194 protein-coding genes, 2 tRNA genes and 2 pseudogenes (2 of these 198 cut by a window edge) are annotated in these 230686 nt (G+C 42.3%); 118 read left to right on the top strand and 80 right to left on the bottom strand.

The window, feature by feature from the left end:
• The 8 genes from ACEN9X_RS19135 to ACEN9X_RS19170 all read left to right on the top strand — a co-directional run.
• Positions 1-1051: the 3' portion of a polysaccharide lyase 6 family protein gene (locus ACEN9X_RS19135; protein ID WP_413666642.1), read on the top strand. 368 nt of this gene lie to the left of the window's left edge; the window shows 1051 of its 1419 coding nt (coding positions 369-1419); the start codon falls outside the window, past its left edge; its stop codon occupies positions 1049-1051.
• A gap of 3 nt (positions 1052-1054) precedes the next feature.
• On the top strand, positions 1055-3115 hold the full coding sequence (locus ACEN9X_RS19140) for a discoidin domain-containing protein (protein ID WP_413666643.1): 2061 nt from the start codon (positions 1055-1057) through the stop codon (positions 3113-3115).
• A 172-nt stretch (positions 3116-3287) separates the two neighbouring features.
• Positions 3288-4715: an alpha-L-fucosidase gene (locus ACEN9X_RS19145; RefSeq protein WP_413666644.1), complete on the top strand. Its 1428-nt coding sequence runs from the start codon at positions 3288-3290 to the stop codon at positions 4713-4715.
• Between the two features lie 3 nt (positions 4716-4718).
• Positions 4719-5531 (top strand): hypothetical protein, encoded by an 813-nt coding sequence (locus ACEN9X_RS19150; protein WP_413666645.1) that lies wholly within the window; start codon positions 4719-4721, stop codon positions 5529-5531.
• 42 nt (positions 5532-5573) lie between these two features.
• Positions 5574-6467: a helix-turn-helix domain-containing protein gene (locus ACEN9X_RS19155; protein ID WP_413666646.1), complete on the top strand. Its 894-nt coding sequence runs from the start codon at positions 5574-5576 to the stop codon at positions 6465-6467.
• A 136-nt stretch (positions 6468-6603) separates the two neighbouring features.
• On the top strand, positions 6604-9471 hold the full coding sequence (locus tag ACEN9X_RS19160) for a histidine kinase (protein ID WP_413666647.1): 2868 nt from the start codon (positions 6604-6606) through the stop codon (positions 9469-9471).
• A gap of 70 nt (positions 9472-9541) precedes the next feature.
• A complete protein-coding gene (locus ACEN9X_RS19165) occupies positions 9542-10174 on the top strand; it encodes a response regulator (RefSeq protein ID WP_413666648.1) in 633 nt (210 codons plus the stop codon).
• Between the two features lie 1008 nt (positions 10175-11182).
• Positions 11183-12187, top strand: a complete 1005-nt coding sequence (locus ACEN9X_RS19170; RefSeq protein WP_413666649.1) for a glycoside hydrolase family 43 protein — start codon at positions 11183-11185, stop codon at positions 12185-12187.
• Between the two features lie 479 nt (positions 12188-12666).
• Here the strand turns inward: ACEN9X_RS19170 and chrA are convergent, their stop codons facing one another.
• Together chrA and ACEN9X_RS19180 are read right to left on the bottom strand one after the other, a co-directional pair.
• Entirely contained in the window at positions 12667-13284 is a 618-nt protein-coding gene (chrA, locus tag ACEN9X_RS19175) for a chromate efflux transporter (protein ID WP_413666650.1), read from the bottom strand.
• Between the two features lie 88 nt (positions 13285-13372).
• The gene (locus ACEN9X_RS19180; RefSeq protein WP_413666651.1) at positions 13373-14428 is read right to left on the bottom strand and encodes a HAMP domain-containing protein; all 1056 of its coding nucleotides are present in this window, start codon (positions 14426-14428) and stop codon (positions 13373-13375) included.
• A 614-nt stretch (positions 14429-15042) separates the two neighbouring features.
• On the opposite strand from ACEN9X_RS19180, the gene ACEN9X_RS19185 reads away from it, so the two are divergent.
• The 8 genes from ACEN9X_RS19185 (at position 15043) to ACEN9X_RS19220 (ending at position 29548) form a co-directional block, all read left to right on the top strand.
• Positions 15043-15624 (top strand): RNA polymerase sigma factor, encoded by a 582-nt coding sequence (locus ACEN9X_RS19185; RefSeq protein WP_413666652.1) that lies wholly within the window; start codon positions 15043-15045, stop codon positions 15622-15624.
• Between the two features lie 79 nt (positions 15625-15703).
• Positions 15704-16858 (top strand): FecR family protein, encoded by a 1155-nt coding sequence (locus ACEN9X_RS19190; protein ID WP_413666653.1) that lies wholly within the window; start codon positions 15704-15706, stop codon positions 16856-16858.
• Positions 16859-17087: 229 nt separating this feature from the next.
• Positions 17088-19739 carry a SusC/RagA family TonB-linked outer membrane protein gene (locus ACEN9X_RS19195; protein ID WP_413666654.1) on the top strand — a complete coding sequence of 884 codons (2652 nt, stop codon included), beginning with the start codon at positions 17088-17090 and terminating at the stop codon, positions 19737-19739.
• Between the two features lie 20 nt (positions 19740-19759).
• Positions 19760-20566: a hypothetical protein gene (locus tag ACEN9X_RS19200; RefSeq protein ID WP_413666655.1), complete on the top strand. Its 807-nt coding sequence runs from the start codon at positions 19760-19762 to the stop codon at positions 20564-20566.
• 20 nt (positions 20567-20586) lie between these two features.
• A complete protein-coding gene (locus tag ACEN9X_RS19205) occupies positions 20587-22239 on the top strand; it encodes a RagB/SusD family nutrient uptake outer membrane protein (protein WP_413666656.1) in 1653 nt (550 codons plus the stop codon).
• Between the two features lie 259 nt (positions 22240-22498).
• A complete protein-coding gene (locus ACEN9X_RS19210) occupies positions 22499-25684 on the top strand; it encodes a glycoside hydrolase family 2 TIM barrel-domain containing protein (RefSeq protein ID WP_413666657.1) in 3186 nt (1061 codons plus the stop codon).
• A gap of 41 nt (positions 25685-25725) precedes the next feature.
• Positions 25726-27195 (top strand): alpha-L-fucosidase, encoded by a 1470-nt coding sequence (locus tag ACEN9X_RS19215; RefSeq protein ID WP_413666658.1) that lies wholly within the window; start codon positions 25726-25728, stop codon positions 27193-27195.
• A gap of 694 nt (positions 27196-27889) precedes the next feature.
• On the top strand, positions 27890-29548 hold the full coding sequence (locus ACEN9X_RS19220; protein WP_413666659.1) for a PQQ-binding-like beta-propeller repeat protein: 1659 nt from the start codon (positions 27890-27892) through the stop codon (positions 29546-29548).
• A gap of 243 nt (positions 29549-29791) precedes the next feature.
• On the opposite strand, the gene ACEN9X_RS19225 is transcribed toward ACEN9X_RS19220, so the two are convergent.
• Positions 29792-30907, bottom strand: a complete 1116-nt coding sequence (locus tag ACEN9X_RS19225) for a WD40/YVTN/BNR-like repeat-containing protein (protein WP_413666660.1) — start codon at positions 30905-30907, stop codon at positions 29792-29794.
• Positions 30908-31322: 415 nt separating this feature from the next.
• On the opposite strand from ACEN9X_RS19225, the gene ACEN9X_RS19230 reads away from it, so the two are divergent.
• From ACEN9X_RS19230 to ACEN9X_RS19295, 14 genes are all read left to right on the top strand, one after another.
• The gene (locus ACEN9X_RS19230; protein WP_413666661.1) at positions 31323-33338 is read left to right on the top strand and encodes a hypothetical protein; all 2016 of its coding nucleotides are present in this window, start codon (positions 31323-31325) and stop codon (positions 33336-33338) included.
• Between the two features lie 169 nt (positions 33339-33507).
• Positions 33508-35277 carry an SGNH/GDSL hydrolase family protein gene (locus ACEN9X_RS19235; protein ID WP_413666662.1) on the top strand — a complete coding sequence of 590 codons (1770 nt, stop codon included), beginning with the start codon at positions 33508-33510 and terminating at the stop codon, positions 35275-35277.
• 93 nt (positions 35278-35370) lie between these two features.
• On the top strand, positions 35371-36456 hold the full coding sequence (locus ACEN9X_RS19240; RefSeq protein WP_413666663.1) for a substrate-binding domain-containing protein: 1086 nt from the start codon (positions 35371-35373) through the stop codon (positions 36454-36456).
• 419 nt (positions 36457-36875) lie between these two features.
• The gene (locus ACEN9X_RS19245; RefSeq protein ID WP_413666664.1) at positions 36876-38003 is read left to right on the top strand and encodes a phosphotransferase enzyme family protein; all 1128 of its coding nucleotides are present in this window, start codon (positions 36876-36878) and stop codon (positions 38001-38003) included.
• Positions 38000-38650 (top strand): carbohydrate-binding family 9-like protein, encoded by a 651-nt coding sequence (locus ACEN9X_RS19250; RefSeq protein ID WP_413666665.1) that lies wholly within the window; start codon positions 38000-38002, stop codon positions 38648-38650. Before ACEN9X_RS19245 ends, ACEN9X_RS19250 begins: the two co-directional genes overlap by 4 nt.
• Positions 38651-38695: 45 nt before the next feature.
• Complete coding sequence (locus tag ACEN9X_RS19255; protein ID WP_413666666.1) at positions 38696-40438, top strand: glycoside hydrolase domain-containing protein; 1743 nt, start codon at positions 38696-38698, stop codon at positions 40436-40438.
• Between the two features lie 287 nt (positions 40439-40725).
• Entirely contained in the window at positions 40726-41313 is a 588-nt protein-coding gene (locus tag ACEN9X_RS19260; protein ID WP_413666667.1) for an RNA polymerase sigma-70 factor, read from the top strand.
• A gap of 151 nt (positions 41314-41464) precedes the next feature.
• A complete protein-coding gene (locus tag ACEN9X_RS19265) occupies positions 41465-42649 on the top strand; it encodes a FecR family protein (protein WP_413666668.1) in 1185 nt (394 codons plus the stop codon).
• Between the two features lie 195 nt (positions 42650-42844).
• Positions 42845-46195: a TonB-dependent receptor gene (locus ACEN9X_RS19270; RefSeq protein ID WP_413666669.1), complete on the top strand. Its 3351-nt coding sequence runs from the start codon at positions 42845-42847 to the stop codon at positions 46193-46195.
• A gap of 46 nt (positions 46196-46241) precedes the next feature.
• Positions 46242-48077: a RagB/SusD family nutrient uptake outer membrane protein gene (locus tag ACEN9X_RS19275; RefSeq protein WP_413666670.1), complete on the top strand. Its 1836-nt coding sequence runs from the start codon at positions 46242-46244 to the stop codon at positions 48075-48077.
• A gap of 69 nt (positions 48078-48146) precedes the next feature.
• On the top strand, positions 48147-49481 hold the full coding sequence (locus tag ACEN9X_RS19280) for an IPT/TIG domain-containing protein (protein WP_413666671.1): 1335 nt from the start codon (positions 48147-48149) through the stop codon (positions 49479-49481).
• Positions 49482-49696: 215 nt separating this feature from the next.
• Positions 49697-51250 carry a hypothetical protein gene (locus ACEN9X_RS19285; RefSeq protein WP_413666672.1) on the top strand — a complete coding sequence of 518 codons (1554 nt, stop codon included), beginning with the start codon at positions 49697-49699 and terminating at the stop codon, positions 51248-51250.
• 26 nt (positions 51251-51276) lie between these two features.
• On the top strand, positions 51277-52794 hold the full coding sequence (locus ACEN9X_RS19290; RefSeq protein ID WP_413666673.1) for a right-handed parallel beta-helix repeat-containing protein: 1518 nt from the start codon (positions 51277-51279) through the stop codon (positions 52792-52794).
• Positions 52795-52945: 151 nt separating this feature from the next.
• Positions 52946-53980 carry a LacI family DNA-binding transcriptional regulator gene (locus ACEN9X_RS19295; protein ID WP_413666674.1) on the top strand — a complete coding sequence of 345 codons (1035 nt, stop codon included), beginning with the start codon at positions 52946-52948 and terminating at the stop codon, positions 53978-53980.
• A gap of 10 nt (positions 53981-53990) precedes the next feature.
• Here the strand turns inward: ACEN9X_RS19295 and ACEN9X_RS19300 are convergent, their stop codons facing one another.
• The 3 genes from ACEN9X_RS19300 to ACEN9X_RS19310 are packed head-to-tail and all read right to left on the bottom strand — an operon-like array spanning position 53991 to position 59000.
• A complete protein-coding gene (locus tag ACEN9X_RS19300; RefSeq protein ID WP_413666675.1) occupies positions 53991-55415 on the bottom strand; it encodes an alpha-L-fucosidase in 1425 nt (474 codons plus the stop codon).
• Positions 55416-55446: 31 nt separating this feature from the next.
• Entirely contained in the window at positions 55447-56808 is a 1362-nt protein-coding gene (locus ACEN9X_RS19305) for an alpha-L-fucosidase (RefSeq protein WP_413666676.1), read from the bottom strand.
• A 59-nt stretch (positions 56809-56867) separates the two neighbouring features.
• Positions 56868-59000, bottom strand: a complete 2133-nt coding sequence (locus ACEN9X_RS19310) for an alpha-N-acetylglucosaminidase (RefSeq protein ID WP_413666677.1) — start codon at positions 58998-59000, stop codon at positions 56868-56870.
• Between the two features lie 326 nt (positions 59001-59326).
• On the opposite strand from ACEN9X_RS19310, the gene ACEN9X_RS19315 reads away from it, so the two are divergent.
• From ACEN9X_RS19315 to ACEN9X_RS19340, 6 genes are all read left to right on the top strand, one after another.
• Positions 59327-61666, top strand: coding sequence for a beta-galactosidase (locus ACEN9X_RS19315; protein ID WP_413666678.1), 2340 nt, complete (start codon positions 59327-59329; stop codon positions 61664-61666).
• A 318-nt stretch (positions 61667-61984) separates the two neighbouring features.
• Positions 61985-63175: a phage integrase SAM-like domain-containing protein gene (locus ACEN9X_RS19320; protein WP_413666679.1), complete on the top strand. Its 1191-nt coding sequence runs from the start codon at positions 61985-61987 to the stop codon at positions 63173-63175.
• 158 nt (positions 63176-63333) lie between these two features.
• Positions 63334-63603, top strand: coding sequence for a hypothetical protein (locus ACEN9X_RS19325; RefSeq protein ID WP_413666680.1), 270 nt, complete (start codon positions 63334-63336; stop codon positions 63601-63603).
• 2 nt (positions 63604-63605) lie between these two features.
• Positions 63606-64268, top strand: coding sequence for a zeta toxin family protein (locus tag ACEN9X_RS19330; protein WP_413666681.1), 663 nt, complete (start codon positions 63606-63608; stop codon positions 64266-64268).
• 636 nt (positions 64269-64904) lie between these two features.
• Positions 64905-65345 carry an Hsp20/alpha crystallin family protein gene (locus ACEN9X_RS19335; protein WP_413666682.1) on the top strand — a complete coding sequence of 147 codons (441 nt, stop codon included), beginning with the start codon at positions 64905-64907 and terminating at the stop codon, positions 65343-65345.
• Positions 65346-65397: 52 nt separating this feature from the next.
• Positions 65398-65691, top strand: coding sequence for a hypothetical protein (locus ACEN9X_RS19340; RefSeq protein ID WP_413666683.1), 294 nt, complete (start codon positions 65398-65400; stop codon positions 65689-65691).
• An 832-nt stretch (positions 65692-66523) separates the two neighbouring features.
• Here ACEN9X_RS19340 and ACEN9X_RS19345 read toward each other — a convergent pair.
• Positions 66524-66934, bottom strand: a complete 411-nt coding sequence (locus ACEN9X_RS19345; RefSeq protein WP_413666684.1) for an ABC transporter permease subunit — start codon at positions 66932-66934, stop codon at positions 66524-66526.
• Between the two features lie 313 nt (positions 66935-67247).
• Here ACEN9X_RS19345 and ACEN9X_RS19350 point away from each other — a divergent pair.
• The 3 genes and pseudogenes from ACEN9X_RS19350 to ACEN9X_RS19360 all read left to right on the top strand — a co-directional run.
• Positions 67248-68357, top strand: a pseudogene (locus ACEN9X_RS19350) (type IV secretory system conjugative DNA transfer family protein); the annotation flags it as partial.
• A 71-nt stretch (positions 68358-68428) separates the two neighbouring features.
• The gene (locus ACEN9X_RS19355; protein WP_413666685.1) at positions 68429-68548 is read left to right on the top strand and encodes an AAA family ATPase; all 120 of its coding nucleotides are present in this window, start codon (positions 68429-68431) and stop codon (positions 68546-68548) included.
• Positions 68549-68601: 53 nt separating this feature from the next.
• Positions 68602-68907: a hypothetical protein gene (locus tag ACEN9X_RS19360; RefSeq protein WP_413666686.1), complete on the top strand. Its 306-nt coding sequence runs from the start codon at positions 68602-68604 to the stop codon at positions 68905-68907.
• A 139-nt stretch (positions 68908-69046) separates the two neighbouring features.
• Here the strand turns inward: ACEN9X_RS19360 and ACEN9X_RS19365 are convergent, their stop codons facing one another.
• Together ACEN9X_RS19365 and ACEN9X_RS19370 are read right to left on the bottom strand one after the other, a co-directional pair.
• Positions 69047-69301, bottom strand: a complete 255-nt coding sequence (locus ACEN9X_RS19365) for a cupin domain-containing protein (protein ID WP_413666687.1) — start codon at positions 69299-69301, stop codon at positions 69047-69049.
• The gene (locus ACEN9X_RS19370) at positions 69282-69581 is read right to left on the bottom strand and encodes a cupin domain-containing protein (RefSeq protein WP_413666688.1); all 300 of its coding nucleotides are present in this window, start codon (positions 69579-69581) and stop codon (positions 69282-69284) included. Before ACEN9X_RS19370 ends, ACEN9X_RS19365 begins: the two co-directional genes overlap by 20 nt.
• A 246-nt stretch (positions 69582-69827) precedes the next feature.
• Here ACEN9X_RS19370 and ACEN9X_RS19375 point away from each other — a divergent pair, with 246 nt between their 5' ends.
• The 6 genes from ACEN9X_RS19375 (at position 69828) to ACEN9X_RS19400 (ending at position 78535) form a co-directional block, all read left to right on the top strand.
• Complete coding sequence (locus tag ACEN9X_RS19375; RefSeq protein ID WP_413666689.1) at positions 69828-72260, top strand: TonB-dependent receptor domain-containing protein; 2433 nt, start codon at positions 69828-69830, stop codon at positions 72258-72260.
• 189 nt (positions 72261-72449) lie between these two features.
• Positions 72450-72593: a hypothetical protein gene (locus ACEN9X_RS19380; RefSeq protein WP_413666690.1), complete on the top strand. Its 144-nt coding sequence runs from the start codon at positions 72450-72452 to the stop codon at positions 72591-72593.
• Between the two features lie 909 nt (positions 72594-73502).
• Positions 73503-73727, top strand: coding sequence for a hypothetical protein (locus ACEN9X_RS19385; RefSeq protein ID WP_413666691.1), 225 nt, complete (start codon positions 73503-73505; stop codon positions 73725-73727).
• 544 nt (positions 73728-74271) lie between these two features.
• Positions 74272-75591 (top strand): radical SAM protein, encoded by a 1320-nt coding sequence (locus ACEN9X_RS19390; protein WP_413666692.1) that lies wholly within the window; start codon positions 74272-74274, stop codon positions 75589-75591.
• The gene (locus ACEN9X_RS19395; RefSeq protein WP_413666693.1) at positions 75581-77791 is read left to right on the top strand and encodes a peptidase domain-containing ABC transporter; all 2211 of its coding nucleotides are present in this window, start codon (positions 75581-75583) and stop codon (positions 77789-77791) included. Before ACEN9X_RS19390 ends, ACEN9X_RS19395 begins: the two co-directional genes overlap by 11 nt.
• A gap of 42 nt (positions 77792-77833) precedes the next feature.
• The gene (locus ACEN9X_RS19400) at positions 77834-78535 is read left to right on the top strand and encodes a hypothetical protein (RefSeq protein WP_413666694.1); all 702 of its coding nucleotides are present in this window, start codon (positions 77834-77836) and stop codon (positions 78533-78535) included.
• Between the two features lie 530 nt (positions 78536-79065).
• Here ACEN9X_RS19400 and ACEN9X_RS19405 read toward each other — a convergent pair.
• On the bottom strand, positions 79066-80256 hold the full coding sequence (locus ACEN9X_RS19405; protein ID WP_413666695.1) for a site-specific integrase: 1191 nt from the start codon (positions 80254-80256) through the stop codon (positions 79066-79068).
• 517 nt (positions 80257-80773) lie between these two features.
• On the opposite strand from ACEN9X_RS19405, the gene ACEN9X_RS19410 reads away from it, so the two are divergent.
• Complete coding sequence (locus ACEN9X_RS19410; RefSeq protein ID WP_413666696.1) at positions 80774-81223, top strand: DUF4262 domain-containing protein; 450 nt, start codon at positions 80774-80776, stop codon at positions 81221-81223.
• Between the two features lie 606 nt (positions 81224-81829).
• On the opposite strand, the gene ACEN9X_RS19415 is transcribed toward ACEN9X_RS19410, so the two are convergent.
• Positions 81830-82354, bottom strand: a complete 525-nt coding sequence (locus tag ACEN9X_RS19415) for a DUF892 family protein (RefSeq protein ID WP_413666697.1) — start codon at positions 82352-82354, stop codon at positions 81830-81832.
• Between the two features lie 1258 nt (positions 82355-83612).
• Between ACEN9X_RS19415 and ACEN9X_RS19420 the strand changes: the two genes are divergently transcribed.
• The 3 genes from ACEN9X_RS19420 to ACEN9X_RS19430 are packed head-to-tail and all read left to right on the top strand — an operon-like array spanning position 83613 to position 87616.
• A complete protein-coding gene (locus ACEN9X_RS19420; protein WP_413666698.1) occupies positions 83613-84041 on the top strand; it encodes a hypothetical protein in 429 nt (142 codons plus the stop codon).
• Positions 84032-85225 carry an acetate/propionate family kinase gene (locus tag ACEN9X_RS19425; RefSeq protein ID WP_413666699.1) on the top strand — a complete coding sequence of 398 codons (1194 nt, stop codon included), beginning with the start codon at positions 84032-84034 and terminating at the stop codon, positions 85223-85225. The genes ACEN9X_RS19420 and ACEN9X_RS19425 overlap by 10 nt, the downstream gene beginning before the upstream one ends.
• Positions 85226-85228: 3 nt before the next feature.
• Positions 85229-87616, top strand: coding sequence for a phosphoketolase (locus ACEN9X_RS19430; protein ID WP_413666700.1), 2388 nt, complete (start codon positions 85229-85231; stop codon positions 87614-87616).
• A 488-nt stretch (positions 87617-88104) separates the two neighbouring features.
• On the opposite strand, the gene ACEN9X_RS19435 is transcribed toward ACEN9X_RS19430, so the two are convergent.
• Together ACEN9X_RS19435 and ACEN9X_RS19440 are read right to left on the bottom strand one after the other, a co-directional pair.
• Positions 88105-88467 carry a helix-turn-helix domain-containing protein gene (locus ACEN9X_RS19435; RefSeq protein ID WP_413671146.1) on the bottom strand — a complete coding sequence of 121 codons (363 nt, stop codon included), beginning with the start codon at positions 88465-88467 and terminating at the stop codon, positions 88105-88107.
• A gap of 30 nt (positions 88468-88497) precedes the next feature.
• Positions 88498-88731, bottom strand: a complete 234-nt coding sequence (locus ACEN9X_RS19440) for a helix-turn-helix domain-containing protein (protein ID WP_413666701.1) — start codon at positions 88729-88731, stop codon at positions 88498-88500.
• Between the two features lie 317 nt (positions 88732-89048).
• On the opposite strand from ACEN9X_RS19440, the gene ACEN9X_RS19445 reads away from it, so the two are divergent.
• From ACEN9X_RS19445 to ACEN9X_RS19485, 9 genes are all read left to right on the top strand, one after another.
• Positions 89049-89528 (top strand): DUF4385 domain-containing protein, encoded by a 480-nt coding sequence (locus ACEN9X_RS19445; protein ID WP_413666702.1) that lies wholly within the window; start codon positions 89049-89051, stop codon positions 89526-89528.
• Complete coding sequence (locus tag ACEN9X_RS19450; protein WP_413666703.1) at positions 89515-89658, top strand: DUF2256 domain-containing protein; 144 nt, start codon at positions 89515-89517, stop codon at positions 89656-89658. Before ACEN9X_RS19445 ends, ACEN9X_RS19450 begins: the two co-directional genes overlap by 14 nt.
• Complete coding sequence (locus ACEN9X_RS19455) at positions 89634-90134, top strand: 2'-5' RNA ligase family protein (protein ID WP_413666704.1); 501 nt, start codon at positions 89634-89636, stop codon at positions 90132-90134. Before ACEN9X_RS19450 ends, ACEN9X_RS19455 begins: the two co-directional genes overlap by 25 nt.
• Positions 90135-90347: 213 nt before the next feature.
• Positions 90348-90707: a DUF892 family protein gene (locus ACEN9X_RS19460; RefSeq protein WP_413666705.1), complete on the top strand. Its 360-nt coding sequence runs from the start codon at positions 90348-90350 to the stop codon at positions 90705-90707.
• A 106-nt stretch (positions 90708-90813) separates the two neighbouring features.
• Positions 90814-92970, top strand: coding sequence for a catalase (locus ACEN9X_RS19465; RefSeq protein WP_413666706.1), 2157 nt, complete (start codon positions 90814-90816; stop codon positions 92968-92970).
• A gap of 1 nt (position 92971) precedes the next feature.
• Positions 92972-93448, top strand: coding sequence for an ankyrin repeat domain-containing protein (locus ACEN9X_RS19470; RefSeq protein WP_413666707.1), 477 nt, complete (start codon positions 92972-92974; stop codon positions 93446-93448).
• A gap of 83 nt (positions 93449-93531) precedes the next feature.
• Positions 93532-94008 (top strand): low affinity iron permease family protein, encoded by a 477-nt coding sequence (locus ACEN9X_RS19475; RefSeq protein WP_413666708.1) that lies wholly within the window; start codon positions 93532-93534, stop codon positions 94006-94008.
• Between the two features lie 83 nt (positions 94009-94091).
• Positions 94092-95765, top strand: a complete 1674-nt coding sequence (locus tag ACEN9X_RS19480; protein ID WP_413666709.1) for an FAD/NAD(P)-binding protein — start codon at positions 94092-94094, stop codon at positions 95763-95765.
• 43 nt (positions 95766-95808) lie between these two features.
• On the top strand, positions 95809-95985 hold the full coding sequence (locus ACEN9X_RS19485) for a hypothetical protein (RefSeq protein ID WP_413666710.1): 177 nt from the start codon (positions 95809-95811) through the stop codon (positions 95983-95985).
• 265 nt (positions 95986-96250) lie between these two features.
• Here ACEN9X_RS19485 and ACEN9X_RS19490 read toward each other — a convergent pair whose 3' ends face one another.
• A complete protein-coding gene (locus ACEN9X_RS19490) occupies positions 96251-96913 on the bottom strand; it encodes a flavodoxin family protein (protein ID WP_413666711.1) in 663 nt (220 codons plus the stop codon).
• 52 nt (positions 96914-96965) lie between these two features.
• Positions 96966-97415 carry a ferritin-like domain-containing protein gene (locus ACEN9X_RS19495; protein ID WP_413666712.1) on the bottom strand — a complete coding sequence of 150 codons (450 nt, stop codon included), beginning with the start codon at positions 97413-97415 and terminating at the stop codon, positions 96966-96968.
• Positions 97416-97706: 291 nt separating this feature from the next.
• Here ACEN9X_RS19495 and ACEN9X_RS19500 point away from each other — a divergent pair, with 291 nt between their 5' ends.
• Complete coding sequence (locus ACEN9X_RS19500; RefSeq protein ID WP_413666713.1) at positions 97707-97901, top strand: hypothetical protein; 195 nt, start codon at positions 97707-97709, stop codon at positions 97899-97901.
• Here the strand turns inward: ACEN9X_RS19500 and ACEN9X_RS19505 are convergent.
• Positions 97898-98071: a DUF72 domain-containing protein gene (locus tag ACEN9X_RS19505; protein WP_413666714.1), complete on the bottom strand. Its 174-nt coding sequence runs from the start codon at positions 98069-98071 to the stop codon at positions 97898-97900. The genes ACEN9X_RS19500 and ACEN9X_RS19505 overlap by 4 nt on opposite strands.
• A gap of 16 nt (positions 98072-98087) precedes the next feature.
• Positions 98088-98502, bottom strand: a pseudogene (locus ACEN9X_RS19510) (DUF72 domain-containing protein).
• Between the two features lie 195 nt (positions 98503-98697).
• Here ACEN9X_RS19510 and ACEN9X_RS19515 point away from each other — a divergent pair.
• The 3 genes from ACEN9X_RS19515 (at position 98698) to ssb (ending at position 100344) form a co-directional block, all read left to right on the top strand.
• Positions 98698-99210 (top strand): hypothetical protein, encoded by a 513-nt coding sequence (locus ACEN9X_RS19515; protein ID WP_413666715.1) that lies wholly within the window; start codon positions 98698-98700, stop codon positions 99208-99210.
• Positions 99211-99525: 315 nt separating this feature from the next.
• Positions 99526-99762, top strand: a complete 237-nt coding sequence (locus ACEN9X_RS19520; protein ID WP_413666716.1) for a hypothetical protein — start codon at positions 99526-99528, stop codon at positions 99760-99762.
• 261 nt (positions 99763-100023) lie between these two features.
• Entirely contained in the window at positions 100024-100344 is a 321-nt protein-coding gene (gene ssb, locus ACEN9X_RS19525) for a single-stranded DNA-binding protein (protein ID WP_413666717.1), read from the top strand.
• A 271-nt stretch (positions 100345-100615) separates the two neighbouring features.
• Here ssb and ACEN9X_RS19530 read toward each other — a convergent pair whose 3' ends face one another.
• Genes ACEN9X_RS19530 through ACEN9X_RS19540 form a run of 3 tightly spaced genes read right to left on the bottom strand, consistent with a single transcriptional unit; the run spans position 100616 to position 103406 of the window.
• The gene (locus tag ACEN9X_RS19530; RefSeq protein WP_413666718.1) at positions 100616-101638 is read right to left on the bottom strand and encodes an ABC transporter permease; all 1023 of its coding nucleotides are present in this window, start codon (positions 101636-101638) and stop codon (positions 100616-100618) included.
• Positions 101565-102539 (bottom strand): ABC transporter ATP-binding protein, encoded by a 975-nt coding sequence (locus ACEN9X_RS19535; RefSeq protein WP_413666719.1) that lies wholly within the window; start codon positions 102537-102539, stop codon positions 101565-101567. The genes ACEN9X_RS19530 and ACEN9X_RS19535 overlap by 74 nt, the downstream gene beginning before the upstream one ends.
• A 12-nt stretch (positions 102540-102551) precedes the next feature.
• Positions 102552-103406, bottom strand: coding sequence for an NEW3 domain-containing protein (locus tag ACEN9X_RS19540; RefSeq protein WP_413666720.1), 855 nt, complete (start codon positions 103404-103406; stop codon positions 102552-102554).
• 343 nt (positions 103407-103749) lie between these two features.
• Here ACEN9X_RS19540 and ACEN9X_RS19545 point away from each other — a divergent pair, with 343 nt between their 5' ends.
• From ACEN9X_RS19545 to ACEN9X_RS19555, 3 genes are read left to right on the top strand one after another with little or no spacing between them, the layout of a single operon-like run.
• The gene (locus ACEN9X_RS19545) at positions 103750-104580 is read left to right on the top strand and encodes an LLM class flavin-dependent oxidoreductase (RefSeq protein WP_413666721.1); all 831 of its coding nucleotides are present in this window, start codon (positions 103750-103752) and stop codon (positions 104578-104580) included.
• The gene (locus ACEN9X_RS19550; RefSeq protein WP_413666722.1) at positions 104568-104738 is read left to right on the top strand and encodes a hypothetical protein; all 171 of its coding nucleotides are present in this window, start codon (positions 104568-104570) and stop codon (positions 104736-104738) included. Before ACEN9X_RS19545 ends, ACEN9X_RS19550 begins: the two co-directional genes overlap by 13 nt.
• An 8-nt stretch (positions 104739-104746) precedes the next feature.
• A complete protein-coding gene (locus ACEN9X_RS19555) occupies positions 104747-105442 on the top strand; it encodes a molybdopterin-dependent oxidoreductase (protein WP_413666723.1) in 696 nt (231 codons plus the stop codon).
• Between the two features lie 378 nt (positions 105443-105820).
• Here the strand turns inward: ACEN9X_RS19555 and ACEN9X_RS19560 are convergent, their stop codons facing one another.
• Entirely contained in the window at positions 105821-106372 is a 552-nt protein-coding gene (locus tag ACEN9X_RS19560) for a lipocalin family protein (RefSeq protein ID WP_413666724.1), read from the bottom strand.
• 475 nt (positions 106373-106847) lie between these two features.
• A complete protein-coding gene (locus ACEN9X_RS19565) occupies positions 106848-107309 on the bottom strand; it encodes a hypothetical protein (RefSeq protein ID WP_413666725.1) in 462 nt (153 codons plus the stop codon).
• Positions 107310-107855: 546 nt separating this feature from the next.
• Between ACEN9X_RS19565 and ACEN9X_RS19570 the strand changes: the two genes are divergently transcribed.
• From ACEN9X_RS19570 to ACEN9X_RS19580, 3 genes are all read left to right on the top strand, one after another.
• Positions 107856-108047: a cold-shock protein gene (locus tag ACEN9X_RS19570; protein ID WP_413666726.1), complete on the top strand. Its 192-nt coding sequence runs from the start codon at positions 107856-107858 to the stop codon at positions 108045-108047.
• Between the two features lie 385 nt (positions 108048-108432).
• Positions 108433-108795, top strand: coding sequence for a response regulator (locus ACEN9X_RS19575; RefSeq protein ID WP_413666727.1), 363 nt, complete (start codon positions 108433-108435; stop codon positions 108793-108795).
• An 18-nt stretch (positions 108796-108813) separates the two neighbouring features.
• Positions 108814-109344: a DUF892 family protein gene (locus ACEN9X_RS19580; RefSeq protein WP_413666728.1), complete on the top strand. Its 531-nt coding sequence runs from the start codon at positions 108814-108816 to the stop codon at positions 109342-109344.
• A gap of 555 nt (positions 109345-109899) precedes the next feature.
• Here ACEN9X_RS19580 and ACEN9X_RS19585 read toward each other — a convergent pair.
• From ACEN9X_RS19585 to ACEN9X_RS19595, 3 genes are all read right to left on the bottom strand, one after another.
• Positions 109900-110190: a hypothetical protein gene (locus ACEN9X_RS19585; protein ID WP_413666729.1), complete on the bottom strand. Its 291-nt coding sequence runs from the start codon at positions 110188-110190 to the stop codon at positions 109900-109902.
• A gap of 54 nt (positions 110191-110244) precedes the next feature.
• Entirely contained in the window at positions 110245-110685 is a 441-nt protein-coding gene (locus tag ACEN9X_RS19590; RefSeq protein WP_413666730.1) for an Hsp20/alpha crystallin family protein, read from the bottom strand.
• Positions 110686-111191: 506 nt separating this feature from the next.
• Positions 111192-111584: a response regulator gene (locus tag ACEN9X_RS19595; protein ID WP_413666731.1), complete on the bottom strand. Its 393-nt coding sequence runs from the start codon at positions 111582-111584 to the stop codon at positions 111192-111194.
• A 284-nt stretch (positions 111585-111868) separates the two neighbouring features.
• Between ACEN9X_RS19595 and ACEN9X_RS19600 the strand changes: the two genes are divergently transcribed.
• From ACEN9X_RS19600 to ACEN9X_RS19615, 4 genes are all read left to right on the top strand, one after another.
• On the top strand, positions 111869-113389 hold the full coding sequence (locus tag ACEN9X_RS19600) for a GAF domain-containing protein (protein ID WP_413666732.1): 1521 nt from the start codon (positions 111869-111871) through the stop codon (positions 113387-113389).
• A 3-nt stretch (positions 113390-113392) separates the two neighbouring features.
• Positions 113393-117454, top strand: coding sequence for a chemotaxis protein CheB (locus tag ACEN9X_RS19605; RefSeq protein WP_413666733.1), 4062 nt, complete (start codon positions 113393-113395; stop codon positions 117452-117454).
• A 585-nt stretch (positions 117455-118039) separates the two neighbouring features.
• Complete coding sequence (locus ACEN9X_RS19610) at positions 118040-119341, top strand: paraquat-inducible protein A (protein WP_413666734.1); 1302 nt, start codon at positions 118040-118042, stop codon at positions 119339-119341.
• Positions 119328-120635: a paraquat-inducible protein A gene (locus ACEN9X_RS19615; RefSeq protein ID WP_413666735.1), complete on the top strand. Its 1308-nt coding sequence runs from the start codon at positions 119328-119330 to the stop codon at positions 120633-120635. The genes ACEN9X_RS19610 and ACEN9X_RS19615 overlap by 14 nt, the downstream gene beginning before the upstream one ends.
• A 400-nt stretch (positions 120636-121035) precedes the next feature.
• Here ACEN9X_RS19615 and ACEN9X_RS19620 read toward each other — a convergent pair whose 3' ends face one another.
• Genes ACEN9X_RS19620 through ACEN9X_RS19670 form a run of 11 tightly spaced genes read right to left on the bottom strand, consistent with a single transcriptional unit; the run spans position 121036 to position 130267 of the window.
• Positions 121036-121725, bottom strand: coding sequence for a MarR family winged helix-turn-helix transcriptional regulator (locus ACEN9X_RS19620; RefSeq protein WP_413666736.1), 690 nt, complete (start codon positions 121723-121725; stop codon positions 121036-121038).
• 39 nt (positions 121726-121764) lie between these two features.
• Positions 121765-122832, bottom strand: coding sequence for an oxygenase MpaB family protein (locus ACEN9X_RS19625; protein ID WP_413666737.1), 1068 nt, complete (start codon positions 122830-122832; stop codon positions 121765-121767).
• Positions 122832-124079, bottom strand: coding sequence for an NAD(P)/FAD-dependent oxidoreductase (locus ACEN9X_RS19630; protein ID WP_413666738.1), 1248 nt, complete (start codon positions 124077-124079; stop codon positions 122832-122834). The genes ACEN9X_RS19625 and ACEN9X_RS19630 overlap by 1 nt, the downstream gene beginning before the upstream one ends.
• Complete coding sequence (locus tag ACEN9X_RS19635) at positions 124076-124738, bottom strand: flavin reductase family protein (protein WP_413666739.1); 663 nt, start codon at positions 124736-124738, stop codon at positions 124076-124078. The genes ACEN9X_RS19630 and ACEN9X_RS19635 overlap by 4 nt, the downstream gene beginning before the upstream one ends.
• Before the next feature lies 1 nt (position 124739).
• Entirely contained in the window at positions 124740-125456 is a 717-nt protein-coding gene (locus ACEN9X_RS19640; protein ID WP_413666740.1) for an SDR family NAD(P)-dependent oxidoreductase, read from the bottom strand.
• The gene (gene folE, locus ACEN9X_RS19645) at positions 125453-126136 is read right to left on the bottom strand and encodes a GTP cyclohydrolase I FolE (RefSeq protein WP_413666741.1); all 684 of its coding nucleotides are present in this window, start codon (positions 126134-126136) and stop codon (positions 125453-125455) included. The genes ACEN9X_RS19640 and folE overlap by 4 nt, the downstream gene beginning before the upstream one ends.
• On the bottom strand, positions 126133-126888 hold the full coding sequence (locus ACEN9X_RS19650; protein WP_413666742.1) for a lycopene cyclase domain-containing protein: 756 nt from the start codon (positions 126886-126888) through the stop codon (positions 126133-126135). The genes folE and ACEN9X_RS19650 overlap by 4 nt, the downstream gene beginning before the upstream one ends.
• A complete protein-coding gene (locus tag ACEN9X_RS19655) occupies positions 126885-127355 on the bottom strand; it encodes a sterol desaturase family protein (protein WP_413666743.1) in 471 nt (156 codons plus the stop codon). The genes ACEN9X_RS19650 and ACEN9X_RS19655 overlap by 4 nt, the downstream gene beginning before the upstream one ends.
• 1 nt (position 127356) lies before the next feature.
• Positions 127357-127878: an isopentenyl-diphosphate Delta-isomerase gene (gene idi / locus ACEN9X_RS19660; RefSeq protein WP_413666744.1), complete on the bottom strand. Its 522-nt coding sequence runs from the start codon at positions 127876-127878 to the stop codon at positions 127357-127359.
• A gap of 38 nt (positions 127879-127916) precedes the next feature.
• Positions 127917-128753 (bottom strand): phytoene/squalene synthase family protein, encoded by an 837-nt coding sequence (locus ACEN9X_RS19665; protein WP_413666745.1) that lies wholly within the window; start codon positions 128751-128753, stop codon positions 127917-127919.
• On the bottom strand, positions 128750-130267 hold the full coding sequence (locus ACEN9X_RS19670) for a phytoene desaturase family protein (protein WP_413666746.1): 1518 nt from the start codon (positions 130265-130267) through the stop codon (positions 128750-128752). Before ACEN9X_RS19670 ends, ACEN9X_RS19665 begins: the two co-directional genes overlap by 4 nt.
• 926 nt (positions 130268-131193) lie before the next feature.
• Here ACEN9X_RS19670 and ACEN9X_RS19675 point away from each other — a divergent pair.
• Entirely contained in the window at positions 131194-131430 is a 237-nt protein-coding gene (locus ACEN9X_RS19675) for a helix-turn-helix domain-containing protein (RefSeq protein ID WP_413666747.1), read from the top strand.
• A 776-nt stretch (positions 131431-132206) separates the two neighbouring features.
• On the opposite strand, the gene ACEN9X_RS19680 is transcribed toward ACEN9X_RS19675, so the two are convergent.
• Positions 132207-133427, bottom strand: a complete 1221-nt coding sequence (locus ACEN9X_RS19680; protein ID WP_413666748.1) for a BamA/TamA family outer membrane protein — start codon at positions 133425-133427, stop codon at positions 132207-132209.
• A gap of 366 nt (positions 133428-133793) precedes the next feature.
• On the opposite strand from ACEN9X_RS19680, the gene ACEN9X_RS19685 reads away from it, so the two are divergent.
• The 3 genes from ACEN9X_RS19685 to ACEN9X_RS19695 all read left to right on the top strand — a co-directional run bounded on the left by ACEN9X_RS19685 (position 133794) and on the right by ACEN9X_RS19695 (position 134799).
• Entirely contained in the window at positions 133794-133985 is a 192-nt protein-coding gene (locus tag ACEN9X_RS19685) for a cold-shock protein (RefSeq protein WP_413666749.1), read from the top strand.
• Between the two features lie 71 nt (positions 133986-134056).
• Positions 134057-134509, top strand: a complete 453-nt coding sequence (locus ACEN9X_RS19690) for a cold-shock protein (protein ID WP_413666750.1) — start codon at positions 134057-134059, stop codon at positions 134507-134509.
• A complete protein-coding gene (locus tag ACEN9X_RS19695) occupies positions 134509-134799 on the top strand; it encodes a DUF4262 domain-containing protein (protein ID WP_413666751.1) in 291 nt (96 codons plus the stop codon). The genes ACEN9X_RS19690 and ACEN9X_RS19695 overlap by 1 nt, the downstream gene beginning before the upstream one ends.
• Before the next feature lie 152 nt (positions 134800-134951).
• Here the strand turns inward: ACEN9X_RS19695 and ACEN9X_RS19700 are convergent.
• The 3 genes from ACEN9X_RS19700 to ACEN9X_RS19710 form a co-directional block, all read right to left on the bottom strand.
• A tRNA-Leu gene (locus ACEN9X_RS19700) sits at positions 134952-135036 on the bottom strand.
• Between the two features lie 53 nt (positions 135037-135089).
• Positions 135090-135162, bottom strand: a tRNA-Gly gene (locus tag ACEN9X_RS19705).
• Positions 135163-135285: 123 nt separating this feature from the next.
• Positions 135286-135768 (bottom strand): regulatory protein RecX, encoded by a 483-nt coding sequence (locus tag ACEN9X_RS19710; protein WP_413666752.1) that lies wholly within the window; start codon positions 135766-135768, stop codon positions 135286-135288.
• A 60-nt stretch (positions 135769-135828) separates the two neighbouring features.
• On the opposite strand from ACEN9X_RS19710, the gene ACEN9X_RS19715 reads away from it, so the two are divergent.
• Positions 135829-138291: a bifunctional UDP-N-acetylmuramoyl-tripeptide:D-alanyl-D-alanine ligase/alanine racemase gene (locus tag ACEN9X_RS19715; RefSeq protein WP_413666753.1), complete on the top strand. Its 2463-nt coding sequence runs from the start codon at positions 135829-135831 to the stop codon at positions 138289-138291.
• Between the two features lie 48 nt (positions 138292-138339).
• Here ACEN9X_RS19715 and ACEN9X_RS19720 read toward each other — a convergent pair whose 3' ends face one another.
• Positions 138340-138651, bottom strand: coding sequence for a hypothetical protein (locus ACEN9X_RS19720; protein WP_413666754.1), 312 nt, complete (start codon positions 138649-138651; stop codon positions 138340-138342).
• A 372-nt stretch (positions 138652-139023) separates the two neighbouring features.
• Here ACEN9X_RS19720 and ACEN9X_RS19725 point away from each other — a divergent pair, with 372 nt between their 5' ends.
• Positions 139024-139614 carry a DUF502 domain-containing protein gene (locus ACEN9X_RS19725; RefSeq protein WP_413666755.1) on the top strand — a complete coding sequence of 197 codons (591 nt, stop codon included), beginning with the start codon at positions 139024-139026 and terminating at the stop codon, positions 139612-139614.
• 499 nt (positions 139615-140113) lie between these two features.
• Here the strand turns inward: ACEN9X_RS19725 and ACEN9X_RS19730 are convergent, their stop codons facing one another.
• Together ACEN9X_RS19730 and ACEN9X_RS19735 are read right to left on the bottom strand one after the other, a co-directional pair.
• Positions 140114-141370, bottom strand: a complete 1257-nt coding sequence (locus ACEN9X_RS19730; protein WP_413666756.1) for a TCR/Tet family MFS transporter — start codon at positions 141368-141370, stop codon at positions 140114-140116.
• Positions 141371-141753: 383 nt separating this feature from the next.
• Positions 141754-143019, bottom strand: coding sequence for a TCR/Tet family MFS transporter (locus ACEN9X_RS19735; RefSeq protein WP_413666757.1), 1266 nt, complete (start codon positions 143017-143019; stop codon positions 141754-141756).
• A 93-nt stretch (positions 143020-143112) separates the two neighbouring features.
• Here ACEN9X_RS19735 and ACEN9X_RS19740 point away from each other — a divergent pair, with 93 nt between their 5' ends.
• On the top strand, positions 143113-145065 hold the full coding sequence (locus ACEN9X_RS19740; RefSeq protein ID WP_413666758.1) for a redoxin domain-containing protein: 1953 nt from the start codon (positions 143113-143115) through the stop codon (positions 145063-145065).
• A 74-nt stretch (positions 145066-145139) separates the two neighbouring features.
• On the opposite strand, the gene ACEN9X_RS19745 is transcribed toward ACEN9X_RS19740, so the two are convergent.
• Both ACEN9X_RS19745 and ACEN9X_RS19750 read right to left on the bottom strand, forming a co-directional pair.
• Entirely contained in the window at positions 145140-145847 is a 708-nt protein-coding gene (locus ACEN9X_RS19745) for a TIGR00730 family Rossman fold protein (RefSeq protein ID WP_413666759.1), read from the bottom strand.
• A 163-nt stretch (positions 145848-146010) separates the two neighbouring features.
• Positions 146011-147504: a sodium:solute symporter gene (locus tag ACEN9X_RS19750; protein WP_413666760.1), complete on the bottom strand. Its 1494-nt coding sequence runs from the start codon at positions 147502-147504 to the stop codon at positions 146011-146013.
• 258 nt (positions 147505-147762) lie between these two features.
• On the opposite strand from ACEN9X_RS19750, the gene recR reads away from it, so the two are divergent.
• The 3 genes from recR to ACEN9X_RS19765 are packed head-to-tail and all read left to right on the top strand — an operon-like array spanning position 147763 to position 150027.
• Positions 147763-148389 (top strand): recombination mediator RecR, encoded by a 627-nt coding sequence (gene recR, locus ACEN9X_RS19755; RefSeq protein ID WP_413666761.1) that lies wholly within the window; start codon positions 147763-147765, stop codon positions 148387-148389.
• Between the two features lie 2 nt (positions 148390-148391).
• Positions 148392-149225 (top strand): glycosyltransferase family 2 protein, encoded by an 834-nt coding sequence (locus ACEN9X_RS19760; protein WP_413666762.1) that lies wholly within the window; start codon positions 148392-148394, stop codon positions 149223-149225.
• Positions 149212-150027, top strand: coding sequence for an SDR family oxidoreductase (locus ACEN9X_RS19765; protein WP_413666763.1), 816 nt, complete (start codon positions 149212-149214; stop codon positions 150025-150027). Before ACEN9X_RS19760 ends, ACEN9X_RS19765 begins: the two co-directional genes overlap by 14 nt.
• Before the next feature lie 142 nt (positions 150028-150169).
• Here ACEN9X_RS19765 and ACEN9X_RS19770 read toward each other — a convergent pair whose 3' ends face one another.
• Positions 150170-151117 (bottom strand): ion channel, encoded by a 948-nt coding sequence (locus ACEN9X_RS19770; RefSeq protein ID WP_413666764.1) that lies wholly within the window; start codon positions 151115-151117, stop codon positions 150170-150172.
• Positions 151118-151590: 473 nt separating this feature from the next.
• On the opposite strand from ACEN9X_RS19770, the gene trpD reads away from it, so the two are divergent.
• The 3 genes from trpD (at position 151591) to trpA (ending at position 155276) form a co-directional block, all read left to right on the top strand.
• Positions 151591-152580 (top strand): anthranilate phosphoribosyltransferase, encoded by a 990-nt coding sequence (trpD, locus tag ACEN9X_RS19775; protein ID WP_413666765.1) that lies wholly within the window; start codon positions 151591-151593, stop codon positions 152578-152580.
• A gap of 3 nt (positions 152581-152583) precedes the next feature.
• On the top strand, positions 152584-154389 hold the full coding sequence (locus ACEN9X_RS19780; RefSeq protein ID WP_413666766.1) for a bifunctional phosphoribosylanthranilate isomerase/tryptophan synthase subunit beta: 1806 nt from the start codon (positions 152584-152586) through the stop codon (positions 154387-154389).
• 116 nt (positions 154390-154505) lie between these two features.
• The gene (gene trpA / locus ACEN9X_RS19785; RefSeq protein WP_413666767.1) at positions 154506-155276 is read left to right on the top strand and encodes a tryptophan synthase subunit alpha; all 771 of its coding nucleotides are present in this window, start codon (positions 154506-154508) and stop codon (positions 155274-155276) included.
• Positions 155277-155563: 287 nt separating this feature from the next.
• On the opposite strand, the gene ACEN9X_RS19790 is transcribed toward trpA, so the two are convergent.
• The 3 genes from ACEN9X_RS19790 to ACEN9X_RS19800 form a co-directional block, all read right to left on the bottom strand.
• Positions 155564-156184 (bottom strand): L-threonylcarbamoyladenylate synthase, encoded by a 621-nt coding sequence (locus ACEN9X_RS19790; RefSeq protein ID WP_413666768.1) that lies wholly within the window; start codon positions 156182-156184, stop codon positions 155564-155566.
• Positions 156185-156327: 143 nt separating this feature from the next.
• Positions 156328-157092, bottom strand: coding sequence for a hypothetical protein (locus tag ACEN9X_RS19795; RefSeq protein ID WP_413666769.1), 765 nt, complete (start codon positions 157090-157092; stop codon positions 156328-156330).
• 197 nt (positions 157093-157289) lie between these two features.
• Positions 157290-157832: a YceI family protein gene (locus tag ACEN9X_RS19800; protein ID WP_091219559.1), complete on the bottom strand. Its 543-nt coding sequence runs from the start codon at positions 157830-157832 to the stop codon at positions 157290-157292.
• A 185-nt stretch (positions 157833-158017) separates the two neighbouring features.
• Between ACEN9X_RS19800 and ACEN9X_RS19805 the strand changes: the two genes are divergently transcribed.
• From ACEN9X_RS19805 to smc, 7 genes are all read left to right on the top strand, one after another.
• A complete protein-coding gene (locus ACEN9X_RS19805; protein ID WP_413666770.1) occupies positions 158018-159652 on the top strand; it encodes an FMN-binding glutamate synthase family protein in 1635 nt (544 codons plus the stop codon).
• 257 nt (positions 159653-159909) lie between these two features.
• Positions 159910-160611 (top strand): deoxyribonuclease V, encoded by a 702-nt coding sequence (nfi, locus tag ACEN9X_RS19810; RefSeq protein WP_413666771.1) that lies wholly within the window; start codon positions 159910-159912, stop codon positions 160609-160611.
• 326 nt (positions 160612-160937) lie between these two features.
• The gene (locus ACEN9X_RS19815) at positions 160938-161603 is read left to right on the top strand and encodes an ATP-binding cassette domain-containing protein (protein WP_413666772.1); all 666 of its coding nucleotides are present in this window, start codon (positions 160938-160940) and stop codon (positions 161601-161603) included.
• A gap of 61 nt (positions 161604-161664) precedes the next feature.
• Positions 161665-162639, top strand: a complete 975-nt coding sequence (locus ACEN9X_RS19820; protein WP_413666773.1) for a pepsin/retropepsin-like aspartic protease family protein — start codon at positions 161665-161667, stop codon at positions 162637-162639.
• Between the two features lies 1 nt (position 162640).
• Complete coding sequence (locus tag ACEN9X_RS19825) at positions 162641-164068, top strand: glycogen-binding domain-containing protein (RefSeq protein WP_413666774.1); 1428 nt, start codon at positions 162641-162643, stop codon at positions 164066-164068.
• A 213-nt stretch (positions 164069-164281) separates the two neighbouring features.
• The gene (locus tag ACEN9X_RS19830; protein ID WP_413666775.1) at positions 164282-165067 is read left to right on the top strand and encodes a PhzF family phenazine biosynthesis protein; all 786 of its coding nucleotides are present in this window, start codon (positions 164282-164284) and stop codon (positions 165065-165067) included.
• Between the two features lie 152 nt (positions 165068-165219).
• Positions 165220-168762, top strand: a complete 3543-nt coding sequence (gene smc, locus ACEN9X_RS19835) for a chromosome segregation protein SMC (protein WP_413666776.1) — start codon at positions 165220-165222, stop codon at positions 168760-168762.
• Positions 168763-168917: 155 nt separating this feature from the next.
• Here the strand turns inward: smc and ACEN9X_RS19840 are convergent, their stop codons facing one another.
• From ACEN9X_RS19840 to ACEN9X_RS19855, 4 genes are read right to left on the bottom strand one after another with little or no spacing between them, the layout of a single operon-like run.
• Positions 168918-170444, bottom strand: coding sequence for a S41 family peptidase (locus ACEN9X_RS19840; RefSeq protein ID WP_413666777.1), 1527 nt, complete (start codon positions 170442-170444; stop codon positions 168918-168920).
• 54 nt (positions 170445-170498) lie between these two features.
• Positions 170499-171107 carry an HAD family hydrolase gene (locus ACEN9X_RS19845; protein ID WP_413666778.1) on the bottom strand — a complete coding sequence of 203 codons (609 nt, stop codon included), beginning with the start codon at positions 171105-171107 and terminating at the stop codon, positions 170499-170501.
• Positions 171107-171406, bottom strand: a complete 300-nt coding sequence (locus ACEN9X_RS19850) for a hypothetical protein (protein ID WP_413666779.1) — start codon at positions 171404-171406, stop codon at positions 171107-171109. The genes ACEN9X_RS19845 and ACEN9X_RS19850 overlap by 1 nt, the downstream gene beginning before the upstream one ends.
• A 1-nt stretch (position 171407) precedes the next feature.
• Positions 171408-172067 carry an ABC transporter ATP-binding protein gene (locus tag ACEN9X_RS19855; protein ID WP_413666780.1) on the bottom strand — a complete coding sequence of 220 codons (660 nt, stop codon included), beginning with the start codon at positions 172065-172067 and terminating at the stop codon, positions 171408-171410.
• A 476-nt stretch (positions 172068-172543) separates the two neighbouring features.
• On the opposite strand from ACEN9X_RS19855, the gene sucC reads away from it, so the two are divergent.
• Complete coding sequence (gene sucC, locus ACEN9X_RS19860; RefSeq protein ID WP_413666781.1) at positions 172544-173737, top strand: ADP-forming succinate--CoA ligase subunit beta; 1194 nt, start codon at positions 172544-172546, stop codon at positions 173735-173737.
• A gap of 323 nt (positions 173738-174060) precedes the next feature.
• On the opposite strand, the gene ACEN9X_RS19865 is transcribed toward sucC, so the two are convergent.
• Positions 174061-174921 carry an RNA polymerase sigma factor RpoD/SigA gene (locus tag ACEN9X_RS19865; protein WP_090466905.1) on the bottom strand — a complete coding sequence of 287 codons (861 nt, stop codon included), beginning with the start codon at positions 174919-174921 and terminating at the stop codon, positions 174061-174063.
• A gap of 778 nt (positions 174922-175699) precedes the next feature.
• Here ACEN9X_RS19865 and ACEN9X_RS19870 point away from each other — a divergent pair.
• Complete coding sequence (locus ACEN9X_RS19870; RefSeq protein ID WP_413666782.1) at positions 175700-175900, top strand: helix-turn-helix domain-containing protein; 201 nt, start codon at positions 175700-175702, stop codon at positions 175898-175900.
• 212 nt (positions 175901-176112) lie between these two features.
• On the opposite strand, the gene ACEN9X_RS19875 is transcribed toward ACEN9X_RS19870, so the two are convergent.
• Positions 176113-178356 carry a sodium-translocating pyrophosphatase gene (locus ACEN9X_RS19875; RefSeq protein WP_413666783.1) on the bottom strand — a complete coding sequence of 748 codons (2244 nt, stop codon included), beginning with the start codon at positions 178354-178356 and terminating at the stop codon, positions 176113-176115.
• A 158-nt stretch (positions 178357-178514) separates the two neighbouring features.
• Here ACEN9X_RS19875 and ACEN9X_RS19880 point away from each other — a divergent pair, with 158 nt between their 5' ends.
• From ACEN9X_RS19880 to ACEN9X_RS19895, 4 genes are all read left to right on the top strand, one after another.
• Entirely contained in the window at positions 178515-179951 is a 1437-nt protein-coding gene (locus ACEN9X_RS19880; RefSeq protein ID WP_413666784.1) for an APC family permease, read from the top strand.
• On the top strand, positions 179929-181335 hold the full coding sequence (gene dacB, locus ACEN9X_RS19885) for a D-alanyl-D-alanine carboxypeptidase/D-alanyl-D-alanine-endopeptidase (protein ID WP_413666785.1): 1407 nt from the start codon (positions 179929-179931) through the stop codon (positions 181333-181335). The genes ACEN9X_RS19880 and dacB overlap by 23 nt, the downstream gene beginning before the upstream one ends.
• A gap of 74 nt (positions 181336-181409) precedes the next feature.
• Complete coding sequence (locus ACEN9X_RS19890) at positions 181410-181865, top strand: hypothetical protein (RefSeq protein WP_413666786.1); 456 nt, start codon at positions 181410-181412, stop codon at positions 181863-181865.
• Between the two features lie 19 nt (positions 181866-181884).
• Positions 181885-182283, top strand: a complete 399-nt coding sequence (locus ACEN9X_RS19895) for a hypothetical protein (protein ID WP_413666787.1) — start codon at positions 181885-181887, stop codon at positions 182281-182283.
• 3 nt (positions 182284-182286) lie between these two features.
• Here ACEN9X_RS19895 and ACEN9X_RS19900 read toward each other — a convergent pair whose 3' ends face one another.
• The 3 genes from ACEN9X_RS19900 to ACEN9X_RS19910 all read right to left on the bottom strand — a co-directional run bounded on the left by ACEN9X_RS19900 (position 182287) and on the right by ACEN9X_RS19910 (position 185057).
• Entirely contained in the window at positions 182287-182745 is a 459-nt protein-coding gene (locus ACEN9X_RS19900) for a lactate dehydrogenase (protein ID WP_413666788.1), read from the bottom strand.
• 84 nt (positions 182746-182829) lie between these two features.
• Entirely contained in the window at positions 182830-183873 is a 1044-nt protein-coding gene (locus ACEN9X_RS19905; RefSeq protein WP_413666789.1) for a response regulator, read from the bottom strand.
• Positions 183870-185057, bottom strand: coding sequence for a PAS domain S-box protein (locus ACEN9X_RS19910; protein ID WP_413671147.1), 1188 nt, complete (start codon positions 185055-185057; stop codon positions 183870-183872). Before ACEN9X_RS19910 ends, ACEN9X_RS19905 begins: the two co-directional genes overlap by 4 nt.
• A 187-nt stretch (positions 185058-185244) precedes the next feature.
• Between ACEN9X_RS19910 and ACEN9X_RS19915 the strand changes: the two genes are divergently transcribed.
• From ACEN9X_RS19915 to ACEN9X_RS19930, 4 genes are all read left to right on the top strand, one after another.
• Complete coding sequence (locus tag ACEN9X_RS19915; protein ID WP_413666790.1) at positions 185245-186486, top strand: YdcF family protein; 1242 nt, start codon at positions 185245-185247, stop codon at positions 186484-186486.
• 71 nt (positions 186487-186557) lie between these two features.
• Complete coding sequence (locus ACEN9X_RS19920) at positions 186558-187436, top strand: hypothetical protein (protein WP_413666791.1); 879 nt, start codon at positions 186558-186560, stop codon at positions 187434-187436.
• A 379-nt stretch (positions 187437-187815) separates the two neighbouring features.
• The gene (locus ACEN9X_RS19925) at positions 187816-191097 is read left to right on the top strand and encodes a SusC/RagA family TonB-linked outer membrane protein (RefSeq protein ID WP_413666792.1); all 3282 of its coding nucleotides are present in this window, start codon (positions 187816-187818) and stop codon (positions 191095-191097) included.
• A gap of 25 nt (positions 191098-191122) precedes the next feature.
• Positions 191123-192652, top strand: coding sequence for a RagB/SusD family nutrient uptake outer membrane protein (locus ACEN9X_RS19930; protein WP_413666793.1), 1530 nt, complete (start codon positions 191123-191125; stop codon positions 192650-192652).
• Between the two features lie 149 nt (positions 192653-192801).
• On the opposite strand, the gene ACEN9X_RS19935 is transcribed toward ACEN9X_RS19930, so the two are convergent.
• Complete coding sequence (locus ACEN9X_RS19935; RefSeq protein WP_413666794.1) at positions 192802-192933, bottom strand: hypothetical protein; 132 nt, start codon at positions 192931-192933, stop codon at positions 192802-192804.
• Positions 192934-193180: 247 nt separating this feature from the next.
• On the opposite strand from ACEN9X_RS19935, the gene ACEN9X_RS19940 reads away from it, so the two are divergent.
• From ACEN9X_RS19940 to ACEN9X_RS19950, 3 genes are all read left to right on the top strand, one after another.
• Positions 193181-194122, top strand: a complete 942-nt coding sequence (locus ACEN9X_RS19940) for a helix-turn-helix domain-containing protein (protein ID WP_413666795.1) — start codon at positions 193181-193183, stop codon at positions 194120-194122.
• Positions 194123-194203: 81 nt separating this feature from the next.
• A complete protein-coding gene (locus ACEN9X_RS19945) occupies positions 194204-194440 on the top strand; it encodes a hypothetical protein (RefSeq protein ID WP_413666796.1) in 237 nt (78 codons plus the stop codon).
• A 69-nt stretch (positions 194441-194509) separates the two neighbouring features.
• A complete protein-coding gene (locus ACEN9X_RS19950) occupies positions 194510-194842 on the top strand; it encodes a PIN domain-containing protein (protein WP_413671148.1) in 333 nt (110 codons plus the stop codon).
• Between the two features lie 27 nt (positions 194843-194869).
• On the opposite strand, the gene ACEN9X_RS19955 is transcribed toward ACEN9X_RS19950, so the two are convergent.
• The 5 genes from ACEN9X_RS19955 to ACEN9X_RS19975 form a co-directional block, all read right to left on the bottom strand.
• Positions 194870-195565 (bottom strand): Crp/Fnr family transcriptional regulator, encoded by a 696-nt coding sequence (locus ACEN9X_RS19955; protein ID WP_413666797.1) that lies wholly within the window; start codon positions 195563-195565, stop codon positions 194870-194872.
• A gap of 283 nt (positions 195566-195848) precedes the next feature.
• Positions 195849-196496 carry a response regulator gene (locus tag ACEN9X_RS19960; RefSeq protein ID WP_413666798.1) on the bottom strand — a complete coding sequence of 216 codons (648 nt, stop codon included), beginning with the start codon at positions 196494-196496 and terminating at the stop codon, positions 195849-195851.
• Positions 196497-196522: 26 nt separating this feature from the next.
• A complete protein-coding gene (locus ACEN9X_RS19965; RefSeq protein ID WP_413666799.1) occupies positions 196523-197329 on the bottom strand; it encodes a sensor histidine kinase in 807 nt (268 codons plus the stop codon).
• The gene (locus ACEN9X_RS19970; RefSeq protein ID WP_413666800.1) at positions 197313-197978 is read right to left on the bottom strand and encodes a hypothetical protein; all 666 of its coding nucleotides are present in this window, start codon (positions 197976-197978) and stop codon (positions 197313-197315) included. Before ACEN9X_RS19970 ends, ACEN9X_RS19965 begins: the two co-directional genes overlap by 17 nt.
• Positions 197979-198000: 22 nt before the next feature.
• On the bottom strand, positions 198001-198549 hold the full coding sequence (locus ACEN9X_RS19975; protein WP_413666801.1) for a hypothetical protein: 549 nt from the start codon (positions 198547-198549) through the stop codon (positions 198001-198003).
• Positions 198550-198944: 395 nt separating this feature from the next.
• On the opposite strand from ACEN9X_RS19975, the gene ACEN9X_RS19980 reads away from it, so the two are divergent.
• Positions 198945-199397 (top strand): hypothetical protein, encoded by a 453-nt coding sequence (locus ACEN9X_RS19980; RefSeq protein ID WP_413666802.1) that lies wholly within the window; start codon positions 198945-198947, stop codon positions 199395-199397.
• Between the two features lie 33 nt (positions 199398-199430).
• Here the strand turns inward: ACEN9X_RS19980 and ACEN9X_RS19985 are convergent, their stop codons facing one another.
• A complete protein-coding gene (locus ACEN9X_RS19985; RefSeq protein ID WP_413666803.1) occupies positions 199431-200591 on the bottom strand; it encodes a hypothetical protein in 1161 nt (386 codons plus the stop codon).
• A 311-nt stretch (positions 200592-200902) separates the two neighbouring features.
• Here ACEN9X_RS19985 and ACEN9X_RS19990 point away from each other — a divergent pair, with 311 nt between their 5' ends.
• The 8 genes from ACEN9X_RS19990 (at position 200903) to ACEN9X_RS20025 (ending at position 214498) form a co-directional block, all read left to right on the top strand.
• Positions 200903-203401: a glycoside hydrolase family 9 protein gene (locus ACEN9X_RS19990; protein WP_413666804.1), complete on the top strand. Its 2499-nt coding sequence runs from the start codon at positions 200903-200905 to the stop codon at positions 203399-203401.
• A gap of 4 nt (positions 203402-203405) precedes the next feature.
• Entirely contained in the window at positions 203406-204980 is a 1575-nt protein-coding gene (locus tag ACEN9X_RS19995; protein WP_413666805.1) for an AGE family epimerase/isomerase, read from the top strand.
• Positions 204981-205659: 679 nt separating this feature from the next.
• Positions 205660-206250: an RNA polymerase sigma-70 factor gene (locus ACEN9X_RS20000; protein ID WP_413666806.1), complete on the top strand. Its 591-nt coding sequence runs from the start codon at positions 205660-205662 to the stop codon at positions 206248-206250.
• Between the two features lie 78 nt (positions 206251-206328).
• Entirely contained in the window at positions 206329-207360 is a 1032-nt protein-coding gene (locus ACEN9X_RS20005) for a FecR family protein (protein ID WP_413666807.1), read from the top strand.
• Positions 207361-207624: 264 nt separating this feature from the next.
• Positions 207625-211041 carry a TonB-dependent receptor gene (locus ACEN9X_RS20010; RefSeq protein WP_413666808.1) on the top strand — a complete coding sequence of 1139 codons (3417 nt, stop codon included), beginning with the start codon at positions 207625-207627 and terminating at the stop codon, positions 211039-211041.
• A 17-nt stretch (positions 211042-211058) separates the two neighbouring features.
• Positions 211059-212555, top strand: coding sequence for a RagB/SusD family nutrient uptake outer membrane protein (locus ACEN9X_RS20015; protein WP_091219752.1), 1497 nt, complete (start codon positions 211059-211061; stop codon positions 212553-212555).
• A gap of 106 nt (positions 212556-212661) precedes the next feature.
• Positions 212662-213897: a cytochrome c3 family protein gene (locus ACEN9X_RS20020; RefSeq protein WP_413666809.1), complete on the top strand. Its 1236-nt coding sequence runs from the start codon at positions 212662-212664 to the stop codon at positions 213895-213897.
• Between the two features lie 238 nt (positions 213898-214135).
• Entirely contained in the window at positions 214136-214498 is a 363-nt protein-coding gene (locus ACEN9X_RS20025; RefSeq protein ID WP_413666810.1) for a hypothetical protein, read from the top strand.
• A gap of 363 nt (positions 214499-214861) precedes the next feature.
• Here ACEN9X_RS20025 and ACEN9X_RS20030 read toward each other — a convergent pair whose 3' ends face one another.
• Both ACEN9X_RS20030 and namA read right to left on the bottom strand, forming a co-directional pair.
• Positions 214862-215281, bottom strand: a complete 420-nt coding sequence (locus ACEN9X_RS20030) for an OsmC family peroxiredoxin (protein ID WP_091219764.1) — start codon at positions 215279-215281, stop codon at positions 214862-214864.
• A gap of 116 nt (positions 215282-215397) precedes the next feature.
• A complete protein-coding gene (gene namA / locus ACEN9X_RS20035) occupies positions 215398-216468 on the bottom strand; it encodes an NADPH dehydrogenase NamA (protein WP_413666811.1) in 1071 nt (356 codons plus the stop codon).
• Positions 216469-216680: 212 nt separating this feature from the next.
• Between namA and ACEN9X_RS20040 the strand changes: the two genes are divergently transcribed.
• Positions 216681-217217, top strand: coding sequence for a GNAT family N-acetyltransferase (locus tag ACEN9X_RS20040; protein ID WP_413666812.1), 537 nt, complete (start codon positions 216681-216683; stop codon positions 217215-217217).
• Between the two features lie 61 nt (positions 217218-217278).
• Positions 217279-217848 carry a hypothetical protein gene (locus ACEN9X_RS20045; protein WP_413666813.1) on the top strand — a complete coding sequence of 190 codons (570 nt, stop codon included), beginning with the start codon at positions 217279-217281 and terminating at the stop codon, positions 217846-217848.
• Positions 217849-217974: 126 nt separating this feature from the next.
• Here ACEN9X_RS20045 and ACEN9X_RS20050 read toward each other — a convergent pair whose 3' ends face one another.
• The 4 genes from ACEN9X_RS20050 to ACEN9X_RS20065 form a co-directional block, all read right to left on the bottom strand.
• Positions 217975-218859: an alpha/beta hydrolase gene (locus ACEN9X_RS20050; protein ID WP_413666814.1), complete on the bottom strand. Its 885-nt coding sequence runs from the start codon at positions 218857-218859 to the stop codon at positions 217975-217977.
• A gap of 83 nt (positions 218860-218942) precedes the next feature.
• Positions 218943-219827 carry an alpha/beta hydrolase gene (locus ACEN9X_RS20055; protein WP_413666815.1) on the bottom strand — a complete coding sequence of 295 codons (885 nt, stop codon included), beginning with the start codon at positions 219825-219827 and terminating at the stop codon, positions 218943-218945.
• 17 nt (positions 219828-219844) lie between these two features.
• Positions 219845-220807, bottom strand: coding sequence for an MBL fold metallo-hydrolase (locus ACEN9X_RS20060; RefSeq protein ID WP_413666816.1), 963 nt, complete (start codon positions 220805-220807; stop codon positions 219845-219847).
• A gap of 349 nt (positions 220808-221156) precedes the next feature.
• A complete protein-coding gene (locus ACEN9X_RS20065) occupies positions 221157-222251 on the bottom strand; it encodes an AI-2E family transporter (protein ID WP_413666817.1) in 1095 nt (364 codons plus the stop codon).
• A 280-nt stretch (positions 222252-222531) separates the two neighbouring features.
• Between ACEN9X_RS20065 and ACEN9X_RS20070 the strand changes: the two genes are divergently transcribed.
• The gene (locus tag ACEN9X_RS20070; protein ID WP_167516215.1) at positions 222532-222708 is read left to right on the top strand and encodes a DUF6496 domain-containing protein; all 177 of its coding nucleotides are present in this window, start codon (positions 222532-222534) and stop codon (positions 222706-222708) included.
• 65 nt (positions 222709-222773) lie between these two features.
• Here the strand turns inward: ACEN9X_RS20070 and ACEN9X_RS20075 are convergent, their stop codons facing one another.
• From ACEN9X_RS20075 to ACEN9X_RS20090, 4 genes are all read right to left on the bottom strand, one after another.
• Positions 222774-223286: a hypothetical protein gene (locus tag ACEN9X_RS20075; protein ID WP_413666818.1), complete on the bottom strand. Its 513-nt coding sequence runs from the start codon at positions 223284-223286 to the stop codon at positions 222774-222776.
• Positions 223287-223314: 28 nt separating this feature from the next.
• Complete coding sequence (locus tag ACEN9X_RS20080) at positions 223315-224286, bottom strand: Gfo/Idh/MocA family protein (RefSeq protein ID WP_413666819.1); 972 nt, start codon at positions 224284-224286, stop codon at positions 223315-223317.
• A gap of 95 nt (positions 224287-224381) precedes the next feature.
• Positions 224382-225374 carry an L-glyceraldehyde 3-phosphate reductase gene (gene mgrA / locus ACEN9X_RS20085; protein ID WP_413666820.1) on the bottom strand — a complete coding sequence of 331 codons (993 nt, stop codon included), beginning with the start codon at positions 225372-225374 and terminating at the stop codon, positions 224382-224384.
• Positions 225375-225456: 82 nt separating this feature from the next.
• The gene (locus tag ACEN9X_RS20090) at positions 225457-225804 is read right to left on the bottom strand and encodes a winged helix-turn-helix transcriptional regulator (protein WP_413666821.1); all 348 of its coding nucleotides are present in this window, start codon (positions 225802-225804) and stop codon (positions 225457-225459) included.
• Between the two features lie 106 nt (positions 225805-225910).
• Here ACEN9X_RS20090 and ACEN9X_RS20095 point away from each other — a divergent pair, with 106 nt between their 5' ends.
• The gene (locus ACEN9X_RS20095) at positions 225911-226426 is read left to right on the top strand and encodes a lipocalin-like domain-containing protein (RefSeq protein WP_413666822.1); all 516 of its coding nucleotides are present in this window, start codon (positions 225911-225913) and stop codon (positions 226424-226426) included.
• A 138-nt stretch (positions 226427-226564) separates the two neighbouring features.
• On the opposite strand, the gene ACEN9X_RS20100 is transcribed toward ACEN9X_RS20095, so the two are convergent.
• The 5 genes from ACEN9X_RS20100 to ACEN9X_RS20120 form a co-directional block, all read right to left on the bottom strand.
• Complete coding sequence (locus ACEN9X_RS20100) at positions 226565-227896, bottom strand: bifunctional folylpolyglutamate synthase/dihydrofolate synthase (protein WP_413666823.1); 1332 nt, start codon at positions 227894-227896, stop codon at positions 226565-226567.
• Positions 227897-228043: 147 nt separating this feature from the next.
• Positions 228044-228862, bottom strand: a complete 819-nt coding sequence (locus ACEN9X_RS20105; protein ID WP_413666824.1) for an energy transducer TonB — start codon at positions 228860-228862, stop codon at positions 228044-228046.
• Positions 228863-229075: 213 nt separating this feature from the next.
• Complete coding sequence (locus ACEN9X_RS20110; protein WP_091219820.1) at positions 229076-229477, bottom strand: ExbD/TolR family protein; 402 nt, start codon at positions 229475-229477, stop codon at positions 229076-229078.
• A complete protein-coding gene (locus tag ACEN9X_RS20115) occupies positions 229474-230187 on the bottom strand; it encodes a MotA/TolQ/ExbB proton channel family protein (protein ID WP_413666825.1) in 714 nt (237 codons plus the stop codon). Before ACEN9X_RS20115 ends, ACEN9X_RS20110 begins: the two co-directional genes overlap by 4 nt.
• Positions 230184-230686: the 3' portion of an SPOR domain-containing protein gene (locus ACEN9X_RS20120; protein WP_413666826.1), read on the bottom strand. It continues 568 nt past the right edge of the window; the window shows 503 of its 1071 coding nt (coding positions 569-1071); the start codon falls outside the window, past its right edge; the stop codon is at positions 230184-230186. Before ACEN9X_RS20120 ends, ACEN9X_RS20115 begins: the two co-directional genes overlap by 4 nt.

Here is a 230686-nt window from a genome sequence, read left to right on the forward strand (position 1 = left end):
AGCCAAAACAGGTACAGGTACCAGCTTTTGCCGCTTCACGCAAAATATTTTTGAAACTCCTGGTGATGGGGAGGATTTGACCATCGCCGGCAGTGATCAGGAAATTGATCACAACACCTTTCAGAATAAGAATGCGATGGGCAGGTTTATCGCTGTTCGTGGTCAGGATAAGCAAATTGCCGAAAGGTTGCATATCCACCACAATTATTTCAATAACCAGGCAAGCCAGGGCGGTAAAAATGGCGCCGAGGCGCTGCAGTTTGGTTTAAGCGGGTTTAGCTTATCATCAAGCAACAGCATTGTTGAGTATAATTTATTTGAAAAATGCGAAGGCGAAAATGAACTGATCTCGGTCAAAGCTTCGGCAGTAACGCTCCGGTACAATACCATTCGTAACTGCCCTGCGCAGTTCACCCTGCGCCATGGTAATAAAAGCCTGGTTTATGGCAATTATTTCTTCAATACGCCTGGCTTAAGGATTTTTGGCGATGATCACCTGATCTACAGCAACTATTTTGAAAACTGCAGCTCTGCCGTCGTAATAGGTAATGGCGACGGAGAGGTAGCCGACGGGGCCCAGTTAACTTCGCATGACCGGCCCGACCGCGTGCTGATTGCCTTTAATACACTGGTTAATAACAAAGAAAACATTATACAAACTGCCCGAAAAAACGGTATGGGCGCCACTTCAATTACGGTGGCCAATAACATCATCCAGGGTGGTGGGCCTGCTGCCACCATTGCAGGCCCATATCCTGATCCGCAGTGGGCGGGCAATATCTTGTTTAATGTGAAGGACGCCGGCGATATGCCGGCCGGCAGCTATACAAATATCGATCCTAAACTGGCTAAAACATCAGCGGATGCTTATCACCTTGAGGCGGGCAGTCCTGCTGTAAATCATGCTATTGGTTCATATCCCGGTATTAAGTTTGATATGGATGGCCAGCCCCGTACTTTACCGCTTGATATTGGTGCTGATGAACTGTCTAACGCGTTTGTTCAGGCACATGTACTTAACCCTGCCGATGTTGGTTGTAATACTAAATAAAACATGAAAAAAATTACAGCACTTTTGTTAAGCTTGCTGGCAGCGGGCATAGCATCTGCACAAAAAGGGAAAAGTGAGTGGGTATACCGCGGTAGTGATGGCAAGCTGGTTTATAAAACCACACCAGCGGGCGATAAAATCATGGATTTTTCATATGCCGGGTATATGGGGGGCGGTGTAGCGTTACCTGTTGTGCCCGTTAAGCGCCTCGTAAAGCCTTCAGGCACAAATGATGATACAAAGATCATTCAAAACGCCATTGATGAGGTGGCCGCAATGCCGATGAAAAACGGTTTCAGGGGAGCAGTTGAATTGGCGTCAGGTACATTCACCTGTGCCGGTCCTCTTATTCTGTCGGAAAGCGGCGTCGTATTGCGCGGCAATGGCAGCGGGGCAGGAGGTACTACCATTAAAATGGTTGGCGATCCGCACACGGCTGTGGTAATTGGCCGGGGCAATACCAAAGTTGCATTGGGCCGGACCGAAAAAGCAGATAGCAGTACGGTGAATACTACCAGCACATTAATAACCGATACCTATGTGCCATCAGGCAGCAAATCTTTTACCGTGGCAGATGCATCCGGGTTTGCGGTAGGTGACGTTATTAATATCAGCAGGCCTGTAACTGAAGCCTGGGTTCATTTTATGGGGATGGATAATATGTATCGTGACGGGAAAAAGCAAACCTGGATTAGAGCGGGGGCTCATGGAATAACCAAAAGAAAGATCACAGTAATTGAGGGTAATAAATTTACGGTGGATCCTCCGCTCGCCGATTCATATGATGCTAAATTTTTAAATCCGCCGGGCACAGTAGTTGCCAAAGTTATACCTGCTTCACGCGTTATGCAGGTTGGTGTAGAAAACATCCATATCCAATGCCCTCCGCTTGAAATTGACTACGGGCATGCGCCCTACGCAGGTGTACGCGTTGGCGGCGATGATTGCTGGCTTAAAGATGTGTATTGTGAGGAAACGATGAATACCACCGTACTTGCCGGCAACAGGATCACAATGGAAAAAGTTATAGTGAAGCATACTTATGCTAATCTTGGTGCATCCAAACCAACAGATTTTAGCCTGGAAGGCAGTCAAAACCTTATTGACAGGTGTGAAATTACCGGGGGCAATATGTATTTCGTATGGACTTCATCATTAATTCCGGGTCCTAATGTTTTGCTCAACGGTACTTTTAAAGGCCTCGGAAGCCGTATTCAGCCGCACCAGCGCTGGGCTACCGGGTTGTTGGTTGATAACTGTACAGTGCCGGATGGCGGTATCGATTTCATGAACCGCGGTATTGCCGGCTCGGGCCACGGCTGGACAATGGGATGGGCAGTAGCCTGGAATTGCATAGCCAAAACATATATTATTCAAAATCCACCGGGAGCAGTAAACTGGGCCATTGGCTGTATAGGCAAACGCGAACAAACTGCCCGTTTATTTGACAGCCAGCCTGTTTTGCCGGACGGAAATTTTGATTCACATGGTTTCCCGGTGGAGATCCCAAGCCTTTACCTGGCCCAATTGACAGAGCGACTGGGCATACAGGGGATTAAAAATATAGGATATGCCGCCAATAATAAAAAAATGTTCCCCAATAAACTGGTAAAAGTGTTGCCTATAAAAACAGACCATCATAAAATACTGGGTATAAACCTTGCCTTTGGCCGGCCGGTAAATACCAGTAACGTAAAAGGTGCTACCCGCCAATTTGGTGGCGAGAAAGCTGTAGACAGTAACACTGATACTTACTGGTGTACTGCTGACGGTGTTACAAACGCAACCCTCGAAATTGATATGGAAGGCCCGGTAAATATGAATACCCTGCAGCTTAACGAAGCCATTGGCGGGCATGTTGAAGAGTATAAAGTTGAGGCGCAATTGGATAGTAACTGGAAGCTATTAGCTCACGGAACCACCATAGGGAAAAACCTGATATTGAAATTTCCGGAAACTATAGCCTGGAAAGTGAAACTAACGGTACTTAAAGCCAAAACAAATGTGGCAATAGGCAATTTGGGGCTCTATCTCGCAAAGGACGGCTCAGGTAGTAAGATATAATAGCTACTATAACGTTGTCGTAAATTCTTACCATAGTGTCATGGTACCAAATTCAAAGGTACTTGTATAACAATACAAAAGCGGCAATACCGCGTTGTACATGACCAATTAGCTTGCTAACAAACATTATTATAAACCATAGCAGATATGTTTCTGCTAAAAACACATCCTTATGAAAAAACTTTTTATAGCTTGTTGGCTATTTGTTTTTGTTGCGCATAATGTTTTTGCTCAAAAAGAGCTGTCCCGCGATGAGCGTATGAAATGGTGGCGCGAAGCCCGTTTTGGTATGTTTATTCATTGGGGGGATTATGCCGGGCTGGCCGGTATGTACAAAGGTTATGAGATAGGGCACGGCGGCGAGTGGATTATGAACAGGGGAAAGATCCCGGTAGCTGAATACCAACAGTTTGCCAAAAAGTTTAACCCGGTAAAGTATGACCCTGATGCCTGGGTGAAACTGGCTAAAGAAGCGGGCATGAAATACATCGTGATAACAGCCAAACATCATGATGGCTTTGCCATGTTTAAATCAAATGCCAGCAAGTGGAACATCGCCGACGCTACACCTTACGGCAAAGATGTTTTAAAACCGCTGGCTGCTGCATGTAAAAAATATGGAATTAAGCTCGGATTTTATTATTCGCAGGCACAAGACTGGAATAATCCAGGCGGTGCGGCGGCACGTAAAGTAAGCAGCGAAGGCTGGCCAAATCCCGACTCGGCCAAAATAGATGCTTACACCAAAGAAAATACAGGCCATTGGGACCCGGCACAAACCTCTGCTACAATGTCCGATTATATTGATCGCGTAGCTGTACCGCAGGTAAAAGAGCTGTTAACCAATTATGGAGAGGTCGCTGTAATCTGGTGGGATACGCCAACTAACATGACCGATGAATTTGCTCAAAAACTGCATGATCTGTTAAAATTACAGCCCAACATTATCAGTAACGACCGGCTTAAGCGCCCCAATTTTGCAGGCGATTACAAAACACCTGAACAGAAGATCCCCAACCTGAGCGAGCTTGATGGAAAAGATTGGGAGACCTGCATGACCATGAACGGTACCTGGGGATATAAAAGCTACGACCATAAATGGAAAGCCCCTGAAACATTAATTCATAACCTCATTGATATTGCATCGAAAGGAGGTAATTACCTGTTAAATGTTGGCCCTAACGCCGAGGGGGAATTTCCGCAGGAAAGTATAAGTACCTTAAAAAAGATGGGTGAGTGGATGAAAGTGAACAGCGAAGCAATATACGCTACCAAGGCAAGTCCGCTTCAGCCCTTAAGTTGGGGCCGTTGTACGCTTAAGCCAAATGGTAAAAATACTACGCTTTACTTTTCGGTATTTAACTGGCCAACAGATGGTAAATTGACTATTCCCGGCTTAAAGAATGAAGTGGTAAATGCTAAAATGCTGGCCGGAAATACCGTGTTGAAAACTACGCTATCCGGCGATGGGCTAACTATAAATGTGCCTGACAAAGCAACAGATGGTATTGCCACGGTAATTAAAGTAGAGGTAAAAGGAACTATGGGAGCCCAAACTGCCAACCCAACCAGCAGTATGAAAACCGGTGCGCTTGATTAACAAATGAAACAGAAATTAACTATGTTTTTTAAAGGCCTTTTGATAATGGGTTTGCTGCTTTTTAACAACCTGCTTAAAGCGCAGGTTGTTTTAAAAGCGGACGGAAGTGATGACGCGTATCAGCAAATATCGCATGTGTTAGGCGGAGATGCCTGTGAAGTGCCGGATTGCGTACATCATGTTAAACACATTACCGAGGCCTTTGATAAGCAGTTAGGCGAATATGTTTTTGTTTTTCATAGCCATGCTAAGGAAGATAATGATCGCTGCCGTAATTACGACAGGGAGCGGGTGGAGATCAAAACCTATGGCCCATCGGCCGCTAAACTGAAAGGCGAGCAGGGTGAAACGGTTGTTTATAAATGGAAATTTAAAATAGATAGTGGTTTTAAAGCACAGCCAACTTTTACCCATATCCACCAGATCAAAGCAGGTGACGGAGATGCCGGAGCACCAATTATAACTTTTACGCCCCGCTTTGGTGAGCCTGATCAGTTTGAGATCATTCACACTGGCTCCACAAAAGGGACTTCGCAAGGGGTTTTAATGCGCGTTAACCTGGCCGATTTTAAAGGTAATTGGGTAGAGGTAACGGAAAAACTGCATTATGATAGCCAGGGTGCTTACACCGTAGAGATTAAAAGGATTGCAGATAATAAAGTACTACTCAGCTATGCCAATACCAATATAGACCTCTGGCGAAACGGGACTTCATTTTGCAGGCCTAAATGGGGAGTATACAGGAGCCTGAAAAGCCCGTCATACATCCGGGATGAGGACGTAAGTTTTGCCGATATAGCTATTCTTGAACAATAGTTTTTATATAGTTTATTTAACCAAACAAACAGATTAAGTTGAATGAAGCCACATTTACTGAAAGTATCAGCAGGGCCGGCTCAATCCTTTAGTATGAGGCAAGACCTTGTTCCCTGTATGAATAACCGCTGGCATTATCATCCCGAAATCGAGCTGATCCATTTTAAAAAAGGTAGCGGAACACAGTTCATAGGTGATAGTATACGTCAATTTAATGAAGGAGATATTGTAATGGTGGGAGCTTATCTGCCACATTACTGGCGGTTTGATGATATGTATTTTTCGCAGCACGATGAAAGAAGCAAGGTTGATATTCGGGTAGCTCATTTCAGTGAAAATTTTTGGGGTAATGGGTTTTTGCAGCTGCCTGAAAATAAGTTGATCAAAACTACCATTGAAAGGGCCAGGAGGGGGATTCAGATTACCGGCAAATCAAAAAAGATCATTGCTGAAATTATGGAAATGATGCTTACTGCCGGAGGGTCAAAAAAAATTATTTTATTGATGGAGGCTTTAGATGCGATAGCCGAGTGTGACAAGGCGGTTTGCTTGTCATCAATTGGGTTTAGCCCCAATGTGGAGAAATCGCAAAATGACTGTATAAATGCTATTTATGAATATTCATTGGCCAACTTCAGAAATAAGATACATATGGATGAACTTGCCGACCTGGTCGGGATCAGTCCAAACTCTTTTTGCCGTTATTTTAAATCGCGTACAAGCAAAACCTATTCTAAATTTTTACTGGAGATAAGGGTTGGTCAGGCCTGTAAATTGCTTATAGAAAATAAGCTGCCCCTTAAACAGCTGTGTTATGAAAGTGGCTTCAATAACTTTACAAATTTTCATAAGTATTTTAAGCTTATCACGGGCAAAAGCCCTTTAAATTATCAAAAAGAGTTTATCCAGGTAAAATCGAATTCATTATATGAATAAAGTAATGGCCATATCTATTTAATTAATAGCATTTCTTTTTATATTTATCAGTTAATATAATTGCATAAAACCATACAGTCCGTATCATTGTATGATGTTAAAAAGGCAGCAATGTTAAATTGATACAAATAATAGGATGCCTCTAAAAAGCTATTTTTTTAAACTTTTAATATTAACCCTGTTTTTACTCCCGTGGCGGTTATTGGCCGACACTCCCTACCAGGTAGTATACCTGAAAAATTATAGCGCACCTGATGGACTGCCCAGCTCACGTGTTAATTATTTGATGCAGGATAGCAGGGGCTTTATCTGGATAGCTACAGATAAAGGTGTTAGCAGGTTTGATGGTCAGCACTTCAAAAATTTCACATCGGCCGACGGGTTGGAAAGTAATGAGTGTTTTCGCATAGCAGAGGATAATTATCACCGGATTTTTTTTTACTGTAATAATTATCGCTTTTGTTATTACGAAAACGGACTTATTCATAAACTTGATTCGCAGCAAAAAATATTGGTGTTGCCTTTTGCCAATTTCTTTTTTAACCGATATAATGAACTTTGCGTAAATTATGCCCTCAGTACCAAAGTTTATCATTTTCCGGAGTTAAAATCAAGAACACATAACATACAGCATTTGGTTGGGTATACTTATGGCCCCCAAGGGGAAGAATTTGTCCTGTCTGAAAATGATCTTAACATGCTCGAAAAGGAGCTTTCGGGAGGGCTATTAAGTTATCAAACAGCCAAAAACAATACTAAACCTTACAGGTTGGCTTTACAGCAAAATCATTTGTTATTGTTAACTAAGGATTGGGTACAGGTTTATCAGATAAAAAAAAATGGCATTGTTCCTGTCAATAAAGTCTATTTTGCAGGCAACGTTACTTCCGTTTATCCTACCGGTAAAAATACTGTCGCCGTTACAACTGTAAAGCAAGGCACATACATTATAAACTATCTTACCGGCGAACGTAAAAACTATCTTAACAATAACATTACTACGGCTACGGTTATTGACCGCGAAAATAATATTTGGTTTGGCAGTTATGATAAAGGCTTTTTTTTAAGTACCAATCCCGAAGTCAGGGTTATTAACAAAGAAAGCGGCCTGGCAAATGAGGATGTTTTGAAACTGGGCATTGCAGGCGGATATCTTTTTACAGGGCATATTTTAAGCACGCTTGGCTACATGAAGCTCGGCGCCAATCAATGGTCATCAATAAGCAGCATAACTATAAAGCAGGACAGGTCCGATTTTAACAGGATAACCAGCCTGGTTACAATTCCGGGCAACAGGCTCATAATTGGTACAGATAATGGCATATTCGCATTAGATGTTTCTAATAATAACCCTTTATCGTGGCATCCTGTAAAATTCTTCTTTGGCCCTATAAAAGGAATTACTCCATGGCCTGATAAAGAAGTATGTTTTATTTCACAAAATTCTGTTCTTGTATCGTCAGGTCAACTCAGACATACGCAAGGCTATGCATTTGAAAATTTAAGATTGACATCTCTTGCCTGGTATAAAAATAACGTACTGGTAGGGTCACTTTACGGGTTATATAGGTTTACACCTAACGGCAAAGATGTTGGCTATTATGCCAAAATATTGGCTGATAAAGGGATAGATATTATTAAATGCCTGGCCTCAAATAATGAAGTATGTGCAATAGGTACCGAAGCAAAGGGGGTTTTTTTGTTGGTAAGAAAAAGAATTGTTCAGTTTAAATCTCCTGTTATTTCTCCTGGCGATATTCGCAAACTGGTATGGACAGATACTAATACACTATGGGCCTGTACGGCAAATGGCGTAAGCATTATCAGCTTTAGTAATAATTATCAAAATTACAAGGTAAGTTTGCTAAATACCAGTAATGGGCTTCCTTCAGATAATGTTGCCGACGTTGTGCAGAATGGCGCTGATTACTATATAGCCACAGATCAGGGGATAGCGGTGACTCAAAATTTAGGGAACACCAACCTGCCCAGACCGGTGTTGATTAATGATGGAATACCCGGAACTCAAAACAGATTTACCTATGGCCGGCCCATCGTATTTAATTGCGTTGCCTTATCCTATAAAAGCCTGGGTAAAATACAATACCGGTTCAGGCTCAAAGGGGTTGATAAAAACTGGAGTATCGCGCCATCTGGCGAAAAACGGTTTGACTTGTTGCCGCCCGGTAGCTATGAGTTAGAAGCAGTGGCTGCCGATCGTTTTAACCAATTAAGCCCATCGCTTATTTTTAGATTTACCGTTATGCCTTTATGGTATCAGCAGTTGTGGTTACAGGTTTTGGCTGTGTTAAGTGCTGTAGTTGTAGCTTTTTTACTGGTACGAAAGTATTATCAGTCCATCATAGGCTTACAAAAAAAGGACTACGAAAATGCACTTGCCCTGCAACGTGAACGTCAGCGCATCAGCAGTGAGGTGCATGATGATTTGGGTGCAAGCATATCTGGAATTAAACTGCGGACCGAGCTGCTAAGCCGTAAGACAGCCGATCAGCCTGCTTTTAAGGAAATAGATGCCATTCATGAAGCGATTACGGATATCTCTACCCAGATGCGGTTAATTATATGGAGCCTTGACGCCGAAAATGATGAGGTGAGTAACCTGGCCAGCTTTATTCATAAACAAGCCATTAAGATATTTGAATATAGCAATATTGAACTTCATGTAAATGCATCTGTTAGCGAAACCTCGGTTACCATTAGCGGCGAAAAAAGACGACAGGTATACCTTCTTGTTAAGGAGGTTTTAAACAACATTGTCAAACATTCGGAGGCGCAAAATGCGTTTCTGGAAATCAGTCTTTACAGGAACCGGCTGCATATCAGTATCCGTGATGACGGCCGGGGCTTTGACCCTGACCTGCGTAAATACGAAACCATGGGGATCCGTAATATTTATGAGCGCGCGAAAATATTGGCTGCCGATCTGAAAATTGACACTGCACCAGGCAAAGGCACATCCATCAACCTTAAACTAAACCTTTAGACTACCCCATAATAGGTATAAAGAAAGCCGGGATAATTTAAGATATTAGCATTTTATATTCACCGCAAGCATGCTCCAGATAATTTTGTTAGAGGATAATTTACATTACCGGCGAGGGTTGGAACAGATTATTCACGATATGAGTGGAGTAAGTTTAATTGGGTCATATGCGAATGCCGAATCTGTATTAAAAAAAATAGATCAGCTTAAACCGGATATCTTTATAGTTGATATAAACCTTGAAGGCATATCGGGCATTGAATTTATACGGCAGGCTAAACCTTTGCTTCCAGATACTGAATTTTTGGTGTGTACTATAAATGATGACAATACCAATATTTTTGAATCATTAAAAAGCGGGGCAACAGGTTATATGCTTAAAGAATCATCGGCCGATGAGATCAAAAATGCTATTATCGAAATCGCGGCAGGTGGTTCGCCTATGAGTGCTTACATCTCGCGCAGGGTGATAGCATCTTTTAATAATGCCGCTACAGCAAAAGCAACCCCTGTTGCCACCGAAAACCTGACAGAGCGTGAGGTTGAGGTACTTAACCATCTGGCGCGCGGCTTGCAATACAAAGAAATTGCAGATCGCCTTGAAATTTCAACAGGTACCGTTAAAAAACACATCCGTAATACCTACGTCAAGCTACAGGTGCAAAACAAAGTAGAGGCGATTAATAAATTCCGTGCAATCTGATATACCACTTTTTCAGTATTGCAGAGGTCGGGAGTTACCCCTAATTTAGCGTCATAAAGAAACTAAATGGTGGATATTTAAAATTAGATACCACTTAGTGATTTAAAACCTGGACCTTATCATAAATCTAAACTAATTAACCGGCACGGTTGTGACGGTTTTTTTGTGCGTAATATTGCATGTAACGATATCGCCGCAGGATATATTTTTTAGTTACGGAACTACAGGGGCAACATAGGCTGGGGTGCCGTAACAGGCAATAATGGTTACGCTGTCTGGATAGTAGATCGGTAAACAAGGGCAGTTGTAGCGGCAAGCGCAATGCTGCTACAGCTGCAACGTTCGGTAATATTCCTATAAGCAGTTTTTCAGGTGCTTCCGGTGCATATGTTGTACAGATAAAGACGCTTGGGGTGCCGGGCACAGCCTACATCATCTATGGCGAATAATCAATAAATATCAATCCGCAAAATAACATGAAACCAACTGTGTAAACAGTTGCTTATGCCAACGTGGCGCAATTCCCCAAGGTATGAAATATGAATGTACGGCTGGTGCCTGGTTTGGGCCGGATGCTTTCTTATGAATTATATGTTTGTGAAACGGCTATTTCGACAGATCAAATAATAGCTTTATACAATAAAAAAAGCCAGGTAACATTAAATATGGTTTATCATGAAATGAGCAGGTAGCCATTATCCGGGATACACTCTCCGGCTTCCTGGTGATTGAGGGACGGATTTTCCAAAAATATGATGATAAAACTTTAAGGATAAAAGTGGATGCTTGCTGTAATTTTCCTTTGTAAAGTGTTCGAAGAAATTGACATAGGAGATTTTTTGAACGCCTCCGTTATTGGTGTTTAGAGCAATATTTTGAAATTTCAACCTTGCTCCATTCAGCTGTGATTTGTTTTCATTCTTTGACCAACTGATACTTTGGACAATATTTTATTTATAATAATGAGTATCATTGCCATTGTGCATTGTCTAAAATAAAATCGACCTAATGAAAAAGAAACATCTCGCACTTATTACATTATTAATAATTATTAAAAGTTTAGCCTTTGCAAATACAAACAACCCTATTGCTGATACGCTTGTACACGGTAAGGTATTAATTGATACAGATGGGAAACCTGTTAATGCGCACGGGCCTGGTGTGATGTATCATCAAGGTGTTTATTATCTTTTTGGCGAAATAAAAAATGGGAAAACCTGGCTTGTTCCGGGGCAAAACTGGGAAGATTACCGGGTGCCGGCGGGCGGGATATCCTGCTATTCATCCACTGATCTTAAACATTGGCAATACAGGGGTGTGGCTTTAAAGCCTACACTTAATGACCCGGACAGCGATCTGGATACAGGCAGGGTAATAGAAAGGCCTAAAGTGATCTATAACGAACTTACAAAAAAGTTTGTGATGTGGATGCACATAGATAAAAATGATTATAACTACTCGCGGGGTGGTGTGGCCGTAAGTGATAGCCCGGCCGGGCCATACCAATACCTGGGCAGCGTAAAACCTAATGATCAAATGTTAAGGGATATGACCTTATATAAAGATGATGACGGGAAAGCTTACCTGGTGTACTCATCCGAGGATAACAACACGATGCATGTTTGCCTGTTGAGTGATGATTATTTAAAACCAACAAAAACATATTCAAGAATATTTGAGAACCAGAAAAGAGAGAGCCCGGCTATTTTTAAGAATGAAGGGAAATACTATTTAATTACTTCTGGTTGTACGGGCTGGTCGCCGAATGCAGCATCATACGCAGTTGCCGATCAGGTTATGGGGCCCTGGAAGCAGCAGGGTAATCCATGCAGGGGGGTAAATTCAGAGGTAACTTTCTTTTCGCAGGGGGCTTTTGTTCTGCCTGTTATTAACGAGCCGGGAAAGTTTATTTTTATGGGAGATGTTTGGAATAAAACCGATCTGGAAAAATCTACCTATCTATGGTTGCCTTTCAATATAAATAATGAGAAAATAGAAGTTTATAATCCTTAACCTATCGTATATAGCTTTTAGAACTAAGCTCCCCGAAAGCAAGAATGTGTTAATATAAATTATTAGTTAAGTTTCGTTGATTTGATAATTGATAAAATTTTAAATGATTTTATGCTATAGCTCTCCAATTGGGACATATTATCTGATTACGCGTACCAATCACACTGCACATTTTTTAAAATATCGTCATGATCAATAACTGCAATAAATTGGTATCTGATTTCAGATAGTTTCACTGCAGGCCGTATTTCTGTATTTTGTTACTAATAGTTTATTTTCTATAACGTTCTCACTGATTTACATACTGCAAACAACTGGCAGGTAGTTACCGATGGCAGTCCGCAGCAGAAATTCAGGCAGGTTGGGGGGATAAAAGTGAATGATTGCTGTAATTTTTCCTTTGTAAAATGTTCAAAGAAATTAACATGGGGATTTTTTGAACACACTCATATTGTCGAACCTATCCGCTATTAAATGATTTAAATTATTTTAATAACTGTGCCAACTAATGCAGCTATGCCGATAATATAAGGCTCCTGCATTTTTTTAATATACAGCAATGCCAGAACTGTTGCTATAGCTATTAGCGCGGTTGGAATATCTGTGATCGAACGCATTCCAATCACAATCACCGAACCGACCAAAGCACCAATCACTGCTGCGGTGATACCATCTACAAAAGCTTTGATGCTGGTGTTTTTGGCGATCTTTTTAAATGAAGGTGCCAGGGCAACAGTAAATAGATAACATGGCAGAAAGGTAGCCAAAACTGCCACACAGGCTCCCGGAAAACCTGCGACGAGGTAGCCAATAAAACCAACCGTGATCACCACGGGCCTGGGTGTGATCATGGCCACTGCAACCGCATCCACAAATTGATTTTCCGTTAGCCAGCCAAATTCTTTAACTACACCTCCATGCAGAAACGGCACAATGGCCAGTCCGCTGCCGAATACAAAAGCACCGGCTTTGGCAAAGAACCAGCCAATCTCCTGTAAGGTCTTGCCATCATATTTCCAGAAGCCGGTAGTGATCAATATTCCGGCCGGCAATACTGCAGGTTTTTTGATCCATTGCGGTGGTGCTTTGATCAGCATATACAAAATACCACAGCCCAGGAACAATAGTAGCTCCCTTACTGCAAACGGCAGTTGGGGTTAATCTGCTCCGGTTTATGAATATGGCTTACCCTTTTGTTTTTTTTAAGATCTGGATCGTTCCAACCGAATACCCCGCAACCTGCAATGAATCAAGATCAGTTTTTAAATTAGGTACTACAACTTCGAAGCTATTCTGCTGAAAATATAATACTTTACCATCCTGGTTGATTTTCAAAGGGCTTTCGTGGTCATTATTCTCCAATATCACTTTCAGCAACGGATGGTCTTTGCTTAATTCCAGAACCGATTGGCCAATAACCGGCTTTTCGCCCAGGTTTAGGATTTTCTTAGCTTCATGATTGATGAACAGGAGCTCCTGTTTTTCATTGACTCCCAGCACCGCGTCCCGCATTTCTTCAATGAGCATTTTTATCCGTGATTCTGCTGCGATTACTTTAGTTAGGTTATCGTTTTCACGCTCGCCAAGGTTTCCCGCCATAGTATTAAATGCTTCGGCTAATTGGGTAAACTCCTCACTGGTATTAAACTTAAGCCGGGTGTCGTAATTTTTTTCACCAATCTGGTCAAGACCGTCTGCCAGTTCACGAAGTGGGTTCAGTATGAACCCGGGAAAATTGACAATTAAAATGAAAAGAATGAAAAATGTAATAAAGGCTGTACTTCCGAGGTATAAAGTAGCTTTGTTTACTGTTGAATGGGTGTATTCATTCTTAAGCTCAATGGCATGCATGTTTAACCCTTCAATTTGTTTTAGCTGCAAACGGGCATTTCGCTCCGCCTGTTGTTTTTGATTTAAATCTGAAGCCTGATCAGTCAGCGAAGTAAAGGCCTGCCGTAAGCTGTCGGTCGCTGCTTTTTCACCGGGTTCTGTAATATTATTTTCCTGTTTTTGAAGAGCCTGATCAAATACATTTGCGGAGCCGGATGATAATGGTAAATCATTTTCATCCAAAACAGAGCGCATCTCCCGGGTAAATGTTAATGTTTTATAATTATTTTTCAGGGTAACATTTGCAGTTTCGGATATCACCTTAATATAGTAAACAGAGATAGCACCAAAAATTAGCACAATGATAAACAAAAGGCCGAATCCCAAAAGAAGCTTTTTTTTGATTTTCATGATGGTACGATGAGTTAGTGGAAACGCTGTCCTAATTTAGCTAAAGATAATTAAATATCCCTTGTTGTTTTACCTTAAGAATTTAGCCTTGACGTAGCTGTTTGAGCTGAGTATGACCAACCCTGTACTACCTCGAAATCCATCCTTTCACTGCATCAGTCAGGATATAAGACTTTGCCGTTCTTTTTACGGAAGTTAAAAACGAAAAACTGCTGTGATTTTTCTTTCAGAAGGTGCTCAAAGAAATTAGCGTGGGGTATTTTTTGAACACCTCTAATATAAGTTGATATAGTCTTTATCCGGGCAAGTGGCTTTTATCTCATCCCTCTTGCTTGATCTATATAGTAATGCCCCTTTTTGTAGTTTGCTGTTAGTCAGTGGAGTGGAATAATATACTCTTTTGTTTTAAATAGATTTTATCAGGCATAATTGTGAATGATACCAAGCGTTTAGCAAAGTGTTATGGAGAAAATGATCACTATTGGCGGATAACTTTGAAATGCCCGGTCATAGAATTTGTCTAAAAAGAATTACTAAAAGTTTGTCAGATAAATCGAAGTACATGTTTTGCAGTTTTTATTAAAATTACAGTACATTCGTTATTTAAACCAGTTATGTCCCCTAATCAGATCCTTATTGACCAGGAGTTGATCACGTTGCTAAAAAACGATGACCGGGGAGCTTTTGCCACAATTTATAAGCGTTATTGGACCGTGATGTACATGCATGCGCTAAAGATGGTCAGGGATGAAGATGATGCCAGGGACATTGTTCAGGAAGTGTTCACTTCTTTGTGGATTAAACGGCAATCGATAAACCAGGATACCAACTTAGGTGGTTTTCTCTTCGTGTCAACAAAAAACAGAGTACTTGACCTGGTGGCCCGAAAGCGGGTGAAATTTGATTACCTCGATTCGCTTGCCACGTTTGCCAGCACCTACAATAACCAAACGGTGGAAAGTATAGAGGAAAAGGAAATAATGGATGCACTGGACAAAGAAATAGCATTGCTGCCCCCAAAAATGAAGCAGATATTTGAAATGCGCATCTATCAGCACTGTACATATAAAGAAATTGCGGATGAGCTCAACATATCCGATAAAACTGTCAAAAAGCAGGTCAGTAATGCGATTAAGATAATTCGGCCTAAGCTCCATCATCTTTCATCAATTGTTTTGATCCTATCGGGCTTGTAAAAATTCTTAATTTTTTTTCATTTCTTCTACTACTTCATCCCGGGTTGGCCGTTTCACTAAATAATAGCCAAAATAAACCATGACCAGGGAACAAGCACAGGAATTACTAGAAAAGCATCAACTCGGTAAGTGTACGCCGGAAGAACAGCAACTTCTTGATCATTGGTATTTAAGTGAGGCCGCTAAACAACCGGTAGCAGAAGAACCAGCCAACCCGCAAAGGGATGAGAAACTGATATGGGACAGGATTACTAAAGAAATTCCTGAAGCAACCAAAATCGTACGTTTTAAAAAACGGTACTCAATTGCAGCCGCGGCAGCCGTTCTTATCTTTGTTTCGTTTGGGGCCTGGTTTTTTGTGAAGCCGCATCAGCCCGTTAAGCAGCTGGCCCAGCAATATTATATCAAAAATGATATTTTACCAGGTGGCAACAAAGCCATTCTTACGCTTGCTAATGGAAAACAGATTACACTAACCGGTGCCCATAACGGAACCCTTGCCGTTCAGGGTACTGTGGCAATTAATAAAACAGCAGACGGACAAATCGCTTATAATTCATCAAAGGGTTCACCGGCGTCGGGCGGTACAGAAAAGGTTGCTTATAACACAATGACTACGCCCCGCGGAGGGCAATACTGGGTTGTTTTGCCCGATGGCAGTAAAGCTTTATTAAATGCCGCTTCTTCGTTAACCTTTCCAACATTCTTTAATGGTAATGAACGTAAGGTTGAGCTTACCGGCGAGGCTTATTTTGAGGTGGCACATAATGCTGCTAAACCATTCAGGGTTTACAGTAAATCGCAGGTAGTAGAGGTTTTGGGTACACATTTTAACATCAATACATATGATGATGAACCCAATATAAAAACCACGCTGCTTGAAGGGAAAGTGAAAGTAACGTCCGTTGTAAAAAATCAGGTCCGAATTTTAAAACCGGGTCAGCAGGCGGTATTAAATCCTCTTGCATTTAATGTAAATGATGTTGATGTGGAGGATGTAACAGCCTGGAAGAACGGGACTTTTATATTTGAAAATAATGATATTCAACAAATCATGCGAATGGTTTCGAGATGGTATGATGTGGATGTGATATATAAAGGCAATCTACCAGCCGACAAATTCACCGGCTCTGTATCCAGGTTCAGTAATGTTTCCGAATTACTAAATACACTTCAGCTTACCCGGAAAGTGCGGTTTAAAATAGATGGAAAGCGAATAATAGTATCAGAATAAACTTAAGCAAGCAATTAACTAACCAGAATAATTACCTAAAAACCGAGAAAAAATATGAAAAGAACATTACGAACGTAACCGCAAAAAGTGGGTACTACAAAAAACGTGAAAGTGTACCACCACTTTCACGTCAAAAATTTGAGTTAACCCATCAATCTGTCCGCCCGTCTGGCGAATAGAAAAAATTATTGGTCAATAAATCTTGTTTTAACCCAAACTATTCAAAAGTATGAAAATATCTGCTTTTAACATAGGTGTGCCCAAACTACGCATACCCAAAAAGTTATTATTGGTTGTGAAAATAACTACACTTGTTCTTTTAGTTGCAATAATGCAAGTCAGCGCATCTTCCTATGCGCAAAGGATAAATCTTTCTGAAACTAACGCTTCTTTAAAAAAGCTGTTTAAAGAGATCAGGAAGCAAAGCGGCTACAATTTCATTTATACTGAAAGTATGATGAAGGATGCTAAACCTGTTGATATACATGTTAGTAATGCCGGTATTATAGATATCCTCGATAAAGTGTTTCATGATCAGCCACTTTCGTATACCATAAGTAATAATACCATAGTCATTAAAGAAAGAGAAAGTGCTGTTTCGGATAATATCTTATCCTTCATCCCGATAACCGTTACCGGGACTGTTAAAGATGAAAAAGGCGAACCTTTGCCGGGTGTTACCGTAGTTGCAGAGGGGACTTCTAACGCCGTATCGACAGACAATAACGGTAAATACACCATCAAGGCCGATAGTAAGCAAACCTTGGTGTTTTCATTTGTTGGGTATAAAACGGTAAAACGAATTATCAACAATGAGCAGGTGATAGACATTTCGCTGGAGCCCTTATCAAAGGATTTGTCAGAAGTGGTTGTAGTAGGCTACGGTACCCAAAAAAAGGTAAATTTAACCGGAGCTGTTGCCAGTGTTGGCGCAGATAAGCTGGAAAGCAGGCCGATTACAAACCTCGGCGATGGTTTAAACGGGCTGATCCCCAATTTAAACGTCAATATCAACAATGGACAGCCGGGTACCGGCGCCAGTTACAACGTAAGGGGGTATACAACTATAAGCGGAAGTCCTAATCCTTTGATATTAGTTGACGGTGTACAGCGCGATCCTAACCTGATAGATCCTAATGACGTGGCGAGTGTAACTGTACTGAAGGACGCGGCTTCGGCCGCAATTTATGGAGGCAGGGCTGCCTTTGGTGTAATTTTGATAACTACTAAAAATGCCAAAAAGGGGGCTATGCAAATCTCTTATTCCGGCTCGTATACAACATCAAGGCCAACCAAAATCCCTGACTATATTAATTCAAAAGATTATCTGAATATGTTTAACGCTGCCCAGCGGTCGGGAGCGCAAAGCGGTGGCTATACATCAAACGATCCTTTTACCGCCCTGGATTCTACCAAGATCATGGCGTATTTTAATGATCCGGCACACAATCCTTCAGCCTATGTTGACCCGGGTAACCCGCAGCGGTACCGCTATGTGGGTTACACCAATTGGATTAAGGTGTTATATCCGGGCTGGGCTCCTCAGCAGCAGCATTATTTATCAGTATCCGGCGGCGAAGGAAAAACCACATATTCGGCTAATATGGGCTATTTTAACCAGGATGGCTTGGAAAAAGTAGCCAACCAGGTATATAAACGGTATACACCGAGCTTAAAAATCGTGTCTGAGGTTGCAAAATGGTTAACGTTCAACTTCAACATGTCCATGACGCATACAGATAATAACCAAAGCGCGTATACCAATCAAAGCAACCAGGGCGGAGCCTGGATCCCCAATGACTTAAGGCCTCTGATGCCAGTTTACAATCCCGACGGTAATTATTCGGGCCAGGGAAATTACACCAATCCCGTGGCTGTAATAAAACAAAATGGCAGGGATATCAACTCCGAAAACGATTTCTGGACTACAGGCCGTATTATACTAACGCCGGTAAAGCACCTTACCATAACATCAGATTACACCTGGAACAGCTATACAGCTTTTGACAGGGAACAGGTGATCCCATTTAATGAATATGGTGTTGACGGCGCATTTTTAAATATCTTCCCGCATACCAATCCGTCAAGGGTATCAGAATACAGGCATAATGATAATTACAATGCTTTTAACGCTTATGCTACGTATGAAAATATATTCGGTTCAAAAAACTACTTTAAAGCGCTTGCCGGATATAACCAGGAGTATTTTCATTATGTATTAAGCAATGCTACAGCCAGGAACCTGATAGACCCTACACTGCCTGCCATAGGCACAAATAACGACCCTAAGCCAACTGTTGGCGGCGCAGAAACGCAATCAGCTTTGATAGGTTCGTTTTTCAGGTTGAACTATATCTATGATAAAAAATACCTGCTGGAGGTAAATGGCAGGTATGACGGCACGTCCCGTTTCCCTGCCGATCACCGATACGCCTTTTCACCATCGGTTTCGGCAGGCTGGAATTTAGCCGAAGAAAGCTTTATGGATGGGCTTAAAAGTACTATCAATGAATTAAAAATAAGGGCTTCGTATGGCCAGTTGCCCAACCAGCAGGGCTCAACCGGTGTGTCTTCATCGTTACAATATCCTTATATAGCTACACAAAGTGCCGGTACAGTTGGCTACTTATTCAATAATCAACCCGGTGTTACTGTAAGCGCGCCGGGCCTGATAAGTACCAATCTTACCTGGGAAAAAGTACAAACTAAAAACCTTGGTTTAGATTACGCTTTGCTGAACAGCAGGTTGAGCGGAAGCTTTGACTACTTTATTACCGATACCAAAAATATGCTGGTTGCCGGGCAGCAGTTGCCGGGAGTTTTAGGTACGGGAGCGCCTTTAAGAAACGCTGCCAATCTCCGACAAAAGGATGGGAATTGAGTATTAGCTGGAAAGACAGGATGTTTAATAATCAGTTGTTTTACAGTGCAACCCTGGGCCTTTCAGACTCAAGAAGCACCATAACAAAGTATGACCTTAACCCAACATTGAGCATTGGGGATTATTACCCCGGCCAAAAGCTTGGAAGCATCTGGGGTTTTGTAAGTGATGGCTTTTACAAAACAGACGCCGATGCGGCAAAGGTTGATAATAGCGCGCTTGCGGGTTACACCTGGCTTGCCGGCGATATAAAATATACCGATCTGAACCACGACGGGAAAATTAGTTATGGCAGCAATACAGTAACTAATCCGGGCGATCAAAAAATTATAGGCAATACAACCCCGCGTTACAGGTTTGGGCTCAACTTAAACCTGGCCTATAAAAACTTTGATTTCGCAGCCTTTTTACAAGGTGTTTTAAAAGCCGATTTTGTTCCTAACGATTATGTTTTTTATGGGTTTAAAGGTAACGAATGGAACATTCCATATGCATATGCAACTGATTACTGGACGCCACAAAACCCCAACGCTTATTTTGCGCGCCCAAGGTTTAATGGCTCGGGAAACCAGCAAACACAAACCATGTATTTGCAAAATGCCGCTTACTGCCGTATAAAGCAGCTAACACTGGGATATTCCCTTCCGTTGCCGCTTATCAGCAAAATAAGCTTGCATAAGGTACGTGTGTATGTTACCGGTGCTAACCTTTTTACCATAACATCCATGTTTAAAGGTTATGACCCCGAGATTGTGAGCAATGGCGGCAATTTCGGCACCTATCCTATTAATAAATCGGTATCGTTTGGCCTGCAAGCCACTTTATAAACCCTTAATCATTAAATGAGATGAAAAATAAGCATATTATATTCATGGTATTTTTTGCGATGATTGCATTGGCATCATGCAAAAAGGATAGCTTCCTTAACCGTTATCCGTTAAGCGACATCAGTCCGGAAAACTTTTTTAAAAATGAAACCGATTTGCAGATTTATTGCAATCAGTATTATGCTACATTGCCTGTTCAAAATTTTGTGAATGCCGATGACAATTCTGATGATAAGGCAAACGCATCTATCAATACATTTCTTGCCGGCACGTCAACGGTACCTACCACCGGCGGGGGCTGGGATTTTAGCTTTATCCGTACCTGTAATTTTTTCCTGGCTAATTATTCAAAAGCAGCCATTGGCGATGATGTTAAGAATATTTACGTAGGTGAAACACTGTTTTTCAGGGCAAATGATTTTTGGGGCAAAGTAAAAACATTTGGCGATGTGCCTTATATTAATAAATATATTGTTGATACTTCCAAAAGTGTTTTGTACGGAACACGTATGCCTCACAAACAGGTAATGGATTCCGTTTTAAAAGACCTTAATTTTGCAGTTGCCCACCTCCCTGAAGAAGCGCCTGATGGCCGTTTAAATAAGTATATGGCGTTGGCCTTAAAAGCAAGAGTATGTTTGTGGGAAGGAACTTATCGTAAATATTTTGGCGTAGGCGACGAAACAGTTTATCTGCAACAAGCTACCGATGCTGCGGAACAGCTCATGAATTCGGAGAAATTTAATATTTACAGTACAGGTAACCCTCAAACCGATTATTATAATCTGTTTATACAGGATGAGCTGCAGGGTAACCCCGAAGCAATTATGCCCATGCGTTACATAACAACAGTATTGACCAATAATTTCGACAGGCAACTGGGCGAAGCAGGTGATGGATACACCAAGGATTTTGCCCGCTCATTTTTATGTACCGACGGTAAACCAACCTCGCTTAGTTCGCTTTATAAAGGTGATGATACGCCTGATAATGAAGCCGCTAACCGGGATCCGCGGTATAAACAACAGATTGCTACCAGGGGCTTTGATTTCTTAAACGGAGATCTTATTACGCTGCCGCGGATAGGCACCTCAGTTACTTCAACCGGCTATCAGCCTATAAAAGGCCGTTCATCAAGCCTGGCCGCCTGGAATGCAGGTCAATCTACGTTTGATGTGTTTATTTTCAGATATGCCGAAACCCTGCTGATAGAAGCTGAAGCCAAGGCTGAATTAGGCCTTTGTACACAAACCGTATTGGATAATACGATCAACAAATTGCGTGGCAGGGTAGGGATGCCGCACATGATCATTACCAGCCTGGTTAAAGACCCTAAATCTGATTTTCCAGCCCTGCCTGTGCTGATAGACGAGATCAGGCGTGAAAGAAGGGTTGAACTGGGATCGGAAGGCTTCCGTTTTGATGATCTCCATCGCTGGCATGCAGGTACAATGATCAATAATCCTGAAACGGCCTTAGGTATGAAACTTACGCCAGCCCTAAGGGCCCAATACCCGGCAGACCAGGTTAGCAATATTGTTGTTGATGGAAATTATTACATCAAAGTTTACCCAAGTGTTACCCGCACATGGAATGATAAATTATACCTGAACCCATTACCAATACAGGAATTAACCCTAAACCCTAATCTGAAGCAAAATCCGGGGTGGTAATGCCAGTGAGCTGATTACTAACAACGTGAAACCGGTTTAACCACGGCTTTGCCCGTTTTTGGGTAAAGTTGTGGTTATTAAACAAGTTAATTGAAGCTATTAACCAGGAACTTGTAACGAATTTATGCTTGTGCGGAACCAACTTCAAGGTCGGCAATATCAAATATTGGGTTTCAAAAACCTAAATGTGTTGTGCTGTAGATGCCAGATTTAAGCAACGCAAATGGGGCTACTTCAATTATTAACATTATTTATTCTGATGGATTTTAAAAAAATACTCACATTTTGTTTCATTTTAACAGGCTTAAGTAAAACCTATGGCCAATTGCCTGATTGGGAGAATGAACAGGTTTTTGGTATTAATACAGAGGCTACACATGTAACGTATATTCCTTATGCCAGTACCCGGCAGGCTTTAAAAGATGTTACAGAAGTATCGCCATATTATTTTAGTATGGATGGACAGTGGAAATTTAATTGGGTAAAGCAACCATCTGAAAGACCTGTAAATTTTTATCAGCAGGGTTTTGACGATGCTGCCTGGAAAACCATTACGGTACCCGGTAATATGGAAATGCAGGGCTATGGAACTCCTATTTATACAAATATTACTTATCCGTTTAAAACAAACCCGCCAAAAGTGATGAACCCTGCGCCGGCTGATTGGACGGTAAGCAAAGAGCCTAATCCTGTAGGATCATACCGGCACAATTTTGATATTCCTGTCAATTGGGGCGGAAGGGAAATCTTTGTCCATTTTAATGGTGTACAAAGCGCTTTTTACATTTGGGTAAACGGGAAAAAAGTGGGTTACAGTGAAAATAGCATGAGCCCTGCCGAATTTGATATTACCAAATACGTAAAGCCAGGTAAAAATTTGATAGCTGTTGAAGTATATAAATACAGCGATGGCAGCTATCTCGAAGATCAGGATATGTTCCGTTTCAGCGGGATCTTCAGGAGCGTGTTCGTATATGCTGCGCCGAAACTGCACCTGCGCGATTATTTTATGCAGTCGAACCTATCAGCAGATTTTACTTCGGCAAAATTTTCAGTAAAAGCGGCTTTACATAACTATGGAACAAAGACGGAAGCAGGTAACCTGGAAATTGCTATCTATCAGCCCAACGGTACATTATTAAATAACCAAACCTTTATTAAGCAGGATATTGCAGCAATTAACGGCGGCGCCGAAAAAAGCTACCAATTGCAGGGGCTGGTAAATAAGCCTGCGCTTTGGTCGGCAGAGGAACCAAATTTGTATAAAGCAGTATTTACGCTTAAAAATAAAAAGGGAGAAATACAGGAGGTAACGGCATCCGAATTTGGTTTTCGCAAAGTGGAAATAAAGGACAGCCGCCTGTTTGTAAACGGTAAACCTGTACTGCTGAAAGGCGTAAACCGCCACGAGGTACATCCCAAATATGGTAAAACAATACCAGTGGCTACCATGATCCGTGATATTGAATTGATGAAGCAATATAATATCAATACGGTACGCACCTGTCACTATCCGGATGATCCGGCCTGGTACAAACTCTGTGATGAATATGGTTTATATGTTATTGACGAAGCCAATCTCGAAACGCATGGTATGGGAGATGAGCTTACCAAAAATCCCAATTGGAAACCAGCCTATGTTGACCGGGAAACGCGACTGGTAGAACGGGATAAAAATCATCCCTCGGTAATCGTTTGGTCAATGGGCAATGAATCATGGGGAGGAGAGAATTTTGTGGCCGGCCGGGCAGCCATACTGGCGCTTGACCAATCGCGGCCTATTCATTACGAAGGCCAGAACGATGTGGCTGATATTGAATCAAGTATGTATCCTTCCATCGGTGATTTAACTAAAGAAGGGGAAAAAAGCTCTCCTAAACCATTTTTTATGTGCGAATATGCCCATGCCATGGGTAACGCTGTAGGTGATCTTAAAGAGTACTGGGAAACCATCGAATCGCACAAACGGTTAATAGGTGGCTGTATCTGGGAATGGGTTGACCAGGGCGTGAACAAAGCAATCCCCGGGGATACAACCGGAAAAACCTTTTTTGCCTATGGCGGTGATTTTGGTGATAAGCCCAATGACAGCACGTTCAGTGTCAAAGGCCTTGTTACATCCGACAGGCAGATAAAGCCAGAAATTGAAGAAGTAAAAAAAATCTATCAATATATTAGTATAAAGGCCCGGGACCTGTTGCAGGGTAGGGTGAGCATTACAAATAAATACGCTTTTATCAATTTAAACAGGTTCGATCTTACCTGGACTTTAGCCGCAGATGGCAAAGTGGTTCAATCAGGTACGCTGCCCGCTTTGAACCTTCCGGCCGGGCAAACTGCAATTGTTGATATCCCTTACCAAAAGCCAGCGTTGTTTGCAGGTGCACAGTATTGGCTAACGATATCTTTTAAGCTTCATGAGGATAATTTATGGGCCAAACGAGGGCATGTGGTAGCATGGCAGCAGATGCCTATGTCTTTTGAACAAACAGAAGGCCCGGTAATCGATGTAACTACGCTTCCCGACTTAGCTATCACGGAGAGCGATCAGAATTTAAACATTAAAGGCAAGACATTTACGCTGGCATTTGATAAGCATACGGGTACTGTATCGTCAATGGTTTATACAGATAAAACCATTATTAGTGATGCTCAAAACGGCCCCATGTTTAACCTTTACCGTGCGCGGATGGACAATGACCGCACGAAGGAGAGGGGGCCTTATATTGAATGGATGAAGGCGGGTTATGACAGCTTACAATATCACCTTAAGAGTTTTACAACTGATAAAATTGATAATAAACATGTACAAATAACTACGGTTACAGATGCCATAACGCGCTCAGGGTTTAAGGTGACCACAACCATAATCTATACTGTTTTTGGTAACGGGTTTATCAATGTAGATGCAAAGTTTAATCCGGGAAAAAATGACCTGGATATACCCCGGCTGGGATTGAGATTGTTCTTAAATCCGGGTTTGGAACATGTGGAATGGTATGGACGTGGCCCACATGAAAATTATTCAGACCGCAAAGAGTCGGCTGATTTTGGGCAATATCAAAAAACAGTAACTGAAATGCTGGAACCCTATGAACGGCCCCAGGGAATGGGTAACCGTGAAGATGTACACTGGCTAAAGGTTACCGATGAAGAAAATGCAGGTGTAATGATAGTTGCTAATGGAAAACTGAATTTTACAGCACTTCATTATACCGATCAGGACCTGCAAAAGGCAGATCATCTGTTTCGATTAAAAGCACGCAGGGAAACCGTATTAAGTCTGGATTATAAGCAATTGGGCATAGGCAATGCCAGCTGTGGTCCAATAGCGCTACCTGAATACTATATTCCAGCAACACCGGCAGGCATTTCTTTTAATATAAGGCCCTATACGCCAATTGATGGAGATGCTGATGACTATGCCAGAACTTCAGTAAAATGATAACAAATACATTTATTTCAATTTCCTAACTATCAACCCATATGAATTTAAAACAAGTAATCATCCAAATAAGAAAGCAGATCGGATTAGTCGCGATAACCTGCTGTTTAATGCCTGCTGTAGCTAATGCACAAACAGCGCCGGTTCCGGTTGGCCCTGTACCTAATGCCAGGCAAATTGAATGGTACCATCGTGAAATAATAGCTTTTTTTCATTTCGGGATGAATACGTTTACCAATGTTAATGAAGGCGACGGCACTGCCAGTCCTCAATTGTTTAATCCTACTGCATTAAACTGCAACCAGTGGACAAGTGTACTTAAGGGAGCCGGAATTTCAACAGCTATTTTTGTTGCCAAGCATGCCGATGGTTTTTGCAACTGGCCTACAGCGCATACCAATTATTCGATAAAAAATAGCCCCTGGAAAGATGGTAAGGGCGATGTTGTTAGAGAATTTACGGAGGCCTGTAAATCCTCAGGGATAAAAGCAGCGATCTATTTAGGCCCGCATGACCGGCACGATTCAAGATACGGAACGCCTGATTATAGCGACTATTATGCAAACCAATTATCGGAATTGCTACGAAACTATGGCCCGATTTGGGAAATATGGTGGGATGGGGCAGGTGCCGATCAAATTAAATCGACCTTTTACGACCGTTGGGCCGATACCGTGCGCAAATTGCAACCCAATTGTGTTGTTTTCGGAACCAAAAACTCATACCGCTATGCTGACTGCCGCTGGATGGGTAACGAATCGGGATTAGCAGGAGATCCATGCTGGTCGACTATCAACCCGGTTTCCATTCGGGAGGAAGCAGCACATATCACGGAATTAAACCATGGCGAAGTGGATGGCTCCGCCTATGTACCGGCCGAGGTAGACGTATCGATCCGCCCAAGCTGGTTTTATCATGAAGAAGAAAATGCGCATGTTAAAAGCCTTGCCGATTTGTGGGAGCTTTATTTCAATTCTGTTGGTCATAACAGTGTACTGCTATTAAACTTTCCACCCGATAAACGAGGGCTGATCCCTGCCATTGATTCGGTAAGGGCCGATAGCTTACACCGTTTAATTAAAAGTACATTTAAAAATAATCTGGCAGCCGGCGCTGTTATTAAATCGCTTCATCCGCGCGGCGGTAACTATAAACCGGCCAATATGGTTGATACTAATGAAAACACTTATTATGCAACGAGTGATAATGCAGTTACGGATACTATAACTTTTAACCTTGGTAAAAAGAAAACATTCGACGTACTGATGTTACAGGAAGTTATCGAATTGGGTCACCGTACAACAGGCTGGTCTGTAGATTATTCATCTAACGGAAAAGATTGGGTGCCTATTCCAGAGGCAACCGGCAAGCAGTCCATTGGCTATAAATGGCTTGTCAAATTTAAGCCGGTAACAGCATCAAAAGTAAGATTGAAAGTTACCTCGGGTAAGGCTTGTTTGGCAATTCATACTTTTGGTATTTATAAGCAGCCTTCATTAATCTTTAAATGATTCCCTAAAGATTCGGAGCAAATTGGAATGATCCGAGGAATGATAAAAGCAGTTTGATGCATCAGGCGGAATATCTTTTCTGCTTAGCGGGTAAGTTGTAATATTGTTGGATCCCGGTTGAACCCACTAAAGAGGCTGTATCATAAATCAAATTGACAGCCCCTGATGTTGGGTTAGCTATAAATTGAAATTTAGCCGATATATTATACAAAAAGGGGGGTTAACACTTTTTTGGCATAAAAATCATTTAACTATTTGATTGTTAGTGGTATATATAAATGTTAACCCTGAATTCTGTTAACCCTGTTAACCCCCCCTTTTGGTAATAAAGTTAATTAAACAGAAACTATCTATCGCTTAAGTATTTGAAAACGAAAAGAGGCTGATCAGTGTATAGCCTCTTTTTTTATGCAATAGAAAACTGCTTTACAATCCATTGCCTTTAGATTCCTAAAAAAAGGTGTTTGAGATTTTTACACGAGTTTTTACCTTTCAATTTCGGCCTCTAACAAAATGTAAAGCCCGCCCTAACGCAGATCTCGTCTATCGTTTGGTTTTGAGTTGGTTATGTGCAATTTATTCCCTGATTTTGATCTCGCTTAAGTATGATCTGCTTTAAATATTTTGTTACATTTAGTTCATTGTAAATCCCTCTTTCAAAATGATTTGTCCCCCGAGCCCTATCGTTAATAAGATGTCTTATCAAAACATGTTCTGCCGCGCCGGTATTTTGATTTTAGCATTGTTACTGATTGTTTCCTGCAAAAAACAAAAACCTGAACTATCCACTGATAAATATCTTATCCAGTTTCGTTTACCAATATCCGGGAACCCATCTGTATTAGAAGATATCCATATCGGCGATGATACCGTGAGCATCAACATTTCCCCCGGCGTTTCGCTATCTGATATCACTCCAACCATATCGTTTGTAGGAAAAAGCATCAGCCCTTCCACAACCTCAAGTGAAGATTTTACCAAACCGGTTCGCTATACCATCACTGCACAGGATGGTAGTACTAAGACCTATGTGGTATCAGTCCGTTTTTTCTCATCGACAAAAAGCATTACTTCCTTTGTATTCAAAGCGGTGGATAACCCTGGTATATTAAGTAAAGACGTAACTGCTACGATCAAAAATGATTCTATTGTCGCGATGGTTCCGCCTGGTACCGACCTGAGTAAGCTCGTGCCTGACATTGCTTATAATAGTCATGTTATGAGCCCTGTGAGTAAGCAGGCCCAGGACTTTAGTGGAACGGTGAATTATACACTTACTGCCGAAGATCTTAGCAGCGTTACTTACAAAGTTTTTACCGGCGCAGCAGGCACAATATATTTTGGCGACAATAATGGCTATATCTATGCGCTTGATGCCGTTAGTGCCCGCGTTAAATGGAAGTTTCAAACCGGTGGTGCTATTGCCGCTACACCTACTGTTTATAAAAATACGCTGATAGCCGGAAGTAGTGATGCCTACGTTTATGCTATTGACACAGCCAGAGGAAAGCTGGTATGGAAAACATTTTTGGGTGGCGGAGTGGCCGAACCACCTTGTATAGCCAACGATATGATTTATGTTGGCGGAGCTGAGCTTTATGCGCTGGATGCCCGAACCGGCAAACAAATATGGACCGCGGGTACCGGTAGCCCAATAAGTATAACGGTGAATGGCAATATAGCTTATGTTGCAGCCGGTACGTTGTACTATACACTTGTGGTCTACAATGCGTTAACAGGCGAACGACTACCGGCAAAAAGCGTTTCTAACCTTGGGCTGCCTAATCCGGCGGTGGCAAACGGAAGGGTTTACACACAAGGCAATGAAAGCCTGCTTCAGGTGTACACTGCCGATCCTGTCGAACCTTTGTGGACCTATTTCTTGCCCGGCGTGCTTGGAACTCCTGTTTCTTCCGCTCCGACTGTTGATAATGGCATAGTTTATTTTTGCGGATATGGTCAAAACTTTGGCGACTTCGGGATCTATGCCCTTGACGCCATCACCGGTACTCGAAAATGGTATGCGCCAAACACCTATCAACGTGCGCCACTTGTGCAAAATGGGTCTATCTGGACAACCAACATCAACCGGGATGCCATTTTCATCCTGGATGCTCAAAGCGGTCAGCAAAAAACAACCTTCAAATTGCCGATTACTACCAATGTTGATCCGTTTATGGCGGGCAATATCTTGTTCCAGCCGGATAAAGGGCAAAGCTTATGGGCATTTGATCCGCATAATGGTGCTACCAAATGGCAATTTGTAGCCACAGGAGCGGTTGCCGCAGCTCCGTTATTCATTGATGGAAACGGAAACATCACCCGCCCCGGAAATAGCGGGGAGCAAAATTAAATGGGAGATTAATGCTGCCCCCCGAAAGTTTATTTATTTTATCCGGCACGTTATGAAGGTAAATAAAACAACTGTTCTGCTTTTATAAAATCCGATCCATAATGAAATGTAAAATTTCAATTGTTTAAAACGGTAATTTTGAATAAAGCGGCGGGAAGAATTTCCAAACGTTTACTGAATATAAAACCGGTAGCACTGGCTGCCCCTTTTTTAAGTGCAGGTATTATAGAGCTTTGGAATTTTTCAACACCCTTTATTTGGCATGGCATAAATTACGTTGCCTGATACAGATAAATTGAACCCCTTGTTTTCTACAGAAGGAAGTACCAATTGTTTCCATGTTTTGCCCATGTCTGATGATCGGAATATACTATCTGAACGACTACATATTAAATATTTACCCATTTGTTTAATAGATAAAATATCCGATGAAGATTGAAGTAAGCCTATTTTTTTCATTAATGAACTACTCCAGGAAGGCTGAAGCTTTTCGCCGATAGCACTCCAGTTTTTTCCACCATCCAGTGAAATGTGTATGCTGTTTGTTTGAGTTATTGTGTTGTTTACTATAGCAGCAAATCCGCCATTAATACGTTCCACAGCGATGCCAACACCACCTTCGTTAAGCACATTATCCCAGTTTTGACCATCATCGGTCGATCTTAATATCCCCTTATAGCTGGTGGACAGCAATATGCCATTTGACTCTACCAATTTCATTCTACCGTCTCCAACATGCACTTGTTTCCAGGTTTTTCCACTGTTAACGGATCTAAAAAGCATGTTGTTGGAACCAATGAAAACTGTTCCTCCGGCAGTTTCAAAAACGCTGCGCACCTCCCTCTCTTTATAATTCTTATACATCCAATCTATCGTTTGGTCTATGCGTACGGCTTGCTCCTGGAAATTAGTGTACACGGGCGACCAATCACTCGTTCCATTTATTTTCTTTAAAAATTGACCCCTGAAATTATATGCGAGTATTCCATTCTTACCTGGGGCAATGTTACGTTGTTGACCAGGGAAAATCTCTTTCGTCCAAAAAGGAGTTGTGGAATTGGGGGCACTGTGGTAAACCCCGTTGCCAGCGCGTAAATAGAGCCCAAGGTCGTTTGCAAATAAACCATAACTCCATACACCTTCTCTCTGCAAATTTTCAGGCAGTCCTTCGCTAATGTTCTGCCATGTTTCTCCGCCATCAGTAGATCTGAAAACGATGTTCAAAAGCCCTGATTTTGTCCCTTCTGTTATTTTCTCCCCTGATCCCTTTTCTTTTAGCACAAAAGAATTAAGTAGAAATAATGCCAGGAGGATAGCCGGAACAAATACAAATAATCTTTTCATTTTTTTATTTTTCATATCCTACAAATTTGATGCAGCAAATCTACTTTGATGTTTTTCGGCTTAAGTAATCAGGATTGTAAATTAAAATGTAAACATTGTAAATAAATAGTAAATAGGATGTATTATAGCCGGGAGCTTCTCTCCGTGAAACGTAAATGCCTGTACTGATTGATATTTATGATCCGATTTCGGTATCTTTAATAATTTACAAGTAATGGATACTTTTTTCTGCTTGAAAGCAACCTAATACCACCCCGTCATTGAAAAATGGCGCAAACGATTGTTTAGCCCAATATCAAAGCATAAACACATAAATCTTCGTCCTTAACAGGCAAATGGCTTTTGACCGGCTTTTTAACAGTAGACTATATTTTATATTTGTGTGCGCACACACTGATGTCTACTCACTGTTTTCTTATAATTTATAACCATGCTAAAAAAACTGTTGTTTTTAATTTGCCTCAGCCTGGCAAGTGTTTCCAAGGCTCAAAATGTTTTTCTTGCAGATGTAAAACCGGGTAAAGCCGTTGCTTTTGCAAACAAGGGAACTGTGATTTTAAAAAACAATTACTTGTGTATGAGATGGCTTGCCGGCAAAAAAACAATTGCCATAAACGAATTTGTTGCACAGCATAAGAAGATCTCTTTAAAAGGTGCTCCCATTTTCGAGCTTGAGTTAAAGGATGGTACCGTAATTAACTCTGCTGACTTTGAAATGAGCTCCTCATTAAAAATTGTTAACATAAAAGGCAATAGTGGGGCTGTGAAACTTTCAGAAAAGGAAAATGGGAAAGAAATTTTAGCCGGTTTTTCGAATGTAAAATATGGCATCCGTTTAAGGTGGGAGGCCATTTTAAAAGATAACTCCAATTATATCAGACAGGTTCTTACCTTTAACAGTGTTACGGATTCTTTACGGATCCGTAAATTAAAACTTATAAAACTCCCTGTAGGATCGGGATTACGGCCGTCAGGAATTGTTGATGGATCGCCAATAGTATCAAAGGATTTCTTTGCAGCATGCGAAAGCCCAATTAGTAAATATGACACTAATGATGGGTGGGTGAGCGGCTATATTGATCGGCAGGAGCCAACACAGGAGCTGACGGCCTCTACAGTTTGGGGAGTGGCTTTACAGGGGCAGTTACGCAGGGCATTCCTTTATTACCTGGAACGGGAAAGGGCTGTGCCATACCGGCAAATGCTGCACTATAATTCATGGTATGATTTATCATGGGCCGACCGTAAACTGACTGAAGCAGGCTGCCTGGACCGTATTCAGGCATTCGGTGACAGTCTTACCGCGAAACGTCATATTTCCTTAAATGCGTTTTTGTTTGATGATGGCTGGGATGATAATCAAACGTTATGGCAAATAAGCAAAACCAATTTTCCTGCAGGCTTCGATAACATCAAAACACTGGCTGATAAATATGGTGCTTCATTGGGTGTGTGGATGTCGCCCTGGGGGGGATATGAGCAGGCCAAGGAGCAAAGGCTACAATATGGGCGAAAGCAAAATCCTCCGTTTGAAACAAACTCACACGGATTTTCCCTATCAGGTACTGTTTATTCAAACAGGTTTAAAGATGCCGCGGCAAGCTTTGTAACCAAATATGGTATCTCGATGTTTAAATTTGATGGCGTTGGGGCGGGGGATAAATCAACAGGTGCAACTCCCGAATACCAAACGGATATGGAATCGCTGTTAAACCTCGTGTCAACTTTGCGTGGGGTAAAACCAGATCTTTATTTCAGCCTGACCATAGGCACCTGGCCCTCACCTTTCTGGCTCAAATATGGCGATGTGATATGGAGAAATGGCTGGGATACAAATACAGAGGGGCAAGGAGATAACAGGCAACAATGGCTTAATTATCGCGATGGCGAAGTATATAAAAATGTTGTTCAACGCGCCTCGCTTTATCCGCTAAGCTCGCTAATGTATCATGGGATTTGTATTGCAGACAATGGTGCACCTGCCAAATTTGACATGAATGATAAAGATATTTCTGATGAGATCTGGTCGTTTTTTGGATCCGGAACAAGTTTGCAGGAATTGTATATTAATCCCCATAAATTAAACACCGCTAACTGGAATTGCCTGGCGGCGGCCATAAAATGGGCACGGAGAAATGAAGATATTATGCCCGATACACATTGGGTAGGTGGCGACCCATCAAAAGGAGATATTTATGGATTCGCTTCATGGTCGCCAAAAAAGGCAATTCTTACTTTAAGAAATCCGTCAAATAAAGCAAAAACCTTCCTTGTTGATACGCGTAAAGTTTTTGAATTGCCTTTAAATAGTAAACCTGCTTATCTTTTTTATAATGCTAAACTTTGCAGCCGGGAAACTAAAAATCCTTTATTTAAAGGAGCTACTTATGCAGTTACGCTTGAGCCGTTTGAAGTGATGGTGCTGGACGCGATGCCAGCTCATTAATGTCTTCATTCTTTTTTAGCCAACTTACATTATGAAAGTAGTGGCTGTATTTAAACAGATGTGCGCGCAAACATATAGCTTCGCCAGATTTTTGCTAATACTTTGTTAACGGCGAATATGCTGGCCGGTTCCGGGTTTTATCTGAAAATAGCCTTTTAATAAATTACCAATGAAACGGATATCAATATTCATTTTATTATTCTTTTGCTTTTTTTGTACTTTATCCTTTTCTCAAACTACTATAACATATAAATGGCTTGACCCGGCCAAAGCAGGTTTCCCTGTTATAGAGGGGCAGGCATGGCCAACGGAAACTGCGGCCACTTATGATAGGTTTCCGGCACGCGCCCAAAAGGAGCTAAATCCTAATGTGTGGAACACATCGCACAGCAGTGCGGGCTTATATATCAAGTTTAAAACAGATGCGGCTAATCTGGTTATTCGCTATAAAGTTAAAGGTGATCTCGCAATGTCGCACATGCCGGCCACAGGCGTAAGTGGCCTGGATCTTTACGCGTTGGATCCTAATGGAAAATGGTGTATGGCCCCCGGTAGTTTTTCATTTAAAGACACTATTACTTATCGTTTTTCTAATATAAAAGTTAGCGCTGCTTTTCCGGGAAGAAGCTATGAATACAGGCTTTTTTTGCCATTATATAATTCAGTATCCTGGCTTGAAATAGGTGTTCCTGCGGGCAATGCATTTAATTTCATGCCTCCGTCTAAAGAAAAACCCGTACTTGTATATGGAACATCTATTGCACAGGGTGCATGTGCGTCGAGGCCTGGTTTGGCATGGACCTCTATTTTACAACGCGCACTTGACCGCCCGCTGGTGAACCTTGGTTTTTCGGGTACAGGGCTACTTGAAAAATCGGTCATTGACCTGATGGCGGAGGTTGACGCAAAAATATATGTACTTGATTGCATGCCCAATTTAATAAGCTTTTCTGACAAGGAAATTGAAAAGCGCTTATTAGCGTCAGTACAAATTTTAAATGAAAAGCATCCACAAATTCCTATCCTGTTGGTAGAACATAGTGGGGGTAATGTTGATGACCTGTTAGATACAGCGAGGAATGCTGATTATAATCGTGTCAATAAAGTTCTTGATAGCATTTATTCAAAGCTAACTACCGCAGGACTAAAAAATGTTTATCTATTAACCAATAAGGAAATTGATCTTGATATCAATTCAACAGTTGATGGTTTGCACCCCAATGATATCGGAATGGAAAAATATGCCGGTGCCTATGAGAAAGCTATACGCACAATCATCAACGAACCAACGGGCAAATATTCAACTACTCAACCTGTTGTACAAAGCAGAGATGGCTATTATGACTGGCGAAACAGGCATAGCGAAATACTAACGCTTATTAAAACTGATTCGCCAAAAATTGTATTCCTTGGCAATTCTATTTTGAATTACTGGGGCGGCTTACCAAAGGCTCCGTTAGCAAGGGGAGGCGATTCATGGGATAAATACCTGGAGCCATTAGGTGTAAAAAACTTTGGTTTTGGCTGGGACCAGGTTGAGAATGTATTATGGCGTATATATCATGAAGAGATTGACGGTTTTAAGGCAAACAAGGTGATGATCATGATAGGCACCAATAACCTATCTGTTAATAATGACCAGGAAATAATAGAAGGGTTGAAATTGCTGGTACAGGCAGTAAAGGTACGCCAACCGGCGGCTAAAATTCTTTTGTCGGGCTTGCTGCCCAGAAGAGCCATGGAAAAACGGGTTAAACTTCTTAACAAAGCAATTTCTGAATTAGCTTCTCAAACACAGGTCCGCTTTATTAACCCTGGAAAGTTACTACTTAATAATACCGGCCATATTGACGAGTCGCTTTTTGGCGATGGCTTACATCCAAACGGGGCGGGCTACCAAAAATTGGCGATCGCACTTGTTCCTTATCTCAAAAAATAACGGCTCCGCCTTTAGTTAAGTTCACTAAATTGTGGCAATAGTAATGCGATAAACTATATTAAATTTGCTATCTTTTTTACATGTAGATTTAATATGAAGAATAAAATTGTACGCATTAAAGATATTGCCGAAAAAGCAAAAGTTTCAACAGGTACAGTTGACAGGGTATTGCATAAGCGGGGGCGGGTGTCAAAAAAAGTAGAAGAGAAAATACTGAAGATTATTGAAGAAATGGATTATGAACCAAACCTTATGGCAAGGGCTTTGGGTTCAAATAAAATATATCAAATTGCCGCGTTAATACCCGATCATAAAAGCGATTCATATTGGTACGCTCCTAAAGCCGGAATTGAAAAAGCCGAGAAAGATTTGAAGCAATATGGCATAGTTGTCCAGCAATATGTATTTGATCCCTATGATGTTGAATCGTTTATAACCAATGCCAATCAACTAACCAATGATAGCCCGGATGGTATAATTTTATCCCCGATATTTTACCGGGAAACCTTACCGTTTTTTGAGAAATGGAAAGCGGTCGGAATTCCGTTTGTGTTGTTTAATACCCAAATTGCCGAGTGTGAGCCCTTGAGCTACATAGGTCAGGATTCATATCAGAGTGGTTTTTTGGCGGGGAAACTTATACACTATGGACAGCCTGAACCTTGTTCTGTTTTAATCGCCCATATTGATGAAGAGATAAGTAATGCGGCGCATCTTTTAAAGAAAGAACAAGGATTTCGTAATTATTTTTCGCAAAATAACCTGGAGCACCAGTACAAAATTTTACGGATTGAATTGAACAGGGCTAATGCAGCTTTGTTTATCACACAGCTGGATGCCATTATTGATAGCACACCAGATATGACCAGTGTGTTTGTTACAACATCTAAAGCTCATGAAATTGCAAAGCATTTGGAGCAGCGTCATATAAAGCATATCAAAATAATAGGATACGATTTACTTCCTGCCAATCTCTATTTCCTGAATAAGGGCGCAATTAGTTTTTTGATTAATCAAAACCCAAAGGGGCAGGGTTATTGGGGCATTTATCAGTTAACAGATTACCTTGCATTCAAAAAAGAAGTGCCTATCATTAAATACCTTCCGCTTGATATAGTTACCAAAGAAAATATGAATTATTACATAGATGATGAAGATACTGTTTATTTAGATATCTAATTGACCGACAATTTTCCGGCAGTGTATTCCTTATATTTTTATCCATAATGAATTGTTATTTCCAGGCAATTTATTGTGGATTTGTTTTATTACCCCCCTTTTTACTGCAAAGAACACTTCAACATATCGGTTGCTGTAAAGCGACACAGCCTCCCGGTTCATTATAAAATCACAACAGTAAAATCAATGTTTTTTTTTTGAACAAAAAAATCAAAAATGTGTGCGGGCACACAAATATTTTTATATTTGTATTGAAGCATTTATAGAATTTTAGTGTTTACGTATACACTATATATAGAATGCAATATAGTTGCCATAAAGGGGTAAGCATTATCTGGGGGGCTTACCCTATGCTAAGCCGGTAAAGCACTTAAGTGATACGTATTTTAAAAAGTAATTGAAACGAACTAAAACAGAAAATGTCATATAATATACCCGAAATCGTAGCTAATTTTTGCACTGAAGGAAACGTTGAAATTATTGTGCCGTTTGGTTCCGGGCATATCAATGATACATTTCACGTGAAGACTACCAACCCGGAATTGCCCGGCTACTTGCTTCAGCGTGTCAATCACCATGTATTTAAAGATGTACCGGCGCTGATGAATAATGTACAACTGGTAACCAATCATCTTAAAAAAAAACTGGCCGAAATCCCTCATTCTAACCCGGCTAAAGAAGTGCTTACCATGGTTTGGGCAAAGGATAAGCAGTGTTTTTTTTGTGATACAGCCGGCAACTACTGGCGGATGTATTTGTTTTTAAAGGATACTAAAAGCTATGATCTCGTGCTTACCGATCAGCAGGCCTATGAGGGCGGTAAGGCATTTGGTAAATTTCAATTACTGTTATCAGACCTGGATACTAACTTACTTTTCGAAACCATACCGGATTTTCATAACATCGCTATGCGGCTCGATAGGTTAAATAAAGCTGTGCTGGCTGATGTTGAAGGCCGGGTTAAAGAAGTTTTGCCCGAATTAACCTTTGTTGTTGAAAGGGCCGACGCGATGGTCACTATCCTGAATTTAGGCAAAGAAGGGAAATTACCTCTGCGCGTTACACACAACGATACTAAATTCAACAATATACTGCTTGATATGAACGATCACGGGCAGTGTGTAATTGATCTTGATACAGTTATGTCCGGCTACGTTGCATATGATTTTGGCGATGCTATCCGCACTATTATAAACACCGCGTCCGAAGATGAAAGCGATATTACAAAAGTCGACCTGAATATTCCGCTGTTTAAAGCCTACACAGAGGGGTATTTTAAAAGCGCCGGTGGCTTTCTATCAGATATGGAAGTTAAAACGCTTGTAATGGGAGTTTTATTAATTCCCTATATGCAAGGAGTACGTTTCCTTACAGATTACATAGAAGGTGACGTTTACTATAAAACGAGCTTTGCCGAACATAATTTACAGCGTACCAGGGTACAGTTTCAACTGCTCAAAAAGCTCGAAGAGCAATATGTTGTTTTAGATCAAATAATTCAGGACGTAGCAAAAACATATACGCAATTAGCATCCAAAGTAGAATGAAAGAATTAACGGTACCATTTTTAGGGCTTGTAAATAAAGTAAGTCCCATAGCGCACGTATCTTATTTGTTAGATAATTATGAAAAAAATCATATCGGAATGGTGCCCTGGCCTGCCAATGGGTATAAGCCGGATGCGCATTTTGCCATAGCCTTTGGTGAGGATAGTATTTTTATAAAATACTATGTAAGTGAAAAATCTGTAAGGGCAATTTACAAGCAGCCTAACGAGCCGGTTTATAAAGATAGTTGCGTAGAGTTTTTTGTATCCTTTGGAGATGAAAAGAGCTACTATAGTTTTGGGTTTAATTGCGCAGGTACATGCATGTTGGGTTTTGGAACAAGCAGGACAAACCGCAAACTATTACCAGAGGCCGCCATAAGAACAATCAGGCACCAAACTAATTTAAAACTGGTTGATAGTTGCGGACAAGGCAGTATAGGCTGGGAACTGACGTTAATGATACCTTTAGAGGTGTTTTGCAATCATTCCATTACATCATTAAATGGCAGGCAATGCCGGGTTAATTTTCATAAATGCGGTGATGAACTGCCCGATCCGCATTTTTTAACCTGGAGCAATATCAAATCAGCAGATACCAACTTTCATTTACCCGAGTTTTTTGGAAAAATGCAATTTGAAAATTAAACCTCAGTACTCATCTAATTTACTGCAACATAGCGAGATATGAAAATGAAACTTACTGTAATCCTGTTATTATTTAGTGCTGTCGTTTCGGCACAGGTTAAAATGAGTGGGGCTTACCAGGAACTTCCGGACCCCAAACCTGTTCAGCAGAAAAGCTGGGATGAATTAAAACCAGGTGTTTATGTAAGTTTTGCGTCGCCAGATATTCGTTATGAGAAACGCAATGCCCCATCAATATTTCCATTGCAAACACAATGGCAAACCAAAGCATGGAAAGGAGAAAAAGTACATACGCAATTCCTGGTATGGACCACCCGTAACCTGGAACAATTAAGTTTTGAATGGAGCAAACTTGAAGATGATAAAGGCCATATAATTCCAAAAAAAAATATCAGCGCAAATTTTGTGCGTTACGTGATGGCCGATGGGCTGAATAATGAGGGGGGCGGCTGCGGTATTCAGGCAGGTCATGATTCCTCTCTTGTAGAGGATGTTATTGATCCTGTCAGATCCCTTTCTGTAGCTAAAAATACTACCCGGCCTGTTTGGTTAAGTGTTAAGGTTCCTGCCGGTGCTGTTAAAGGTACTTATAAAGGTTATGTGAAAATCAGGGAAGGAGGAGGGGGGAATACTTATATTTTGCATTATACTGTAGAAGTACTTAATCATACCCTGCCTGCACCCGAACACTGGAGATTTCATCTCGATCTGTGGCAAAACCCTTATTCGGTTTCCCGGGTGTACGGTGTAAAACCCTGGTCAAAGCAACATTTTGACATCATGCGCCCATATATGAAAATGCTGGCAAATGCCGGTCAAAAATCAATTACTACTACACTTATTTATGACCCATGGAATAGTCAAACATATGATATTTATGGATCAATGATAAAATGGACTAAAAACAAAAATGGTTCATGGACTTATGACTATAGCGTTTTCGATAAATGGGTGACTTTTATGATGTCGCTGGGTATTGATAAATTTATCAACTGTTATAGTATGATTCCCTGGAATTTAAAGTTTTATTATTATGATGAAACGCTGAAAAAGGATACTGCTATTATAGCTAAACCCGGCACAGCAGAATATAATGAGCATTGGCGTCCTATGCTGTCTGATTTTGCTAACCATCTGAAAAAGAAAGGATGGTTTAAAAAAACAACCATCGCGATGGATGAAAGGCCTTTGGAGGATATGCAAAAAGCGATAGCTTTAATAAAAAGTGCAGATAAAGATTTTAAAATTTCATTGGCAGGTAATTACCATCCCGAAATTGAAAAAGATTTAGTGGATTACAGTGTGGCGTCAAACCAGGTAATAGATAGCAGTGCTATCATATCACGTAAAAGGGCGGGCTTTAACACCACCTATTATACCTGCTGCACAGAAGGGAGTCCTAATACGTTTACCTTTTCTGCACCGGCAGAGTCTGTTTGGCTGGGCTGGCATGTAGCTTACAAAGGGTATGATGGCTATTTAAGATGGGCTTACAACTGCTGGACAAAAGATCCTTTACGAGATACACGGTTCGGATCGTGGTCATCAGGGGATGCCTACTTAGTTTATCCGGGGCTGCGGTCATCTATCCGCTTTGAACGATTGATTGAAGGCATTCAGGATTATGAAAAAATTAATGTACTAAAGTCCGGTTTTATAAAAAGAAACCAGCAAGGTAAATTGCGTGAGCTTGAAAAAATTTTAAGCGGTTTTGATATCGGAGGGTTAAGGAATAAAAATGCCGCCGAAATTGTACGCGTTTCCCAAAGCAGATTAAACGGCTTATAGGCGATTTAAAAACCTCTTACTTTGTCGCATTTTATTTGCCGGTGACTTTCATTTGACAGTTTTTTTGACTTTATTTACTATTATAAAATTACCCGAAATAACAAATTGGAGGCCTTAACCCAAGTACCCGCTTAATTGCAGATGCGATATAAATGGTAACAATTGATGGGCAGGCTAAAAAAGATCTCCGTACCGGCGTTGATCAGCAATTTGGATGGGAGCGGGTTTTAGATTAAAAAACAATAAAAAATACTTTCTTTGACGTTGCCAATTAGTTATAATGCGGAATGAATAGCCCCGAAGTTCAGTTATTGTCTGATGACAGACTTATAGCGTTGATTCAAGAGAATGATATTGTGGCATTTGAGCGCATCTATAATAAATATTGGTCAAAACTTTATCTTTCGGCATACAATATACTCAGGGACCGCCAGGTATCTGAAGATATCACCCAGGAGGTATTGGTAAACCTGTGGATGAAACGGGCTAACCTGCAGCTCACTTCTTTAAACGCCTATTTATATACCGCTGTCCGTTACCAGGTGTTTAATATTATACGTTCCGGCAAAGTAAAAGCAGACCTTTTTAACAGGCTGGAAGAACTTTTTAGCAAAAACGGTGGTGAAGAAATCCTATCTGAAAAAGAAATTAACCGTTTGCTGGAACAGGGAGTTGCCGAATTGCCTGAGAAATGCCGGCAGATATTCATTATGAGCCGCAGAGAGCATTTATCAACCAAAGAAATTGCAGAACGGCTTGAGATTTCGCCAAAAACGGTTGAAAACCAGTTAACCATAGCGTTGAATCGTTTGCGCAAAACGCTGGGCGATTTTGTTTGCCTTGCTGTTATCATGTCTTGTGGGCGTTGGTTTTGATATTGTTCCTATCTCCATTTATACTCTTTTTTCCAACTCGTTTTTTTATCTGATTCTCTGAAATTTCATGATTTGTTAATAGTCAGGAAATATTTACAATTTCTTTGGGGGTACCCCCGGTGTTGCGTTACTTACATGCAACAACTAACTAATGGACAAAGAACTACTGATAAACTTAATCAATAAATATCTTTCCAATCAGGCCACTGCCGATGAGGAGAAGTTTTTATTTGACTATTACGATACGCTCCAAAAAAACGAATTGAAATGGGATGAGTTTTTACTGGGCGATGAAAATATTGCTAAAACAGAGCTTTACAGCAAAATATTACAGGAAATAAAGGCTCGGGAATCTGCCTCTAAAAGGATTATTTTTTTGAGGAGCCGATGGTTTGTAGCTGCATCTGTAGCTTTGTTCCTGGTTGTCTCATCTTTATTGGCTCTTTACTTAAGGCACAACAATTCTTCTTTATTAGCTAAAAATAACGCGCTGCCTGTTAGTAAGCATACGGTTGCTCCTGGCGGTAATAAGGCGTTATTAACTTTAGCTAACGGCTCAAAAATTACCCTTGATGATGCCGCTACAGGGCAGCTGGCCAAGCAATCAGGTGTAACTATTACCAAAGCTGCCAATGGCAAATTGATTTATACTATTGAAAATGCACCATCAAATTCAACAGGTTTAGCTCAACAGGCTTATAATACCATTGAAACCCCCAGAGGCGGCCAATACCAGGTTAACCTGCCCGATGGTTCAAAAGTTTGGTTAAATGCCGGTTCTTCGCTCCGTTTTCCAACAAACTTTACAGGGAACTTACGCAGTGTTGAATTAACTGGCGAGGCCTATTTTGAGGTAGCAAAAAATGCCCAAAAACCATTTAGGGTTCTGAGTAACAGCCAGGTGGTTGAAGTTTTAGGTACGCATTTTAACATCAGTTCCTACATCGACGACAGCTCGGTAAAAACTACTTTATTGGAAGGTTCTGTTAAGGTATTATCCACCAAATCAAATCAATCGAAACTGTTGAAACCGGGGCAACAATCAAATATCAATTATTCAGACAATTCAATTGATATTCAGACGGTTGATACCGAAGAGGTGGTAGCCTGGAAAAATGGCTATTTTCTGTTTGTTGATGAAGACCTGAAAAGCATTATGAGTAAGCTGGCCCGCTGGTATAATGTTGATGTAGAATACACCGGTAATGTAGATAATTTAAGGTTTGGGGGCATAGTATCGCGCTCAAGAGACTTAGCCCAGGCGTTGAAGATCATAGAACAAACAGGAAACGTTAAAACTAAAATTGAAGGAAGGAGGGTTACCATTATGCCGTGATATTTTACTTGCATTGAGGTAACCTTAAAATAAGCCGGAAGTGGTGGAACACTTCCGACTAAAGCGTTAGGGCTTACCATGAAACTAAATTCGTAGTCCAATTACACCTTAAACCCAAACAAGTTCAAATGTATGAAATGTTATGAAATAACATTATATGGGGTCCCCTGTATAAAAAATAAAGCTTTGTTGATTATGAAACTATCCATCATCTTGTTGGTAGCAACCATACTTCAGGCGAGTGCTTCAGGTTACGCACAAAAAATTACATTATCAGAAAAAAATGCTCCATTAGAAAAAGTCCTTAAAGAAATTAGGGAACAAAGCGGATATGATTTCTTCTATAATTCAAAGGTGATTAAGCAAGCTAACCCGGTAAGTATCAATGTTCTGAATACCGAATTAGAGGAAGTATTAAAGCAAACATTTAAAGGGCAACCGTTTATATATAGTATAAACGAGAAAATTATTATTATTAAACCTAAACCTGTTGAAACACAACCTCAATCTATACCCATTATAAAAGTTTCAGGGGTTGTCACTGATTCAAAAGGCGTTACTTTACCCGGCGCAAGTGTGCGCATCAAAGGGACTGATAAGGGGGTAATAACTGATAGCGAGGGGCGGTTTACCATTGAGGCTAATGATAACAGCACCCTTGTTATTTCATTTGCCGGTTTCATTGCCAAAGAAATTACGGTTAACGGAGCAACATCTTTCCTGACCGTTCAGTTACTTGACGATACTAAGGGTATAAATGAAGTAGTGGTAGTAGGGTATGGTAAACAAAAGAAGCTGACCATAACCGGGGCTGTTACAACGGTGAATGTTGCTGATATAACAACTCCAAACCGTTCCCTGTCTAATGCACTGGCCGGAAAGGTAGCCGGGGTTATATCGATGCAAAGAAGCGGGGAGCCGGGTTATGATAACGCGTCATTTACCATCAGGGGCATTGGCACTTTTACCGGTAATTCAAACCCGCTTATTATTATAGACGGCGTGCAGCGCGATGACGTAAACAGTACCTATGGAGGGGCCTATAACAACATCGACCCAGAGGATATCCAGAGCATTTCCCTGTTAAAGGATGCATCATCAACTGCAGTATACGGGGCTAAGGGCGCCAACGGCGTTTTGATCATCAACACTAAAAAAGGTGTCGCTGGTAAACCTAAGATCTCCTTTAAAACGGAAACATCCATGTCGGGCCTTACCCGAACGCCTAAAATGCTGGATGCAGTATCTTGGATGAGGCTGCATAACGAGGCAACTACAAATGATGGTAACCCGGCTGCATATTCTGAAGAAACTATCCAGAAAACAGCGAGCGGACTGGACCCATACCTTTATCCAAATGTCGACTGGATAAAGTCTGTATATAAGAATTGGGCCCCCGGCTACAATACCAACTTAAATGTTACCGGTGGCGCTTCGTCGGTAAGGTATTATGTTTCTGCTTCTTTTTATGACCAGGAAGGAAGTTATAAAGTAACCAAACAAAACGGCTACAACCCCAACCTTAACTTTAAACGTTACGATTTCAGGTCAAATCTTGACATTGATATCACCAAAACTACCTTATTGACCATGAACCTGGATGCGATGCTGGTGAGCAGCCGCTACCCCGGTATCTCGGCAGGAAATATCTGGTATGAATCGTACTTAACTCCACCTAACGCGTTCCCGATAAGATATCCCGATGGTAAATGGGCAGGCCCTTACAACAATGGCGGCTCCAACCCGGTAAATGATATCCAAAACTCAGGTTACAACAGCGAGTTTCGCCCTACCATACAGTCTGTTTTTTCCCTTAACCAGAAACTGGATGCTATCACCAACGGACTAAGCGCCATGGCCAGGTTCTCGTTCGACTCGTACAGCGAAAATGACAATGGCAGAACAGGCACCAATGATCTTTACTTAGCTTCTTCAAGAGACCCGCAGGGTAACCTGGTATTAGGCCAGTCGAGATATGGAAGCCAGTTTTTGGGTTATACCCAGTATTCATCTGCCGAAAAAACCATGTACCTGGAAACCAATATTAATTATGATCAGTCTTTCGGCAAACACCATGTTGGCGGGTTGCTTTTGTACAATATGAGGTCAAGGGTCCAGAGCACAGCAGGGAGTGTTATAAACTCTATCCCTTACAACAACCAAAGCTTGGCCGGCAGGGCAACCTATACCTATGCCGATAGATACCTGCTTGAATTTGATGCCGGTTATACCGGTTCGGAAAACTTTGAGCCGGGCAAAAAATTTGGTTTTTTCCCGGCTGTTTCTGCTGGTTGGGTAATTTCGAAGGAACCTTTTTTCAAGGGTTTTTCAAAAACGTTTAACCTGTTTAAAATAAGAGGTTCTCATGGCCTTGTAGGTAATGATCAGATTGGATCTCACTATCAAATCACCAGGTTCCCTTATATCAACCAATATGGCAGCGGCGGCTCTGTGGGTTTAGGCCTTAACGGAACTGTATATGGTGGCACTAAAGAAACTGTTATAGGTGTTGAGAACCTGACATGGGAAAAAGCCAGGAAAGATAATATTGGCCTGGAAATAGGGCTGTTCAATAAACTGAATATCACTATTGATGCCTATAAAGAGAGACGGACAAATATTTTAGTTCAGCGAAGCTCATTATCAGGGATCCTGGGTGTAAGCGGGGTTGTATTTGCCAATTTGGGCGAAATGAATAACCACGGTATTGAGGGTAACATTGAATATAATGACAATATAGGCAAGGTTGGCTTGCGTCTTTATGGCAATTTCACTTATAACAATAATAAAATTGTACAGCAAGACGAACCGAAACAGCTGTATGCTTATCAACAATCAACCGGGCGCAAATATGGCGATAACCTGATGTATGTTGCGGAAGGATTATTTACCTCGCAGGAAGATGTTGATAAAAGCCCTACACAGTTTGGCGCTGTGTTAAGGCCCGGCGATATCAAGTACAAAGATGTAAACGGTGATGGCGTGATCAACAGCTATGACAAGGTTTATACCGGTAAATCCGACATCCCTACCATATTGTATGGTGCAGGGTTTACGGTTGGTTATAAAAAGTTCGATCTTTCCCTTTTCTTCCAGGGAACCGGTAATGTAATTATCATGGCAAACGGTTCTTCTATAACTGGTGCAGGTGCAGAGGGCGCGGGTATAGTGCCGTTTACAGGCATGGGCACCTATCCATCGGGTGTGCTTGCAATTCTCGAGAACAGGTGGACAGTTGATAACCCGAGTCAGAATGTATACTATCCACGCTTAGGCATTGCTAATCAAAACAGTAATAATTATCAGCCGAGCACGTGGTGGTCAAAAGACGCGAGTTTTGTCCGTTTAAAACAGGCTACATTGGGTTATACTTATAAGCCCTTGTTTCTTACCAGGGCGGGTATTAACTCAGTTTACCTTTATTTAACGGGGCAAAACCTGTTAACCTTCTCCAAATTCAAACTTTGGGATCCTGAACTTGGCTCTAACGGCGCAGGCTATCCACCGGTACGAATACTTGCCCTTGGATTAAGGGTTGCGTTATAGAAATCGTGAATTTAAATCAGTTTCAAAAGAATTTAAAGTGTGCCAAATGAAAAAAAACATACTAATAATGGTAGTTGGGATATGCGTCCTGAGTGCCTGTTTATCGTCATGTAATTACCTTAATAAAAAACCGGATAACCTGCTAACATCAGATCTGATCTGGAGCACCAGGGCTAATGCCGAATCATACTTGTATAACATTTACGGCTATATTGTAGAAACCGATGGGGGAGATTACAGCGCAATGGGGGCCAGTGACGAGTCATCGGTATCCATCCCCGGTACCAATGTAAGGCAAATGGTTGTTGGCAACTGGAGCCCCGTAAATGCCTATTTTGATCACTGGGATAATTATTACACCGGCATCAGGTCATCCTTCATTTTTGAAGCCAATATTGATAAGGTCCCGTCCAGCCAGTTGAGCGTCAGCCTGAAAAATCAATATAAAGCCGAAGCCCGTTTTTTACGGGGATGGTTTTACTGGCAGTTAATGAAACAATATGGCCCGGTTGTGAAAATAACCGAAGCGTTAAGCTTAAATGATGACTTTAACAAGTACCCAAGAGCGTCTTTTGACGAATGTAAGGATTACGTTAACCAACTGATGGATCAGGCTGCTTCGGGCTTACCTGCCCAATGGCCCTCAACCAGTAATTATGGCAGGCCAACAAAGGGCGCGTGCCTGGCGGTAAAAGCACAGCTGGCTTTACTGGCGGCAAGTCCGTTGTGGAACGGTAATCCGTCATTTGCCTCTTTTAAAAATCAGGATGGTACCCCACTGGCACCTACAGCGTTTGATGCCGGCAAATGGAAAATAGCTGCGGATGCAGCAAAGGCCGTAATAGATCTTGGTGCATACAAGTTATTTACAAATCTTGACAATGGCGGAACTCAGTTTGATCCTTATCTATCGGTTAGGGATCTTTTCTTAACAAACTGGAACAACGAGATCATCTTTTCAAGAAACTCCTGGAGTTACTGGGGATATACCAAATGTGTATCGCCGGGGCCGGGAGGATATAGTATGTACAACGCCACCCAAAATGTGGTGGATGCGTTTTATATGAATAACGGCCGCACCATTGACGACCCGCGTTCGGGATATACAGCTACAAGTTTTGCCCAAAGTAATGGTGCCAAATATTGGGAGCACAGTAAAGGGCAATGGAATATGTATGCTAATCGCGAACCGCGTTTTTACGCCTATATCCAGTATAATGGCCGGCCGGTATTGCCTGCGCCAACTGTTGATGATAAAAACTATTATTCATCAGATGCCAATATTGACGGAACAGGCCGGGTTGAATTTTATTATAATGGTAAAGCCGGTGCAAAAGCCAGTGGTGCAAGTAATAATATTACCGGATATGATGTATTGAAAAACGTAAGTCCTGCCGATAATATAAGGCAGGATGCCACCAATTACCGGCCTTTTATACTCATGAGATACGCCGAGATATTGCTGGATTATGTGGAGGCTTTAAATGAATATGATCCCTCTAACTCCAATATCGTGCTTTATCTTGATCAGATCAGGACAAGGGCCGGCTTACCCGGTATAGAAACCGTTTATCCGGAAGCTGTTGGAAACAAGGATTTAATGCGGAAATATATTTTAAGGGAACGCCAGGTTGAGCTTTGTTTTGAAAGCGACAGATACTTTACCCTTGTAAGAAGGTTGTTGTTGGGTGCCGATGAAAATCAGACCATTTACGGGCTGAATGTCAACACGGATGATCAGGGACAGGGATTTGCTTTTACCGGTCTTTACACCAAAACGCTTTTTCAGAAAAGGGTGTGGAACAATAAAATGTACCTGTTCCCAATATCTCAGTACCAATTGGACCGCGATAGGGCATTGGTACAAAATCCGGGTTGGTAATGCCGGCTCTTATTTACCCAATAGGGTGTGAAAGATCTGGAAATAAATAATTAAACCTTAATTATTCAAATGAAAACATTCATAAACATATTGGCAAAAGGTATCAATCAATACCTGCTTGCCGGGGCACTTTTTATAATGGTAGCTTTTATAAGCTGTAAAAAAGAAAAAGTTCCTGCACATGACCCTGCATCACCTATCAGCATCACTACATTTATCCCGGCACAGGGCGGTGGCGGTACCGAAGTACTCATCTCCGGTACTAACTTTTCAACAGATACCTCGCAAATTTCGGTTACCCTGAATGGGGTTAAACTGAAAATCATCGGCGCCAATACCAAACAAATGATGGTAGTAGTGCCTAAAAAGGCTGGTTCCGGGCCTATCGTTGTAACTATTGGAAAAGGAACCGCAACAAGTACCGATAATTTTACATATCAATATACCAGGACTGTCACGACACTGGCAGGGTCGGGCAAGGCTGGTTTTGCAAACGGCCAGGGTACAGATGCCATGTTTGATTTTAGCGGGCAAAGCTGGTACAGAAGCATGGGGATTTCTGTTGATGACAACCTGAATGTTTACGTTGCCGATCCCGGAAATCACTGCATCAGGAAAATTGACACTGCCGGTAATGTATCCACGCTCGCAGGTAATCCCCAGGTGTCGGGTTATGCCGATGGAAAAGGGAGCGCGGCAAATTTCTCCATACCTTATGATGTAGCTGTTGACGCCCAGGGAAACGTATATTCTGTTGATCCCGGAAATTATGATATCCGTAAAATAAGTCCCGATGGTACTGCAACCACCTGGGCCTGGGGTAACCAGTCGCCATGGAGTGTTGCTATCGACAAAACAACGGGTTATGTTTATTACTCCAGTTGTTCCAGCCCTGGAAATATCTACCAGGTATCGGCTCAGTGGACTACCAAACAGGTAATATCCGGCCTTAACTATCCCGCTGGAATCAAATTTGACAAAGCCGGCAACTTATACGTATCGGTTAACGGCGACCAGGTTATCAGGAAATTCAGTGCCGGCGACTGGAATGGCAGCATCATAGCAGGGCAACTTGGGGTTTCAGGGTATTTAAACGGAGCCGCTACAACTGCAAAATTTGCTTATCCATGGGGCATCGCGGTTGATAACAGCAACAATATTTATGTAGCCGGCAACGGAACATGGGACGGCGGAAGCTATAACCCTGATCAAAGCATCCGCTTTATCCAGGCCAATACTTTTGATGTAAGCACCTTTGCCGGCAGCGGTACAGCAGGATACGCTGATGCTATAGGCGGATCTGCGCTTTTCAGCGCGCCAACCGGTGTTGCAGTTGATAAAAACGGAACTGTTTATGTTTTGGATAAAATCAACAACCGGATAAGAAAAATAGTTTCGGAATAATGATGGTCCGCATTGAAAATACTATCACAGTTTGGTTTTCAACCCTGGCAATGTCCTTTTGTTGCCGGGGAAAATTTGAGTAGTAGTTAATAATTGTTTGGTTTTATTTAAGGGTACCCCGTAGCAGAAAACATGTTTCTGCTACGGGCAGGTACTGCCTGGCTTTTAGTGCGGATAAGCTTAAGCGGGTACGCTGATTTTTTAGAATAGATTTAATGAAACGTTATATAAATATCTTTTTAATACATGTTTTTGCCATTCAGGCTATGGCCTGCAGCAAAAAAACAGTGGGTAACGATGTAATCACTTCAACCGGTAATACACATATCTACTATGTATCGGTTAAGGGCTCTGATGCTAATTCTGGCAAAATCAATGCACCTTTCCAATCTATCAACATAGCCCTGAGTCATGCCATACCCGGCGACACCGTAATGGTAAGAGGAGGCACCTATTTTGATAAAGTGGCATTTCCCCAATCGGGTATCATGAACAAGTTAATTACTTTAAAAGCATATCCCGGCGAAAAGCCGGTGATAGACGGGAGTAAAATAATTGTTTCGGGTTGGGTGCCGCTGGTTATGCTAAGCAATGTAAGGTATATAACATTGGATGGCTTTGACATTTGCAATCTTACGAGCTCAACTTTTAATACCGATCCTGAAGGTATCGCTATCAATGGCAATTCGCACGATATCACTATCAGGAACTGTAATATTTATAACATAAAGAACAACGCATCCCTGAACGACTGGCGAAGCGGGCACGCCATACTGGCTATAGGCAACGGAACTACCGCCATTACTAACCTGGTTATTACGGGCTGTACTGTACATGATACGCAGACGGGTACAAGTGAAAATGTAACACTGGCCGGTAATATTGACGGTTTTGTTTTTAGCCATAATAAAGTATATGATACAGAGAACATCGGGATAATTGTTGCCGGTGGCGATGGTTTAAATCCCAAAGGAGATGTGGCTACCAACTACGCCCGCAATGGCGTGATAAGTGATAACATTTTTCACGATAATACCATGACCAGAACCCCGGAAACCTGGGGGCCTGACAGGTATGGTGCTATCTCCATTTACGTTTGCGGCGGTGCTAATACTATTATTGAACGAAACAAGGTGTACAATAGCGACAGGGGCATAGGGTTGGTGAGCGAAAGCAACGTATATGCGACCAAAACTACCATCGTGCGAAACAATTTTGTATATAACTGTTATCGCACAGGTATATACATGGGCGACTACCTGAATTACACTTCGGGCGGAACTAAAAACTGTTACATCGTAAACAATACCTTATATCAAAACGACCGTGTACCAGGCGCGTTTGGCGAAATTGAAGGCGAGATAAGACTTACGGAGCATTGCGACAATAACGTGATCAAAAATAACATAGTTTATGCAAGGCCTGTTGATGTATTTATTCATAAGTATACCACAACAGGCAGCAATAACATTATCGACAATAATTTATATTATACTACGGGCACTCCGCAATGGGTCTGGAACAGTACTAACGGCGCACCATATACTGATTTGGGCGCCTGGAAAGCAGCCAGTGGCAATGATGCCGGTTCAATAAACGGGCAGGATCCTCTTTTACTGAATATTTCATCGCCTGACCTTCATATACAATCAGCCTCTCCTGCAAAAAACACCGGAAATGTAATCTCTGCCGATATAAATGGAACTACAGATATTGATGGAAATGCACGCATTGTAAATAATAAGATAAGTAAAGGCGCACAGCAGTAAGGTTTTTAGTTAAAAAAAGTATGCTTATGAAATGTAATATCAATGTTTTTTTAATGCTTGGTTTTGCTGTACAGGCATTTGGCTGCAGCAAAAAAAACGATGCAGGCGGTAATGTTACAACTACCGGAAACACTCATGTTTATTATGTAGCTGCCAACGGGCAGGAGTCAAACAAAGGAACAATCGATGCGCCTTTTCAAACTATCAATAATGCGCTCTCCCGCACCATTCCCGGCGATACCGTAATTGTAAGGGGAGGGGTATATAGCGAAAAGGTTGTATTTCCCAAATCGGGGGTGATGGATAAATATATTACGTTAAAAGCATATCATGGCGAAACCCCTGTAATTGACGGGAGTGCTTTTAGTGTTAACGGGAGGGAAGCCCTGATAACTATTGATAAAGCAAAGTTTATTGTTGTAGATGGCTTCGAAATACGCAACTTCAAAACCGCTACAGGCGATCCTAAAGCCATTATGGTTGAAGGCGGATCTGATTATATTACCGTAAAAAACAACACTATATACGGCATTGATTATACTCAGCTGCCGCTTAACGGGGGCGGTAACGCTATTTTGGTTATTGGAAATACTTCTGATCCGGTAACTAATATTACTGTTACGGGGAATACCATTCACGATTGTAAAACCGGTTATGGCGAAAATTTAACAATCAACGGCTATGTTGATGGTTTTACCGTTACCAACAATACCATCTATAACGCTCAAAATATCGGCATTGATGCAGCCGGAGGCTATGCGGCCAATAGTGATCCCGCACTGAACTATGCCCGTAACGGAATTATCAGCGGCAATACCCTTTATAACATTGAAAGCAAAAGGGGGCCGCTTGGCGGGCATGGCGCTATAGGTATTTATGTGGATGGTGGCAGAAATGTGATAGTAGAAAAAAACAGGGTGTCTGTTACAGACAGGGGGATTGGTGCAGTGAGCGAAACCAATGGATTCCCAACCGACCACGTCACTATAAGGAATAACCTGGTATATAACTGTTGGTGCGCCGGTATTTACATGGGTGGGTACTTAAATTATACAGGTGCCGGTACAAGTAACTCGGCCGTTGTAAATAATACTTTATATAACAATAACCAGGCGTTAGGCGCCTTTGGCGAGATAGAAGGAGAGATAAGCATCAGAGAAGATTGCACTAATAATGTTATAAAAAATAATATCATTTACGGCGGGGCTGCTGATATGTTTATTCACAAGTATACCAACAGCGGATCGGGCAATATCATTGACTACAATCTGTATTATACAACAGGTGCCGCGCAGTGGACATGGAACGGCATTTCATATACCAGCTATAGTGCGTGGATGACCGCCATAAACGGGGACGCTAATTCAACAAATGGAGTAGCACCATTATTTATAAATACATCCACCCCCGATTTTCACCTTCAGTCATCCTCTGTAGCAAGGAACAGCGGTCAGGTGATATCTGAAGCCGTTAATGGCAATACTGATTTTGATAATAAACAACGTATTGTTAATAAGCAAATAAGTAAAGGTGCTTATCAATGATTAATCATTACGTTGTAAACGGATTATGGCTTTACTACACTGGTTTTAAGTTTTGAAATCCGTGAAAGTGATAATCCTTTACATCACCTAATCTAATGCTTACATGTTTTGGACTAAATAGATATACTCATTGTTTTAATCCCAATTACAAATGGAGAAGATTCCCACAATTAAAGAGATAGCTAAACGCTTGAAGGTAAGTACGTCTACTGTGTCCCGCGCGCTTCATGGCCATCCCAGTATTGGCCTTGTAACTACTATGCGGGTTAATAAGGTAGCAAACGAATTAAATTATGTGCCAAATCAAGCCGCCATATCCTTTAAGCAACGTAAAACATTTACTATAGGTGTTATTCTTCCGGATTTTTCCGATGTTTTTTTTTCTGCTGCCCTCAGCGGGATAGAAGATTGCGTTAGCAAACGCAATTATAACGTTTTTATCGGGCAGTCATCAGAAGATCCCGCAAAGGAAAAGCGCATTTTGGAAGCCATGAAAAACCAACGCTTAGATGGTATTATCATATCCATAAGCAAAAACACCACCGATTATGGAGTGTTTGAACAATTAAAAAAATATAATATCCCAGTTGTGTTTTTCGATCGCATTCCTGGCATGGAAGATATTCATTACTCTGCTTGTAATCTGCAGTCGGGAATGTTACAGGCCATTGATTGCTTAACAGACAAAGGACATCGTAGTATTGGGTTAATTAATGGCCCATCGCAATTGCTTGCAAGTAAAGAGCGCCTTGATGGTTATAAAAAAGGGCTCCATAAACACCAAATAGATATAAATAACGATTTTGTTGTTTCGTCAGATCTGTCACCGGCACAAAATTACTATGCCATGAGGAGACTTTTATCTTTAGAGCAAAGACCTACAGCCATCATCACTTTTAATGATTATGTAGCACGCGATGCAATTGCCGTGGTTAAAAATAGCAACCTGGTTGTTAATCGCGATATAAGCTTTATCAGTTTTGCAAATTCACCTATCTGGAGCTTTATGGATAATTCGCCACTTGCTTCCATCGAACAGTTTCCTAAAGAACAAGGGGTAAAAGCAGCGGAAATACTTTTCAAACTAATTGACTATCGAATTGAAGAAACGCCGTCAACCCCCGTTTTTCATCGGGCAGTATTTGATTCCAGTATGATATCCCACAAGGTAAATTTCAGGGCATAAGCGTAGTCCTTTAATATTCCAATACAAAAGCGCCACTATACTTTAAAGTGGTGCTTTTTTGTAGGGTCTTCGGTATTTGAATGTTTAACAGTCCGCTTTCGTAATTCCATTTTAGTTTTTGGACGCTGCCCAGCAAACTTATCTTTTTAATTTGTTTGATATCATTTACCGGGAAGGTTACGTTGGCCGGAAGGCTTACAATATCCTTTTCAGACAGCCAAAAAGCGTATAACTTTTTTTCGGTTTTCGATTTAGTAAAATAAATATTGCCTGCCGAGTAAGGCGCTACTGGTTCTGAGCCATAAATACCTTTCCCATTAATTTTTATCCAGTCGGCAATATCCTGTAATCGTTGATAGGCGATAGGGTTCCAGTCACCATCAGGTCCCGGGGCAATATTAAGCAGCAGATTACCTCCCCGTGATACTATTTTTATGAGCGTTTGTACCAGCTGACGGCTGGGTTTAAATTCATCATCAGGTACATAGCTCCAATATTTACCAATGGTCATACAGGTTTCCCAGGGGTAGGATAGTGGTTTATCCGGCACCTCCTGTTCTGGCGTGGTATAATTTTCAAATTCACCGGCAACCGTGCGGTCTACCATGATAAGGCCGGGTTGATAACTACGGCTCATTTTCGCTATTTTAGCCATATCAAGATCCTGGTTATAATGCTGCGGATCATTACCCTTTTCACGAGATGGCCTTACCCAACCGCCATCAAGCCATAAAATATCCACTTTACCATAGCCGGTCATCAATTCTTCAATCTGGTTATAGGTAAAATCTTTAAATTTTTGCCAGCGTTCGGGGTAGCGTTGCGGATCGTAATTAACGTTGTGGTCTTTTGGGGGATAGTAAGGCCACCAATAGTTTTGATTATGCCAGTCGGGCTTGGAAAAATATGCCCCGATCATGAAGTTGTCTTTACGAAAGGCGTTAAATATTTCTTTAGTTACGTTGCTTCGCGGATTTTTTGAAAAAGGCGTTTTAGGGTCTGTAATTTTATAATCGGTTTGTTTGGTGTCAAACATGCTAAAGCCATCGTGATGTTTGGTTGTAAACACCACGTAATTCATACCTGCAGCTTTGGCTGCCCGGGCCCATTTTTCGGGGTTAAAGTTTACAGGGTTAAAGGTAGTTTGTAAGTTTTCGTATGCCTTTTTGTAGGTAAAATAATCATCACTATAAGGTCCGGTTCGTGTAACCCAGTCATCAGGGCAAATAGTCCAGCTTTCTGCAACTCCCCACTGGCTGTAGGTGCCCCAGTGCATAAACAATCCGAATTTTTGGTCTTGCCATTGGGCAAGTTTTTGCCGTACCAGGGAGTCTTTAGGTACCTGGTAAGTATTTGACATTTCGTGCACGTTTTGCGCCAGCGTTACCTGGCTGCATACCAAAAGGTAAAGGCCAAACAGAAGTTTCTGAATCATGATTAATATAAACTATTGATGATGAATAGATTTAGTTCAATACCAGCTCAATTACCGGGATTTCGCTATCGGGTTTAGCCTCAGGAAGGTTTAATACCAGGTCGTTTCCATGCTCTGTTGCTTTGCTGTTTACCTGTATCTCTGATGCATCGTGCAAAAACTGAATGTATTTTACCTTATCCTTATAACCAGGTAAAGTAATTGTTTTGCCCGGATACTCTAACAAATGAACATACAGTCGTTTAGTGGCTGCATTATAGGTAAGCATGGTGTGATCCGGGGCTTTGAAGGTTTCCGGGGCTTCGGTACATCCGTAAACCGACCGGCTGTTGTATTTCATCCAGACTGCTATTCCGTCTAACCTTTCATTGGCCCGTTTATCAAATAAACCACGCGCAGTAGGGCCCACATTCAATAACAAGTTACCACGTTTGCTTACGGCCTCTATAAGCATTGTAATTAATTGTTTGGTGCTTTTCCAACTGTTCTCGTCCCGGAAATACCCCCAGGAGCCTGAAAATGTTTGGCAGGTTTCCCAATAGGTTTTATAATCGTTTTTCTTGACCCATTCACTTAAGTTTACCTGTTCGGGTGTCAGGTAATCCCAACCGTCCTGGTATTCGTTTAAATCAAGGCGGTTGTCAATAATAATATTGGGTTGTAGTTTTCTTATTTCTTTAACCAGTTCAACAGATCCCCAGTCTTGGGCCCCTTTGCCGTGTTTACCATTATCAGGGTATGAAAAATCGAGCCAGAGCATATCAATTTTGCCATAATTGGTAAGCAGTTCTTTAATTTGGTTGTGCATGTAGGTACGGTACCTGGCCATATCACGGCCTTTATTGAGCTTGTCGTAATCTTCATCCTTTTCGCTTGCGGGCTGTAAAGGGTGTAAAACATCAATGGTAAAATCCGGATGATGCCAGTCCAGCAACGAGTAATAGAAACCTATTTTTATACCCTCGGCCCTAAAAGCATCTACAAATTCTCTTACAAGGTCTCTTTTTGCAGCGGTATTTGTGGCCTTATAATCAGTATATTTTGAATCAAACAAACAAAATCCTTCGTGATGTTTGGTGGTAAGCACGGCATATTTCATTCCGGCCGCCTTGGCCTTCTTTGCCCATTCTTTAGGGTTAAATAAATCGGGATTAAACTCGTCAAAATAATGTTGGTATTGAGCATCTGTCATGCGCTCCCACCGTTTTACCCACTCATGCCTTGCAGCCTGCGAATAAAGTCCCCAATGAATAAACATACCAAAACGGTCGTTTGTCCACCAGGCCATACGTTTGGCTTTTTGTTCGGGCGTTTCCGTTCCTATTTTCTTTTGGGCATATAATGGAGAAAATGCGATAAAGATCAATAAAATAGCTAAAACGTGTTTTTTCATCGGATAGATAGAGGGCCGTTAGTTTTAAATAAAAGGAGTGTTTTGTGGATAAACCGTTTTTATAGCGATAAAATTTCATCAACCACTGCTTGCAAGGACCTTTGAGGTTTTTCGGGACGTAGCTTTTGATTTTCATCCACCCATTTACGCTCCCATGAAAAGTAATCAGGCTCCTGAAGACTTTTGCCCTGCAGGTTGCCGCGCAGGTACTCAAAATAGATCTCCCAGCGGGGCAGATAATATCCATCCATGAGGCCGGCCCATTCTTTGTAGGCATACTCATGCAGGTTATCCTCAGTGCGTACATTTTCGCCCCAATAAGTAATCTGCATTAGCATGTTTTTTAAGTTGTTTGCCTTTTCCTCTGTGGTATTGCCGTTATCTATTGATTGTCTAAGATAGGTATTGAGCCTGAAGTAATGATCGGTGTTCAAAAGATCATCAGTTAATTTGATCATGTTCAAAAACTTTCCGCTTGCCTTGTTGAAGGCCTGCAGGTCCTTGTTGTTATATGCTGTTACCAGATCATTAAAAACAAGAGTTCCTTTATTGGCCAGCACCTGCCTAACCATATTGATAAGGTCTATTTTATAAGTTGCTGAATTAATGAGCGCGGGGGAGGCTTTGGCAAATTCTCTTACGGCATTTTCAAACTTTACGGTATCATAATTACGGGTAAGCGTACCCCAACTGGAGATTGATTTAACTTTGAGTGCCGGCCTGGCGCAAAAGATAGATTCGCCTGCACCTTCCTGGTAGCCCGGAAGGCTTTGATAAATTGTTTGTAAAAAGCCTTGCCAGGCATTATTGGCATGCTCATTACTTTTACCGTAGCGATATTTTGCATAGTCATTAATCCAGTTACGGGTATCTACATGGTCTTTGCGCCAGCCTAATTCAAGCATCAAATCATAATCCGGAGGATTGTTATTAATGCCTTCGGGCATTATGCCTACGCCTTTAAGATAATTGCTGTAAGTGCTTTTTCGGGCTCTGTCTATTTCATCGGCAAAGCGTTGTAGTTTGCCATAAACGCCGGGACGTTCGCCAAAATTGTTAACGCTGCACCATATAAATGGGGTACCATCATAAGCCTTACGTTTTTCCCAGTTGTTTGTAAACTCACCAAAAAGTTCCTGTACCAATACTTTTGATTTATCTAAACCATCAAGCATGCCTTGTTTGGGGTTATCCTGCCAGCCCTGCAACACCCATGTTGAACCCGGATAATATTTTTGCATGGAAGCCTGTATGGCAGCTCCTGCTTTCATCAGGTCGACACCTTCTGTTTTACCACCCTCGTGAAAAGGGTCGCCTGCAAAAAAGTGAATATTTTTACCATATAAAGCCTGCATTTCGCTGTAATATATACCTGCTATACGGGCAAATTCAGGGTCAGTAGGATCAAGTATATCGGGCCTTTTAAAAGCCCCCCAGGTTAACTGATCAATGATATGTGCTTTGCTTTTGCTTTTTAATGAGCTTGGCACCATACCATAAAAGCCCTGCAATACTGGTTCTATGCCCAATTCATGCATCCGCTTCATCATTTTTTGTTGAATCAGTTTCCGGTTGTCGATCTGACTTTGAGGCATGGGGCCTCCCCAGCCTTCGATATTACCCATCAGCCACCAGGCAGTATAGGCCGGACCCACTATAAAATCGTTAATTTCTTTTTCGCTGTAGCCTGTCTTCCTCAGCGTGTTTTGCCACACTGCTTCTATGCCTTCAACAGTAAGCATGGTATTAACCCCATTCAATGCCATCCAATCCAGCTCCCGTTCCCAGTCGGCCCAGTTGTAGAAACTCATGGTGTAATTGTAAGTACAATAATTTAATGCGTAACGATACTTGGCCGCGGCCTGTACAGTCGTCTTTTTGCTAACAACAGGAAGAGGGAATACAGGTGCCAGGTTGTCGCCCATGTGCGACATAGAACGGTGACAATAGTATTTCAAATACCAGTTAACACCAACAGCGGCAGCATTTGCACCAGAGGCTGTGATAACCAGTTTGTTTTTTATGGTTTGCAGTTCAACTAACTCAGGGCTGGAACCTTTTAATGGCTTGAAAATAACATGTCCGCTTAACCAGGGGGCACGCCTTTTAACCAATCCTTTTACAGGATCAAACTGTTGGGCAAAAAGCTTTAATGGCAATAGTAAAACAAGCAGGCAAGTTAGTTTTCGCATAGAAATGTGTCGGTTTTTTCTGTTAATATGTCCGAAACTAACTAAAATTTAGTGGAAAGATGGCTTCTGGTTACATGTCCTATGCCCCTAAAAATTACGCAAACGTTTGTTATGGTGCACACAACCGATTGCGTAATTTTTCGCTATTTTTTTGGACTATAATTTTGTTACAATTGCAACTGAAAGGGGCTGGCCTATGCTTTTTTGCCGACGTCTTGCTTGCTCTGTACACCTTTTCCCTTTCTCCAAATCGGGACGCTATTACACCTGAAAAAACTTAATTGCTTTTGAAACTTACTTAGTAACACAGTTAAAATTGACCCTTAATGAAAAATATTATTATTAGCCTGCTCCTTTTAATATACTTGCTAATTGGTAAACCTGCTTTTGGTCAGCAGGAAATAAATGAACCGTTTAAAATTGGCACAGAATCATTTATTTTAAACGGGAAACCTTTTGTTATTCGCTGCGGGGAAATGCATTTTGCCCGGATCCCCAGAACCTATTGGAGGCACCGTTTAAAAATGGCTAAAGCGGTTGGCTTAAATACCGTTTGTGCTTACCTGTTTTGGAACTTTCATGAAACATTACCGGGAAAATTTACCTGGGAAGGGCAAGCGGATGCAGCCGAGTTTTGTAAAATAGCTCAAGAGGAAGGGCTATATGTATTGTTGCGCCCGGGGCCCTATGCTTGTGCCGAATGGGAGTTTGGTGGCTTGCCCTGGTGGTTGTTAAAAAAGAAAGATATCCGGTTACGAACGCAAGATCCGTATTATATGGAGCGTTGCCGGCAATATTTGAAAGAAGTTGGTCGCGTTTTAGGCCCGCTGCAAATAACCAACGGTGGTCCCATATTAATGACACAGGTTGAAAATGAATACGGCAGCTACGGGGCTGACAAAGAATACATTCTAAAAATACGCGATTATTTAAAAGAAGCAGGGTTTGTTGTGCCTCTGTTTACATGCGACGGTACTGTTCAACTAAAAAATGATGTACAGAAGGATATTTTTGCCGTAGTTAACTTTGGTAACAATCCTGAAGCAGCCTTTAAAGCCTTGCGGGAAGTTCAGCCCGCCGGCCCACTAATGTGCGGCGAATACTACCCCGGCTGGTTTGATAGTTGGGGCCAGCCACATCATACAGGCTCAAATGATCATCTTATAAAAGAAGTTGGCTGGATGCTTGATCATAAAGCCTCCTTTAGTATTTATATGATACATGGTGGTACATCGTTTGGCTTATGGGCTGGAGCAAATTCACAGCCATACGCACCCGAAACTTCCAGTTATGATTATGACGCACCAATAAGTGAAAATGGAAAAGCAACTGCAAAGTACGATGAACTGCGCAATACACTAAAAAAGTATCTCCAACCAGGTGAGGTGCTAACAGATGTACCTGCTGCTATACCTGTACAAAAAATTCCTCCATTTAACCTTACTGCGGTTGCTCCTATAATGGGCCAATTGTCTAAGCCGGTGCTCTGTGATACCACGCTTTATATGGAAGACCTGAACCAGGGCTATGGGATGATGGTTTATGAAACAAATTTGCCGGCCGGTGGAAAATGTAAACTGGATTTTACAGAGGTGCATGACTATGCGGAGGTGTTTATTGGTAACAAACTCATCGGTGTATTAAATCGGATGAAAAATGATCATGTAATTGAAATTCCTGGGCTATCCAAACCTACCAAACTGCGGGTTTTTGTTGAAGCCATGGGGCGTGTTAATTATGGTTATTACCTGCACGATCGTAAAGGTTTACAGGGCGAGGTTTATAGTATAGCCGGCGCAAAAAAGATAATGTTGAAGGGATGGAAACATTATTCAATTCCATTGGGCGAGGGCAATCCCGCTTTTAAATACAAGGCTATTGGTACAGTACCCACGCTGAACGAGCCTGCGTTTTATAAAGGGTATTTTAATGCAAAAAGCAAAAGAGATTTTTATCTGGATATGCGTTGGTTTAAAAAAGGAGTGGCCTGGATAAATGGACATTGCCTTGGCCGTTACTGGAATATTGGGCCAACTCAAACTATGTATGTACCCGGTGTATGGTTAAATAAAGGGAAAAATGAAGTAATTATACTGGATATGCACCGTCCAATTACTGCACGCTTGCAAGGGCTGGATAAACCCATTCTTGATAGCCTTACTGCAATAGAGGCCATCAGCAGTAATCATCGTAAACCTGGGCAGAAATTTGGGAATAATGTGAATAGCTTATTATATACCGGGGTAATGAAAAATACTGCTCAATGGCAAACATTTAGGTTCCCTTTAAAAAGCGGACGTTATGTTGCCCTTGAAGCGATGAATAATTTTATGGGCGACCAGTTTACGTCATTGGCCGAGCTTGAATTATTGGATGAAAATGGCGAGCAATTACCCCGCAATTTGTGGAAAGTAGCGTACGCCGATAGTGAAGAGTTGAAAGGAGAGGACGGTAAATCAGAAAACGTGTTTGATTTACAGTACACCAGTATCTGGCATACCCAATGGAAGGATAATGCTACTAAACACCCTCATCAAATAGTTATTGATCTGGGGTGTAAAACAGCTATAAGTGGTATAAAAATACTGCCACGGCAGGATATGGAAACCGGTAGGATTAAGGATTTTAAAGTTTATTTGGCTAATGAGCTTTTTAATGGGTTATAACTTTTATTTTAAAAGTTGTTAATGTCTGTTTTGAGCGTGATAGTTAACACGTAGGGGGTATGGATTTGGTGTGCAGGTGACAAGCCTATTCGGATTGGTTATTATTTACACAAAAAACAAATACTTTTTTTATGCGCCCACAATTTTTCTTCATGATCCAAGAGCATTCAAAATCGTTCAACGAAAAGCTTACAATATACTGTATATCAACATGTTCTACAGATGAACATCTTGATAAAAAGGCCATTAAAATCGACATTTGTTTAACTTTTTTATTGAATGATTATGTAGGAAAAAAGCTTCGGGTTAATGTTCTTCATGCGCAAACCCAAAAACAGCCCAAATGGTATTTATCCTATCTACCTGAGAATTACAGTCGATGGTAAATCCAGTGAGCTATCTACCAAAAGAAAATGTCACACTTCTACCTGGAGTGCAAAGACCGGACGGTCAACCGGTAGCAAAGAAACGACCCGGGAATTAAGCACCTTCCTGGATACACTTACACAGCAAGTCTACCAGGCAAAGCGGCGACTGATGGAAGCTGATAAAGAACTTACAGCCGAGGCCATCAAAAAGAATATGACAGGTGCCGATGAAGATAAAAAAACAATCATTGAAGTATTCAATAAGCATAACCAACAATTGAAAGCACTTGAAGGGAAGGAATTTGCAAGCAATACCATCAAGCGATACGCCACAACACTGGAGCATACAAAAAGCTTCCTAAAATGGAAATATGGCGCAGATGATCTTGACATCAGAAAACTGAATCATGAAACGATAGCAGAATTTGATTTCTGGCTGAAGGGCATTCAAAAATGCAACCATAACTCAACCATGAAATATCTGTCAAACTTTAAAAAGATTGTTTTAATTGCGGTTAAAAACAAATGGCTGTCATCTGATCCCTTCGCAAACTTCAAATTCACTAAAAAGCCTGTTCAGCGACACGCTTTAACTGAGTATGAGTTAAATGCCATTGCCACCAAAAATTTCAATAACGAAAGATTACAAAGCGTAAGGGATATTTTCGTTTTTAGTTGCTACACTGGTCTTTCTTATGCTGATGTCCAAAAATTACGGACAGATGAACTCCATATCGGCATCGATAAAAATCTATGGATTTTTACAAACCGGCAGAAAACTGGCGCTTCGACAAGAATGCCCCTCATGCCGGAAGCCCTGGCCATCGTTGATAAATATAAAGCGCATCCAAGATGTGTTGTAAGCGGATTACTCCTGCCTATTTTAAGCAATCAAAAGATGAATTCTTATCTGAAGGAAATAGCTGATACTTGTGATATAGATAAACCACTTACATTCCATATCGCAAGGCACACATTTGCTACTACCGTTACGTTAAGTCATGGAGTTCCAATAGAAACAGTTTCTAAAATATTGGGGCATTCATCGATTAAACAAACACAACATTATGCTAAACTTACTGATAATAAAGTCAGCGACGATATCAACCAGTTGATTACCAAACGCCATCTAATGGATTGATATCAAAACATCCAGCGTTTACAATCACTATAAAGCTAAACTAATGGAGGACTTGATAGTACCGAAGAATATAGACAACCAAAAGCAGCATAAGGCGCGTTATCAACTTATGCTGCTTCAAAACATTGATTTAGATAAATTATTTTAATTAATTTTGTATGAGAACATTACAACAGATCATGCGCAGCACAGTAAAAGATGTACGTTCCAAATCGATATTTGAATTATCGGCACAGGAACTGGCCGACAGGCTTCGTCCGACCGCTGATGCCGTTATGCGCGAAACATTCAACAGGAACGGTTATCTCACCTACTTCGATAAAGCCGTTTGTCCCAACATCGACTACATGGTGCATGAGTATCGTGATAGAAAAGAGCTGGTACGAATAGATGACCAAGGCACAGCACACCTGATCAAAATCCTTTAGTTATGACTTTGGATAACCCGCAACTACTGATCGTAGCGGGGCCGAACGGTGCAGGTAAATCTACTTTTTCAAAAGATTTATCCGCAGCCGGTGTATTTATCTTTGACGCCGATAAAGAGGCTGCAAAGATTGAAGCACTTTATCCCGGCCTCCCAGGCGAAAGTGTTTCTTACGCAGTTGAGCAATATTTTCAGGACTGCATAATACAAGCGATAAGCAAAAAAGCAGATTTTACGGTAGAAACAAATCTCAGGGACACCGGACTAATGAATATCGTAAACCGATTCAAGGAAAACGACTATGTTGCCAGCATAGTTTACATTGGGCTGCGCGATGTTAAGCAATCCATGGACCGTGTGACTGCGCGTGTAAAAGGAGGCGGTCATTTTGTCGACACAGGTAGCATCCGTTATAATTATATCGAAGGATTAAAAAACTTTGAATACCTGGCAGACCGTTTCGGCAATATTGAATTCATCGATGCCAGTGGAAATTTATACGAACTAAAATCATTGCTAAGTCTGCAAAATAGGCAAGTTGTTTTTGTGAGTAATGATTTGCCCGAGTGGGCTAACTCTGTTATTTCATCAATTGTAAAGCGATTCAGTCGTATTTTGCCGGAACGAGACGACGACAAAGAATATCGTCCTGGTCCCCGGCGTTAGAGTAGGATTTAATGTAAATATATATATAATGTAAGGAGAATTGTTTGTTGGGTGACCCAGCCCCAAGTAATGCTTAGGGTAAAGCATTCTTCGGCTTAATTGTGGCCGGGTATCATTACTCGCATATTTTGTTGGGTGCGGGAAAATTCTTCACCCGCTTTCTGAACAATTTTTACGGATGGTTATGAATTGCGTGGATATTATCTCCCGCAGTAGCGTTATTGGCAATATTCTGTGACCAATACCCATTGTACGGCAATGTTATAATTTCGTGTTATTTCAGTGTCGCCCCGGTTAAGGTGGTAGAGGTAACTTAAATATTATTCCTGCTCTACCCATCCACAGTTGATCCTTTTTGGCTTTTTCCTCCAAATGGCGGATAGACAGCGATTCAAAAAACACTCAGCGTCGTGATATGCACTGCGGACGGCACTAATGTGCTCAACCTGGCGGGGTGAATATCGAAGCTGTTATTCCGAAAAATTGACATTTGCAGACTGTAAATTTTTCATAAAAACTGAATTTTTATCAGTAAATAGTCGCAACGAAGCTCATGGCACAATGCTTGATTAATTCGAAATAGTTTAATTAACATTATAAGTTTCAAATCATTAATCTAATAAGGAGGAAAGACCTATGACATTGGTTAAATTTAATCCCGCTAAAAACAACGGTTCATTAATTCCCGGTTTTAACGACGTATTTGATTCCGTATTAAATGACACTTTTTTTAATGACCGACTGACCAGCCGTGTACCTGCTGCTAACATTAGTGAAACTGAAGATCATTATCACGTAGAACTGGCTGCGCCGGGTCTGAAGAAGGAAGAGTTCAAATTGAACCTTGACGGTAATGTGCTAAACGTGGCTGTGGAACGAAGAAACGAAAACAATGATGCTGCGAAAAATTACAGCAAGCGTGAGTACAGCTACAATTCCTGGGTTCGCTCTTTCACCCTGCCCGAAAGCGCAAATGCGGAAAGCATCGAAGCGTCCTATATGGACGGCGTGCTGAAAATTGATATTGCGAAGCGCGAGGAAGCAAAAATCGTTCGTCGCCAGATCGAGATCAAGTAACCAGTATTGATGCTAATAATACGGCCCCGGTTTGGGGCCTAACTTATTTACCATGGAATCACCATTTTACTTATTGATTAGCCTTAAAACACCGGGAAGCTATGAGCCTTTTGGTGAATTCGACTTGGGACATGATCGGGAATTAGCTTATGCTTTGTTTGACAGTCTGGATGGAAACCCGGAAATAGATGATCTCTGCCATTTTCATGTAGACCTCATTGAAACCGTTGACACCCTGCCTGAAAAAATTCGTAGTAAATGCTGCAGGCTAGACGAATTAGGGCTAAACGCAGAACGGGTGGCTTTGGAAATATTCAGACAAAAAAACTTAAGGGGAGAAACATGATCACAAAAACATTATTAACCCTGCTCCTTTTCGCGGCAGTAATCATATTGTTCCGAAAAAATGACGATGATCTGGCCTGGTAGCCTGGAGTAGTTGCCGATATCCATAACACTACCCAGCAGATGTTTTGGATTCGGATTATTGTCAGAATTGCCTAATTATTAAACAAATGTTTATTAATTTTGTATAGTTATACTAAACCGATGTAATTATGGAAAAGTTAGTAATATTCAGAATGTTCTTATGTTTTCCCCTCGCCGGCGTGTTGGTACCTGACGCCATGGTTGTATTATCAGGAACTTCTCCTATTATCCCGGCTGTCCACCTGGCTGTCGAATTGGCACTAATCACATTGATTTCGCTTTGTAGCGCTGTTATATACTACAAAAAAAAGAATGTTAATTCACCTAGAAATGAAACCTCATTTACCTGAAAAAAGTCCTCAAAGATAGTCAAAGCAAATATGATAGCTCGTCAAATATATCAATGAGTGCAGGCAGAGAATAGGGAAATTGGCGCTGGTTTCATTAATAATAGTTATTATATTGCTTATCTCCGTTTGATTTAACATTTACGGGCTGTACAATTTCAACAAGTGCTATTCGCACTATAGCTTGCGCAGGCCCCTGCAATCTTAAAGAGGGACATATTTTGTGCCCCCATTTAATGTTAGCGACGTCGTGACGCAGAAATATACCTGGATTTTGAACGTCTAATATTAACTAAACTTCTAACTGCGAATAACGCTGCAATCTTGAATTTAACATCGAATCGCTTTCCCAGAATAAACAGCCTTATCAATATTCTTGGGCTTTGGATGTAAAATGCTTTTTCAACTTCGAATCTCCCGGCGCATGAACAAGTAATAAGCTAAAGCAAAACAACAGGTCATAACAGCTAAAAGGCCGCAGAACTGTGGCCACACAACCATCAGGCTCTGTGTAAACGGTAGCGGTGATGGAATCGCGCCAGCCATTTGCTCCATCGTCAGGGGGCCGAGACTTCGAACTGATGGCATCAGCAGCGTCGTAACCGCATCAGCATAAAGCTGGTTGGGTGATATCCGCAGGATATTCAACGCAACATTATTATAACTTATCGCTTGCTCCTGCGTGAGTTGAGATGGATCGGGTAGCAGCGATCTTAAGATCAGGTTGACGACGATCTGGTAAAATACAGTAAAAAAAAGCCAAAGGCCTATACCTGTGATTGCAGAAGTGGCGGCTTGTCTGAATACTACCACAACTTTTCAGACTAATCCCGAATCGTTCAACTAAAACATGCGGTTGAATGAATCTTTTGGAGGGGTTTTAAAAGAAAAAGCCCCTAAATCATTTGATTTAAGGGCTTTTGAAGCGATTTTACTCTGCTTTTGTACTCAGAGCGGGAATGGAACTCTGGTATTAATTGCTTTAAAATCAATATTTTATGATGGGGTATGTATTGTACTCAATGAATCGCTCACTAAACATTAATTGGCTTTTACCAACGCGTCCATAAATTTACGGTTAATTGAAGACAGATCCAACTTTTTCCTGCTTTTTACGGATTAGAAGGAATCGGCGCGGACGATCCTGCTGGGGCTGAACCGGGAATGGGTAAAGAAGCAGGGGGATTTCTTTGTGGAATCGCCGATCAATTTTTTGACGGCCATTATCTGGTTTTTGCGTCGTTACCAGGGTGGGCAGTTCTGCACGCTGCCGCATGTGATCGAGCTCATGCAGGCGGAATATGATAAGCTGTTTACGGTTTTGCGTACGGAGCAGGAGATCGATGTGCTGATTAACCCTTTTTTCAGCGCTTATCTCCGGGACGCGGTGGAACAGCTGGAGGGGCAGATCGCTTCGGCGAAGATCACGATGTCACGGATCGCTTCGCCGCAATTGTATTATATCCTGTCAGGCAACGAGTTTACGCTGGATATCAATGACCCGCTCAATCCGAAGATCGTTTGCATGGGCAACAACCCGCAGAAGATACAAATCTATGGTGCGGTGCTGTCGTTGTTCGTGAATCGCCTGCTGAAGATCATCAACCAGAAAGACCGGTTGAAGTGCAGTTTGATTTTAGATGAGTACCCCAGCCTGGTGGCCGATGTGATCGCTACGATTGCGACCGGGCGAAGTAACCTGATCAGTACCTGTCTGGGCATACAGGATGCCAGTCAGTTGCGCAAAGAGTATGGCCGGGAAGCAGCGGATGTGATTATGAACATCGTGGGCAATATGGCGGTAGGCCAGGTAGCTGGTGATACGGCCAAAATGGTTTCGGAAAAGATCGGGCGCATCATGCAGGACAGGGAAAGTTTGTCGATCAACCGGAGCGATACATCCATCAGCCGGTCTAAGCAATTGGAGGCGGCGGTGCCGGCTTCGAGGATCTCGGCATTGAGTTCTGGCGAGTTCGTCGGGCTGGTTGCGGATAACCCGGATGAGAAGATCGAACTGAAGGCCTTTCACTGTGAGGTCGTGAACGACCATGAGGCTTTAAAGAAAGAGGCCGATGCTTATCAGCCGATACCTGCTGTACGGGTGATTAATGCGGGCATTGTCCAGCGCAATTATTTGCAGATTAAACAGGATGTTCGGGAAATTATAGAGGATATATTTGAGCGGTTGTTGAATGATCCCGCTAAGGCGCATTTGGTGATCAGGAAGGCTAAATAATATCTAAAGTTCGATGCCTTATTGTTTTTTATAATAGTAAACTAAATTTGGTTGTATAAACCTATCGCATTATGCAAATTAGAAAGCTTACTGTCAATAACTTTCGGCGTATTAAAAATGCCGAAATCTTATTCGAAGGCCATACCGTCCTCATCGGCGACAATAATGCCGGAAAAATCAAAAATACCTGAAGCGATTGATCTCGTTCCCGAGGCCGACCGACTAAATCGTATTCCTGTTATTGATGAGCATGATTTTTACAACGGGGTTTATCTTGACTTCATTGGATGATCCTGTTATAATCAGAGTGGAGTTGATCGTTGGAGAATTATCAGCGGAACAGAAAAGGAAATTCAGTAACAATATAGCGTTTTGGAATACAAACACCAAGACACTCGTTGCTGATCCTCCCTTAGAAAGCCTTGATGATGAAAATATCGAAGAGGTCATCAGGGTTGCTTTTAATGGCTCAGATGATATAGTGGATGATGATATTACGGGCGAAACATTCTTTTGCTCTATATCAGGACAAGACAATGCGTCCTCATAATTTTTAACGAGCTGTCTGACGGCCTTGTTTTCTTTCGCGGTGTCCGGTTGCTGACCGTAAGCTGTTGAAGCATAAAGCCAACAAACACCAATGACTATAATTTAAAAAAGGTTGATCTTTATAGTTGATAGATTTGAATTTACAATGCTTTCAGGATATCGATAGGCGGCCCCACGCGCTCAAATCCGTGTTGTTTCCGGAACGCATCCTGCTCCGCTTCAGGCTTTCCCTTCATTTGACCCTGGCTGATCGCGATAAAACATTCTTCCATTTTCCCTGCCGGCTGAAATGTGGTTAGCATCCGGCCTACGCCATCGCCCAGTTTGGAAAAAGCATGTGGCACGCCCCGCGGGCCGAACACGCTATCGCCGGCTTTAACGGTGTATTTTGTCACCCACTTTGATCACGAATTCCCCTTCCAGTATATACCACCATTCATCCTGATCTGGATGCACGTGCAGGTTGGGCCCGCCCTTTTTGACGCAGGATGATTCATAAATATACAGGTCGCCGTCCGTGTCACGGGTAGATACCTTGGTATAAAAGGTATCCCCGTCAAACAGGCTGATGGGCTTTTGAAAGCAGTCCGCGCTGGCATCAGTCTTAAAACCGGTCTTTTCGCGGAACTTTTTATAGCTGCTGGCAATGCTGCCCAACGGCGAGACAAAAGCCACTACAGGAGGGGGTATTTTTTTATTTTCATTTAATAGATAGTAATAAATAATAGTTTGTCTTGGAAATAAGTTTGAATATTCATTAACTTGCAAGAAAAATTAGTCGACTATGATTCGCAATTATTTCTATAAATCAATATGTTTTTTTGTATTAAAATAGTATAGCCAAACAAAATCATACGAAATAATCCGGGCAGATGCCTGAAGCCTAATACCTTTTCCTTTATTGAACAATTCTACTTATAAATGAGATTCTTACTTTACTTATGCATCCTGCCACTAATTTTATTACATTTCAACACTTTTGGACAGGCTGCGTTCTCAGGGCAAGTCATAACCTCGTCGTGTGAATCCGTTGAGCTCGCGACAGTTCGCATCCTGAATAGTTCCAAGAAGGTTATTCAAGCTGGCGTAACGGAGAAGAATGGAACATTTCGAATCGTGGCAAGCATACAGGAGGCGAGGTTTCTTTGCGCGAGTTATTTGAACGACAAGTCAGACACCATAGGCATTGGAAAGGCAGACAGCAGCTACACGCTGATCATAGCTCAAAACAAGACGACTTTGTCAGAGGTAAAGGTTTCCTCTACCGCCCAAACTCTAACGCGGCAATCAGACCGATTCATATTTACACCGGACAGGCTGGTGACAAAAGGGGCGGCTGCCATCGACATATTAAAGATTACTCCGCTGATTCAATTTGACGACAAATCTGAGTTATTTTCCATCATAAACAAGCAGGGCACGACGATTTATATAAACAACAAAAAGTCCACGATGCCGAAAGATATGATACTTTCCATTTTGCGGTCAACGTCTGCCGACAACATCAAGAACATAGAGATAATTACGAATCCAGGAAGCGAGTATCGTGCAGCCATCACTGGTGGCATAATCAACATCAACCTTAAGCGGGCTGCAAATGACGGCTGGCAGGGAAACTTTTCTTTTAGTGACGAACAGGGTGCATTCAACACGGGAATATTTAACGGAACACTAAATTACCACAAACATAAAGTTGGCGTCAGGGTGTCGCCTTTTATTAATGATAGTTATAATTACAATACCTCCCAAAATACTATCTCTAATACAGATGTGCCCGCCCAAGTCAATAACATGACGTACCATCGCCGGTATCTAGTTTTAGGAGGCGGAATCGGTGTAGACTACGACATAGATCAGCGAAACATCCTGAGCTTTAACGGGTTCGCGTCTTCTGTGAACGGAAATAGCCGCCGCCGAAACATGACAGCATATTATTCCCAGACGTTATCCAGTCCGGACTCTGCATACCATACGTTGACAAGCGGGAAGGACAACTACCTGTATAATTTTGGAAACGTGTATTTTCAGCATCAGTTTGACTCCGTAGGCAAGCAACGTCTGACAATCAATGTTGACTATAACCAATACCATCAAACCGATAACGACTTGGTGGCGTTCGATAAGGTGCAGCCTGCGGTCGGCAGCGGCAGCACTTTATATAAGAACATACTTCCCCAGCGCTTTTTCAATATTTCGGAGGAGGCAGATTACACGAATGCGCTAAGCAAGTCATCCAGCATTACAGCCGGAGTGCAGGTCAGCAACACGACGATGAACAACGACCTGCTTTACCAAACATACGACTCACGGACCCAGTCTTATATCATTAATCGCACGATATCAAACAACTACAAATATGAGGAGAATTATTCAGCAGTATTTGTCTCTTTAAATAAGACAATTAGCAAAAAGCTCCAGGGTTCCATCGGGCTGCGGGGTGAAAATATCTACTATTCTTCAAGGAACAAATCCACCAGCGAGTCGGCCGACTCTTCATATTTCAATCTCTTTCCAAACTTATCGCTTCAATACGCCTTAAACGATAATGAGAACGTATCAATGTCGTTCGCGAAAAAGATCAAGCGCCCGGCCTTAGACCTGCTGTTTCCTGGCCGCACCTACTATACCCCGACCCTGTATTCCGAGAATAATCCTTTTCTGCGGCCAGTCAACCTGTACAGCGTTGATTTCATGTACACGCTGAAAAACCGATATTTTGTTTCAAGCGGATACGGTTTGTCAAAAAACCAGTACGCCCGCTTTGTAATCCCCGTTAGTGACACTACTGGCGCGCCTTTAAAAAGGACTTATCTGAACTACGGAAATTATTGGAACGCCTACTTGTCCTTTTATACAGCCCAGAGCTTTTTTAACGGGTTTTGGAATCTAAACTTGTCGGCAGTATTGAACTACGACCATTACTCTCTTAATGAGGGTTCGACTGTTATATCATCGGAAAAAGAGGTCGAAAACTGGAATTACACCATCTCCAGCAACAATACGCTGTTTTTGTCAAAAAAGAGGCAGCTATTTGGTTTCGTTACCCTACAGTATGTTAGCCCTACCAATAACATCTCAGTTAAAACAGAATCGTCCCTATTTCTCACTCAACTCGGCATAAGGAAGAACTTCAACGCGATCAGCCTAAGTCTTTTTGTGTCGGACCCATTCAACACCAATGGCAGAACGACTTCACTTGCCCATCCAAACCGGGCGTATGCCTTCAATGAGCTAAGGCAGAACAATTATACACGATCAGCGTCAATTAGCCTCAGATATACCTTTGGAAATAATAAGCTTAAATCCGTGAAAAATAAGAATTCGGCAAACGAGGATATAAAGAGAAGATTGTAACTGATAGGAAATTTAATTTTCATTTTACGGCAAATATATTTTTGGTTTTATTTGAAAATCTTATTAAAGTTATTATTTTTGAGTAAATAATAACCTGCCAAAAGCAGGTAAACTTAAACCTTATGAATACGAAATTCTCATCAAATCATTCTTTTATCTCCGTTTTCGAGGAGCTGACAGAGCAGGCCAGTGGAAATCTATTCGGTGGCTTCACAAGCAGCTATGGCTATAGTAGAACATCCGCCTACACTGGATCCGGCGAGACTAATAACTGCAATGCATCAAACTGTACAACTGATTGTGGAGTCGGCCAAAACCGAAACTGCAACGTGACGGCGCATTGCGGGACCCTTAGCTAAACTTATTAAGCTGTAATTATCATTAGCAAACCAACCAGAAGACAACGGTTTTATGGGCGGTAGTGATGGGATGTGCAATGCCCTAACGTACGTTTTGTGCCCAAAAAATCTATACTAATACGAGTTATTCTTATTAATTAAATCTTAATTGCATGAATATTCCTTCAATTACTTTCAACCTGCCGACCTACGAAATTCTTTCGGACATCAAGGGCAAAATCCAGGGTGGCTTCACTTCGAGTTTCGCGGTAACAACTTCCCTGGCTTTTCAGGCAAGTGAGGCTAATAACTGCAACGGAGCCAACTGCACAACTACCTGTCAAAATCAAATGTGTAATACGCGATCTCAGTGCGGGCCTGGCTTTTAAAGCATACAATGATTATTGAAATGTATCAATAATATAAACCACTTAAATTTTTATGAAAGTTAAACTAAACTTCGAGATCACTGGCTTTGAGACAATCAGTGAGGACTCCGAAAGCAAGTTGATTGGCGGCTTTTCGCCTTCGATCTCCGCTGCCTCGGTGACAGGCAATGAGACAGGCCCGGCAAACAACTGTGCAGGCGGCAACTGCGTCGCTAACTGCGGCAACGGACAAAATGTTGGGTGCAATGCAGTAGCAGGGTGTGGAACTAAACCGTGATTGTCTTGATGAACTTCAAAGGTCTGGTTGAGTCTATTTCAGAAATAGACAGCAACAACATTGTGGGCGGTTTTTCAGTAAGCTTTTCCACTTCAACCGCGATCAATGATACAGGCGGGGACACCAACAATTGTCAAGGCGGAAATTGTACATCCAACTGCGGCGCTTGGTCCAACATCAAGTGCAATACGGTGCCAGGGTGTAACTCTTAATTTTCAACCATTAAATTATTGAAAAAATGAAATCAGACATGAGAATGCTTAAAGTAGAGTTTGAGTTGCTTAGTGACGAGACAAGCCAAACACTAACAGGAGGCTTTTCGACGAGTTTTTCAACGTTACCTCAGCTGGCATTTACCGGAAGCGATAACAATACGAATAACTGCCAGGGTGGAAACTGTACCAGCAGTTGCGGATCCAGTCAGAATATTCAGTGTAATGTTGTTGCTCATTGCGGAACCTAAGTAAAACTTTTTAACATTAAAAAAAGCAACGTATGAAAGTAACGTTAGAGGGAGCTTTCGAAGTGTTAACTTCAGATTCCCAAAGCACACTTGTCGGGGGCTTTTCTGTAAGCCTTGCATCGGTGACCAAAGACACGACTTCCGGGAGCGGAGAATCTAACAATTGCCTCGGAGGGAATTGTGCTAGCGGGTGCGGCCCGTGGCATAACGTTGGTTGTAACGCCTATGTTGGGTGTGCATGATTTTAACCTAAAAATGCCTTATATGAAAAATCTATTGCAAAATTACGAGGGTCTGACGGAAATGCATGAGCATCAACTCGTCGGAGGATTTTCTAAGACTTATTCTGAGCATAATTATTCTTTTACAGAAGGGTCAAATAATTGCCTTGCTACTAATTGCGCGGCAAATTGCTCTACGAGCGACGGAAATAGTGACGCATCGTGCAGACACAATGCTCAGCCGCTTTGTAATTGACATTTAACTCATTTACCAGAACCTGTATTGGGTTCTGGTAATTTAACATTATCAGAAAAAATTAATCATGAAGTACAGTCAATTTAACTCAGTAATACCCTATGAAAATAGGTTCGCTTTATACAATTCTTACAACCAGAAGTTCATGGTTATCGATCCTCTGTTGAAAGAGCTTTTAGATGCAGCAAAGCACGAGGGCGTAAATTCTTTAAAGGATGTTCACCCAACGTTTTACGACTACTTGAAAACGGAAGAGTACTTAATCGATTCAAATATCGACGAAGTGCAAAAAGTAAAAGACTTGGTAAAACAAGTTGATGAAAATATCAGCAGTTTCCTTTTGACCATTAACCCAACAATGAACTGCAATTTCAAGTGCTGGTATTGCTACGAAACACACATAAAGAAATCCAGCCTGCATGTGGATATGGTAGATAAAATAGGCTATTTTATCGAGAAGACCGTGCGCAAGCCGGAAATGCAGTTTTTTAACGTTTCATTCTTCGGTGGTGAGCCGCTCTTATATTTCGAACGCGACGTCGTACCCGTTATCGTGAAGCTTAAGCAGGAGTGCGTTGCCCATTCGGTGGACTACGCAGTGAGCTTTACAACCAACGGATATTTAGTGGATGACGATTTTATCGCATTCTTTAAGCATAATGGCATAGTACCGGGCTTGCAAATTACGTTAGACGGATACAAAGAGAAGCACGACGAAGTTCGGTATGTAAGCGCTACAAAAGGCTCGTACGATGTAATAATCAATAATATAAAAAAACTGTTGCTAAATAAATTCCCTGTTCGGCTGCGGGTAAATTATACGTCGCTCAACATTGAAGACGCATACAAAATTGCCGAGGAGTTCAAGGATATTCCGCTTGACATCAAGAAGGAGTTTCTGTTGATGGATTATCACCGCGTTTGGCAGGATTCAAAGGTCGACGACATCGGACGGACTGTGGACAAAAATATTGATATGATCAAGAAGGAAGGAATCCAGGTAAAGCACATGTCACCAAACAACGTCCGGGACTCGTGCTATGCTGATAAGCGCAACAGCGCCACGATAAATTATAATGGCGACCTATTCAAGTGTACGGCAAGAGACTTCACAACGGCTAAACGCGCTGGATACCTCAGCGACGAAGGCGATCTGATTTGGGAGGACGATTATTTGGAAAAGCGCATGAATGTCAAGTTTAATAATAAGCCGTGCCTGACCTGCAGGCTTATGCCAATTTGCAACGGCGGCTGCTCACAACATGCATTGGAGGCTTTGGGAGAAAAGGAATATTGCGTATATTACGGGGATGATAGCCTAAAGGACGACGTCGTGCGGACAAAGATAAATGAGATAGTAGAGTCATTGCAGCTTAATGAGGTTTAAATTTGTCAGTCAGCTAGAGAGCAACGATTGCGGGCCAGCATGCCTCGCGATGGTGGCATCCTTTCATGGGTATTCGGTCAACTTGAAAAAGGCAAAGGAACTTTGCGCCGTGACACGAATGGGCGTATCGGTCAAAGATATCCTTGACGGCGGAAGGCATCTGGGAATGCAGTCGACCGGGCTGAAGCTCTTCCCTGCGCAACTAGCCGAGATTCCTCTGCCGGCCATACTGTTTTGGAAGCAGGATCATTTCGTCGTGCTTTACAAAATCTCGATGAAGCGCGGCAATACGCTGTATCACATTGCCGATCCAGGATATGGCAAAATAGCGATTGACGAGGACCTTCTGTCCAAGGAATGGCTTGGAAACAATGCTAAGGGGATAGCACTGGTTTTCCCAAAGGACGAAAGCGCCTTGCTATCGGAACCGGCTAACCGCGAGCAACAGAAGGAGAAAGGATTTCGGGCGGGTACCTTGTACAGTGAGTTAAGGAATTTCGTGTTTAAGCACAAGCTGAAGTATATACTGTCAATTTCGCTGCTCGCACTCGGTCTGCTCACCAATTGGGCGATTCCCATTTTTTTCAGGAGAATAATAGACGAAGGCATCGTTGCAAAATCGCTTAACGTTGTCATATTACTGCTTCTCGCGCAATTTGCGCTGTTTCTAGGAAATTCCGTGTCGGGCTTCCTCAGCGACCTTCTGCTTACACGTTTCAACTTTAATCTTGCGGTTATGCTGAAGGGCAATTTTCTTAAGAAGCTCATTCGACTTCCGGTAAGTTACTTCGACACGAGACTGAACACTGACACGCTACAGCGGCTCTCCGACCTTTCAAAGGTCCAGTCATTCCTCACATGGAAAGGAATCAGCTTCGTAATAAACGTCCTGAACTTGATAGTTTTCAGCGCAATACTCCTATTCATGAACCAACTGATCTTTTCGGTGTACTTCGTGCTCAGCGCGATTTCCATCTTTTGGATTGGGTACTTTCTCAAACGAAGAGCGACACTTGAGTATTCCATGTTCATCCGGCAATCGGAAAACAGCAACAACTTGTATGAGTTTATAATGAACATGCCTGAAATAAAGGTCAACCAAGCGGAGCGGACGTTGATCGGTCGAATAACCGCACTTCAAAAAAAACTCCACGAGTTGGAGCTCGACTCGCTGTATCTGAACATGTACCAGTTGTCCGGCGCTAACTTTATTCTTAAAATAAAGGAACTGACAGCAATCGCAATTGCCGCTTACTTCATAATACACGGACAGATGTCGATAGGTACCCTTCTAAGCATTTCATATATAATGGGACAGCTAAGCGGACCTATAATCAACCTCATCACTAATATTAGGGACGGGCAGGATGCCAGCATATCAAACCGCCGTATCGAAGAAGTGTATACGGTGCCCAACGAGGCTGAGGAACAAAACTTGAGGACGGAGCCTGTCAATGTGGAGGAACTTGCACTGAAGGACGTCAGCTTCAAATATCCTGGCAGCTTCAATAGTTTTGTTTTGCGCAATCTAACGATGACAATACCAAAGAACAAAATTACAGCCATCGTGGGCACGAGCGGAAGCGGGAAAACGACACTAATGAAGCTGCTGCTTTGCTATTATCCATCCAACGAGGGCGACATATGGCTAGGAAAGCGCAGGCTTTCGTCTGTCCACCCCGACAACTGGCGTACTAATTGTGGCGTTGTGCTACAGGACGGGCATATCTTCGCGGGTACTATCCTTTTTAATGTTGCCTTGTGCGAACCTGAAGAGGTCGACATGCCGCGGTTTATCGAGGCGATCAATGTCGCCTGTCTCGCGGAAATGCTTGAGGCTCTGCCAATGGGCCATAGCACCAAAATCGGCAGCATCGGCATGCAGCTCAGCGGGGGACAAAAGCAGCGAGTATTAATCGCGCGGGCGGTTTACAAGAACCCGCAGTTCCTATTCTTCGACGAGGCGACAAGCTCACTCGACGCGAACACTGAACGAGCCATTATGGACAACCTTTCGCATTTTTTTCAAGGAAGAACCGTTGTCGTTGTGGCTCACAGGTTAAGCACGGTTAAGAACGCAGATAAGATCGTAGTTCTTGAAAAGGGCGAGATCATCGAAATGGGAAGCCACGACGAACTCCTGAAGGTTAAGGACAAATATTTTTCGCTGGTCAAGAACCAGCTTGAATTGGGGGCGTAATATATTATCCCATCTTTGCGATGGAAGTACAATTAAAATATCATGAGAACGAAAGGTTTTTGGAGTGTGTTAACGCTAATAGGCATCACACTAACAACATTAACAAAAGGAGCTATAATGGAATCAAGAGTTATACATCTCTCAGGGCTAATAGTGGATGCGCAAACGCTCGCCCCTATTGCGTCGGTGCAGCTTTCCGACGGTCACGGCCACGTATTGGGCTCCACGGACGGCAGGGGCTATTACAACATAGCCATAACCTACCCAAAGCCAGGACAGATCTATTTCAAGATTGTCGCCGAAAAGAAGGGGTTCAAACCGTTCACTCAAAATGAGCACTGGGGCGATTTGTCCAGTAACATCAAAGGGCTGCTGTATATCGGACTCAAATCCGGAGAATATTCAGGTCAAGAGTTTTCCGAGATTTCATTTCAAGGCGGCTCTACGTATGAGGATGTTTTTGCCGGCTTTGAAACGGTAAAGAGAAGCAGGGTATTTGAATCCGCCTTAGCAAAAGCAAAGTCCAACAATGAACACGCCTTTGTTTACATTGACTCGAAGCCATACCTAGTGAATAACTCAAGTTGGATTGAGCTGTCATCAAAGGATGCTTTGATATCAATAAGTGGCAAGAAGGTGGTCAGAGCCGATTCTATCAATACCGTAATAAGGAGAAGTTCGATTAAGAAAATGACCCCAGTCGAGCCAGGGAAAGGATACGGGTATTTGGTTGAAATAAAGTAACGGAGCTTCGGAAGATTCAATCATTCACATACCATAGGGGAGGATTCCGACTAGATTTACTGTCTTACTAATGTAACCAGCTGATTTAAATTACATGAAGAAGAAGCCTCAAAAATGAGGCGTCTTCTTCTTCATGTAGCTGGAGTACTGGTTCGGCCTGCTTTACTAAAATTCGGCAGATGCTCCGCGCGAAAAGGAATACAATGAGGCAGCAGGAGCTTCGCAGCCGTTTCTTTCAACAGCGATTTAAAAAAGATCGGTGTCGGTCTCAACCTCTTAACGCGTATCGCTAACTCAGGTAGGTTCCCCGCCGGTGTAAAGGAATTGCTCTTAAAACTAACCGAACAGCAAGAACTCATCATCAAAATTCTGCTCAGTGATCGTCGTTCAGAAAATCTGTAAAGGTTTTAGTTTGTATTGAACTATAACCTTAAAAAGAGGCTTCATCCTAACCCCGGTCAAAAGGCTGAACCCTATGGTTATTTACGCTTCAGGCACATTTCACGGTTAGTGCACTTCCGTGTTGTTAATTATATTAAAGTCCCCCTTTTTCTTAAAAGTTCGTCCATGTCATCACTCACTTTTTTGTCTGTTAACTTGGCATAGTGCTGTGTTTGTTTAATGTTTGTATGGCCAAGCATTTTTGATACGGTTTCTATAGGCATTCCGTAATTTAGGGTTATTGTCGTAGCAAATGTATGTCTTGCTATATGGAAGGTCAGTTCTTTGTTGATACCTGCAATAGAGGCGATTTCTTTCAAATAAGCATTCATCTTTTGGTTGCTGAGGATAGGAAGTGCCCTATCATTGTTAAGGCATTTTTCGTGATTCCTATATTTTTCAATGATTGAAGTTGCTTCAGGTAGCATAGGTACCCTTGTTGATGTACTTGTTTTTTGACGTTTTGTGAAAATCCATTGGCTCTTATTTATTCCTTCAACAATTTCGCTGAATTTTAATTTTTCAACGTCAGCGTAGGAGAGGCCGGTGTAACAACTAAATAGAAAAATGTCCCGGACAACTGTTAATCGGTCTGATGTGAATTTTTTCTTTGCAAGTTTCTGTAATTCTTGTTCTGTTAACACAACCCGCTCAACCCTTTTTTGGGTAAACTTGAAGTCGGCAAATGGATCAGTTGCCAGCCATCGGCTCTTAACGCAAATCAATACAATCTTTTTTACATTCGACAAATATTTCATAGTCGAGTTGTGATTGCATTTCTGAATGCTTTTAAACCAAAAGCAGAACTCTGCGATGAACTCGTAATCCAGTTTTTTAACGTCAATATCTACCTGGCCAAATTTCCAGACGATAAATGCGGCTGTATGGGTCAGGGTCGTTTCGTACCTCGCAATAGTGTTATAGGAAAATTCAGACCCTACCAGGGTTTTCATTTGCTCATTATGTTTCCTGAAAACAGACAACAACGTCACTTTTTTTTCATCGGTACCAGTCATAATGGCCTTGATCGCTTCAACTGTAATTTGCTTTTCAGACTCGATTAATTTCTTTTTTGCCTGGAAAACCGTTTGCTCCAGCGCATCGAGATAACCGTTTAATTCTTTAACAGATTCTTTTTTTCCTGAAGCACGCCCCGACTCGCTGCTCCAGGATTGTGGATCGCATTTTCGTTTGGTAGAAAGCTCTTTCGGTACGCCGTCGACTGTAATTCTTAAATAAATGGGTAGCGGTCCTGTCTGGTAGTTTTTGGGCTTTCTCATGAAGAATAATAACCCGAAGCTCTTTTCTAACATAGATACTTAAATAAAAAGGTAAAACAAATGTCGGAATCAAGCCACCATTAATCAAGATGTTTATGTGGTGTACATGTTTGATTAATAGTTAGTTATGTGGTTTTTAGTGAATCTTTTTTGAAATTTAATTTACTCACTGAATCACTCACTGGAATTTTATGTTTATTTGCGAATTTTGAGTGGGTTTTAAAACAAAAAAGCCCCAAATCATTAATTTTGGGGCTTTTTGAAGCACTTTGACTGTGCTTTTGTACAGTCCATGATACAAATTTCTGATCATTTTTTAGGAGATATCGAGCTTTTAGGACGTTTAATCGCATAAAATGTGAAAGGCGGCGGGAAGAATATCTAAACATTTTTATGAAGATTTAAGGCATTACTATTATTGACTTCATTCGTTCGTCGGGTTAAAATGATCATTTTTAGTATGTTTGACTCAGTCGCAAAGCCTTGGTGTTGCAAGGTTTACTTTATCATAAAAACAATGGACGATAAAAAGAAAGAAGAATATTTTAATAATGTTTATAACAATATTAAAAATAATGGATATCATACAACAGCCGTACTTGAAGAAATTGATTTTACTCCTTTTGCATATTCAACCGGCATATTTGAAAATTTTAAAATACCAGAACTTTTTATCTCAGGGCTCGGGCCAAATTTATCCGGAGAATTGATCGAAAACTACGTGCGCAAATTTAAATTCAGTGAAGTGCCGTTGGGTATGAAGATTCAAGACATGAGTGATAGGTTTGCCGTTTATTTTATTAGCGTTAAAAATTCAGACATTTCGGAGTATGCCCTCACTTCAGTTAGATTTTATCAAGATCGCAATTATGAATATTTACAACTTATTTTTCCAGACCTAAATGGAAAATTTCCTAATGAAGTAGGTTATAATTATGACCAAAAAGTATTAGGAAATTTGAGATAACTGTTGCAAATAAAAATTTGCTCAAAATCGGTCGAAATTTTAAACTTCAGAAATACTTGTCCAAGTATTTCTAAATGGTTTTTTTACGGGAAGATCAGAAATGACTATAAACGAAAAACGTTCGCAAGAGTTTAGCAACTTGCAAACGTTTGTATTCAGAGCGGGAATCGAGCTGAGTGTTGAAGTCTTTGATTCTCAATATTTTATAGATATGTTTTGAAGATGCTCAATGATTAACTCAATAAACATAAAGCGGCCATTACCGATTGCTTTTTAAAGGTATTAAAACTCCTGTACACTTCAAATTATTTAAATCATATCCTTAGCAGAATCAATTTGTTCAGCGGCCCGACAAGGCAATTGAATAATTATTCTTCGATGATGAACCTAAGCTGCGTCTCCCGAGAAAAATTAAATGCATAACTTAATACCGATTCGAGCGCAGTCTAAGGATCCAAAATGCCTTAAAACGTTCAGAATGTACATTTGATGTAAACGTCGTTCGAATTTCGCTGAGTAATAAAAGCATCAGAAGATTTGTGAAACTCCACTAAAATCATTTCATAATGCAGGTTTTTCCGCAGTATTGTCATTGCTCTTTATTAGTCAATTGTAGAATTCAAGCATTGCTTGCAAGGAGTTTTTGCTATGTTTCGCTTCCTTATAACATAGTGCAATTAATCTTGAGATATCCTTCGGTTTAATTGATTTTGAAAGCCCCGTGAGGATTTTAAAAGAGTCGATTTCTATTCCCTCCGCGATAATCAGATGCGCCAGGATTATAGCATCAGTTTCAGGACATTTGGCGTTCACGTGCTCTTTAAGAAACTCTTTTAGGTTTAGACAACCATTTAACATAGGCGGCTTACCAGAGAAGCTTAAGCCCAATAATGTCTTCGCCAAACACACCCGGATGATTTGTCCGTTGATTATGGTAGCAGATTCAAGCATGAGCAACTTCACGTCTTTAGCAAAAGCCATAGAAGAGAAAAAAGGAAGACTTTCGATAAGAGCCAATTTAGAACTGTGAATGTTAGACAGAATAGTTATAAATAGACTTTTTGTTTGTGATGCAGTTAACCTTGTTTGTCTTAATGACAGCTTTTTGTCGAGATTTTCTATTGCAATCAATTTGGTGAATATAGATAGCCAATAAAAAAGCAACGGAAAAACAAATATAGGTGATTGACAAGCTGTCTTTTATCAATACGTTTCAGATCAAAAAAGTTTTAGATGATCTAAAATATTTTTATTTTACAAACTGAAGGTAAGCGGGTTACGATACAGCTTCATAGCGCCAATCCGACTGATGAACGGTCAACGTCGATATTACAAGGTGCGTTGATAAACCAAAGCTTAAAAGGTATTTTCTGATTACGAATGTGTCGGCCTTTTTTGCAATACCGTTTGATATCTTGACTGGTAAATACCGATAGGCTTAGACTTATCAAGTTACTACTGTGAACCTGCAGGTTTCTACTTAAAGCGGATAGCACAGTTTTTAGTACATCATTGGCCAAAACAGGAATTAAACAGGATATGTGTGTTAAAAGAAGCATTGGTAAAAATTAGTAATCTTTCTCTGAGCCAATGACCTGCATATTGGTGTGCCGCCGCGAAAATGAACCCCGCCAAATCCTTTCACGCCCTTTGCTGGCATGATAATGGCAGAAGTAATGAATCCGACGTATAATACGCTACGCTATGATCGGGTTGAAAATAAACTTCCTTTTTTCCGCAGTACCCGATCTTAATTGATTAAAACATGACGAATTATAATCCCGCAGCTCTACAAAAGGCTTTTGCATTGAACCAAATAAACAGGCTTTATTGTACGCAATCTTATTTGTGTGAGCGGTTAGAGGAAATCAATGATCATCTTGAATGTATTTATAAAGCACTAATTGTATGAATGACTACAAGGATCGGCTGTTAAACGTAAGTGTGCACGACAGGCTTGAAAAGCTGCCGATAAATACATGTGATAAATGATGAGATAAATGATGAAAGTAGAATGCACGACCTGAATCCTGAAACATAGTATAACAGACTAAATCGTGTTTACGTGTTAAAGATTAAAAATAATTCTTTCTCTAATAGAGTAAATCAGCTATCATGGGTAAAATAAAATTTGCGTTTTTTTGATCACCCATGACCTGTATTTTAACTTACAGTTATTAACTTCCTAAAAACAAAACAATTTGTATGTCAGTTGGTTTTAGCTTTAGTACCATTTAAAACAAGGCACTATCCTAAAAGTCTTGTTGATCTTTAACAGGCAGGCGCGGAATTAAATCGGGCCCTAATCTGTTTCTATTTAAAAAGTAATTCAATTACCATCCTCTACTACGGTAATTTCCTTTTCTGACAATTATTCAAATTATTCAAAATGGTAAAGAACAATTATACCCGCTATTTTCGGGTGTTTAAAAATGATACCGTAGTAACAGAAATTTCTACAAATGATTTCCGGAGAATAAAGCTCAGGCCTGTAAAAGAGAACTGGCTCATCGGCGATACAACGGAGGTACTTGGCACTATAGCCGATGTGTCATATGCCCTACCTGTTAACAGCCCGTTATTTTACGGATACGCGACCCGTTCTAAAGCAATGGAAATGGCCAAGGCCGGTGCGCTCAGTTATATCGATAAGCTTATAGATGAAGGAACTCCCGGGGAAGAAACATTACTCCAGTACCGGCGCGATCATTACGAAGACCTGCATATCAATCTGGTGTACGATATGATCGAAAATGTAAAACGAACTGAAAGGGGCGAGGGTGAAATCATACCACAACATGTGCCTTTATGGTCTTAACAATAAACGCCGGTTCATCCAGCATCAAATTCGGACTCTACGAAGAGTGTAGTAGTCCCGAGAAAACATTTGGCGGCCAAATAAACAGGATAGGATTGCCCGGTTCAAGGCTTAGTTATACCAATTTTAAAACAAATCATAATGCCGATACTGCGTCAAAATCAATGGATTACGTTTCGGCAGTCACATTCCTGGTAAGCTGGCTTGAAAAACAGATCAATTTCAGCGAAATAAATGCTATCGGGCACCGTGTAGTGCAGGGTATGGCGCATACCAAACCTGCCATGATCAGTACGGAACTGCTGGATGAACTCAAACTTATTATTCCTTATGACCCCGATCATTTACCTGTTGAGATCGCACTGATAGAAGCATTCCAAAAATATCATCCGCGGATACCACAATACGCCTGCTTTGACACTGATTTTCATGCAGGCATGCCGCGGGTGGCCCAACTCCTGCCTGTGCCGCGCTGTTTTGATCAGCGCGGTATCCGTCGCTATGGATTTCACGGTCTGTCGTACAGCTATTTATTGCAGGAGCTGGAAAGCCAGGTTGGTAAACAGGCCCTTATGGTTCGCATAATCTTCGCCCACCTGGGTAATGGCGCCAGTGTCACCGCTGTTTATGATGGGAAAAGTATGGATACCAGTATGGGTTTCACTCCCGCGGGCGGTTTGCCCATGAGCACACGTTCGGGTGACCTCGATCCTGGAGTGGCCTGGCTCATGATTCAAACCGAAAATCTATCTGCTGAAAGGTTCAATCACCTTATTAATCACGAATCGGGAATGCTGGGTATCTCGCAGACAACCGGCGACATGAACGACCTGCTTAAGCAGCAACATAATGATATCCGGTCGGCAGAGGCTGTAGCATTAGCATTGTTTTGTTACCAGGTAAAAAAATGGATCGGCGCTTATGCTGCTGTTCTAGGCGGTGTAGACATCCTTGTGTTTTCAGGCGGCATAGGCGAAAATTCTCCCGAAATAAGGGCGAGAATTTGTGATGGTCTTGAGTTTTTGGGTATAAGTCTGGATGCCTCGCGAAATGATGAAAATGAGCCCCTGATTTCTTTAAAAGAATGCAGGGTTATGGTAAAAGTCATATCCACCAATGAAGAGTTAATGATAGCACAGATCGTAAACAAAATGCTTATTCATAAACAACTATTAGAATCATAAAACATGAATATTACCGAAGATATAATCATAGAAGAGCGGACCTCGCTTACTGCGGAGATGTTGAATAAAATTAACGCCTATTGGCGCGCGGCTAACTACCTTTCGGTTGGTCAACTTTACCTTCGCGACAACCCCTTGTTAAAAGATCCGCTGAAATTAACGCACGTTAAAAACATGCTGCTGGGACATTGGGGCACAACACCCGGGCAAAATTTTATTTATACCCACCTCAATAATATCATCAAAAAATACGACTTGAACATGCTGTATATTTCCGGCCCCGGGCACGGTGGCCCGGCTGTGGTTGCCGGGACATACCTGGAAGGAACCTACAGTGAGGTTTATCCGGAAATTACACAAGACACAGAGGGTATGAAGAAGCTTTTTACGCAATTTTCATATCCGGGCGGCATCTCCAGCCATGCATCTCCTCAAACCCCGGGTTCTATACATGAGGGCGGCGAATTGGGTTATTCACTTAGCCACGCTTTTGGAGCGGCATTAGATAATCCTGATCTGATAATCGCTTGCGTGGTAGGTGATGGAGAGGCCGAGACCGGGCCATTAGCTACTGCCTGGCATTCCAATAAATTTCTGAACCCGCTGGGAGATGGTGCAGTTTTGCCTATCCTGCATCTTAACGGGTATAAAATCTCCAACCCGACAATTTTAGCCAGGATTTCGGGCGAAGAACTTGAACAGCTGTTTCGGGGATATGGTTATGTGCCCATTTTTGTGGAGGGTTCAGAACCAGAACTAATGCACCAGGCCATGGCGGCAGCTCTGGAACAAGCCATGCACCTGCTTAAACAGATAAAATACAATGCCTATGAGCATCCAAACAGCGTGCACTCTAAATGGCCAATGATCATATTAAGATCGCCAAAAGGATGGACTGGGCCGCAGGAAGTTGGCGGGCATAAGATAGAAGGCACATTCAGGTCGCACCAAATCCCGTTGTCGGTTTCGGCGGCAGATCCTGAAAGTCATCTTCAATTGCTGGAAAAATGGATGAAGAGCTATAAACCCGAAGAACTGTTTGATGAAAACGGCAGGTTGATGCCGGAACTGGCTGACCTTGCCCCTAAAGGCGACAGCCGGATGGGCTCCAATCCCCATACCAACGGTGGTTTATTGCTGAAACCCCTGCGGATGCCGGGGTTTATGAGTTATTCAGTGCCTGTTCCTGAACCTGGGGTAAAAGGTGAAGGCGATGTTCATGTAGCAGGGCGTTTCCTGCGCGATGTCATTAAACAGAATCCTGCTAATTTCCGGATCTTTGGCCCGGATGAAACAGTATCAAACAGGCTGGAGGCTGTTTTTGAAACAACCAATCGTCAATGGAATTCTGAAATTAAGGATGATGACGAATACCTTGCCCCGATGGGCCGCGTCATGGAGATGCTAAGTGAGCACCAGTGCGAAGGCTGGCTGGAAGGTTACTTGCTTACAGGGAGACATGGCGTTTTTAATTGCTATGAGGCATTTATCCATATTGTGGATTCGATGTTTAACCAGCACGCTAAATGGTTAAAAACCACGCGGGAAATCCCATGGAGAACAAAAATAGCATCATTGAACATTCTGCTTACCTCAACGGTGTGGCGCCAGGACCATAACGGTTTTACCCACCAGGATCCCGGCTTTATTGATCATGTAGTCAATAAAAAATCGGAAATAGTACGGGTATATCTTCCGCCCGACGCCAATTGCCTGCTTTCTGTTATGGATCATTGTCTACGCAGTTATCATTATGTAAACGTGGTTATTGCCGGTAAGCATCCATCGCCACAGTGGCTTGATATGGACGAAGCTGTTGATCATTGTACGCGGGGTATAAGTATTTGGGACTGGGCCAGTAATGACCAGGATTGTGATCCCGATGTTGTAATGACATGTAGTGGCGATGTCCCTACATTGGAGACGCTGGCAGCAGTATCTATACTTAAAGAACATTTGCCCCAAATAAAGGTAAGGGTAGTAAATGTGGTTGACCTTTTAAAATTGGAAAGGCAGTCAGAGCATCCGCACGGTTTGAACGATCATGATTTTAATGAGCTTTTTACCACGGACAAGCCGGTTATTTTCGCCTTCCATGGTTACCCTTGGTTAATACACCGCTTAACTTACAACCGAACTAATAATCCTAATATTCATGTGCGTGGCTATAAAGAAGAGGGGACTATAACAACATCTTTTGATATGACTGTTTTGAATGAAATGGACAGGTTTCACCTGGTTATAGATGTGATAGACCGGCTGCCGCAAACCGGCAGTAAAGGGACTTACTTGAAACAAAAACTGCAGGATAAGTTAGTTGAACACAGACAGTACATAAATGCCCATGGGCAGGATATGCCAGAAATAACGAACTGGAAGTGGGCAGACTGAAGAAGTTATTAATTATATATTCGATATCCATTTAATAAGTATTAAATGGTAAACCCCAAGGTCATTAACAGCTGTGTCGCAGCTTATTACGCGAGCGAACGGGTCAAATTTTCCCGGATGTTTAGCCCGAACATAACTCGAATCATAAACTGTGCGGTTCGAAAACCGCACAGTCAGGGATCGTTAAAAGTGTTCTAATTCGCTTAAAACGCGCATTTGATCAATGAAGTGGTTCGAATTATGAACAATTAGGAGAACGCAAGATAAAAGATGGTCGCACGGTATAAGTACGGTCACTTTTAATTTCGGCCGTTAAATAAACATATATTTCCAGCCTAATAAAGTACATTTTGGGTTCGAGCTCTATGTCGTTTTTAAGAATATCTAAACCAAAAGCTGTTTGTTACTCCTTTGCTACTTTGACATCTAAAATTTTCTGATACTCAAACCACAATAAATTTCTGGATGGAATGTGAAAATTATTAAAACTAACTCAAAGACCTATATTCTACCGGCATATATCCAGCGCTTTTTGAATGCCTTGGTAAAATGATTAGATATTTAAAACCAAGCTCGCGAGCAACTTCGCTAATAGAACGGCTGGTATCCAGCACGCGTTCCTTGGCAATATCCATTACCTTGAGGCTGATATATTTAAAGGGTGATTTGCATGTTTCCTTTTTGACCACATCACCAAAATAATTGGGTGACAGATGCAGTTGATCGGCACTGTAATTAACTGCAGCAAGGCCGATGATGTGTGGTTTATCGCAACGAAAGTACTCGTTTAGTAAAGCTTCAAATTTGTCAATATTACTGTGCGTAAAGCAAAATATAAGAAAGAACTTGATATACTAGCGCACTCATCACGTAAATTGGCGCTATCTAAAATCAGAGAAAAAATCTCGTGCATCAATCTCAAGCACCTCAAATAAGATAAACAGATATTCTATGGAAAAATCGATAGTGCTATCCTCAATACCTGTCAGTAAGGCAATATCAATAGCTGTGCGTTCCGACAATTGTTCCAAACTTAAGGCACGATATTTCCGCTCAAGCGCAATCTTTCGTCCGAATAGTTCCCGATGTGTCCTGGCTTTTGCTTTTTCATCCATAAGTGCGTCTTTATACGCTGCAAAAATACATTTACAACCTTAGGTTGTGAATAAAGATAAATATTTCTGTAAAGGTGAGCAAAGGATATCAAATAATGATGTCATCATACGATTGGAAGACCTGTTCGTTTGAAATAATTAGGAGCATTAAGAATGAGAAGACAAAAGCTACCGGCTTAACATCAAGAGAAGTGTGGGTCATAGCGAGGCTGGCTATTTATGATGACAGACACCGATGATCGTTCGATGGTTGTCATTGGTTTTGATTGTTTTTAAAACAGGCATAACATTAGCCGGGTTCCCTTGTTGTTTTATCGATGCAACACCCCAGCTACCTGAATTTTGACCCAGATAAGTATCCCTGGAAGCCGGATATTGATTACAGGAAATACCCTGAACGCTATCAGGTAGGTAAAGGTGAACAGGGCGTGTTGATCTGCGAACCTTACAAAAGCGAGATCGGGCATTATTGGCGTTTTAAAACAAAAGCGATCGCCGAGGAAAGCAGTGAGCGGATATTTAATTTGTTTAATAAATATTTAGCCTCCGGTGATTTTGTTGGTGCAGATATGGCGCGCAAATATTTGCAGATGGGTTACACACGTGCCCGTCGTTACGCGAATTATAAGGGCGGCAGGAAATATGACGGGCAACGGGACTACGCCTTGCTGGAGCGCGGCACCGGTAATCCCGAAAAGGCGGAGGCGGCTAAAGTATTTTATGCCAGATGGAAAGCAGCGGAGGCTAATGAAGTTTACGCCGCTATGAAAAAAGATTGGAAGCTTGCGAGGGGTTAAAAAGGAAAACTTACCGCAGAAGCTATGCGTTACATGCGGCAAACCGTTTCATTGGCGGAAAAAATGGGACAAAGTTTGGGAAGAAGTCAAATACTGTTCAGAGAAATGCAGACGGAACAAAGCCCACTGATATTGACCCTTAGGTTGGATGAGGAAAGCCAGGCATTCTTTGATGAAATGCGGAAGAGGCATTTTCCACAGGAGCGTAATTTTCTTAAAGCACATTTGACTTTATTCCACCAGTTGCCGAGCGATTTGGTGACTGGGGAATATTTCAGGAGTTTGCAATACCGCACTTTTGAAATGAAAGTGGTTGGCTTACGTCAGCTCGGCGCGGGAGTTGCGTACCAAATTGATTCTACAGAATTGCAGGAGTTGCATAAACAAGTAAGCGTATATTTCCAGAAGGCATTAATTCCACAAGACCGTCAACCATTCAAGCCACACATTACTATACAAAATAAAGTGACACCGGCCGCATCCAAAGATTTGCTGAACGGGCTAAGCGCCCGTTTTAAACCGTTCAACGTTTATGCCACCGGACTGGATTTATGGGAGTACCTGGGAGGTCCGTGGCAGCACATTTTCGGATATGAATTTATATAATGAATTAGAAGCTGGAGTTTCGTTCTAATATAAATATTTTCAAACAATTTAAGAATAATGAAGTTTCTTCAATGAACAGATAATCTTGTAAAAAGAATGACAACGGCATCAGAAACTAATAGAATGGAAACGTCAGAATGCCAGGAATTTTGTGCAGATGAATTGAAAGACATCTATTGAACGGAAAAAAATCTGTCGAAGACCTTATCAAAAATGAAAATGATTACCACCAGACCGGAATCGGCTCAGGCATTTGAAAAACACATGGCAGAAAACGATGGCCATATTATCATTTTGAATGAAGTTTTTGGACTGCCCTATGAAAAGCCGGCCGATGAGAATTACGATGCGATGACAAGTATTCTGGAAGAAGCTAACGGAATCGTCCGAGAAACGGAAAAAGGTACGATGATCGGCGGCTTCGGATTGATACCGGAGGCGCAAAAGGTTGAGCATCCTGAGGTTGTTACTTACGGCAAGTTTCGCCGGTTGGCAACTGACATGGGCCGCGATCATGTAGCTGTATTGCTCCAAAAAACGTTGTACAATAAAACGCGACTGACCAAGCGCTGACTTTTTGTGCCGAGGGCTGGTAAACAGTCAAGCCGAAGTTGAATATTAAAATATATTGATCAGGATACCCCGATTCATTTCTCGGGATATTTTTTAACCGAAAATAATGGAAAAGAAAAATACGCCACCCAAAAAGGGTACTGAAGATGTTATTGATAAAAAGCTTGCGCCGCAGCCGGAAAACGCCAAAACGGAAAGCTTAAGGCCTCAGACGGCCGATGCTACAGGAGCGCAAATGACTACCAATACGGGCCTTGCCATTAATGACGATCAGAACTCCTTAAAGGCAGGAGATCGCGGGCCAACCCTGCTGGAAGATTTTATATTGCGGGAAAAGATCACCCATTTTGATCATGAGCGTATTCCGGAGCGCGTAGTCCATGCACGGGGATCAGGGGCGCATGGCATTTTTAAAGCCTATGGAAATGTATCGAACATTACTAAAGCCAAATTTTTACTGGAAACCGAAAGAGAAACTCCGGTATTCGTGCGGTTTTCAACAGTGGCGGGCTCGAAAGGCTCTACTGACCTTGCCAGGGACGTCCGGGGTTTCGCAGTGCGATTTTATACCGAGGAAGGGAACTTCGATCTGGTAGGTAACAACATGCCCGTATTTTTTATACAGGATGCTATGAAATTTCCTGATCTCATTCATGCCGTAAAGCCGGAACCTGATAATGAGATACCGCAAGCCGCTTCCGCTCACGACACTTTCTGGGATTTTATTTCACTTACACCGGAATCGGCGCATATGATTATGTGGGCGATGAGCGATCGTGCCATACCGCGAAGCCTCCGGATGATGGAAGGGTTCGGAGTACACACCTTCCGGTTCATCGACGAAGCAGGTAAGGCCTGTTTTGTCAAATTTCACTGGAAACCCTTATTAGGTGTTCATGCCGTCGCATGGGATGAGGCGCAGAACATTTCCGGTAAAGACCCCGATTTTCATCGCCGTGACCTTTGGGACGCCATCGAAAGTGGTGCATTTCCCGAATGGGAACTGGGTGTGCAGGTCATTCCGGAAGAAGATGAATTCAAATTCGATTTTGATCTCCTTGATCCGACTAAATTGGTTCCGGAAGAATTGGTGCCCGTTCAACGTATCGGTAAAATGACCTTGAACAGGAACCCGGACAACTTTTTTGCGGAAACTGAACAGGTAGCTTTTCACCTGGGACATATCGTGCCTGGGATAGATTTTAGTAATGACCCTTTATTGCAGGGCCGGCTATTCTCTTACACCGATACCCAGTTGAGCCGCCTCGGAGGACCTAACTTCCAGGAAATCCCGATCAATCGCCCGCTCAACGCTGTCCATAACAACCAGCGTGACGGGCACATGCGCCAAACAATAAATAAGGGAAAAACGAGCTATGGACCAAATTCATTAGGCAATAATGACCCGCAACAGGTAAAGGAAACTGATGGCGGGTTTGTGAGTTACCAGGAGCGGATCGAGGCCCGAAAGATCCGAGCAAGGAATAAAAGTTTCTTTGATCATTTTAGCCAGGCCACACTATTTTTTAACAGCCAGTCGCAACCGGAAAAGAACCACATTATCGACGCATTGACCTTTGAACTTGGTAAAGTAAAAACGGTCGCGATCCGCGAACGGATACTGGGTATGCTCCTGCAGATCGATGCGGGACTAGCCAAAATGGTGGCTGACGGTCTCGGCCTACAGGTGCCTGAAGTTCCTGTACTCAATCAAAATATACCGGCAGATGCCGACCCGGCGGATTATGCTTCTGTGAAAGGCAAAAGTTCGGTAACAAGCTCACCCGCCTTGAGTATGGCGGCTACCGTCAAAGATACGATCAAAAGCCGGAAGATCGCGATCCTGGCATCAGAAGGTGTAAACGCGAAAACGCTTAGCGCTGTCAAAGCGGCATTAGAAGCTGAAGGGGCGGTTGCAGAAATTATCGCTCCGAAGTTGGGTATCGTCAACGATGGCATTGAAGTCGACCAGAGTTTTCTTGGCGCTGCATCAGTATTGTTTGATGCAGTTTACGTAGCGGGAGGTAAGGGCTTGGACACTGAAGCCCATGCCTTGCATTTCATGAACGAAGCATTCAAGCACTGTAAACCCATTGCGTTTGAAGACGGAACAGAGACGACATTGGCGGCTACCAATTTTGCAGAAAAAGCAAAAGATGATCCGGGTGTCGTTAAAGGTCCCGATTTAATAAAGAACTTCGTCACTGCCATCCAGGGGCATAGGGTTTGGGAGCTTGAAAAATCAAGACTAATACCTGCCTGAGATGGATGTTAATAGTATATTGTTTTTTCAGGCATCCCGAAGCGGTGACCTGGATACCCTGAATCGCCTGCTTCAGGAGGGTGTCGCTGTGGACATTCGTGATGAGAAAGGTTATACGCCGCTGATCATCGCCTGTTACAATAACCAGTGGGATGCTGCAAAGCTGCTACTCGATTCTGGTGCGGACGTTAACTCCGGAGATGCCGGTGGTAACACTGCCCTGATGGGTGTATGTTTTAAAGGATTTCCGGTTATTGCCGAATTACTGATCCAATATGGTGCGGACCTTGATATTCAGCATGGAAATGGTGGTACAGCCCTGATGTTCGCCGCCATGTTCGGACGCAACGAAATGCTACGGTTATTAATAGCAAACGGCGCTGACCGGAGTTTAACGGACAACAGAGGGCTCAGCGCATTTGATCTGGCCGCACAGCAGGGAAATGAAAGTGGAATTGAAATTTTAGAAAGTCATTAAGGTCTTCATTTGTCCAAACAGCAACTGTATAAAAATTATTAAAAGCCCCGCGGAGCCCTCTGCGAGGCTTCTTGATAGAAATTATGAAACGAAGGAAAAACTTTTTCGAACGCTTTTCAGAATGGGCCACTAAAGCTACTGGTAGTTCTGCGGCATTTATCCTGGCCGTATCAGTAGTGGTCGTCTGGGCAGCCAGTGGTCCGGTCGCTAAGTATTCTCAAACCTGGCAGCTGATCATCAATACGGGAACAACAATCATCACTTTCCTGATGGTTTTTCTGATCCAAAAATCACAAAACAAAGATTCCAAAGCGATCCATTTGAAACTAAATGAACTAATTGCTTCCCATGAAGGCACCAGCAACCGGATGGTTGACATAGAAAATCTGACCGAAAGAGAACTCGATCAGCTACATAAGTTTTATGTGCAGATTTCTCAGCTGGCGGAAAAGGAGGGCGACCTGACCTGTACGCATTCAATTGATGCGGCCGAAGAAAATAATCGTAACAAGTCTGTAAGCCTTAAAAAAAGGCAGTCCTACATCAAACGAAAAAACTAAAAACGGCTGAAGTAAACGAATGGTTCATACCTGTTTGGTTTATCAAAGGTCCACTTTATCACAACTTGAATGTCTTTTTTCCAATGTACAAAAGCAGTTTTCAACAAGTAGCTATTCTCGGCGGGGGGCCTTCCGCACTGTTCATCTTCAAGCGTTTTGTAGCCTGTACACTACCAGAACTATCCATCACCATTTTCGAAAAAGATGACCGGCTCGGCTATGGTATGCCTTATGGTCAGAACGGGGCTGCGGATGAACATGTAACCAATGTTTCCGGCAACGAGATACCGGAATTGATGAGTGACCTGGCTGACTGGATCAAAAAAGTCCCTAAGGATACGTTGGACAAATACCATATAGACCCGGATAACTTCAATGATTATAAAGTTTTACCGCGTTTGCTTTTTGGACAGTACCTGAACGAACAGTTTAACCTCCTCCTCAAACAGGCTAGGGAAAACGGGATCGAGACCACGGTTTACTATAAAAGCAAAGTGGCTGATGTCATTGATGAACCAATAAAAAAAAACGTAAAGGTTTTGCTGGAGGACAAACGCAAGTTTGATTTTGACCGGGTCATCATATGTACGGGACATCTTTGGCCGGTCAGGAATGAAGGAAACGTCAGGGGGTGGTTCGATTCACCTTATCCACCCGCCAAGATCAGTATAAAAGCAGATCACGCTGTCGCCATACGTGGTTCTTCACTTACAGCCATCGATGCGATCCGGACTTTAGGCAGACATAACGGTACCTTTGAGAAAATAGACGGGAAGTTATGCTTCAGGGCAGATACCCCCAATTTCAAAATCGACATGTATTCCCGCAACGGTTTGTTGCCCGCGGTAAGGTTTCATTTGGAAGACTCACACTTGGGCAAAGAAACGGTGTTGCCCGTGGATGAGGTAAAAACGATACGGGACCAAAATGAAGGCTTTTTGCCTTTAGACTATGTTTTTGAAAAAAATTTTAAAGCCGGAATTTTAAAGCAGGACCCTGAATTTTATCAGCAGATCAAAGATATGGATATGGAAACCTTCGTGGACTGGATCATGGAACAGCGTGAGCAGGCTGACCCTTTTGAATTGTTGAAACAGGAGTACGCCGAGGCAGAACAGTCTATCAGGAAACGAGAGTCCGTTTACTGGAAAGAAATGCTTGCCATTCTGAGCTTTGCCATGAATTACCCCGCTAAATATTTTTCAGCAGAAGACTGGCTACGGTTGCAGAAAAAGTTAATGCCCCTGATTTCTGTTGTAATCGCATTTGTACCACAGAGCTCGGCTGAAACTTTACTGGCGATGCACCAGGCTGGGAAACTGGATCTTCACGCCGTAGGAGAAGATGGATCTTTCGAACCGGGCGAGGATGGGGGCGTAGTAATCGACGGCATCCATTATCAAACCTTTGTAGATTGCATCGGTCAACCTCATTTGAAATACGAAGAATTGCCTTATCCAAGCCTATTGAAAAACCGCACCCTCAGCCCGGCGCGTTTAAGGTTCAGAAATCCGGTAAGAGGCAGGGAACTAACAACAGTTGGTCAGCAAAAGGCAGTTAGCGATGATCAGGGTCATTATTACCTGACGGTGCCAGGTGTAAGTATCAATGACAGCTTTCAGGCAGTTGATGAGTTCAATGCATTGAACGAACGAATTTATATCATGGCCGTTCCTTTCATCGGAGGCTTTAACCCGGATTATTCCGGCCTGGACTTTTGTGAAGCGGCCTCTAAGGCTATTATTGACAGTTTATGAAATTATTTATGGTCTTACTGGGGGCTAAAAGCTCCGAAACGAAATGTCGAACAGCATGATTTCTTTTTTCAGCATAGCTGAAAAGCTTGGCGACCTCAAACAACAATTCATCGATTTCAGGCGGGATGCTGGTGATAGCTTGCATATCGAACGTGTTTTTTTATCAACCAGGGCAGCTATACTTCCGGAATACTGGAAGAACAGCATAACAAGGTATTGACAGTACAAGACGGCCGGCTGTCTGCGCTGAAAGCCAGTATGATCACCGGATTCTTCAAAAATGCGATCATAAAAAGATTAAAGGGGCAAAACGCCCATATCGATGAAAATACGGGATCGATGTAAACGACATTTACCGGATCGAAGATTTATCGTCACCGGACACAAAAGCCCACTGACATATTATTCGCTTGACCGTGGTTGAAAATGCCTATGCGGACGAAATATACCTCTGCTGTTTAAAGATGAATCAGCAAGATTAGCGCTTATTTATCCTCGTCACTCTCAGCCCTGGCGCTGGCTTCGGCTTCCAATAAATTGGTTTCAATAGGGTTTTTCGCAAGCAATTTGGCGAACCAGGAGAGATTTTCCGTCATAAATCGCAGACTTTTGTTCGTATAGAAGTAGCGTTCGCCTCCGGCTTCTACATAATCGTCTTCGCCGCCCGCCAGCCCTACCCAATAGGCGTTCGCATTTGGCGGGATCGTAAACCCTACCTCCTGCATGGACCATAATACCTGGGCCGCACAACTGTGCGCACCGTCTTCATTGCCTGTAACCAGGCATCCTGCCACTTTATTATAAGGCATGAACTGGCCGGTTTTTTCGTCGATCAGGTTTTTGTCACGAAACACCGCGTCCAGACGTTCAATAACTTTTTGGGCGGGAGAGGCGAGATGCCCCATCCATATAGGAGCGGCAATTACAAAAATGCTGCAGTCCCTGATCTTTTCAAGCAAGGCGGGCCATTCATCGCCGTCGCCTTCATCGGACGAGTTTCCAGTCAGCACATTATAGTCGTTCAGCCTGATGATTTCTGTTTCAAATCCTTTTTCCCTTAACTGACCAGCTGCTTTTTTGGCAAGTGCTTCGGTATTTGAGAATTTCGGCGCACGTTTAAGCGTACAATTGATAAATAATGCTTTCATTGATATTAAAAAAAAAGAGCCGCCATTCGGCAGCTCCTGAAATCTGATTTTTTTACTTCGAAGCGTCACGCAAAACCTTTACCTCGTCGTGAGCGGCGTTTACACCACTCTGCTGACGTCCAATGATCTCGCGGGCATTTGCACTCAGCTCCGGATCTTCCAGTGCATCACGGTACGCTTTTTTGATAGCATCTTCTCCTCGTTCCGCTTCTGATAAAATGCTTTCGCGCGTATTACCGCCAAATACGGACTTCACGTCTATCCATACACGGTGCAGGCTGCCCGAAACGCTTGTTCCGGTTTCCACTTCACCTCCTTCAGCACCAACCAATGTGGAAAGTTCCTGGCTGTTCTCGCGGCTTTGGGCTGCATATCGCTGAAAAATTTCTTTCAGGTCAACGTTTTCGTCTTTAATATCTGCTATCGCTTTCTCAAAACCGGCTATCCGGTCATTGTTGATCTCGATCAGTTCGTTAAGAACTGAAGTTGTTTTGGTTTCCATAGGTTTGATTTTAATTGAACATTTACTATCTGATACAACGTCCCGAGAGCTTGATGGTTTTAATTAAAATTAATTATAAAGAAATTATTTATGGTATGATAATCGCTAATTAATAATTATGAAAATCGTCAAGTTGATCCCTAAAGCAAAAACCGTTATTGAAAGTTCAGTTTCGAAGTTATTTATAGACAGTGACGCGACTATTTTTGCGGGCACACCACGTCAATTCTTAAAAAATAATCCCAAAGTATTTACACCCAATAATGGATTCATTGCCTGACTTAGTTTACCATGAAAAGAATTTCCACATCAACTATCCTATTAGTTTCAGTGACGGCTGGTACAGCCTGTTGGCTGATATTCGGTAGTATTTTAAAAAGAACGGTTAAAATACAAGTCAAAAAACTCACGGCTGGAATGATCAGTTATGACTCGGGTATTTCTATAGAATTAACACGTCTTTTAATGGACATGATTACAAGTTAAGGTTGGACAAGGAAACGTTTTGAGGATGGCAGGTTTTGCAGCGCAGCACCCGCTGTATTATTGAAATAAGCATAAACAGTTTTTCCCTCATTTATCCATTCCCGGGTACAGGTTGCATACTCGAAAAAAAAATCAACACCGTAATTGCCCTTGTATCGGCCCTGGCCCATGAAACCAAAGGTAAATCTAATTGTCCACCTTCAGTTCCGTTGGGAAGGCAGAAGCAGGCACATCCTGTAAAACGCTGCAAGCCTGGTACCTGTTTAATAATTCATATATATGGCCGTTATGCCACGAGGGGAGACGAAATTCGACCGCCAATGGCCAATCAGTACTTGTTAACATGCCCAGTAATTCATCTAACTGGGCTGACGCCCGGTAGTTCACACCGGGCGGAAACTTGATCAGTAAGGTCCCCTGTCTCTTCTTAGCAGGCGATATCGCGTTCATAAACTCTGTTAAGGCAGCTAAAGAAAACAGCAAGTTCTTTTGACGCGTGATCTCCTTCCATAATTTAAAAGAACCGAAAGCCAGGCGGAACTTCCTCAACCCACCTGTTGATAGTTTTCGCTCTCGGCAGTTTGTAAAAAGAACGGTTCACTTCCAGACTGTTCTTTAGCAGCGCGCAACAGCTCAGCCTCGCCAGGTCTGCATGAACTTAAGTAAAATCCCGCTTAGGTATGGATAATTGCAAACTACCCGCCCTACCATAAAAAAAAACATTTTTGCAACAAGCCGGGATACAGGATGTTTTGGTGAAAGGATGATTAGTAAATCAGAATTTCTATTGAATTGGGTGAAGAAAAAATATGGAGGAAAGATCATTCCCGTAAGTGATGTGCCCTATATTGATCACGTAATGGCGGTTGCCGAAATTGCAGCAAATTACGCGGTATTCGGTTATGAAGCGGGCCTGTGCCATGATATGCTCGAAGATCATATTTGTACCGATGTTGAATTGATCGATGCTTTGTCCTCCTGTGCCTACAGTTTAGCGGAAATAAATACTATTATGGTTTTAGTACTTGAATTGACTGATAAGTATACAAGTGGAGCTTTCCCTAAACTAAGCAAGAAAGAACGACGGCGAAAAGAGAACAAGCGACTGAGTAAGGTTAGCGCCACTGCACAAACCATCAAATATGCGGATCTATTATACAATATGGACTGGAAGCTGCGATATGAGCCTGAAAAAGCGAAACGTTACCTGAAGCGAAAAATCCGATTATTACAGCGTATGGATAAAGGCAGCACTGCTTTGCGGAAAAAAGCATTAGACCATGCGTATAGCTGCATATCATGCATGTAGCTATATTTAACGAATAGAGCGCCTGTAAAATGAATTGGTAAACCTGCGTTAGTGGCTGGTGGAGAAAAAGGATGAAGTTATTGCCGAAATCATCGCTGAGACGCTACGATTTATCACGTGTTCCAATGTTTGTCTAAAAACCCTTGGGGAACTACATATCATCACCGGGAATAAGTGCAAACTGTCTCAACCGATCTGGGCGTTCTTCCTGCATTTTTTAGAGGACTGGTTAAAGTATAATAGTGACGCACTTCATTGCGCGCTCTTAAGTCTTGAGCGCAATATACGGCCAGCAAAGGTTTTAAGAGATTTCTTATGAACACAGCAATCGGTCAGCGTTTTGTTAAAAGACTCGCTGGGGCTGTTCATTCAGGGAGACAAGCGAGACGCGTCTATTTTGATCCGTTGACCGGTGATTCTTTTTTGAATCCGCTGAACAAGGATTATATAACGTTGGCCGGCGCCGGAACAATGAACGCATTCATATCATTTTTCGTTCGTATATCTGGTCAAACCGAAACAGGCAATACTGCGGATCTTCAAAAAGATTAAATGATATCAAAGAGATTACAGCCGATACTTTTCAGGCCGGCAAAAACCAGTAGCGATTTTTCAGATTCATAAGTCCATATTATCGAATCACGCAGCAACAACCATGTTGAATAAGTTGCTGTAACTTGTTCTCATTGTAATAAAATATTGTCTTGCCGTAATAATTCCCCGATCTGTTCTTTTACAAGAATTGCGCTAAAAATATATTGGTATTCAAACATTTCACTGCTAATTTGTTTGTTTTTATGTTAATTGCTGAATATGTCTGGTATTAATAAGGTGTTTTTGATTGGTCATTTAGGTAAAGGTCCGGATTTACGTCATCTTGATAACGGCGACGCTGTCGCATCCATCCCTTTGGTTACCTCAGAAATGATTTGCAAAGGTGACCAGCAACAAGTGGTCACCGAATGGCATAATATTGTCATGTGGCGATCCATCGCAGAAAGTTCGGTACAACTGATAAAAGGGCAATTGGTGTATATCGAAGGTAAGCTCCGTACCCGTAATTTTACGGATCGATCTGGAATTAAAAGATATGTAACAGAAATTGCAGCAGACCATTTCGAAATACTGACCTGATCCTGACCTAAACTTTTTGGAACCAGGCTGTAATTTTTTTTGCAGACTGCACTACTGCCATTACTTTGCGGAATTTCTTATTATTAAAACAGGGTTACAATTTGTAACCCCCGTTTTATTCTAACAGCGCTTGTACCCACCCCATATATTAAGAGTTTAAATTTTGGTTTGCCAGCGCGCCTGTAATTGCGGACGTCGCTCGGACATTAAAAATTCGTTAGCGTGAAATAGCGCCGCCCATGTTCTCGCTGTAGGAGAGGTATTTAAATTATCAACTTCTAACCTCCCGGCGCATGAAAAGACAATAAGCCAACGCGAAACAGCAGGTCATACAGGCTAATAGCCCGCTGAACTGTGGCCATACGATTATCAGGCTTTGCGTAAAAGGTAGCGGGGATGGAATCGCCCCCGCCATTTGCTCCATTGTCAGCGGCCCCAGACTGCGTACCGATGGCATTAGTAAGGTTGTAACAGAATCAGTATATAGCTGGTTAGGTGATATCCGCAGAATATTCAATACCATATCGTTGTAACTGATCGCCTGCTCCTGCGTGAGCTGCGATGGGTCAGGTAGCAGCGATCTTAGGAGCAGGTTAACGATAATCTGGTAAAATATCGTAAAAAAAAGCCAAAGCCCTATTGCTGTGATCGCCGAAGTCGCAGCCTGTCTGAATATAATGGAAAGCATCATCGATAAACTCAGCCAGAAAGCGACATAGGTGATGGTGATGAAAACAAACCCTGCGATCCGAAACAATTCATCCGGCTCCATCCTTACGCCCGTTAAAATGAGGCCGGCACCGATCATCAGCAATGCAAGAACAATAAATAAGCTGCTTATGATAAGCAACGCGCTGCTAAATTTTGCGAGCAGCAGATTGTCCCGGTAAACCGGCTGGGCCATCAGCCGTATAAGCGTTCCGTTATTCTTTTCTGAATTAATCGCATCAAAGCCCAGGCCAATACCCAGCAATGGTGCTAAGAAGCTTAAAAAGATATGAAAAGGCGGGATCGAGTTATCTGTTACCGTCAGCAGTTTGAGATAAAGTAAATTGTGGTCCGGATCATGTGAATTTCCGGTAATCGGCTTGATGTTCGAAAGCGAGCTATACATGGCCGCAATAAATGTTAACACAATCAGCGCTATCAGAACGACGAAGCGCCAGCTGCGAATGTGGTCGGTTATTTCCTTGCTCAGCATCACGGCGAATGCACCTGCTTCAGACTGTTTTTTTGTAATCTCTTTTACTTGTGCCGGTTTCAAAATATTTTTGATAAATATCGTCAAGTTCATAATTCTTTTGATTTACACTGATAATGTTGCAATCATTTTCAACGAAGAAACGCACCAGGGCCGGAGTTATATTCCGGCTGCACCTGAACTCAATCGTGTTGCCTTGATAGGAAATGTCATCGATGGCCTCCCAGGCTTTCAGTATCGCTTCAAGCGGCCAGGGATGAGGTAAGTCGTTTTCCACGACAATCGAGGTCATGTAGCCGTTTTTGCCAAATAATTGCTGGGCTAAGCTTGCCTGGTTACCTTCTGCTAAAACCCGCCCCTCCACAAATATTCCGACCCGGTCACAGACCTGCTGGACATGATGTAAATGGTGCGAGGAAAGTAAAACCGTCAGGCCTTGTTCCCGGCTCAACTTTCTGATCAGTGCCAAAAAATCTTTTACGCCGGTAGGATCAATACCAAGAGTAGGCTCATCTAAGATGATCACCTCCGGGTCCTTTATGAGCAAATCGGCCAAACCCAGGCGCTGTTTCATCCCTCTGGAAAAGGTGGCGGTCTTTTTCATTCCCGCTTCAGCCAGTCCGACTACGTCAAGTACCCGTACTGCTTTGTCTTTAAGCTGCCGCTCAGGCAGGCCATTAAGCCTTCCGATATAAAGCAGGTTATCCAACGCCGTTATGTGATCATAAAAGCCGACGCTGTCAGGCATGTAGCCTACCTTCTTTTTTACTTTTATGGCATCACTCGTCGCGTCATATCCACAAACCGTAGCTGTTCCGCTTGTTGGTTCGGTTAGACCCAGCATCATGAGTATGCTGGTGGTTTTTCCAGCGCCATTGGGTCCAAGCAGTCCGAATATTTCTCCTTTATGGACTTGAAGGTTCAAATTATCGACCGCGAGGTGACGGCCATAACGTTTCGTTAGGGATCTTAGTTGTATAACAGGATCTTTCATGCGTACAGAAAATTATCTTCTTCCATATTTACGAATGAGGTAATAAACGATACCGACGGCAAGGAGAATAACGACCATACCTATCCAGCCAGCAAGAAGGGATGTTTTAACGGCCAGCCTGAAGGCCACCTGGGAATTTGTACTGCTATTGGAAGCCGTGAAAGTAGCAGCGTAGTCACCGGCAAGTGTCTTATCCGGGACCTTAAGGGTCAATATAACGTTCCGAGAATTTGACGGTTTTATGTCATTGATGTTGGAAGGCTCGAAAGTTGCCTCCCATCCAGCCGGCAATTGACTGGATAGGTTGATATTGTTCAGGGATAAGGTACCGGAATTTTTTACAACCAACTGAAGCTGTTTTTGGCTTCCTGATGTAACCTCTTCACTCAATCTTCCAGTCGGGGTAGTCAAGCTTAAGCTGTATGTACCTTTGACCACTGCTTCGAGCGTCAGAGCAATGGTATCTTTACCGGTTATGGCGTGAATTGGAATTTTATATTTCCCTGGTCTGGCCTCCGGCGATGCATTAACCTCAACTGAGATATCCTGTGATTTGCCGCGATCAATATTGATTGAAGTTACCTGGCTGCTTTCGACTTTAAAAGCGATGATCCAACCCGCCGGGAGATTGGTCTGTAAGTCATATACATGCGCCGCATCGGATCCGTTCCGCAACGTCGTGCTGTAACGAAAGGTTTCGTTAGTGGCCGCTTCAATGTTAATGAGCTTTGCACTGAAGCTGGAACCTGACTTGGACTGGGGCGGAGATTGCTGCGCCCGGACATGGACAAACGTAATGATTGATACAAAGACCAGGGTTGTCCGGCGTAATACGCTTAGTGGTGGTGTAGATAATCTGGATAACATAATTCAACGACTAAAATGATTAATAATAGCTTTCAAAAAATGCTGAAAAAAAAATTGGTTTAAGAGTTAAAAATTGACGGTCCAAATAAAAAAGCCTATTTAAAATCTTACAATAGTTTTAACATTTTTTAACAAAAAAATTGAATGAGGTTATGGTAGTTACCAATGACGAGCTACAGGGAATCAATTGGCATACGCTTACGATACTTAGAATAAGGTTCTCAAAATTGGATACGCATATAAGGCCTGGTACACTTTCATTATGCCCTGGACGCTACAGATGTAAATATTAATATGGGAAAATGCTGACAATGGGCCCTCTCTATGCCATTACCTTTGTCCTATGGCAGCAATTAATTATTCCATACTCGATCTGGCGACCGTCATAGAAGGACATACCATAGCAGACAGCTTTAACTATAGTGTGGCGAATGCGCAGCAGGCGGAAGCTTTGGGCTATACCCGTTACTGGTTCGCGGAGCATCATAATATGGCGAGCGTAGCCAGTTCGGCCACCAGTTTACTGATCGGACACGTGGCAGGTAAAACCGCAACTATTCGTGTCGGCTCAGGTGGTATTATGCTGCCCAACCATTCGCCGTTGGTAGTAGCTGAACAGTTCGGTACCCTGGAAACCTTATATCCCGGACGTATCGACCTCGGACTGGGCCGGGCACCGGGCAGTGACCAGGCAACAGCGCTGGCCATACGTGGCCAGAATATGAATGCGGCCTTTCATTTTCCGCAGGATGTAGCCTCAGTCCAGCATTATTTTGCCGGTGATCATACGAACGGCGTTAACGCCGTTCCGGGTGAGGGTTTAGATATCCCGATCTGGATACTCGGTTCCAGCCTGGACAGTGCAAAGCTGGCGGCCACAAGGGGACTCCCTTATGCCTTTGCCAGCCACTTTGCGCCGGCTTATTTTTTTCAGGCCATCGAACTTTACCGGAATATGTTTAAGCCATCACGGTATTTATCCAAGCCTTACGTCATCGCTTGCGTAAATGTGGTAGCCGCCGATACTGATGCGGACGCGGAATATCTGGCCACTTCATTACAGCAATTGTTTAAGGGAATTATTACCGCAGGAGGGGACTTTTGCCTCCTCCAGTGGAAAGTATGGACAGCATCTGGAGTGCTGCCGAGCGGGAAGCCGCCATGCAGATGTTAACTTATTCATTTTTTGGCAGCAAAGCCACGATTCAAGCCCAATTGAATGACTTCATCAGCCGTTCGGGCATCAATGAATTGATGGCTACTTCGCATATCTACGATCAAAGAGCCCGCCTGAGATCCTACCGTTTGCTTGCAGAAGCTTTAAATGCATAAATTAGCGTATGGAAGATTTAAAAAAACTCGAACGTATCGTCGAGGCGCGATTGAAACTCAAAGCGCGTTTCGAAGAGCAGATACAGTCTACGCCGTCGATGGCGGATGACCTGCCAAAAGGTTCAGGCAAACTCAATCGGCATGGCATGCCCACCATTCCGGTTGGCCAGACTGTTACAGTCAAATGGCCGGTTCTCGACCTGGGTTACCATCCCAATATTTCGCAGGAACGCTGGCGGCTGACCATTGATGGTGCCGTTGAGCACCCCGTGGTGTTGACCTGGAAGGATTTTCTGACCCTGCAGCAAACCAAAGATACTTCCGATTTTCATTGCGTCACCACCTGGTCGAAACTGGACATGCATTGGATAGGAGTTAGCCTGCTCGACCTGGCCGCGCTGGTGCTTCCCAAAGCCGAAGCCACCCATTTGCTTTGCCACGGTTATGACACCTATACTACCAACATCGCACTGGAAGAAGCGCTCAAGCCGGATGTGCTTTTAGTTCACACCTTTAATGGCCAGCCGCTGCCCCTGGAGCATGGCGGCCCTTGCCGCATGATTACGCCGCAACTTTACGCGTGGAAAGGTGCCAAATGGATCAAACGCATTCAGTTCCTCACCGAAAATAAGTTAGGTTTCTGGGAAGAACGCGGCTATTCCAATACTGCATACCCCTGGCGCAATGACCGCTATGACGACTGATCAGAGCCCTGCCATTCGCTAATTCCGGCGTACCCGTCACCCTGCAAATGACATTGGTTTTGTTTTGGAGTTGCTCCCAGTTACTCAATGATCCTTTTCTGGAGGGCCTCTTTGATTCGTTTAATCCTTTTCATAGATATCAGAATCGTCTTCCAGCGTTGCAGGCAATAGCCGCATCATCCCTGTTGCTGTTCGATCAATTTAGAACAGCGGACAATTCTCGCAGTTATTCCGGGCTGTTCTGATTTAATTTTTTAAGGAGTTGTTGAAATCTCTGTAATTTTAGCTGTAACGGGTCTTGGTGTATTTGTTTTGCATGTGCTTTCAACAACACATCGGCAAGGCAGTTTGCACTAAATAAAAACTGTGTTTGCCCTTTTAATTGGAGTGTTCATGCTTCGTCCAAACCAGTTTAGATACATCATAACCCAAAGCCTGGGCGTGCTTAAGGTAGGCAGTTTGGGTTGCTGCAGGCATCGATTTTTCCCGGGACAGCAGCCATAAATAGTTCAGGTTATTGCCGGCCACCAAAGCGTAACGGTAATCCGGATCAATCGCGATGACATTATAACCGGCATAGAACGGACCGAAGAAAGATACTTTCAGGCGGCCTGTCCCTGCGTCCCTGACGGGTTTGGCTTTCCCAATACTTTCTTTCCATTTTTGTTGGACATAGTTGTAGCCTTTGTTATCTACCCTGATCGTCCCGTCATCGTTAAGCGAATAGCTGGCACTGACATCAGACAGGTTACGCTCGAACTTAAAATCCATCCGCGCGACTTCATACCAGGTACCGAGATAGCGTTGTTGGTCGAAAGGCCGCACGGCTCTAGCGCCTTTTGGAATGGTTACACAAGAATTCAATACTACTGCGGCAGCCGCCGCGGCCACACCAGCAGCGAGACCGATCTTCCAGGTTTTTTGTTTCATTGAAGTGTAACAGATGAAGCGCCAACATGTTTAGCTATCCGATGTGAACTATTTACCTCCAGCTTGTTAAACGACCTATCGGATAATACTAAAATGAGGCAGATGATGAATGAATTTTTCCGCGCTGTTATAACGACCCGGGGCACCAACCAAGTGGGTGACGCCTCGTCAAGAACTTTATCAACCATGGCTGTTCAGGATAAGTGTTATGCTATAGCGTTTTCAAAATAATCAGCCTTCCGGCAGCGCCGTGAGTGGCCGGGCAACTTTACGATATAAATTGACTTTTTCCATGTTTCTAAGTGATGTTAAATGATCAGCAAAACACAGATAGAGTGAAAATCATCGGACCTTTCTCAGCACACGAAGCCCGTCTGAAATTGTATTTATTCCAAGTAGTTTAATCCAGCTGAAAATATAAGCTGCTTCGTCGAAAAAAGTATTTTAACTTCTGCGTTTTTTGCCCTCTCAAAGATTAACAAGCCGGCTTGCGTTCCTTATGCCCGCTGCTATCGAAACGGTCCGATTTGCAACAGAGTATTTCGTTATATCGTTCCAGCAGACGAATGTATTTTTCCATCCAGTAATACTTAGCCTGGTTTCGGCTCTCACCGGGCAAAGGATCGGTATCCTGGATTTTCAATGCAGACGGCGCTTCCTCATTTACTAAAGGGGGAAATTCCCCAGAAAAGTCGTATTCAATTACAGCGCCGATTTTTATAATATCAGCCATATTAAGAATGGGGTTTTTAAACCAGTTGTACATGGTTTGCCGGCTAATTCCGATTTTTCTTGAAATTTCACTTAACCCCGTATGGCTCCGGCGTACGACCGATTCCACAATTTCACCACAATGGACTGTTCGGATATCTGCTGTGGTTAACGGAATTATAAGTCTGAGGGCTGCATCGCCCGTTAAAATGCCAATATTGTCCATATCGTGCTGAATTAGTAAGATGCCTTAAATTATGGTTTATAATTTTACAATTGAATTGTAACCATATAGCTTGATGAAGTAAAGGAAGTGGAATCTGTCTGAATTATGGGCTAATAAGGGTTACCATCGCAAATTAGCAATTTTTCCTCATGCTCCTATTTACAGGGCACGAATGTATCATAGAATGTAAATAAGCTGAGAAATACGTACATGGTTTAAACCATGTGTAAAATCTTTTTCTTGTGGAATACTTTCAGTGATGCGGTAAAAAGGCGGGCGGGCGAAAAAGTATCACGGTTAGTGCGCACACGTGCTTAATTGCTTACTATGTTGCCAATACTTTTTGCAAAACTTACAACGGGCATGACAAAAATTACCATTGTTCTGGGCTGGGAAGCTGGTCAAGCGAATGAAAGTCAGCTGGTCTTGGAACGTTCCCAATAAATGCAAGGGGAGATTTTATTTAAATAAAGGTTAAATAATTTACGGAAAAGATAAAAACCAAGAATATTATGCGTACATTGTCAACTTATTAATTATCATAAAATGCAACAAGGAACAGTAAAATTTTTTAATGAAACAAAAGGGTTCGGATTTATCACACCTAGCAATGGTGGAAGCGAAATTTTTGTTCACTCTACAGGGCTGATTGACAACATTCGTGAAAATAGTATTGTCAGTTTTGATGTGGAAGAAGGTCGCAAAGGCCCCAACGCAGTAAATGTAAAAGTAGCTTAATTCACTATAACTTTATGTGAAGCACCTCTCTTAATAGAAAGGTGCTTTTTTATTGTTCAATTTAACAGTCACCCTCTTAATAATTTCGTACCAGGCATGGCTAATGGCACGTTTTTTAAACTCTCAAACGCATTTCCTTCCAATTTAGGCCACTTTTACAAAAGCCCTTCAAAATCCCTGGCTACCTGCGGTAAATAGCTTACAAACAAACAGATCGAAAAATCCATTAAATAAAACAACTTGTAGTCTATGTCGAACACTTCACCGTTTTATTAATAGTAAATCCTGTTGTTTGTTCCTTAAATTACCTTCGTGATTTTTTTTTATTATTTTACGAGGCTTTGGACATGGTTTTGTAATAACTGAACCATTAAGCTCGCAGCATATGTCAAAAAAAATTCTGGTCATTGACGACGATGAGGATATCCTCGAAATACTGAACATCGTGTTCCAGGAATCTGGGTACGATGTTGTCTTATCCAACACGGGCGAGGCTGCGGGATATATCCAGGTGATCCACCCGGATCTTATTTTGCTGGATGTAAATATTGTAGGGTCCGGAAAGTCGGGATCGGAGATTTGCCGGGAAATCAAATCTAATTACGAGACTGCAAGTCTGCCCGTGATGCTGGTTTCGGCAGAAACCGATCTTGACCTGATCGCTGCAGGTTGTGGCGCTAACGCTTTTGTCAGGAAACCATTTGACATCTACGAGTTATTGTTGCATGTTAAACAATACCTATCTTAGCAGAAAGATATTATAGCTATGATGGAAAAACAACCTGGTGGCCAGGCTCATAAAATCAGTTTGGCGAAAGAAGAACTGAAGTCGTTTTTTATTAGCCACCTCAATAAAATCTATGCAGCGAAAGCACATCTGGTTGCAAACCTTCCGGTAATCGCCGCTGAGGCCCATTTTAAGGATCTCCGGCATGCCATAACAGAAACGGTGGAGGACGTAGAAAAACAAATGGCAAGGATGGAACTGATTTTTGCTTTACTTGACAGCAGTATCGATCCTGGGAACTTCGGCGGATTAGCGGGTTTGGTAGATGATGCTTTTAAGGATATCAAACTGCACGCAAAAAAACACGAGTTACGCGATATGTCCATTTTGTTTTATTTGCACAATATTGAAAGCATGGAAATGGCATCATTTCAGATTCTTCAGATAGCGGCGGTCAAATTGAAAAATAACCAGATTAAACAGTTAATCCGGGAGAATTACGATGAAGCCAAAGCTGACAGGACGTTAATGCTGCTTATTGCTGCGAAGTACGTCACTTCAGTTGCATAGAAATTACTTGATTTCTGCTGTTTGAGGCTGTTTTTGTCTTTAAAAAAAGTCATACAAAAGGTTGCCTGATTTGATAATGATATTCATATGTACAAAAAAACAGATAGTAACGTAGAAAAAAAAGCCTCATTCGAGGCTTTTCTTCATAGGTAGATCGATATATGATGGTAAGGCGATCGGGCCTGTGAATGGTAAGAGCATGAACAAATTGTAATGTGCCTCATTATGAACAATTTTAGCGAACCATCAGTCTCGGCAAACAGGCAGGTAATGTTATTTTCTGCCGGCTCGGTTTCTTCATTGTTAATATAAATGATGCCTATGTTGTTCATCATGCCAATTCCGTGCCATACATCCTCATTGGCCTGATTCGTGGTAGTTGTAAGTTGTATTCGGCTGCTTACCTTAGAAATAAACACCGTTGCGCCGTTGTAGCAAACACAGAAGGCCCTTTCAAAAAGCCTGGTGGTCACCAGGCCCAGTCATCGTCATTCCGGCGAAACAAAATAAGTGCCGCAGCTATCAGCAGCAGGGTTAGCAACGTTTTGGTGATCATTATTCCTCCTGTAAGTTTTTTTGCCTGAATGTTTCCAATGCAATCAGCTTCATATTGTTACCCAGTTCTTCCAGCTTGCAGCATTTACTGCGGATCTTTTCCGGCAGGGCGTCAACAGTTTCGATGAGGTCGATATGGAAAGGGCAACGGTCGTCGATTGTTGGGTTGCCATCCAGGCTATCAAATAAATCGTAGGCTGATTGCCGGTCAAACCCCAGGTTAAATTCTCCGAAGGGTTCATAACTCCTGGGCGTTTTCAGGCTCATTAATAAATAAAACGATGATTCCATAATGACTAATTACGGCCCCGGTTTGGGGCCGTGTGGTTTTTTCGGTCAGTGGGCTTATTTAATTTCAATCTGTCGGCGTACGATTTTAGCTTCCTCTCGTTTGGCGATATCGATCTTCAGCACGCCATCCGTATATGACGCTTCGATGCTTTCCGCGTTTGCACTATCCGGAAGTGTGAATGAGCGAACCCATGAACTGTAGCTGTATTCGCGTTTGCTATAGTTCTTTTGATTGCTGTTGCGCTCGCTCTGCTGCTCCACCGAAACGTTCAGTACGTTGCGGTCAAGATTCAATTTGAAATCATCCTTTCGCAGCCCTGGCGCAGCCAGTTCCACGTGGTAATGGTCTTCAGTTTCACTGATGTTGGCCGCAGGCACACGACTGGTCAGGCGGTCGTTGAAGAAATTGTCATTAAAAAAAGAATCGAATACATCATTAAAGCCTGGCATTAATGAACCACTGTTTTTAACTGGATTAAATTTAACCAATGTCATAGGTTTTTTCCTCCTTAATAAATTAATGATTTGAAACTTATAATGTTAATTAAACTGGTCATGGGAGATCAAGCCGTATGCCAATTACGAAAACCGCGTTCGATGCTGCGAAAATTTCAGCTTTGATGAAAAATTTACAGCATCCCAATGTCAAAATTTCGCTGCGCTGATATTTTTGACGGAAAACTGTGTTTGAATGACGCAGGGCATGGACCGACTACGATCCGGTAAGGGACCACTTTAGATAAAGCATTGGCGTCATTTAATATGCTCGTCCGCTAAGCGTTCGAAAGGATGGCTTGTTTAGCATCCTGGCTTCATCAGACAGGCTCAGTGTCCCATAGTCTTTGCGGTGGGACTCAGTGCTGTTTCTTTTGGATGTTCTGCAACGTTGGCGCTGATTAAAATTGACAGCCTTTCCTTGATATGTTTTTGGCAGATCGTATGCTAAGCTGTTGTTATCAAAGAAAGTTTGCCACATTAAAGATCTGAATTCCCCAATGAATTTACTTTACTTGTTGGCTGATCAAGGAATCAATTTGTTTCGTAAGACATTCAAGATCGAATGGTTTGGCGACAAACGCATCCCAGCCGTAGTGTCCCAAAGAGTCGATAACCCGCTGGTGGGCTGATAGCATGATGACCGGGATATGTCCCGTTGTACGATGTTTCTTAAGCTGGGCGCAATATTCACCGCCGTTTATACCTCCTAACAGATAATCGAGCAAAACCAGGTCTGGTTGGTGTGCTTCGGTCAGGGCGATAATGTCGGTGACCGTGTCGTAAGCAGCTACTTCATAGCCGGCAGTGGTGAACCATTCGCTCAGGATTTCTAATATATCCTGATTGTCTTCCAAAATTAATATTTTTTTAAGTGTTTCGTTGAGTGCTTTATTCATTTAGTAACCACATTCGCGTTTGGAAAGCTATAACAATAAGCCGTAGGGTTTGTTTAAAAATCCAGATTGCAAAACCATTTTGTGGTGCAGGTGTTAAATTGGTCGGAATTATTCATCGGAATACTCCCATGTGTTGTATTATAAGGCAAAATTCTTTTCTTTCCGGGAAATTAATATTTTAGCCCTGCATCTGCTGAACCTGGTATATTAATCATGATGTCGGCCTGTGTGTGCTTAATTGCGATACAATTACAGGTAAGTGCCGGTTAAAAACGATATGCTTGATGGCTAAGAAGACAACTTACGATTCGGAATTTTGCGGCAGTCTGCCCCTGAACTACATCAATGTGATTCAATCTTACGGTTACCTGCTTGTCCTTGATCAGGTCAGTTTCCACATTCTCCAGCTCAGTGAAAATTGTACCGATTTGTTTCAGGAAGATTTTCATGAAATTACGGGTAAGGAATTGGGAAAGTTTGCTGATGTGGAACAATTAAAGGATTTGCAGCGACGCTTTGCCGGGCGTTCTAAAGAAAAAATCCCCCTGACGCTGAGCATCTCCGGCCGGCGGCTGTTGGCGCTCGCCCATTTCAAAGACGCTCTTATCATACTGGAGATCGAAGGCGCTGACCAGCCGGTTGAACGCTCTTTCACCAATGTTTATGAGGAAGTAAAATATGCCATGGCGGCTATCGAAGCTGCAGAGACGATAGAAGATGCCAGCCGGACAGCCGTCCATGAACTACGAAAAATAACCGGGTTTGACGGGGTAATGATGTACCGATTTGATGAAGATTGGAACGGAACGGTTATCGCAGAGGAGAAAGAAGGAGACCTTGAACATTATCTGGGGCATACTTTCCCCGCGTCGGATGTGCCTAAACAGGCGCGCGAGCTATATCTGAAAAATTCTTACCGGTTGATTCCCGACAGGGAATATCTGCCGGTACGGCTTTACCCCGTGATTAATCCGGTTACCAACGCTTTTATCGATCTTTCCGACTGCAATCTGCGCGGGGTAGCCGCCGTGCACCTGGAGTATTTGAAAAATATGAACGTGGATGCATCCATGTCCATACGCGTCATATACAATAATACGCTCTGGGGGCTGATCGCTTGCCATCACCAGACACCGCATTATTTAAATTTTGAGTTGTGTTCGGTATGTGAGTTGGTCTCTTCTGTGATTTCCAACCGCATAGCCGCAATCTTAAATAAGGATGTTTTCGAGCGGGAACGCGAACTGCAAAGGCAGCAAACCGGTTTGATAGCCCAGGTTTACGCAGCACAAGACGTGCTTGCCGGATTGATGCCTGAACAAGGCATCAATTTCATGGCCGCATTCCGGGCGACCGGAGCAATTGCCGTTTATCAGGGTATTTATCATGTTACAGGCGATGTTCCTGAAAAGGACACAGTTGAAAATTTATTGCTTTGGCTCCAAAACAAAAATACGGATGGTGTTTTTAGTACCGATCGACTGCCGGAGCTTTTTGACGAAATCGTCCCTTTTACAGCCATTGCCAGTGGCTTAATGGCGATCCCGATTGATAAAGAGCGCGGTGAATACCTGCTCGCATTCCGTCCTGAAGTGGTGCAAACGATCAACTGGGGCGGCAATCCGGGGAAAACGATCAATTTTGATCCTGACGGTACCAAGTACCATCCGAGAGCCTCCTTTAAAATATGGAAGGAACAAGTTTACCAAACTGCCGAGGCCTGGAATAAACAGGAATTGGATACGGCGGAAAACCTTCGCACATTTATTTATGAGTTCAAAACAAAACAAGCTAATTATAATTAACGCGTGGCCAGGCAGACCTTAACATTTTCTGAAGGAAGAGCAAACGACCGCTATATCGTGGCCATTGGGGCATCAGCAGGCGGCCTTGAAGCGATTCACGAATTTTTTGACCACATGCCTGACAATTCGGGGTTCACTTTTGTAGTTATTCAGCATTTGTCCCCGGATTACAAAAGCCTGCTCGCTGAATTGGTGTCCAAGCATACGCGCATGAAGGTTGTGGAAGCGGCTAATGACGAGAAGCTGCAGCGGAACTGTGTTTACATTATGCCGACAAAAAAATTGATGACCATTAAAGGAAATCAGTTGAAACTGGTGGATAAAGTAAAAGATAAGACACCCAACACCGCGATAGATACCTTCTTTTTCAGCCTGGCCAAAGAAAAGCGCGACAAAGCGGTTGCAATCATTCTTTCGGGCACGGGCACCGATGGGACCAAAGGTATAGAAGCAGTTAAAGAAGCTGGAGGCATGGTCATGGTACAGGAACCTGCATCGGCGAAATTTGACGGCATGCCCAACAGCGCTATTACTTCCGGCAACGCCGATTTTATTTTGCCGCCAGCTAAAATGCATCTGGAACTGCACCACTTCGTGCAGCAAAAATTTGCGCCCGAACTGGCACCGGATCAGTTGGACGACAACCTGATGAACGAATTGTTTCAGTTAGTTAGCCAGAACAGCGACCAGGATTTTAATTTATATAAAACGCCGACCATCCTCCGCCGAATCGCCCGGCGTATGGCTGCGGTGGAAGTCTCAAATATCAGGGACTACGTGGCGCTTCTTCACCAGGATGCCGGGGAAGTAACCTTACTTGCCAAAGATTTCCTGATTGGGGTCACCAAATTTTTTCGTGATAAAGCGGCATTCGAAGTATTGGCCAAAGACATTATCCCGGAACTGATCCGTCAAAAGCAGGAAGATGATTTGCTTAAAGTCTGGGTTTGTGCCTGCAGCACCGGGGAGGAGGCTTACTCTGTCGCGGTGTTGATCAACGATTGTTTAATGCAGGCCGGTAAGAACCTGGAGGTAAAGATTTTTGCGACCGACGTAGATGAGAAAAGCATCGAGATCGCCGGGAGGAATATTTATCCGCTGACAGTGGCTAAAGAAATACCTCCAGCCTTACTCAAAAAATATTTTGTAAAAGACCGCAAAGGCTATTCTGTTATTCCTTCTATCCGTAAACAGATCGTGTTCGCGCGGCACAATGTGATTAAGTCGCCGCCCTTCATTAAAAACGACCTGGTGACCTGTCGCAATATGTTGATCTATATGAATAGCCTCCTGCAACAAAAAGTGGTGGCTACGTTTCATTATGCACTTAATAATGGTGGTTTTTTGTTCCTGGGCTCCAGCGAGAATGCAGCCAGTATAAAGGAAGGAATAACCGAGATCAGCAGCAAATGGAAGGTCTATCAGAAATCGGGGACGATCAGTTACGGCCTGCATCATACCTACACGGCAGCTACGCCATCGTTGAAAGTACCGGAGAAAAAAGTGGCCAAACTTGTTTCGCAAGTAAAAACCATAGAACACGATTTCCTGGAGCTGGTCACCGAAGAATTTGATGCCGTTGCTATTTTTATTGACAAAAGCTTCACGGTCAGGGATACTATAGGTAATTACCGCAGGTACCTGAATTTACCTGAGAAAAAGCTGGACCTGAATATCCTCAACCTGGTAGGCCGCGATGTGGCGCTGTTATTGAATACCGCCATCCGCCGGGCATGGAAGGAGAATAAAAAGACTTATTTAAATAAAATCCGTGTTAAAAGGGAATCAGAGGAAATGTTCCTGCAGATCACTGTAAAACCTCCCGTGGACAATGGCTCCGACGCTCGCACCTTATTGATGTTCACGGAAACGCAGGCCGAGCCCGGAACAAAAGAAGGCATCGCTCTGCCGGTCATGGGAACAGCGCAACAGCAAGAGCATATTCTCGAAGTGGAAGCCGAACTGAACGAAACCCGCGCCAATCTGCAAATGGCGATGGAGGAGATGGAAACCACCAATGAGGAGCTGCAATCCAGCAATGAAGAATTGCTGTCGGCAAATGAAGAACTGCAATCAGGTAATGAAGAGCTGCAAAGCCTGAACGAGGAACTACATACACTGAACACCGAACATCAAGTCAAGATTCGCGAATTGGTTGAACTGAACGATGACCTGGACAACTATTTTAAGAGCACTGACATCGGCCAGATCTTTATCGACGCCGGCATGCGAATCCGTAAATTCAATCCGGCGGCCGTGAAGATCGTTAACCTGATCGACGCTGATGTAGGGCGACCGATCAGCCATATTTCCAGTAACATTCAATACGACCAGCTGGTGAATGATATCCATACGGTATTGTCAAATGAACGGGTAGTAGAAAAAGAAATCAGGGTAAAAGATGGTAAAAACTACCTGATGCGCATAATGCCTTACATCCGGAAAGATAGACAGCGGGATGGGGTGGTGATCACCTTTATTGATATTTCGGTGGTAACGGAGCTGAATAATATAATTTCCGGCGTATTCAATGCCAGCTCGGCTGCGATCCTCGCTTTCAAGGGAGAACGCAACCACAACGGCAAGATCACTGATTTCAAATGTATCGCTTATAACAGCGCTGCATTAGCTTTGTCGGAAAAGCAGGCGGAGCAGATGGATGAACAACCTTCTGTCAAGGCTTTCGCTGATCTGTATCAAACCATTACTTTTGAACAGTTTGCCAAGGTAGCGGAGGGCGGAAAGCCATTGCAAACCGAGCTTCAGACTGTTAACAATCAGTGGTATCAGGTTGTTACAGCTAAAATGGACGATGGCTTCGTGATTAGTCTGACGGATATAACCGACAGGCGCAATGCGGAACAAAAACTACGCAGGAATTATCACGAACTGATTACAGCCCGCGAGGGCCTGAAAACCTTAAACAATCAGTTGGAGGACCGGGTTTTTGAGCGTACACGCAAACTTACAGAAAGCGAAGAACGTTTCAACCTGGTTGCTAAGGCCACCAATGACACGATCTGGGACTGGAACCTGATCAATAATACCATGTGGCGCAGTGAAAACTTCACGCTCATGTTTGGCTATAAGCGCGACGACGAAACTAACAGTATCGGTTTCTGGTTCGATAAGATTCATCCCGATGACCGGCAGCGGGTGCAGGATGGCGTTTATAGGGCCATTAATCACCATGAAAAAAACTGGTCAGCAGAATATCGTTTCCTGAAAGCTGACGATACGTATGCTTATATACTTGACCGGGGGAGTATACTCGAAGATGAATTTCGTACACCTTATCGGCTGGTGGGATCAATCATTGATATCACCAAACAAAAAGAAACCGAAAATAACCTCGTCAGAGCCCAGGCAGCGACGGAAGAACTAATGCGTAAAAAGGATGAGTTTATGAGCGTTGCGAGCCACGAATTGAAAACTCCGGTTACCAGTCTGAAAGGTTCGTTGCAAATTCTACAGCGCATGGCTGCCGGAATGGATAAGAAAGATCCAATGGTATCTTTCATCGACAAAGCTGAAAAACAAACCGGTAAACTTACGGTCTTGCTGGATGATCTGCTGGACGTAACCAAGATTCAGGAAGGCAAGCTGCAATTGAACTACGAGCGTTTTGATGCGATAGCTATGGTGCGTGAGAGTATTGAGGAGGTTCGGGCACAGGGTGGTGCCCATAACTTGGTGTTTGAATACGCGGAGAGGGCCGAGATTACTGCCGACCGGGCCCGCCTGGAACAGGTGATCAATAATTTTCTGACCAATGCCATCAAATATTCGCCCAATAATGATCGGGTTGAAATTCGATGCGGAATAGCCGGTGGGCAATTCTGCGTAAAGGTCAAAGATTTCGGAATAGGTATACCTGAGAATAAACGTGAATTTCTGTTTGACCGCTTTTATCGTGTGCAGGAATCATCCACGCACTTTGCGGGTTTAGGACTCGGATTGTACATTTGTTCAGAAATCGTCAGGCGGCATCACGGTAAGATAGGAGTAGAAAGTCAGGAGGGGAAAGGCTCAACGTTCTGGTTTAGTGTCCCCGTTCAAATTTAATAGTTCAGCTGTTTATAAAACCGGAGTTATTATTACCGGTTTGCATCCCGGAATATTATGTCTTCAGATAGGGCTCGGCTCGCTGATCAAAAGCAGGGGCCTGTTCAGGAATAATAAGATGACTTCGATGTAAACGCTATCGTTTGAGACTTCCCGGGCAGAAAAGGACGCCATGGCATTTTCGCTCTGACTTCGAACGGCCTAAATTTGGATGAACAAGTGTTTTGCGTGAACGATACAGACAAAGTATGCTGTCGGCTTGCCTGCCGCAGGATAAACAGGTCTCATGACGGCCTATACGAACCTGTGTTATTATAGCTAATTCTTAGTCGCCGGGACAATGTGGGCAGCAAGTTGGGCTTGAGGAATTTGTGGCGGGATTTAACAGCGGTGTCGCTGGCTGATCAATAATGATAAACCAGAGAGCGGGCGGAGATTTTGGAGAGCCGGTTGACCTGAAAGTTTGTTCGGAAAAAAGTACAGAAACAAGGGAAACCGTCCGTCTCGATCCTGTATAAAGATATGGCATGATATTATATGTCTGAATAGCGATCCAATGATCACGCGAATTTTTTACAGTTTACTTTGGCTATTCGAAAACACTTACCCCAGTTACTACTGATCTTCGGCCTCTCTATTCTGCTCGGCTTTGAGGGGTTTTTCAGTTACCGGTTACACGACCTATCGGCCAGGCAGGAAATGATCAAGCTGGATCATTCCACCGTCAACAATATTTCTTATGGCTTATTGTCCGTTGATCAATGGCGGGACGAGGTCTCGGGTATTGTCAACCGTCAGGTGAAACATTTCAAACTGACACCCAAACAAAAACAGGAATTACAAGCGGAGGTGGAATCGGTGCTTTACGCGCTCATCAACAAGGCCGAAGCAATGGTCGAAAAGAAACCCCAAAGCCTGGCCGGAAAGATCCGCAAACTGGCCATTAAGACTTTTGTCAAAACCGATAAGATCAAGGCGCAGGTTCCGGATTTCGCCAGGAAGATCATCGTCAAGGCTGACAACCCGAATCAAAAGAATAAGCTGAGCAACCTGGCGATGGGTAAATTTACCCAGCTGCAGCACACTGAAAGCATAGACAGTACTTTGCGGGTTAATCACGCCCTCTTTGACCGGATGTACCGCAAATACCAGGTTCATTCCAAAGAACAATTAAATGAAAAACTGGACCGGATGCTGGAAGAGATCCGTGTGGCTATGTATCATTACTGCTTCCTGATGCTCGGCTGTATCCTCGCTGTATTGGCTTTATGGTGGGTTTTGCGCAAGCGAACCGAACTGCATGGGACGCTGTTCATCCTGTCGTTGTTATTCGCTTTTGTATTACTGGCGGCGGGATTGAGCGCTTCGATGATCGAGGTGGACTGCCGGATCAAAACGCTGGATTTTATGCTGCTGGGTGAACACGTTTCCTTTAAAGACCAGGTCCTTTTTTATGAGAGTAAAAGCATTCTGGGCGTGGTAGAGGTCTTAATAAAACAACCCGCTGCCGATTCTATCGCGGTCGGTGTACTGATACTTTGCTTCAGTATCCTTTTTCCGGTTATGAAGCTTACATCTACAGGTATTCATTTATTGAGCAAGCGAAAAATAGCGGAAAATAAGGTGATCAAATACTTCGCTTTCCAGTCGGGAAAATGGAGTATGGCCGACGTGATCGTGATCGCCATATTGATGACCTATATCGGTTTGAACGGTCTTTTGGACAAACAGCTCGCGATGCTGAATATCCGCGGTCAGAACCTGACGCTGATCACTACCAATAACACGGCTTTGCAGCCCGGCTATATTATCTTTATCAGTTTCGTCTTGTACGGGCTGATCCTATCTACCATCCTGAAATACATTACCCCTCATGACAGCCATTAAAAAGAAATATACCATTTTAAATGTCATCCTGCTTGCCGGGCTTGGTGTGTTGCTGAGCGGGGCCGCTTATTCAGGTTACCGGCTGGCTAGTATTTCCACCGAACGCGAGCAGGTTAAAGAGGATTACAGCCTGTCCAACAGTGTGACCTTCGGTTTATTCTCCATCGACCAGTGGCGTGACCGGATCACCGATGTGCTGAGCAACCAGATACAGGATTATCATATCACGAAAACTCAGCAAAAAGATCTCCTGCTGATGGTTGAAAAGGAAATGCATGAACTGGTGAGTAAAACGGTAGCCGAGATCAACCAGCCGCAGAAAGGACTGGGCGGCAAGTTGAAAAAACTGGCTTTTAATACATTGGTGGACTCTGCCGAACTACAGGCCCAGGTCAGGCCTTTTGCCAAAACCATTGTGGCCAAAATCAGCAGCCCGGAGAGCGAAAAACGCCTGAAAAACATTGCCGGAAGCAAGGTAGACCAGTTGACGAGCCAGATCTATGACAGTGTGAGTGTGGCCAATTACACAGTCACCAAATATGTCTATAAAAAATACAAGGTGTCTGATCCGGTCACGTTTAACCAGCGTATTGATCAAAGGCTCGCTGTCCTGAAAATACAACTCATCCAATACGTTTGCGTGATGCTGGGCTGCGTACTGGCGGCCCTGGTATTGTGGTTTACCCTGCGCAAGCAGGTGCACCTGCAAACACCCTTATTCATTTTCGCATTATTGTTCGCGTTCGTGATGCTCGTTACCGGCAGCCTGTTACCGGTCATCGAGGTGGATGCGCGTATCCAGTCGCTGGATCTGGAATTGCTGAACGGTAAAGTGGAATTTAAGAACCAGGTACTTTTTTACCAGAGCAAAAGTATTTTAGGGATCGTTGAAACCCTCATCGCGCAATCCAAACCCGATGCCATTTTGGTTGGGGCGCTCATTTTGCTGTTCATACTGATCCTGCCCTTATTGCGCCTGATCGCCAAATGCATATACGTACTTAGCCCCAAAAAGACAGGCCGTAAGGGCATCGTCCGCTACCTGACCTTCGAACTGGGTAAATGGGACATGTCCGATGTGATGATCGTCGGTATGCTGATGACCTATATCGGTCTGAACGGCATCCTGAAAAGCCAGCTGTTCGGCTTGAATATCCACAGCGCATTGTTAAACGTGGTCACGGCGAACGGTACCTCATTGCAGCCGGGCTATTTTATATTCGCAGGCTATGTGTTGTTCGCCGCCCTGCTTTCTTATATTTTAAAACAGGTTTCACCCCATGACGGGATTTGAAAGCTTCGCATAACATACAGCGCCGAACATTTCAGAATGGCGGTCAGCCTCGGTTCCCACACCAGATGAGTTTATATATAGGTGAAAGCTCATCAGCAGTTCTATTTTTTGTTTATTAGTCTTATGGAGGCACCAGCTTATCAGTTAGCATCGGCCTGTTTATACGCCATGTGCAGCTCGCTTCTTTAGACACAGAAGTCATTTAGCCGGGATCGCTGGTCAAGTTTGAGGATACGCTGGCACGATCGCAATCTCGGAAACCAACGCATCACAGGTTACTAATATCAGGAGGTTCAGCTAATGGCGGTTATGCGAACGCTGAAAAAAGTATTCAGATTTTTCGCTCTTCACCGACCTTTTTAATGACAGGATTGTATCTGCGGTGTTTACGCTCAGAAGTTCATTGTTCAGGTGTAATTTCCGCTGCTATCTTTTTAAGGTCTTCCTTATTAATTATGGTCTTCTTTTCGTAGTGTTCCAAATGAAAGTTTTCCAGCTTTTGTAAAAGATATTGTAACGTGAATTTCTCACTGATAGTTAATCTGCCGGTGATGATCGTACCCACATAGCTGGTATGTTCGAATATCTGAAATAATAGTATTTTCCCCTTATCCGTAATGGCAATATGTTTACTTCTTTTATCCTTTTCATCGTCCCATTGTCTTACCAAACCGTGGGCGATCAAACGTCTGAGCACCTCCGTACCCGATGTTTTTTCCTGTAGATTATAGCTGATCAGTTCACTTTTTGACAAGTGGGTATGCGTTAAAAGGATCGCAAGGGCGGTAAAATCCTCGGCGGTTTGCAGGGGCGTGCCTTCCAGTGCTTTTTTTATATAAGATTTCGCGTAGCGGCTCATGAAGACAAATAGGCGTCCGATATTATTATCGAGTTGATAGGCGATGTCCAAAGCGGCGTTGTCGTTGTCGCCAAACCTGACCTCACTGCTATGATTGCGGCCGGAGGGCCCAGCAACTTTATTCAGCAGAAAACCTGTAAAATCCTGTATCGATGCTTCCCGTCCCTGGTTCTCTTCTTCCATTTCGGCCACAAGATTGATCAGTTGATGAATAAGTTGGTATGATTTCATGCGTCGGTAAATTTAAGCGTATCAGTTCATAGTTCAAATTTAGCCTCTTTTAATGAGTTCCGGTTTTTGTGTTTTGAACGCAGCGTATGCTGTTCGGTAATTTTTTTTTGCGTCACCATGCGGTTTGAGGCTTTTAAGCAGGTTGAGTGTTTTGATCAGCTTGAGTTTGTATAGGGGCAGTTCAGGTGCATTGATGGCAAGCATGTCTGCTACCTCTTTACCGAGGAGGTATCGCATTAAACCCAATATGTCATTGGCCGTAGCGCTGCTTTTATTAACCGAGAGAATATGATTGGTCAGGGATTGTGCCAATTCCCGTCCATGGACGGAAACAGAGAATTGCCTTCGTTTAATTATAATATTCAATTGCTGAGCCATTTTGGAATTTTCAGGGATCAGGTCTTCATCTAATCCGGACAAGTAACCTACCACTGCCCAGATATGCATAAACGCTACCTGATCTTCCTGGCTTACGCTGTAACCGAGCATTCGTAACCCGCGAATTACGATCAGCGAAAATGACAGGTTTGTTCCGGCCATGTCTTCCTGGTTAATGGGCAATCCCCAGCTATCGTTCCATTTTCCGCTTTGCAGCGTGTAGTAACGAACGGCCGCATGCATTATCCTCACTTTTAAAATTTCTTCAAAAGCGCTTCCGTTTTTACTGAAAGCATCCGGCCCCATTACTTCCCAAACAAAAACAGCGGTATCAAAAAGCCTTTTGGTGGTTTGCTTGCGGATCAGTTCTGACAAGTATAGCACCATTGCGCCATTGGCTGCGTTATAACAATAGGGTAATGATAACAACCCGAGTAAACTCATAATGATCTCTGAATGCTGGGCAAAGAAAACAGCGCCGGTTTTCATCAGCCGTGGCTGTGCCCATGTGGGCAGTTCCGTAGCTTTATCAATAAAGGCAAAACCCGGAAAGGTATCTTGTATTAAATTCAAGTGTAAAGTACCAGAAGCGCCACTCATCCAGTCCTGTAATTGCTTTTTCTTTGCCGGATCGCTAAAAACATAACGTATAAATTCATCCGCCTGCGCGTCGCCGAGCAGCCGTTTACGGTCTAAAAGTTCATTGCTATATAAATTATGATTCAGCATTAACACATGGTATTTATCATGGCCTCTGCAGCCAGCCTGCCACTTTTCATAGCCGCATTAATCGAGCCATTCATCAAATAATCACCACAGGTGAAGCATTGGGCATTTACCGACATGGTTGTATAATCAGGTTCATTAGTTATGTGGTCGTCATTGGGCAGTGCATAATCAATATGGTAGGTTTTTAAATGCTTCCAGCTGACGGCTTCGGGATACCAGAATTTCAATTCGTTAACCACATTTTCCCGGAGTTCGTTTTGGTTGGCTTTAGAATGATCCCCGATCAGCGACAGTGAAATTAAAGTATCACCGTTTTTAGAATACCGAGTGGAAATACGATCCATTACCGCTATGTTATTTACGATTTTTCCCGGTAATGTATTTAAAGCTATAAGAGGCTTTTCAAACGGTCTTTTTTTAGCGGTGAAATACATATTGCTAACGGAGTGGTGTTCAATTTTCGAATTTCTATTACCTATGGGGGAATGTAGAGGATCGGTAGCGATCAAAACATAGTTAGCCTGATATACAACCCCATCTGTTGTTGTCACCGAGCCGCCATTAACTGCTGATACATTTTGATGAAACAGCAGTTCCTGTGAAGAAAGGCATTCGGCAAGTTGTTTAGGTATCATGCCCATTCCTTTGGATGGGACAGCAGCATTGCCTTCGCTAAACATTTTAAAAACAAACTCAAACATTCTGCTGGAAGTACTTAGCCTGCCTTCGAGAAATATTCCTGTCATAAAAGGCCGGAAAAACTGGTTCATGATCGTTCCGCTAAAACCTTCCTTTTTCAGGTATTCTGTAGTGGTGATCTCCGGTTCTGAAAATATCTCATCTATACTTTTACCAGCCAATTTTAGTTTTAACCGGAGCATGCGTAATTTATCAGTAAATGTAGCGGCTGAAGACAACAAAGTGCTCACTAACGAACCTGGCTGCCTGGCTGGATCACCTAAAGTAGTGATACCATCCCTGTTCATAATAATTGCGCCAGGATCGAATTTGCAAAGTTCCAGCGCCTTATAGTCTAATAAGTTTTTGGCCTCGGGATAAGCCGTTAAAAAAACCTGGAACCCACGGTCAAGCAGGAAACCCTCGATTTCATCTGTCCGTACCCGGCCACCCACGCCATCAGAGGCTTCCAGTAGGAGTACAGATTTTCCGGCAGCCTTCAATATTTTGGCGGCCGTTAAACCTGCGATACCTGCGCCGATTATGATCACTTCAGCATCTTTTTTCATTGCTCAGCATTTGGTTTAATGTTAGTGCCTGATAAGTGCGGCTCAACGCCAGGCTTGGCATATGCAAGTTTTCCGACAGCTTTCGGCAGATAATAAGTATCCAACCCGGCTACCGTAATGGTTTCTGCTTTACCGTGATCTATCGTTCCATCTGGCCCGATCAGGCTATCTTCTGTTAGTATGTGTAGGATTTCACCGATTACAATCGTTGTTCCATTAACTTCCAACTCGATCATCTCACGCAGTTCGAGTCCCGTCCTTATGTTGGATGCTGCAACAAAAGGTGCTTTGAAATCTTTTAAATAATGCTTTTTGAAATGGCAGGTGTCAAATTCTGAAACGCCGGAAGGATAACTGGCACTGGTTTGGTGTGCCTGTTTATACCAGTCAGGCAATACGTTATTAAGGGTATATTGGCCTGTTGACCTTATGTTGCGCAGGGTGTCATTGTGCTCACGTTCTGGTCGGATAACCATCCCAATGAGCGGCGGGTTGGCACCCAAATGGAAAACAGAACTGATGATACACAGGTTGGAGATACCATCTCTGCTGCTTGTGCCCAGAAGATTGAGCGCGCGGTAGCCTATTAGGCTATTGATTAGGCTTGTACGGTATCGCTTTTCCAGTTGATAGATCTGTTCGCTTTTTATATGCTGCATATCAACTTGTTTTCAATTTACCTAAGCCGCCATCTAAGCCAATAACCTGCCCTGTCATCCAGTTGCTATGGTCCGATAATAGGAATGCAATAAGTCTGCTGATATCTTCGGGGCGACCAGTTTTTCCTAAGGGATGACGTTTAGCAGCGGCTTCCCTTTTTTCAGGTGTGCTCAACAGCGTTTGAGCGAGCGGCGTATCTGTTAATGAGGGCGCCACCACGTTAACCCTGATCTGCTGGATAGCAAGCTCTGCTGCTAAAGAAAGAGCCATACCTTCAACTGCACCTTTTGCCGCTGCTATACTTGCATGGTAAGGCATGCCTGTTTTGGCAGCGACAGAGCTGATCAACACGATAGATGAACCGGCGGCATTTTTTATAGGCTTAATAGCTTGCTGGATCATTCGTGCTGCACCTAAAACATTCAGATGGAAATCCTTCAAAAAGTCTTCGGCAGTCAACCTGTTGTACGGTTTCAGGGTGATGCTTCCAACCGAATAAACCAGGCCATGCAATTGCTCAGGAAGGTACATTTCTACCACATCCAAATTTTCTAAAACGTCGGCTTTTAAAAAATGTATATCTTCCGGCCACTCGGCTGATGCCGATCTTGATATCGTATAAATATTGGCTTGCTGCTGATGAAGCAATTTAATCAGCGACAGGCCGATGCCGGAACTGCCGCCGACTACCAGGATATTTTTTCCGTTGAAATTCATGATCCGATATACCTTAAAAATTCATTCTTAGTTTCGATATTTAAAAACTGCCCGCTGTATTCACCTGTAAGCGTGGTGCTGCCTGCGTCCCGAATGCCACGGCTGGATACGCAATGATGGTGCGCGTCTATGATAACCGCTACATCTTCCGTGCCCAATGCTTCTTTGAGCATATTGGCTATCTGCATGGTGAGTCTTTCCTGCACCTGCGGTCTTTGCGAACAATACTGAACAATCCTGTTAAGCTTTGATAAACCGATCACCTGCCCGTTACTGATATAGGCAACGTGGGCTTTACCTACAATAGGTACAAAGTGGTGCTCACAGTTACTAAATACAGCAATATTCCGTTCCACCAGCATCTGGTTATAGTTGAATGGATTTTTGAATAAGGTGGGTTTGGGTTTATTAGCAGGGTTCAAGCCGCTGAAGATCTCCTTCACGTACATTTTAGCCACCCGCTTAGGCGTGTCTTTCAAACTGTCATCTTCCAGATCCATCCCCAAAGTTTCCATGATCGCTGTAAAATGTTTGGCAATCAGTTCCATTTTGGTATCATCGTCCAGTTCAAAAGCGTCAGGACGGAGAGGTGTGTCAAAGGCAGCATTATAATGATCCTGCTCCAGATCGGTTACCACCCGCGCTAAAGTTAAGTCATTCAATATTTCGTTTTTTATCATGAAATTGTTTTAACATAAGTTAAAGAGCTTTTGCTATTTATCGCCTTTCTCTGATTTTTAAACCAAGGGTAAAACCTCGCGCTTAAACCTGTATAGATCATTACATTTAGTATGATCAAGTCCATTCCATAAAAGATATCCTCAACGGGAATGGTCAAAATACGTAAGCCTATAATATGTGCCGGGTTGTACCAAACTACCGGGTTTTCCAGGCCCGTGCCAGTCAGCAAACCATTCACAATGAGAAAAGGAAGTAATAATAGCAAGTAAGTATTATAAAACATTGACAGCCAGCTTGCTTTTAAAATAAACTGCGCGGTAAAAAGTAAGATAGCTAAAGCAGCGAAAGTGTAACACGTGTAATGTTGTTTATGAGACCAGATTGCCATAAATAAAGAAAAGGCTATTAGTAATGAACTAATGTTAATCTGATAACGGGCAAATATGTTTTTTTTGAGCATTGCATTTAAGCAAGCATAAGTGAACACGCATGAGTAAGGGATACAAAAAAAGAACAACACTTCTTCGACAGGCAAGTTACCCATGTAGATGCCTATGAGGTAAACAGGATTAAATCCCCATATTTTTAAGTGAGTGAAATACATATCCCAGGAAATAAATACTGCCCCTGTTATGAACATTGCCGGGAAAAGTGAACGCCAGTTTTTATAAAATTTCAGGCTGGGGTGAAATGAAAAAAGAAAGGGCACCAGCACCGAAAAAAGATCGATCAGCAGATAGATAAATCTCATGCCGGGTTGTTTTTTGAAGTGTTACGGAAATATTTCCAGGATACCCATAACATACCAAAGCTTTCGCCGTCATATTTACCCGTATGCTTATGGTGCATTTTATGCGCCCGGCGGATGGCTTTCAGGTAACGGTTCTCTGAATTACGCAGCACTTTTATGCGCTGATGGATAAACAGGTCGTGTACAAAAAAGTAACAAGCGCCATAAAGCGTGATGCCTATGCCGATACAAGTGCATACCGGCAAACGATATAGTGTTCCTGCTGCAAGACAGGCAATGCCTGGAAGCGCGAAGATCAGGAAGAACAAGTCATTACGTTCCAGAAAGCCGTAATGTTCTTTCAGGTGGTGATCACGGTGCAGCGGCCAGAAAATACCATGCATCACATATTTGTGGGTTAGCCACGCCACACCTTCCATTCCTGAAAATGAAGATAATATAATCGCAATGTTAATGAGCAATTTCATTTTAAATAATTTGACGATAGATTTCCAATACTTTTTCCAGGCATATTTTAAACCAGGCTGTATATTGCTCGGGCTGTTCCAATAATTCAAAAATCAACAGATCGGTATCTATATACCTGAAACCTGCCACTTCTGCAGGATTGGGCAACGGTAACTCATCACTAATGCCCATAAAAACATGGTCGTATTCATTTTCGATTAACCCGTTCGCAAATTCATGACGATAGCTGAACTGAAATAACTCGGTCAGTTCACAATCCATTCTCATTTCTTCCCGCAAACGCCTATGAGCGGCATCCGGCGTAAATTCATCTGCACGCGGATGACTGCAGCACGTGTTAGTCCAAAGTCCGCCGGAATGGTATTTATCCAACGCTCTTTGCTGAAGCAGCAACTGACCTTTGCTGTTGAATACAAAAACGGAGAAGGCGCGATGCAGCGTTCCCGATATGTGAGCCTCCATCTTATCTATTTCACCAATAGCGTTACCGGCTGTATCAACTATAATTATGTTACCTTCCAATTGTTATTTATTTAGGTTACCAGATCATTCATCATGGATTAAAGCACATTCAACTTGTACCTTACCAGTGAATCAAACATTAAATAAAACTTGTGCCCGTTTGATACCCGTATCCTTTCCGACATTACTTTTTCGGCCGGTACTTTTGCTATCTTCCCGAATAGTTTCTTATAATAAACGTAAGCCAGGTAAACACCCTTGCGGCAGGAACGTGGCAACTCCCTGATCCCTTCCAGGGCTTCGTTAAGTTCTGAAAGAATATCCTGTTCTATAGCACGCTTGTTCTCGTCTGAAAATGCAGACAGGTCAACATCCGGAAAGTAGGTGCGATTCAGTTGCTCATAGTCAGCGTTTACATCCCTGAGAAAATTCACTTTTTGAAAAGCCGATCCCAATTTCATCGCAGGGATTCTCAAGCGCTCAAATTCGGCTTGGTTGCCATTGGTGAATACGTGCAGGCACATCAGTCCGACTACCTGGGCAGAACCCATTATATATTGCTGGTATTTTTCTGCATTATAAGATTGTTCACCAAGGTCCATCTCCATACTGTTCAAAAACTGCATGATCAGGTTGTGATTGATTTTGAATTGGTTGACAACCTGTTGAAATGAATTAATTACCGGGTTAATACTGATGCCACGCTCAATAGCGGTAAAGGTGTCAGCTTTTAACTCTGCCAGCATAAGTGATTTTGGATAATTATGGAAACTGTCCACGATTTCGTCGGCTAATCTTACAAAGCCGTAAATCGCGTGTATGGGATGACGTACCTCCTTGTTAAGAAATAATATCCCTAGGGAGAAGCTGGTACTGTAAAGCCGGGTTGTTTCCCTGCTGCACGTAGCAGATAAGATATCAAATCGTTCTTTCATTTATGGTTAAGATATTGTATTAGCAATTGAGCGGAAACCTTACCCGAAATAATTGAAGGTGGTACTCCCGGCCCTGGAACGGTAAGTTGCCCGGCATAAAAAAGATTCTTTACCTTTTTATTTTTGATGGAAGGTTTAAGGTGCGCGGTTTGCATTAATGTGTTGGCCAGGCCGTAAGCATTCCCTTTAAAGGAATTGTAATCTGTCTTGAAATCTTTTACACAGTAGCTTTTCTTATAGTCAAGCGCGGTTCTGATCGATACACCAGTATAATCTTCCAAACGTTCCATAATTAACCCGAAATATTCCGTTCTCAATGCTTCGGTATCTGCTATACCCGGTGCAAGCGGCATGAGGATGAATAGATTTTCATGTCCGTCGGGGGCTACACTATCGTCTGATTTTGAGGGGCAGCAAACATAAAAAAGCGGTTTTGTCGGCCATTTTGGGTCTTTGTAAATTTCTGTCGCATGCAGCTTTAAATCCGCATCAAAAAACAAAGTGTGGTGTTCCAGTTTTTCGATCTTAAGATTTACACCTAAAAAGAAGATCAGGCTCGAAGGAGCCATTATCCTTTTTTCCCAGTAGTCGGCACTATAGTTCCTGTTGGCTTCATCAAGTAATTGTTGCTCCACATGATGATAGTCTGCCGATGCAATAACGCCATCGTAATCGCTCTCGCCATGTTTGCTGCCTGCCTTTTTGATCTTTTGCTTCGCAACCTGCAGATGGCTTACCGGTGAATTGGTATGAAAAACAACTCCCTGCGCTTCGCATACTTTTTGCATCGCTTCGATGACTTTACCAAATCCACCTTTAGGGTACCAGGTGCCAAGTTTAAGCCCCGCATAATTCATCAGGCTGTATAAGGCCGGGGTATCTTCCGGCATCGCGCCCAAAAAAAGCACCGGAAATTCCATCAGGGTGATTAAGCGCGGATCCTTGAAAAACCGCCGTACATGTTTGGCGAAAGAGTTGAATACCTGTAGCTTAAATGCGCCTTTAATAAGATCCCAGTCGGCAAATTCCAATAAAGACAATCCGGGTTTGTGTACCAGCTTATTCATGCCTGTGCGATATTTATAGGCTGCTTCTTCTAAGAAAAGTTTAAGCTGGATGGAACTTCCGGGCTCTATCGATTCAAACAGCGTCTCTAAAGCAGCGTAGTCCGCAGGTACATTTAACACATCGCTTTTTCCGAAGACAATAGTGAACCCGGGATCAAGTTGTTTCAATTCATAAAAATCGGACGCTTTATAACCGAAATCATTGAAGAAGTTCTCAAACACTTCCGGCATCCAGTACCAGCTCGGACCCATATCAAACGTGTAACCTTCCTCAACCATTTGACGGGAGCGGCCTCCTATTTCAATGTTTTTTTCATAAACATTGACGCGGTGTCCTGCTTTGGCTAAATAGGCAGCTGCACTCAGGCCGGAAAATCCGGAACCTATCACAGCGACAGAAGATTTTTTTCCAGGAATAGTGTGATCAATATGATTTGGCTTTAACATTTGGTATTTAAGGAAACAGGTTAATTTGAATTCTTAAGTCAAATATAATTCAATTATATACTATATTTTCGTAAATAGTATATTTTTGTATTAATTCAGAAAGGTTTTAAATTACCTTTTCCGAAAACATTATGAAACACGTCTTTCGACTTCTTCTTTCTTATTTAGTGATTATTTTTCAGATTTAATTTTATTCGTCATCTTCTTCGTCTCTTTGCGTGTTTGTTAAACTAATTCACATATTATTAATTATTGCAGTAATTTCATTGGTGCTGGGAATCCTACGTAGGGATACGACCGTGGTTTAATCAAAGGTATTATAAGCCGGTCCACCCAGAGCCGGCTTATTAAAAAAAAAATACCTGTAATAATTCGCCTGCTATGCAGTCTGTATATCTTGGCTGCTTGCAGTCGAAGGTCATTTCTCCCCGTAATTTATATTATTAACTACAGTCTTTCACTTCAGGTGCCCCCGGAAGCCTTTAAGAATAAATTTCCTGCCGCCCTTACCTGATTTGGGAGCATATTCGAGGATCAGATTAACGGAAACTTTTTTGGGCAGCAATAACGAGTATATACGTCACTGTAAGCGATAACTAAAAACACTATTATGCTGAGAAATTGGTCATTCCGTATAATAGGCTGCAGCGTTCTGTTCGCACCAACCAATGTCCAAAGTGAGTGAAGGCATTTTTAATTAACCGGCAACCGTCAGTGTCCGTTTCAAAAAGTAAAAATAGTAGCGACTTTTCAAAATTCATCGCCTTGGCATGGATAAATTTACCTTAGCACCTGAGCAACGGATGATACATAGCCGCGCCTGGATATAAGAATTTTCTTAATGACCTTCTTTTTGATTGTTGAGGTAACCATACAAAACCAAATCCGCAGGGAGAACGTAAATATATCTGCACTTACGTATTGTTATGGTTACTGAGGAGCTTGTTGCAGCCCGGATAAAAAATATTAGGATAGCTAAAAATTACAGCCAGTTGTATGTAGCTTATAAGATGAAAATTTCTCAAAACACTTTCAGTAAAATAGAACTTGGAAACGTGAAACTTACACTTAAAAGGCTAATTGAGATAGCGAATGTTCTTGAAACTTCGCCGGCAGATTTGGTTAGATGTGATGAAGATATCTTTCTCTCTGTTAAACGATAAATGAAGCATGCTAGGTTAAATATTTGCCTCAATAATTTAATTGGGCTTCTTAGTTAGTTATTATTTACAAGTTTATCGCGAATCGAGTTAATTAAAATCAGTCGGAAAACGATAACACATGAATTATTCTTCATCGGTAAAAGGAACATTTTACAAGTGCCGACTCAGAGCCGGCACTTGTAAAAAATGCAGAGAAGTTACCCGACGAGGGAATTGTTCCGCAACTTCGGGACAACCTGAAGAACTGCACCCATCAGTGTGTTGCCCATACCTGAAAGCAGATTGAAAGGTTATTATTGCTGCCATCGTTAGAGGGACAAAAAAGAGTCATAGCAAATTTTATGGACGCATGTAACCGTGAAAAGATTGTCTCGAGCTAGTTAATATGTTCAGCTTGTCCCATTAATTAGTGGGGGAAGACTGGTAAATAACAGCTAATCGCGATTTGGAAACATAATGGACCATTAATCTGCATGATTTTTGTCATAAATTACTTACTATCCCGAACAGATAGTCCCAAAAAAGGTTAGAAAATAGGCAGGAACTGATTTTACAGATTTAAGTAAATCATTTTCCAGAATTGATTGGTATCTAATGACTTCAACGAAAATAATGTAGTTACAGGTTTTTACCGTTTATCTCCGATTTGTCACTGTACTTTGCCACTAGGAATCCGTCTTGGCAACTTATAACCGGGGATCACAAATTCATCCATTTAAAGTCAGCATAGTAAGTTTATAAAACAAATTTAAGAATGAAGACAATAGATGAAATTGTTAAAATGATTCGCCGATATTCAATATAACCGCGCTGTAGCCTCTACTGAAAGCATAATCAATACCGATATTGGTATTAGAGCCTTTATTGAATTTTACCCTTAATCCTGTTCCTGCAGCCGGGTGCCATGATTTTAAGAAAGTGCCTGAACCACTAACCGTATTTACATTGGCGAACGCAACAAAGCCTAAGAGGCCGTTGGAGGTAATATCCCGGCGATATTCACTTTCAAAATAGAACAGCGATTTGCCCCTGTAGCGGTTCTGATCAATGCCTTCACCGGACCGGTTATAAGGATCCCATCCGATGCTCGGCAAATCAAGATAGGGCGTGTTGCCACCCAGCACTGTCCAGAAGTAAGACCAAAATGCCAGCGTGTTTTGTTGGTTTTTATTAGCGGGGTTGAGCGGGACATATTTCCGGTAATCCAAATACAAGGAGTGCCAGCTATCATTGCTACCCATAAAGGCAGGGTTAATACGGTATACAACATTAAAATAGGATCCTGGCAATGGGTTGATGGAATTGTTCCGGGTGTCGTATAACAAGGCCAGATTGATTCCGGAGGAAACCGAGCTGCCGCCGGTACCGTAATTATAGCCGGTGAATTGCTTTAAGTCAATCGCCGGATCATCACTTTTAATGCCGCTGCGATAATCTATATTGTAACCTCCTCCCGCAAAGAAATAGGAGGTAATTCGCTTGAGTGCGCTCTGATAAAAACGAACGTAATTGTAATTGATTAGTGTTTTTTCGCTGTAGTCATTTCTGCTGCCCAAACCCCAGGTATATTGCGGATACCTCAGGAACCGGATATCCCCTTGTATATTCCAGCTATTATCCTTAAGCCAGATACTGGAACGGAGTGGTAAGCCAAACCTACTGTGCAAATTCCAATAGGGTGCAAAAGTCGCGCTGGAAAGATTGGTCGTGCTTTGAGGGCCGAGGTAAGTGCCCGCGGTGGTACTGGTGATCAAGGCCCGGCCGGCTCCGCCCGGCACAGAACCCGGAATGGGAAGGATCGAAAAATATATTTTCTTTTCCCGCTGTACTCTTGGTTTCTGTGGCGCTATATGAAACAGGTCCTTAGCAATGTCAATCAGGTCGGTTTGCCTGGAAGTATCTTTAACAGCGCTTTGTTTAGGGATTGTATTGGATGCATCCTGTCCGAATGTAATTGCAGGAACCAGGCAAAAACAGATTGTAAATATTCTAAGCATTATCATATTTAATTTAACGTCACACATCACTTTACCCCTCAGCGATATCAAATATTAAATTATCGCACATTACAATATAATGATTACCGAACAATCTGTAATTGATGAATTACCCTTAACATCAAGAATGAACAACAGTATCTCAGGATGCTGAACGGATTAATCTGATTTGGGATGTTAAAGCTAATACGTGAATAGCTTTCAATTTTAGTAAGGATGTATAAATAAGCAACCATATACCTTACATTATGTTTCTCATATTGCCATTTTTTCTTTTCATAATTAAATAATTGTTAAATATTTTTACCAAATCGAAAATATGTCAATAGTTTTATCTACCTTGTGGACTTATTAATAATCAATATAATGCAACAAGGAACAGTAAAATTTTTTAATGAAACAAAAGGTTTCGGATTTATCACACCAAACAGTGGTGGCAGCGAGATCTTCGTTCATTCAACAGGTCTGATTGACAACATTCGCGAGAACAGCGCTGTTAGTTACGACGTGGAAGAAGGTCGTAAAGGACCAAACGCAGTAAATGTTAAAATAGCTTAATACACTATATCATCATTGTGAAGCATCCTCCTTTTGGGAGGGTGCTTTTTTTGTTACACTTAATATAAAATATGGGTAGATCAACCGAAACTTTTAGTAAAAAAGAACGCGAAAAGAAAAAATTCAAAAAACAACAGGATAAAAAAGAGCGGTCCGAGGACCGTAAAACAAACGCAGTGAAAGGCCAGGGCTTAGAAGAAATGATGGCCTACGTAGATGCGAGCGGTAACATTACCTCTGTACCCCAGGAGCCCGGTAACCAAAAAAGAGTAATTGCACGGGACATTCAAATCTCCACGCTCAAACAAGAAGAGGTAGAAAGCGAAATTGTAAGAAAAGGCACGGTCACCTTCTTCAATGAATCTAAGGGATTCGGTTTTATCAAAGATATGCAGACCCAGGAAAGCGTTTTTGTTCACATTAATGCCGTCGCCTTTGCAATTAAAGAAAACGATAACGTTACTTTCGAAATAGAGCAAGGATTGAAAGGGGCGAGCGCTGTCAAGGTCTTGAAATCAAATTAATGATACGCAATATTGTCGTAAAAGGAATGATGCCTCCAATGATGCAAAGGCTGCGGTGCGGTTTTAGCGTCAGCGTTAAAAATAATAAGCGAATGATTGTACCTAGATCTTCCGAAGGCATGACTAACGTTAAAAATTCAGACATTTCGGAGTACGCCCTCACTTCAGTTAAATTTTACCAAGATCGCAATTATGAATATTTACAACTTATTTTTCCAGACCTAAATGGGAAATTTCCTAATGAAGTAGGTTATAATTATGATCAAAAAGTATTAGGAAATTTGAGATAACTGTTGCAAATAAAGATTTGCTCAAAATCGGTCGAAATTTTAAACTTCAGAAATACTTGTCCAAGTATTTCTAAATGGTTTTTTAACGGGAAGATCAGAAATGACTATAAACGAAAAACGTTCGCAAGAGTTTAGCAACTTGCGAACGTTTGTACTCAGAGCGGGAATCGAACCCGCACTCCGTTTACGGGAACAGGATTTTAAGTCCTGCGTGTCTACCAGTTCCACCATCTGAGCAGGTGTCCAACCTTTTAAAAATAAAACCCTTCTTTCAATCAGGAAGGGCTTTGAGCGAAAGACGAGATTCGAACTCGCGACCCCGACCTTGGCAAGGTCGTGCTCTACCAACTGAGCTACTTTCGCGTTGGTATTTTCCTCGCTTCGAGTTCGCTTTCGTTAACCGTTTGTTTATCTCGTTTGCGGGAGTGCAAATATAGGCAGAATTGTATACTCTGCAAGATAAATTTTAACTTTTTTTAAAATAGTTTATAACTCGCTGTTTTTCAAAATATCAGCTATCACCTCAGCTTCAAATCCGCGGCCCATGGCATACTGCTGTAACTTGTAACGGCGCTTAAGCTGGTTCTTTTCGGTTAGGGTAGCGGCTTTTTTTTGCAATAAAAGGGTTAATGCGGCAAGATAATCGTCAAAATCAATATTGAGCAGTGCTTTTTTGATCAGCACATCAGGCACTCGTTTAAGCTTAAGACCTTGTTTAATTTTAATGCGCCCCCAGGCTTTTTGGTTAAATTTACTTTTGGCATAGATCCTTGCAAATCGTTCTTCATTAAGAAAGTTGCCTTCAATCAACTGACTTATAATGTGCTCTACAGCATCGGGCCATAAACCCCACTCATAAAGCTTATCGCGTACTTCCTGTTGGGCACGTTCCTGGTATGCGCAAAAATGTTCGGCTTTGGCAAGGGCAACTTTCTCGTCGGTAATTTTAATTGGTTTGGGCTGATCCATTTAAAAGCCAAAATTCGTTAAAAATTATTCTATTTGTTTTAATATCTCCAAATTAGCAGCATGCCCAATAATTCATACGCTATATCCGCTATAAAAAAGATCATCAAGGCCGATGGCAACATTGTTGAAGATTATGCCATCAACGCACTTTTTACTGACAGCCGCCGGATTAATAACCCATCCGAAGGCTTATTCTTCGCCCTGAGCGGCAGGCGCAACGGGCATGAGTTTGTTGCCGAAGCTTATGCCGGCGGTGTCCGCAATTTTGTGGTGGAGCATGGTCCTGAGTTTAACCTGCCTGGTGCTAACTTTTTGATAGTGACCGATCCGCTGGTTGCTTTGCAAACCCTGGCAGCTTATCACCGCAGCTGTTTCAAGTTACAGGTAATTGGTATCACGGGCAGTAACGGCAAAACAATAGTTAAAGAGTGGCTGTACCAATTGCTTTCGGCCGATAAAAATATCGTTCGTAATCCTAAAAGTTATAACTCACAAATAGGTGTTCCGTTGTCCGTATGGCAAATCAATGATCGAAACGACCTCGGTATTTTTGAAGCAGGCATCTCCACTGTAAAGGAGATGAATAAGCTGGAGGCTATTATTAAGCCCGAAATAGGGGTGCTTACCCATATGGGTCCGGCGCACGACGAAGGCTTTGAATCGCCGGGACAAAAACTTCTGGAAAAGCTGGGACTGTTTAAGAACAGCAGGCTGTTAATCCATAATTACGATCAGCTGATAGGTTATGAAAAAGATATTGCGGCAAAAGAAACTTTTACCTGGAGCCGCAAATTCCGCGAAGCTGATCTGTATGTTTTCAGTGAGACAGTGATCTCTAAAAATTATTATTTCCGCGCCCGTTACCAGGGTAAAGAGATAGAGTGCCTTGTTCCTTTTACTGATCAGGCTTCGGTAGAAAATGCTATTACCTGCTGGGCTACTATGCTGGCTTTAGGCTACAGCCCTGTTGAGGCCGATAAACGTATTGAGCGCCTGGCCCCGGTAAGCATGCGGCTGGAATTGAAAAACGGGGTAAACAACTGTTCTGTTATTGATGATTCATATAATTCCGATCTGCAATCGCTTGAAATAGCACTTAATTTTTTATCGCAGCAAAACCAGCATCAAAAAAAGACACTGATCCTGTCGGATATTTATCAATCGGGCTTGCAGCAGGATGTACTGTACAAACAGGTGGCTGATTTGATCAGGACTAAAAAGATAGACAAGTTTGTTGGTGTTGGTGAAGCTTTGCTTGGCCATCAGCCGTATTTTGATGTGGCTGAACAGCATTTTTATACCGATACTACCACATTATTGCAGCAGCTAAAGGCGCTCAATTTTAAAGATGAAACCATCCTTATAAAAGGTTCAAGGAGTTTTGAGTTTGAGCAGATAAGCCGTGCCTTAGCCCAAAAGGCGCATGAAACGGTTATGGAAATCAACCTCAACTCTTTACTCAATAACCTCAATTTCTATAAGTCGAAACTTAAACCAGGCGTAAAAGTAATGGCGATGGTTAAGGCATTTAGCTATGGCAGTGGCACATTTGAGGTAGCCAATATGCTGCAATACAATAAAGTTGATTACCTGGCGGTGGCTTATATAGATGAAGGAGTGGCTTTACGGCAAGCCGGCATCATCCTGCCCATCAAAGTGCTCAATCCCGAAGCCTCGGCATTTGATAAGCTCACCGAATACAAGCTTGAGCCGGTAATTTATAGCTTTGGTTTGTTAGATGATTTTGTGGGGTATGCTTCGGCGCAGGGAATCGTCGGTTACCCGGTACACCTTAAAATTGATACAGGCATGCACCGCCTCGGTTTTGAAAATTATGAGATCGAAACCCTGTGTGATATGCTGGAGGCTAACCGTTATGTGCGTGTGCAATCGGTATTTTCACATTTAGCAGCAAGCGAAGCCCCCGAGCATGACGAGTTTACCAAAAAACAGATCAAGCGTTTTGAGAAAGCTTTTAAAGAGATAGAACGAACACTGGGCTACAAGGTGATTAAGCACATCTGTAACACTGCCGGAATTATTCGCTGGCCTTCGGCGCATTATAATATGGTTCGGTTAGGGATAGGCTTGTATGGAATTGATTCATCGGTGCCGGCCTCAGATGCCGGTTTGCAACCTATTGCCAGCTTAAAAACCAGTGTTGCCCAGGTTAAAAAGATAGGAGCGGGAGATACTGTTAGTTATGGTCGGAGCGGCAGTCTTTTAAAAGATGGTAAAATAGCTACCATCCGCATCGGCTATGCCGATGGCTACCTTCGCGCTTTTGGTAAAGGTGTTGGCAAAATGCTGGTAAAAGGTACGCTGGTACCTACAGTAGGTAATATTACCATGGATATGTGTATGCTTGATGTTAGCGGGTTGGATGTACGTGAAGGCGACGAGGTAATTATATTTGACGAGCACCAGCGTATTGAAGAACTGGCAAAACAGATAGGCACTATCCCCTACGAAATATTAACCAATATTTCGCAAAGGGTAAAACGGGTTTATTTTTACGAGTAGGATTAAACGCTCTGTGGGATTTCTTGTAAATAGTCGGGCGAATTAGTTTTAGTCGGGGTTTTTAATATGCTCGGTTATACAGGCAATCAGATTTTCTTTTGCTTTTTCGTAGCGGGTAGCTGTAAATTTCGTTGCAGTTTCCCATTTGATATCTGCTTTAGTAACAGCAACATCCTCTTTCAAGATTATCATTAACGAATCGGTTAAGGTTAGTCTGTGGGCGGGGGATTCCTTCAATAATTTTAACCATTTTGCATGTATCCATTGTAACGCAAGCCCTTGTTGATGTTCCCATTTACCTAAATTTTTGATTTGTTTAATTAAAGATATCAACTCACGCATTAATTCAACTTTTTTCATAAAATCGATTAAAAGGTATAAAACCCAAAAAGTGTTTGATTGAGCTAATACAGGTAGTTTTAGAAGCGCATAGTCTTTTGGAGTATCGGAGTGTAATATAAACATTATCTTTAACTAAAGGTTTCTTTTAATTTCAAATAACTTAGTCTTTTCCGCATTATTGAAATAGTTTCACTTTAAAATAGCTGGGTAGACTAACCAAACGACACCTGTGATACGATGTAAACATAATATGCTTTATAGTGATCATCTAAACTGGTCGGCACGAGGAGACTGCCATAGTAACTTTAGGCGCTGCAAGCACACTTTATGATTTAAATTTTATACCAATTTAAAAGAGTGTATTTTTACCCGTAAAATCAGCGGCTTAAAATGAACAGGTTAGCGCGGGCATTATTCAGGTATTTTATAAAAGGCATGTTGGTGGTTGTGCCTGTGGGCGCAGCTATTTTCCTGATGTATTGGGCCGTTGCAAGTATTGATAAGGCACTTAACCTGAGCGATTTTTTGGTTGATAAAACCGGAAAACATATATACATACCCGGCTTAGGGATCCTGAACGTAGTGGTTGTTATCATGATTATGGGGGTACTGGTTACCAATGTAATTACCGAGCCTATCAAAGCCTGGTTTAAGCGTTGGTTTGCGCGTTTGCCCATCTTCGCATTCCTGTATTCTTCAATAAAAGATTTAACTGAAGCCTTTGTGGGGGAGGAGAAAAAGTTCAATGAGCCGGTATTGGTTGAAGTAAACGAGTTTGGTTTAAAAAAGATAGGCTTTCTGGTTCAAAAAGATCTGGCAAAGATCGGTTTACCTGGCGAAGTTGCTGTGTATTTCCCATATTCATATTCATTTGCCGGGCAGGTGGTTATTGTTGCCGCCGATAAAGTAAAACCAATGGATAAAAGTGCCGCCGATGTGATGAAATTTGTGATATCGGGAGGTGTGAGTGGGTTGGATTAAACAATTGCCTGATTTTAAATACGATCTTATCCTACCTTAAAAAGAAGCGCTGGTCCGACAAAAAAGCGGGGAGGGAGTATCGCCTGTGCGCAGAAGCATTTTTTTGTCTTGATGTTTGGTTACTTTGCATCTAAGGTAAAGTAACTGGCCCCGCCCGGCCAAGAGGGCGACGGTGGAAGTTACTATAACAAAATTTATTATTTATCCTATTTGGGATTGCTTCGGATCCTATAGTGGATTGTTAGATATGTTTTCTTGATTTTTGTTATCAATTTGGCGTTGCCTTCGGCCCGGGCTTTCCGCTCATACGCCTGCAGGCATTATGCTCAAGGCCGGTATCCGCTGCAATCCCTAACGCTGGCCTGTGCATCATAACTGTGAAAGCTGAAACAGTATATCTTTATTTATATGCAATTCTGGTTTTTACAGGGCTGTCGTCTTGGTTATTATGTACAATGACGTAATAGGGGTGTTGTTTTTGCCTTCTGAAGTTGTGGAATTATGGTACTGCTTCCACCTCCTTCGAATCCACCACCCCGGCTTTCTTAAAGCTTCTGATCGCCAGGAAAACAGCTATCAGCATTAAAACCGCACCTAAAATATACGGAGCACCCGGAAAATAGGTTGATGTATTACGATGGGTAAACAAATGAAATACCGAACTCATTAACAGCGGACCGATAATCACTGCCAAGCTGCTGATACTGGTCAATGAGCCCTGCAATTCCCCTTGTTGTTTAGCTGATACCGTACTGGTAATCATGCCTTGTAATGAAGGCCCCGAAATGCCGCCCAGGCAATATGGAACCATGAATACGTACATCATCCAACCCTGGTTTGCGAAGGCAATAAGCGTTAAACCTATGGTATAAAAAAGCAATCCCGCTATGATATTCTTCTCTTGCCCGAATTTTGGGATGGTAAACCTGATCAAGCCGCCCTGTATCGCTACCAGCACAATGCCAATGAAAAAGCCTAAAAAGCCAATGCTTTTTAACTGCCAGTCAAACTTTTCGGTTACGTAAAATGATAGAACATATTCAACTGCCTTTTGTGCAATATATACCAATGAAAATGCACCAATCAACCCTGTTAACGATTGATAGCGCGATAAGTTCCGTAATGAACTTACTGGATTGGCCTTTTTCCATTCAAAGCGCCTGCGGTTTTTCATATTTAAGGATTCGGGTAAAACAAAATAGCCGTAGGTTGCATTAAGTAAAGCCAGCCCTGCTGCCAGCATAAAAGGAAAACGTACGTTCAGTGCGCCTAAAAAGCTTCCTGTACCTATGCCAATGATAAATCCAAGTCCGGATGCTGCTCCAACCAAACCAAAATTTGCCGCCCGGTTTTTACCGGTACTAATATCGGCTATGTAAGCGGTAGCAGTAGTATTGCTGGCGCCTGCAAAGCCTGCTATTGCCCGGCCGATAAATAACCAGGCCACCGTAGGGGCAAAGGCCATAAAAATATAATCTATCCCAAATCCAATAAGTGAGCCTAACAGTACCGGTCTGCGGCCATATCTGTCGCTCAGGTTGCCCAAAAGTGAAGAAAATAGGAACTGCATGGATGCATAAGTGAAGGTGAGATAGCCGTTGTATTGCGCCGCAGTACTCACATCCATGTTGCCCAGTTTCTCGAGCAGCGACGGCATTACCGGGATAATGATGCCTAAACCAAGCACATCAATAAAAAGCGTTACGAAAATAAACCCTAAGGCGGCGGTATGTTTCTTTTTAGGTTTGGCGCTCATTAATAATGATAAAGGTTTAAGCAAGTTAAAAGTTTTATTACGGGCTGTTTTACAGTTTAATATTTAATTTATACTTGTGCTGTTATTGATGGGCAGCTCGCCGTTGTGGTGTTGTCACCAACAACTTTACGCCCTGCCTTTTAATAATGGTGGGCAGATATTATAAAAATACGGGGGCCTAAAATGTTGTTGGTGACAACACCAACAACGGGCGAGCAATCGCATGTTATACAGGGCGGATATGCTTCCGTGCAATTGCCGCGCTCCGCTTATAATGACATGGCTTTTGTTTAATCTCCCAATAATTTTCATCTCCCGAATACTCATTACAACAACACCAACAACAGCAAAGCTTTAAGCTTTGTGCATTCTGCTTTTGGCTTTTAATGCAACGCAGCTACAGCGTCAACATCCTTTGCCGATGTTTTCTTCACGTTTTTAAAATTACGGATGGCAAGCAAAGCGCTTATCAGCATCAGTATCGCACCTAAAATAAATGGCGCTCCGGGCAAAAAGAAAGGCCTTTTATCGTTGGTGAAATAATAAAATAAAGTAGTCATTACCCATGGGCCAAAAATGGCGCTCAGGCTCATGAGGCTGGTTAAGCCGCCTTGTAACTCGCCCTGCTCGTTGGCGGGTACCTGGTTGGTCATAATACCCTGTAAAGCCGGACCTGCAATGCCGCCGAGGGCGTAAGGAACCATAAAGGCAAACATCATCCAGCCTTGTGTTGCCATGGCAAACAGGATTAGGCCGATGCTATATAGCAGCAATCCAACCCAAATACAGCGCTCCATGCCCAGTTTAGGCAGTATGATACGCATCAGTCCTCCCTGTACAAGGGCTATCATTAAGCCAATAAAGGCAAGGGAATAGCCTACGGTATCCTCACCCCATTTAAATTTTTCGAAGGTGAAATAGGTCCAAACGTTTTGCACCGCTTGTCCGGCAAAATACACCAGGAATAATGATAATGCCAAACCCATTACCGAAGGGTATTTTTTTAGCTGCAACAATGACCCCAATGGGTTTGCCCTTTTTGCATCAAACGGGCGACGATGCGCTTCATCCAATGATTCGGGCAGGATGAAGAAACCGTAAATGGCGTTTAAAAATGCCAGGCCGGCAGCTGCAAAAAACGGATATTGTACATCCATTTTACCCAGCACACCGCCAATTGCCGGGCCAATGATAAAGCCAAGGCCAAAGGCAACACCTATCATTCCAAAGTTTTGGGCGCGTTTTTCAGGCGTGCTTACGTCGGCAATATAGGCTGAGGCGGTAGTAAAGCTGGCGCCGGTAATACCTGCGATGGCCCGTCCTAAAAACAGCCAGCCTATTGATGGCGCAAAGGCAAGGAACAAATAATCGACACCGAAACCAAGCAGAGAACAAAGCAATACCGGGCGACGGCCATACTTATCGCTCAGGTTCCCAATCATCGGCGAAAACAGGAATTGCATCACCGAATAAGCCAGCGTTAAAAAACCTGCATAAAGCGAAGCCTCACTAAGGCCGGCGTGGATCAGTTTTTCAATAAGCTTGGGTAGTACGGGTATAATGATACCTAAACCAACTACATCAATCAGTAAAGTAATAAAAATAAAGCCTAAAGCCTTCTGCGGTTTATTTTGGGCGGAATTGTCCATGGTGCAAAATAAATTATTAAGGTTAATAATTGTTAAAATAATTGTATTTAAAATAATTTACCACTAACTTCAACTATATAATTAGTTAAACCTATGAAACCACACAAATCAATCATGCTGGTACCGGCTTTGCTGGTTATGCAAAGCGCATTTGCGCAAAAAAACCATCTTACGTTATCAGATAATTATCCATCGCCAACGGAAAAAGTTAAGATCACCTATGATCCGGCAGGGACACCTGTTGCCGGCAAGAAGGATATCGGCGCAGAGATCTACTACATTAACGGAAAGGACAACCCTGCAACCGACATCGATCTGAAAGCTGACGGAAGTTCATTGTCAGGTGATTTCACTATCCCGGCCACGGCGAAGGCTTTCTTTATAAAAATATTTAGTGACGGTGATATTGATAACAATAACGATAAAGGATATGTTTATTTAGTTTATAAGGATAAAAAACCTGTTCAGGGCGCTTATGAAGCCCAAGGTTATATATTAAGTGGTGTTGGTAACAATTTTGCCAAAATAAAGACCGACTCTGAAGAAGGCCTGGCATTGTTTAAAAAAGAGTATGATGCCTATCCTCAGGCCGAGAAGCCTTATCAGTTTAATTACTATTACATATTAGCGAAGAAAAAAGATCCCGCTACTACTGCCACGTTAAATGCAAAGGTTAAATCGCTTGAAAAAAGCACGGTAGAAAAAGACCTGATCCTTGCCGCCAATATCCTGAACTGGCGAAACCAAAAACCATCTGCTGATTCATTGGGTGAAATAATTAAAGCTAAATACCCCAAAGGCGAATCGGTGAAGAATGATGCCGAATTTGCGATGATGCGTGAGCATGACGTGCACAAAAAGGATTCGCTTTATATTGCTTATGTGACCAAATTTCCTGAAATGAGCACCTATAAAGGCGGAAGAATAGATTTTATAAGAGGGCAGTTAGCCGGCGGTTTTTTAAGAGCTGGTGATACCGTGGCATTTAATAAATACGCAACGTTAACTCAAGACAAAATGAGCATAACAATGAGCTACAATAATATGGCTTATGAATGGGCGCAAAAAGGCGAGAATCTTAATCAGGCCGAAAAGCTTTCAAAGCAAACGCTGGATATCATTAATGAAAAAATGAAAAATCCGATGGTGTCATCATTCATGTCGGTAAATGATGCAAAAAAGCAAAACCAAATTGTTTATAATATCTATGCTGATACTTATGCATTCATTTTATATAAAGAGAAAAAATATGATGAGGCACTTAAGTATCAGAAAGAACTTTATGCCAGCAACAAGGATAATGACCCTACCACAAACGAGCATTACGTACTCATTTTAAATGCGCTTGGTAAATACTCAGAAGCGAAAGATGTAATTGAAAGCGCATTTAAGGTGGCTAAAGTTTCACCTGCGTTAAAGGAGGAATTAAAAAAAGCTTACGTTGGTGTAAAGGGCGATGATACAGGTTACGATGAATATCTGACCGGATTAACAGGCATTGCAAAAGATAAAAAGAGGGAAGAGGTGGCTAAGCAGATGATCAATCAGCCGGCTACAAAATTTGCCCTTAAGGACTTTGCAGGAAACAACGTTTCGCTGGTCGATTTAAAAGGTAAAATTGTGATAGTTGATTTTTGGGCTACCTGGTGTGGCCCTTGTAAAGCCTCTTTCCCGGGGATGCAAATGGCCGTAAATAAATATAAGGATGATCAGGATGTGAAGTTCCTGTTTATCGATACCTGGGAAAACGGTGATAATTATATTGATGGTGTAAAGAAGTTTATTGCCGATAATAAATATACCTTCAATGTGCTCGTAGACGAGAAAGGCGGTGATGGCAGGCAATCAAAGGTGGTAACACAATTTGGCGTAACCGGGATCCCAACCAAGTTTATTATTGATAAAAACGGCAACATCCGCTTTAAAGTTGTGGGTTTCGATGGCTCGGCAGAAGGATTGGTTGATGAAGTGAGCACGATGATTGATATGGCCAAAGAACCAGCCATAGCTGAGGCTGCTGCAACACCTAAGCAAAGCATGAAATAGCTAATTGCAACCCTAAAACTATATCCAACAAAAATGCCGCCCTGATGGAGCGGCATTTTTTATTTTGAAGCCTGTTAAAAGTTTGGCTTAAGTACGTATTTGTTGTAAAAGCGGGTGATGTGTTCAACTGCTTCTTCGGCAGTGTCAACTACACGGTACAGGTTTAGGTCGTCGGGGTTGATGTTGTGTTGCTCGTTCAGCATTTTTTCCTCAACCCAGGCAAACAGGCCCTTCCAGTATTCAACCCCAACAAAAATGATAGGGAAGCGGGCTATTTTACCGGTTTGGATGAGGGTGATGGCCTCGAACGATTCGTCCATAGTGCCAAAGCCACCGGGTAAAATGATAAAGCCCTGCGAGTATTTCATAAACATAACCTTGCGGATAAAGAAGTAATCAAACTCCATAATCTTATCCCTGTCGATGTATTTGTTGTGGAACTGCTCAAAAGGTAATTCGATGTTTAAGCCTACCGATTTACCGCCGTTTTCGTAAGCACCTTTGTTGGCTGCTTCCATTATACCTGGGCCACCACCCGATATTACGCCATAGCCATGCTCGGTAAGCAAGCGGGCTGTTTCTTCGGCCAGTTTGTAGTACTTGTTATCGTTATGTGTACGGGCTGATCCGAAGATGGATACGCAAGGGCCTATCTTGGCCAGTTTTTCAAAGCCGTCAACAAATTCGGCCATTATTTTAAAGATCTGCCAGGAGTCGGTAACTTTAATTTCCTGCCAGTTTTTGTTCTCGAACGCTTGTCTTATTTTATCTTCTCCGGTCATAGCCTTTTATTAGTCCGAAAAGTCCGAAAGTCGGACGTCCGGGAGTGTGTTTGTTAAGTCCGAAAGTCCGGGAAGTCCGAAAGTCCGGGAGTTTTATCTTATATTAATTAATGCAAAGTACAAAGAAAATTGATTCCGGTTTATTAGTCATTTAACTTTTTAATTACCCAATCTCAGGACTTTCCGACTGACGGACTTCGGACTTCCTCGAAGAGGATACCCACAACCCAACAAATGTGATTAGTCCGTTCACAATGATGAGTTCGTTACCAAAAACATATCCGCCTAAAATTGATTTTGATTCGGCATTTAGAAAATAACATATAGCAGGAGAGAGTACGCAAATGAAAGGCACCAGTTTATCCATTACCTGCCTGTTGCTTACAAACAAGCCAAATGAATACAAGCCAAGTAATGGGCCGTAAGTGTAAGATGCTACGCTGAATATAGCGCTTACTACTGCTTCGTTATTAATGGCGTTAAATATAATAATGGTCAAGAACATCAGCCCCGAAAAGGCTATGTGTACCCAATGCCGCACGGCCACCATCTTTTTGCTGTTTACATCGCTACGCTTATTAAAGCCTAAAAAGTCCACACAAAAGGAAGTGGTTAGCGCCGTAAGGGCCGAATCGGTAGTGGCAAAGGTGGCGGCTGTTAATCCCAGCATAAATATCATTGCCGGAACAAGCCCAAGATATTGGAGGGCTATGGTAGGGTACAGATAATCGGTTTTGGTAACGTTGATGCCGTTTTTAGCTGCATACATATAAAGCAAAGCGCCAACGCTCAGGAAAAAGATATTGATCACTACAAAAACGCCAACAAAGCTGAACATGTTTTTTTGTGCTTCTTTGATGTTTTTAAGGCTGAGGTTTTTCTGCATCAGGTCCTGATCGAGCCCGGTCATGCCTATGGTAATGAACATGGCCCCTAAAAATTGTTTCCCTAAATGCAGCTTGCTGCTCATGAAATCGTTAAAGAAAAATATTTTGGAGTAGCTGCTGTTTTTGATGGTTTCGGCAGCCTCAAAAATGTTCATGTGCAGGCTCTGGCAAATAAAGTATATCGACAGGAAAACCGATAGCACCAGGAAAAACGTTTGCAGGCTATCGGTAATGATAATGGTTTTTAATCCGCCTTTAAAGGTGTACGACCAGATAAGCAGCAAACATATCAATACTGTAACGGCAAAGGGTACGTGGTAACTATCAAAGATGAATTTCTGCAATACGATAACCACAAGGTATAACCGGAATGCCGAGCCGATAACGCGGCTTACCAAAAAGATGGCTGCCGCAGTTTTATAGCTCCAAACACCTAAAGCACCTTCAATATAACTATAAATGGACGTGAGCTTAAGCCGGTAGTATAATGGGAGTAATACGGTGGCTATAATAATAAACCCTGCTGCGTTACCCAGCACAAACTGAAAATAAGCAAACTGATCCGTACCAACCTTGCCCGGTACAGAGATAAATGTAACCCCGCTCAATGCCGTGCCAATCATCCCGAAGGCAACCAGGTACCATTTTGAATTTCGGTTGGCTACGAAGAATGTATCATTATCCGAGGATTTTTTTGATGTAAGCCAGGAGATGATCAGTAAAACCAAAAAGTAACCAATAATGAATGATAATAATACTCCGGGCGACATAGGCATTTTTTTAGTCCGGAGTCGGAAGTCCGAAAGTCGGGTGAGTCCGAAAGTCGGTAAGTCCGAAAGTCCGAAAGATTTTTATTTAGTCCGGAAATCGGGAAAGTCCGAAAGTCCGGAGGATTTTTTGCAAAATACAAATACATTGTAAGATTTGCCAATCATAACTTATCTGCTTTAAATTTTCTAAATCTACTTTCCCGGCTTCCGGACTTGCCGACTTTCGGACTTCCGACTTAAATTCCCTACCTTCGCACAATGAATTTCTCGTCCAAATTACTGGAAAATGCTGTAGCCGAATTTGCCAAATTACCGGGTGTTGGTCAAAAGACTGCCCTGCGTTTGGTGCTGCATTTACTTAACCAGGATAAGCAGGATGTTGAACGATTTAGTACCGCGGTAACCAAGCTTCGCAACGAAATACAGTTTTGCCGCGTTTGTCATAATATATCCGATTTGCCAGTTTGTGAGATTTGTTCATCGCACCGCCGCGATCATAGCCTCATTTGCGTGGTTGAGGATACCCGCGATGTAATGGCCATCGAAAATACCAATCAGTTTAATGGTGTTTATCATGTGCTTGGCGGCTTAATATCGCCAATGGATGGCGTTGGGCCGTCAGATTTGCAGGTGGATACCCTCATTGAACGCCTTAAGCCAACAGCTGATAATGAGGTAAAAGAGGTGGTTTTTGCACTCAGCGCCACTATGGAGGGTGACACAACGCTGTTCTATCTTCATAAAAAATTAAAAAGTTTCAATATTACCATTACAACCATAGCTCGTGGCATAGCTTTTGGTGGTGAATTAGAGTACGTGGACGAAATAACTTTGGGCCGCTCGATAGCTACCCGCGTTCCGTATGAAAATTCACTATCAAAGTAAGTATGAAACTATCAATAGTTGTTGTAAGCCATAATACCTGCAACCTGCTCAGAATTGCCCTGAATGCAGCGATCAGGGCTGCCCAGGACGTTAGTCACGAGGTTTTTGTGGTCGACAATGCCTCGGCCGACAAGTCCGTTGCCATGCTTAATACCGAATTTCCTGATGTGAAAATAATAGCCAACGATAAAAATGAGGGCATGGCGCGCGCCTACAATCATGCGCTTAAATTGGCTACAGGCGAGTATATTTTACTGGTCAATGCGGATACAATTACAGGCAAGAAGACAGTAGACAAAGCACTTGAGTTTATGGACATGCACATTGAAGCCGGTGGTTTAGGTGTACGCATGATAACTCCAGAAGGTAAATTTCTGAAAGAGTCAAAACGCGGCTTTAACAAACCATGGGAAACTTTCTTTAAGCTAACAGGGCTGGCAAAACATTTCTCCAAATCAAGGCTCACTAACCCGGAGAGTAAAGACTGGGTAGAAGAGTTTCAGACTTCTGAGTCGGATATCATAAACGGTGCTTTCATGTTATTGCGTAAAGAAGCCCTTAATCACATAGGCTTAATGGATGAGCGTTTTCATACCTATGGTTATGATATTGATTATTCGTACCGCATCAGGCTTGCAGGGTTTAAAAATTACTATTTCCCCAAAACATATATCATCAACTTTAACATACAAAACAAGGTTAAATTTAGCTGGATACACATTAAGGAATATTATGGTGCGATGATTATCTTCGCGTCCAAATATTTATTTAAGGTGCCTGAACTTAAGGTGGAGGGCATCCCCCAGTTAATTCCTCCTTCGTATGAAGTTAAATGATAAGGTTGTTATAATTACCGGCGCTTCGTCGGGTATCGGAAAATCGCTTGCTTATGAATGTGCTAAGCGCGGCGCACATGTGGTGCTGGCAGCAAGGCAATACGTTACACTTTGCCAGGTTACCGAAAAATTACAGCAGGAATATAAGATCAAAGCGCTTGCCATACAATGCGATGTAACTGTTGAGGACGATTGCAAACAACTCATTAAGCAAACACTCACCACATTTGGTAAAGTTGATGTATTGATCAACAACGCCGGTATGTCTATGCGGTCGCTGTTTAAAGACGCCGACCTTAATGTGTTGAAGACCTTAATGGATGTGAACTTTTGGGGCACGGTTTATTGTACCAAATACGCATTGCCCGAAATTATCAAGACCAAAGGCAGCATAGTAGGGGTATCGTCCATTGCAGGATATAAAGGTTTGCCGGGCCGCTCGGGCTATTCGGCATCAAAATTTGCGATGAACGGCTTTTTAGATTCGTTACGGGTTGAAAACCTGAAAACCGGCATTCATGTATTAACTGCCTGCCCTGGCTTTACTGCATCAAATATCCGTAATACAGCTTTAAATAGCGAAGGCAAACAGCAAGGCGAAAGTACCCTTGAAGAACAAAAAATGATGAGCAGCGATGAGGTAGCTAAAATTATAGCCGATGGCATAGAAAACCGCAGCCGCACCCTCATCATGACCGGCCAGGGCAAGCTAACCGTAGCCCTAAGTAAATTTGTCCCGGCTTTTTTAGATAAAATGGTGTATAACGTTTTTACAAAGGAGCGGGATCCGTTACTGCGTTAGTCATTTTTGGTAGCCATCAGGTCATTGTGTCATTATTTCATTGGGTAATTGAATCATTGCTTTTAAGGCGATAAAAGTGGCTTAATGATGTAATGACCCAATGACCAACAACGCTCTCAAAGCGATAAAATGACTTAATGACCTAATGACCCACAAGTTCATACGCACTTATCCTGCTCAAATCCAATACAACGCGGCCTGTTTCATCGCGCTCAAACACGGGTTTAAATTTAGCATCCCATATAAAGTCATCGTACTGGTAGGAGGTACGTGAGTGGATGGTTTGTGAAAAAGTATCATCGAATGTTTTGAGGCTGACGGTTAAGCCGGCTTGCCTGCGTTGAAGTTCTTCGGAGGTGATGTCTTTAATAGGGCTGTTATCATCAAGCGGGTGCACTACCGTCCAGTTCAGGGTAAGGATGCTAACGCGGGTACGTTCCAGTTCCAGCTGGAAAAATTTACGTACAGTTTTGCCGTTCTCCTCGTCGTTATAGCTAAAAACTACCTCCATTTCCAGATCGATCAGGATATTCTTCCGTTCGTTAGCCAGACGAAACATCAGTCCTTTGCCGCCATCACGATAAGGGGCGATAAGCACATTGCGGCTATACATGATCTTGGCCGAAGGGCGTGAAAAGCGACCATAAAGTAAACCTGTAGCCAAAGCGAATGCCAGCAAACCCATCATGGATTCGAGTGCTGCTATAGTATTAGGTATAATACCCTTGGGGCTGATGTGCCCGTAGCCTACCGTTGATATGGTTTGTGCCGAGAAAAAGAAGGCATCCATAAATCGATCGAAGCTATCGTTGCCGCTTTTACCGTCTAAAACATCTGGCCCGAGCGAAAAATAAATAAGGGCAAAAATGATGTTTACCGTGAAGTACGCACTGAAAACAATGAACCAGAACTTGCGCCAGCTCATGGTAATCAGCGAATGGTAATTGTTGGCTGTACTTAAAAATGGCAGACCAGTACGCTTTACGTTGATAGTACCATCCTTATTAATAACCGGCTGGCTCTTGATAACCGGCTGGGTACCAAAACCAAGATCGTCTTCCGGGTTAATTTTATCTTTACGTATGGCCATGGAGCTAATTAGTGAATTGTTGAGTTAGTGATTTAGTGAATTTTTGATTGAACGCGGGCAATACCGCAGATCCAATAAATCAACAGCTAAAATATCGAATTTAAGTAATCTTGGATTGCTTTCCAGATTAAATCACTAATTCGCTAACTCGATAATTCATTAACTGACCTTAATTCACTAACTCAATAATTCACTAAGTGATTAAATTCTGTTTGTTTTTATAAAAACTATTTACATATTTGTGCCAACAAGTAACAATGATAAAATTAAACAGCAATTGGTGGTGGCTTAACGAGTAATCGTAAGGCAATTCCGTGTTTGTTTGAAAAATATATTCAGGAGGGTTGCCATACGGCAGCCCTTTTTTTATGTCTGGCCCCGGCCCCTAAAGGGGGAAGAATTTGCGAAGGGGCAGGAAAATGGAAATAACGATTTATGCATATTAACTCCCCCTTTAGGGGGTTGGGGGGTAAATGAAACAGATACTTAATCATCTTTTTGAGCACAAAACCTTTAGCAGGGAACAATCTAAAGGCATTTTGATGAACATTGCGCAAGGCAAATACAACAATGCGCAAATGGCAGCCTTCATGACGGCCTATTGTATGCGAAGCATCACTGTTGAAGAACTGGAAGGTTTCCGCGATGCGATGCTGGAGCTTTGTTTGCCGGTTGACCTGGAAACTGATGGCCTTATCGACCTTTGTGGTACCGGCGGTGACGGCAAGGATACTTTCAATATCTCCACGTTGGCCTCATTTGTGGTTGCGGGTGCTGGTTACAAAGTAGCTAAGCACGGTAACTATGGCGTATCATCAGGTTGTGGCTCATCAAATGTAATGGAGTATTTGGGCTATCAGTTTACTAATGATATGGATAAACTGAAACGCAGTACAGATGAGGCAAACATCTGTTTTCTGCATGCACCATTGTTCCACCCGGCTATGAAAACCGTAGCGCCAATCCGTAAAGAACTTGGTGTTAAAACCTTCTTTAATATGTTAGGCCCCATGGTTAACCCGGCTAAGCCAGATAATCAGTTGGTAGGGGTATTTAACCTGGAACTTGCACGTGTGTATGCTTACCTGTACCAAAAATCAACTACAAAATATACCATCATAAACGCGCTTGAAGGTTACGATGAAATTTCATTAACCTGCGATTTTAAAACTTTCTCGGCCGATGGTGAAAAGATCAATAGTGTAGAAGACCTGGGTTTTGAATTGCTTGATCCGAAAGAGATCATCGGTGGTGATACCGTTGAGGCTTCGGCAGCTATATTTAGTAATGTACTTAAGGGAGAAGGGACAACGGCTCAAAATAACGTAGTATTGGCTAATGCTGCGCTGGCTATCAGAACCATAAACCCCGAAAAAACTTTTGGCGATTGTTTTTATGAGGCAGAGGAAGCATTGCTTGGTAAAAAGGCATTGAAAAGCTTTAATAATTTATTGCAAAACTAAGCCATGAAAATAAAGGTTTGCGGTTTAAAACATCCTGAAAATATTGAAGCGGTTACCACTTTGCAGCCCGACTATGTTGGTTTTATTTTCTATGGAAAATCGCCCCGGTATATGGCAGGTTTAGCGGTTGATGCATTGCAAACCATACCTGCTTCTGTCAAAAAAACCGGTGTTTTTGTAAATGAGAACGCCGAAAATATTGAAAAGCTGATTGCTGAATATGGCTTTGATGCCGTTCAATTTCACGGCGATGAAAGCCCTGAGTTTTGCGCGAAGTTTAAAGGCAAGGTGACTGTAATAAAGGCATTTGGCCTTAATGAGAACTTTGATTTTGAGCAATTGAAGGATTATGCCAACAATGTTGATCTTTTCCTGTTCGATACCAAAACAAAAGAATATGGTGGCTCGGGTAAAACTTTTGATTGGGCCATTCTTGATCAATATAAACTGGATGTCCCTTTCTTTTTATCAGGCGGAATAGGCCCTGAAAATATAGCTGAAGTTAAAAATATTAAACATCCTCAATTTTACGGGGTTGACCTTAACAGCAGGTTTGAAATTGAACCTGGCCTAAAGAATATTGAAAAACTAAAAGACACATTTAATGTCGTCAAAAATAAAACACAGATGAAATACGGAGTTAACGAACAAGGTTATTATGGCGATTTTGGGGGAGCATACATTCCCGAAATGTTATATCCTAACGTAGAGGAATTAAGGCAACAATACCTCAATATTATAAATGATGAGGGTTTTAAAGCCGAGTTTGATGATCTGTTAAAAAATTATGTTGGCAGGCCTTCGCCGTTATATCATGCCAAAAGGTATTCAGAAAAATATGGTGCTAATATCTTCTTTAAAAGGGAGGACCTGAACCATACCGGCTCGCATAAGATCAATAATGCCATAGGGCAGATCTTACTTGCTAAACGCCTTGGCAAAAAACGTATCATCGCCGAAACCGGTGCAGGGCAGCATGGGGTGGCAACAGCAACTGTATGCGCTTTAATGGGCATTGAATGTGTGGTTTACATGGGCGAAATTGATATGGCCCGCCAGGCACCTAACGTGTCGCGTATGAAAATGCTGGGCGCAAAGGTGGTACCGGCAACATCGGGAAGTAAAACACTTAAAGATGCTACCAACGAAGCCCTGCGCGATTGGATAGGCAACCCTGTTGATACGCATTATATCATAGGTTCGGTAGTTGGTCCGTATCCATACCCTGATATGGTGGCCCGTTTTCAGTCTGTTATTTCTGCTGAAACAAAAAAACAATTGGTAGAGCATACAGGCAGCGAATTACCACAATACGTATTGGCCTGTGTAGGCGGCGGCAGTAATGCGATGGGCATGTTTTATCATTTCCTGGATGATGAAAGCGTGAAACTGGTAGCAGTTGAAGCGGCAGGTAAGGGTGTAGCCAGCGGCGAATCTGCTGCTACTACAGCCTTAGGCAACGAGGGCGTATTGCATGGCAGTCGTACCATCCTGATGCAAACTGAAGACGGGCAGGTTGTTGAGCCTTACTCTATTTCGGCTGGTTTGGATTATCCTGGTATTGGTCCGCAGCACGCGCATTTATTTAAAAGCCACCGCGGCGAATACGTAAGCATTACCGATGATGAAGCTTTACAGGCTGGCTTACTTTGCTGTCAGTTGGAAGGGATCATTCCGGCCATCGAAACAGCCCATGCCTTGGCTCAATTGGAGAAAATGAAGTTTGAGCCAAACGATAATGTAGTGATCTGCATTTCGGGCAGGGGAGATAAGGACCTGGATACTTATATTAAATATTTCGGCTATTAGAATAGTTCATAGTTAATGGTTCATAGACCATGGCTTACACTGGAAAACAAGAGCAACAATAGGGTACTAAATAAACTATGGACTATGGTCTATCGTCCATCGACAAATAAAATACAATGAACCGTTTAAACAAGCTTTTTGCATCAAAAAATAACAACCTGTTATCTATATATTTTACAGCGGGCTATCCTGCGCTGAACACCACGGTTGATATTGCCGAAGCCCTCGAAAAATCAGGCGCCGATTTCCTGGAGATCGGTTTTCCATACTCCGATCCTGTTGCAGATGGCCCAACTATTCAGCATAGCTCGGAGGTAGCATTGGAAAACGGCATGAGTCTTAAAGTTTTATTTGAAGAACTGGCCGAATTGCGCAGCCGCGTAAGCATTCCTATTTTGCTTATGGGCTATTTTAATCCAATTGCCCAGTACGGCATTGAGCGTTTTTGCAAAAAGGCGGCCGAAGTTGGTGTTGATGGTATTATCGTACCCGATCTGCCAATTTATGAATATGAAAACATGTACTCCTCATATTTTATTGATAATGGCCTGAGTAATATATTCCTGGTAACGCCTCAAACATCCGAAGAGCGGATCCGCAAAATTGACGATTTGAGCAGCAGCTTTATCTACCTGCTATCGTCATCAACCATAACCGGCTATAATTTGAAATTAAGTGATAGTGTTGAGGATTACTATAAACGTATCACAGCCATGAAGCTGAACAATCCTACTGTTATTGGTTTTGGTATTACCGATAGCAGCAGCTTTACTAAAGCCTGTAACTACGCCAACGGTGCCATTATAGGCAGCAGGTTTGTAAAATTATTAGGAGAGGACGGTTATATGGATAAGATTGATGGCTTTGTGAAGGGGATAAGGCCGTAAAAAATATACACCGCTCAATGAATATTAATGAATAAAACCGAATGTCATTTCGACGAACCGGTAGTGGAAAGTTTGTGAGGGGGAGGAGAAATCTTATACGCCCTGTTCTAAAACATGTCTACGACTCTATAGGGTGTATAAGATTTCTCTTTCGCCCCAATGCCGATGCCCCGCTGCTCAATCGAAATGACATTTTCTTTTATTTAAAGACGCGCCCATCCCTTTGCGCAAGTCTTGGGCGACGGCCCGCATCGGGATGACTTGTGCCAACTACGGGTGATTGTATTTTATAAATATAACTCCAAATCGCCTTTACCTTCACGAATAATCTCAAAGTCGCCGGTAGTGCAATCTACTATGGTTGATGGGATGTTATCCCCATAACCGCCGTCAATTACAATATTAACCAAATCTTCATATTTCTCGTGGATCAGTTCCGGATCGGTAGAGTATTCTATGATATCATCGTCGTCCCTTATGGAGGTTGAGAGGATTGGGTTACCTAATACTCGTACAATTTCGCGGGCGATATTATTATCGGGTACCCTGATACCTACCGTTTTTTTGTTGGAGCTAAGCATTTTGGGCACCATATGACTGGCATTGAAAATAAATGTGAACGGCCCCGGCAGCGCCTTTTTAATCACGCGGAAAGTGGTATTGTCAATCGGTTTGATATAATCAGAAATATGGCTCAGATCATAGCAAATGAATGAGAAGTTAGCTTTTTCGGGTTTGATGTTCCTGATCTTGCAAATGGCCTCAATAGCACGGTGATTGGTGATATCGCACCCCAAACCATAAATGGTATCGGTAGGGTATATGATGAGACCGCCTTTTTTTAATACCTCAACCACCTGCTCAATAGCCTTTGGATTAGGGTTTTCGGGATATATTTTAATTAACATAAGTATAAGAACAAATATAGCGCTACTTGGTTTAAAAACGGCGGCTTAAACGTGCTTTAAATCATGTTATTAGAGCTTATTTTGCAATGCGACGGAGAAAACTTACGAAGTTTTAAAAACTTCGTAAGTTTGATATGGCTATGTTAATAACTTGAATACTGGAATGTACGTGTGCTTTCTAAGTAGAAGTAATCAGTTATTAACCCATCCAGTTCTTTTACGGTTTCAAATAGCTCTTTTTTTAATTTAGGCTTTTCTTTATCGGGAAAGTCGAAGTTTGAGCTTAACTCATCGGTTATTTGTTGTTTAAGCGCATTGAGATAGAGCATTTTTTGCTTAGTTATATCGTATGATTTATCGTAATAATCGTTGCCTTTTCCCCGATAAATACTGTATTCGGCTTCTCCTAAAATTCTGTTATCTTGATGTCCGAAATAAGTGCCGCCTTGGGCTAATCTGCCAAAAATGAAATTTATATCGCGATAAATTTTAATTAACGTTTCCCGCTCTTTTTGATATTTCTCCCCTCCATTTCTCTTCTTTAAAAAATAGGCATACAACAGGTAATAATCGTCTTGTCCAATCTCACTGCTAAAAATATCAACCGGGTCAGATTTATCGATAGTTGAATCTCCACATATCCCTCGTTTGCCATAAGTAATATCAGGATGAACAGGCATACTATCGTTGAGTTCAGGATTATGCCTTAAGATCGTTCTTAAATCAGCTTTTGAATATTTAAACATCTTCGTTTTAATAGTACTGATGTCTATTGTGTCTGCGCCACCAACCAATATACTGTCTTCTTTGTGATGTTGACTTACATTTTGATTTGTTTGCCTTTTAGGAGTTCGCTGGCTGCAACCCAGCATCAGAGAAAGAATAAACAGAGTCAGAAGGTATCTCATGGGTTTTGGTTTCACCCTAAAACTAAGTAATTATAAGCTAAAAACCTTGCTAAACAACAAAGCCATCCTGACTAAATCAGAATGGCTTTACTATTTAATTTTAATCTGCTCTGCCGTTTCAACAATGCCGTGTTGTTTGGATCCTTTAACAACAGCGGCATTTTAAAAGTTAAAACACAGCAACAGTATTAAAACAATTAAGCTTGTTTAGCAAATTGTATGTTGATTAACAATTTAATGTCTTCGCCAACTACAATTGAACCGGCTTCGGTTACGCCGTCCCAGGTTAAACCGAAATCTTTACGGTTAATTTTACCGCTGATTTCAAAACCTGCTTTGGTGTTACCATAAAAGTCGGCAGCCGAGCCACCAAATTCTACGTCAAGAGTAACCGGTTTAGTTTGATCTTTAATGGTCAGGTTACCTTTCAGTTCATACTCTTCGTCATCAGTTTTGGTAAATGAAGTAGATTTGAAAGTGATCTGAGGATATTTTTCAGCGTCAAAAAACTCGGCTGATTTCAAGTGCTCGTCGCGTTGTGTCTGGTTGGTGTCAATGCTGTTGATATCTAAAGAGAAATCAATTTCAGCATTTTCAAAATCATCATTATCAGTTAATAATTCACCATTAAAGCTTTTGAAAAAACCACTTACGGTTGAAATAACCAGGTGTTTAACTTTAAATTGTACTTCTGAGTGCATAGGGTCGATAACCCATTTTGTTGCTGTTTCTGTTGCCATGATTTTTATTTCTTTTTTGTTGATACAAAGATAAACACAAAAATAGATGTTTAAACATCTATTTTAACTTTGTGACTTTAAAACGACATTGGGTAAGTTTCTTAACCACAAATTTGCCCTATTGTTTAGATTATAAATCTATTTTTATAAAACTTAATAGCCGCTTCATACAAAATTAACCATCCATGAGAAAGCTCTTCATTGTTTCGTTCTTTATCATATTCAGTATGCTTGCCTTGTGGACCATCATCTGGCCGCCGGCTGTATGGTCATTCCTGTTCATTGGGCCAATATATCTTATCGGCTTTTATGATATGGTACAGCCTAAGCATAGTATTGTGCGCAATTACCCGGTGTTTGGTCATCTGCGGTATTTGATGGAGGAGTTGAGGCCCAAAATATACCAGTACTTTATTGAAAGCGATACCAACGGTACGCCCTTCAACCGCCAAAACAGGAGTGTAGTTTATCAGCGTGCCAAAAAGGTTGATGACACGCGCCCCTTCGGTACCGAGCTTGATGTGTACGATAATGGTTACGAATGGCTTAACCATAGCATTGCAGCCATTGATCACCATAAACTAAATATGGATCCGCGTGTAAAAGTAGGCGGTCCGGCCTGTAAGCAACCTTATATGGCCAGTGTATTTAATATTTCGGCCATGAGCTTTGGCTCATTGAGTATGAACGCTATCCTTGCGCTTAATGGTGGGGCTAAGCTGGATAATTTTGCCCACAATACCGGCGAGGGTGGCTTGAGCGATTACCACCTGCAACCCGGCGGTGATATTATCTGGCAGATAGGCACAGGCTATTTCAGCTGCCGCCATAAAGATGGTACTATTAACTACGATGCTTTTGCCGAACGTGCAGTACTTCCGCAGGTAAAAATGATCGAGATCAAACTATCGCAGGGAGCAAAGCCGGGCCATGGCGGTATTTTACCGGCGGCTAAGGTTACGCCTGAAATTGCCCGTATCAGGCTGGTGGAGATGGGGGAGGATGTAATATCGCCGCCATATCATACCGCTTTTACCAATCCTCTGGAATTGATGACCTTTATTCAAAAGCTTCGCGATCTTTCGGGGGGGAAGCCCGTCGGGTTTAAATTATGCGTTGGCCATAAGAGCGAGTTTTTAGCTATTTGCAAGGCCATGGTTAAAACCGGCATCACGCCCGATTTTATTACCGTTGATGGGGGAGAGGGCGGTACCGGTGCTGCTCCGCTTGAATTTAGTAACTCGGTAGGGATGCCGCTGCGCGAAGCCCTTGCCTTTGTTTACGATGCGCTAACAGGTTTCGATCTTAAAAGGAATATTAAACTCATAGCATCAGGCAAAGTAGCTACTGGCTTTGATCTCGTCAAAAATTTTGCGCTCGGCGCCGATATGTGTAACAGTGCCCGCGGTATGATGTTCGCATTAGGGTGTATCCAGGCGCTGGAGTGTAATAGCAATACCTGCCCCACAGGTGTAGCTACCCAGGATAAAAGCCTGATGAAAGGCCTGGTAGTTGATGATAAAAAGGTTCGCGTAGCTAACTTTCATAAGTTAACCGTAAGTAGCGCCATACAAATGATAGGCGCTGCAGGCTTAACCAAGCCCTGCGATTTGCACCGTATGTATATTTACCGCCGCATTAACCACAGCCAGATCCTTACTTATGGCGAGCTGTTCCCTTATATTCCCAAAGGCAGTTTGTTGAACACACCATATCCTGCGTCATTTGAGTTTGATATGGCTATCAGCAAGGAAGATACTTTTGTGCCCGATTATAGTGGCGTAACTAATATTGATTATAGTAATGTGAGTTCGTATTAGAGGTGAATAGTTGATCGAGTTGATTAGGTGAGTGGTTGGTTTTTTTTAAGACAAGGCAGGTTCAAGCGTCCACGCTTACGCTTATTAATAAGGCAGTAAATCTTGAGCGTGGACGCTCACTTTCAGTATTGTTCAAGCGTGGACGCTTGAACATGCGATTGAGTAAATCCATCAGAATCAAAACAAAATCCCCATAAAAATCATTATCATACAATAAGTCATCAGCGAAATCAACGTAATCATCCCCCCAATCAACGGTGCAGGCAGCATTATATGAAAACCTTACCCCCGAACAAGCCATTGCTTATCAGCATGAATTGCGCAGGCAAATTGATATTCGCCCCTTAGATAAGGCTGTCAAAGTTATGGGTGGTGCTGATATTTCATTCAATAAGTATTCGGAAGTGGTTTACGCAGGCATCATCCTGCTTAAATATCCGGAGCTGACTATCATTGGGCAGGCAACGGCTATCAGTAAAACAAAGTTTCCGTACATCTCCGGTCTGCTGGCATTCAGGGAAGTCCCTGCCTTGCTCGAAGCCTGGGAAAAATTGCCTTTTAAGCCAGATGTTATGGTTTTAGACGGACAGGGAATAGCGCACGAGCGCCGTACTGGCATAGCAACCCATTTCGGTCTGCTTACCAATATACCATCTATAGGCAGCGCTAAAAGCCGGCTTTACGGCAGGTACCAGGAACCCGGTAATGAAGTTTTTGACCAGAGCCCGATGTATGATAAGGGGGAGGTGATAGGAATCGCTTTACGTACTAAAAAGAAATGTAATCCCATTTACATATCTCCGGGCCACCACATCAGCATGGAACAAAGTGTTGAACTGATCAAAAATTGTATCCGTGGCTATCGCATTCCCGAACCAACCCGGCAGGCACATTTGTTGGTGAACAAAATAAGAATTGCCGACGGGGAAAATTTTAATTCGCAACCTACGTTATTTTAGCTGACCTGTCACGATAGCTGGATGCGTAACACCATAAAAATTACCTGGTATTTTTATAGATCAATATTGTTATGGTGCATGACCATCAATATGGTATGCATTTACTTTTTACTCCGTGGAGAGGTGAATGTTATTGGATCATACGTTTTGAAAATAATGAGCTATGGTTTAATCATTGGTTTTCAGTATTATAATTACAACGCCAACAAAACGTTCTTCTACTTTCGCAATGCGGGTTATAGAGTAGGCAGATTGTATTTATACGCGTTTACTTGCGATGCCCTGGCTTACGGTATATTGCTATCACTCTTAACGCTTGTAAAATATTGGGTCAGCATATTTTAAAAACCGACAGCGTTCACCTGGAGTTTGATGGGCGCAAGATATTGCAGGATATTTATCTCAGTTGCCGCCAGGGCGAGGTGGTAGGCTTGCTTGGCCGTAACGGTTGCGGCAAGTCGTCGTTGCTGCGGATCATTTTCGGTACCCTAAAGCCATTGTACAAGCACGTAAGTATTGACGACAGGTACGTTTACAAAGGTTATGACGAAGGGCGTGTAGCCTATTTGCCACAACATAATTACCTGCCGCAAAATATAAGGATCGAAAACCTGGCCGAAATTATTATTGACCCTCAGTTTGTTGATGGATTTACTTCATTGCCAATTTATCAGGATCATTATCAAAAAAAGCCAAGCCAGCTTTCGGGCGGGGAGTTGAGGCAACTGGAAACACTGATGTGTATTTACAGCCGGGCGGATTTTATTTTACTGGATGAACCGTTTACCCACGTTTCACCGGTACAAGCGGAGATGTTTAAGGGAGTTATTCGTAAGTGTGCAGAAGTAAAAGGTATCATTGTTACCGATCATCAGTATTATAACATTCTTGACGTGGCCGATAGGATAGTGCTGATCACTGATGGCAGTACAAAAGCTATAAATAACCCCGATGACCTGATCAGGTACGGTTACATCAATCACATTATTTAATTATCGGTCCGTGTAACTTAAAGTATAAAATGAGGGTCTATTAGGTATAGTATTTAATGCGATGCCTAAGTTTTATCTGTTGGTCCTTTTTTTATTTTTCTGCTGCCCTGGTGCAGCGGGAAGTGAGAAAGTGACTCTTGATGGCATCACCTTTAAAAATGTAAAGCCCGAACCCGATGCTTCACCTACAGGCGATTTCAAAACGTTGGTTATCCCTATAAAAAGGGCCGGGAACCTCATTGTGATCGAAGCCCAGATTGATACCCTCGAGGGCAATTTTGTGCTTGATACGGGTGCGCCTTACCTGGTTTTGAATGAAACCTATTTCAGAGATCTGCCGCATGCTGCCGAACAGGAATCTGCCGGGATTAATGGGGCTGCCGGCAGTTCTTTTACAACTTATGTCCGCAACTTAAATATCCTTGATCTGCATTATTCAAAACTAAGGGCCGATGTTACCGATCTTTCCTCTATTGAAAACGGTCGCGGGATAAAGATACTGGGTTTACTGGGCACCCGGTTATTTGCCGATTTTGCAGTTACTGTCGATCTGTTTCGCAATACGCTCTACATCCAAAAGCTTGATGAAAACGGTAATATCCCCGAAGCCGAAAAGGTATTTCATGACCGTTTTATGGTAAGCCCTTTCAAGTTGCTTAATGATGTTATTTTAATGAAAGGGACGGTTAATGATAATTCGCTTTGGTTTGCCTTTGACAGCGCTGCCGAAACCAGTTTACTTGATTACCGACGCTCAAAAAAGTTGATCCCTGATATGGAAGTCATTAGCCGTTCAAAAATTATGGGCATTGGCGGTACTTCTATCGAAGTGATTTATACCCGTTTTGATAACCTGGTTGTCGGAGATCGTAAGTATATGAAAAACCGCATCATGATAACCAGCCTCGAAAAAATGGGGAGCGCATACGGCTACAAAATTGATGGCGTTTTAGGTTACGATTTTTTTGTGAGGGGCATATTCACCATCAACTTTGTTAAAAAAGAATTTGAAATGTACATTTACAATAACCAGTAATATGAAGAGGGCCATTTATATAGTTATTGTTTTTTTTGCGATGATTTGCATGGCCCTGCCTTTAAGCGCGCAAAAACACAGTAACCTGGTTATAGGTAGCGATAAACTGGTGTTGTTCATTGATATGCGCTCGTCTAAAACCGAAGTGGATACGCTGCTCAAAAAAGCAGGCTTAAAGGGGGCAAATGCAGCCGCTATTTTGAAAGGTGATTTTACCGCCCTGCAAAAGGACGGCTGGACAATGGCAAAAAAACAGGGGAACATCGTGGAGTTCGATAGTCCGCTTGAAAACCTCAATAAAAATCCGCAAATCAAACCATACCTGATAACTACTAAAATAGATAACGATGATGAGGGCTCGCCCGGATATCCGGCCGATGTAAATTTCGGTATCAACAAGTTTGCTAAAGTTACTGTGCATGAATTGGCGTCGGGTTTAACGCGGTTCTTTTTGCCCGGGTATTTACAGAACAGGAGGGCTCTGTTATCAGGCAACTTCAATAACTGGAGTACACTTAAAGGCGTCATGGCTAAAACTGACAGCGGCTGGATTGCCGATGTAAAACTTAAACCCGGCAAATACGAGTATAAGTTTATTGTTGATGGCCACTGGATCAACGACAGGTACAATAACCTCGTAGCCGATCATGATGATAATTCCATCTACTTCAGGTATAACTACACTTTTAAACTGAATGGCAATGCGAATGCTCATAAAATAATACTGACCGGAAGTTTTAATAACTGGGATGCCAACAGTATTATAATGGAGAAAAGCGGTGGAGTATGGCAGAAACAAATGTATTTGCATGATGGTACGCAGGCTTACCGTTTTTTAGTTGACGGTAAATGGATCATCGATCCGGCTAATCCCAACAAAATCCAGGGCGATGATGGCCTTATGAATTCGATATTGAACCTTGGTGAAACAGTTATTTTTAAGCTCGACGGGTATACCGATGCGAAAAAGGTATATGTAGGCGGGAGCTTTAATAATTGGGAGCGCGGCCTGATCCCGCTTACTAAAGCTAAAACTGGCTGGGTATTATCGTTAATTATCCCGCCAGGTAATTACGGTTATAAGTTTGTTGTGGATGATAAGTGGATAACTGATCCGGCCAATCCACGCAATATGGTTGAAGGAGGCATTGTTAACTCATTTATTTCAGTTAAGCCTAATTACACGTTTAAACTAAGTGGCTTCAATAATGCTAAAAGCGTTCATTTGGCAGGTAGTTTTAATAACTTCGATAAGTTTGGTTATAGCATGGCTTTCAATGGCAGTGAGTGGACAGTAAGCGTACGACTTAAACCGGGTAAACAGTTGTATAAATTTATTGTTGATGACAAATGGATTATTGACCCTGGTAATAAACTTTACGAACCCAATCAATATAATTCGGGTAATTCCGTTTTATGGATTGAGTGAGAACAGAATCGAGACTATAAGAGTCAAGATGCAGGAATAAAGAAATAGGAAACGCGATTACAGAATCTGAATAATAAATGTCCTGATTCTTATAGTCTTGTTTCTTGATTCTTATGGTCTTGCATCTTGATTCTTGCGGTCTTAAATCTTGGCTCTTATGGTCTTGCATCTTGGCTTTCACCTTACTATATTAGCTAAAATACGATATCTGATATGACTATCCCAATATACCAGGCCGACGCGTTTACCGATAAGCTTTTTGGCGGCAACCCGGCGGCAATTTGCCCGCTTAATGAATGGCTGCCCGATGTTACCATGCAAATGATAGCTATTGAGAACAACCTTGCTGAAACCGCTTTTTTTGTAAAAGAAGGAGCCGGTTATAAGCTGCGTTGGTTTACGCCGGAATATGAGATAGACCTTTGCGGGCATGCTACGCTGGCCTCGGCACATATCCTGTTTTCGGAGCTGGGATATGAAGGGGATACCATCCAATTTGAAACAGTAAAGGCCGGATCACTTACTGTAAAGCGCGATGGCGATAAATATACAATGGACTTTCCCTCAAGGCCACCTATTCCCATAGAAGCGCCTAACGGATTGGCCGAAGCGCTTGGCGAAAAGCAGCCTGTAGCTTTTTTACGCTCAAGGGATTACTTCATTGTTTATGAAACCGAGCAGGATATCAGGGACCTTACACCCGATTTCTTTGCCATGTCGAAAATGGATACCGTGGGAATCATAGCCAGCGCTCCCGGCGATAACTCTGATTTTGTTTCGCGCTTTTTTGCGCCCGGTGCCGGTATCCCCGAAGATCCCGTTACCGGATCGGCACATTGTAACCTGATCCCGTACTGGGCAAAACGCCTGGGTAAGGATACACTTCATGCATATCAGCTTTCGGCCCGCCGCGGTGAGCTCTGGTGTGAGCTTAAAGGCGACCGCGTGCTGATGAGCGGCAAAGCGGTTACTTATTTAAAAGGGGAGATAAGGGTTTGACCCCACCCAACCCTCCCCTGGGGGAGGGCTACAAAAAGATGTTAGAAGTCTCCCCCTTGGGGAGATTTAGAGGGGTGAAAATATACTTTCAAAACTCAATTATTTATAATTACTTTGGAGGTTTGGACTTCGCAAGGTACTTAATAAATTAAATGCAGCTTACCCGTTTAGAAATCAAGGGCTTCAAGAGTTTTGGCGATAAAATAACCATCAATTTTAATGAGGGTGTTACCGCTATTGTGGGGCCTAACGGTTGTGGTAAGTCGAACGTTGTGGATAGTATCCGTTGGGTTTTGGGTGAGCAAAGCACCCGGGCGCTCCGTTCGGAGAAGATGGATAACGTTATTTTTAACGGTACCAAAAGCCGTAAGTCGGCCAACCTTGCCGAGGTTTCCCTCACTTTTGATAATACAAAAAATATCCTGCCTACCGATTATTCGCAGGTAACACTTACCCGTAAACTTTACCGTACCGGCGAAAGCGAATACCGCTTAAACGATGTGCAGTGCCGTTTAAAGGATATTACCGATCTTTTCCTGGATACAGGTATCGGTTCCGATTCTTACTCTATCATTGAGTTAAGGATGATCGATGAGATCATCACCAATAAGGAAGGCTCACGCCGAAACCTGTTCGAGGAAGCATCGGGGATCTCCAAATACAAGCTCCGCAAAAAGCAAACCTTCAGTAAACTGAAAGAAACCGAGGCCGACCTGGCCCGTGTGGATGACTTGCTTTTTGAGATCGAAAAGAACCTCAAATCACTGGAAAACCAGGCGAAGAAAACAGAACGGTATTATCGCCTAAAGGAGCAATATAAAACGCTGAGCATTATGCTGGCTTCGTTCAGGATAGTGGCATTTAGCGAATCGTTAAAAAAGATAGAGGAGCAGGAGCTGGAGCACAAAGCCGAGAAAGGCGATATCATAGCCCAGATAGATACTTTGGAAGCTACATTGCAGCAACAGAAGCTGGATAGTATCACCAAAGAAAAAAACTTGTCGGTTCAGCAAAAAACAACCAACGAGTTTGTTTCCAGGATCCGCGCTTACGAAAGCGAAAAGAAGATTAAGAATGAGCAGTTGAAGTTTCAGCAGGATAAAGAATCGCGGCTAACAGATGAGTTAGAGCGTGACAAGAACCAGCTGAACCACGTTTTATACAATATCAAACGCTTAAACGAGGAAAAGGCCACTGAGGATGAAACTTTACAAGCCATTCAAAGTAAACTATCCGATTTAAAGGAGGCCGTTGATGAACTACGTGCACAGCAAACCGAAGCGCGTAATGAGCTCAACGAACTCAATAATATCAATACCCGCCTGCAAAACCAGGCTTATAAAGCGGAAAAAGACCTGGATATATTACAGATCCAGCAGCAGGCTTTAGAGCAGGAAAGCCAGCGCAATATGGAAGATACCACCAACAAAGAGGTGGAACTTTCACACTTTAACCAGGTGGTTGCCGAGTTGCAATACCGCAAAGAAACGCTTGATGATGAATTTCAGCAGGCTGTTGAGTTTGAAAATAAATTAAAAGAGCAGATTGCCGAAACCGACGTTGAGTTGAATTCGGTTAAGGATACCATTATAAAAGAAAGCCGCCGTCTGGATGCCAAGCAAAACGAATATAACCTTACCAAAAGTATGGTTGATAGTTTGGAGGGCTTCCCTGAGTCTATCAGGTTCCTGAAAAAGAATACCGATTGGGCTAAAAACGCACCCCTGTTTAGCGATGTGCTTTTTTGTAAAGAGGAATTTCGTGTAGCCATCGAAAACTACCTCGAGCCGCTCATGAACTACTACGTGGTTGAAAGCTATGACGACGCGGTAAAGGCTATCAATTTGCTCAGCAATTCGGCTAAGGGGCGTGCAAACTTCTTTGTACTGAATAATTATGCCGATGAAGCTGCAGCACAGGTGAATTTTGAAAAAAGCGACGCTATACCTGCGCTTGGCGTTATTGAGGTTGAAAAACGTTACCTGCCGCTTTGTAACTATCTGCTTAAAGGTGTTTACCTGGTTGATGATGACAAAGAAGGCCAGATCAACAGCGAGGCTTTACCTCAAGGTGTGGTGCTGATTGGTAAAAGTGGTAAGTTCAATAAATCAAAACATACCATGGCCGGTGGTTCAGTCGGTTTGTTTGAGGGTAAAAGGATCGGTCGTGCCAAAAACCTGGAGAACCTTGCTAAAGAGATTCGTGGAATTGAGAACCAGGTAGGAGCGTTCAGAACAAAGTCTGAAGAGCTGCAGAATAAGCTTGGCGCGCTACGCGGTTCGACCAAGGCTGCTGAGATCAATGAGCAGCAAATGATCATTAACAGGTTAAATACGGAGCTGATCACCGTGAAAACCCGCCAGGAGCAATACCAAACCTTTATTGAAAACAGTCTTAACCGTAAGGAAGATATCGCCCGCAAAATTGCTGGCATAAAAGATGAAATGGCCGCCCTGCAACCGCAACTGGCCGAACTTAAAACGCAGCGCCAGATCCAGAGCGATTTATTGGCCGATAAGCAGATGGCTTTTAACGAGCTTAACGAATACGTGTCGGTTCAATCGAACGCCTATAACCAGGAAAATATCCGTTTCCACCAGCAGCAAAACAAGGTGTCGGGGTTAATGAAAGACCTCGATTACCGCGATAGTCAGCAGGAAAACCTTGATACGCGTATCCGTCAAAATACAGTTGAGCTCGAAAAGGTAAAGGTTGCCATACAGGAAAACCTGAAGCTGGCCGATAACTCGGACGACAATTTGTTGGAGATGTACGAGCAGAAGGAAAATCTGGAAAAGGCCACCCAACAAGCCGAGCAGGAATACTATCAATGGCGCGGACTGATCACCGAAAATGAGAACCAGATAAGCTCATTGAGGCGGAAAAAGGAAAACAGTGAAGTTATTGAAAACGAGCTGCGCGATGAACGCAATAATTTAAAAATAGACCTGAACGCGCTGAAAGAACGTCTTTCGGTTGAGTTTAATATAGATATTGAAGATCTGCCCGAAAGCGAAGTGCCAGAAGGTGAAAATGAGCAGGACCTGCGCGAAAAAGCCGAAAAGCTGAAAAAACAACTGGATGATTTTGGGGCTATAAACCCGATGGCAGTAGAGGCTTATAACGAGATGAATGAGCGTTATACCTTTATCCAGGCGCAAAAGAAGGACTTGAGCGAAGCCAAAGCATCATTACTGGCTACTATCCAGGAAATTGATGATACCGCCAAAGATAAGTTCATGACCGCCTTTATGATGGTGCGTGAAAACTTCATCAAGGTGTTCCGCTCGTTGTTTAATGAGGAAGATTCATGCGATCTTATCCTGACCGATCCCGATCATCCTCTCGAATCGGATATTGATATTATCGCCAAGCCAAAAGGTAAACGTCCGCTGTCAATTAATCAGCTATCGGGAGGGGAAAAAACGTTGACCGCAACGGCTATCCTGTTTTCGTTATACCTGCTTAAGCCGGCGCCGTTCTGTATTTTTGATGAGGTTGATGCACCGCTTGATGATACCAATATTGATAAGTTCAATAACATTATCCGTACTTTCTCCAAAGAGTCGCAATTTATCATCGTATCCCACAACAAACGCACTATCGCCAGTACCGACGTTATTTATGGTGTAACCATGGTTGAGCAGGGAATCTCCCGCGTAGTACCTGTTGATTTAAGGGAATTGGCTGATTAAGGAAGCTTAAAGCAGAATGCGGAAAGCTTAAAGTATATAATAAATAAACAAAAGCGTCATTACGAGGTACGAAGCAATCCCAAACTATACAGGGCAGACCTGCTAATTGGCGATTGCTTCGTACCTCGCAATGACGCTTTAAATAGATTTATCCTTTACTTCTTCTTTTTAAATACCGAGGGCGTTTTAAGCATCAGGCCTTTTACCTTACTGCGGCTAAACTTCTGCTCCATCGCGCGTTTCTGATCGGCCGAAAGCACGTTTTTTGATGAGGCGGCCAAACTTTGTGTTGTTACTGAACCGGTTTTATACTTGCCGGTTGAGATATAACTTAGAGCTTGCGATAATAACCCTTCTGTAGGGTCGCCGAAATCTTTGGTTAGGTCATCGGCAGCGCTGATACCTTTATAAGGATCCTTTCCTGGTGTCATACCGGTATAGTAGTCGCCATTGTTTGCCGAGTTCCTGGTAGAGAACATTGGCATATACAGCTGATATTTATTGATATCAATGCCATAAAATCCAACCGGTTTACCGTAGGTAGTTGAGCCTATTAGTTGAACTTCCAGTTCAGGAATAAGGTTATTAATAGTTAATTCACTTGCCGAGGCCGTACCGCTACCAACTATAAAGAATATACGGCTTAAGTTAAGTGAACCCTGCTTTTGAAAATTAACGGTTTGGTTACTCACCGAGAAAAAACCTTTAGGGATGTCATAAAGATTTTTAAACAGGGTATAGTTGTCGTTAGTAAGCTTATCGTTAAAATAGGCTGTATACATTTTAGTGCCGTTTTTGGCTGAAGGCACTAAAAGGTTATCAAAATATTCGGCAGTTTCAACCGAGCCGCCGCCGTTATACCTTAAATCAATGATAAGGTCTGAAATACCGGTGAAGCTGTTTAATGCTTCCAGTATTTTAGGTTTCGCATTGGCTAAATCGGTGAATGAATTGAAAACCATATAACCTGCTGTTTTGCCCGAACCTGCATCCAATGTTTTATAGGTGATAACCGGATTGATGGTGTAATTGGCAGTGCTCATAGTTACATCAAGCGTGGTATTATCAGGCCTGGTTAGCGTCATGGTTATAGTTTTGCTGTAAGCATAGGCCTGTATTACAAACTGTGTGGTTGTGCCGCCGTCATCATAAGCAAGGTCGGTACGGCCATTGATCTTGGTGATCTGGTAGCCTCGTTTAATACCCTGCTGGTCGGCAGGTGAGCCTGGGTATACATATTTGATCCGCAAATCTGTGCGGGTAGGGTAGAACACCGAAAAACCGAAGTCGCCGCCATTACCGCTCAATTCGTTTGATACCGATCCGTCATCAATAAAGGAATATTTGGCTGTGCCGGTATTATCGTAATATTCGTATGGCTGAGAAGTTGCCGGATTTATGGCATATTGCGACAAATGGTCAACCTCACTGCTTAAGCCTGTAATGGTATCGCTGCTGACATAATTACGCGGTTGAAAGTTTTTGTAAGTGGGGAGTTGGTTGTACCATAAATAGGTCTCCAGAGGGTAGAGATAAACGGAGTCCCTTATACGGTCAAGCGCAGTACCGGTGCTTGGCGGACCGGTAGTTCCATCGTCGCCATTATTCAGCGGTTTGTTTTTTTTGCAGGCAGATAATGATGCGATTGAAATAAGGGTTAAAAAGTAAAGTATTTTTCTCATAAGCTTGAGTTTAAGTATTTAAACGCCTTGTTAGTAAGTATGTTATAGATAATACTATAAAAAATCTTCAACACTGATATAGTCAATGCCGCTGGCTTCGGCACAAAGCTTATCCGTTTCCGAATTTTCAATCATTATTATCTCTTTACGCTGAAGGCCATGCTCCTGAATAAGCAGGTTAATTACATCAGGCTCGGGTTTTGGCGTGGTTTCTTCTGTGAAATAGCAACGGAGATATTTTTCCAGTCCGTGCCACTCTGTTTGCTTTATTTTATTTACTTGTTCCTGTACGTTACCGTTGGTTACAATGAACAGTGCTTTGCGGTCGACCACAATTTCCTGCATCAGGGTAAGGATATTTTGATATAAAAGCAGCTTGAGCGGCAGCTTGGCAGTTAAAAGCAGGTTTTCGAACTTATCACGGTATTGCTCAGCCACCGGGAATTCTGCAGCTAAACGGTCAAAAGCGGCATCCTTCCCTTCAGCTATATACGTATCAGTTAATACTTTGGTTGCGGACTTCGCGTCAATCAGCTCAATATATTCAAGCATGTTTGCAAACAGGTAATAAGCTTGAAAGTAGTAATCCTTTGCAGGATAAAGCACATCATCTAACTCAAAAATAAAAGCCGTTTTACGTTTATCGATATCCTTATAGTCCATTAAGCAATTACGTGTAGTTTTATATCATATTCATTAAAAAGGGTTTCGGCTTTTAATAAAAGCGCGGCTTCATCGGGTCTTAATAAATAAACCGAATCAATACTCTTATCTAGGCAAAGCGTTAACATTTCATGTGTATAACTTGCCGAAGCTGGTTTAGGCAACAAAATCATTTTGCCTGTTTTTAACATGAAATCGGGCAAATCCATATGATCACCTAAAATAATATTTTTTCCTTCCAGTTTGTTTTTAAGCTGGTAGGCTTGTGCCGATGTGGCGGCTGTAATTAAAATGCTCATGTTAATGGGCGTTAACAATTAAACCATCCTTCATTGTAACTGTACGATCAGACAGGTTTGCAAGATCTTCATTATGAGTAACAATTACAAAGGTTTGCCTGAAATCATTCTTCAGCTTAATAAATAATTCATGAAGTTCGAGCGCGTTCACCGAATCGAGGTTGCCCGAAGGCTCATCTGCAAAAATAAGAGCAGGGTTATTGATCAGCGCCCGTGCCACAGCAACCCTTTGCTGTTCACCACCTGATAGCTGGTTGGGTTTGTGGTGTAACCGGTCTTTCAATCCTAAAAGGTCGAGCAACTCTGCGGCCCTTTTTTCAGCATCAGACTTTGATTTGCCTGCTATAAAAGCCGGGATACAAACGTTTTCAAGTGCACTAAATTCGGCCAATAAATGATGAAACTGGAATATAAAACCAATTTGCCGGTTCCGGAAATCGCTTAGCTGTTTATTATTTAACTTGTTTAGCTCAATATCATTGATGGTTAAAGTGCCTGAATCGGGCCTGTCAAGGGTACCCAATATGTTAAGTAAGGAACTTTTGCCGGCACCGGAAGCGCCAACGATGGTTACGATCTCGCCCTTTTGCACCTCAAGGTCAACGCCTTTTAATATTTGTAACTGTCCGTATGATTTATGGATAGATTTGGCTTTAAGCATTTGACAAAGTTAACGGATTAGCTGATTTATTTGTTTGGGTTGGATGTATTTGTTGTTTCCCATAAGGGGAACTAATAAGCAATGGTTTTACGGGTTTGTGCGGGGGCTGCGTTAGGGATAGGAGCGGAAAGCCCGGAGCGAGCGATGACGCTGTGCGTTGGCAAGGCGAGGACTTGCAGCGCATAGCCCGGGCCGGAGGCAACGCCATTATTGATGTCGGATTTTGGATGTTCGATTTCAGATTTTTGAATTATATAGATTAAGGAACTTATAGAATATAAAAGCAACATCCAATAATTGTTATTTTATTGATTTTTTTCTTTGCGCCTTTGCATGCTAAAAAACTAAAGCGGAATTAAATGATTAAATGTTATTGTAAATACAATGTTATTTACCCTAAATAAGGGCAAATAAACTGAAACAAGGTGTTTACCGTTTCAAACAAAATTGTAGCTTTACCGCAAATTCTTCAAAACATGAATATTCACGAATATCAGGGTAAAGCTATATTAAAAAGCTATGGCGTTAGAGTTCAGGAAGGCATTGTAGCCGATACTGTTGAGCAGGCTGTTGAGGCTGCCCAAAAAATGAAAGAAGACTTCGGTTCGGACTGGGTTGTGATTAAAGCACAGATCCATGCCGGTGGCCGTGGTAAAGGCGGTGGTGTTAAACTTGCCAAAAATATCGACCAGGTAAAAGAATTATCAGGTAATATTTTAGGTATGCAACTGGTAACTCCGCAAACCGGTCCTGAAGGTAAAAAAGTTAAGAAAGTTTTAGTTGCACAGGATGTTTATTATCCGGGCGAAAGCGCTACTAAAGAGTTTTACATGAGCGTATTACTTGACCGCGCACGTGGCCGCAACATTATCATGTACAGCACCGAAGGTGGTATGGACATTGAGGAAGTTGCACACTCAACTCCTGAGCTTATATTTAAAGAAGAGATTGATCCTAAAGTTGGTTTACAAGGTTTCCAGGCCCGTAAAATAGCTTTTAACCTTGGTCTTGAAGGCGAAGCGTTTAAAGACATGACCAAATTCATTGCTGCTTTATACAAAGCTTATGAAGGTACCGACTCGTCACAATTTGAAATTAACCCGGTTTTAAAAACCTCTGATAATAAAATTTTAGCAGTTGACGCTAAAGTAAATCTTGATGATAACGCTCTTTATCGCCATGCAGATTACGCTGCTATGCGTGATACCGATGAGGAAGATCCAACTGAGGTTGAAGCAAGCAAATCAAACCTTAACTATGTTAAGCTTGATGGTAACGTAGGTTGTATGGTTAATGGTGCCGGCTTAGCTATGGCTACCATGGATATCATTAAAATTGCCGGTGGCGAGCCTGCCAACTTCCTTGACGTAGGTGGTACTGCTAACGCACAAACTGTAAAAGCTGGTTTCAATATCATCCTGTCTGATCCTAACGTAAAAGCTATTCTGATCAACATCTTCGGTGGTATTGTACGTTGCGATCGTGTTGCACAGGGTGTAATTGATGCTTACAAAGAAATTGGTAACATTCCGGTTCCAATCATTGTTCGTTTGCAGGGCACAAACGCTGCAGAGGCAAAAGAACTGATCGATAACTCTGGTTTGAAAGTTTACTCGGCTATATTGCTGAAAGAGGCTGCTGACCGTGTTAAAGAAGTTTTAGCACTTTAGTTTGAGAGATTAGAGGTTGGTGATTAAAGATTAGTTGCCAGGCTTCTTTTAGATATGAAAGCGGTGAGTTTAGGCTCGCCGCTTTTTTTGTGTAATAAGGTAACGTATTTCCTCAACGATGTCATTTCGATTGAGTGGGTGAGAATAGAGCGTGGGCGCGAAAGAGAAATCTTATACGCCCTGCGAGTCCGATAAGCATGTTGGCTTAGCGGGGTGTATAAGATTTCTCCTCGTTCTTCATTCCAAATGACAATGAGCGCGGTATAAACAACAAAAAAGCCATCGAAAATCGATGGCCTTTTAAATATCTTATTGAAGTTTGATTAACCTAAGTATGATTTCAAAATTTTGCTCCTTGAGGTATGGCGCAGGCGCTGTAAAGCTTTATCCTTGATCTGGCGTACGCGTTCGCGGGTAAGGTTGAATTTTTCGCCTATTTCCTCCAATGAAAGCGGGTGATTGGTACCTAAACCGAAAAACAATACAATGATTTCGCGCTCACGCTCAGTAAGGGTTGAAAGCGAACGTTTGATCTCTTCAGATAACGACTCATTGATCAGGATCGAATCGGTGTTGGGTTCCTGGTTTTCCAGTACGTCAAGCAGCGTATTTTCTTCACCCTGTACAAATGGTGCATCCATTGATACATGACGGCCGGAGTTGCTTAGCGTGTCAGAAATCTTATCAACAGTGGTTTCTAATATATCGGCAAGTTCTTCGGGCGACGGTTCACGCTCGTATTCCTGCTCAAGCTTTGAAAAAGCCTTGCTGATTTTACTTAACGAACCTACCTGATTAAGCGGTAAACGCACAATACGTGATTGCTCGGCAATAGCCTGCAATATCGATTGGCGGATCCACCATACGGCATATGATATGAATTTGAAGCCTTTGGTTTCATCAAAACGTTTGGCTGCTTTAATCAGGCCAAGGTTGCCCTCGTTAATTAAATCGCCAAGTGTAAGGCCCTGGTTTTGGTATTGTTTAGCAACAGATACAACAAAGCGAAGGTTCGTTTTGGTTAAACGCTCCAATGCCGCCTGGTCGCCCTCGCGGATTTTTTGAGCTAAAATTACTTCTTCTTCGGCGGTTATTAGGTCTACCTTACCAATCTCGTGAAGATATTTATCAAGCGATTGCGACTCGCGATTGGTAATGGATTGCGTTATTTTGAGTTGTCTCATCTATTTAATAAACCTGTCTATTCCTTATATCCTGAATAGAACGTGCAAAGCTAATATTTTGTTTCTAAAATAAAACATATAAATCAGAAATAGCAATACCAGTGTCAAATTTTATATTTTATTTTTTAGATTGATGAATTGCGATGAAAACTTATTGTGGAACGATGATTTTATTTTGTTATTTAATAAATATTGTTTTCATTTGAAATACATTAATATCATAATGTAATGAAAAAGGTACGCATCCTGCAAATACTCGTTTATACAGTGTTTGGTTTGTTTATTTCTTAAAATATGGCTGCCAATGTTTGGCAGGGATATAAGAATGGGTATAATGGCAAAATTAAAGCGACCGATGGCAATAAAAGGTACTGGCCAACATTACTGCAGGTCACTATTAACTGAAGTTTTATTGCGCAGAAAAGCAATGGCGAGGTGAAGGTGGGAGCGGAGTATACTTTTAGGAATATAATCATAAAAGCTGATATTGTAGTTAATAATGATAATATATCTGCTTCTTGGTCACTAAATGCAGTTGAAATTGGGCCGATGCTTATTATAATCATAATAACAATAAGGATCGCCTGTCTTATTAATAAGATTATTATAAATATTGTTAAAGGCCATTGTTTTAGTTGCTATGTATTAAGGTCATCAAAAGCAATAGGATGATGTATTGCTATTGCATTGATGAATTAAATAGGGTAGTCAAATATCCTATATGTGCAAATGCCTAAAAATGCGCTGAAACCATCAACAAGTTTTAACTATTTAGATTATGCCGATAATTATCAATCTGGATGTAATGATGGCAAAGCGAAAGATGTCATTAAATGAGCTGAGCGGCAGGGTAGGCATCACCGTATCAAATCTTTCCATCCTGAAAACGGGAAAGGCGAAAGCCATCCGCTTTGAAACCCTTGAAGCAATATGTAAGGCGCTTGAATGCAAGCCGGGTGATATTTTGGAATACAGGTGAAAGGTGAAAGGTGAAAGGTGAAAGGTGAAAGGTGAAAGGGCATTATGTTAAGTAGAATAAGGAAAACTTACGAAGTTTTTAAAACTTCATAAGTTTAGATAAGAGTTATAAGCAGGTGGCTGTCTCAAATCTCACGTCTCAAATCTCATATCTAAATAACAACAAAAAAGCCGCCCTCAACAGGCGGCCCTCTCCATTAAATATAAAAACTATTAAACACTTTTCTCTGCTTTAACAACCACATGCGCGCTGATGGGTTGCTTATTCATTTCTTTTTGAATTTTGGCGCTGGTTGCAGCCGGATGGCCGTTCAGATGCGGCGCAATAACTAATGATACTATCGACATTAATTTAATGAGGATGTTCATAGACGGGCCTGAAGTATCTTTAAACGGATCGCCTACGGTATCACCGGTGACAGATGCCTTGTGCGGCTCGGATTTTTTGTAGAAAATTTCCCCGTTGATATCGCAGCCTTTTTCAAATGATTTTTTGGCATTGTCCCATGCGCCACCGGCGTTGCTCTGGAAAATGCCCATCAATACGCCCGATACGGTAACCCCTGCCAGTAGTCCACCCAATACTTCGGGGCCAAAGGCAAAACCGATAATAATAGGGGTGATCAGTGCTATTAACCCAGGGGCAACCATTTCGCGGATGGAGGCTTTGGTTGAGATAGCCACACATTTTTCGTATTCGGGTTTACCCTCATAGGTCATGATGCCCGGAATTTCACGGAACTGGCGACGTACTTCTTCAACCATGGCCATTGCGGCACGACCTACCGCCGAGATACACAAGGCCGAGAAAATGAAAGGGATCATCCCGCCAACAAACAGGCCGGCCAATACATTAGCTTTATAAATATCAATATGCTCAATGCCCGCTACGCCCACAAAAGCAGCAAATAACGCCAATGAGGTTAACGCTGCCGAAGCAATAGCGAAGCCTTTGCCTGTAGCAGCCGTAGTGTTACCAACAGCATCCAGGTTATCGGTACGGTGACGAACTTCTTCGGGTAGGCGGCTCATTTCGGCAATACCACCGGCATTGTCAGCAATTGGTCCGAAAGCATCGATAGCCAACTGCATTGCCGTTGTAGCCATCATACCGGCAGCAGCAATAGCTACACCATATAATCCGGCAAAATAATAGGAACCATAAATGCCCGATGCTAAAACAAGGATAGGTAGCACGGTTGATTCCATACCTACCGATAAGCCGCCGATAATATTAGTAGCATGACCGGTTGACGATTGCCTGATAATACTCAGTACCGGGCGTTTGCCCATGGCCGTATAATATTCGGTAATAATTGACATTAATGTACCAACTACAAGACCAACCACTATTGATCCGAAAACGCCGTTTTTGGTGAAAGGAATTATCCCTTCTTTTACAACACCGTTAACTTCATCACGTACCATGTGAAATTCGCCCGATGGCAGCATCCATTGTACAACAAAATAGGTAGCTATAGCCGTTAATACAATTGACGCCCAGTTGCCAATATTCAGGGCATTTTGTACGCTATCGGTTTCATTTTTAATTTTTACAAGTGATGCGCCAACAATAGAAAATATTAATCCTAAACCAGCAATCACCATCGGTAACAACACCGGGGCAATACCGCCAAAATTATCATGCGATACAATTTCGCGGCCGAGTACCATGGTTGCCAGCATTGTGGCAACATATGAGCCAAAAAGGTCGGCGCCCATACCTGCAACGTCACCTACGTTATCACCTACGTTATCGGCAATGGTAGCGGGGTTACGTACGTCATCCTCCGGAATGCCCGCTTCAACTTTGCCTACAAGGTCGGCACCTACGTCGGCCGCTTTGGTGTAGATCCCACCGCCAACACGTGCAAACAGTGCTATTGATTCAGCGCCTAACGAAAAGCCCGCCAAAACATCAAGTGCTTTTGCCATAGCCTCGCCGTTAACGCTACTGCCTGCTACCTTAACTACATAAAACTGGTAAAAAACTATAAAAAGCGATCCTAAACCAATGATGGCCAAACCGGCAACACCCAAGCCCATTACTGTTCCGCCTGTAAATGAAACTTTTAATGCTTGTGCCAGGCTGGTACGTGCGGCCTGTGTAGTGCGTACGTTAGCTTTGGTAGCAATGCGCATACCCAGGTACCCTGCAAAAGCCGATAGAAACGCTCCTATCAAAAATGATATGGCAATAACCCAACTTGAAGTGGCAACCGTGGTGCCCGACCAGGCCAGCAAAATACCTGCAACGGCAACAAAACCGCCAAGTACTTTCCATTCGGCACGTAAAAAGGCCATTGCGCCGTCGGCTATGTAACCGGCCAGTGTGGCCATGTCGCCGTCACCGGCGTTTTGTTTGGTAACCCAGGCCGCTTTAACGGCCATAACAAGGATGCCGATCAGCCCTAAAACAGGAATTAAATAAATTAAATAATTGTTCAGAAAATCCATATCACAAATTTGGTTTAGTAAGTAGGCACTGTGTTGGTTTTTATACAGTGTGTAAATAATAATTGGTATTGCAAAATAGTAATTTTATTTATTTACAATAGTGATCCTTAATATTAAAGTTTTTGAATAGTTTAGAGATTTAAACTCCAAAACAATATATGGCGAAAAACTCATCGCAACCCAAAATGAAACATGAGCTTAGCTTGCTGGATGGTACCATGCTGGTATCAGGTTCCATGATAGGCTCTGGTATTTTTATTGTTAGTGCCGATATTACCCGTAACGTAGGTTCAGCCGGCTGGCTCATAGCCATCTGGATCATTACCGGCTTTATGACGCTTACTGCTGCCCTTAGTTATGGCGAATTAAGCGGTATGTTCCCCAAAGCAGGCGGTCAGTATGTTTACTTAAAAGAAGCCTACAACAAGCTGATAGCTTTTTTATATGGCTGGAGTTTTTTCGCGGTGATTCAAACCGGTACTATTGCCGCAGTTGGGGTCGCTTTTAGCAAGTTCACTGCATATTTGATCCCGGCTTTTAGTGAAGATAACATACTTTTTCAACTCGGTTTTTTGAAGATCAGCGCAGCACAGCTAATGTCAATTTTCATTATCGTGCTACTTACCTACATTAATACAAAAGGGGTTAAAAGCGGCAAAATTATCCAAACCACTTTTACACTTACCAAGCTTTTGAGCTTGTTTGGCTTGATCATATTTGGGTTTGTAGCGCTGAAACCAGAGATCTGGCATGCCAACTGGAGTAACGCCTGGGATATTCATAACCTCAAGGCCGACAATACAACCGTAAGCCTTACCCTTGCTACCGCCATGGGGGCTATAGCAGCTTCGATGGTTGGCTCGATATTTAGCAGTGATGCCTGGAACAGCGTAACTTTTATAGCAGGCGAAATGAAGAACCCTAAAAGAGATGTTGCTTTAAGCCTTGGTTTAGGGACTTTAATAGTTACTATTATCTATGTATCGGCCAACGTTGCTTACACAGGCGTGCTATCTATGCATGACATAGCTACTGCTGATAAAGACCGTGTTGCGGTGGCTGCATCACATATCATATTTGGTAATCTCGGCACGTATATCATTGCGGTTATGATCATGATATCAACCTTTGGTTGTAATAACGGCCTGATACTTTCGGGTGCCAGGGTTTATTACACCATGGCAAAAGATGGCTTGTTCTTTAAACAAACAGGGGAGTTAAACAAAGCCGGTGTGCCTGAATTTGGTTTATGGATCCAGGCCGCGGTTGCTTCGATACTTTGCCTGAGCGGTCGCTATGGTGACCTGCTCGATATGATATCCTTTGTGGTGGTGATTTTTTATGTGCTTACCATCTTTGGCATTTATATCCTGCGAAAAAAACATCCAAATGCCGAGCGTCCTTATAAAGCATTGGGATACCCAATTTTACCTGCTATTTATATTATCATGGGATTGATATTTTGTGTATTGCTGATCATTTATAAGCCTCAGTTTACCTGGCCAGGCTTTATTATTGTATTGATAGGTGTACCGATATATTATATTTCGCAGCGGAACGTTAAGAAACAGGATGAGGCGCTTACTGATAATTAGTTTTTTATTTATAGGAGGATCTGCTGCGGCGCAAACGCTTCAGCAAAAAATATCAAATGCCTTTGGTCGTTTACAGGCCGATAGCCAGTGTAGTTATGCTTCGGTGTCATTAACCGTACTTGATGCTAAAACAGGCGAACAGGTGTTTGCCGGAAACCCTAATATGGGTTTAGCAACAGCGTCAACACTTAAAACCATTACCAGCATTACGGCCTTTAATATTTTAGGCCCGGATTTTCAATACCAAACGCAATTAGGTTACACCGGCGATATCGGTGCCGATGGCATGCTGAACGGCGATATCATCATCAAAGGCGCCGGTGACCCAACCCTTGGCAGTTGGCGCTACGAGCAAACCAAAGAGAGGCATATATTGGCGCTTATGGCCGATGCTCTGCAAAAGGCGGGTATCAAAAAAATAAGCGGTCGTATTATTGGTGATGATAGTATTTTCGGAACCCAGTCTATACCCGAAGGATGGATCTGGCAGGATATAGGTAATTATTACGGTGCAGGGACTTCAGGCCTTTGCTGGCGCGAAAATCAGTTCGATATTAAACTGTGTACTGGTGTAGTTGGTAACCCGGTTGGTGTATCCCGCACTGTTCCACAGATGCCATATCTTTCATTTAAAAGCGAATTAACCAACGGTGCTTCCGGATCTGGCGATAATGCTTATGCCTTTTTGCCGGTCGGCAGCAAGGTAATGTACCTGCGTGGTACTTATGCTATTGATCAGGAAAAGAAAAGTATCTCTGCAGCCCTGCCTGATGCTGCTTATGACGCTGCGTTGCGGCTTAATGATACGCTCAGAAGCCTTGGTATTATTATCGGTAACGAACCGGAATCGGCTGCTACTTTGAGTGCTAAAAACTTACCCACTCCTGTTATTACCAAAAATCTGGCAACTATCTCGTCACCTGCTTTAAGCAAGATCGTTTACTGGCTTAATCAAAAAAGTATCAACCTGTATGCAGAACAATTGCTTAAAACCATAGCCTGGAAACAGGGCCGTAAGCCTACAACTGCCAACGGCGTTGATGAGGTGCAAAAGTTTTGGGCGGCGCGGGGGATAGATACAAGGAGTTTAAATATTTACGATGGCAGCGGCCTTTCGCCCGGCGATAGGGTTACTACCTTAACACTTGCCCGTGTGCTGCAATCGGCAAAAAAGGAAAGCTGGTTTGCTGATTTTTATGCAAGCCTGCCTGTTTATAACGATATGAAAATGAAAAGTGGCAGTATCAATAATGTGCTGTGCTATGCCGGCTATCAGACTAAAAATGGGCGTGAGCTTTGTTTTTCTATCATGGTCAACAACTTCAGCGGATCGAGCCGGGGAATCAAAGAAAAAATGTTCAGGGTGCTGGATGAGTTGAAATAGGAGCAGTAGGAGTGTAAGGGAATAATTTTGATGATTTGACGTTGTATAGTGAACATAATCCTATAAACCTCATCATGAAAATATTAACCTTAGCTCCGCACAAACCTATAACCTATGTTCCTGGATTGATTAGCCTGGTTTTATTTCCAATGTTATGCCTCATGTTTTTATATCAGCATAAGGCTTTTGTTCATAGGGGTGCATTGAATATTGCAATAGTTGATCCTGATATGGATAGGTTAATAGCAAAAAAATACCATGTCAAGATTCCCCCGGAGAGGAGTTATACAAATGTCAATTTAACCGGCAATGCAATGGGCGATCAATCGCTGCTTGAATTTGCAAGGTTTGAAATCAAAAGTATGATCCGGATAAAAAGTAAAACTTTGGGCATCCGTTTTCACTTCGGAAATAAGATGAAATATCAAACTTTTGTAAGTGTGATTGATATGTGTAGCGTTGAAGAAGCAATAGCGTGGATTCCGCTTAACGATGATATTTACGTTTTTTATGTAAAAGCCCGATATTAGAATAAGAATATATAAACCGATGAAAAAACTGACTATCTTCTTATTATTTGTGACAGCATCATTCGTTGCCTGCAAAAGCAAATCCGGCTCAAATGATGACGTACAATCCATCAAATTTAAGTTTACAGAACTTGGTCGCGAAACCCAGTTCAGGATTACTTGCGATAAGTTTGATTATTACTTCCCCGAAGGAAAAGAAAAAAACTTTGATAAAAAAACGGGTATTGACAGCGTAATGCAATTGTTAACCGGCATGAAAATGGTAAGCGATGGTACAGAACCCGACGTACGTGGAAAGATCTATATTACCCATGCTACCAAAGCAGTAGATACTGTTTGTGTAGGTGTTAAAGCGCTTAGCTATAAAGGCACAACTTATGAAACACCACAGGAATTACTGGTATTGATTCAGAAGTAGCATTTACAGAGCTTCCTTCACATCATCCTCAACCACAGCCCTACACCCTTTTGCACAAACACAAGCTTTGCCTACGCATTTATTTAATTGCCAGAGATCAAGACAGCGAATGGTTTGATTGGCGATTTCCTGTAATGTATCGCCGGTATTGACAACGTGCGGACTTGCAGATGGGATATTGGCCAGTTTAATCCCAAATTGTGCAGCTGCCTCCTTGTTGATATGGTCGGTATTGGATGAACGGGTTACAATATATTTAATGCCGGCTTCCGAAAGCTTTGCTATAACATCCGGCGAAACCTCATCTTCGATAGTTATGATAGCCGCTGTTTTTCCCTGGGCAAATATGGCGGTATCGGGGTTTAGATTGTTTGATATCAGCGTAATTTCATGCTTTTTGCGATTGGCTATCGCCAAAAATTCTTTTTCAAACGGTTTGATATTATAAGCTATCGCTTTCATCCTTCATTCATTTAACCGAAAGCAAAACTACCCTGAAGCGCTTGCTGTGGGAATGAGTAATATCACCTAAAAAAATGATGGCGATCAGTTTTTCATTTTACCAAGCCGTTCGGGGGAGAGCACAGTGATCTGGCTACCTTTTTTATCAATAAGGTTTTCGTCTTTAAAATCGGTAAGGGTGCGGCTCACGGTTTCGGTTGCAACGCCGGCCATGGCTGCAAGGTCCTCGCGCGATACTTTGAAATCGCTTCCCTGTTGTTTGTAAAGACGTATCAGGGTATCGGCCATTCTTTTCCTTACAGAGTTATAAGCAAGCTGCAGTAACTGTTCTTCCCTGTCGCGGATATGGTTGGAGAGTAGTTTGATAAACTCTCGGGCCACACCCGGGTATAAATTAAGCAGGTTATCCAGCTGGTCTTTAGGGATCAGGCATAGCAGACTATCTTCCATGGCGGTTGCGGTATCTGTATAGGCCTCGTTTGAGAGCATGGCATTTACACCAAGATATTCTTCGGCCGAATGGATGGCAGTCATCAGTTCGCGACCATCATCGGCCAGTTTAACTGTTTTAACCCGGCCGTTCAGTATTAAGTACAAGCCATTTCCTTTATCGCCATCGTAATAAATAACCTGGTCTTTTTTAAACTGGCGGGCTTTACGTTCGGCTATGATGCGCTTTAGCTCGGCAAGTCCGCTGTTTTTTGACACAATGGAGTTTAAGTTTTCGAGCGATTGACTATAGAAGTTTTGCTGGGCGTTTTTTTTTCGGAGCCTGCTTTCAATGGCACTTAACAGTTCCATGTCGTCAAAAGGCTTGGTTAAATAATCATCGGCTCCCATTTCCATACCTTTTCGTTGATCAATCCGTTCGGCCTTGGCTGTCAGAAATATAAAGGGGATGGTAGCAGTTTCTGGATTTTTGTTCAGCATATATAAAACACTGTAACCGTCAAGCTCCGGCATCATGATATCGCAAAGTATTACATCGGGCAGGTTTTTAACAGCCAGTTCAATACCGGCTTTACCATTGTCGGCCTCAAACACGATGTAGCCGGCCAACTCAAGTATCTCAACCACATTTTCGCGGATATCTGTATTATCTTCTATGATCAGGATTTTTTGGCTCATTGTGCTGGGAATGAAATGGTGAATGAAGTGCCTTCGTTTACATTGCTTTGAAAATCAACCTTGCCGTTCATAAGGGCAGCATACCGGGCTACAATATTAAGCCCAAGGCCGGTACCGGGGATATTACCTATGTTATTTGCTCTAAAAAAAGCCTCGAACAGGTGCTTTTGATCACTTTCCGGAATACCTATGCCGTTATCCTTTATGGTAATGGAGCATCCGGAATTATTTATTTCAGTATTAAATTCGATAAAGCTATTCTCGCCCGAATATTTGATGGCGTTGGTGATAAGATTGATAATGCAATTTTTAAGCAGGTTAATGTCCAACTGCACCTGGCTGTTTGTACCTGTATGCTGATATAGGAACGTTTGATTTTGTTTGGCGATGAGTTGCATTTCTTCAGTTATCTCTTCGGCCAGTTTAACCAGGTCAAAGGTGCTGTACGATGGTTCCACACGGCCGGCCTCCAATTTTTCGAGCGAAAGAAAATCGTTTAGGATAGTGGTGAGATTACCAACGGCATTTTTGATCTTATTAACATGTTTGCTGATCTGCGGACTTTGAAATGGCTCCGCATATTTATCTATAAGCGAAGCTGATAGCTGAACGGCACTTAATGGGGTACGGAATTCATGCGATGCCATGGATACAAAACGGCTTTTGAGTTGCCCGAGTTCTTTCTCTTTTTCAAGTGATTGACTTACTTCTTCCTTAGCTTTTTGCAATTCAAGAAAAGATTTTTTCAGCGACAGGGTACGTTCCTCCACAAGGTTTTCAAGTTGCGAAGCATATTCTTTAAGCCGGTCTTCGGCTTTCTTTTCACGGCTCAGGTCATGGATAAAACCGGTGAAGATACGGCGGCCCGCGTAGTTTACATCGCTAACGCCAAGCCTGAACGGGAATTGGGTGCCATCTTTGCGTAGCCCGGTAACTTCGCGTCCAATACCGATGATATGTGCCGTGCCGGTAGTTTGATAACGGTTGATATAATGATCATGTTCCTGTTTATAAGGCTGGGGCATTAACATGGATATGTTTTTGCCGATAACCTCACCCGGCTCATACTGAAAAAGCTTGCATGCTGATGGGTTGATGGTTTCAACGATCCCGCGTTCATCAATCGTGATAATGCCGTCGATAGCGTTTTCGATAATGGCTTTTAATAAGGCGGTACTTTCCATGAGGGGATATTCGGTAAAATTATCAGCTTTTACAAATATCAAAATTGACATGGACTATTTTGTCCTAAAGATGGTATATCTTAATTTAAATCAAAAATAGGCCTGTTTTGTAAGAGGAAAGTTACCAGTAGTTAACCTTGAGTTTATGTGCTAAGGCGTTATTTGCGCCTTGTTAAAAAACAGCTCAATGAAAAAACTCCTGCTATTGGCATTGCTTGGGTTGGGTGGTTTAAGTGCTTCTGCACAAAGTCCGGCCCCTGCCAAAACTACACCTACAGATTATGTAAAGATTAAAAACTACGGCTTGCTGACTTTGTTTGAGCAGGACGCCGAGGTAAGCACTTTACTAAAAAACGATCCTGAACTGGCACAGCTCACGCAGAAAAAACTTGATGCACTTAACACTTCTCTTACCGATTGTAAAGACGCATTATGCTTAACAGCTGCTGTAAAATTAACTGATGAAGATATCAAAAATGTAAGCGACCGTCTTATCGCGCTTTACAAAACAGGCAGTGCGCTTGATAAGCTGGTTAAATCAAAGCTAATCCCATCGGGGCAATATAGTTTGTACAAAAAGCTATCGCCCGCACAATTGCTTGTAAAAGCCTGGGAGCAGGATGCCTGGAGCATTAATTATACTATCGGTGTTTATGCCGAGGGTAAAAAGCCAAATTATCCGCAGATAGATTCAATTAGCTATAACGTTAAGGCGAGGGCCTATTATACGCTAATGTATGATGCCAGTGCTACATTGATTGGCGATATTAAAGGAACCAAACTGTTTTTTGAACCGGCCATGCAGGCGGCATTGCTTTATCTGCAAATTAACGAAAGACAGGACCCTGCTAATTACGAGCCGATGGAGCTAAATGCTAACAAGGCTGCTGTAACTCGTGTGAAAACGATTAAATGGGCCGATTATCCATATTCAAATATTCTTGTACCCGGTGCTGGTCCGGATAATTTAACATCGCCGCTGAGCGGGGAGGGGATGCTGCGTTGCAGGCTGGCTGTACAGGAGTATAAGGCAGGTAAAGCGCCTTTTATCATTGTATCTGGCGGTAAGGTGCATCCTTATAAAACAAAATATAATGAGGCTGAAGAAATGAAGGTTTACCTGGTTAAAACCCTTCACATACCCGAAAGTGTTGTTATTATAGAGCCACATGCGCGCCACACTACTACTAATATGCGCAACAGTGCAAGGTTGCTTTATAAATATGGTATCCCTGCCGATAAACCTGGTATTGTGGTAACTGATAAATCGCAGACGGATTTTATTATGACCATGGATGCCCGTTGCCAGAAAGAACTGAACTATGTGCCTTACAAACTGGCTAAGCGCAATTCAGAAACCGAAGTAGAATATTATCCGGTTGAGGAGGCCAAACAAATTGATCCGGACGAACCACTTGATCCTCGTTAAAAGCTGAAAGCATAATGCGGAAAGCTTAAGGCTATAGTCCGATCACTAATGCAATTACTTTATTTAACTCCATGCAAAAAATTACTTTAACAATGATAGCTGCTGTTTTAGGGATTGGCAGCATCACCACCGGGACAATTGATCATAAGCTTGACCGCGCCATAACTATCGATTCGTTAGGCGCATGCCAGGGGATCTCTTATCAAAATGGCCGTATATTTTTATATGGCGACAGAGAGGTGGGGATGATCCGCGAGTTTAGGCTGGATCATGATAGCCTGGTGTATCAGCATAAAGAGTATAAGCTAACCCAAAACGGGCGGGATGTTATTAATCACCCTACAGGTATAGCTTATAATAATGATAAAGGCCCAACCTTTATAGGTAATTCTATCCGCCTGAATGCTGCGGGCAGCCAGTGGAGAGCAGTTATTTATAATGTGAACTGGAAAGGTTTGCTTAAAACCGGTACGCTTGATGGTAATTTAATTAATACAATTGAGGATGATGCCTGTATCCAGGGTACCCGGCCCGAATATGTAAAATATAATAATAAGTGGTATGTGGCTACCGCCGATTATGGCGACCATGGCAACGAAGTACGTTTATACGATCCCGAAAAGCTGGCCAAAGCTAAAAGCACTAAGGAGCCTGGGGTTCTTTACAAAAAGTTTACCTGTACACCCTGGGTGCAAAATCTGTTTTGGAAAGCTGATAAAGGTGCTTTAGTCCTTATCCAAAACAAGCTTGAGGGCAGGCAATGGCGGTTTACGTATGTTGATCTTAAAAAGTCGATTGAGGCAGGTAAACAGGTAGTGCTGAGCCAGGTTGACGGTATAGACAGGGGTGACGAACTGGAAGGCTTTTCATTGCTTGGCGGTGATGAAAAGGGGATAGCCGTAACCTCATCACGTAAAAATAACGTGAATTTTACCACTACTTCATGGTAGTTTAAATAAATGAACCAAAGTAAAAAAGCCTGTAAAAGGGTGGTGATTTTTTTATTTTTTATTAATGCAAATTTAACACTAAGGTATCCTTTGATTAAGATAACTGGTTTAGCTTTGCTGTAATTATTGCAATATTAATAACTCTGTATTAATATTGTTTAATATTAACGCAATAATAATTATGAAATTATTAATTATTTGCTCACTTCTTTAAAAATAGTCGCCTATGTAACATTAACTTCAACTTAACATCGAGCTCGGCGATAAAACTAAGAACCGGTGAATGCGCTAACACTCACCTGGTCCGGGATAATTGTCAAATAACTCAAAAGCGGTCCAAGGCTTTAAGTCATTTCTTTCAACAATCAATTTTAAAAATATGAATAAAAAGATTAATCCAAATCTTTTGAGCAGGTTTTTTTTCATCCCTGCATTATTTTTACTGGTTTTGCTAAAACCTTTTATCTCAAACGCTTCGGCAAAAAATATAGTGTCTGAAGCTGCAAAGCAAATTACCGGTACTGTTACCGACGAAACTAACCTTCCTTTACCCGGCGTATCGGTTCGTATTAAGGGTACCGATAAGGGTGTTTCAACTAACACAAACGGTAAATACACCATTTCTGCCGAAGAAGGTGCCGTGTTACTCTTTAACTTTATTGGTTACGAACAATTGGAAGTAGCTATTGGCAACTCGTCAACTTATAACGTTAAGATGAAGCCAAAATCAAACATGCTTAACGAGGTTGTAGCCATCGGTTACCAAACTATCCGTAAAAGCGATGTTACCGGTGCAATTGCCAGTATAAAACCGGGTGATCTTAATCTTTCAGCCCCTTCATTAGGTCAGGCCCTTGCAGGTAAGGTTGCAGGTGTGCAGATTTCTCAAACCAGCGGTGCACCTTACACAAGCACCAAGATCAGGGTGAGGGGTGTTGGTTCACTAAATGCCAGTTCTGATCCCCTATATGTAATTGACGGCTATCCTGCAGGTAATGATATCTTCATTAATCCTGATGATGTTGAAAGTATCGACATCTTAAAAGATGCTGCTTCGGCTGCTATTTATGGCTCTCGTGCATCTGGCGGTGTGGTATTGATCACTACTAAAAAAGGTAAAGAGGGTAAAGGCCGTTTTGAATATGACGTTCAGACCGGTGTTGATCAGCTTGCCCACAAAGTGAAACTTTTAGATGCGGATCAGGCTGCGTTGCTGGTTATCGATGGTCGTAACAACGCTTACCATGACCTTTGGATAAACTCAGGCCATACCTGGAATGACGCCATGTACTCTGACCCTAACAGCACTCGTGTTGCCAATGTTGGTAACACCGGCAGCGTTAGTATCCCGGATGGTTTATACAATTTTGCTACTCAAACCCCTATCAAACAAACTGTAAATACCGATTGGCAGGATGAATTATACCATAATGTAATTTTCCAGAAACATACCCTTTCATTCTCTGGTGGTGCAGCTAATAATGTGCGTTATTATGTTAGCGGTTCTTACCAAAACAACCCCGGTATAATCGTATCATCAGGCCAGCAACGCTATAACTTCCGTTCAAATGTTGAAGGTGATGTAAGCAAACGTATTCACATTGGTGCCAATGTATCATATACTCAAAATACCAACCAGGAAATTCCTGAAGGCCGTTTTGACCATGGTCCGGTTTTGGGTGCTTTGATCTACATGCCATATCTGCCGGCTTACAACGCTGATGGTTCATTGGCTACTAATGCCGAAGCTGCAGGCTCTACTCAGTATGGTTACCAGGGTATCGAAAATCCGGTGGCCCTTGCCGAGCGCGTTAAAATTAACAGGAAAGGTTATCGCAGCACTTATAATGCTAACGTAACGTATAATATATTACCTGGTTTTAATTTTAAAACTAACTTAGGTACCCAAACTTATACCGAAAAGTACGATTATTACTATCCTACTACATTGAGTAGCGGTGCTTTCCCTCCGGGTTCTCAACAGTCAATATTGGCTGCCAATGCTCAGGCTTCAAATTTAACAACAGTTGATAAACTTGCTGAGTTTACCTTAAACTATAACAAGCAGATTGGTAAACACCATTTTGACGCCTTGGCTGGTTATACCGCACAACGTACAACTAACGATTACTTTAGTGTTACGGCTAATGGTTTCCAAAATGACAATATCCCCGAAATATCAAACAAAGGAGCTTTGGCGGCTAACTTTAGCTTAAACTCAGCCTACAAAAATGCTTACACTTTGTTGTCGTATCTTGGTCGTGCTAACTATAATTATGCCGGCAAATATTTCTTAACTGCTTCGTTCCGTGCTGATGGTTCATCACGTTTCGGCCCGGCAAACAAATATGGTTACTTCCCTTCTGTTGCCGCAGGCTGGAACCTTTCTGACGAGGCATTCTACCACAACTTCCTTGGCGATCAATCAACGGTTAAAATTCGCGCAAGCTGGGGTAAAAGTGGTAACTACAACATTGGTAACTACAACATTCAGCAAACATTGGCAAGCCCCACCGGTGTAGTGCTTGACGGTAACAGCGCTGTAACAGCTACTTATCCTGGTGGTCTTAAAGATAACACCCTGAAATGGGAAACCACTTCACAGTATAACTTTGGTACTGATATAGGTTTATTTAACGGCAGGTTACAGGTTATTGCCAACTATTATCTGAGTTATTCATACAACCTGTTGTACAACCAGCCAATATCGGCTATTTCGGGTAGTACTACCGTCCTTACCAACCTGCGCGATTCAAAGATCCGTAACACCGGTTTTGACTTGCAGTTAGACGGTAAGATCATCAACAACAAAGACTTTACTTTTGGTGCAAGCGGTAATATTTCATTAAACCGTAACAAGGTAGTTAAATTGCCTGCGCAAAATACAATCATCATCAACGGTGCCGAGCGTTCATACCTAACCAGCATTACAACACAAGGCCAGCCTTTAGGTATGTTTTATGGCTTTAAAGTTGGTGGTATAATCAACGCTTCAAACTTAGGCAAAACTGCTCCGTCAGCTTCACAAACTAACCCTGCCAAAATTGGTGACCTTTGGTTTGTTGATACCAATAAAGACGGTATTGTTAACGATGCTGATAAAACCGTTATCGGCTCGCCGTACGCTAAATTTACCTACGGCTTTGCTTTCAACAGTACCTACAAACGTTTTGATGCAAGCGCTTCATTCAACGGCTCATACGGTAACCAGATTCTTGACGGACAGGATTATTACCTGTACAATGGTGAAGGTTCAGGTAACCAGTATGCTAATGTTGCACAGCGTTACCGTAACGAAGCTGATCCGGGAGACGGTTCATTTTACCGCGCTTCACGTGCAGGTACACAAAGTAACAGCACCCGTTTATCAACCTTCTACCTGCAAAGCGGCTCATACCTGCGTTGTACCAACCTGACTTTAGGTTACACTTTACCGGGCTTTTTACAACAAACTTTAGGCCTGAGCAAAGCCCGTGTATTTGCAAGTGTGGTTAACGCATTTACCATCACCAAGTACAAAGGTTATAACCCTGATGTTGATTACAACTATTCGGGTGCTGCCTCAAACAACACTCAAAACCCTAACCTTGCTCCTGGTATCGATTATGGTACTTACCCGCTGGTTAGGTCATACAACTTAGGTGTTAATGTTACTTTTTAATAAATTTTTTAAAGAGATATAGATGATGAATAAGAAATTTATAGCCATGGCCTGCCTTGCTGCCGTTGTGGCGATAGCCCCGTCTTGTAAAAAAGACTTTTTGAACGAAAGCGATCCAAACGCTATATCGGTTGATGCGAGTTATAAAACGCCTAATGATGTTTTGCTGGCAGTAAACGGTATATACCAATCATTACGAAGCGGCAATAACGTTGGCGAAAGCAGCGACCTTTGGACAGACCAGCGCTCGGATGATACCGGGACGCAGGATAACCAATCGAACTCTGGTGAGCCATTCCAGTTCGGTAACTTTTCTATATTGCCAACCAATACTTATCTGAAAAGCCACTGGGTATCGTTGTATACTACAGTTAGCCGTGCAAATTCTGTGTTATCACATATAGATCAGGTTAGCTTTCCTGATAATAATGTAAAACTGAAATATGCTGCTGAAGCTAAATTTTTGCGCGCCTTTATTTATTTCGACCTGGTACGTACCTGGGGCGATGTGCCTTTGGTAACTAAAGCGTTATCATCAGCAGGTGATGTTGCAGCACAAACTTTCCGCGAAAAACAGGCAACTGTTTATCAGCAAATTGTTGCCGATTTAACCGATGTGATTGCCAGCCCGCTGCCTAATCTGCAGGCATCAACCGGTCGTGCTTCAAAAGCCGCTGCTAACTTCCTGTTAGGTCAGGTTTACCTTACCATGGCAACAACACAGGATCAGGCTAACCGTACAACTAACCTTAACAATGCCAAAACATTTTTAATGAATGCTTACAACATGCGCACTTTCGGCGCGTTGAATGCCATTCCTTACACTGACGTTTTTGATGTTGCAAAAAAAACAACTTGTCCGGAGTTGATCTTCCAGATCGTTAACATCCAGGGCGATTTGAACTATAGCTCGTCAATTGCTGCTAACTTTCAGGCTAAAGGCGAAACTATTAACTCACAAAAAGTATCTACAGGTGCAGGTTATAACGTTACTCACGATTTGATCAATGAGTACGAAACCGGCGATCCGCGTATGACTTTCTCTGTTAAATATGCAAATGATCCAATTGTAAAAGATTGGTTTGTTACCAAATTCAGGGATGTTAGCACAGCTGCAGGTATTAACGGTTACGGTGGTAACGACTGGATCCTGATGCGTTATGCTGATGTGATCCTTTCATTGGCCGAAGTTAATAATTACCTTGGCGATCAGGCTACTGCAACAGGCTTCCTTGACCAGGTGCGTACCCGTGCCGGTATGCCAACCTACGCGGTATCAATGACCAACAGCGACTATGCCACAAGGTATCCAACCTTAAAACTGGCTATTTTACACGAGCGCCGTGTTGAGCTGGCATTTGAGCACCACCGCTGGTTTGATTTGCTGCGCACGTTTACAACCGACGAGCTGGTTGCTTACTTCCACGCTAAAAAGCAAACTGATTTTGGTTTGGCTTCACTGGCAAACTTTACTACTAAAGATCGTTATTACCCAATCCCATTTGATGAGTACAAACTTGACCCTGTTAAGATGTACCAAAACCCGGGTTATTAATATTGATATTACATAGAAGAGGAGGGGTTCAGCCCACGAATGGTCGGAAGAAATTCCGGCCATTTTTATGTTATGAATAACAGGCCGGGGTGGCCGGGGCGCTTAGAAGATATCGTCGCAATGCTGATATTCGGGGCTATTGGTGCTAATCACTCGGCACAATAAGCTAGTACGTTATCTTTTGGTATTTCCATACTTCTGTTTTGATGTTTCCGGTCGTAATAGTTTCTCCCGTTTAAACGACTGGCTGCGCCATGTGTTTTACCTTTAATTTGTAACATGCTGGGCATATTTAATAGCTAAAAACACGGTTCCCCATGCTTGTGACAGTTTAATTGTGATAAAGTAACACTTTATTCTTTTCGCTGTTGTTTACCAAATTCAAGTAATGGTGTTATCTGTAATTGACGATCCTATATTGAATGGTGACTTTTAATGTGTTGATTATTGACAGGTATCTATCATATTCAATTATCAGTGTGCTTTGGCCTGGGATTTATAAGTAGCTTTGTTAACAGGGATAAGCATATGAAAACAGTAACTGTTGAAGATTTTTATAAAAATGCTGCCAAACATTCAGATGGCGCAGTAGCAGATCTGCTTCCGGTTGATATTAATAAAGAGATAGGGCATTTTAATGTATTTAATGTTGGTGAAATATTTAACAGAGTAAAAAAAGATCCTTCATATGTACCTTACAACAGGAGGCTGTACTATAAGATAAACCTGGTAAGGGGCCGCAATGTTGCCGAATATGCTGATAAAGTGATCAATATAGAAAAAAATGCTTTGGTATTCGGTACTCCCAAAATTCCTTATGGCTGGAAGCCGCAAAGTATGGATCAGTCAGGAATGTTCTGCATTTTTACCGATGCGTTTTTAGTACAGTCGAAAAGTGGTGTGGTATTGGATGCGCTGCCAATCTTTAGCCCTGGTGGCTGCCCGGTGTTTGAAATCAGTGATGAACAGGCAGATGAGTTGTCCCTTATTTTTAAAAAAATGCAACAGGAATTAGCTTCAGATTATCTGTATAAGTATGACCTGATCAGGAACTATGTACTGGAACTCATCCATTACGGTCAAAAATTACAGCCATTTACCAATTATGGTAATAGCCATAATGCATCGGCAAGGGTATCATCGCTATTTATTGAGTTGCTGGAGAGGCAGTTCCCGATAGCATCGCCCGACCAAAAGATCGTCCTCCGCACTGCTAAAGATTATGCCGACAGGCTTGCCGTTCATAGCAATCATCTCAATAAAGTATTAAAAGAAAGCACCGGAAAAACCACTACCGAGCATATAGCTGCAAGGGTTGTTCAGGAAGCCCGTATCCTGCTCAAACAAACTAACTGGAATATCTCAGAAATAGCTTATAGTCTGGGCTTTGAACAATTATCACATTTTTCAAATTTCTTTAAAAAGCAAACATCTTTATCGCCTGTGGAGGTTAGGAATTTGGCGGGGTAAGGTTGGTTGGCTGTAATTATTAAATGTCGAAAATGATTATCAATATCGTAATGATGGCTTGAATTTTGTAAATTTGATGTTATGATAAGAACAATATTAAAATCTAACAAAAAGAGTCTTACGCTTGAGCTACCGGACGATTTGGTTGGAAAGATGATTGAAATTATCGCATTTTCAGTCGATGAAACTAAATCAATTGAAAAAGAAACTACACCTATAGAAATAAGAGTTGGGTATTTGAAAGACAGATTAAAGGGGTTTACCTTCAATAGTGGTGGTTATAGGTTTGACAGGGATGAAGCCAATGATTATGAGTGATATCGCTGTCGATACTAATATTTTGCTTTACGCATTAGATGCTTTTTACCCCCAAAGCAAGCAGAAGCTATTCAAATAATTGCTGATAATCCTATCTTTTGTTCTCAAAACCTTAGTGAATTTATTAATGTTTGTCTGCGGAAATGGAAATTTTCAAAGCATAAAGTTGCTGATCTGATAAAGATGTATTTGCAGCAATGTGTTTATGTTCCGGTAAATGAACCTATGATGCTGCGTGCCTTGGAGATTATGAATAAATATGATTTTCAGTTGTTTGATTCAATAATTGTAGCGACAGCATTGGAGTCCGGTTGTTCAATATTATATTCCGAAGATATGAATGATGGTCAAATCATAGATTCACAACTGGAAATTATAAATCCATTTAAAGGATTAAATTAAATTCTGCTCTAATTTAAAAGCCTCCTTTTACAGTTCGTCATCCTGCGTTAAAAGAAAAAGCTTGTCATGATTGATAATACTGATCTTTTTGCCGTTTGTGCTGATCAGTTTTTCCTGCAGCAATTCGTTAACCACCCTGAAAACGGTTTCGTAAGTAGCGCCGGCGTATGAGGCAAGGTCCTGTCGTGTAAGTTCAACATCGATATGTCCATCGGGGTTTATGCCAAACTGTTCTTTCAGGCTTATGAGGGCCTGGGCTACGCGGCCTTTTACCGGCATGTGGGCAAGGTTGCGCATTTTGCGTTCGGCTTCCTGCAGTTCATCGGCAAAAAATAACATCAGCTGGTAGGTAAACTGAGGATTTACCTTTAAAGTAGCCTCAAAAAAGTCCATATCGATGAAGCATATGATGCCAGCTTCTAAAGCGGTTGCCGAAATAGGGTAGTGGGTAGCGTGTTTACCCAGCACACGATGGCCAAAAATAGCCCCTTTGTTGGCAAAGCGGATAATAAGTTCTTTATCTGCTCCCCATTTTTTGTGAACTTTTATATTGCCTTCATAAACAAAGTAAATTCCCTTTACAGGGTCGCCCTCACTGAAAATAACCTGCCCTTTTTTTACAGCAAAGTTCTTTTTATTAGCTGCTATTGCGGGGAGCCACTCTTTTATACATCCTTTGCATAAAAAACAGGTGTTATTATCGCATTGAATACTTCTTTTCATTCAAATATTAATCAATCAGTCAAATCTGTTGTAAAAATATCAATGAAAATTGTATTTGTTGGCAATAAATTGAATTTTTATGGTAATTTTTTAATAACTTTTTCCATTTGAATGAATTTTTACTATTTCGAGCTTCTGATTTTACACTTATAATCTGTTTTTTATAGGTTATATCTGTTGATTTTGCTTTCTATTGTTTTGTTTTAAGTAAAACGATGGTGAACTGTTAAAGTAAAATGGCGTTTGCTAAAGAAGTTGCAGTTGTAATGCCGTTTTAGAAGCTTTATATTATTCCGTTCTTTACAGCAAACATTACCAACCCGGCCGTATTGCGTACTCCCACTTTATCTATCAAACGTTGTCTGATGCCTTCAACCGAGCGTGGGCTAAGGAAAAGTTGCTGCCCCATTTCGTTGGCTGTTTTTTCGGCACAAATCAGTTTCAGTACATCCTGTTCCCGTTCGGTAAGTTCAACCCCTTCTTTAAAAGATGGTTTGACGTTGCCTTTTATCACCAGTTTCTTTAATAACGCGTTGCTTACAATATTGTTAAAGTAATAACCTGTTTCGTATACGGAATATATTGCTCTCCTGATCTCCTCTGCTTCTGCATTTTTTAACAGGTATCCGTTAGCGCCAATCTCCATTAAGTGGATCACAAACTTTTCATCGTCGTACATGGTCACTACTAAAATTTTCATATCAGGATACTTCTTTTTGATGTGTTTGGTTGCTTCCATGCCATCCATAACGGGCATTTTAAGGTCCATGATAATTACATCAGGCATATTCGTTTCAATGCCCTTTATCAGGTCTTCACCATCGCCGGCTTCAAGCATTACTTCCAGGTTCTCATCCTGGGTAAGGCCAATTTTGAGGCCATCCCTGTATATGGTATAATCATCGGCTATGGCAATTTTAATAGGTTTCATCGCCTTATTTTTGATTGTTGTAATGGTTAAATAGTAATTGCCCGGGGGATACTGATATTGATGTAATATCCTTCGGGTTTGTAATTAAACGCTACTTCGCCTTTCAGCAAAATAATACGGGTTTGGATAGCTTTGAGGCCAAGGCCCTGTTTATTAAACTTCAGCTCTTCGTATTGTGCGTGGCTGAGTCCCTTTCCATTATGAAAAATGCTGATGTTTAATGCATCCTGGTTATAAATTGATGTAATATGGATTTTTTGAGGCCTGGCATGTTTAAGTATGTTGTTCATTAACTCCTGCACCATGCGGTAGATGCTGATATCATTTTCATTGGTTTCGGTTGCGTATGAATCATCCAGATCTGTGGTAATAAAAATGAGGTCGTTATTTGCTATCTTCTCAACAAAATGTCTGATCGCTTCATTCAGGCCAAACTCCTTCAGGATACTTGAGTGCAAATTGTGCGAAATACCGCGCACCTGTTTAATGGCCATGTCAAGCAGTTCCTGTCCTTTTTCATATCTCGGTTCGTTGTTTTTATCAATAACATTGATCTTTACTGCCTGCAGGTGCAATTTTGATGCTGATAAAATAGCGCCCACTTCGTCGTGTAACTCTTCGGCAATGCGATGGCGTTCAGTTTCCTCACTTCGCACGGCGGCTTCAATCAACTGGTTTTGCTGGGTTTGATGCAGTTTTTGAATTTTTTGCTGGTACTGGTATTTCTTACGCTGAAAAAATATAAAAATGAGCAATATACTTGCGAATAAGGAAAGCATAACCGCAATACCCATAAAGAGCAGGAGCCTGATATCATCATTCGTTTGTTTCATATAACCCTTTCGCTATAAATACACATAAAATGGTATACGTGAAATTGTGGATATTCCACAGGCTTATGGCAAAATTGTGCAGGCGTATTGTAAGTTCATTGTATAGCAAAAAAATGAAAAAATTTATAGTGTAGTAAATGCCCAGCCCGGTAACAATCCAAAATTCGGGTTGTTTTTTACCTGGCTCTTCATCGTCTGTTATTTTAAACAGGTAATACTGCATACAATAAAACATCATAATTACCGCCTCAAACGAAAGCAGTCTGCTACTCAATTGCCCGTAATCAAAAAAGTTTTGATAAAAACTGAAATTGACAAGCACAAACCCTAAAAAAATATACGGAACTATCCGTTTGGTTTTGGATAAAAACTGTTGGTTTAGTTTTATAAAAAATGAGCTGAACAATAACAATCTGATTACGGAATGTACGTTATACAGGTAATTATTGGTGTTAAACGGGCGCGGTATTATTGTTTTAAGCTTCCATATTACATCAATAGTTACATTAATTGCCAGCGCTGTCCATAAATAAATAACAACAGGTTTATTAAAGGCGGGCTGTTTTTTCTTTAAACAGAGAATGGCCAAAGGAATGAGCAGTGCCCAAACCTCCGACCAGTCAGATATGCCTTTAATTAGCTGTTCCACTATGCAACAGTTTTAGCCGATATTACATTTTTGCCGGAGGAGATGGGTTTGAATCAATATCCTGCGTGTCTTTATCTGCATAATTAATGAACTTTCCGTCTTTTACCAAACCTATAGCGTATACCAGATGCTGATTTGAAGCTACGATCTTGGGTGTGAAAACAAGATAGTCATAATCGCGTTTGCCTCCGGCATCGGTAGATATTACAGCTACTATTGCTTTTTTGGTTAGATAGGTATTGCCTAAAACCACGGGGCCGGTTAAGTTAACAGATGTGTCTTTCGCAATAGCCAGCGTGTCTGGATGCAGCGGATTAAGGTAATTGCCTGCGGTATCAAGAATATATGATACAAGCTGGTAGGGCTTTTTAACATCATCAACCTGGGGGCTGTAAAACTGAAAAATGAAACTGTCTGTTGTTGACGAGTCAAGCCAATGGTTAACCTGGGCAGCAGTGTACTTTACCTGCGCAAATTGGGTAGCCTGCTTGCATGATGTCATGGCAAAAAACAAGCAAATAATAGCCGCGGCAGCAATTGGTCTGAATAAGTTAAGAGGTTGTTTTTTCATGATATTATAGGTTTAATATGCGGGTAATATAGCTGTATTAATTGTATTTTATGTTGGTAGTGATAAATTATATAAGTGAGAAAATATTTATACTACTGTGAAAAAATTTCTCACAAATTATTTATTGTTCGTGTTGATTTCTGTATTTTTTCTTATGGGGCAAAGTTAACAGGTGTGAAATTGTGTGAAAGGGTGTTTTTATGGTTTGGAAACGTATAAATACTTATTTTTTTATTTGTATTTTATTATCTAATAAGGTTTTTTAAATAAGCAGGAGCTGCATGGGGATAAGCCGGGAGGGTAACCAATTAGGAAAGGCTACGGCAAACAAATGCAAGGTGATGTAAATTGTTATGAAAATGCAGTTATATTAGCTGATCTTAAAGCGAACCGATATGGAAGGTACTGTACAGATTATAGAGGTTAACAATCCCATAAAGCTTATTGGGAAAATATTTACAGGAAGCTATGCAGAAGCTTCGTCATATGTTACAGCTGTACAAAATGAATTAACCGCAGCTCAGATTGCTTTTATTCCATTTAAAATTTGCGGCATTTATTATGACGATCCACAGGTTACCCCTGCGGCCGAACAGAGGAGCTTTCAGGGCGTGGTATCGGAAGGTAATGCAGACCTGTCGTCAACATCCCTTTCGGCTATGGATATGGCAGGTACATTCCTGTACACTAAAGTTACCGGCGACCCCATGAAAGCCATCATGAAAGGTTATGGTGATCTTTTTACCTATATTAAGGAACATCAAATCCAATTAAAATCCAACGCAGGTTATCAGATCCTTACCTTTACCGAAGGGGAAGTAACAACTGAGATTTACATGGAAATTTAAAGAGATAGTTTTAAGTTAAGGTATTCAGATACTTTATTTTGTTTTGCCCCCTGTTCCTTTACTGTCATCTCCGGCGGGTTGGTCAGTTGGTTTTTCATTCCCAACAGTAGTTGAGTCATGTTGCTCTGTTACCTGGTCTTTGGTGGGTTCGGTGGCTTTTAAACCGGCGTAAGTTCCCGCGCTGATCCCCATCATCAGTAAAATGTTGTTGTCAAAATCAGGTAACAGATTTGATGAAACTGTTTTCTGTATAAAAATTAGTCCGAACAAAATATTGAACAGCACATTTTGAAGGCGCTGGATATTAATGCTACTCCGGTCGGAAAGGATGTCATGAAAAAAACCTTCGCTATGTGCTTTAGGATCAATCTCGGTTTTAGGTTTTTGGTCGTTTTCTATAAGCTTACCCGTAGCCATTGTTGCGGCACTTATGCCAAGGATAGCCAGCAGCGAACCGGGAATATCCGGCAAGGCGCCTGTTTCATTACATATATATAAATAAGTGACCGAGAAAATTACTGTCCAATACAGTAGTTGCGTGCGGCTCAGGCTGTAGTATAAATTGGCGTCATCTTTTAAGATATTGTTTTTTAAACCCATCGCCAGAAAACCGGCCATTACAACGGCCATTATCCATACCCAAACCCGGGTTATTTTTTGTTTAACCTCAAGTTGCGTTTTTATTAGTCCTTTGGTTATGTAACCACCCGAATAACCTACAGAAAAATATACCGGGATACGGGCTTTATCAATGGATTTGCTGGCTAAAAACTGAACGGCCAGGTTTTGTACCGATTCATCTATCTTGAAATAAACTATTTTTTCATAATCGTTACTGCTCCAAAAAGCAGTTTCTCCCACTTTAATGTCATCAACATACAGGGTTTTGAACGAATCAATAGGGAGTGTGGTTTTGAGCCTGATAGCGATAATTTCATTGAGCCTGGCCGAATCTTTTCGCCCGCTCAGGTTATAAATATTTAAGATAGAATCGGGAAGCATTGCTTTTTGAGCTACAGAATCTTTTTTACCGGTATAGTTTCTTACACTATCAGAATTTGCCGGTTGAGCACAAACTAATGCCGGGTGACCAAGAATAAAAGTGCCTGCCAATAATTTAAAAACGCTTTTTTTTAAACAGGGAGTTTGCAAAGGCCGTGAAGCCGTTGCAGCTAAAAATAAAGGAAAGGCCATTGGTTTAAGGATTGTTGCCTACTCTTTGATCCCTTTTTCGGCACGCAGGTATTAATGGTAATCAAATTTAAATCAATTAATGAATAAAATGAATACCTAATGGTAGGTATTTTTATTTTAATTAATTGGTAATTAGTGTTTTGTGTTTGTGTTTGCTGGTTTTTAGTTGATGGGTTTTCAATGTAAAATCCCTGTTATGGTATAAAATCAGCAACAAAATGTTAATATATCATTATATCGTGCCTCTGCTACCGGATTATTTTTAGCCGTGCAAATATCGTATTGCATATTACCGGTTAACCAATATCCTGATGAAATCTAAATTTATCTTAGCAACAATAATTGCTGCCTGTTGCGTATCACCCCGTTTTTTACGCGCGCAGGTTAAACCTGCCGCTAATTTAATGAAGCTTAACGCGCAGGAATACCTTGAATATAAAGGCGTAAACGTGATGCTTGCCCATGATTTTTATCCCGAGGGGCACCAGGGTGGGGTAGGCATTATCCAAAACGGGCAGCGTGTAGCTACCAATGGCGATATCCGGCTGGAACCTACGCCGGGGCAGTGGTCACCTATACCCAAGGTAGGTAAGCGTGTGGTTAATAAAGCAACCGGCGAGGTAAGCGTGCGCATGGAGTTCCCTAACCCGGACATGAACCGTCATGGCTTTAACCCTATTATTTATCCCGATCTGAATTTTGCTTATAATATCCGCGTGATTCCGGCAGGTAAAGCATTTCGGATCATAGTTGATTTGGATAAACCGCTGCCGGATAACTGGATAGGTAAGGTGGGCTTTAACCTGGAGCTATTCCCCGGTATTCTGTTTGGCAAATCGTACTATATGGATAAGCAGTTCGGTATTTTTCCGCAGCAGGCCGATGGACAAACTTATATCGATAAAGAAGGCGAAACCCAGGTACTGCCCATGGCCGAAGGCAAAAAACTAACCATAGTGCCTGAAGCTGACCCGCAAAGGATGACCATCGAAAACCTGTCGGGCGGTAATCTGCAACTGCTTGACGGCCGGGCTAAGCACAATAATGGCTGGTTTGTGGTACGTTCATTAGTTGCCAAAGGCGCTTCAAAAAATGCGATAGAATGGCTGGTAACACCAAATGCAGTAGATGGCTGGCAATCGCAGCCGGTGGTGCAGGTATCACAGGTGGGGTATCATCCGGCGCAGCAGAAGATAGCTGTAATTGAGCTGGATAAAAATGATAAAAAGGTTTTGCCGGTATCGCTGCTAAGGATAAATGAAAACGGTGGACTTACAACGGCTTTAAAGGCTACACCCGCCAACTGGGGCGATTTCCTGAGATATCATTACCTGCAATTTGATTTTACCAAGATCACCAAGCAGGGTATGTATGTTGTGAAATACGGCAGTTATCAAACAGAGCCATTCCAGATCAGTGCCGATGTATTTAAGAATGATGTATGGCAGCCAACACTTTCCTACTTTTTGCCGATACAAATGTGTCATATGCGTGTTAACGAAAAGTACCGCGTATGGCATGGCCTGTGCCATATGGATGATGCCCGGATGGCTCCAATTGATTCCAATCATTTTGATGGCTATATCCAGGGACACAGCACGCTTAATAAATATAAACCCGGTGATAACGTGCCCTTCCTTGACCGTGGTGCCTGGCATGATGCAGGTGATTTTGACCTGAGGGTTGAATCGCAGGCCGAAACGGTACATGGGCTTACATTAGCTTATGAGGCTTTTGATGTGAAGTATGATAATACCACTATCGACCAAAAGAACCATATTGTAGAAATTCACCAGCCCGACGGTAAGCCGGATATGCTGGAACAGATTGAGCATGGTTTATTAGCCATTACAGGTGGTTACCAGGCTATGGGCCGCTTTTACCGTGGCGTTATAGAGCCAACCATCAGGCAATACACTATTTTGGGCGATGCCGCAAATATTACTGACAACAAACCTTTTGTAACCAATGCCAATAACATCGATCCCGTACTGAAAACTCCCGCTGCGGCTGACGACAGGTGGGTGTTTACAGAGGATAATCCTGGTCGCTCATTGGAAACTGCGGCAGCGTTGGCCGCAGCCAGTCGTGTGATGAAGGGTTATAATGATACGCTTGCTACGCAATGTCTGCAAATAGCACAGGAGGTTTGGAAAAATACAGCCGATCAAACTCTGCGTCACCGTATAGCTTTGGCTGTCGAACTGTTCATTACCACAAAAGATAAAACTTATGCCGATTATCTGGTTAACAATACTGATGCCATCGCTAATAGTATTGATAATACAGGATGGCTTGTTGGCCGTACCATGGGGCTCATCAACGACGCAAATTATCATAACAAAATAACCGAAGCCGTTAAAAAGTTATACGCTCAAATTCAGCTGCAAGGAACCAAAACACCTTATGGTGTACCATATGAACCAAACATTTGGGGAGCAGGTTGGGGCATTCAGAATTTTGGTTATAAACAGTACTTTTTATATGCAGGTTTCCCGGCCGTTTTCAGCGATACCTATATGTTGCATGCTATTGATTTTGTGCTGGGCTGCCATCCGGGTTCCAATACTGCTTCATTTGTATCGGGCGTGGGTTCACGATCAATGACTACAGCTTACGGCTTTAACCGGGCCGACCGCTCGTATATTCCCGGTGGTATCACATCTGGCACGGCGCTTATCCGCCCGGATTTTCCTGAATTGCTTAACTGGCCTTACCTGTGGCAGCAGGGCGAATACGTTTTGGGCGGCGGCACAACCGATTACCTGTTCCTGGTTTTGGCTGCTGATCATGTTTTAAATAAAAAGTAAGCTTATGAAATTGAAGATCACTTTACTTTCAGTATTAATAAGTACCACAACCACTGTATTTGCCCAAAATAGCCAAACCGAAAAACAAGAGATAGCTCATGAAATGCAAATATCCATGGTTGATGAATTGCTTAAACCCTGGTATCCGGCTGCCATTGATACTGTCGATGGAGGTTTTTTAAGCGCGTTTACGTATGATTTTAAGCCGACGGGTAATCAGGATAAAATGATAGTAACCCAGGCGCGCCATGTTTGGAGCAATAGTAAAGCCGCTGAACTTTTCCCCGACAAAAAATATTATATAGCGGGGGCTCGTCACGGTTTTGAATTTTTGAGAGATAAGTTTTGGGATAAACAATATGGCGGCTTTTATATTTTTACGGATAAACAAGGCAATCCAAAACAGGGCGGCTTTGCACCTAAAGAAGCCTATGGAAACTCCTTTGCCATTTACGCGCTTGCTGCTTATTACCAGGCATCGGGCGATACCAGTGCCTTGAACCTGGCTAAGCAAGGTTTTTGGTGGCTGGAGAAACACGCTCACGACCCGATATATAAAGGTTACTACCAGCATATGCAACGCGATGGTACGCCTATTGTAAGGGATGCAAGCATAAAATCAACTGCCGAAACAGGCTATAAAGATCAAAACTCATCTATTCACTTACTCGAATCGTTTACCGAACTGTACAGCGTTTGGCCCGATGAATTACTCAAAACACGTTTGAAGGAAATGCTGCTGCTCGTACGCGATAAGATCACAAACGACAAGGGTAACCTCATCCTGTTTTTTCAACCGGATTGGACGCCTGTTTCTTACCGCGATTCGAGCCTGGCGGTTTATAAACAGCATCATAGTCTTGATCATATTTCGTACGGCCACAATGTGGAAACGGCTTACCTCATGCTTGAAGCCTCGCATGCTTTAGGTATAGAAGATGATGCCAAAACCTTACAGATAGGTAAAAAAATGGTTGATGACGCATTGGATAACGGTTGGGATAACAAAGTGGGCGGTTTTTACGATGAGGGCTATTACTTTAAAGACAAACCCGGACTTACCATTACCGAGGATACCAAAAATTGGTGGGCGCAAGCCGAGGGGCTTAACACACTGCTCATCATGGCTGCCAAATATCCGAAGGATAAGCATCACTACTTTGACAAGTTTAAAGCCCTTTGGCAATACACCCAAACCTACCTCATTGACCATGAGCACGGCGACTGGTACCAGGGCGGTATAGATAAGCAACCTCAATATAAAACAGCCCTCAAAGGCCAGATCTGGAAAGGTACTTACCACACCTTCCGTGCGCTGATGAACTGCGTGGCACAGCTCGATCCGGATAAAATACCGCCAACTGCACCAAAGCAAGTAAAATTGGTTAAAGCTACCGGAATTTTAAAATGGCAGACATCTACAGATAATAAGCGGATGCTGGGTTATAATATTTACAGTAATGGCAAACGGATAGGTTTTACACCGTTAAATCATTTTGTGGTAAGTAAAGGCAGTAAGTTGAGTGTGGGAGCTGTTGATTTGGCGGGGAATGAGTCGACTCAGGCTAAAGCTTTGTGAATTGGCTAAATGAGAAATTATTACAGGGAGGATAACGAGTGGTTAGAACAATTTATATAATACACTCTCAATTTGCGTTAGGGATAGGAGCGGATACCGGCCAACGAGCGTAATGCCTGCAGGCGTATGAGCGGATAGCCCGGCCGCAGGCAACGCCCATATTCATAAAACTGATCAGGAAAATATAGCTAATAATCAATAACTTACAATCACGTCATTGCGGGGTACTCAGCAATCCCAAACTATACGTGGCAGCTCTGTAAGTAGGGGATTCCTTTGTAGTTCCTCCTCGCAATGACGCCATTTTTTATCGTTTTTAAACTGCTTGTTAGTTTTGGATAAATCATATCGGGATTAAAACCTTTTCCACAAGATTATTATTATTATAAATCATACCTCTCTATTCTTCATAACGGTATTTACCCCACTCCGTAGCAAAAAATGTTATTTTGTGTCAATTTACAGTCAATATAAATCTGCTTAAAATCGAACAAGCCGGGGCATGAAATCCCGCCCTGTTTGCTGTAAAATCAACAGTACAACGTGTTTATATTATTGTGTCAAAGCAACATAATGAGGGTTTTATATTAAAAGTATTACAATTCATGACTTGTTAGTTGCCTTAATTATTTTGAGTTTTGCCAATCTTATTAATATTAATTGCCACGTTATTTAACAAATGAACGATTTTACCAGGCTGACAGAGGAGGATTTGTTGGGATTGCTGCAGCAGGATAAGCTTAGTGCGTTCAGGGAAATTTATCAACGCTATTGGAAGAAGCTGTATGGCGATGCTTACAAGCGCTTAAAAAATAAAGAGCTGTGCGAAGAAGTTGTTCAGGAGATATTTTCAAACCTTTGGCATAAACGTCATACGCTGCAAATTAATACTACCATTGGTGGTTACCTGCACCTTGCAGTTTTAAACCAGGTGGTTGACCAGTACCGTAAACAAGCCATCCGCGCAAAACATACTGAAGCGCTTAAATTGCTAACTACCGAGACCGATACCGGAACAGAAGACGCGATCATGCTGCGCGATCTGACCCATACGCTCGAAACTGAAATCAGCCACCTGCCCGATAAATGCCGATCTGTTTTTGAGTTGAGCCGTAAGGAATATAAAAGCAACAAGGAGATAGCCCAATTGCTTGGGATTTCGGAAAAAACCGTTGAAAATCAAATTACTAAGGCAATTAAACGACTTCGTTTAAGCCTGAGCCATCACCTGCTCATTGCGATGGCTGCACTCCTGCACAAATTTTTTTAAAAAAATGTTACATAGGTGTAGGGGGTACACTATCTCCCGTACGTCATGTGATTTATAAACCGGAATTATATTCTTTTCATGAAAGAACCTATACGCATTGATTTGCTCGAGAAATACATTAAAGGCGATTGCACCGAAGCTGAAATAGCTTTGGTAAAGCAATGGTATTTCGGCTTTGAGCATGAAAATGATCATGTTTCGGACCTGTCACCTGCCGACGAGAAGCAACTGGAAGAAAATATCTATTTCAGTATTATTAGTAATCTTAATCTTGCGCATTTGCAAACAACTGAAGAACAGCCAAAAGTTAAGTCGCTGCGCAAGTGGTACGCCGTTGCTGCCGCCGCTGTGGTTGTATTTGCTTTATCGGCCGTGGCAGTTATCTATAGCTGGAAATCAAAAGATCAGCAACAACTGGCCACCTCCGCAGTAAGTGATGCGCGCTTGTTTAACGTAGCAAATAATACCGGCCATATTTATAAAGTAACCCTGCCCGATAGCAGTGCGGTGTGGTTAAGCCCTTCGGCAAAAATCAGTTACCCTAATGTGTTTGCCGCCGATTCGAGGCAGGTGAGCATATCGGGCGAGTGCTTTTTTGAGGTGACTAAAAATCCTCAACGCCCTTTTATTATCAGCAGCCGCTCCATAGTTACTAAAGTTTGGGGTACCAGTTTCCTGGTGCGCGACAATGAGCAGAGTAATATGGCCGATGTATCTGTATTAACCGGTAAAGTTTCTGTAAGTGCCAGGGTTAGCGGTAGCGCTATCTCCACAAAGCTTAACAGGGATGAGGTAATGATTTATCCGCACCAAAAGGCAGTTTATTTAAATGATAAGCATATGCTTACATCAGAGGCTGTAGAAGTAAAATCAACTGTGAAACAGTACCAGCGCACCCATCTTGTTTTTGATAACAAACCGCTCAGGGATATCATCCCGGTGCTTGATTCAAGCTTTAATGTAAATATCAAAGTGAGCAGCGAAAAGCTGAACCACTACATCCTGAATGCCGATTTTGAAGGGTTTAATTTACCTGATGTGCTTAACGCGCTAAAAAAATCGCTCAATGTTGATTACGCTATTGTGAATAACCATATAGAACTTAAATAACCAACCATTTAAACGCTCAAAAATTATAAGATGTACAAAAAACTACAAACCTAAAGAAGAAAGAAAGCAAAACAACCCAGAAATGATCTGCATAAAAAAACTTAGAAGTGTTGCGAGCACCCCTAAGTTTTAAGGATCAAAAGCCCGTTCCGCTAAGAACACCTCGGGGAGGTGTGCGGGCTATTAATTGTCTCATTTTTAACAAAGAAACATAACAAATATATGAATTTTCGTTTACGAAGGCCCATACCGTGGGGTAAAATCATGAAGATCACTTTTAGCCAGATCCTGATAGCAATAATGGTAAGCAGCATAGCTTATTCAAGCCCAATTAAAGCTCAGGGTATCCTTAATAAAAAGGTAAATGTTACGCTTAGCAACACAACCATGCTTGAGGCTTTACAGTACCTTCAAAAAAACAACAATGTAAAGTTTATTTACAGCGCCAGCTCACTGGATGCCGACAAACGCTTTTCATTGGATATCAACAACCAAACATTAAAAACCGTACTTGACCAGGTGTTTAAAAACAACGGTATCAATTACGATGTAATGAACGATAGGGTAGTACTTGAAAAAAAGGCTGCTACTGTGCCAACAATTAACACTACTGAACCTGGCGTTGTAATTACTGAGGAGGCTGCAGCCAAAGTTACCATTACCGGTAAGGTTACCGATAATACAGGCCAACCGGTTCCTGGAGCTACTGTTACCGAAAAGGGTACTACCAATGGCATCACTACCGGTGTTGATGGCGGTTACAAATTATCGGTAGCCGGCCCGCAATCGGTTATTGTGGTGCAGTTTATCGGCTACGCTAAAAAAGAGGTTGTAGTAGGCGACCAAACTGTTATTAATGTTGTATTAACTGAAGACGTAAAAACAATTAACGAGGTTGTGGTTGTTGGTTATGGTACGCAGAAACGTACTACTGTTACCGGCGCCATCAGCAGCGTTAAAGCCAATGATTTGCAAGATCAGCAGGTTACCCGCGTTGACGATGCTTTGAAAGGCCGTGTTACCGGTGTTAGTGTAGTACAAAGCTCAGGCTCGCCGGGTTCTTCACCTCAGATCAGGGTGAGGGGTATTACCTCAAGGCAAAACAGCGATCCGTTATATGTAATTGACGGTATTGTGGTTGATAACGGCGGTTTGGATAACGTTAACCCTAATGATGTTGAATCGATAGACGTATTAAAGGATGCATCTGCCGCTATTTACGGTTCTCGTTCATCAAACGGTGTTATTATCGTTACAACCAAAAAAGGTAAAAAAGGCGATGCCCAGATTAGCTACAATGGTTATGTTGGTATCCAGTCGCCGGTAAGCAAGCCTAAACTAACCAATGCAACCCAATATGCTACTTTGAGGAATGAGTCATTGACCAATGATGGTAAAGCTGCTCTTTTTGCAAACCCGGCATCATACGGCACGGGTACTAACTGGCAAAACGAGATTTTTGAAGGTAACGCCATCATTCATAACCATAACCTGAGCATCAGCGGCGCTTCTGATAAAGCTAACTATTATACCTCATTCGGTTATCTTGATCAGCAGGGTGTGGTTATGCCTTCAATTTCGGGTTATAAGAAATTTAACTTCACGGTTAATACTTCATACAAATTAAAGAAATGGCTTACGGTAGGTGAAAACTTTACCTATGCGTACAGCAAAAACAAAGCGTTCGGTAACACTAATAGCGTATTCGGTGGCCCTTTAAGCTCTGCTTTAAACCTCGACCCTATTACCCCGGTTACCGTAAATAACGTTGGCGCCCAGCCAAACCAGGGTGATTACGCCAATGCAAACATCATCCGCAATGCGCAAGGTTTACCTTACGGTATCTCAGGTTATGTAGGCCAGGAAATCACTAACCCGTTTGCCTACGCACAAACAATTGCAGGTAACTATAATGATGCTACCAATCTTTTAGGTAGCGCGTTTGTTGAAGTTGAACCTATCCGCGGTTTAAAGATCCGTTCGCAGATTAGCGCTAAGCAGGCTTATTATGGCTCTGATGCTTTTACGCCATTGTATTATCTTAACTCAAGTACCTCAAATACTACAACATCGCAGGTAACTGCTTATAACAGGAACCTTACCTGGAACTGGGATAATACAGCTACTTACACCCGTTCATTTGGTAAACACAACCTTACCGCTTTAGTAGGTACCAGTGCACAAAAAACTACGTCATCAGGTTTACAGGGGACATTTTTAGGCGAGCCGGTAGGTTCACTTGATGATGCTTCTATCAACTTCGCCTTGCCTGCCGCCAACAGGATTGCAGCAAGTGCGCTTGGTTTAGATGCCGTACAGCCACATACTCTGGCGTCTTACTTTGGAAGGGTAACTTATGACTACGATCAGAAATACCTTTTCTCAGGTATCATCCGTCGTGATGGTTCGTCAAAATTTGGTAGCAACAATGTTTACGGTGTATTCCCGGCCGGTCAAATCGGTTACGTAATGAGCCGTGAGGATTGGTTCCCTAAAAACTCATTTGTTGATTTCTTCAAACTGCGTGCTTCATACGGTTCGGTAGGTAACGAAATGGCGCTTCAGCCGTTCAGGTATGCTGCCACAATAGGCAGTGGCCGTAACGCGGTATTTGGCGACCAGGTGTATATCGGCTACAGCCCTAACGCACCGGCCAACCCTAACCTGAAATGGGAAGAAACCCACACTACTGATATCGGTTTTGATGCAACCCTGTTAAACAACCTGAGCGTAACTGTTGATGTATACCGCAAGCTTACCAAAGGGATGTTACAGCAGGTATCATTGCCTTCGTATGCAGGTTTCTCTGATCAACCTTATGATAACGTAGGTGATATGGAGAATAAAGGTATTGAGTTAAGCCTTGGCTATAATAATAAAGTAGGTGATTTTAGCTATAACGTAAGCGGCAATATCTCTTACAACAAAAATACCGTGTTGAGCTTGGGCAACCAGATAGACCATTTTACACTTGGTACCGTACAAAGCTCAACTTATGAAATTGGCCGTGTTACTCCGGGCCAACCTCTGGGCGAATTTTATGGTTTTAAAGAACTGGGTGTATTCCATTCACAGGCCGAAATTAATGCATATACCAAAAATGGCCAGCTGATTCAGCCTAATGCAAAACCAGGCGATTTCAAATGGCAGGATACCGATGGTGATGGCAAAATAACCCAGGCCGACCGTCAGTTTTTAGGTAACCCGCTGCCAACTTTTACTTATGGTATAAACCTGAGTGCCAACTACAAAAACTTTGATTTCAAATTATTTGGACAAGGCGTTTGGGGCAACAAAATTTACCAGGCTTACCGCAGGTTAGATATCCCGGCTGCTAACTATCCAATTGAAGCGCTTAATGCATGGACAACTGCCAATAGCGGTAGCAACTATCCTCGTTTGAGTGATGCCGACCCGAACAACAACTTCAAAAACCCATCAAATTTCTATCTGCAAAATGGTGCCTATTTCCGTATCAAAACTTTGCAATTGGGTTACAGCTTACCGGCAGCATGGTTAAAAGCGGCCGATGTTAAAAGGGTTAGGGTATTCCTGAGCAGCAACAATTTGGTAACTATTACAGGTTACAAAGGATATGATCCTGAAATAAGCGGCGGTATTGATATGGGTATCTACCCTCAGGCACGCACATTTATGGCAGGTTTGGATATTACTTTATAACAGAAATTACAATTATCATGAAATCGAAATATTATCTATATACAGGGATTGTTTTATTGGGGATGGGTACGATAGTATCTTGTAAAAAATCATTCCTGGAGCTTGACCCTAAAGGACAATTCTTAGAGTCAAATTATTACGCAAATCCTGATGAGGCGCTTACTGCGGTAGTAGCGGCATATGATCCGCTGGTTACTGAAACAGGTGGTATCGATAACACTTACTCTGATCCGCTTGGTGCACTCAATTCAGCGTCTGACGATTGTTATGCAGGTGGCGGCAGCTCGTCCGACGTACCACAATGGCAGGCTATCAATAACTATACACTTACACCGGCTTTAGGTCCGCAAAACCAGTTTTGGGCAATCAACTTCCAGGGCGTTAACCGTACCGACGTATTGCTTTCAAAATTGGCTAACGTACCGGGTTTAAGCGCTGATTTGTTAAAACGATATACAGCCGAAGGCCAGTTTTTACGTGCTCATTATTATTTTGACCTGGTAAGGTTATTTAAAAATGTACCGCTGATATTAACCACCCTGAACATTACTAACGTATATGATCAGCCACAGGCTACTCCCGAAGCTGTTTATACACAAATCGAGACCGATCTTAAAGCTGCTATAACCGGTTTGCCAACTACAGTTCCGGCAACAGAAGGTGGCCGTGTAACACAAGGGGCTGCTAAAGCTTTATTAGGTAAAGTTTACCTGTACGAGAAAAAATGGGCAGATGCTGCCGCTATGTTACAGGATGTTAATACCAACTACGGTTATAAACTGCTTCCAAACTTTGGTGATGTATTCAGCCCTAAAAATAAGTTCAACAGCGAGTCGATATTTGAATTGGTTCACTCAGGCTCACAAAGCTATACCTGGAGTAACTGGAACCAGTTTAAATCAAACATCTACACGCAGATGATCGGCCCTCGTAGCTATACCGGTCCGGTGTATTATGGTGGCGGTTATGGTTTTAACCCGGTTACTACCGAATTGGCTACCGCTTTAAAAGGCGATCCACGCTATGGCTATACTGTTGTTAATATTGATAGTTTAACAAAAGCTACCAAGACTTCTTATTCGCCAAGCTACCAAAATACAGGTTACTTTATCCAAAAGTACGCACCTGTATTGGCTAATAAAGTTACCACTGGTACAACCGACCTGAACTGGCCTAACGATTATATCGAGATCCGTTTGGCTGATACTTACCTGATGGAAGCTGAAGCTGAATTAAACGGCGGCGGCGACCAGGGCCGCGCACAAACATTGTATAACGCAGTGCGTGCCCGTGTTGGTTTAGCTTCAAAACCTGCTACGCTTCAAAACATCTATGATGAGCGCAGACTCGAGCTGGCTACTGAAGGCCACCGCTGGTTTGACCTTGTACGCTGGGGCCAGGCGCCAACAGTATTAGCGTCTAAAGGCTTTAAAGCAGGTGTTAATGAAATTCTGCCTATCCCGTTAAATGAAACCCTTAACGGCACCAAGCTTAAACAAAATCCTGGTTATTAATTTAGACCGGTAGTTAATAAAAAGGCTGTCATGTTACATGGCAGCCTTTTTATCTTTATATAGAGGGACATTGCATTAGCTTCTTTGATTTTTAGCAGATAATATTATGCTTAAACAGCGAACATTCTTTTTGGCTTTATTGTTACTGATACCTTTAAGCTTTTTACTGGTACAATGCCTTAGTGATAAGCCCCAGGACCCAAGGACGGAGATATTCGCAGGATCGGCAAGTTGTGAAAAATGCCATAAGGATGTTTATGATAGCTACCTGCATACAGCGCATTATCTTTCATCAAGACCAACATCTCCTGAAATCGTTCATGGAAGTTTTGATCCTCATGGTAATACCCTGCAATATGCTGATGGTACGGTAGTAAAAATGGAGAAGCGTAACAGTGAGCTTTACCAGGTAAGTTATACCGCAGGTAAAGAAAATATTGCCCATAAAATGGATATCACTTTTGGGGTAAACAAAGCCCAAACCTACATGTACTGGCAGGATAAGCAACTGTTTGAGTTGCCGGTATCTTATTTTAACACAGTGCATGGTTGGGCAAATAGCCCGGGATATGAAGGTGGTAAGCCTGATTTTAACCGACCTATTCTGCAAAGATGTTTCGAATGTCATGCATCGTTCATCAGGCAGGCATCGCAACAAAATGTAGATATGCAGAACCGCAAGATTGAGTTTGAGCCTGCTTCCATCATTTATGGTATTGATTGCGAGCGCTGCCACGGTGCTGCTGCCAACCATGTAAATTACCATGAGGCTTATCCGGAGGAAAAACAGCCTAAATACATCATCCGTTTTGCATCGCTCACTCGTACGCAAAAAATGGATGCTTGCGGGGTTTGCCACTCAAGCAGCAAGCAGGCTTTCCAGGAATCAACCTTTAAGTTTAAAATGGGGGATACCCTGGCCCGGTTTAAGGAGCCTGATTATTTAAACATTCAGACTAATGCCGCGTCGCTTGATGTGCATGGCAACCAGAATGGTCTCCTTACTGCCAGCAAGTGTTATATGATGAGCAATATGGATTGTAGTACCTGCCATAACACCCACGTAAATAACGGCGGCAACCTTGCCCTATATTCAAAAAAATGTACGAGCTGCCATACCGAAGCCAATCATAACCTTTGTAAAGTAGCGCCGAAGCTGAGCGCGGCTATGCAAAATAATTGTATCGATTGTCATATGCCGCTTAAGCCATCAAACACCATCGCTGTGAATGATACCGCGAATAAAAAATCGTCGCCCTACCTGGTACGTACCCACCGTATTGCTATCTATCCAAATGAAACTAAAAAGATCTTGGCGTTTTTAAGAGTAGCCGGGAAGTAACTTTTTGCTTTCCAAGTAAACAAAATCTATGTCATTGCGAGGTACGAAGCAATCGCATGCTATACAGAGTGGCTATGCTTACGTGCGATTGCTTCGTCGTTCCTCCTCGCAATGACATGTTTTTATCTACCCAACGCCGTCGTTTTGAGAAGTGACCACGATCATTTTTTTTACGCGCTATGATCATGGTGCAGGTAAGCAGCATAGGGCATCTTTGTATCATTAAAAGATAACAATCATGGCTACTTTAAAAATAAATGCTCCTGAATGGACCGCTGCAAACACCTCTGCTAATACTACCAATACTAAAGTAAATAACAATATCTGGAATAAATTAATAGCCTTTGCCGATAGTCAGGCTCCCAATAAAACCATTTGGTTCATGTTTTCTCTTGTTTCACAAGGTGTTCTTTTTTTACCTATACCTGCCTTCCTGCTTTATTACTATAATGCTCCAATAGCTATACTGGCTGTTACGCTTGTGCTATTCTTTGGTAACATTATAGCCGGCATGGGTGGTTTAGGTATCCGTAGCTTACTCGGGTTGTTTGCATTCAGCGTGCTGGTACATATTACCATGTTGCTGGTATTCATGCTATAAATACTGATTATTTATCCCTAATTTAATAATGTGCTCAAAAGCCGCCGGGAGCAAAACCGGCGGCTTTGTTGTTGGCGATAAGGGGCTGTATCACAAATCAAATTACCCTTGGGTTGTATTACCTATGAACTGAATAGCCGATAATATTTATAAAAATGGGGTTAACACTTTTTTCGCACAAAAAACGCTCAATTATCTGAATATAAGCAATATAAGTAAATATTGGCACTAAATTCTGTTAACCCTGTTAACCCCCCTTATTAGTAGAGCCAATCCAGTCCAAATTATATCGCTTAAGTAACTGAATAAAAAAAGGCTGATCATGATTTATGATGCAGCCTTTTTTCTTGATATAAAATATGATTAAGCGTAAGTAACGCTTAAGGTAATTGGCACACTCAGTGCTTTTGAAATGATGCAATTAGCTTTAGCACCTTCAGCAATCTGTTTAAACTGCTCTTCAGATACACCATCAATTGCTGATCCTTTGAGCTCCAGGTGAATGCCTGTAACTTCCAATGCCTGCATATCAAGGTCAAGGATAGCATCGGTGGTTAAATCATTCGGGGTGAAGCCTGCCTGGGTTAAAGCGGCGCCAACAGCCATAGTAAAGCAGCCTGCGTGGGCTGCAGCTAATAACTCTTCCGGGTTGGTGCCAATGCCATCGGCAAAGCGGGTTTTAAATGAATACTGAGTTTTGTTTAATACAGTGCTTTGGGTAGTGATCTCTCCCTGACCTGCCTGTAGTGTACCATTCCAATGGGCGTTTGCTGTACGTTTCATAGTTTGCGGTTTTTGTGTATTTAGTTCATAGTTTATGGTTCATAGTTCATGGCTTAATTTGTAAGGCAATAGTTTCAGGGTTTGCTATGAACCATGAACTATTAGCCATTAACCAATTAATGCCATTTAGCGCGCTCGTACTGTACCGGCCATTTTATTTCCTCGCCAAGTTCATGTGCAGCACGCAGCGCAAAGTGCGGGTCGCGGAGCATTTCCCTTGCAAAAAACACCAGATCAGCACGTTCGTTTTTTATAATTTCGTTAGCCTGGTCGGCTTTGGTTATCAAACCTACGGTACCTGTAAGTATACCGCTTTCTTTTTTAACTTTTTCGGCAAATTCAACTTGATAACCTGGTATTAACGGGATTTTAACATTTGGTATGTTACCGCCTGTTGAGCAGTCAATAAGGTCGACACCTTTATCTTTTAAAATTTTAGCTAATGCTACCGAATCGTCGGCTGTCCAGCCGCCCTCTACCCATTCTGTTGCCGAAATACGTACAAACAGCAGGTTTTCTTCGGGCCACACCTGTTTGATGTCTTCAATAATCTCAAGCAGCAGGCGGATGCGGTTCTCAAAACTGCCGCCATATTCGTCCGTACGCTGATTGCTGAACGGAGATAAGAATTGGTTAATCAGGTAACCATGTGCGCCATGCAGTTCTATCACCTGAAATCCTGCAGCAACGGCCCTTACGGCAGCAGCTTTAAAATCAGCTTTTACCTTTTCAATTCCAGCTTTATCTAAAGCTACGGGTGGCTCTTCATTTTCAGTAAAAGGAACCGCACTGGCCGAAACACTTTTCCAGCCGTTTGGCTGATCGGAAGGGATCTGTTTACCGCCTGTCCATGGTTCCTGGTGACTTGCCTTACGGCCTGCATGGGCCAGCTGAGTTCCGGGAACGGCACCTTGTGCCTTTATAAAATTAGTGATCTGTTTTAGTTTTTCGATATGTTCATCTTTGTATATACCCAAATCGGCAAAGGTAATGCGGCCTTCTGGTGATACGGCCGTAGCTTCGGTAATGATCAGGCCTGCGCCTCCGGTAGCGAAGCTGCCAAGGTGCACAAGGTGCCAGTCGTTAGCGAAACCATCTTCGCTCGAATATTCGCACATAGGGGATACTACGATGCGGTTTTTTAGTTCGGTATTTTTTATTTTAAGGGGAGAAAATAGTGTAGACATATTGTTTGTTTTTACAAATATGGTCAAAACAAGCAGTGTGCAGGTACTGTTTTTGTAAAATAACCGGAAAGCTAATAAAATGATATTGGGGTGAGTTTGGTAGCGAAAAACTTGTCTGAAATCAGCAATTGCAGCACTATAGAATTTTCAGAATAAGGTCATTCTTAAGTGTCGAATTTTGCAGTAAGAGCTAAAACAGTACTTTTACCGCCATGTCTACTATAACAACACGCTTGGCAACTTTCAATGATATCCCCGAATTACAGGAACTGATCGCTCTTTCTGTTCGCGGTTTGAGTACCAATTATTATGATCAGCAGCAAATTGAAAGTGCCATTAAGTACATTTTTGGGGTAGATACACAACTGGTTGCGGATGGTACATATTACGTGGCCGAAATAGAAGGCGTTACTGTTGGTTGTGGTGGTTGGAGTAAACGCAATACCCTGTATGGCGGCGATCAGCATAAAGAAACCGAAGACCCGCTGCTTGATCCGGAACATGATGCGGCAAGGATCAGGGCATTTTTTGTTCATCCTGATTATGCCCGGCGGGGTGTAGGAAGCTATATCATGAAAGTTTGCGAAACTGCTGCGCAGGATAACGGCTTTAAAAGTCTGCAATTAGGTGCAACGTTGCCCGGTGTGCCGCTTTATGAAGCTATGGGCTATCAGGCGATGGAAAACATCGATCAGCCTATGCCCGACGGCGTCATATTACCTTTGGTTAAGATGTTTAAGGTTTTATAGTGGGATTGATTCATATTAAACCACTTTTTTCGGCGTTATAGCTAAAACCAAGCCCGTAATCATGTTCAGGAAATTAGTGGTAGCTGTATTTTTATTGGTGAACGTTTCAGCGTTGTACGCCCAAACCGCCGAAGATACTTATAATAAATACCTCGATTTTAATTTGGCGCGCCTGCAGGGTGAACAGGATAAGGCAATGGACCTGTCCCGGCAGATCATGCAGGATACAGCTAAGCTATCTGCCAAAGTAAAGATCAATTTTTTCAATTCATTGGCTAAGCTTTATGAAGATGATAATCAAAGTGTAAATGCAATACCCTTATATGAACGCGTTGTTGCTGCCGAACCCGATTATTATGTAGCCCACCGGGCTTTGGGATATTTGTATCTCAAAAACTTCCCCGATGCCAATAAACCTTTAAATAGTCCGTCAACAGATGTTGATTATATTAAAGCCGTTAAAAAGGCCCTGCCTCAATTGGAGAAAGCCCAGGCTTGTGATGCCGATGATAATACCCTTGCGCTGATTAAAACGCTTTATAAAAACATAGGGGATGCCGCCAGGTTAAGCGGGCTGGATAAACGATTGAAAGCTTTGCAAGTGAAGTGTGAGGATATACTGATTGATTAGTATAAAATATGATTAGTATAAAATATGTCATTGCGAGCGCAGCGCGGCAACCGCACGGAAGCATAGCCGCCCTGTATAGTATGCGATTGCCACGCTGCGCTCGCAATGACATGAAGTTGTTGTTCGTTACTTCTGCCTGAAACTATCCCCAATAAATGCCAATGCATCAGTAATACCGGTGCGCCAGTACGTCCAGGTATGGGCACCGTCGCGGATGCGGAATTCATGGGGCACTTTCTTTTCGGTTAGGACAATATGCAGCAGGCTGTTGCCTTTGCTCAGGGCATCGTCGTCACCGCAATCAATCCAAAAACGTACCTTACTAAGCTCATCGGCCGATTTACTTTGCACCAAACCCAGTATGGAGTTAGCCTGCCAGGTAGCGTTAAGGCGTTCTTTCCCTTTAAGATCGGGGCCAAATACTTTGCTGTATACTTCTTTCCAGCGTTCATCGGTTACGGCCATAAAATCATCATCGCTGCGTACCGCCGCACTCAGGGCTGCCGCTGCCGAAAACATATTGGGGTGTTTAATGCTATACACCAATGTTCCAAACCCACCCATGGAAAGGCCTGCTACACCGCGATATTCTTTAGTGCCTTTTATGCGGTATTCTCTTTCGATAGCCGGTATAAACTCCTGGAAAAAGAAATCTTCATAGTTTAACTTGCCGTTGTAGGCATTGATATAAAAGCTTGTTCCACCATCGGGCATAACAATGATCATCGGGGGGATGGTACCATCGGCAATAGCTTTATCGGCATAGCGGTTTACTTCGCCAAATTGCAGCCAGCCGGTATGGTCATCACCGTAACCATGTAATAGGTATACCACGGGGTAGGTACGGTTAGATGTTTCATAATCAGCAGGCAGGTAAACCGCGTATTTTACGTTGTGATTTAAGATATCGCTTTTTACGTATTGCTCCTCAATCACTTTGCCGGTTTGCGCAAATGCGTTTACCGAAATCAGCAACAAACAAAGCAGCAAGGTCCTTTTTATAGTACTCATATTCTTATTTCTTCAATTAAATCATCAAATGCACATGTGCGACGTTTATTTACATATCTGCATATCTGAAATCTGCACATTTACTACTTCTGCCTGAAGCTATCTCCTATAAATGATAATGCATTAACAATACCGGTGCGCCAGTAAGTCCAGGTATGGGCACCATCGCGCACGCGAAACTCATGCGGTACATTTTTTTCGGCGAGCGCGATGTGCAGGAGGCAGTTTCCTTTGCTCAGGAAATCATCATCGCCGCAGTCAATCCAATATCTTACAGCTTTCAATTCATCGGTAGTTTTTGTTTGTACCAGGTTTAAAACCGAATTACTTTGCCACGCACTATTAATCCTGTCTTTTCCTTTTAACCCCCGGCCATAAAGCTGTGCAAATATTTTTTCATAAGTATCATCAGGAGTGCTACTAAGCTGATCATCCGGGAAAACTGCAGCACTTAAGGCAGCACCCGCGGCAAACAGATCGGGGTGTTTAAGCGTATAGATCAGTGTTCCGTAGCCACCCATCGAAAGACCTGCTATACCGCGATACTTTTTTTCGGCCTTAATGCGTAATACCTTTTCGATATGCGGCATAAATTCTTTGAAAAAAAAGTCTTCGTATTTTTCCTTGCCATCGTACGAGTTGATGTACCAGCTCGAATCGGCATTGGGCATTACTATGATCATTGGTGGGATAGTGCCATCAGCAATGGCTTTATCAGCGTAGCGGTTAACCTCGCCAAATTGCAGCCAGCCGGTATGGTCGTCGGTATAGCCATGTAGTAAATAAACTACGGGATAAGTCCGGTTGGCACTTTCATAATCGGGAGGGAGGTAAACAGCATAGTTGACGTGGCGCTTTAAGATTTTGCTTTTTATGTTTTGCTCTTCAAGCACTTTGCCTTGTTGGGCAAACGAACCGAAGCTGCTTATCATCAGCAGAAATAAAAAAACAGGTTTAAGTAATTTCATAGTGCAGATTTTTAGGTTTAAAAATTAAGTGCCCTGCCCTGTTGTGGGTATATAAGGTTTAACTGTAATTTATTGGCAGCTTTTAGCTGAGTTTTGATTTTGCTGATACTGGTAACAGGTGGTTTTAAATGCGTTACTACGATATTTAAACCTTTAATTGCATCGGTGCCGGTAATCGTCGCAAGTTTGTTTATCTCGGTCATCAGCCATTTCGGGGTAAGGTGACCGAACAAGGTTTTATCCGGTTGCTCATTAGGGAAGGATACTTCAATTAAGACAGCTTTCAGTTTTTTGCTTTTTATCAGCGGGGCAATGGCTTGCCACAGGTTTTGCAGGTTGCTGCTTTTTTCAATTTCATCCGGACCGGTATCGCCCAGGTAAAGCAAGTAATTGTCATTGCTATTTACTAAAAAAGCAGTGCTGGTTAAATTGGAATGACTGAGGGGGAAGGCCTGAACTTTAAGTCCGGTGTTTTCGACAGCGGTTTCAGTGCCGGGTTCCAATACTTTATAGTGGTATTTTTTGAGTGCCGGTGTTTCGCCCTGATCGGCAAAATTGGCCCAGCTTTTCCAGGTAAAGTAGTGGGTTTTTATAGTTTCAATACAATCATTGAGTGCATAAATGGTTTTTGTACTATCCTCAGGCGAATTAATGATAAGTCCGGCAATATGGTCAAGGTGCGAGTGGGAGATGAAATAGCCTTTGATATACTGCCTGAGCACAGTGCCGGCAGGTACATTAAAGGTTTTATTAGCCACAGCCTTTTCAATACCATAATGCAAAGTGCCCGCATCAAGACAGATATAGTTATTACTGCCTGTTGGGGCAAGCATATAAGCCGACAGGTTACTTTCATCAATACCTCCGAGTACACCTAACGGAACCAGTTTGAAAGCAGGTGTCTTGGGGCTTTGTGCCAAAACAATGGCAGGCAGCAGAAAAATATAAGTAAACGAAAGTAATTTACGTTTGAAGTTCATTTTTAGGCAGATTTAGCTTTAGTATGCTACGCTACTAAATTAAGGATATGCCCAAATAATCAAAGTAAAATGCTGCGTGTTTTTATGAACAGCTACATTACATAACGCGTTTTTAGACAGCGTTCACAGAAAAATTTTCTTATAGGGAGCCAAAATAACGTTACCTTAAGCAACAAACCACGCTTGCGCCTATTGTTTAATGGCTCATTACATTTTTTACATCTGTAAACAACACGAGGGGTATCTCTTACAATTTCCATTGTTTAGGGGCATCAATAGTTTCTGCAAAATTAAAAGTTTAGGTTATTTAAACGAAAGTTTACAGATATGGTTACCCCTTTTTGGAATTTTATTCCGTTTTCATAGCCTTGGCTGCAGATTTCTTGTATTCATAATCGCCACCTAATAAATAGCCCCATGGTTTAAGGGTTTCGATACGGTCAAATATGATCTTAAATATGGCAATAACCGGAATAGAAAGGAACATGCCCGATAAACCCCAAATCATTTCACCCAGAATGATGCCTATAAAAGAGATGAGGGCGTTAAGCCTAACCTTTGAACCAACTATGGTGGGTAATAAAAAGTTTGCATCAACAGCATGAATGCCAATAACACTCACGGCCACTGCTACGGTATTACTTATACTACCCGTAGCAAAAGTTATAACAGTACTTAAAAGCAGGGCAGTGAAGATGCCGATGTATGGAATGATATTGAAAAGGCCTACTATGATGCCCAGCAAAGCGGCATATTTAATGCCTATCATCCAAAAAACAGTAATGGCCACGCCAGCAACGATCACCATCTCCAGCAGCAGGCCCAGTATGTATTGCCGTAAAATACTTTGAATATTTTCAACAATATCCATTACCACATGCTCATTTTCATCCCTGAAAACCCATACTATAAACCGGATAAGTAAACGTCTGTAGAGCAGTGTAAAAAAAGTAAATATCAGGATGAATACGTAAAACAGCATGAGCGACGAAATTGCTCCGAAAGTAGTGCCAAGTACATCGGTACCCGACTCCATGAGTTTTTTTGCAGTATCATCAACATAGGCCATTTGTTTGGCCGCGTTAACATGAAAAGCATGCTGGATCCACTCCTGCAGGTCCTGTATTGATTGCTTAACCTGTTTTTGAAGCATAGGCCAATCGTTGGCCATGTTTGAGATTTGTGAACCAACCAAATACAGTATACCGCTAATAGCGCCAACCAATAACAATATAGAAGCCAGCGATGCCATACTTCGTGGCAACCTAAGCTTACGTTCCAGAAAATTACAAACCGGAAGCAACAGGATAGCGAAGATGAAACCAAAGATCATTGGATCAAGCAGATCCTTGCCCATAATAACCAGGTATCCCAGGGCCATAAAGCCGATAAGTACTAAAGCAAGACGTTCATAAAATGGTGCGAGGAGTTTTTTTGTTGGCATACGGGTATATGTTGGGGTATTTATGATGGCTTAACACGTAAGTTTTTCAGATGTTTTGAAGATAGGAAATAATTGGAAACCGATTGGGTGAAAAACGTGAAACGTTTAAATTATTGATCCGGGCGGATTTAATAGCAGTGGCAGTTTTAAGCAGCAGCTTTAACCACGATAATAACATGGACAACAAACTGCCATTATCACCATCAAAAAACTGTTATTTATTTAATGTTTGGCAAATATTTTGCATTGTAATAATATCATTTACTTTAAAATTAACACCATGGCAAAGTATTCAGAAAAAGCCGGAGAAAAGGTTGAGAAAACCATGCACGAAATGAAAGAAGGGAAGCTGAAAAGCGGCAGCGGCAAAAAGGTTACCAGCAAAAAACAAGCAGTAGCTATCGGGCTATCCGAAGCCCGGAAAGAGGGGGCCAAAGTGCCTAAAAAGAAAAGTTGATAAAGGCCCAGGCAAGCTCAATGAATAATACTTGCTGCTGTTTTCATTGAGCTTGCCCTGGGGATTTACTTTATTTTATTAAAATCAGATGCCATCCAGTCGGCTAACTTACCGTCCTTATCAATTTTGGCAAGTTTGTTTAGCAGACTATTGTTTTTATGATCTGTTTCGACAACATATTTATCAATCACGGCTTTTACCCCTGCCTGATTGGCCTTGCTTTTATCAAATGCTGTTTTGTTTTGAAGTGCATATTTAGTATAACCGCCCATAAAGGTCATTAGCAGCTGCGGATTCTTTTCCGTCATTTTGGCTACGCTGCCATTAATTTCAATGCTAACCGTGGGGCTCCCTTGAATCCATTTCATCAAAAAAGTGTTGGTTTCCATGCGTTTTTGTTCTTCAAGCGGCCATGGCGTATCCTGGAGCCAATCAATTCCTTTTATAACATCGTCTTCGTATTTGCTATAGTCGGCTTTTTCTTTTAGCGTATAGTTTTCAGGTACATGGAAAGTTTGTGCTTTTGTTTTGAAGCTAAGAGTAACAACAGCTAAAAGCAGGAAAATAATTTTCTTCATCGTTATTCGGTAAGGTCAGGGTAACTAATTATTTTTTTAATGTAAAAGCGTCGATGATATCCATCAGCGTTACGGCTTCATCAATAGGGCAGGGGTTAGGGCCCTCGCCTTTAAAATAAGCTACTATTTTGGTTATAAATGGTTGTTGGATATGTTCGGGATGAGTAATGGTTATGGTTTCTTCTTCCGTATCAGTTTTCCAACTAATGTAATTGCCAAAAAAGGGGAAGGTTATCTTTCCTTTGGTGCCGGTGATCTCGCAGGTATCGGTAGTTTCACTTTCGGCAACATTGAAACACCATGATCCGTTTACCACTACTTTGTTTTTGAACAGGATTTGCCCGCAAACATGGTCATCGGCGGGAGTTGCGCCAGATTGGTTGAGCGAAAATCCATGATACATTTCCGGCTCGCCGAAATAGTATAACATCAAATCGAGCTGATGAGGGGCAAGATCATGAAAATATCCCCCGCCGGATAGCTCGGGCTGTACACGCCAGTTGGTTTCTACATCGGCAACCAAACCGGGTTTGCGGCTTTGCCACATCCTGATCTGCACCGTACGGATGTCGCCTACTACCCGCGTATCAATCAACTCCTTAACCTTTAAAAACATAGGCAGAGCCCTGCGGTAATGAGCAATCGTAAGTTTTGAATCACCTTCTTTTACAGCCGCTGCCATAGCCTTTGCCTCGGCCGAATTACGGGTTACCGGTTTTTCGACGTACACATTAAAGCCTTTTTTTAGAGCGGTAATGGCATAATCAAGATGAGAAGCCGGAGGAGTAGCTATATAGATCGCGTTCAGTTCCCCGTCATTCAGCAACTCACCGGCGTCGCTATACCATTTGCTTACACCGTGACGTGCAGCATAATCAGCTGCCTTTGCCGCATCGCGGCGCATAACGGCCACAAGGTTACTGCCCGCCACTTTTTTAAATGCAGGTCCGCTTTTTTTCTCTGTTACGTTACCGCAACCTATAATACCCCAGTTTATCATTGTTAGCCCCTCCAAATCTCCCCTTCGGGGGAGATTTTTTTAATTATTAATTTTTATAATTATAGAATACCCACCATAGTTCCCCCTTTAGGGGGTTAGGGGGCCAAAATTTCCTCTATCCTCGCCAATTCTTCTGCCGAAAACTGAATGTTATCTAAAGCTTTCAAAGAATCTGATAATTGTTCAGGTCTGCTGGCGCCTATCAGTACAGATGTTACCCGCTCATCTTTCAGGATCCAGGCCAGTGCCATTTGAGCCAGTGATTGCCCGCGTTGTACAGCCAGGCTGTTCAAATCCCTGATCTGGCTCAGGCGTTCGTCGGTAATGTGGCTTTTTTGAAGGAAACCGGTTGGCCGCGCCGCTCTTGAATCTTCAGGTATCCCGTGTAAATATTTATCCGTAAGTAAGCCTTGCGCTAATGGCGAGAAGGGGATACAGCCTACGCCTTCGTTACCTAAAACGTTCAGTAAGCCACCTTCAACCCAGCGCTCAAACATAGAGTATTTGGGCTGATGAATAAGGCATGGTGTGCCGAGCTCTTTCAATATCCTGATGGCTTTTGAAGCCAGTTCGGCAGGATAGTTGGAAATACCAACATAGAGGGCTTTTCCCTGGCGAACGATCAGATCCAATGCTGCCATAGTTTCCTCAAGCGGTGTGTTTGGATCGGGGCGGTGATGATAAAAAATATCTACATAATCAAGCCCCATGCGTTTAAGACTTTGATCAAGACTAGCTACCATGTATTTCTTTGAGCCCCAGTCGCCATATGGGCCGGGCCACATGGTGTAACCGGCTTTGCTTGATATGATGAGCTCATCGCGGTAATCGCGAAAATCTTCTCTCAGGATCTTTCCAAAGTTTTCCTCAGCCGAGCCCGGAGGCGGGCCGTAGTTATTGGCGAGGTCAAAATGGGTAATGCCACTATCAAAAGCCAGATGTAATATTTTGCGATAGTTATCGGCCACATCTACATGACCGAAATTGTGCCAAAGGCCCAGTGAAATTGCCGGAAGTTTGATGCCACTGTTGCCACAGCGGCGGTATTGCATAGTTTGATACCTGTTGGCAGATGCTATATATGTCATATTTTAAGGTGAAGATTGGACGGATAAAAATAGGACTTTAGGCAGATTAATAAAGGTATTTTTGACTTTGCTGAAATTAAAACTAAGGCATAGCAACTATGTCATTAACCTGCATTTGGTGTTTGGCCCAATCTCGTAGTAGCTGTAAAAATGGAAGAAGTTCTTTACCGGTATCGGTAAGGGTGTATTCAACCCTTGGAGGTACTTCAACATAAACCTGCCTTATAATGAGGCAATCATCTTCCAATTCGCGCAAGGCCTGTGTCAGCATTTTTGAAGTTACACCCGTTACTGTCCTGCGTAATTCACCGTAACGCATGGTGCCATTGCGCAAACGCCATAGGATACGGCCCTTATATTTACCGCCTATCCGCTGAAAAGCGTAGTCAATGCCACATTTTGGTGTCGGATGATTCGATTTTTTATCCATCAATTAAAAATAATGTAATTGATTTATAGCATGGTAACTTTTTAGTAACCAGGCTACTTTTTTGTGCCTTATTGTTAATGGAATATAGCAAATATAAATTTGCTGCATGAAACATAAATTGCTTTTCATCTTTTTGCTGATTGCAGGCATGGCATCGGCACAAAACAAAATCGGCGCTAATAATTTAACCGGGACTTATGAACTGGTGGTTGTTGATAATATTGCTGCCGATGGTAGCCGGGTTCATCTTTATGGAGATTCGCCAAAAGGGATCCTGATGTTCGATACTCAAGGAAATTATACTTTACAAATCTACAGTGAAGGGCGGCCTAAATTTGCAGCAGGTGATAAAAGTAAGGGAACCGATGAGGAAAACCGGGCTTCTGTTAAAGGATGCAACGCCCACTATGGCACGTATAAAATTGAAGGGGGGAATATCATCTTTAATATCCAACATGCGTCATTCCCCAATTGGGAGGGAACGCAGCAAAAGCGGCCGTTTATAATTTCGGGAGATATTTTTAAGTATATTGTGCCTGCTCCAACTACCGGAGGTGCGGCAACGGGGGAAGTAGTTTGGAAGAAATTGTCAGAATCAGAATTTACAGAATTTAAGAATTAGCAGGATGTTTTACTTCAGGTTCATATTTTATAGCGTTTGAAGCAACAGAAAATGCTTTTTATAAGAGAGCTCCTGATGCAAAGGGTATCTATTTCTACATTAAGATTCTGAAAATCCTTAAATTCTGTAAATTCTGATTCAGACCACCTCTGCCACCACAAAAGTGCTGCCCCCAATAAACACCAGATCATCGTTACCTGCATTTTTTTGTGCCGATAGCAATGCTTCTTTTACAGATGGATAAGCATCACCAATTAAATCATGAGCTTCAGCCTGGGTTTTCATGATTTCGGCATCCAGTCCTCGGGGGATATCCGGTTTACAGAAGTAGTATGTAGCATCTTTGGGAAACATCGGCAATACTTTCCCGGTGTCCTTGTCATTAACCATCCCGATAACCATGTGCAGGTGATTGTATTTAACAGCGGCAATGTTTTTCATTACCTCCTCAATACCATCCGGGTTATGCCCGGTATCGCAGATGGTAAGCGGATTTTGGCTCAGAGTTTCCCAACGGCCATGCAAGCTTGTGAGCGTTTTGACCTGAGACAAGGCCGTTTGAATATGGTCATCAGTAATATTGAACCCTTGCTCACGCAGTTCATCACTGGCAGATAAAACCGTTTTTATATTTTTAAGCTGATAGGTGCCTGTTAAATCAAGTCGGAAAGTCCGAAAGTCCGGAAGTCCGGAAGAGGCATGGTCAAATTGGTTTCGTTTCGCAATAATTTCAAGTAACCCTTCTTTTTCTTTCCGACTGTCGGACTTTCCGACTTCCGGACTTGAAACAACCCACTCTTCAGATGCAAACCGGATTTTGCTATCAACTTGTACAGCTTTATCAATAAAAACCTTAGCTACTTCCTCTTGTTTCTCTCCAATAACAACAGGAATGCCCGGTTTGATAATCCCTGCTTTCTCGCCTGCTATAAGTGGCAAAGTATTACCCAGCATATTCATGTGGTCCCAGCCGATGTTGGTAATTACCGATACGAGTGGGGTGATCACATTAGTCGAATCCAACCTGCCGCCCAAACCTACCTCAATTATGGCTATATCTACTTCTTCCTTTGCAAAAACATCAAAAGCAAGGGCGACAGTCATTTCAAAAAAGGAAGGGGCTATTTCCTCAAAATCAGTCTTATGATTTTCAACAAAGTCAATAACTGTTTGCTCGCTGATCATTTGCCCGTTAACACGGATGCGTTCGCGAAAATCTTTAAGGTGGGGCGAAGTGTAAAGCCCTGTTTTGTAACCGGCAGTTTGCAAAATGGCCGCCAGCATGTGCGATGTTGAACCTTTGCCGTTGGTGCCGCCTACATGAACACTTTTAAATTTGTGCTGAGGGTTGTCCAGCCGTCTGCAAAGCTCAAGTGTATTGGTAAGGTCTTTTTTAAAAGCCGAAGCCCCGTCACGCGTAAACATGGGCAGCTGGGTATATAGGTATTGGATGGTTTGTTTGTAGTTCATGGGTGATGGTTCATGGTTCATGGTTTGAACCACTACTTGACGAAGCAAAAATACTACTGAAGCTTACTAAAAGACAACGGGTAATTGTAATATTATTCGATCAAACACTATGAACCATGAACTATGGTCCATTCGCTTTCAAAAAGATCAATTTACCTTAAATACAAAAACAACGGTACCCTGTTGCTGATCGGGCGCATTATCGAGTGGGTTTAGTTTGGAATTGCGTACGGCATCCTCACATTTCTGAAGCAATGCGTCATCAGATATAGTAGTTCCGCGGGCACCGGCACGTGCATAAGTTACGTTTCCATCTTTATCAACCCTGATATCAACCACGATTTTACCGCTTTGACGGTTAGCATCAGTTACCGACGGACGGCTTACAAAGTTACGCTGTGCCATATTCAGGCTGCCACCGTTTCCTGAGCCTGTTCCGTTGTAGTTATTGGTAAGTGTAGTACCTGTAGTTTTGCCCTGATTACCAGGAGTTTTACCTGTTCCATCGCCTTCGCCGGTACCGGTTGAGGCTTTGCCTTTGTATAAAGCATTTTGATTTACACTCGGCTTAGCCGGAGGTGTTTTTACCGGTGGAGTAGGGGCCACATTCTGGCTTGGCTTTTTGGTAGGTGCAGCCACTTCAGGCGCATCCTCATTATTTTGTGTAACTACCGTTTTTTCACTGCTTTCGGGCGTAGGCTTTTCTTCGGTTGGTTTGCTTTCGGTAACCTTATCCGGTTTGGTGTGGTTGGCTTTTTCGGCTACAGAGGGCTCTTCGGTGCTCATGTAATCATCGCCCATACCTTCATCAACCGTACCATAATTTACCAATATGCCGCCTGTTCCGTTTTCTTCAACCGGCGGGTTTTTGAATACGATAAAATAACATGCCGCTATCAGCACAGCCATAATAATGCCTGTTGCTATAAATGCCTTCGGATAGTTATTTTCTTCCCTGTACTCCATTTTTTTAATTAACGCAATAAGTTTTTAATTAGTTGCAGTGGCAGTAGCGAGTGGCAGTTTGTTTACCTTACTATGTTAATGATTACTGCTACTTAAAACTGCAACTGCTACTTAAAGAACAACTGCTACTTTAAAAAAGTGGCAGTTTGTTTAAGCAGTTACAGTATATTACTGCAATAAGCTACTGCAAACGTTAAACTGCAACTGCCACTGTTATCCCTTAGGTTCTGTTGCTAAAACCAGTTTAATATTTAATTTTTGTGCTACGTCCATCACCTGTACTACATCCTGTATAGCTACAGTTTTATCAACATACAAAACGATGGTAAGTTCTGTAGCCAGGTTTTTATATCCTGCCAACGTGGTTTGCAGGGCATCTACCGGAATCTCCTTTTTATCTACGTAGTATTTCAGGTCTTTAGTTACTGATACCGTAATAGTTTTCTTAGATACCGATTGCCCTGTTGATGATTTAGGCAATACCAGTTTGATAACGTTAGGATTGGTAACTGTTGATGCTATAAGGAAAAACAGCAGCAGGAAGAACATGATATCGTTCATTGCCGATGTATGTACCTCTGCCGATGCGCCCCTGTGTCGTTTTCTTAAATTCATTTGCTCGGTTCTTCTAACAGGTCAATAAATTCAATGGCATCAGTTTCAAGTTTAAGAATTACCTTATCAACCATCATATTTAAAATGTGGTAGCACACATAAGCTACGATACCTACAAACAAGCCCGCGGCTGAAGTAACCATCTTTACGTATAAACCGCCCGAAATTACACCCATGCTGATGTTATCAGTTTTTGAGATATCATAAAAGATCTTGATTACACCGGCAATAGTACCAAGGAATCCAAACATGGGGGCGATACCTGCTACGATGCCTAAAATACCGATGTTTTTTTCCAGTTTGGATACTTCAAGCTTACCAACGTTTTCGATAGCTCCTTCGATATCTTTTATAGGGCGACCAATACGTAATAAACCTTTCTGCAGCATACGGCCCAGTGGGGTGTTGTTATTACGGCAAATAGCAATAGCCGATTCAAGGTTGCCCGAGTGGATACTTGAACGTACCTGTACCATCAGGTTTGATTCATCGCGTGATGCTTTGCGGATAGTAAAGTAACGCTCAAAAAATATTACCAGCCCCAGTACAGCTAAAATACCTATCGGGATCATTACCCAACCACCTTTAATAAGCAGGTCGCCAAAGCGAAGCTCTTCTGCTGGTGCGGCGGCTGTTGTTACTGCGTGATTTGCGGTGTCTGCCAGGTGTTTGGCGGTATCGGTAAGTTGCTGTATTAATAATAAAGTCATTTCGTAGAATCAGTAATTTGTTTTGAGTATGTGTCTTTAGTTATTTTTCGTTGTGATATAAGTTTTTTTCTCATGGTTTCAGCTTCATCTGATGAAGCAAACCCACCGATAATGATTTTGATACGCGGACCGGTTCCGGGGCCTTTCAGTATGCGGGCATCAATGCCTTTTCTTTTATAATCGTTAACAGCCTCTTCGCTTTTGGTTTCGGTTTTAAACGAACCCAGGAAAATAGCATATTCGGTTTTTACAACGGTATCGGCGCTAACAGTTGATTTATTTAACGCAGCAACCGGTTGTGAAATTGCCTTAGTGGTATCGGCCGGAGCAGGGACAGAGTCTTTTTTAGTAGTATCCGGCTTAACAACAGGATTTGCCTTTGGTTGTTCAACCTTTGGCTGCTCTGTTGTATCCCTATCATTAAGATGTAACAATGCAGGGTTATATTTATAAACGCCAAATACTGCAGCCGCAAGTGCAGCTACTATCAGTGCAATAA

Origin of the sequence: Mucilaginibacter sp. Mucisp86, from assembly GCF_047324315.1 — a bacterium.
In the GTDB taxonomy this organism is placed as follows: domain Bacteria; phylum Bacteroidota; class Bacteroidia; order Sphingobacteriales; family Sphingobacteriaceae; genus Mucilaginibacter.

Coding starts and splice junctions, on each gene's coding strand:
- ACEN9X_RS19615 (WP_413666735.1), top strand. CDS start 119,328: ATGACAGCCATTAAAAAGAAATATACCATTTTAAATGTCATCCTGCTT.
- ACEN9X_RS19440 (WP_413666701.1), bottom strand. CDS start 88,731: ATGGATGAAAAAGCAAAAGCCAGGACACATCGGGAACTATTCGGACGA.
- ACEN9X_RS19465 (WP_413666706.1), top strand. CDS start 90,814: ATGGAAAAGAAAAATACGCCACCCAAAAAGGGTACTGAAGATGTTATT.
- ACEN9X_RS19945 (WP_413666796.1), top strand. CDS start 194,204: ATGATAAGAACAATATTAAAATCTAACAAAAAGAGTCTTACGCTTGAG.
- ACEN9X_RS19170 (WP_413666649.1), top strand. CDS start 11,183: ATGAAAAAGAAACATCTCGCACTTATTACATTATTAATAATTATTAAA.
- ACEN9X_RS19270 (WP_413666669.1), top strand. CDS start 42,845: ATGAAACTATCCATCATCTTGTTGGTAGCAACCATACTTCAGGCGAGT.
- ACEN9X_RS19235 (WP_413666662.1), top strand. CDS start 33,508: ATGAAACGGATATCAATATTCATTTTATTATTCTTTTGCTTTTTTTGT.
- ACEN9X_RS19290 (WP_413666673.1), top strand. CDS start 51,277: ATGAAATGTAATATCAATGTTTTTTTAATGCTTGGTTTTGCTGTACAG.
- ACEN9X_RS19770 (WP_413666764.1), bottom strand. CDS start 151,117: ATGGCCATACGTAAAGATAAAATTAACCCGGAAGACGATCTTGGTTTT.
- ACEN9X_RS19680 (WP_413666748.1), bottom strand. CDS start 133,427: ATGCTTAGAATATTTACAATCTGTTTTTGCCTGGTTCCTGCAATTACA.
- ACEN9X_RS19865 (WP_090466905.1), bottom strand. CDS start 174,921: ATGAGACAACTCAAAATAACGCAATCCATTACCAATCGCGAGTCGCAA.
- ACEN9X_RS19710 (WP_413666752.1), bottom strand. CDS start 135,768: ATGGATCAGCCCAAACCAATTAAAATTACCGACGAGAAAGTTGCCCTT.
- ACEN9X_RS19580 (WP_413666728.1), top strand. CDS start 108,814: ATGATGGAAAAACAACCTGGTGGCCAGGCTCATAAAATCAGTTTGGCG.
- ACEN9X_RS19155 (WP_413666646.1), top strand. CDS start 5,574: ATGAAGCCACATTTACTGAAAGTATCAGCAGGGCCGGCTCAATCCTTT.
- recR (WP_413666761.1), top strand. CDS start 147,763: ATGAATTTCTCGTCCAAATTACTGGAAAATGCTGTAGCCGAATTTGCC.
- ACEN9X_RS19925 (WP_413666792.1), top strand. CDS start 187,816: ATGAATAAAAAGATTAATCCAAATCTTTTGAGCAGGTTTTTTTTCATC.
- ACEN9X_RS19915 (WP_413666790.1), top strand. CDS start 185,245: ATGAAAAAACTCCTGCTATTGGCATTGCTTGGGTTGGGTGGTTTAAGT.
- ACEN9X_RS20010 (WP_413666808.1), top strand. CDS start 207,625: ATGAAGATCACTTTTAGCCAGATCCTGATAGCAATAATGGTAAGCAGC.
- ACEN9X_RS19635 (WP_413666739.1), bottom strand. CDS start 124,738: ATGCAGCATATAAAAAGCGAACAGATCTATCAACTGGAAAAGCGATAC.
- ACEN9X_RS19630 (WP_413666738.1), bottom strand. CDS start 124,079: ATGAAAAAAGATGCTGAAGTGATCATAATCGGCGCAGGTATCGCAGGT.
- ACEN9X_RS19425 (WP_413666699.1), top strand. CDS start 84,032: ATGGTCTTAACAATAAACGCCGGTTCATCCAGCATCAAATTCGGACTC.
- ACEN9X_RS19405 (WP_413666695.1), bottom strand. CDS start 80,256: ATGAGAAAGCCCAAAAACTACCAGACAGGACCGCTACCCATTTATTTA.
- ACEN9X_RS19540 (WP_413666720.1), bottom strand. CDS start 103,406: ATGTTATCCAGATTATCTACACCACCACTAAGCGTATTACGCCGGACA.
- ACEN9X_RS20020 (WP_413666809.1), top strand. CDS start 212,662: ATGCTTAAACAGCGAACATTCTTTTTGGCTTTATTGTTACTGATACCT.
- ACEN9X_RS20105 (WP_413666824.1), bottom strand. CDS start 228,862: ATGGAGTACAGGGAAGAAAATAACTATCCGAAGGCATTTATAGCAACA.
- ACEN9X_RS19260 (WP_413666667.1), top strand. CDS start 40,726: ATGAATAGCCCCGAAGTTCAGTTATTGTCTGATGACAGACTTATAGCG.
- ACEN9X_RS19240 (WP_413666663.1), top strand. CDS start 35,371: ATGAAGAATAAAATTGTACGCATTAAAGATATTGCCGAAAAAGCAAAA.
- ACEN9X_RS20095 (WP_413666822.1), top strand. CDS start 225,911: ATGAAACATAAATTGCTTTTCATCTTTTTGCTGATTGCAGGCATGGCA.
- ACEN9X_RS20065 (WP_413666817.1), bottom strand. CDS start 222,251: ATGCCAACAAAAAAACTCCTCGCACCATTTTATGAACGTCTTGCTTTA.
- ACEN9X_RS19650 (WP_413666742.1), bottom strand. CDS start 126,888: ATGAGATTTATCTATCTGCTGATCGATCTTTTTTCGGTGCTGGTGCCC.
- ACEN9X_RS19745 (WP_413666759.1), bottom strand. CDS start 145,847: ATGACCGGAGAAGATAAAATAAGACAAGCGTTCGAGAACAAAAACTGG.
- ACEN9X_RS19145 (WP_413666644.1), top strand. CDS start 3,288: ATGAAAAAACTTTTTATAGCTTGTTGGCTATTTGTTTTTGTTGCGCAT.
- ACEN9X_RS19620 (WP_413666736.1), bottom strand. CDS start 121,725: ATGAAATCATACCAACTTATTCATCAACTGATCAATCTTGTGGCCGAA.
- ACEN9X_RS20060 (WP_413666816.1), bottom strand. CDS start 220,807: ATGAACTTCAAACGTAAATTACTTTCGTTTACTTATATTTTTCTGCTG.
- ACEN9X_RS19850 (WP_413666779.1), bottom strand. CDS start 171,406: ATGAGCATTTTAATTACAGCCGCCACATCGGCACAAGCCTACCAGCTT.
- ACEN9X_RS19165 (WP_413666648.1), top strand. CDS start 9,542: ATGCTCCAGATAATTTTGTTAGAGGATAATTTACATTACCGGCGAGGG.
- ACEN9X_RS19575 (WP_413666727.1), top strand. CDS start 108,433: ATGTCAAAAAAAATTCTGGTCATTGACGACGATGAGGATATCCTCGAA.
- ACEN9X_RS19805 (WP_413666770.1), top strand. CDS start 158,018: ATGAGAAAGCTCTTCATTGTTTCGTTCTTTATCATATTCAGTATGCTT.
- ACEN9X_RS19750 (WP_413666760.1), bottom strand. CDS start 147,504: ATGTCGCCCGGAGTATTATTATCATTCATTATTGGTTACTTTTTGGTT.
- ACEN9X_RS19640 (WP_413666740.1), bottom strand. CDS start 125,456: ATGAATTTCAACGGAAAAAATATCCTGGTAGTCGGCGGCAGTTCCGGC.
- ACEN9X_RS19305 (WP_413666676.1), bottom strand. CDS start 56,808: ATGAAAAAACACGTTTTAGCTATTTTATTGATCTTTATCGCATTTTCT.
- ACEN9X_RS19920 (WP_413666791.1), top strand. CDS start 186,558: ATGCAAAAAATTACTTTAACAATGATAGCTGCTGTTTTAGGGATTGGC.
- ACEN9X_RS19840 (WP_413666777.1), bottom strand. CDS start 170,444: ATGAGAAAAATACTTTACTTTTTAACCCTTATTTCAATCGCATCATTA.
- ACEN9X_RS19385 (WP_413666691.1), top strand. CDS start 73,503: ATGAAATCAGACATGAGAATGCTTAAAGTAGAGTTTGAGTTGCTTAGT.
- ACEN9X_RS19315 (WP_413666678.1), top strand. CDS start 59,327: ATGAAAAATATTATTATTAGCCTGCTCCTTTTAATATACTTGCTAATT.
- ACEN9X_RS19670 (WP_413666746.1), bottom strand. CDS start 130,267: ATGTTAAAGCCAAATCATATTGATCACACTATTCCTGGAAAAAAATCT.
- ACEN9X_RS19820 (WP_413666773.1), top strand. CDS start 161,665: ATGCCTAAGTTTTATCTGTTGGTCCTTTTTTTATTTTTCTGCTGCCCT.
- ACEN9X_RS19830 (WP_413666775.1), top strand. CDS start 164,282: ATGACTATCCCAATATACCAGGCCGACGCGTTTACCGATAAGCTTTTT.
- ACEN9X_RS19190 (WP_413666653.1), top strand. CDS start 15,704: ATGACCAGGGAACAAGCACAGGAATTACTAGAAAAGCATCAACTCGGT.
- ACEN9X_RS19740 (WP_413666758.1), top strand. CDS start 143,113: ATGAAACCACACAAATCAATCATGCTGGTACCGGCTTTGCTGGTTATG.
- trpA (WP_413666767.1), top strand. CDS start 154,506: ATGAACCGTTTAAACAAGCTTTTTGCATCAAAAAATAACAACCTGTTA.
- ACEN9X_RS19295 (WP_413666674.1), top strand. CDS start 52,946: ATGGAGAAGATTCCCACAATTAAAGAGATAGCTAAACGCTTGAAGGTA.
- ACEN9X_RS19180 (WP_413666651.1), bottom strand. CDS start 14,428: ATGAAAATCAAAAAAAAGCTTCTTTTGGGATTCGGCCTTTTGTTTATC.
- ACEN9X_RS19460 (WP_413666705.1), top strand. CDS start 90,348: ATGAAAATGATTACCACCAGACCGGAATCGGCTCAGGCATTTGAAAAA.
- ACEN9X_RS20115 (WP_413666825.1), bottom strand. CDS start 230,187: ATGACTTTATTATTAATACAGCAACTTACCGATACCGCCAAACACCTG.
- ACEN9X_RS19725 (WP_413666755.1), top strand. CDS start 139,024: ATGAACAGGTTAGCGCGGGCATTATTCAGGTATTTTATAAAAGGCATG.
- ACEN9X_RS19930 (WP_413666793.1), top strand. CDS start 191,123: ATGAATAAGAAATTTATAGCCATGGCCTGCCTTGCTGCCGTTGTGGCG.
- sucC (WP_413666781.1), top strand. CDS start 172,544: ATGAATATTCACGAATATCAGGGTAAAGCTATATTAAAAAGCTATGGC.
- ACEN9X_RS19410 (WP_413666696.1), top strand. CDS start 80,774: ATGGACGATAAAAAGAAAGAAGAATATTTTAATAATGTTTATAACAAT.
- ACEN9X_RS19590 (WP_413666730.1), bottom strand. CDS start 110,685: ATGACATTGGTTAAATTTAATCCAGTTAAAAACAGTGGTTCATTAATG.
- ACEN9X_RS20025 (WP_413666810.1), top strand. CDS start 214,136: ATGGCTACTTTAAAAATAAATGCTCCTGAATGGACCGCTGCAAACACC.
- ACEN9X_RS20015 (WP_091219752.1), top strand. CDS start 211,059: ATGAAATCGAAATATTATCTATATACAGGGATTGTTTTATTGGGGATG.
- ACEN9X_RS19905 (WP_413666789.1), bottom strand. CDS start 183,873: ATGAGCCAAAAAATCCTGATCATAGAAGATAATACAGATATCCGCGAA.
- ACEN9X_RS19300 (WP_413666675.1), bottom strand. CDS start 55,415: ATGATTCAGAAACTTCTGTTTGGCCTTTACCTTTTGGTATGCAGCCAG.
- ACEN9X_RS19690 (WP_413666750.1), top strand. CDS start 134,057: ATGGGTAGATCAACCGAAACTTTTAGTAAAAAAGAACGCGAAAAGAAA.
- ACEN9X_RS19325 (WP_413666680.1), top strand. CDS start 63,334: ATGAGAACATTACAACAGATCATGCGCAGCACAGTAAAAGATGTACGT.
- ACEN9X_RS19560 (WP_413666724.1), bottom strand. CDS start 106,372: ATGAAACAAAAAACCTGGAAGATCGGTCTCGCTGCTGGTGTGGCCGCG.
- ACEN9X_RS20030 (WP_091219764.1), bottom strand. CDS start 215,281: ATGAAACGTACAGCAAACGCCCATTGGAATGGTACACTACAGGCAGGT.
- ACEN9X_RS19890 (WP_413666786.1), top strand. CDS start 181,410: ATGAAAATATTAACCTTAGCTCCGCACAAACCTATAACCTATGTTCCT.
- ACEN9X_RS19245 (WP_413666664.1), top strand. CDS start 36,876: ATGTCATATAATATACCCGAAATCGTAGCTAATTTTTGCACTGAAGGA.
- ACEN9X_RS20110 (WP_091219820.1), bottom strand. CDS start 229,477: ATGAATTTAAGAAAACGACACAGGGGCGCATCGGCAGAGGTACATACA.
- ACEN9X_RS19215 (WP_413666658.1), top strand. CDS start 25,726: ATGAATTTAAAACAAGTAATCATCCAAATAAGAAAGCAGATCGGATTA.
- ACEN9X_RS19895 (WP_413666787.1), top strand. CDS start 181,885: ATGAAAAAACTGACTATCTTCTTATTATTTGTGACAGCATCATTCGTT.
- ACEN9X_RS19845 (WP_413666778.1), bottom strand. CDS start 171,107: ATGGACTATAAGGATATCGATAAACGTAAAACGGCTTTTATTTTTGAG.
- smc (WP_413666776.1), top strand. CDS start 165,220: ATGCAGCTTACCCGTTTAGAAATCAAGGGCTTCAAGAGTTTTGGCGAT.
- ACEN9X_RS19665 (WP_413666745.1), bottom strand. CDS start 128,753: ATGAAAGAACGATTTGATATCTTATCTGCTACGTGCAGCAGGGAAACA.
- ACEN9X_RS20100 (WP_413666823.1), bottom strand. CDS start 227,896: ATGAACTACAAACAAACCATCCAATACCTATATACCCAGCTGCCCATG.
- ACEN9X_RS19140 (WP_413666643.1), top strand. CDS start 1,055: ATGAAAAAAATTACAGCACTTTTGTTAAGCTTGCTGGCAGCGGGCATA.
- ACEN9X_RS19990 (WP_413666804.1), top strand. CDS start 200,903: ATGAAATCTAAATTTATCTTAGCAACAATAATTGCTGCCTGTTGCGTA.
- ACEN9X_RS19965 (WP_413666799.1), bottom strand. CDS start 197,329: ATGAAACAAACGAATGATGATATCAGGCTCCTGCTCTTTATGGGTATT.
- ACEN9X_RS19675 (WP_413666747.1), top strand. CDS start 131,194: ATGGTTACTGAGGAGCTTGTTGCAGCCCGGATAAAAAATATTAGGATA.
- ACEN9X_RS20070 (WP_167516215.1), top strand. CDS start 222,532: ATGGCAAAGTATTCAGAAAAAGCCGGAGAAAAGGTTGAGAAAACCATG.
- ACEN9X_RS19735 (WP_413666757.1), bottom strand. CDS start 143,019: ATGGACAATTCCGCCCAAAATAAACCGCAGAAGGCTTTAGGCTTTATT.
- ACEN9X_RS19760 (WP_413666762.1), top strand. CDS start 148,392: ATGAAACTATCAATAGTTGTTGTAAGCCATAATACCTGCAACCTGCTC.
- ACEN9X_RS19490 (WP_413666711.1), bottom strand. CDS start 96,913: ATGAAAGCATTATTTATCAATTGTACGCTTAAACGTGCGCCGAAATTC.
- ACEN9X_RS19310 (WP_413666677.1), bottom strand. CDS start 59,000: ATGCGAAAACTAACTTGCCTGCTTGTTTTACTATTGCCATTAAAGCTT.
- ACEN9X_RS19595 (WP_413666731.1), bottom strand. CDS start 111,584: ATGAATAAAGCACTCAACGAAACACTTAAAAAAATATTAATTTTGGAA.
- ACEN9X_RS19880 (WP_413666784.1), top strand. CDS start 178,515: ATGGCGAAAAACTCATCGCAACCCAAAATGAAACATGAGCTTAGCTTG.
- ACEN9X_RS19210 (WP_413666657.1), top strand. CDS start 22,499: ATGGATTTTAAAAAAATACTCACATTTTGTTTCATTTTAACAGGCTTA.
- ACEN9X_RS19375 (WP_413666689.1), top strand. CDS start 69,828: ATGAGATTCTTACTTTACTTATGCATCCTGCCACTAATTTTATTACAT.
- ACEN9X_RS19875 (WP_413666783.1), bottom strand. CDS start 178,356: ATGGATTTTCTGAACAATTATTTAATTTATTTAATTCCTGTTTTAGGG.
- ACEN9X_RS19195 (WP_413666654.1), top strand. CDS start 17,088: ATGAAAATATCTGCTTTTAACATAGGTGTGCCCAAACTACGCATACCC.
- ACEN9X_RS19250 (WP_413666665.1), top strand. CDS start 38,000: ATGAAAGAATTAACGGTACCATTTTTAGGGCTTGTAAATAAAGTAAGT.
- ACEN9X_RS20040 (WP_413666812.1), top strand. CDS start 216,681: ATGTCTACTATAACAACACGCTTGGCAACTTTCAATGATATCCCCGAA.
- ACEN9X_RS19855 (WP_413666780.1), bottom strand. CDS start 172,067: ATGCTTAAAGCCAAATCTATCCATAAATCATACGGACAGTTACAAATA.
- ACEN9X_RS19320 (WP_413666679.1), top strand. CDS start 61,985: ATGCGCAAACCCAAAAACAGCCCAAATGGTATTTATCCTATCTACCTG.
- ACEN9X_RS19500 (WP_413666713.1), top strand. CDS start 97,707: ATGAAAAGAATTTCCACATCAACTATCCTATTAGTTTCAGTGACGGCT.
- folE (WP_413666741.1), bottom strand. CDS start 126,136: ATGATAAAAAACGAAATATTGAATGACTTAACTTTAGCGCGGGTGGTA.
- trpD (WP_413666765.1), top strand. CDS start 151,591: ATGAAACAGATACTTAATCATCTTTTTGAGCACAAAACCTTTAGCAGG.
- ACEN9X_RS19530 (WP_413666718.1), bottom strand. CDS start 101,638: ATGAACTTGACGATATTTATCAAAAATATTTTGAAACCGGCACAAGTA.
- ACEN9X_RS19340 (WP_413666683.1), top strand. CDS start 65,398: ATGGAATCACCATTTTACTTATTGATTAGCCTTAAAACACCGGGAAGC.
- ACEN9X_RS19790 (WP_413666768.1), bottom strand. CDS start 156,184: ATGTTAATTAAAATATATCCCGAAAACCCTAATCCAAAGGCTATTGAG.
- dacB (WP_413666785.1), top strand. CDS start 179,929: ATGAGGCGCTTACTGATAATTAGTTTTTTATTTATAGGAGGATCTGCT.
- ssb (WP_413666717.1), top strand. CDS start 100,024: ATGTCTGGTATTAATAAGGTGTTTTTGATTGGTCATTTAGGTAAAGGT.
- ACEN9X_RS19975 (WP_413666801.1), bottom strand. CDS start 198,549: ATGAAAAAACAACCTCTTAACTTATTCAGACCAATTGCTGCCGCGGCT.
- ACEN9X_RS19795 (WP_413666769.1), bottom strand. CDS start 157,092: ATGAGATACCTTCTGACTCTGTTTATTCTTTCTCTGATGCTGGGTTGC.
- ACEN9X_RS19900 (WP_413666788.1), bottom strand. CDS start 182,745: ATGAAAGCGATAGCTTATAATATCAAACCGTTTGAAAAAGAATTTTTG.
- ACEN9X_RS19695 (WP_413666751.1), top strand. CDS start 134,509: ATGATACGCAATATTGTCGTAAAAGGAATGATGCCTCCAATGATGCAA.
- ACEN9X_RS19870 (WP_413666782.1), top strand. CDS start 175,700: ATGCCGATAATTATCAATCTGGATGTAATGATGGCAAAGCGAAAGATG.
- ACEN9X_RS19720 (WP_413666754.1), bottom strand. CDS start 138,651: ATGAAAAAAGTTGAATTAATGCGTGAGTTGATATCTTTAATTAAACAA.
- ACEN9X_RS19330 (WP_413666681.1), top strand. CDS start 63,606: ATGACTTTGGATAACCCGCAACTACTGATCGTAGCGGGGCCGAACGGT.
- ACEN9X_RS19265 (WP_413666668.1), top strand. CDS start 41,465: ATGGACAAAGAACTACTGATAAACTTAATCAATAAATATCTTTCCAAT.
- ACEN9X_RS19940 (WP_413666795.1), top strand. CDS start 193,181: ATGAAAACAGTAACTGTTGAAGATTTTTATAAAAATGCTGCCAAACAT.
- ACEN9X_RS19585 (WP_413666729.1), bottom strand. CDS start 110,190: ATGGAATCATCGTTTTATTTATTAATGAGCCTGAAAACGCCCAGGAGT.
- ACEN9X_RS19480 (WP_413666709.1), top strand. CDS start 94,092: ATGTACAAAAGCAGTTTTCAACAAGTAGCTATTCTCGGCGGGGGGCCT.
- ACEN9X_RS19910 (WP_413671147.1), bottom strand. CDS start 185,057: ATGGAAAGTACCGCCTTATTAAAAGCCATTATCGAAAACGCTATCGAC.
- ACEN9X_RS19550 (WP_413666722.1), top strand. CDS start 104,568: ATGCAGATGTTAACTTATTCATTTTTTGGCAGCAAAGCCACGATTCAA.
- ACEN9X_RS19360 (WP_413666686.1), top strand. CDS start 68,602: ATGAGCATGATTTTTACAACGGGGTTTATCTTGACTTCATTGGATGAT.
- ACEN9X_RS19455 (WP_413666704.1), top strand. CDS start 89,634: ATGCAGACGGAACAAAGCCCACTGATATTGACCCTTAGGTTGGATGAG.
- ACEN9X_RS19570 (WP_413666726.1), top strand. CDS start 107,856: ATGCAACAAGGAACAGTAAAATTTTTTAATGAAACAAAAGGGTTCGGA.
- ACEN9X_RS19355 (WP_413666685.1), top strand. CDS start 68,429: ATGCAAATTAGAAAGCTTACTGTCAATAACTTTCGGCGTATTAAAAAT.
- ACEN9X_RS19200 (WP_413666655.1), top strand. CDS start 19,760: ATGTTTAATAATCAGTTGTTTTACAGTGCAACCCTGGGCCTTTCAGAC.
- ACEN9X_RS19730 (WP_413666756.1), bottom strand. CDS start 141,370: ATGAGCGCCAAACCTAAAAAGAAACATACCGCCGCCTTAGGGTTTATT.
- ACEN9X_RS19280 (WP_413666671.1), top strand. CDS start 48,147: ATGAAAACATTCATAAACATATTGGCAAAAGGTATCAATCAATACCTG.
- ACEN9X_RS19715 (WP_413666753.1), top strand. CDS start 135,829: ATGCCCAATAATTCATACGCTATATCCGCTATAAAAAAGATCATCAAG.
- ACEN9X_RS20055 (WP_413666815.1), bottom strand. CDS start 219,827: ATGAAATTACTTAAACCTGTTTTTTTATTTCTGCTGATGATAAGCAGC.
- ACEN9X_RS19685 (WP_413666749.1), top strand. CDS start 133,794: ATGCAACAAGGAACAGTAAAATTTTTTAATGAAACAAAAGGTTTCGGA.
- ACEN9X_RS19565 (WP_413666725.1), bottom strand. CDS start 107,309: ATGGACAATATTGGCATTTTAACGGGCGATGCAGCCCTCAGACTTATA.
- ACEN9X_RS19395 (WP_413666693.1), top strand. CDS start 75,581: ATGAGGTTTAAATTTGTCAGTCAGCTAGAGAGCAACGATTGCGGGCCA.
- ACEN9X_RS19335 (WP_413666682.1), top strand. CDS start 64,905: ATGACATTGGTTAAATTTAATCCCGCTAAAAACAACGGTTCATTAATT.
- ACEN9X_RS20005 (WP_413666807.1), top strand. CDS start 206,329: ATGAAAGAACCTATACGCATTGATTTGCTCGAGAAATACATTAAAGGC.
- ACEN9X_RS19555 (WP_413666723.1), top strand. CDS start 104,747: ATGGAAGATTTAAAAAAACTCGAACGTATCGTCGAGGCGCGATTGAAA.
- ACEN9X_RS19995 (WP_413666805.1), top strand. CDS start 203,406: ATGAAATTGAAGATCACTTTACTTTCAGTATTAATAAGTACCACAACC.
- ACEN9X_RS19765 (WP_413666763.1), top strand. CDS start 149,212: ATGAAGTTAAATGATAAGGTTGTTATAATTACCGGCGCTTCGTCGGGT.
- ACEN9X_RS19205 (WP_413666656.1), top strand. CDS start 20,587: ATGAAAAATAAGCATATTATATTCATGGTATTTTTTGCGATGATTGCA.
- ACEN9X_RS19520 (WP_413666716.1), top strand. CDS start 99,526: ATGAACACAGCAATCGGTCAGCGTTTTGTTAAAAGACTCGCTGGGGCT.
- ACEN9X_RS20080 (WP_413666819.1), bottom strand. CDS start 224,286: ATGATAAACTGGGGTATTATAGGTTGCGGTAACGTAACAGAGAAAAAA.
- ACEN9X_RS19800 (WP_091219559.1), bottom strand. CDS start 157,832: ATGGCAACAGAAACAGCAACAAAATGGGTTATCGACCCTATGCACTCA.
- ACEN9X_RS19655 (WP_413666743.1), bottom strand. CDS start 127,355: ATGAAATTGCTCATTAACATTGCGATTATATTATCTTCATTTTCAGGA.
- ACEN9X_RS19255 (WP_413666666.1), top strand. CDS start 38,696: ATGAAACTTACTGTAATCCTGTTATTATTTAGTGCTGTCGTTTCGGCA.
- ACEN9X_RS19545 (WP_413666721.1), top strand. CDS start 103,750: ATGGCAGCAATTAATTATTCCATACTCGATCTGGCGACCGTCATAGAA.
- ACEN9X_RS19445 (WP_413666702.1), top strand. CDS start 89,049: ATGCAACACCCCAGCTACCTGAATTTTGACCCAGATAAGTATCCCTGG.
- ACEN9X_RS19230 (WP_413666661.1), top strand. CDS start 31,323: ATGCTAAAAAAACTGTTGTTTTTAATTTGCCTCAGCCTGGCAAGTGTT.
- ACEN9X_RS19475 (WP_413666708.1), top strand. CDS start 93,532: ATGAAACGAAGGAAAAACTTTTTCGAACGCTTTTCAGAATGGGCCACT.
- ACEN9X_RS19285 (WP_413666672.1), top strand. CDS start 49,697: ATGAAACGTTATATAAATATCTTTTTAATACATGTTTTTGCCATTCAG.
- ACEN9X_RS19960 (WP_413666798.1), bottom strand. CDS start 196,496: ATGAAACCTATTAAAATTGCCATAGCCGATGATTATACCATATACAGG.
- ACEN9X_RS20050 (WP_413666814.1), bottom strand. CDS start 218,859: ATGAGTACTATAAAAAGGACCTTGCTGCTTTGTTTGTTGCTGATTTCG.
- ACEN9X_RS19275 (WP_413666670.1), top strand. CDS start 46,242: ATGAAAAAAAACATACTAATAATGGTAGTTGGGATATGCGTCCTGAGT.
- ACEN9X_RS19535 (WP_413666719.1), bottom strand. CDS start 102,539: ATGAAAGATCCTGTTATACAACTAAGATCCCTAACGAAACGTTATGGC.
- ACEN9X_RS20000 (WP_413666806.1), top strand. CDS start 205,660: ATGAACGATTTTACCAGGCTGACAGAGGAGGATTTGTTGGGATTGCTG.
- ACEN9X_RS19220 (WP_413666659.1), top strand. CDS start 27,890: ATGTCTTATCAAAACATGTTCTGCCGCGCCGGTATTTTGATTTTAGCA.
- ACEN9X_RS19400 (WP_413666694.1), top strand. CDS start 77,834: ATGAGAACGAAAGGTTTTTGGAGTGTGTTAACGCTAATAGGCATCACA.
- ACEN9X_RS19430 (WP_413666700.1), top strand. CDS start 85,229: ATGAATATTACCGAAGATATAATCATAGAAGAGCGGACCTCGCTTACT.
- ACEN9X_RS19420 (WP_413666698.1), top strand. CDS start 83,613: ATGGTAAAGAACAATTATACCCGCTATTTTCGGGTGTTTAAAAATGAT.
- ACEN9X_RS19185 (WP_413666652.1), top strand. CDS start 15,043: ATGTCCCCTAATCAGATCCTTATTGACCAGGAGTTGATCACGTTGCTA.
- ACEN9X_RS19470 (WP_413666707.1), top strand. CDS start 92,972: ATGGATGTTAATAGTATATTGTTTTTTCAGGCATCCCGAAGCGGTGAC.
- ACEN9X_RS19980 (WP_413666802.1), top strand. CDS start 198,945: ATGGAAGGTACTGTACAGATTATAGAGGTTAACAATCCCATAAAGCTT.
- ACEN9X_RS19825 (WP_413666774.1), top strand. CDS start 162,641: ATGAAGAGGGCCATTTATATAGTTATTGTTTTTTTTGCGATGATTTGC.
- namA (WP_413666811.1), bottom strand. CDS start 216,468: ATGTCTACACTATTTTCTCCCCTTAAAATAAAAAATACCGAACTAAAA.
- ACEN9X_RS19160 (WP_413666647.1), top strand. CDS start 6,604: ATGCCTCTAAAAAGCTATTTTTTTAAACTTTTAATATTAACCCTGTTT.
- ACEN9X_RS19985 (WP_413666803.1), bottom strand. CDS start 200,591: ATGGCCTTTCCTTTATTTTTAGCTGCAACGGCTTCACGGCCTTTGCAA.
- mgrA (WP_413666820.1), bottom strand. CDS start 225,374: ATGACATATATAGCATCTGCCAACAGGTATCAAACTATGCAATACCGC.
- ACEN9X_RS19780 (WP_413666766.1), top strand. CDS start 152,584: ATGAAAATAAAGGTTTGCGGTTTAAAACATCCTGAAAATATTGAAGCG.
- ACEN9X_RS19955 (WP_413666797.1), bottom strand. CDS start 195,565: ATGAAAAGAAGTATTCAATGCGATAATAACACCTGTTTTTTATGCAAA.
- ACEN9X_RS19390 (WP_413666692.1), top strand. CDS start 74,272: ATGAAGTACAGTCAATTTAACTCAGTAATACCCTATGAAAATAGGTTC.
- ACEN9X_RS19505 (WP_413666714.1), bottom strand. CDS start 98,071: ATGGGCCAGGGCCGATACAAGGGCAATTACGGTGTTGATTTTTTTTTC.
- ACEN9X_RS20090 (WP_413666821.1), bottom strand. CDS start 225,804: ATGGATAAAAAATCGAATCATCCGACACCAAAATGTGGCATTGACTAC.
- ACEN9X_RS20045 (WP_413666813.1), top strand. CDS start 217,279: ATGTTCAGGAAATTAGTGGTAGCTGTATTTTTATTGGTGAACGTTTCA.
- ACEN9X_RS20075 (WP_413666818.1), bottom strand. CDS start 223,286: ATGAAGAAAATTATTTTCCTGCTTTTAGCTGTTGTTACTCTTAGCTTC.
- ACEN9X_RS19495 (WP_413666712.1), bottom strand. CDS start 97,415: ATGGAAACCAAAACAACTTCAGTTCTTAACGAACTGATCGAGATCAAC.
- ACEN9X_RS19150 (WP_413666645.1), top strand. CDS start 4,719: ATGAAACAGAAATTAACTATGTTTTTTAAAGGCCTTTTGATAATGGGT.
- ACEN9X_RS19600 (WP_413666732.1), top strand. CDS start 111,869: ATGGCTAAGAAGACAACTTACGATTCGGAATTTTGCGGCAGTCTGCCC.
- ACEN9X_RS19225 (WP_413666660.1), bottom strand. CDS start 30,907: ATGAAAAATAAAAAAATGAAAAGATTATTTGTATTTGTTCCGGCTATC.
- chrA (WP_413666650.1), bottom strand. CDS start 13,284: ATGCTGATCAAAGCACCACCGCAATGGATCAAAAAACCTGCAGTATTG.
- ACEN9X_RS19935 (WP_413666794.1), bottom strand. CDS start 192,933: ATGTTACAAATTAAAGGTAAAACACATGGCGCAGCCAGTCGTTTAAAC.
- ACEN9X_RS19485 (WP_413666710.1), top strand. CDS start 95,809: ATGTCGAACAGCATGATTTCTTTTTTCAGCATAGCTGAAAAGCTTGGC.
- ACEN9X_RS19625 (WP_413666737.1), bottom strand. CDS start 122,832: ATGCTGAATCATAATTTATATAGCAATGAACTTTTAGACCGTAAACGG.